Origin of the sequence: Pseudoduganella flava (assembly GCF_007830495.1) — a bacterium.
GTDB classification, from domain to species: Bacteria; Pseudomonadota; Gammaproteobacteria; order Burkholderiales; family Burkholderiaceae_D; genus Rugamonas; species Rugamonas flava.
This window is the reverse complement of record NZ_VLKW01000002.1, coordinates 261,612-488,142: the sequence shown is the minus strand read 5'-3', so window position 1 is coordinate 488,142 and position 226,531 is coordinate 261,612. Positions and strand designations below refer to the sequence as shown.

Annotated in this window: 207 protein-coding genes and 3 tRNA genes (2 of these 210 only partly in view); 97 read left to right on the top strand and 113 right to left on the bottom strand. The window is 67.1% G+C overall.

Annotated elements, in window-relative coordinates; all coding sequences use genetic code 11:
• From IP92_RS06475 to IP92_RS06440, 8 genes are all read right to left on the bottom strand, one after another.
• A protein-coding gene (locus tag IP92_RS06475; RefSeq protein ID WP_229418660.1) for a PilC/PilY family type IV pilus protein crosses the window boundary here: on the bottom strand, positions 1 to 2,967 show its 5' portion. Its footprint begins 1,632 nt before the window's first position; the window shows 2,967 of its 4,599 coding nt (coding positions 1–2,967); it begins with the start codon at positions 2,965 to 2,967; its stop codon lies off the left edge, out of view.
• Positions 2,968 to 2,980: 13 nt separating this feature from the next.
• The gene (locus IP92_RS06470; RefSeq protein WP_145873710.1) at positions 2,981 to 3,577 is read right to left on the bottom strand and encodes a pilus assembly PilX family protein; all 597 of its coding nucleotides are present in this window, start codon (positions 3,575 to 3,577) and stop codon (positions 2,981 to 2,983) included.
• Complete coding sequence (locus IP92_RS06465; RefSeq protein ID WP_145873709.1) at positions 3,577 to 4,731, bottom strand: PilW family protein; 1,155 nt, start codon at positions 4,729 to 4,731, stop codon at positions 3,577 to 3,579. Before IP92_RS06465 ends, IP92_RS06470 begins: the two co-directional genes overlap by 1 nt.
• Positions 4,728 to 5,141, bottom strand: coding sequence for a type IV pilus modification PilV family protein (locus tag IP92_RS06460; RefSeq protein WP_145873708.1), 414 nt, complete (start codon positions 5,139 to 5,141; stop codon positions 4,728 to 4,730). Before IP92_RS06460 ends, IP92_RS06465 begins: the two co-directional genes overlap by 4 nt.
• A complete protein-coding gene (locus IP92_RS06455; protein WP_145873707.1) occupies positions 5,138 to 5,764 on the bottom strand; it encodes a pilus assembly FimT family protein in 627 nt (208 codons plus the stop codon). The genes IP92_RS06460 and IP92_RS06455 overlap by 4 nt, the downstream gene beginning before the upstream one ends.
• On the bottom strand, positions 5,752 to 6,174 hold the full coding sequence (locus tag IP92_RS06450) for a type IV pilin protein (protein WP_145873706.1): 423 nt from the start codon (positions 6,172 to 6,174) through the stop codon (positions 5,752 to 5,754). The genes IP92_RS06455 and IP92_RS06450 overlap by 13 nt, the downstream gene beginning before the upstream one ends.
• A 113-nt stretch (positions 6,175 to 6,287) precedes the next feature.
• Positions 6,288 to 7,610, bottom strand: coding sequence for a sensor histidine kinase (locus IP92_RS06445; RefSeq protein WP_145873705.1), 1,323 nt, complete (start codon positions 7,608 to 7,610; stop codon positions 6,288 to 6,290).
• Positions 7,603 to 8,265: a response regulator transcription factor gene (locus IP92_RS06440; RefSeq protein WP_145873704.1), complete on the bottom strand. Its 663-nt coding sequence runs from the start codon at positions 8,263 to 8,265 to the stop codon at positions 7,603 to 7,605. Before IP92_RS06440 ends, IP92_RS06445 begins: the two co-directional genes overlap by 8 nt.
• Positions 8,266 to 8,420: 155 nt before the next feature.
• Here IP92_RS06440 and IP92_RS06435 point away from each other — a divergent pair, with 155 nt between their 5' ends.
• Positions 8,421 to 10,520: a methyl-accepting chemotaxis protein gene (locus tag IP92_RS06435; protein ID WP_145873703.1), complete on the top strand. Its 2,100-nt coding sequence runs from the start codon at positions 8,421 to 8,423 to the stop codon at positions 10,518 to 10,520.
• Between the two features lie 156 nt (positions 10,521 to 10,676).
• The gene (locus IP92_RS06430) at positions 10,677 to 11,465 is read left to right on the top strand and encodes a Crp/Fnr family transcriptional regulator (protein WP_145873702.1); all 789 of its coding nucleotides are present in this window, start codon (positions 10,677 to 10,679) and stop codon (positions 11,463 to 11,465) included.
• Here IP92_RS06430 and IP92_RS06425 read toward each other — a convergent pair.
• The 12 genes from IP92_RS06425 to IP92_RS06370 all read right to left on the bottom strand — a co-directional run bounded on the left by IP92_RS06425 (position 11,362) and on the right by IP92_RS06370 (position 22,566).
• Positions 11,362 to 12,822, bottom strand: coding sequence for a CHASE3 domain-containing protein (locus IP92_RS06425; RefSeq protein WP_229418659.1), 1,461 nt, complete (start codon positions 12,820 to 12,822; stop codon positions 11,362 to 11,364). The genes IP92_RS06430 and IP92_RS06425 overlap by 104 nt on opposite strands.
• A gap of 312 nt (positions 12,823 to 13,134) precedes the next feature.
• A complete protein-coding gene (locus tag IP92_RS06420; RefSeq protein ID WP_145873700.1) occupies positions 13,135 to 13,767 on the bottom strand; it encodes a response regulator in 633 nt (210 codons plus the stop codon).
• A gap of 178 nt (positions 13,768 to 13,945) precedes the next feature.
• Complete coding sequence (locus tag IP92_RS06415) at positions 13,946 to 14,332, bottom strand: MerR family transcriptional regulator (RefSeq protein ID WP_145873699.1); 387 nt, start codon at positions 14,330 to 14,332, stop codon at positions 13,946 to 13,948.
• 12 nt (positions 14,333 to 14,344) lie between these two features.
• Entirely contained in the window at positions 14,345 to 14,692 is a 348-nt protein-coding gene (locus IP92_RS06410; RefSeq protein WP_145874059.1) for an integration host factor subunit alpha, read from the bottom strand.
• A 349-nt stretch (positions 14,693 to 15,041) separates the two neighbouring features.
• On the bottom strand, positions 15,042 to 17,483 hold the full coding sequence (pheT, locus tag IP92_RS06405; RefSeq protein ID WP_145873698.1) for a phenylalanine--tRNA ligase subunit beta: 2,442 nt from the start codon (positions 17,481 to 17,483) through the stop codon (positions 15,042 to 15,044).
• 20 nt (positions 17,484 to 17,503) lie between these two features.
• Positions 17,504 to 18,520: a phenylalanine--tRNA ligase subunit alpha gene (gene pheS, locus IP92_RS06400; protein ID WP_145873697.1), complete on the bottom strand. Its 1,017-nt coding sequence runs from the start codon at positions 18,518 to 18,520 to the stop codon at positions 17,504 to 17,506.
• Positions 18,521 to 18,628: 108 nt separating this feature from the next.
• The gene (gene rplT, locus IP92_RS06395) at positions 18,629 to 18,988 is read right to left on the bottom strand and encodes a 50S ribosomal protein L20 (protein ID WP_145873696.1); all 360 of its coding nucleotides are present in this window, start codon (positions 18,986 to 18,988) and stop codon (positions 18,629 to 18,631) included.
• A 24-nt stretch (positions 18,989 to 19,012) separates the two neighbouring features.
• Positions 19,013 to 19,210: a 50S ribosomal protein L35 gene (gene rpmI, locus IP92_RS06390; RefSeq protein ID WP_056156036.1), complete on the bottom strand. Its 198-nt coding sequence runs from the start codon at positions 19,208 to 19,210 to the stop codon at positions 19,013 to 19,015.
• Between the two features lie 385 nt (positions 19,211 to 19,595).
• Positions 19,596 to 20,141: a translation initiation factor IF-3 gene (gene infC / locus IP92_RS06385; RefSeq protein WP_145873695.1), complete on the bottom strand. Its 546-nt coding sequence runs from the start codon at positions 20,139 to 20,141 to the stop codon at positions 19,596 to 19,598.
• Between the two features lie 33 nt (positions 20,142 to 20,174).
• Positions 20,175 to 22,082, bottom strand: coding sequence for a threonine--tRNA ligase (gene thrS, locus IP92_RS06380; RefSeq protein WP_145874058.1), 1,908 nt, complete (start codon positions 22,080 to 22,082; stop codon positions 20,175 to 20,177).
• Positions 22,083 to 22,326: 244 nt separating this feature from the next.
• Positions 22,327 to 22,403: transfer RNA gene (locus IP92_RS06375), tRNA-Val, on the bottom strand.
• Positions 22,404 to 22,489: 86 nt separating this feature from the next.
• Positions 22,490 to 22,566: transfer RNA gene (locus IP92_RS06370), tRNA-Val, on the bottom strand.
• Between the two features lie 117 nt (positions 22,567 to 22,683).
• On the opposite strand from IP92_RS06370, the gene IP92_RS06365 reads away from it, so the two are divergent.
• Together IP92_RS06365 and IP92_RS06360 are read left to right on the top strand one after the other, a co-directional pair.
• Positions 22,684 to 23,130 (top strand): cache domain-containing protein, encoded by a 447-nt coding sequence (locus IP92_RS06365; RefSeq protein WP_145873694.1) that lies wholly within the window; start codon positions 22,684 to 22,686, stop codon positions 23,128 to 23,130.
• Complete coding sequence (locus tag IP92_RS06360) at positions 23,127 to 24,053, top strand: cation diffusion facilitator family transporter (RefSeq protein ID WP_145873693.1); 927 nt, start codon at positions 23,127 to 23,129, stop codon at positions 24,051 to 24,053. Before IP92_RS06365 ends, IP92_RS06360 begins: the two co-directional genes overlap by 4 nt.
• Here the strand turns inward: IP92_RS06360 and IP92_RS30625 are convergent, their stop codons facing one another.
• The 4 genes from IP92_RS30625 to IP92_RS06345 form a co-directional block, all read right to left on the bottom strand.
• Positions 24,054 to 24,179 carry a hypothetical protein gene (locus IP92_RS30625; RefSeq protein WP_260070626.1) on the bottom strand — a complete coding sequence of 42 codons (126 nt, stop codon included), beginning with the start codon at positions 24,177 to 24,179 and terminating at the stop codon, positions 24,054 to 24,056.
• 171 nt (positions 24,180 to 24,350) lie between these two features.
• Positions 24,351 to 26,594, bottom strand: coding sequence for a RelA/SpoT family protein (locus IP92_RS06355; RefSeq protein ID WP_145873692.1), 2,244 nt, complete (start codon positions 26,592 to 26,594; stop codon positions 24,351 to 24,353).
• Between the two features lie 72 nt (positions 26,595 to 26,666).
• On the bottom strand, positions 26,667 to 27,017 hold the full coding sequence (locus IP92_RS06350; RefSeq protein WP_145873691.1) for a RidA family protein: 351 nt from the start codon (positions 27,015 to 27,017) through the stop codon (positions 26,667 to 26,669).
• Between the two features lie 17 nt (positions 27,018 to 27,034).
• On the bottom strand, positions 27,035 to 27,916 hold the full coding sequence (locus tag IP92_RS06345) for an alpha/beta fold hydrolase (protein WP_145873690.1): 882 nt from the start codon (positions 27,914 to 27,916) through the stop codon (positions 27,035 to 27,037).
• A 172-nt stretch (positions 27,917 to 28,088) separates the two neighbouring features.
• On the opposite strand from IP92_RS06345, the gene IP92_RS06340 reads away from it, so the two are divergent.
• Positions 28,089 to 28,886, top strand: coding sequence for a 3-hydroxybutyrate dehydrogenase (locus tag IP92_RS06340; protein ID WP_145873689.1), 798 nt, complete (start codon positions 28,089 to 28,091; stop codon positions 28,884 to 28,886).
• A 44-nt stretch (positions 28,887 to 28,930) separates the two neighbouring features.
• On the opposite strand, the gene IP92_RS06335 is transcribed toward IP92_RS06340, so the two are convergent.
• Entirely contained in the window at positions 28,931 to 31,168 is a 2,238-nt protein-coding gene (locus IP92_RS06335; RefSeq protein WP_145873688.1) for a hybrid sensor histidine kinase/response regulator, read from the bottom strand.
• Positions 31,169 to 31,462: 294 nt separating this feature from the next.
• On the opposite strand from IP92_RS06335, the gene IP92_RS06330 reads away from it, so the two are divergent.
• From IP92_RS06330 to IP92_RS06320, 3 genes are all read left to right on the top strand, one after another.
• Positions 31,463 to 32,782: a dicarboxylate/amino acid:cation symporter gene (locus IP92_RS06330; RefSeq protein WP_145873687.1), complete on the top strand. Its 1,320-nt coding sequence runs from the start codon at positions 31,463 to 31,465 to the stop codon at positions 32,780 to 32,782.
• A 158-nt stretch (positions 32,783 to 32,940) separates the two neighbouring features.
• Entirely contained in the window at positions 32,941 to 33,600 is a 660-nt protein-coding gene (locus IP92_RS06325) for a hypothetical protein (RefSeq protein WP_145873686.1), read from the top strand.
• Entirely contained in the window at positions 33,600 to 35,756 is a 2,157-nt protein-coding gene (locus tag IP92_RS06320; protein ID WP_145873685.1) for a hypothetical protein, read from the top strand. Before IP92_RS06325 ends, IP92_RS06320 begins: the two co-directional genes overlap by 1 nt.
• Positions 35,757 to 35,897: 141 nt before the next feature.
• On the opposite strand, the gene IP92_RS06315 is transcribed toward IP92_RS06320, so the two are convergent.
• The 3 genes from IP92_RS06315 to IP92_RS06305 form a co-directional block, all read right to left on the bottom strand.
• Entirely contained in the window at positions 35,898 to 36,881 is a 984-nt protein-coding gene (locus IP92_RS06315) for an IS1595 family transposase (protein WP_145873684.1), read from the bottom strand.
• Between the two features lie 157 nt (positions 36,882 to 37,038).
• Positions 37,039 to 37,689: a CoA transferase subunit B gene (locus IP92_RS06310; RefSeq protein WP_145873683.1), complete on the bottom strand. Its 651-nt coding sequence runs from the start codon at positions 37,687 to 37,689 to the stop codon at positions 37,039 to 37,041.
• Between the two features lie 10 nt (positions 37,690 to 37,699).
• Positions 37,700 to 38,398 (bottom strand): CoA transferase subunit A, encoded by a 699-nt coding sequence (locus tag IP92_RS06305; RefSeq protein WP_145873682.1) that lies wholly within the window; start codon positions 38,396 to 38,398, stop codon positions 37,700 to 37,702.
• Between the two features lie 150 nt (positions 38,399 to 38,548).
• Here IP92_RS06305 and IP92_RS06300 point away from each other — a divergent pair, with 150 nt between their 5' ends.
• A complete protein-coding gene (locus IP92_RS06300) occupies positions 38,549 to 39,109 on the top strand; it encodes a PAS and helix-turn-helix domain-containing protein (RefSeq protein WP_145873681.1) in 561 nt (186 codons plus the stop codon).
• A 53-nt stretch (positions 39,110 to 39,162) separates the two neighbouring features.
• Here IP92_RS06300 and IP92_RS06295 read toward each other — a convergent pair whose 3' ends face one another.
• A complete protein-coding gene (locus IP92_RS06295) occupies positions 39,163 to 39,555 on the bottom strand; it encodes a Rid family hydrolase (protein WP_145873680.1) in 393 nt (130 codons plus the stop codon).
• A gap of 107 nt (positions 39,556 to 39,662) precedes the next feature.
• On the opposite strand from IP92_RS06295, the gene IP92_RS06290 reads away from it, so the two are divergent.
• Positions 39,663 to 40,610 carry a LysR family transcriptional regulator gene (locus IP92_RS06290; RefSeq protein ID WP_145873679.1) on the top strand — a complete coding sequence of 316 codons (948 nt, stop codon included), beginning with the start codon at positions 39,663 to 39,665 and terminating at the stop codon, positions 40,608 to 40,610.
• On the opposite strand, the gene IP92_RS06285 is transcribed toward IP92_RS06290, so the two are convergent.
• Positions 40,564 to 41,340 carry an SDR family oxidoreductase gene (locus tag IP92_RS06285; RefSeq protein ID WP_145873678.1) on the bottom strand — a complete coding sequence of 259 codons (777 nt, stop codon included), beginning with the start codon at positions 41,338 to 41,340 and terminating at the stop codon, positions 40,564 to 40,566. The genes IP92_RS06290 and IP92_RS06285 overlap by 47 nt on opposite strands.
• A 206-nt stretch (positions 41,341 to 41,546) precedes the next feature.
• Between IP92_RS06285 and IP92_RS06280 the strand changes: the two genes are divergently transcribed.
• The 3 genes from IP92_RS06280 to IP92_RS06270 all read left to right on the top strand — a co-directional run bounded on the left by IP92_RS06280 (position 41,547) and on the right by IP92_RS06270 (position 44,943).
• Positions 41,547 to 43,175, top strand: coding sequence for an electron transfer flavoprotein-ubiquinone oxidoreductase (locus IP92_RS06280; protein WP_145874057.1), 1,629 nt, complete (start codon positions 41,547 to 41,549; stop codon positions 43,173 to 43,175).
• A gap of 191 nt (positions 43,176 to 43,366) precedes the next feature.
• Entirely contained in the window at positions 43,367 to 44,284 is a 918-nt protein-coding gene (locus IP92_RS06275; protein WP_145873677.1) for a flagellin N-terminal helical domain-containing protein, read from the top strand.
• Positions 44,285 to 44,412: 128 nt separating this feature from the next.
• Positions 44,413 to 44,943, top strand: a complete 531-nt coding sequence (locus IP92_RS06270) for a hypothetical protein (protein WP_145873676.1) — start codon at positions 44,413 to 44,415, stop codon at positions 44,941 to 44,943.
• A gap of 182 nt (positions 44,944 to 45,125) precedes the next feature.
• Here the strand turns inward: IP92_RS06270 and IP92_RS06265 are convergent, their stop codons facing one another.
• The 7 genes from IP92_RS06265 to IP92_RS06235 all read right to left on the bottom strand — a co-directional run bounded on the left by IP92_RS06265 (position 45,126) and on the right by IP92_RS06235 (position 51,492).
• Entirely contained in the window at positions 45,126 to 47,216 is a 2,091-nt protein-coding gene (locus tag IP92_RS06265) for a flagellar biosynthesis protein FlhA (protein WP_145873675.1), read from the bottom strand.
• A complete protein-coding gene (gene flhB / locus IP92_RS06260) occupies positions 47,213 to 48,352 on the bottom strand; it encodes a flagellar type III secretion system protein FlhB (RefSeq protein WP_145873674.1) in 1,140 nt (379 codons plus the stop codon). Before flhB ends, IP92_RS06265 begins: the two co-directional genes overlap by 4 nt.
• Entirely contained in the window at positions 48,345 to 49,130 is a 786-nt protein-coding gene (locus tag IP92_RS06255) for a flagellar biosynthetic protein FliR (protein WP_145873673.1), read from the bottom strand. The genes flhB and IP92_RS06255 overlap by 8 nt, the downstream gene beginning before the upstream one ends.
• 9 nt (positions 49,131 to 49,139) lie before the next feature.
• On the bottom strand, positions 49,140 to 49,412 hold the full coding sequence (gene fliQ, locus IP92_RS06250; protein ID WP_145873672.1) for a flagellar biosynthesis protein FliQ: 273 nt from the start codon (positions 49,410 to 49,412) through the stop codon (positions 49,140 to 49,142).
• Between the two features lie 18 nt (positions 49,413 to 49,430).
• Positions 49,431 to 50,153: a flagellar type III secretion system pore protein FliP gene (gene fliP / locus IP92_RS06245; protein WP_145874056.1), complete on the bottom strand. Its 723-nt coding sequence runs from the start codon at positions 50,151 to 50,153 to the stop codon at positions 49,431 to 49,433.
• Positions 50,154 to 50,257: 104 nt separating this feature from the next.
• Positions 50,258 to 50,632 (bottom strand): FliM/FliN family flagellar motor switch protein, encoded by a 375-nt coding sequence (locus IP92_RS06240; RefSeq protein ID WP_371860887.1) that lies wholly within the window; start codon positions 50,630 to 50,632, stop codon positions 50,258 to 50,260.
• Positions 50,633 to 50,637: 5 nt separating this feature from the next.
• The gene (locus tag IP92_RS06235; protein ID WP_145873671.1) at positions 50,638 to 51,492 is read right to left on the bottom strand and encodes a FliM/FliN family flagellar motor switch protein; all 855 of its coding nucleotides are present in this window, start codon (positions 51,490 to 51,492) and stop codon (positions 50,638 to 50,640) included.
• 534 nt (positions 51,493 to 52,026) lie between these two features.
• On the opposite strand from IP92_RS06235, the gene fliE reads away from it, so the two are divergent.
• From fliE to IP92_RS06150, 17 genes are all read left to right on the top strand, one after another.
• Positions 52,027 to 52,374, top strand: coding sequence for a flagellar hook-basal body complex protein FliE (gene fliE, locus IP92_RS06230; RefSeq protein WP_145873670.1), 348 nt, complete (start codon positions 52,027 to 52,029; stop codon positions 52,372 to 52,374).
• Positions 52,375 to 52,455: 81 nt separating this feature from the next.
• Positions 52,456 to 54,159 (top strand): flagellar basal-body MS-ring/collar protein FliF, encoded by a 1,704-nt coding sequence (fliF, locus tag IP92_RS06225; protein ID WP_229418658.1) that lies wholly within the window; start codon positions 52,456 to 52,458, stop codon positions 54,157 to 54,159.
• Positions 54,146 to 55,189, top strand: a complete 1,044-nt coding sequence (locus tag IP92_RS06220; RefSeq protein WP_199271899.1) for a flagellar motor switch protein FliG — start codon at positions 54,146 to 54,148, stop codon at positions 55,187 to 55,189. The genes fliF and IP92_RS06220 overlap by 14 nt, the downstream gene beginning before the upstream one ends.
• Entirely contained in the window at positions 55,186 to 55,875 is a 690-nt protein-coding gene (gene fliH, locus IP92_RS06215; protein WP_145873667.1) for a flagellar assembly protein FliH, read from the top strand. The genes IP92_RS06220 and fliH overlap by 4 nt, the downstream gene beginning before the upstream one ends.
• Positions 55,872 to 57,182, top strand: coding sequence for a flagellar protein export ATPase FliI (gene fliI / locus IP92_RS06210; RefSeq protein WP_145873666.1), 1,311 nt, complete (start codon positions 55,872 to 55,874; stop codon positions 57,180 to 57,182). Before fliH ends, fliI begins: the two co-directional genes overlap by 4 nt.
• Positions 57,179 to 57,613, top strand: a complete 435-nt coding sequence (locus IP92_RS06205) for a flagellar FliJ family protein (RefSeq protein ID WP_145873665.1) — start codon at positions 57,179 to 57,181, stop codon at positions 57,611 to 57,613. The genes fliI and IP92_RS06205 overlap by 4 nt, the downstream gene beginning before the upstream one ends.
• 88 nt (positions 57,614 to 57,701) lie before the next feature.
• Positions 57,702 to 59,084 (top strand): flagellar filament capping protein FliD, encoded by a 1,383-nt coding sequence (gene fliD, locus IP92_RS06200; RefSeq protein WP_145873664.1) that lies wholly within the window; start codon positions 57,702 to 57,704, stop codon positions 59,082 to 59,084.
• Between the two features lie 28 nt (positions 59,085 to 59,112).
• Positions 59,113 to 59,502, top strand: a complete 390-nt coding sequence (gene fliS / locus IP92_RS06195) for a flagellar export chaperone FliS (protein ID WP_145873663.1) — start codon at positions 59,113 to 59,115, stop codon at positions 59,500 to 59,502.
• A gap of 19 nt (positions 59,503 to 59,521) precedes the next feature.
• The gene (locus tag IP92_RS06190) at positions 59,522 to 59,806 is read left to right on the top strand and encodes a hypothetical protein (protein ID WP_229418657.1); all 285 of its coding nucleotides are present in this window, start codon (positions 59,522 to 59,524) and stop codon (positions 59,804 to 59,806) included.
• A complete protein-coding gene (locus tag IP92_RS06185; RefSeq protein ID WP_145873661.1) occupies positions 59,803 to 60,996 on the top strand; it encodes a flagellar hook-length control protein FliK in 1,194 nt (397 codons plus the stop codon). Before IP92_RS06190 ends, IP92_RS06185 begins: the two co-directional genes overlap by 4 nt.
• A gap of 7 nt (positions 60,997 to 61,003) precedes the next feature.
• On the top strand, positions 61,004 to 61,510 hold the full coding sequence (locus IP92_RS06180; RefSeq protein ID WP_145873660.1) for a flagellar basal body-associated FliL family protein: 507 nt from the start codon (positions 61,004 to 61,006) through the stop codon (positions 61,508 to 61,510).
• Positions 61,511 to 61,529: 19 nt separating this feature from the next.
• A complete protein-coding gene (locus tag IP92_RS06175) occupies positions 61,530 to 62,306 on the top strand; it encodes a FliA/WhiG family RNA polymerase sigma factor (protein ID WP_145873659.1) in 777 nt (258 codons plus the stop codon).
• Positions 62,307 to 62,337: 31 nt separating this feature from the next.
• Entirely contained in the window at positions 62,338 to 63,246 is a 909-nt protein-coding gene (gene motA / locus IP92_RS06170) for a flagellar motor stator protein MotA (RefSeq protein WP_145873658.1), read from the top strand.
• Positions 63,230 to 64,219, top strand: coding sequence for a flagellar motor protein MotB (locus IP92_RS06165; protein ID WP_145873657.1), 990 nt, complete (start codon positions 63,230 to 63,232; stop codon positions 64,217 to 64,219). The genes motA and IP92_RS06165 overlap by 17 nt, the downstream gene beginning before the upstream one ends.
• A gap of 38 nt (positions 64,220 to 64,257) precedes the next feature.
• Positions 64,258 to 64,524, top strand: coding sequence for a flagellar biosynthesis anti-sigma factor FlgM (locus tag IP92_RS06160; RefSeq protein WP_145873656.1), 267 nt, complete (start codon positions 64,258 to 64,260; stop codon positions 64,522 to 64,524).
• Between the two features lie 40 nt (positions 64,525 to 64,564).
• Positions 64,565 to 64,966 (top strand): flagellar export chaperone FlgN, encoded by a 402-nt coding sequence (gene flgN / locus IP92_RS06155; RefSeq protein ID WP_229418656.1) that lies wholly within the window; start codon positions 64,565 to 64,567, stop codon positions 64,964 to 64,966.
• Positions 64,953 to 65,729, top strand: coding sequence for a glycoside hydrolase family 73 protein (locus IP92_RS06150; protein WP_145873655.1), 777 nt, complete (start codon positions 64,953 to 64,955; stop codon positions 65,727 to 65,729). Before flgN ends, IP92_RS06150 begins: the two co-directional genes overlap by 14 nt.
• Before the next feature lie 25 nt (positions 65,730 to 65,754).
• On the opposite strand, the gene IP92_RS06145 is transcribed toward IP92_RS06150, so the two are convergent.
• Positions 65,755 to 66,375, bottom strand: a complete 621-nt coding sequence (locus tag IP92_RS06145; RefSeq protein ID WP_145873654.1) for a PEP-CTERM sorting domain-containing protein — start codon at positions 66,373 to 66,375, stop codon at positions 65,755 to 65,757.
• A 177-nt stretch (positions 66,376 to 66,552) separates the two neighbouring features.
• Entirely contained in the window at positions 66,553 to 67,326 is a 774-nt protein-coding gene (gene flgA / locus IP92_RS06140; protein WP_229418655.1) for a flagellar basal body P-ring formation chaperone FlgA, read from the bottom strand.
• A 46-nt stretch (positions 67,327 to 67,372) separates the two neighbouring features.
• Here flgA and flgB point away from each other — a divergent pair, with 46 nt between their 5' ends.
• The 12 genes from flgB (at position 67,373) to IP92_RS06080 (ending at position 77,485) form a co-directional block, all read left to right on the top strand.
• Positions 67,373 to 67,735 (top strand): flagellar basal body rod protein FlgB, encoded by a 363-nt coding sequence (gene flgB, locus IP92_RS06135; RefSeq protein ID WP_145873653.1) that lies wholly within the window; start codon positions 67,373 to 67,375, stop codon positions 67,733 to 67,735.
• A 78-nt stretch (positions 67,736 to 67,813) separates the two neighbouring features.
• Complete coding sequence (gene flgC, locus IP92_RS06130) at positions 67,814 to 68,230, top strand: flagellar basal body rod protein FlgC (RefSeq protein WP_145873652.1); 417 nt, start codon at positions 67,814 to 67,816, stop codon at positions 68,228 to 68,230.
• Between the two features lie 3 nt (positions 68,231 to 68,233).
• Positions 68,234 to 68,938, top strand: coding sequence for a flagellar hook capping FlgD N-terminal domain-containing protein (locus IP92_RS06125; protein ID WP_145873651.1), 705 nt, complete (start codon positions 68,234 to 68,236; stop codon positions 68,936 to 68,938).
• A gap of 15 nt (positions 68,939 to 68,953) precedes the next feature.
• Positions 68,954 to 70,198, top strand: a complete 1,245-nt coding sequence (locus IP92_RS06120; protein WP_145873650.1) for a flagellar hook protein FlgE — start codon at positions 68,954 to 68,956, stop codon at positions 70,196 to 70,198.
• A 14-nt stretch (positions 70,199 to 70,212) separates the two neighbouring features.
• Complete coding sequence (gene flgF / locus IP92_RS06115) at positions 70,213 to 70,941, top strand: flagellar basal-body rod protein FlgF (protein ID WP_145873649.1); 729 nt, start codon at positions 70,213 to 70,215, stop codon at positions 70,939 to 70,941.
• A 104-nt stretch (positions 70,942 to 71,045) separates the two neighbouring features.
• Positions 71,046 to 71,837 carry a flagellar basal-body rod protein FlgG gene (flgG, locus tag IP92_RS06110; RefSeq protein WP_199271900.1) on the top strand — a complete coding sequence of 264 codons (792 nt, stop codon included), beginning with the start codon at positions 71,046 to 71,048 and terminating at the stop codon, positions 71,835 to 71,837.
• 20 nt (positions 71,838 to 71,857) lie between these two features.
• A complete protein-coding gene (gene flgH / locus IP92_RS06105) occupies positions 71,858 to 72,523 on the top strand; it encodes a flagellar basal body L-ring protein FlgH (RefSeq protein ID WP_145873648.1) in 666 nt (221 codons plus the stop codon).
• Between the two features lie 7 nt (positions 72,524 to 72,530).
• On the top strand, positions 72,531 to 73,640 hold the full coding sequence (locus IP92_RS06100; RefSeq protein ID WP_145873647.1) for a flagellar basal body P-ring protein FlgI: 1,110 nt from the start codon (positions 72,531 to 72,533) through the stop codon (positions 73,638 to 73,640).
• On the top strand, positions 73,640 to 74,047 hold the full coding sequence (locus IP92_RS06095; protein WP_145873646.1) for a rod-binding protein: 408 nt from the start codon (positions 73,640 to 73,642) through the stop codon (positions 74,045 to 74,047). The genes IP92_RS06100 and IP92_RS06095 overlap by 1 nt, the downstream gene beginning before the upstream one ends.
• 96 nt (positions 74,048 to 74,143) lie before the next feature.
• A complete protein-coding gene (gene flgK, locus IP92_RS06090; protein ID WP_145873645.1) occupies positions 74,144 to 75,514 on the top strand; it encodes a flagellar hook-associated protein FlgK in 1,371 nt (456 codons plus the stop codon).
• 12 nt (positions 75,515 to 75,526) lie between these two features.
• Entirely contained in the window at positions 75,527 to 76,423 is an 897-nt protein-coding gene (gene flgL / locus IP92_RS06085) for a flagellar hook-associated protein FlgL (RefSeq protein WP_145873643.1), read from the top strand.
• 18 nt (positions 76,424 to 76,441) lie between these two features.
• On the top strand, positions 76,442 to 77,485 hold the full coding sequence (locus tag IP92_RS06080; RefSeq protein ID WP_145873641.1) for a hypothetical protein: 1,044 nt from the start codon (positions 76,442 to 76,444) through the stop codon (positions 77,483 to 77,485).
• Positions 77,486 to 77,534: 49 nt separating this feature from the next.
• Here IP92_RS06080 and IP92_RS06075 read toward each other — a convergent pair whose 3' ends face one another.
• Together IP92_RS06075 and IP92_RS06070 are read right to left on the bottom strand one after the other, a co-directional pair.
• Complete coding sequence (locus tag IP92_RS06075; RefSeq protein ID WP_145873639.1) at positions 77,535 to 79,745, bottom strand: putative bifunctional diguanylate cyclase/phosphodiesterase; 2,211 nt, start codon at positions 79,743 to 79,745, stop codon at positions 77,535 to 77,537.
• Positions 79,746 to 79,934: 189 nt separating this feature from the next.
• Complete coding sequence (locus IP92_RS06070; protein WP_145873638.1) at positions 79,935 to 80,339, bottom strand: hypothetical protein; 405 nt, start codon at positions 80,337 to 80,339, stop codon at positions 79,935 to 79,937.
• Positions 80,340 to 80,396: 57 nt separating this feature from the next.
• Here IP92_RS06070 and IP92_RS06065 point away from each other — a divergent pair, with 57 nt between their 5' ends.
• On the top strand, positions 80,397 to 80,582 hold the full coding sequence (locus tag IP92_RS06065; RefSeq protein ID WP_145873637.1) for a DUF3460 family protein: 186 nt from the start codon (positions 80,397 to 80,399) through the stop codon (positions 80,580 to 80,582).
• Between the two features lie 177 nt (positions 80,583 to 80,759).
• Here IP92_RS06065 and IP92_RS06060 read toward each other — a convergent pair whose 3' ends face one another.
• Complete coding sequence (locus IP92_RS06060; protein ID WP_145873636.1) at positions 80,760 to 81,395, bottom strand: YcbK family protein; 636 nt, start codon at positions 81,393 to 81,395, stop codon at positions 80,760 to 80,762.
• 130 nt (positions 81,396 to 81,525) lie between these two features.
• Positions 81,526 to 82,347 (bottom strand): EAL domain-containing protein, encoded by an 822-nt coding sequence (locus IP92_RS06055; RefSeq protein ID WP_145873635.1) that lies wholly within the window; start codon positions 82,345 to 82,347, stop codon positions 81,526 to 81,528.
• A 189-nt stretch (positions 82,348 to 82,536) separates the two neighbouring features.
• On the opposite strand from IP92_RS06055, the gene IP92_RS06050 reads away from it, so the two are divergent.
• From IP92_RS06050 to IP92_RS06040, 4 genes are read left to right on the top strand one after another with little or no spacing between them, the layout of a single operon-like run.
• Entirely contained in the window at positions 82,537 to 83,226 is a 690-nt protein-coding gene (locus IP92_RS06050) for a class II glutamine amidotransferase (RefSeq protein ID WP_145873634.1), read from the top strand.
• A gap of 56 nt (positions 83,227 to 83,282) precedes the next feature.
• Complete coding sequence (locus tag IP92_RS29845) at positions 83,283 to 83,426, top strand: hypothetical protein (protein WP_158206685.1); 144 nt, start codon at positions 83,283 to 83,285, stop codon at positions 83,424 to 83,426.
• Positions 83,423 to 84,529, top strand: coding sequence for a rod shape-determining protein RodA (rodA, locus tag IP92_RS06045; protein ID WP_145873633.1), 1,107 nt, complete (start codon positions 83,423 to 83,425; stop codon positions 84,527 to 84,529). The genes IP92_RS29845 and rodA overlap by 4 nt, the downstream gene beginning before the upstream one ends.
• Before the next feature lie 14 nt (positions 84,530 to 84,543).
• Positions 84,544 to 85,380 (top strand): protein phosphatase 2C domain-containing protein, encoded by an 837-nt coding sequence (locus IP92_RS06040; protein WP_145873632.1) that lies wholly within the window; start codon positions 84,544 to 84,546, stop codon positions 85,378 to 85,380.
• Positions 85,381 to 85,396: 16 nt separating this feature from the next.
• Here the strand turns inward: IP92_RS06040 and IP92_RS06035 are convergent, their stop codons facing one another.
• Complete coding sequence (locus IP92_RS06035; protein WP_145873631.1) at positions 85,397 to 85,921, bottom strand: GNAT family N-acetyltransferase; 525 nt, start codon at positions 85,919 to 85,921, stop codon at positions 85,397 to 85,399.
• 186 nt (positions 85,922 to 86,107) lie between these two features.
• On the opposite strand from IP92_RS06035, the gene IP92_RS06030 reads away from it, so the two are divergent.
• Together IP92_RS06030 and IP92_RS06025 are read left to right on the top strand one after the other, a co-directional pair.
• Positions 86,108 to 87,145, top strand: a complete 1,038-nt coding sequence (locus tag IP92_RS06030) for a sulfate ABC transporter substrate-binding protein (RefSeq protein ID WP_145873630.1) — start codon at positions 86,108 to 86,110, stop codon at positions 87,143 to 87,145.
• Positions 87,146 to 87,560: 415 nt separating this feature from the next.
• A complete protein-coding gene (locus IP92_RS06025; protein ID WP_145873629.1) occupies positions 87,561 to 88,442 on the top strand; it encodes a serine hydrolase in 882 nt (293 codons plus the stop codon).
• Between the two features lie 11 nt (positions 88,443 to 88,453).
• On the opposite strand, the gene IP92_RS06020 is transcribed toward IP92_RS06025, so the two are convergent.
• Entirely contained in the window at positions 88,454 to 88,651 is a 198-nt protein-coding gene (locus IP92_RS06020) for a DUF3079 domain-containing protein (RefSeq protein ID WP_229418654.1), read from the bottom strand.
• A gap of 92 nt (positions 88,652 to 88,743) precedes the next feature.
• Between IP92_RS06020 and IP92_RS06015 the strand changes: the two genes are divergently transcribed.
• Complete coding sequence (locus tag IP92_RS06015; protein WP_145873627.1) at positions 88,744 to 89,208, top strand: GNAT family N-acetyltransferase; 465 nt, start codon at positions 88,744 to 88,746, stop codon at positions 89,206 to 89,208.
• A 99-nt stretch (positions 89,209 to 89,307) separates the two neighbouring features.
• The gene (locus IP92_RS06010; protein ID WP_145873626.1) at positions 89,308 to 89,736 is read left to right on the top strand and encodes a VOC family protein; all 429 of its coding nucleotides are present in this window, start codon (positions 89,308 to 89,310) and stop codon (positions 89,734 to 89,736) included.
• A 4-nt stretch (positions 89,737 to 89,740) separates the two neighbouring features.
• On the opposite strand, the gene recD is transcribed toward IP92_RS06010, so the two are convergent.
• From recD to IP92_RS05990, 4 genes are all read right to left on the bottom strand, one after another.
• Complete coding sequence (gene recD / locus IP92_RS06005; RefSeq protein WP_145873625.1) at positions 89,741 to 91,714, bottom strand: exodeoxyribonuclease V subunit alpha; 1,974 nt, start codon at positions 91,712 to 91,714, stop codon at positions 89,741 to 89,743.
• Positions 91,704 to 95,339, bottom strand: a complete 3,636-nt coding sequence (gene recB / locus IP92_RS06000) for an exodeoxyribonuclease V subunit beta (protein WP_145873624.1) — start codon at positions 95,337 to 95,339, stop codon at positions 91,704 to 91,706. Before recB ends, recD begins: the two co-directional genes overlap by 11 nt.
• Complete coding sequence (gene recC / locus IP92_RS05995) at positions 95,336 to 98,725, bottom strand: exodeoxyribonuclease V subunit gamma (RefSeq protein ID WP_145873623.1); 3,390 nt, start codon at positions 98,723 to 98,725, stop codon at positions 95,336 to 95,338. Before recC ends, recB begins: the two co-directional genes overlap by 4 nt.
• Before the next feature lie 99 nt (positions 98,726 to 98,824).
• Positions 98,825 to 101,926 carry a CHASE domain-containing protein gene (locus tag IP92_RS05990; protein WP_145873622.1) on the bottom strand — a complete coding sequence of 1,034 codons (3,102 nt, stop codon included), beginning with the start codon at positions 101,924 to 101,926 and terminating at the stop codon, positions 98,825 to 98,827.
• A 253-nt stretch (positions 101,927 to 102,179) separates the two neighbouring features.
• Between IP92_RS05990 and IP92_RS05985 the strand changes: the two genes are divergently transcribed.
• Both IP92_RS05985 and IP92_RS05980 read left to right on the top strand, forming a co-directional pair.
• Positions 102,180 to 103,904 carry a CehA/McbA family metallohydrolase gene (locus tag IP92_RS05985; RefSeq protein ID WP_199271901.1) on the top strand — a complete coding sequence of 575 codons (1,725 nt, stop codon included), beginning with the start codon at positions 102,180 to 102,182 and terminating at the stop codon, positions 103,902 to 103,904.
• A 20-nt stretch (positions 103,905 to 103,924) separates the two neighbouring features.
• A complete protein-coding gene (locus IP92_RS05980) occupies positions 103,925 to 104,803 on the top strand; it encodes an MOSC domain-containing protein (protein WP_145873621.1) in 879 nt (292 codons plus the stop codon).
• A 277-nt stretch (positions 104,804 to 105,080) separates the two neighbouring features.
• Here the strand turns inward: IP92_RS05980 and xth are convergent, their stop codons facing one another.
• On the bottom strand, positions 105,081 to 105,899 hold the full coding sequence (gene xth / locus IP92_RS05975) for an exodeoxyribonuclease III (RefSeq protein ID WP_145873620.1): 819 nt from the start codon (positions 105,897 to 105,899) through the stop codon (positions 105,081 to 105,083).
• A 186-nt stretch (positions 105,900 to 106,085) separates the two neighbouring features.
• Here xth and IP92_RS05970 point away from each other — a divergent pair, with 186 nt between their 5' ends.
• The 12 genes from IP92_RS05970 (at position 106,086) to IP92_RS05915 (ending at position 126,349) form a co-directional block, all read left to right on the top strand.
• Complete coding sequence (locus IP92_RS05970; RefSeq protein WP_145873619.1) at positions 106,086 to 108,224, top strand: prolyl oligopeptidase family serine peptidase; 2,139 nt, start codon at positions 106,086 to 106,088, stop codon at positions 108,222 to 108,224.
• A gap of 298 nt (positions 108,225 to 108,522) precedes the next feature.
• Positions 108,523 to 109,368 (top strand): c-type cytochrome, encoded by an 846-nt coding sequence (locus tag IP92_RS05965; RefSeq protein WP_145873618.1) that lies wholly within the window; start codon positions 108,523 to 108,525, stop codon positions 109,366 to 109,368.
• A 17-nt stretch (positions 109,369 to 109,385) separates the two neighbouring features.
• Entirely contained in the window at positions 109,386 to 110,744 is a 1,359-nt protein-coding gene (locus IP92_RS05960) for a cbb3-type cytochrome c oxidase subunit I (protein WP_145873617.1), read from the top strand.
• A 4-nt stretch (positions 110,745 to 110,748) separates the two neighbouring features.
• Positions 110,749 to 111,540, top strand: coding sequence for a CbbQ/NirQ/NorQ/GpvN family protein (locus tag IP92_RS05955; RefSeq protein WP_145873616.1), 792 nt, complete (start codon positions 110,749 to 110,751; stop codon positions 111,538 to 111,540).
• 1 nt (position 111,541) lies between these two features.
• A complete protein-coding gene (locus tag IP92_RS05950) occupies positions 111,542 to 113,551 on the top strand; it encodes a nitric oxide reductase activation protein NorD (protein ID WP_145873615.1) in 2,010 nt (669 codons plus the stop codon).
• A 203-nt stretch (positions 113,552 to 113,754) separates the two neighbouring features.
• A complete protein-coding gene (locus tag IP92_RS05945) occupies positions 113,755 to 115,611 on the top strand; it encodes a putative bifunctional diguanylate cyclase/phosphodiesterase (RefSeq protein ID WP_145873614.1) in 1,857 nt (618 codons plus the stop codon).
• 15 nt (positions 115,612 to 115,626) lie between these two features.
• Complete coding sequence (locus tag IP92_RS05940; protein ID WP_145873613.1) at positions 115,627 to 120,528, top strand: hybrid sensor histidine kinase/response regulator; 4,902 nt, start codon at positions 115,627 to 115,629, stop codon at positions 120,526 to 120,528.
• Positions 120,529 to 120,537: 9 nt separating this feature from the next.
• Positions 120,538 to 121,389 carry a CheR family methyltransferase gene (locus IP92_RS05935; protein WP_145873612.1) on the top strand — a complete coding sequence of 284 codons (852 nt, stop codon included), beginning with the start codon at positions 120,538 to 120,540 and terminating at the stop codon, positions 121,387 to 121,389.
• A 458-nt stretch (positions 121,390 to 121,847) separates the two neighbouring features.
• Entirely contained in the window at positions 121,848 to 123,914 is a 2,067-nt protein-coding gene (locus IP92_RS05930) for a methyl-accepting chemotaxis protein (RefSeq protein WP_145873611.1), read from the top strand.
• Positions 123,915 to 123,999: 85 nt separating this feature from the next.
• Entirely contained in the window at positions 124,000 to 124,707 is a 708-nt protein-coding gene (locus tag IP92_RS05925) for a YceI family protein (RefSeq protein ID WP_229418653.1), read from the top strand.
• On the top strand, positions 124,704 to 125,339 hold the full coding sequence (locus IP92_RS05920) for a phosphohydrolase (protein WP_229418652.1): 636 nt from the start codon (positions 124,704 to 124,706) through the stop codon (positions 125,337 to 125,339). The genes IP92_RS05925 and IP92_RS05920 overlap by 4 nt, the downstream gene beginning before the upstream one ends.
• Positions 125,340 to 125,653: 314 nt before the next feature.
• Positions 125,654 to 126,349, top strand: a complete 696-nt coding sequence (locus IP92_RS05915; RefSeq protein WP_229418651.1) for a response regulator — start codon at positions 125,654 to 125,656, stop codon at positions 126,347 to 126,349.
• A 297-nt stretch (positions 126,350 to 126,646) separates the two neighbouring features.
• On the opposite strand, the gene IP92_RS05910 is transcribed toward IP92_RS05915, so the two are convergent.
• Positions 126,647 to 126,850, bottom strand: a complete 204-nt coding sequence (locus IP92_RS05910) for a hypothetical protein (protein WP_145873609.1) — start codon at positions 126,848 to 126,850, stop codon at positions 126,647 to 126,649.
• A gap of 182 nt (positions 126,851 to 127,032) precedes the next feature.
• Between IP92_RS05910 and IP92_RS30130 the strand changes: the two genes are divergently transcribed.
• The 3 genes from IP92_RS30130 to IP92_RS05900 all read left to right on the top strand — a co-directional run bounded on the left by IP92_RS30130 (position 127,033) and on the right by IP92_RS05900 (position 128,422).
• Entirely contained in the window at positions 127,033 to 127,197 is a 165-nt protein-coding gene (locus tag IP92_RS30130) for a hypothetical protein (protein WP_199271902.1), read from the top strand.
• A gap of 68 nt (positions 127,198 to 127,265) precedes the next feature.
• Positions 127,266 to 127,826: a chromate transporter gene (locus IP92_RS05905; protein ID WP_145873608.1), complete on the top strand. Its 561-nt coding sequence runs from the start codon at positions 127,266 to 127,268 to the stop codon at positions 127,824 to 127,826.
• Entirely contained in the window at positions 127,823 to 128,422 is a 600-nt protein-coding gene (locus tag IP92_RS05900) for a chromate transporter (RefSeq protein WP_145873607.1), read from the top strand. The genes IP92_RS05905 and IP92_RS05900 overlap by 4 nt, the downstream gene beginning before the upstream one ends.
• Here IP92_RS05900 and IP92_RS05895 read toward each other — a convergent pair.
• The 8 genes from IP92_RS05895 to ssuE form a co-directional block, all read right to left on the bottom strand.
• Positions 128,419 to 128,820, bottom strand: a complete 402-nt coding sequence (locus tag IP92_RS05895; RefSeq protein ID WP_145873606.1) for a DoxX family protein — start codon at positions 128,818 to 128,820, stop codon at positions 128,419 to 128,421. The two genes, IP92_RS05900 and IP92_RS05895, sit on opposite strands and share 4 nt — an antisense overlap.
• Positions 128,821 to 128,830: 10 nt before the next feature.
• The gene (locus IP92_RS05890; RefSeq protein ID WP_145873605.1) at positions 128,831 to 130,606 is read right to left on the bottom strand and encodes an amidohydrolase; all 1,776 of its coding nucleotides are present in this window, start codon (positions 130,604 to 130,606) and stop codon (positions 128,831 to 128,833) included.
• Positions 130,607 to 130,672: 66 nt separating this feature from the next.
• On the bottom strand, positions 130,673 to 131,239 hold the full coding sequence (locus tag IP92_RS05885) for a YceI family protein (protein ID WP_145873604.1): 567 nt from the start codon (positions 131,237 to 131,239) through the stop codon (positions 130,673 to 130,675).
• Positions 131,240 to 131,463: 224 nt separating this feature from the next.
• Entirely contained in the window at positions 131,464 to 132,246 is a 783-nt protein-coding gene (locus IP92_RS05880) for an ATP-binding cassette domain-containing protein (protein ID WP_145873603.1), read from the bottom strand.
• Between the two features lie 9 nt (positions 132,247 to 132,255).
• Positions 132,256 to 133,041 carry an aliphatic sulfonate ABC transporter permease SsuC gene (gene ssuC, locus IP92_RS05875; protein ID WP_145873602.1) on the bottom strand — a complete coding sequence of 262 codons (786 nt, stop codon included), beginning with the start codon at positions 133,039 to 133,041 and terminating at the stop codon, positions 132,256 to 132,258.
• A gap of 1 nt (position 133,042) precedes the next feature.
• Complete coding sequence (ssuD, locus tag IP92_RS05870; RefSeq protein WP_199271960.1) at positions 133,043 to 134,197, bottom strand: FMNH2-dependent alkanesulfonate monooxygenase; 1,155 nt, start codon at positions 134,195 to 134,197, stop codon at positions 133,043 to 133,045.
• 33 nt (positions 134,198 to 134,230) lie between these two features.
• Positions 134,231 to 135,196 (bottom strand): sulfonate ABC transporter substrate-binding protein, encoded by a 966-nt coding sequence (locus tag IP92_RS05865; protein WP_229418650.1) that lies wholly within the window; start codon positions 135,194 to 135,196, stop codon positions 134,231 to 134,233.
• 10 nt (positions 135,197 to 135,206) lie between these two features.
• The gene (gene ssuE, locus IP92_RS05860) at positions 135,207 to 135,809 is read right to left on the bottom strand and encodes an NADPH-dependent FMN reductase (RefSeq protein WP_145873599.1); all 603 of its coding nucleotides are present in this window, start codon (positions 135,807 to 135,809) and stop codon (positions 135,207 to 135,209) included.
• 184 nt (positions 135,810 to 135,993) lie between these two features.
• Between ssuE and IP92_RS05855 the strand changes: the two genes are divergently transcribed.
• A complete protein-coding gene (locus tag IP92_RS05855; RefSeq protein WP_145873598.1) occupies positions 135,994 to 136,275 on the top strand; it encodes a putative signal transducing protein in 282 nt (93 codons plus the stop codon).
• A 28-nt stretch (positions 136,276 to 136,303) separates the two neighbouring features.
• Here the strand turns inward: IP92_RS05855 and epsC are convergent, their stop codons facing one another.
• Positions 136,304 to 137,224 (bottom strand): serine O-acetyltransferase EpsC, encoded by a 921-nt coding sequence (epsC, locus tag IP92_RS05850; protein WP_145873597.1) that lies wholly within the window; start codon positions 137,222 to 137,224, stop codon positions 136,304 to 136,306.
• A 253-nt stretch (positions 137,225 to 137,477) separates the two neighbouring features.
• Here epsC and IP92_RS05845 point away from each other — a divergent pair, with 253 nt between their 5' ends.
• Positions 137,478 to 138,644, top strand: a complete 1,167-nt coding sequence (locus tag IP92_RS05845) for a multidrug effflux MFS transporter (protein ID WP_145873596.1) — start codon at positions 137,478 to 137,480, stop codon at positions 138,642 to 138,644.
• Positions 138,645 to 138,696: 52 nt separating this feature from the next.
• Here IP92_RS05845 and IP92_RS05840 read toward each other — a convergent pair whose 3' ends face one another.
• The 4 genes from IP92_RS05840 to phaP form a co-directional block, all read right to left on the bottom strand.
• Positions 138,697 to 138,957: a hypothetical protein gene (locus tag IP92_RS05840; RefSeq protein ID WP_145873595.1), complete on the bottom strand. Its 261-nt coding sequence runs from the start codon at positions 138,955 to 138,957 to the stop codon at positions 138,697 to 138,699.
• Between the two features lie 86 nt (positions 138,958 to 139,043).
• Positions 139,044 to 139,484 (bottom strand): thioredoxin TrxC, encoded by a 441-nt coding sequence (gene trxC, locus IP92_RS05835; RefSeq protein WP_145873594.1) that lies wholly within the window; start codon positions 139,482 to 139,484, stop codon positions 139,044 to 139,046.
• Positions 139,481 to 139,729: a hypothetical protein gene (locus IP92_RS05830; RefSeq protein ID WP_145873593.1), complete on the bottom strand. Its 249-nt coding sequence runs from the start codon at positions 139,727 to 139,729 to the stop codon at positions 139,481 to 139,483. The genes trxC and IP92_RS05830 overlap by 4 nt, the downstream gene beginning before the upstream one ends.
• 334 nt (positions 139,730 to 140,063) lie before the next feature.
• On the bottom strand, positions 140,064 to 140,672 hold the full coding sequence (gene phaP / locus IP92_RS05825) for a TIGR01841 family phasin (RefSeq protein ID WP_145873592.1): 609 nt from the start codon (positions 140,670 to 140,672) through the stop codon (positions 140,064 to 140,066).
• Between the two features lie 450 nt (positions 140,673 to 141,122).
• Between phaP and IP92_RS05820 the strand changes: the two genes are divergently transcribed.
• On the top strand, positions 141,123 to 141,551 hold the full coding sequence (locus IP92_RS05820; RefSeq protein ID WP_145873591.1) for a hypothetical protein: 429 nt from the start codon (positions 141,123 to 141,125) through the stop codon (positions 141,549 to 141,551).
• Here IP92_RS05820 and IP92_RS05815 read toward each other — a convergent pair.
• The 3 genes from IP92_RS05815 to IP92_RS05805 all read right to left on the bottom strand — a co-directional run bounded on the left by IP92_RS05815 (position 141,548) and on the right by IP92_RS05805 (position 145,108).
• A complete protein-coding gene (locus IP92_RS05815) occupies positions 141,548 to 142,231 on the bottom strand; it encodes an SOS response-associated peptidase (protein WP_145873590.1) in 684 nt (227 codons plus the stop codon). The two genes, IP92_RS05820 and IP92_RS05815, sit on opposite strands and share 4 nt — an antisense overlap.
• 64 nt (positions 142,232 to 142,295) lie before the next feature.
• Positions 142,296 to 143,483, bottom strand: coding sequence for a dienelactone hydrolase family protein (locus tag IP92_RS05810; protein WP_229418648.1), 1,188 nt, complete (start codon positions 143,481 to 143,483; stop codon positions 142,296 to 142,298).
• Positions 143,484 to 143,587: 104 nt separating this feature from the next.
• Positions 143,588 to 145,108 carry an MFS transporter gene (locus IP92_RS05805; RefSeq protein ID WP_229418647.1) on the bottom strand — a complete coding sequence of 507 codons (1,521 nt, stop codon included), beginning with the start codon at positions 145,106 to 145,108 and terminating at the stop codon, positions 143,588 to 143,590.
• Positions 145,109 to 145,273: 165 nt separating this feature from the next.
• On the opposite strand from IP92_RS05805, the gene IP92_RS05800 reads away from it, so the two are divergent.
• Together IP92_RS05800 and IP92_RS05795 are read left to right on the top strand one after the other, a co-directional pair.
• Positions 145,274 to 145,585, top strand: a complete 312-nt coding sequence (locus IP92_RS05800) for a flagellar basal body rod C-terminal domain-containing protein (RefSeq protein ID WP_145873588.1) — start codon at positions 145,274 to 145,276, stop codon at positions 145,583 to 145,585.
• Between the two features lie 75 nt (positions 145,586 to 145,660).
• Complete coding sequence (locus tag IP92_RS05795; RefSeq protein ID WP_145873587.1) at positions 145,661 to 146,353, top strand: HAD-IA family hydrolase; 693 nt, start codon at positions 145,661 to 145,663, stop codon at positions 146,351 to 146,353.
• Positions 146,354 to 146,362: 9 nt separating this feature from the next.
• Here IP92_RS05795 and IP92_RS05790 read toward each other — a convergent pair whose 3' ends face one another.
• Positions 146,363 to 147,217 (bottom strand): phytanoyl-CoA dioxygenase family protein, encoded by an 855-nt coding sequence (locus IP92_RS05790; RefSeq protein ID WP_145873586.1) that lies wholly within the window; start codon positions 147,215 to 147,217, stop codon positions 146,363 to 146,365.
• A 148-nt stretch (positions 147,218 to 147,365) separates the two neighbouring features.
• Between IP92_RS05790 and IP92_RS05785 the strand changes: the two genes are divergently transcribed.
• Positions 147,366 to 149,069: a histidine kinase famiy protein gene (locus IP92_RS05785; RefSeq protein ID WP_145873585.1), complete on the top strand. Its 1,704-nt coding sequence runs from the start codon at positions 147,366 to 147,368 to the stop codon at positions 149,067 to 149,069.
• Positions 149,070 to 149,098: 29 nt separating this feature from the next.
• Here the strand turns inward: IP92_RS05785 and IP92_RS05780 are convergent, their stop codons facing one another.
• The gene (locus IP92_RS05780) at positions 149,099 to 149,518 is read right to left on the bottom strand and encodes a response regulator (protein WP_145873584.1); all 420 of its coding nucleotides are present in this window, start codon (positions 149,516 to 149,518) and stop codon (positions 149,099 to 149,101) included.
• 162 nt (positions 149,519 to 149,680) lie between these two features.
• Between IP92_RS05780 and IP92_RS05775 the strand changes: the two genes are divergently transcribed.
• Complete coding sequence (locus IP92_RS05775) at positions 149,681 to 150,322, top strand: phosphoribosyltransferase (RefSeq protein WP_229418646.1); 642 nt, start codon at positions 149,681 to 149,683, stop codon at positions 150,320 to 150,322.
• A 105-nt stretch (positions 150,323 to 150,427) separates the two neighbouring features.
• A complete protein-coding gene (locus IP92_RS05770; RefSeq protein ID WP_145873583.1) occupies positions 150,428 to 152,428 on the top strand; it encodes a PAS domain-containing hybrid sensor histidine kinase/response regulator in 2,001 nt (666 codons plus the stop codon).
• Between the two features lie 52 nt (positions 152,429 to 152,480).
• Here the strand turns inward: IP92_RS05770 and IP92_RS05765 are convergent, their stop codons facing one another.
• Complete coding sequence (locus tag IP92_RS05765; protein WP_145873582.1) at positions 152,481 to 153,365, bottom strand: ZIP family metal transporter; 885 nt, start codon at positions 153,363 to 153,365, stop codon at positions 152,481 to 152,483.
• A 1-nt stretch (position 153,366) separates the two neighbouring features.
• Positions 153,367 to 154,338 (bottom strand): manganese catalase family protein, encoded by a 972-nt coding sequence (locus IP92_RS05760; RefSeq protein ID WP_145873581.1) that lies wholly within the window; start codon positions 154,336 to 154,338, stop codon positions 153,367 to 153,369.
• A 247-nt stretch (positions 154,339 to 154,585) separates the two neighbouring features.
• On the opposite strand from IP92_RS05760, the gene IP92_RS05755 reads away from it, so the two are divergent.
• On the top strand, positions 154,586 to 156,187 hold the full coding sequence (locus IP92_RS05755; RefSeq protein WP_145873580.1) for a class I adenylate-forming enzyme family protein: 1,602 nt from the start codon (positions 154,586 to 154,588) through the stop codon (positions 156,185 to 156,187).
• On the opposite strand, the gene IP92_RS05750 is transcribed toward IP92_RS05755, so the two are convergent.
• Positions 156,126 to 156,938: a helix-turn-helix transcriptional regulator gene (locus IP92_RS05750; RefSeq protein ID WP_158206686.1), complete on the bottom strand. Its 813-nt coding sequence runs from the start codon at positions 156,936 to 156,938 to the stop codon at positions 156,126 to 156,128. The genes IP92_RS05755 and IP92_RS05750 overlap by 62 nt on opposite strands.
• Before the next feature lie 55 nt (positions 156,939 to 156,993).
• Here IP92_RS05750 and IP92_RS29840 point away from each other — a divergent pair, with 55 nt between their 5' ends.
• A complete protein-coding gene (locus IP92_RS29840) occupies positions 156,994 to 157,140 on the top strand; it encodes a hypothetical protein (protein ID WP_158206687.1) in 147 nt (48 codons plus the stop codon).
• Positions 157,131 to 157,460, top strand: coding sequence for a DUF3224 domain-containing protein (locus IP92_RS05745; RefSeq protein ID WP_145873578.1), 330 nt, complete (start codon positions 157,131 to 157,133; stop codon positions 157,458 to 157,460). The genes IP92_RS29840 and IP92_RS05745 overlap by 10 nt, the downstream gene beginning before the upstream one ends.
• Positions 157,461 to 157,525: 65 nt before the next feature.
• Here the strand turns inward: IP92_RS05745 and IP92_RS05740 are convergent, their stop codons facing one another.
• Positions 157,526 to 157,843 (bottom strand): hypothetical protein, encoded by a 318-nt coding sequence (locus IP92_RS05740; RefSeq protein ID WP_145873577.1) that lies wholly within the window; start codon positions 157,841 to 157,843, stop codon positions 157,526 to 157,528.
• 167 nt (positions 157,844 to 158,010) lie between these two features.
• Between IP92_RS05740 and IP92_RS05735 the strand changes: the two genes are divergently transcribed.
• Together IP92_RS05735 and IP92_RS05730 are read left to right on the top strand one after the other, a co-directional pair.
• Positions 158,011 to 158,520, top strand: a complete 510-nt coding sequence (locus IP92_RS05735; protein ID WP_145873576.1) for a MarR family winged helix-turn-helix transcriptional regulator — start codon at positions 158,011 to 158,013, stop codon at positions 158,518 to 158,520.
• An 11-nt stretch (positions 158,521 to 158,531) separates the two neighbouring features.
• Entirely contained in the window at positions 158,532 to 159,479 is a 948-nt protein-coding gene (locus IP92_RS05730; RefSeq protein WP_145873575.1) for a gamma-glutamyl-gamma-aminobutyrate hydrolase family protein, read from the top strand.
• A gap of 145 nt (positions 159,480 to 159,624) precedes the next feature.
• Here the strand turns inward: IP92_RS05730 and IP92_RS05725 are convergent, their stop codons facing one another.
• Together IP92_RS05725 and IP92_RS05720 are read right to left on the bottom strand one after the other, a co-directional pair.
• Positions 159,625 to 160,746 carry a YbdK family carboxylate-amine ligase gene (locus IP92_RS05725; RefSeq protein ID WP_145873574.1) on the bottom strand — a complete coding sequence of 374 codons (1,122 nt, stop codon included), beginning with the start codon at positions 160,744 to 160,746 and terminating at the stop codon, positions 159,625 to 159,627.
• A gap of 9 nt (positions 160,747 to 160,755) precedes the next feature.
• Entirely contained in the window at positions 160,756 to 161,934 is a 1,179-nt protein-coding gene (locus tag IP92_RS05720) for a cation:proton antiporter (RefSeq protein WP_145873573.1), read from the bottom strand.
• Positions 161,935 to 162,146: 212 nt separating this feature from the next.
• Here IP92_RS05720 and fghA point away from each other — a divergent pair, with 212 nt between their 5' ends.
• Positions 162,147 to 162,989 (top strand): S-formylglutathione hydrolase, encoded by an 843-nt coding sequence (gene fghA / locus IP92_RS05715; protein ID WP_145873572.1) that lies wholly within the window; start codon positions 162,147 to 162,149, stop codon positions 162,987 to 162,989.
• Positions 162,990 to 163,042: 53 nt separating this feature from the next.
• Here fghA and IP92_RS05710 read toward each other — a convergent pair whose 3' ends face one another.
• A complete protein-coding gene (locus IP92_RS05710; protein WP_145873571.1) occupies positions 163,043 to 163,624 on the bottom strand; it encodes a DJ-1/PfpI family protein in 582 nt (193 codons plus the stop codon).
• A 111-nt stretch (positions 163,625 to 163,735) separates the two neighbouring features.
• On the opposite strand from IP92_RS05710, the gene IP92_RS05705 reads away from it, so the two are divergent.
• The 4 genes from IP92_RS05705 to IP92_RS05690 all read left to right on the top strand — a co-directional run bounded on the left by IP92_RS05705 (position 163,736) and on the right by IP92_RS05690 (position 166,906).
• Positions 163,736 to 164,095: a DUF2946 family protein gene (locus IP92_RS05705; RefSeq protein ID WP_145873570.1), complete on the top strand. Its 360-nt coding sequence runs from the start codon at positions 163,736 to 163,738 to the stop codon at positions 164,093 to 164,095.
• A 183-nt stretch (positions 164,096 to 164,278) separates the two neighbouring features.
• The gene (locus IP92_RS05700; RefSeq protein WP_145873569.1) at positions 164,279 to 165,754 is read left to right on the top strand and encodes a cytochrome ubiquinol oxidase subunit I; all 1,476 of its coding nucleotides are present in this window, start codon (positions 164,279 to 164,281) and stop codon (positions 165,752 to 165,754) included.
• A 1-nt stretch (position 165,755) separates the two neighbouring features.
• Positions 165,756 to 166,763 carry a cytochrome d ubiquinol oxidase subunit II gene (cydB, locus tag IP92_RS05695; protein ID WP_145873568.1) on the top strand — a complete coding sequence of 336 codons (1,008 nt, stop codon included), beginning with the start codon at positions 165,756 to 165,758 and terminating at the stop codon, positions 166,761 to 166,763.
• Positions 166,763 to 166,906 (top strand): DUF2474 domain-containing protein, encoded by a 144-nt coding sequence (locus IP92_RS05690; protein WP_145873567.1) that lies wholly within the window; start codon positions 166,763 to 166,765, stop codon positions 166,904 to 166,906. Before cydB ends, IP92_RS05690 begins: the two co-directional genes overlap by 1 nt.
• A gap of 150 nt (positions 166,907 to 167,056) precedes the next feature.
• On the opposite strand, the gene IP92_RS05685 is transcribed toward IP92_RS05690, so the two are convergent.
• Together IP92_RS05685 and IP92_RS05680 are read right to left on the bottom strand one after the other, a co-directional pair.
• Positions 167,057 to 168,010: a chemotaxis protein gene (locus IP92_RS05685; protein ID WP_145873566.1), complete on the bottom strand. Its 954-nt coding sequence runs from the start codon at positions 168,008 to 168,010 to the stop codon at positions 167,057 to 167,059.
• Between the two features lie 247 nt (positions 168,011 to 168,257).
• Positions 168,258 to 168,333, bottom strand: a tRNA-Gly gene (locus IP92_RS05680).
• A gap of 233 nt (positions 168,334 to 168,566) precedes the next feature.
• Between IP92_RS05680 and IP92_RS05675 the strand changes: the two genes are divergently transcribed.
• The 4 genes from IP92_RS05675 (at position 168,567) to IP92_RS05660 (ending at position 173,036) form a co-directional block, all read left to right on the top strand.
• Complete coding sequence (locus IP92_RS05675) at positions 168,567 to 169,487, top strand: PEP-CTERM sorting domain-containing protein (protein WP_145873565.1); 921 nt, start codon at positions 168,567 to 168,569, stop codon at positions 169,485 to 169,487.
• A gap of 91 nt (positions 169,488 to 169,578) precedes the next feature.
• Complete coding sequence (locus IP92_RS05670; RefSeq protein WP_145873564.1) at positions 169,579 to 171,219, top strand: Na+/H+ antiporter; 1,641 nt, start codon at positions 169,579 to 169,581, stop codon at positions 171,217 to 171,219.
• Positions 171,220 to 171,222: 3 nt separating this feature from the next.
• Positions 171,223 to 172,317, top strand: a complete 1,095-nt coding sequence (locus IP92_RS05665; RefSeq protein ID WP_145873563.1) for a sensor histidine kinase — start codon at positions 171,223 to 171,225, stop codon at positions 172,315 to 172,317.
• Complete coding sequence (locus IP92_RS05660; RefSeq protein WP_145873562.1) at positions 172,314 to 173,036, top strand: LytR/AlgR family response regulator transcription factor; 723 nt, start codon at positions 172,314 to 172,316, stop codon at positions 173,034 to 173,036. The genes IP92_RS05665 and IP92_RS05660 overlap by 4 nt, the downstream gene beginning before the upstream one ends.
• A gap of 9 nt (positions 173,037 to 173,045) precedes the next feature.
• On the opposite strand, the gene IP92_RS05655 is transcribed toward IP92_RS05660, so the two are convergent.
• From IP92_RS05655 to IP92_RS05645, 3 genes are read right to left on the bottom strand one after another with little or no spacing between them, the layout of a single operon-like run.
• Positions 173,046 to 175,361 (bottom strand): xanthine dehydrogenase family protein molybdopterin-binding subunit, encoded by a 2,316-nt coding sequence (locus IP92_RS05655; protein WP_145873561.1) that lies wholly within the window; start codon positions 175,359 to 175,361, stop codon positions 173,046 to 173,048.
• 9 nt (positions 175,362 to 175,370) lie between these two features.
• On the bottom strand, positions 175,371 to 176,357 hold the full coding sequence (locus tag IP92_RS05650; protein ID WP_145873560.1) for an FAD binding domain-containing protein: 987 nt from the start codon (positions 176,355 to 176,357) through the stop codon (positions 175,371 to 175,373).
• On the bottom strand, positions 176,354 to 177,088 hold the full coding sequence (locus tag IP92_RS05645; RefSeq protein WP_443094143.1) for a 2Fe-2S iron-sulfur cluster-binding protein: 735 nt from the start codon (positions 177,086 to 177,088) through the stop codon (positions 176,354 to 176,356). The genes IP92_RS05650 and IP92_RS05645 overlap by 4 nt, the downstream gene beginning before the upstream one ends.
• 217 nt (positions 177,089 to 177,305) lie before the next feature.
• On the opposite strand from IP92_RS05645, the gene IP92_RS05640 reads away from it, so the two are divergent.
• The 3 genes from IP92_RS05640 to IP92_RS05630 all read left to right on the top strand — a co-directional run bounded on the left by IP92_RS05640 (position 177,306) and on the right by IP92_RS05630 (position 180,096).
• Positions 177,306 to 178,487 carry an acyltransferase family protein gene (locus IP92_RS05640; protein WP_145873558.1) on the top strand — a complete coding sequence of 394 codons (1,182 nt, stop codon included), beginning with the start codon at positions 177,306 to 177,308 and terminating at the stop codon, positions 178,485 to 178,487.
• 275 nt (positions 178,488 to 178,762) lie between these two features.
• Positions 178,763 to 179,443 (top strand): type 1 glutamine amidotransferase domain-containing protein, encoded by a 681-nt coding sequence (locus tag IP92_RS05635; protein WP_145873557.1) that lies wholly within the window; start codon positions 178,763 to 178,765, stop codon positions 179,441 to 179,443.
• Positions 179,444 to 179,490: 47 nt separating this feature from the next.
• Entirely contained in the window at positions 179,491 to 180,096 is a 606-nt protein-coding gene (locus tag IP92_RS05630) for a TetR/AcrR family transcriptional regulator (protein WP_145873556.1), read from the top strand.
• 18 nt (positions 180,097 to 180,114) lie between these two features.
• Here IP92_RS05630 and IP92_RS05625 read toward each other — a convergent pair whose 3' ends face one another.
• On the bottom strand, positions 180,115 to 181,044 hold the full coding sequence (locus tag IP92_RS05625; RefSeq protein WP_145873555.1) for a GGDEF domain-containing protein: 930 nt from the start codon (positions 181,042 to 181,044) through the stop codon (positions 180,115 to 180,117).
• 56 nt (positions 181,045 to 181,100) lie between these two features.
• Complete coding sequence (locus IP92_RS05620) at positions 181,101 to 183,488, bottom strand: penicillin acylase family protein (RefSeq protein WP_145873554.1); 2,388 nt, start codon at positions 183,486 to 183,488, stop codon at positions 181,101 to 181,103.
• A gap of 161 nt (positions 183,489 to 183,649) precedes the next feature.
• Between IP92_RS05620 and IP92_RS05615 the strand changes: the two genes are divergently transcribed.
• Complete coding sequence (locus IP92_RS05615; RefSeq protein ID WP_145873553.1) at positions 183,650 to 184,156, top strand: GAF domain-containing protein; 507 nt, start codon at positions 183,650 to 183,652, stop codon at positions 184,154 to 184,156.
• A gap of 12 nt (positions 184,157 to 184,168) precedes the next feature.
• Here IP92_RS05615 and IP92_RS05610 read toward each other — a convergent pair whose 3' ends face one another.
• The 24 genes from IP92_RS05610 to IP92_RS05495 form a co-directional block, all read right to left on the bottom strand.
• Complete coding sequence (locus IP92_RS05610) at positions 184,169 to 185,083, bottom strand: pyridoxamine 5'-phosphate oxidase family protein (RefSeq protein WP_145873552.1); 915 nt, start codon at positions 185,081 to 185,083, stop codon at positions 184,169 to 184,171.
• A gap of 7 nt (positions 185,084 to 185,090) precedes the next feature.
• A complete protein-coding gene (locus IP92_RS05605; protein ID WP_145873551.1) occupies positions 185,091 to 185,699 on the bottom strand; it encodes a glutathione S-transferase family protein in 609 nt (202 codons plus the stop codon).
• A gap of 78 nt (positions 185,700 to 185,777) precedes the next feature.
• Positions 185,778 to 187,292, bottom strand: coding sequence for a PAS domain-containing sensor histidine kinase (locus IP92_RS05600; protein WP_145873550.1), 1,515 nt, complete (start codon positions 187,290 to 187,292; stop codon positions 185,778 to 185,780).
• A gap of 78 nt (positions 187,293 to 187,370) precedes the next feature.
• Positions 187,371 to 188,555, bottom strand: coding sequence for an esterase-like activity of phytase family protein (locus tag IP92_RS05595; protein WP_145873549.1), 1,185 nt, complete (start codon positions 188,553 to 188,555; stop codon positions 187,371 to 187,373).
• A 349-nt stretch (positions 188,556 to 188,904) separates the two neighbouring features.
• Positions 188,905 to 190,188 (bottom strand): DUF3422 family protein, encoded by a 1,284-nt coding sequence (locus IP92_RS05590; protein WP_145873548.1) that lies wholly within the window; start codon positions 190,186 to 190,188, stop codon positions 188,905 to 188,907.
• Positions 190,188 to 191,129: a LysR family transcriptional regulator gene (locus IP92_RS05585; protein WP_145873547.1), complete on the bottom strand. Its 942-nt coding sequence runs from the start codon at positions 191,127 to 191,129 to the stop codon at positions 190,188 to 190,190. The genes IP92_RS05590 and IP92_RS05585 overlap by 1 nt, the downstream gene beginning before the upstream one ends.
• 51 nt (positions 191,130 to 191,180) lie before the next feature.
• Positions 191,181 to 192,134 carry a glycoside hydrolase family 43 protein gene (locus tag IP92_RS05580; RefSeq protein WP_145873546.1) on the bottom strand — a complete coding sequence of 318 codons (954 nt, stop codon included), beginning with the start codon at positions 192,132 to 192,134 and terminating at the stop codon, positions 191,181 to 191,183.
• 9 nt (positions 192,135 to 192,143) lie between these two features.
• Complete coding sequence (gene yjfF, locus IP92_RS05575; RefSeq protein ID WP_145874047.1) at positions 192,144 to 193,097, bottom strand: galactofuranose ABC transporter, permease protein YjfF; 954 nt, start codon at positions 193,095 to 193,097, stop codon at positions 192,144 to 192,146.
• Positions 193,098 to 193,165: 68 nt separating this feature from the next.
• Positions 193,166 to 194,248 carry an ABC transporter permease gene (locus tag IP92_RS05570; protein WP_145873545.1) on the bottom strand — a complete coding sequence of 361 codons (1,083 nt, stop codon included), beginning with the start codon at positions 194,246 to 194,248 and terminating at the stop codon, positions 193,166 to 193,168.
• Positions 194,245 to 195,783 (bottom strand): sugar ABC transporter ATP-binding protein, encoded by a 1,539-nt coding sequence (locus IP92_RS05565; protein ID WP_145873544.1) that lies wholly within the window; start codon positions 195,781 to 195,783, stop codon positions 194,245 to 194,247. Before IP92_RS05565 ends, IP92_RS05570 begins: the two co-directional genes overlap by 4 nt.
• Positions 195,784 to 196,746 carry an ABC transporter substrate-binding protein gene (locus IP92_RS05560; RefSeq protein WP_145873543.1) on the bottom strand — a complete coding sequence of 321 codons (963 nt, stop codon included), beginning with the start codon at positions 196,744 to 196,746 and terminating at the stop codon, positions 195,784 to 195,786. It abuts the gene before it with no gap.
• 112 nt (positions 196,747 to 196,858) lie between these two features.
• The gene (locus IP92_RS05555) at positions 196,859 to 199,195 is read right to left on the bottom strand and encodes a glycoside hydrolase family 127 protein (protein WP_307724839.1); all 2,337 of its coding nucleotides are present in this window, start codon (positions 199,193 to 199,195) and stop codon (positions 196,859 to 196,861) included.
• A 152-nt stretch (positions 199,196 to 199,347) separates the two neighbouring features.
• Positions 199,348 to 200,382, bottom strand: a complete 1,035-nt coding sequence (locus tag IP92_RS05550; RefSeq protein WP_229418645.1) for an arabinan endo-1,5-alpha-L-arabinosidase — start codon at positions 200,380 to 200,382, stop codon at positions 199,348 to 199,350.
• A gap of 24 nt (positions 200,383 to 200,406) precedes the next feature.
• Positions 200,407 to 201,927 (bottom strand): glycoside hydrolase family 43 protein, encoded by a 1,521-nt coding sequence (locus IP92_RS05545; RefSeq protein ID WP_145873542.1) that lies wholly within the window; start codon positions 201,925 to 201,927, stop codon positions 200,407 to 200,409.
• A gap of 6 nt (positions 201,928 to 201,933) precedes the next feature.
• Entirely contained in the window at positions 201,934 to 203,469 is a 1,536-nt protein-coding gene (locus IP92_RS05540) for an alpha-N-arabinofuranosidase (protein WP_145873541.1), read from the bottom strand.
• A gap of 21 nt (positions 203,470 to 203,490) precedes the next feature.
• Positions 203,491 to 205,413, bottom strand: coding sequence for a glycoside hydrolase family 97 protein (locus IP92_RS05535; RefSeq protein ID WP_145873540.1), 1,923 nt, complete (start codon positions 205,411 to 205,413; stop codon positions 203,491 to 203,493).
• Positions 205,414 to 205,604: 191 nt separating this feature from the next.
• Positions 205,605 to 206,372: an SDR family NAD(P)-dependent oxidoreductase gene (locus tag IP92_RS05530; RefSeq protein ID WP_145873539.1), complete on the bottom strand. Its 768-nt coding sequence runs from the start codon at positions 206,370 to 206,372 to the stop codon at positions 205,605 to 205,607.
• A gap of 75 nt (positions 206,373 to 206,447) precedes the next feature.
• Complete coding sequence (locus IP92_RS05525; RefSeq protein WP_145873538.1) at positions 206,448 to 208,019, bottom strand: aldehyde dehydrogenase (NADP(+)); 1,572 nt, start codon at positions 208,017 to 208,019, stop codon at positions 206,448 to 206,450.
• Complete coding sequence (gene araD1 / locus IP92_RS05520) at positions 208,016 to 208,996, bottom strand: AraD1 family protein (RefSeq protein WP_145873537.1); 981 nt, start codon at positions 208,994 to 208,996, stop codon at positions 208,016 to 208,018. The genes IP92_RS05525 and araD1 overlap by 4 nt, the downstream gene beginning before the upstream one ends.
• A gap of 64 nt (positions 208,997 to 209,060) precedes the next feature.
• The gene (locus tag IP92_RS05515; RefSeq protein ID WP_145873536.1) at positions 209,061 to 210,803 is read right to left on the bottom strand and encodes an IlvD/Edd family dehydratase; all 1,743 of its coding nucleotides are present in this window, start codon (positions 210,801 to 210,803) and stop codon (positions 209,061 to 209,063) included.
• Between the two features lie 282 nt (positions 210,804 to 211,085).
• On the bottom strand, positions 211,086 to 212,147 hold the full coding sequence (locus tag IP92_RS05510) for an aldose epimerase family protein (protein ID WP_145873535.1): 1,062 nt from the start codon (positions 212,145 to 212,147) through the stop codon (positions 211,086 to 211,088).
• 59 nt (positions 212,148 to 212,206) lie between these two features.
• Positions 212,207 to 213,154: a glycoside hydrolase family 43 protein gene (locus IP92_RS05505; protein WP_229418644.1), complete on the bottom strand. Its 948-nt coding sequence runs from the start codon at positions 213,152 to 213,154 to the stop codon at positions 212,207 to 212,209.
• Between the two features lie 37 nt (positions 213,155 to 213,191).
• Complete coding sequence (locus IP92_RS05500; RefSeq protein ID WP_145873533.1) at positions 213,192 to 214,544, bottom strand: MFS transporter; 1,353 nt, start codon at positions 214,542 to 214,544, stop codon at positions 213,192 to 213,194.
• A 331-nt stretch (positions 214,545 to 214,875) separates the two neighbouring features.
• Entirely contained in the window at positions 214,876 to 216,234 is a 1,359-nt protein-coding gene (locus IP92_RS05495) for an ATP-binding protein (protein ID WP_158206688.1), read from the bottom strand.
• Positions 216,235 to 216,435: 201 nt separating this feature from the next.
• On the opposite strand from IP92_RS05495, the gene IP92_RS05490 reads away from it, so the two are divergent.
• Positions 216,436 to 217,074, top strand: a complete 639-nt coding sequence (locus IP92_RS05490; RefSeq protein WP_307724838.1) for a response regulator — start codon at positions 216,436 to 216,438, stop codon at positions 217,072 to 217,074.
• Positions 217,075 to 217,177: 103 nt separating this feature from the next.
• Positions 217,178 to 220,174: a CHASE domain-containing protein gene (locus IP92_RS05485; RefSeq protein ID WP_145873531.1), complete on the top strand. Its 2,997-nt coding sequence runs from the start codon at positions 217,178 to 217,180 to the stop codon at positions 220,172 to 220,174.
• 29 nt (positions 220,175 to 220,203) lie between these two features.
• On the opposite strand, the gene IP92_RS05480 is transcribed toward IP92_RS05485, so the two are convergent.
• From IP92_RS05480 to IP92_RS05455, 6 genes are all read right to left on the bottom strand, one after another.
• Entirely contained in the window at positions 220,204 to 220,635 is a 432-nt protein-coding gene (locus tag IP92_RS05480) for a MaoC family dehydratase (protein ID WP_199271904.1), read from the bottom strand.
• Positions 220,636 to 220,637: 2 nt separating this feature from the next.
• Positions 220,638 to 221,402 (bottom strand): enoyl-ACP reductase FabI, encoded by a 765-nt coding sequence (gene fabI / locus IP92_RS05475; RefSeq protein ID WP_145873529.1) that lies wholly within the window; start codon positions 221,400 to 221,402, stop codon positions 220,638 to 220,640.
• 16 nt (positions 221,403 to 221,418) lie between these two features.
• The gene (locus tag IP92_RS05470; protein ID WP_371860886.1) at positions 221,419 to 222,918 is read right to left on the bottom strand and encodes an AMP nucleosidase; all 1,500 of its coding nucleotides are present in this window, start codon (positions 222,916 to 222,918) and stop codon (positions 221,419 to 221,421) included.
• 84 nt (positions 222,919 to 223,002) lie between these two features.
• Entirely contained in the window at positions 223,003 to 223,701 is a 699-nt protein-coding gene (locus IP92_RS05465; protein WP_145873527.1) for a dienelactone hydrolase family protein, read from the bottom strand.
• A 19-nt stretch (positions 223,702 to 223,720) separates the two neighbouring features.
• Complete coding sequence (locus IP92_RS05460; protein ID WP_145873526.1) at positions 223,721 to 224,233, bottom strand: BCAM0308 family protein; 513 nt, start codon at positions 224,231 to 224,233, stop codon at positions 223,721 to 223,723.
• 210 nt (positions 224,234 to 224,443) lie between these two features.
• On the bottom strand, positions 224,444 to 225,403 hold the full coding sequence (locus IP92_RS05455; RefSeq protein ID WP_199271905.1) for a ribose-phosphate diphosphokinase: 960 nt from the start codon (positions 225,401 to 225,403) through the stop codon (positions 224,444 to 224,446).
• Between the two features lie 163 nt (positions 225,404 to 225,566).
• On the opposite strand from IP92_RS05455, the gene IP92_RS05450 reads away from it, so the two are divergent.
• A protein-coding gene (locus IP92_RS05450) for a sensor histidine kinase (protein WP_145873525.1) crosses the window boundary here: on the top strand, positions 225,567 to 226,531 show its beginning. 1,354 nt of this gene lie beyond the right edge of the window; the window shows 965 of its 2,319 coding nt (coding positions 1–965); the start codon lies at positions 225,567 to 225,569; its stop codon lies off the right edge, out of view.

Below are 226,531 nucleotides of genomic sequence, written 5' to 3'. Positions count from 1 at the left end.
GGTGAACCAGGCCTTTTCCTGGCTCGTCATCTGGTCGTAGCTGAATGCCTTCAGCCCGCTTGAGCCCAGCATCCAGATGCTGCGCGTATCGCTGCTGGCCGCGACCTTCTCGCCGACGGTGTCGGTGGTGGTCCACACCGTCGTCGTGCCGACGACGCCGGTGGTCGGGTCGATCTTGCGGTCGGATAGCTCGCCATACCATTTCACCGTCGTGAACGTATCGGAGAAGATGTCGTTGTCCTGCAGCGAGATGTTCGGGGTGGACGTGGCCGCGGCCGACGCGGCGCCCAGCGTCACCTGCATGTTCGCCAGCGCCGCCGACAGGCCCTCGACCACTTCGCGCGGCTCGTTCGCGCTGAAGTACTTGCCGTGGCCGTTGATGGCCGCGTGCCACAGGTCGTCCACGCGCTCCTGCACGGTGCTGCTGGTGTTCGTCGTGTCCGGGTTCGGCCACACATACGCGCCGTTGGCATTCCATGGGCAGCCCGTCGGCACGCGGGTGATCAGGTTGTAGAAGTCGCCGCCCGCCTTTGGTGCCGTGTCGTAGTTCGACTCGTACGTCATCACGCCGTCCACGCCCAGGCCCAGCGTGTACGTGTTCATGTGCAGGTGCGTGTTCTCGCCTTCCGCCGCCGGCACCTGGCCGGGCTTCGTCACGTCCGGCTCCAGGTCCGGGCGCAGCGACACGGTGCCCGTCGACGAGCCGCCGTTATACCAGTGCAGCGCCACGTCCGAGATCGAAGGCTGCGACTGGTCGCGCGTATCGACGCAGCCGCGCGCGTACGAACAGAAGCGCCCGGCGTTCTCGCGGTTGTCGTTATTGACGACGTTGCTCGTGCTGCTGCCGTTCCAGTACCCGTCCGTCGTCAGGATCAGGAAGTTCTGCTGGCAGGGGAACTGCACCACTTCGTCGCCCACCCCGTAGTTGTAGGGCGACAGGTTGGCGAACATCCTGCCCACATTGTCCATCGCGGTGCGGATCGGCGTCGAGCCGCTCGTCGTCGTGCCGTACAAGGTCGAATACCACGTGCTGCGCGCGGTGCCGGTGAAGTCGGCCGGCTTCATGTCGATCGCATAGCCGGAGCCGGCCTGCGACAGGCGCACGAAGCCCACGCGATAGTTCGCGTTAATCGCCGCGAAGGCGATGCCGACCGACGTCTTCATCATCTGCAGCCGGCTCTTGTAGTACGCATACCAATTGGCGAAGTTCGTCATCTCCTCGGCGTAGGTGCAGGCGCCCGCCTGCGCCACGCAATCGGTGCGCGCCGAAGTCTTCGGATACGTGCCACCCGGTAGGATGTCCACCCGGCTGAATGCGTTCGGCAGCGACGACAATGCCGTCGTCGTCGTCGGCACGCCTTCGATCACGCTGTTGGCCGCCACGAACGAGAACGTCACGTAGCTGGTGTTGCCGGTATTGCCCGTGAACGCCGCGCCATTGCTGGTGGCGTTGACATTGACGACGCAAACGGTCGTCGCCGGCTCGTCCGCGCAGACGGCTGTTGTGGTGTCGCCGCCCAGGTAAGCCTTGTGGGTGGCGCGCGTGCCGTAGGCGTTGATGGCCTGGACAAGCAACGTCGCGGCGCCGGCCGGCGACTGGTTCTTCAACGCGACCGTATCGGTGATGCGGGTCGTGCCCAGCGTCAGGTAGCTGGCGTAGCCGGTGCTGCGCGTGCTGCCGCTGCCGCCGATGCGCAACAGCGCCGTCGGCGGCTGGCCCGTCGTTGCGGGGGTGGTCTGGACCGTCGGTGCCGTCACCGTCAGGCCCCAGCCCTGGCGCGTGTTGGAGGTGGAGTCCTGGCGGATCGTGCTGCAGTTCGTCAGCGACTTGGTGCCGCTGGCGCAAGTAATCGGAATCACGGCCACGACGTTGTCCGACGTCAGCGGCACGCCCAGCGTCGAGCAGGCCGGCACGGTGCTCGATCCGACCGGGGTGCGCACGCAAGCCCAGTACGAGTTCGTGCCCAGGCCCGTCTTCGCGATGATGCTGGCGGCCAGCGAGGTGGCCAGCGCCTGCTGCTTGGCGGCCGTGTTGGTGCCGGTCGACGCCGTGACGGTGCCGTTCGTGATCGTGATCGGGCTGTTGGGCGAGGCGGGGTCGATCACGGCGACCGACGTGATCGACATCGACGACGTCGACAGCGATGCGCCGATCGTCACCGCGCCGTAGGCGATCGTGGCCGCTGGCGGGCTGGAATACTTCGGATAGACGTAACTGCCCACGCGCTTGGCCTGGCACGTCGTCAGCGTCCGGTTGCTGCACCAGCGGACCTTCGCTGCCACCGGGTAGCCGGACGCCGCGGCGGCGCCGGCCGCCACCGCCGTGCACGACGTCAGCGTCTCGTCGCGGCAGTATTCCGATACGGCGATGTTGTAGTAGTAAGGCGCGCCGCTGATGCCGGCCGCCGTGTAGTAGGTGTTGTCCGGGTACGTGTAGGTGGCCGTGTTGATGCGGCAGTCCGTGTTGTCGGACGCATTGCACCACTTCACGTCCGGGAACCCGGTCGTCAGGTCGATCGCGGTGTCGCCCTGGCCGTACAGGTTCGAGTTGCTGCGCCCGAACCCGTCGCTGGGCACGTTGGTCCAGTTGCTCGTCTGCGCCGCCGTCATCTCCGCGTAGTACGTGCCGTCCCACATGATCGGCGGCTGGTAGCGGATGCGCGGGTTGTAGTACTGCCGGTTGAAGTCGGGACTCATGAACGGAGGGTGGCCCACCGCGCATGCCGTCACGCCGTCGGCCAGGGTGCGGCGCGAGCGGCAGATGTTGTCGTTCACGTAGTCCGGCGTGTAAGTCTGGTCCATCGAGCCGGAGTTATCGAACAACAGCATCAGGTTCGGCTTGACGGTACCGGTGCCGGCGATGTTCAGCAGCGGCACTTGCGCGATGTTCGTCGTGGCGGCCAGCGCCAGCGCGGGCAAGGACGGCAACAGCGCGCACGCCAGCCGGATCAGGAAGTTCTTCATCATGGTTCTCTCGCGATCACGGGCCCATCATCACGACGGCCTGGTTCATCACGTTGCCGCCGCGCGGGCCGGACACGCGCGCGGTGATCAGGTAATGCAATTGCGGCTTGCCCTGGTAGGCCGGCGCATCGGAAGACAGGCTGTCGCCGACGCGGGTGCGCGCCTGCACATTCTGCCGCGCGGCCGTCTGCGAGCAATTGTTCTTCGGCGCCTCGGAGTTGTACGGCCCCGCGAACTGGCACATCCGGTGGATCACGTACTCGACCTGGTTGCGGTTGTTCGCGTCCCACACCTTGATGGAATTGGCCCAGAACGCCGGGTTCGACACGCCCTGCCCCGCACCGGGATTGGTGGTGGCGACGTAGCCGGCCGCCGGCACGTCGTTGTTCAGCACACTCTTGTCGGCCTGGTTGTTCAGCCAGTTGTAGGCGGTATGGATGCCCAGGTCGGCGGCCTTCGACAGCGCGTCCTCGTAGGCCAGGTTCGACGTCGTCAGCGTCGTCGAATTCGTCGAGCGCAGCAGGTAGATGCTGCTGACCATCATCACGACGAGCATGATCAGCATCACGGGCAGCGCCAGCCCGCGTTGCGCGGTGGAGCGGCGGCGCGGCATCACGGCCTCCACCCGGCGTTGCGGATCGGGACGATCGTCTCGAACACGCGATAACGGTAGCAGGTCCAGCTGACGGTGTCGCCCGCGATGTCAAGCGCCACCTGCACCGGCGCGGCCGCAACGCCCGCCGGCACGGCCGTGCCGAACACGGACAGCGGCGCCGTCGTGGCGGTGCATGTCGTCTGGCGCGCGGCGGGCCGTTCCGGCACGGCGCTGCGCGCTATGACGGCGATGCGCAGCGCGGCGATGCGCTGCCAGTCGCCCGCGCTGCCCGTGCTGCCGTTGCCGTCCGCATCGACCATCGCCGTGCTCCACTGGCCCACCTGCATGCCCTCCTTCGGCGTGAACGCGGCGCCGGCACGCGTATCGAAGCCGTATTGCGCCTTCAGCGCGACGACGTTGCCGACGACGGCTTGCGGCTGCTGCCCGGCGCCCGCCAGGTCGGTCGCGCGCAGCTGCAGCACGCCGTTCGACACGGTCCACGTGTGGAAGGCCAGCTTGTCGGCGCGGCCCAGGTTGAACACGCGGGCCTGGCCGCCGTCGTACGCGACGCCCAGGTTGCCGCTGTTGAAGCGCCATGCGGCGCCGCTGGCAATCTGCAGGATGCTGCCGGCCGGCGCTGCGGACAGCTGCGCCAGCACGCAATCGGCGCCGGTCGGCTCCGGTGCGACAACGACCGCATCGCCCTGGTTGAAGCCGAACGGCGCGGCGGTGTCGACGCCGATTTGCGAGCCGCCGTTGTAGTTCTGCCAGACCCGCGTGGACCCGACGCCCGCCATGCCCGTGCCCGAGTACAGCGACAGGGCATCCGAGCGCTGGCCGCCGTCCACGATCACGGCAGCGGCCAGCGGTGTGATCGCTACGCCGCCACGGGTGGCTGCCGCCAGCGCATAGCCTTGCGTATCGGTCATCCGCGTATTGCAGCCGGTGACGAGATCGTCGTTCAATCCCCACCCCGCCTGCGCCGCGTCGTGCTGGATCGAGAACAGCGCCAGCATGCCGTTCTGCATCGCATCCGAACCGCCGACGGAAGCGGACTTGCTTTGTTCGCCATTGACCATCAGGCGCGTCGCGAACATCACGGCCAGCAGCCCGATGACGACGCTGACCATCAGTTCGACGAGCGAGAAGCCCCGTTGTGCATTGGTCTTCATCGGATGTACGCCGTCACGAGGTGCTGGTTGTCCGCATCGCCGCGCTTGCGCCGCCAATGGATCTCGATGTCCACGCGGGTGCGCTGCGCCTCGGGCACGACGGTCACGCTGTAGCGCGCGCCGGGAATCGCGGCGGCCGTCTCGGCGGCCCATGGCGCCAGCGCGGCCGGCGCGGCGGCATCCAGCGCGACCTGGTAGTTGGCCAGGTTGGCCACGTCGTTGCTCATGATGCCGACGAGGCGGTCGGCGGCGATCGTCGCCTCGGCGCGCATGCCGGCATCGGCCAGCGCCGAATAGGAACGGGCTTGCAGGCCGATCGTGCCCAACAGGCCGATGGCCAGGATGACGACGGCGATCAGTGCTTCAAGCAGTGCGATGCCGCGCTGGCGATGAATGCGGGCGGGCGTCATGGCGGGCACGCTCGCGAATCGGGCGCGGCCACCGTGGGGTCGCACTTGGAGGCGATGCCGGCCAGCGTGACCGTCAGTGCGACGGGGCGCACGTCGCCTGCCAGCCGGGCGGCGGGATCGAGCCGCAGCTGGGTCAGGCGGTCGGCGATCGTCGGGTCGACCCAGCCCACTTCCGTGAAGTAGATCACGTTCGTGCCTTCCGGCGTCACGGCAGGAATCAAGACGTCGGACGGCGGCAGCGCATTCGCGGCCCGGAACACGGATTTGAAGCCGGTCGCGCCTTCCGGATCGCCGGCGGCCGGCGCGGTGGCCGTCGACCAGTTGCCCGCATCGTCCGTGCACGCGGCGCCGGGCGCCGGGAAGCACAGGTCGACCTGCCAGTCGAACTGCCCGTTGGCGTTCGGCGTCAGCACGAGGCGGCTGCGCGCGTTGTGCGTGACGGCCTGGCGGCGCGCCATCGACATGCCGTCCAGGTAGAACTCGGCGGCGCTGCGGGCCTTGTTCGTCATGATCCAGTTCGTCAGGTTCGGAATGCCGACGGCCAGCAGCACGCCGAGGATGACGATGGCCACCATCATCTCCACCAGCGTGAAGCCGGTGCCGCGGCGCGTCAGCTGGAGCATTGGCCGCCCTTCTTGTCGACCCAGCATGCCGCGTTCGTGCCCCAGGACGGCGTGCCCGTCGTCGCGCGCGTGCCGTTCTGGTCGATCGTGTACGTGAAGCCCGCCATCTTGGCGCGGCCGGTCGCCGTCACCGTGAACGACGAGGCGCTGGCGTTGCTGAGGGCATAGGTGAAATTCGGTGTCGCGGCCGGGAACGACGACGCCGCGTCGAAGCCGACGTACGTGCGGTTATTGCTCCAGAACTGTTCGGCCGCCGCCTGCGACGCGCCCAGCGCGCTGAACGCCTCGGCCGTGCGCGACCGCGTGATGTGCTCCGTATAGGCGGGCACCGCGACCGCCGACAGGATGCCCACGATGACGATTGTGATGAGCACTTCCATCAGCGTGAAACCTCGTTGCGTACGTTGCATGGCGACCTCGGGGCGGATTGACGTACGGCAATTCTATCGCCCGAAGCTGTCATTTCCCTGAGGAAAGGCTGACAAATTCCTGACAGCGCGCTGTCTGTTGCGGAAACGCAGCGTCAGCGGGGGAAGCGTACCGTGAAGAGTGCCCCCTGGCCGCCCGCGGCCGTGCCGATCATGACGGTCGCGCCATGCGCGGCGGCGATGTCGCGCACGATCGCCAGGCCCAGGCCGCTGCCCTCTTCCTGGCCGTCGAGGCGCACGAAGCGACTGAACACGGCCTGCCGGCGCGCGGGGGGAATGCCGGGGCCGGAGTCCTCGACGGTGAACACGCCGGCGTCGCCGTCCTGCCGGCAGGCGACGGTGACGGTGCCGCCGGCGGGCGTGTAGCGCAGCGCGTTGTCGACCAGGTTGTCGACGAGATCGCGCAGCAGGAAGCGGTCGCCCCGCACCGTCGTCGGTGCCAGCTCGAAGCCCAGGTCGATATCCTTGCGCGCGGCCTGCTCGACGAAGTGCCGGATCGTCTCGGCCAGCAAACCATCCAGCGCCAGCGGCTCGAGCCGGGTGCGTTCGAAGCGTGACGGTTCGGCGCGGGCCAGCGCCAGCAGCTGGTTGACCTGGCGCGTCATCCGTTCGCTGGCAGCCCGCATCATCTCCAGCGCCCGCGCGGAGTCCGGGTCGGCATGCCGCCCTGCCAGCACGTCGAGCTGGACGCGCAACCCGGCAAGGGGCGTGCGCAGCTGGTGGGCCATGTCGGCCAGGAAGTTCTGCCGGGCGCTCGCATCCGCGCCGGCCCGCTCCAGCAAACCGTTCAGCGCGACGACAACGGGCTCCAGCTCATCGGGCACGGCGGAGGTGGGCACCGGCGACAGGTCGTCCGCGGCACGCGCCTTCAACGCCGCGCGCAGCCGGTGCAACGGCCGCAAGCCGTTGCTGACGGAGTACCAGATCAGGCCAATGGACAGCGCCGTGAACAACGCTTCCAGCAGAACCAGCGCGCGGACGATCGCCGCGCGCGCTTCCTTCCGCTGGCGCAGCGTCTTCGCGACACCGACCGTCGCCTCGCCCCGGCGCAGCAACACCATCCGCACGGGTTCGTCCCGCATCGCGGCATCGAACGCCTGCTCGCGCGGCGCTGGCGTGGGAAAGTCCGGATCGCCGGCCAGCAAGCGGCCATCGGGCCCGCGCACGGCGAAGTAGACGGCGTCGGCCGGATCGCTGCGGAGCACCTGCTGCGCCTGCGGCGGCAGGTCGAGGTGCAGACCGGGACCCTGGCCGGCGAGCCGCGCGGCCAGCGCGCCGGCCGCATCCAGCAAGCCCTGGTCGAAGGCTTGCTGGGCAGGCAGCCAGGCGAGCGCATAGGTCAGCGCGCCGCCGGCCAGGTTGACGAGCAGGATCGGCCCGATCAGCCACTGCAGCAGCCGCACGCGGATGCTAGGCATGTTCCAGCATATAGCCGAAGCCGCGAATGGTGCGGATGTGGATGCCGGCGTCCGCCGTCTTCTGCCGCACGCGGGAGATGTAGACCTCCACGGCATTCGGCGTGACATCCTCGCCATACGGCACGATCGCATCGATGATCTGCTGCTTCGACACGACCCGCGAGCCATGCAGCAACAGGTACTCGAGCACGGCCCATTCGCGCACGGACAGGTCGATCGCCTTGCCCGCGACGGTGGCGCGCCGCGTCGCGGCGTCGAGCACCAAGGTGCCGGCGGACAGCACGGCGGGACGCTGATGCCGCCGCGCCAGCGCCCGCACGCGCGCCACCAGCTCGGGCGCCGCGAACGGCTTGACCAAGTAATCGTCCGCGCCCAGTTCCAGCCCGCGCACGCGGTCCTCGACGGCGTCGCGCGCCGTCAACAGCAGCACCGGCAAGGCACTGCCGCGCGCGCGCAAACGCCGCACCACTTCGAAGCCGTCCAGGCCCGGCAAGCCGATGTCGAGCACCAGCACGTCCGCCGAAACAGGCCCCTGCAACGCGGCATCGGCAGCGGTGCCGTCACGCAGCACGGTCACCGTCATCCCGCTGTTTTCCAACAGGCGGGACAGGCCGTCGGCCAGGACTGTGTCGTCTTCTACAAGGAGGATGTGCATGGGGCTGCGTGAAGCTGGTTGCGAAGGCCGATTATCACGCAAGGTCTTGCCCGGCGCCATAAGCGCAACAGCATTATTGACCGCACATCCAGTCATTGCCCCGTCATATTGCTCAGTCATTATTCGAAAGGAACATTAATTTCCATCCAGACAAAATGCCCCTCCTCCGCCCTGCCATCTCCCTGATGCAGCGCCTGCGCCTGCTCCCCAAATTCCTGCTCATCTCCCTCGTCCTGCTGCTGCCGCTGCTGCTGGCGACAGGCCTGCTGATGACGGAACTGCACCGCTCCGTCGCGCAAACGAGACTGGAGCGCGACGGCCTCGCCTACCTGGGCCGCCTGAACGACATCATCCGCCTGACCCAGCACCGCCGCGCGTTCGAACACCTGCGCCTGACCGCCCGCCAGCCCACCGACGCGAAGGCGTTGACTGACCAGCTGAACCGCAGCCTGGAAACTCTCGACACCTGGCAACGCGACATGGGCGAGCTGGCGAACCTGGACGGCTTCGCGACACTGCGCAAGCATGCCGCGGCGCTGCGCCAGCCGGCGGCGGATGCGAAAGCCAGCCTCGCCCTGCACGACGCCGTCGTCGCGGCAGGTACCCGGCTGGCCCGCACAGTCGCCGACACGTCGCGCCTGAGCCTCGACCCCGAAGTGCGCACCCATCATCTCGCCGCTGCCGCGTTGACCACGTTCCCGGAAATCGTCGACAGCCTGGCCGCGATCGCCGGCCAGGGCGGTGCCTTCATCGATACGGGCCTATGGGCGGGCAACGAGGATGCGCAACTGAACGCGAAAGCCATGCTGGCGCGCCATGCGCTCGAAGGCGTGCCGGACCGCTATGCCGCCATCTACGCCGCCTATCCGCCCGCGCAGGCCGCACTGGGCGGACCCGCAGCAGCGGTGCCGGCCGCCGTCGCATTCATGGACCGCACACGGGACGAAGTCACCAACTCGTTCAACCAGACGTCGGGTCCGGCCTTCATGAAAGCCGGCCTGGCCGCCGTCGACGGGCTCTACGCACTGCGGAGCGCGTCGGCCGGCGTGCTCGACAGCCTGCTGGCCGAGCGTGCCGCGCGCGACGCGTTACGGCGCGACCTGGTCCTGGCCATCGTCTGCATCGCGATCGCATTGGCCGGCTGGCTGCTGGCCGGGTTCTACCGTTCGTTCGCGCGCGATATCGGCCAGCTGAATGCCGCCGTCCGGGCCGCCGCCGGTGGCGACCTCAGCGTGCGAGTCACCTCGCCTGCCCGCGACGAGACGGGGGCGCTGGCCAATGCGTTCGGCGCGATGCTCGTGACGCTCGAGGCCCTGGTGGCCGACGTGCGCGGCAGCGCGCTGCGGATGGCGGCCACGGCGGACGAGCTGGCGGGCGGCAGCGCCGACCTGTCCGCGCAGACGGGCACGCAGGCCCAGGCCCTGTCCGTGACGGTGACGGCGATGCACCAGCTGACGGGTGCTGTGCAGCACAACGGCCGGCACGTGCAGCAAGGCGCGGCATTGGCACAGGAAGCCAGCGCGGTTGCGCACGAAGGCGGCGCCAGCGTGGCAGCCGTCGTCGGCAAGATGGGCGCGATCCATGCCAGCGCCCATCGGATCGCCGACATCATCGGCGTCATCGACGGCATCGCGTTCCAGACCAATATCCTCGCGCTGAACGCAGCCGTCGAAGCGGCGCGGGCGGGCGAGCAGGGGCGCGGGTTTGCCGTCGTTGCCGGCGAGGTGCGCAGCCTGGCCCAGCGTTCGGCCGCCGCCGCGCTGGAGATCAAGAAGCTGATCGGCGACGCCGTCACGAACGTCGAAGCGGGCAGCGCTCTCGCGGACACCGCCGGCAACACGATGGAACAGGTGGTCGCCTCGGTACGCCAGATGGCGGACATCATCGCGCGGATCGGCACGGCCGAGGCGGGCCAGCGGGGCGAAATCGCAGCGCTGGACGAGGCGCTGTCGCAGATCGACGAAATGAACCGCCGTAATGCCGGGCTCACAGTTCAAGCCTCTGTAGGAGCAAGCCGCATCCAGGCCGAATCGGCCTCACTGAACAGTGCACTGAGCCGTTTCAGGCTGTCCGGTACGGCAGTTGCAGGATGCAATGTTCGCTGCCGCACGGATAGCCCCGAAAATAGCGCCGGTCTTGCAGGCAGTCATGGCGGCAGAGAAAAGGCCCCTCCAAAGCAGGCGTTAGCGCCTATCGTGCGCCAGACAAAAACACGGCATGCTAGACAAAAGCAAGAATCGGTAGGAGTGCGCTGACAAATTACCATCTTACGAGCCTACAGCAGGTCGGAAACAGGTCTTATGTTCGTAACCTACATAGGAACTTAAAGTACTACCAACGCGATCGGCATTGCAGTCCTTACAAACATAAGCGCCGGCGCGTCCCCCTGTACTTAAGCTTGTGAGGATAAAATGAACAACACTCAACTTGGCGTTTCCGAAAAGTCCCCGCTGCCTCCCTTCAGCGTGCGGGAAACCCGGCCGGTTGTCAGCTACAGCGGTACGCAGCAGAACGAACTGCTGGCGGCGCTGCCTCGCCATGTACTCGAATCGCTGTTCGAACACCTGGAGCTCGTGCAGCTCCCGTTCGGCAAGGAGCTGTTTGAATATGGCAGCAAGCTCGAGAACGTATATTTCCCCACCACCGCCATCATCTCGCTGCTGTACGTGATGGAGGACGGCGCGACGACGGAAATCGCCGTCGTGGGCCATGAGGGCGTCGTCGGCGTCTCGATGTTCCCCGGCGAACGCGCGATGTGCACGGCTGTCGTGCAGAGCCCGGGCTACGGCTACCGCCTGAAGGCGCAGGCGCTGCGCGACGCGTTCAACCAGGGCGGCGCCCTGCCCCAGCTGCTGATGCGCTACAACACGGCGCTGTTCGCGCAGATGGCGCAGAACGCCGTCGGCGGCCGCCACAGCTCGATCGAACAGAAGCTGTGCCGCTGGCTGCTGGACCGGCTGGATCGCTCGCCATCGAACGAGCTGAAGGTCACGCAGGAAATGATTTCCATCATGCTCGGCGTGCGTCGCGAAAGCATCACGGCCGCTGCCGGCAAGCTGCAGGAAGACGGCCTGATCACCTACCGCCGCGGCAACATCACTGTGCTAGATCGTGAGGGTCTGGAACGCTATGCGGGTGAGTGCTATAAGGTGGCGAAGACGGAATATGATCGTCTGCTCGTTGACGTAGCGGGATGCTGAGCGGCTGCGGCGCCGCCTGAACGGCGGCGTCCTTCAGCGGAATCCGCACTTCGATACACGTGCCCTTGTCGTTGCGGCCGCGCCGGATCGTCAGCGAGCCGCCCAGCAGCAGCGCCCGTTCGCGCATCCCCAGGATCCCGTGCGACATCGGCTTCGCGAGCGTATTGGCCGCGATGCCGATACCGTCGTCGATGATCCGCAGCACCAGCCCTTCATGCGTGCGCTTCAACGTGACGGACACGCGCGACGCCTGCGCATACTTGCGGATATTGGTCAGCGATTCCTGCACGATGCGGAACAGCGCGATCGACAGGCTGGCGTCGCCCTCGCGTGCAATCGCGTCGACTTCCGGCCCGATCTCCGTCTCGCACGGCAGTTTCGTCATGCGCGCGAAGTCTTCCGTGTAGCTGTCGATCGCCGCGCACAGGCCCAGGTTGTCCAACAGGCTCGGGCGCAGGTTCTCGACGATCCGGCGCTTCAGTTCCACCGTGTCCACCAAGGTGCCGCGGGCGCGCTTCAGTTGCGCCGCCAGTTCCGGATGCGTCTCCTTCAGCTGCTGCATCACGGCGCCGATGTCCATGCCGATGGACGTCAGGTTCGCGCCCATCTCGTCGTGCAGCTCGCGCGACAGCCTGACCTTCTCTTCTTCGCTGATGCTGATCAGGTGGCGTGACAGCACGGACAGCTGTTCCGTCCGCTGCGCCACCATTTCTTCCAAGTTCTCGTTCGATTGCTGCAGCTTGTGCTCGACGGCGGCCTGGTTGACGAAGCTGCGCCGCACCAGCTGGTAGAACATCACGAGGACGAGGATCGCCACGCCATTGATGCCCATGCCCAGCACGAGCGCCTTGTGGTATTCGTCGTAGAAGCGGGCACTGCGGGCGGCCAGCGTTTCGTTCTGCTCCTGGATCATGATCACGGTCTGCAGGCGGATCTCGTCCATGCCGTTGCGTTCGTCCGCGTAGCGCGAAATGTTGACGATCTCGTCCAGGCCGCCATGGTTGTAGACGTCGACCGTCTGGCCCAGCATCGCCAGCTTGCGGCGGACCAGCACGTTCAGCTGGCTCAGGTTCTTCAGTTGCGCGGGATTGTCGGCCAACAGCTTTTCGAGCTGGCGGAATTCCGCCTCCGTCTCGGCCGATACCGTCCTGGTGGGCCCCAGGTACACCTCGTTGCCGGAGATGAAATAGCCGCGCATGCTGCTTTCGGCATCCTGCACGAGCACGTCGAGGTATTGCAGGCGTTCGGCCACGCGCGAGCTTTGCAGCACCTGCGCGTTGGCGCGCTTCAGCGCCTCGAGATTATGAAAGAGAAACAGACCGTTGACGATGAGGATCAGTGCGCACGTAACGCACAATACGGTCTTGTAGAGAGGCAGCCGGTGTTGCGGTGCTGCTTTCACTGTGAAGTACATCCTGAAGCATCCTTCGCTGACGCGGGGCGGGCAGGCCATTATAGCCCGGCTGTTGCGTCAATGCTTCGGGGAAATCCTACCTGAGAGCACTATTTCCCGACAGAACAACGCTCTCGTAACATATGCTTACCAAAATGTCGAAACTGCCAGTCCCGACGACGGCGGTCTCCCAAAAAACACCGCCGGACGCGCCGGGCACCGTGCTGGACGGGCCCGCCGGGTCCGGCGGTGCGGGAAGTCCTTCGAAGCTGCCGGTCAGTCCAGCAGGTTGTTCTTCATCGCGTAGTACGTGAGGTCGCTGTTCGATTGCAGCCCCATCTTTTCCATGATGCGGGTGCGGTACGTGCTCACCGTCTTGATGCTGAGCGACAGCGCCGTGCCGATATCGGACACCGTGGCGCCCCGCGCCAGGCGCAGGAACACCTGGAATTCGCGGTCGGACAGTTCCGTGTGCAGCGCCGTGTTCGGGTCGCGGTCGAAGCTCTGCGCCAGCAGTTCGCCGACCTGCGAGCTGACATACCGGCGGCCCTGGTACACGGTGCGGACGGCCGTGATCAACTCGTCCGCCTCGCATTCCTTGTTCAGGTAACCGTTCGCGCCCATCTTGAACAGATTGAGCGCGTACTGCTGGGCCGGATAGCCTGACAGGATCAGCACCGGCAGATCGGGCTGGCCCTGGCGGATCGTGCGCAACGTGTCGATGCCGCTCTGATCCGGCATCGCGATGTCCAGCAACAGGACGTCGCAAATCTCGCGACGGGCGATGTCCAGCGCTTCGCGGCCGGTACTGCCTTCCGCGACAACGGAAAATTCTTCCGATTGCGAAAAGATCTGCTTGAAGCCTGCTCGTACTATCTGATGATCGTCACAAATGGCAACGCGTATCATTGTTTTCCCTCGTATATCCCTAGCTTGGGAAGCTCGCCGAGCGTTTTCGAATTCACTAACAAAATTATAACGTTGATATTGTAACACCAATCATTTAACGTTCTAACCCGTTGTCGCGCCTACATGTGACGGCGACGTTGTGAAATTAAAGAGTTCGAGACATCGGCAGACGTTGCACTTATTTCAACAAACCAAGTATCGCCAACAGTTCGTTGCGGATCATTTCCCGGTCCAGTGGCGGTGGCGCCGGCGGCGTATCGTTATCATACGCTTCCTGCGGGTCGTTGCCACGACTGTCCAGCTTATTGCGTGCGCCACTGATCGTGAAGCCCTGCTCGTACAGCAGCTCCCGGATCCGGCGGATCAACAGTACTTCGTGATGCTGATAGTAGCGGCGGTTGCCGCGCCGCTTGACGGGCTTCAGCTGTGTGAATTCCTGTTCCCAATAACGTAAAACGTGCGGCTTCACGCCGCACAGCTCGCTGACCTCGCCGATCGTGAAATACCGCTTGGCCGGAATCGGCGGCAAGCTGACCAGTTCGGTCTTGCTGATGCGATCGTTCATGCCGACCCTTTATCAGGCTGCGCGTGCCAGCGCGGCACTCTCTTCCACCATGCCCTTCAGCTTCTGGCTGGCATGGAAGGTCACGACGCGGCGCGCCGTGATGGGAATCTCTTCGCCCGTCTTCGGGTTGCGGCCCGGCCGCTGCGGCTTGTCGCGCAGCTGGAAATTGCCGAAACCGGACAACTTGACCGCCTCGCCACGCTCGAGCGCGTTGCGGATCTCGTCGAAGAAGGTCTCGACCATATCCTTTGCCTCGCGCTTGTTCAAGCCGACCTGTTCGAACAGCAGTTCCGCCAGTTCGGCCTTCGTCAGCGTGGGCAAGTTCTTTTCAGCTTCCTTGCGTACCTTGGCAACCTGCATGGCGCTGTGCAACTCGGCATCCAGCGCAGATTGCAATACCGCGGTGTCGTTGTTGTTAATTTTGCTGCCCTGCCTTTACAAAGAACGTGAGTCCGGCACGGCCGGACTCGCTTGGTGAACTGAATGTTGACTATTTTGAATGAATGCTGCGGTGCACGGAAGTGTTACACCCGCTTTACTGCCGCGCTTAAGCCCTGCCTAAGTTACCGGCAACAACCCGGCGGGACCATGATCCAGTGAACCATGACCCAGTGAATCATGACCAGTGAATTGACCACTAAGCCCCGGCAAGCGCGGGCAGTTCCCGCGCCGCCGCCCGCGCACGGGTGGACTCACCTTGCCGGCCGCGTTACTTCCGGACTTTGGCGCCGAGTTTCTGCGTGGCTGCATCTGCCAGCGAGCCCATCAGCGCATCGACGATTTCGTCCTGCAGGGTTGTTTGAGTATCTTGCAAGCTAAAGCGGAAAGCAAGCGATTTTTCGTCAGCCTCCAACCCTTTGCCGCGATATTCATCAAACAAAACAATGGCTTGCACGATGCGCCCATGCTCGCTGGCCTGCACCGCGCCGGCGAAAGCGTCGAGCAGCTGCTGGGCTGCCACGTCGTGCTTGACGACCAGCGCCAGGTCGCGCGTCGTGCCCGGGAACTTGGAGATTTCCGCGTACGCGGGCACGTCCCGTTGCTGAAGCGCAACAGCATCCACCTCGAACACCACCGGCGCTTTCGGCAGGTCGTATTTCTGCAACCAGCGCGGGTGCAACTCACCGACGAAGCCGATGACCTTGCCGTCCAGCTCGACCGATGCGGCGCGGCCCGGGTGCAGCGCCGGGTGCTCCAGCTTGGCAAAGCGCAGCGTTGCCGGCGCAAACAGCGCTTCCAGGTCGGCCTTGACGTCGAAGAAGTCGACGTCGCGCGTCGGCAAGCCCCACTGCTCGTCCGCCTGCGGGCCGTAGGCGATCGCGCCCACGCGTTGCGGCTGGTCGTAGCCGGCCACCGTCAGTGGGCCGTCCGTCACCTGCGCATCGCGCTTGTACACGGCGCCAACCTCGAACACGCGCACGCGCGGCGCCTTGCGGTTGACGTTGTAGCGCACGTTGGCAACAAGGCTGCCGATCAGCGACGAACGCATCACGGACAGCTGGCTGGCGATCGGGTTCTGCAGCTTGATCGGCTCGGCATTGCCGTTGAAGTCCAGCTCCCACTGGGCTTCGACAAAGCTCATGTTGACGACTTCCTGGTAGCCCAGGTCGGCCAGCTGGTGGCGCACGGCGAAGATCGAGCGGGTGTTTTCCGGCGCGATACGCATCGTGTTCTCGGCCACCGGCGGCTTGGCCGGGATGTTCTCGAAGCCGTACACGCGCGCCACTTCCTCGATCAGGTCTTCCTCGATCTCGATGTCGAAGCGGTAGCTCGGCGCCGTCACGCTGAACACGCCGCCGACCTTCTCGTCCACCTCCAGCGTGAACGGCAGCGCCAGGCGCTTGAAGATGTCGGCAACGACCTCGTCCTTCAGCGGCACGCCGATCACCTTCTGGGCGCGCGCCGTGCGCATCGTCACGGGCTGGCGCTGCGGCAGGTTGACGATCTGGTCGTCGACCGGGCCCACTTGCGTCTCAGGCGTGCCGCAGATCTCGAGGATCAGCGCGGTGATGCGCTCGATGTGCTCGGGGATCGTCGCGTAGTCCACGCCGCGCTCGAAGCGGTGCGCCGCATCGGTCGAGAAGTTGTACTTGCGGGCCCGGCCCTGGATCGCGTCCGGCCACCAGAACGCCGCTTCCAGGTACACATTGGTCGTGTCCAGCGACACGGCCGTCGCATCGCCGCCCATGATGCCGGCCAGCGATTCCAGTTCCTTGTCGTCGGCGATCACGCCGACCCAGCCGTCCACCGCGACAGTGTTCCCGTTCAGCAGCTTCAGCGTTTCGCCCGGCTTGCCCCAACGTACGTCGAGGCCGCCATGGATCTTGTCCAGGTCGAACACGTGCGAGGGACGGCCCAGCTCCAGCATCACGTAGTTCGAGATGTCGACGAGGGCCGACAGCGAGCGCTGGCCGCTGCGCTCGAGGCGCTGCTTCATCCAGTCCGGTGTGGCGGCCTTGGCGTTCAGGTTGCGGATGACGCGGCCGGCAAAGCGCCCGCACAGGTCCGGCGCCGACACTTTCACCGGCAGTTTTTCGTCGATGTTGACGGCCGCGGGTTTGCTCTGCGGCGCCTGCAGCGGCGAACCCGTCAGCGCGGCCACTTCGCGCGCGACACCCAGCACGGACAGGCAATCGGCCTTGTTCGGCGTCAGCTTGATCGTGAACTTCAGGTCGTTCAGCGCGTAGTAGTCGCGGAAGTTCGTGCCCACCGGCGCGTCGTCCGGCAATTCCAGCAGGCCGCTGTGCTCTTCGGACAGCTTCAGCTCGCGTGCCGAGCACAGCATGCCCTGCGATTCGACGCCGCGCAGCTTGCCCACTTTGATCTCGAACGGCTTGCCGTCGGCGCCCGGCGGCAGCACGGCACCGGCCATCGCGCATGCCACTTTCAGGCCCTCGCGCACGTTCGGCGCCCCGCACACAATGTTCAGCAACGTACCAGTGCCCACGTCGACCTGGCACACGTTCAGGCGGTCGGCGTTCGGATGCTTCTGCACTTCGCGCACGTGGCCCACGACGACGTGGGTGAACGGCGGCGCCACGGGTTCCACTTCCTCCACTTCGAGGCCGGACATCGTCAACAGGTGGGACAGCTCATCCGAATTCATCTTCGGATCGACCATCGTGCGGAGCCAGTTTTCGGAGAATTGCATAATCAGCCTTCGAATTATTCTTAGTTGAATTGTTTCAGGAAGCGCAGGTCGCCTTCATAGAACAGGCGCAGGTCGTTGACGCCATAGCGCAGCATCGTCAGGCGCTCGAGGCCGGAGCCGAACGCGAAGCCGATGTATTTTTCCGGGTCGAGGCCGAAGTTGCGCACGACGGTCGGGTGCACCTGGCCCGAGCCCGACACTTCCAGCCAGCGGCCTTTCAGCGGGCCGGAGCCGAACGCGATGTCGATCTCGGCGGAAGGTTCCGTGAAGGGGAAGTACGACGGCCGGAAGCGCACCTGCAGGTCGTCCGTCTCGAAGAAGGCCTTCACGAAGTTCAGGTACACGCCCTTCAGGTCCGCAAAGCTGATGTTCTCGGCGATCCACAGGCCCTCGACCTGGTGGAACATCGGCGAGTGCGTGGCGTCGCTGTCGACGCGGTACGTGCGGCCCGGCGCGATCACCTTGATCGGCGGCTGGTGGCTGCGCGCGTAGCGCACCTGCATCGGGCTCGTGTGCGTGCGCAGCAGCAGCGGCTTGCCGGTGCTGTCGTTGCCTTCGATGTAGAACGTGTCCTGCATCGACCGGGCGGGATGGTTTTCCGGGCTGTTCAGCGCGGTGAAGTTGGTCCAGTCGGTTTCGATTTCGGGGCCGGCGGCCACGTCGAAGCCGATCGAGCGGAAGATCGCTTCCACCCGCTCCCACGTGCGCATCACCGGGTGCAGGCCACCGGGAGCGCGGCCGCGGCCGGGCAGCGTGACGTCGATCGCTTCGGCGGAGAGGCGCTGCTGCAGTTGCGCGTCGGCCAGCGCATCACGGCGCGCGGTCAGCGCGGCTTCGATCTGCTGCTTGGCGGCGTTGATCAGCGCACCCTGTTCTTTTTTCTCCTCGGGCGCGAGCTTGCCCAGGCCCTTCATCAGTTCCGTAATCTGGCCAGTCTTGCCGAGGTATTTGGCTTTGGCGTTTTCAAGTGCGGCAGCGTCCGGGGCGGCGACGAAATCAGCCTGCGCCGCGGAAATGATCTGTTCGAGGGAATTCATCCGACTGGTTTTCCTATGCTGGAAATTAAAAACGGGGCATAGGTCGTTATCCCCTGCCCCGCTCTTCGCACCGCGGCGGCCGCGGTGCGCAACATCGATCCGCTGAAATTAAGCAGCGATCTTTGCTTTGACGGCGTTGACAATCGCGGCAAACGCCGGCTTGTCCGCCACAGCCATATCGGCCAGGACTTTACGGTCCAGTTCGATAGCGGCTTTCTTCAGGCCATTCATGAAGACGCTGTAGGTCAGGCCGTGCTCGCGGGAAGCCGCGTTGATACGGGTGATCCACAGGGCGCGGAAGACGCGCTTCTTGTTACGACGGTCGCGGTAGGCGTACTGGCCAGCGCGCATCACTGCTTGCTTGGCAATACGGTAAACCTTGCTGCGACGACCGCGGTAACCCTTGGCCAGGTTCAGTACTTTTTTATGACGGGCACGCGCGGTAACCCCACGTTTTACTCGAGGCATAGTAGCTCCTTGGTGAGTGTGAGATTAGGCGGACGGCATCATTGCGTAGACGCGCTGGACGTCGGTCGCATCGATGTTACGGGTGCCACGCAGTTGACGCTTGTTTTTGGTGGTCTTCTTGGTCAGGATGTGACGCTTGAACGCCATACCCGACTTGACGGTACCACCCGGACGCACGCGAAAACGCTTCTTCGCGGAGCTTTTGGTTTTCATTTTTGGCATAACACATCTGCCCTCGCGGGCAGCTCCAAAGTAACAGGATTGCAGGTGGCAACAACACGTCGCGCTTGGGTGCCTGCTTTCACTTGTTGATGCAGCGGCAGCGGGGCCACTACATTTTGCCGCGCTTGGGCGCGGCAAATTCTTGCTCGACTGATACGCTAAAAAACCGGGGTCAGTCCCCATGCGGGGACAGACCCCTGCGGATCGTCAGCCGGCAATTATAGCGCACTTTCAGCGCCCTGCAACGACGTTCGAGGCATAGTCGAAGGAAGCCTCGGAAAACCCGCACAGCGGGATGTAGTTCGGGCCCAGCGCGCGGAATCGTACTTCAGTACGATGAGCACGGTGGACCCGAAATGCGCCCGCTTTGCGGGTTTAGCGACGCTTACTTTTTCTTCTTCGGGGCCATGACCATGATCATTTGGCGGCCCTCCATTTTGGGGAACTGCTCGACGTTGCCATGCGGCTCCAGGTCGGCTTTCAGGCGCTCCAGCATGCGCATACCGATGTCCTGGTGGGCCATTTCACGGCCGCGGAAGCGGAGGGTGATCTTGGTCTTGTCACCATCCTCCAGGAACTTGATCAGGTTGCGCAGCTTGATCGCATAGTCGCCTTCGTCAGTACCGGGACGGAATTTCACTTCCTTCACGGAGATGACTTTCTGCTTCAATTTGGCTTCGTGCGCCTTCTTCTGCTCCGAATACTTGAACTTGCCGTAGTCCATCAGACGGCAGACCGGCGGAACCGCGGTCGGCGCGATTTCCACCAGGTCAACGTTCGCTTCTTCCGCCAGGCGGAAGGCTTCGGCCAGGCTCACGATGCCCAGCGGCTCATTGTTGACGCCGGTCAGGCGCATTTCCGGTGCCGTGATTTCGCCATTGATGCGATGCGACTTGTCAGTAGCTATTGCAGTTTCCTTTAAGAAATATATTGAGATGGCCGGTTACGGAGGATCTCCCTTCCGTCAGGCTTTGTTGGCGACGTCCTGCTGGAGTCGCTCAACCAGGGCATCGATGGACATTACACCCAGATCGACATTGCCCCGCGCACGCACGGCCACAGTATTGGCATCCCGTTCCTTGTCCCCGATAACGAGGATGTATGGCAATTTTTGAACGGAATGTTCACGTATTTTATACGTGATCTTCTCGTTGCGCAAATCAGCCGTGACGCGGAAGCCCAGCTGGCGCAGCTTTGCGGCCAGTTCCGTCGCATATTGTGCCTGGCCATCCGAGATGTTCAGGATGGCAACTTGCACCGGCGCCAGCCACATCGGCAGCGCGCCGGCGAAGTTCTCGATCAGGATGCCGATGAAGCGCTCCAGCGAACCGACGATCGCACGGTGCAGCATCACCGGGGTCTTCTTCGTATTGTCTTCGGCGACATACTGGGCGCCGAGGCGCTCTGGCATGAAGAAGTCGACCTGCATCGTGCCGACCTGCCATGGGCGGCCCAGCGAATCCTTCAGGTGGTATTCGATCTTCGGACCGTAGAACGCGCCCTCGCCCGGCAGCTCCGTCCAGGTCACGCCGCAGGCGCGCAGGCCCTGGCGCAGCGCCTCTTCGGCGTCGTTCCAGATTTCATCCGTGCCGATCCGGTTGTCCGGACGCAGCGCCAGCTTCACTTCGATGTTATCGAACTGGAAGTCCTTGTATACCTCCATCGCCTGCTGGTGGAACGCCACCACTTCCGGCTCGATGTGGGCATGGGTGCAGAAGATGTGGCCGTCATCCTGCGTGAAACCGCGCACGCGCATGATGCCGTGCAGCGCGCCGGACGGTTCGTTGCGGTGGCACTGGCCGAACTCGCCGTAGCGCAGCGGCAGGTCGCGGTACGAACGCAGGTCCGAGTTGAAGATCTGCACGTGGCCCGGGCAGTTCATCGGCTTCAGCGCATAGGTGCGGTTTTCCGACTCCGTGACGAACATGTTCTCGCGGTAGTTGTCCCAGTGGCCGGTCTTGCCCCACAGGCTCGCATCCAGGATCTGCGGTGCCTTCACTTCCTGGTAGCCGTTGTCCTGGTATTTCTTGCGCATGTACTGCTCGACCTGCTGCCAGATCGCCCAGCCTTTCGGGTGCCAGAACACGAGGCCCGGCGCTTCGTCCTGGAAGTGGAAGAAGTCCAGTTGCTTGCCCAGTTTGCGGTGGTCGCGCTTTTCCGCTTCCTCCAGCATGTGCAGGTACTGCTCCTGCTCTTCCTTCTTGGCCCAGGCGGTGCCGTACACGCGCTGCAACATCTCGTTCTTCGAGTCGCCGCGCCAGTACGCGCCTGCCAGCTTCATCAGCTTGAACACCTTCAGCTTGCCGGTCGACGGCACGTGCGGGCCGCGGCACAGGTCGGTGAACTTGCCTTCGCTGTACAGCGACACGTCTTCATTGGCGGGGATCGATGCGATGATCTCGGCCTTGTAGTTTTCGCCGATCGATTTGAAGTACGCCACGGCCTCGTCGCGCGGCAGCACCTTGCGGGTGACGGGCTCGTCCTTCTTGGCCAGCTCGGCCATCTTCTTCTCGATCGCCGCCAGGTCTTCCGGCGTGAACGGGCGCTTGTACGAGAAGTCGTAATAGAAGCCGTTTTCGATGACCGGGCCGATCGTCACCTGCGCTTCGGGGAACAGTTCCTTGACGGCGTAGGCCAGCAGGTGGGCGGTCGAGTGACGGATCACGTCCAGGCCCTCGGGGTCCTTGTCCGTGACGATGGCAACGTCGGCATCCTGCTCGATCAGGAACGACGTGTCGACGACCTTGCCGTCGACCTTGCCGGCCAGCGCGGCCTTGGCCAGGCTGGTGCTGATGTTGGAGGCCACCTGGGCCACCGTGACGGGCGCGTCGAACTGGCGCACGGAACCATCGGGAAGTCGGACTGAAACCATCATGATCTCCAATCGGCACGAGGCCGCTTAATTCAACGAATACAACAACGAGTATGGGGGAAAATCGGGACGAAAAAAAACGCGGACCAGCCGCGTTTTCTTCAGAAGTGCAAAGCGAAAGAAAGCCGAACGACCAGCGTCACTGAGTAAAACCAGCGGTGGTAGTTCGCGGTGTCATAACCGTGGATGCCTTTCTCGCTCTTACATGGTTGAGCGCAATCGCGAGGATTGCTGCTCGGGTGTCTGGTGGGCGGTGAGGAATTCGAATCCCCGACCCCTTGGATGTCGACCAAGTATTCTAACCAGCTGAACTAACCGCCCGTTGTCACTGCTTGAAGCTGCGGCATCACGAGGATGCCACCACTTCAGGTATTGCTTCATCTACTGCTAGATGTACTGCCATGTTCTGGTGGGCGGTGAGGAATTCGAATCCCCGACCCCTTGGATGTCGACCAAGTATTCTAACCAGCTGAACTAACCGCCCAATGCCGAGCATTATAGAGACGCGCAGGCAGGATGACAAGGGCCAGAATGAAATTCCCCCTCGAGAGCCCGGCACGGCTGCGCATGCTATATTGGGCCCCGCATTGAACACCCATCTATGAAACGACTTTTCATCACCCTGCTTCTCGGCCTGCTGTGCCATGGCGCGCAAGCGTGGGACGACGGCACGGCCGCGGAAGCGCGCGCGCTGGTCGACCGGGCCGCCGCGCTGATGCGCGACCTGGGCCCCGAGCGCGCGCTCGCCGAAATCAACAATCCGAACGGCGCCTTCCATTACCGCGACCTGTACGTGACCGTGTATACGCAGCGCGGCCGCATCGTGGCGCACGGCGCCCTGCCGCACCTCGTCGGGCGCAATGCATGGGACTGGCGTGACGCCGACGATCAGTTCTACGTCCGCGAAATCGTCGCGCGCGCCCAGCGCGGCGAAACGGGGCCTGTCGACTACACCCGCGTCCATCCGCGCTCGCGCCAGCTGCGTGTGAAGTCGACGTGGGCCCGGCTTGCCGGCCCCTACGTCATCGCCTGCGGAGCCTTCAAATGAACGCACCGAGCCGCCTGCACGCCCACCTGAAGGGCGATGCGAAATACCGCCACCAGCGCGCCGACCGCAGCCTGGCAATCCTGGCGTGGGCGCTGGGCCTGACGATCCTGTTTGCCGGCGTTGAAGTGGTGGCCGGCTTCCTGTCCAATTCGCTCGCGCTGATTTCCGACGCCGGCCACATGGTGACGGACGCCGCGTCGCTGGGCCTCGCGCTGTTCGCCCAGCTGATCGCCAAGCGCCCTCCTTCGTCGCGTTATTCGTTCGGCTTCGGCCGGGCCGAGGCGCTGGCCGCATTCGTCAACGGCCTCGTCATGCTGGCCGTGGTCGGCTGGATCGTGTTCGAAGCCGTGCACCGCTTCGCCGCGCCGGAGCCCGTGCAGGGCGGCGCGGTGGCCGGCGTTGCCTTCGTCGGCCTGCTCGTCAACGTGCTGGTGGCGTGGGTATTGTCGAAGGACCGCGACAGCATGAACACCCGCGCCGCGCTCGTGCACGTGCTGGGCGACATGCTCGGCTCCGTCGCCGCGCTGGCAGCGGGCCTCGTGATCTACTACACGGGCTGGATGCAGATCGACCCGCTGCTGTCGCTGGTCGTGTCGCTGCTGCTGTTGAAGTCCACGTTCGGCATCCTGCGCGAGTCCGGCCACCACCTGATGGAAGGCGTGCCGGCGCACATCGATTACCAGCAGGTCGGCGCCGACCTCGAAGCGGTGGAAGGCGTCGCTTCCGTGCACGACCTGCACGTGTGGGACATGTCGCCGGGCGAGCCGGCGCTGACCGGCCACGTCGAGGTGCACGACCTGTCGGCGTGGCCGAAGACGTTGAAGGCGATCCGCGCGATGCTGCGCGAGCAGCACGGCATCGATCACGTCACGTTGCAGGCCGAAGTGGCGGGCCGTCAAGGGCGCCCGCCCGACCACGACTGATTACGCGGCGGCGTACGCCAGCCACGCCACGCCGACAGCCAGCGCCAGCCAGATGCCCGCACGGACCAGACGATAACGCTTGGCCGCCAGCGGGCCGGCAATGTTCAGCAGCAGATCGGCAAGCATCCGGGCCCTTCAAGAATAAGTTGCTGCGAAAATGGGGTCTGTTCCCATCTTCCCAAGTGACGGCAAAACCACAGGCACATTCCGGGGTCAGACCCGGCGGGTCTGACCCCAGCTTTACGCCGTTGGTTTGAACGCATGCAGTGCGGCACGCGAGCTTTACACCGCGGATTTTTAAGCGCGCCGCGCTTCCATCACGCCGGACACTTCCGAGATCGCCGCCAGCGCCTTGTGCAGCTGGGCCGTCGAGCCGATTTCGGCGGTGAACGTCATGCGCGCCTGCCCTTTCGCGCTCTGCGTGTTCACGCCGATCACGTTGATCTTCTCGCGCGAGAAGACTTCGGAGATGTCGCGCAGCAGACCCTGGCGGTCGCCGGCCAGCACGAAGAGGTCGACAGGGTACACCGTGTCGCCGCGCGCATTGCCCCACTCGGTGACGATCACCCGCTCCGGCGCCTTGGCGCGCATCTCGGCAAAGTTCTTGCACGACAGGCGGTGGATCGACACGCCCTTGCCGCGCGTGACGAAGCCGACGATCGGGTCCGGCGGCGCCGGCTTGCAGCACTTCGCCAGTTGCGTCATCAAGCCTTCCGTTCCGACGACCAGCACGCCCGACTTTGCGCCCTGCTCCGTCGACGACGCGCGGCTCTTGTTCAGCACCACCTCGTCCTGCGGCGGCGCCGGCTCGGCGTTGTCGTGCAGTGCCTGCTCGACGTGCCGCAGCGAGAATTCGTCCTTGCCGACCGCGAGGAACAGGTCGTCGACCTTCGCGAAGCCCAGCTTCTGCGCCAGCGCTTCCAGGTTGACGGCCGTCTTGCCCTCGCGCTGCAGCGATTTTTCCACCAGCGAGCGGCCGTGCGACAGGGTCTCCTGCATGTCGATCGCATGGAACCATGCACGCACCTTGGCACGGGTGCGGTTGCTGACGGCGTAGCCGGGGCTCAGCCAGTCGCGCGACGGGCCGGCCGTGCCGGGTGCGCCCTTCGCGGTGATGATCTCGCAGGTCTGGCCGCTCTTGAGCGGCGTATTCAGTGGCACCATCACGCCGTCCACGCGCGCGCCGCGGCAGCGGTGACCCACGTCGCTGTGCAGGTGGTAGGCGAAATCGATCGGCGTCGCGCCGACCGGCAGTTCGAGCACGCGCGCCTGCGGCGTCAGCACGAAGATGCGGTCGTCCAGCGTCGCTTCCTTCAGCTTCTCGACCCATTCGCGCTGGATGTCTTCCTGGCCGACGACGGCACCGGCCACGTCGGTCTTCCACGCCAGCAGCTGGCGCAGCCAGGCGATCTTCTCGTCGTACTTCTGGCCTTCGAAACTCGAATTGCCCGCTTCCTTGTAGCGCCAGTGCGCGGCCACGCCGTATTCGGCGAAGCTGTGCATCTCGTGCGTGCGGATCTGCACTTCCAGAGGGCGGCCGTCGTCCGCCGTCACCACCGTGTGCAGCGACTGGTAGCCGTTCGGCTTCGGGCGCGAGATGTAGTCGTCGAATTCCTTCGGGATCGGCGTCCAGATGTTGTGCACGACGCCCAGCACCGTGTAGCACGTCTTCACGTCGTCGACGATCACGCGGAACGCGCGCACGTCGTACAGTTCCGTGAAGTCCAGCTCCTTGCCGCGCATCTTGTTCCAGATGCTGTAGATGTGCTTCGGCCGGCCGAACACTTCGGCCTTGATGCCCGCCGCGGCCAGCTCCGACTGCAGCCGCTCGATCGACTGCGTGACGAAGCTCTCGCGCATGATGCGCTTCTCTTCCAGCATCTTGGCGATGCGCTTGTAGTTCTCCGGCTCGATGAAGCGGAACGACAGGTCTTCCAGCTCCCACTTGACCTGCCAGATACCGAGCCGGTTGGCCAGCGGCGCATACAGGTCGAGCGTTTCGCGGCCATAGGCGCGCGTCATCTCGTTGAACAGCTTCTGGTCGGCGAACCAGCGCAGCGTGCTGCAGCACGACGCCAGGCGCACCAGCACCACCCGCATGTCGGATGCCATCGCCAGCAGCATCTTGCGCAGCGTTTCCATCTGCGCGACGGCCTGCTGGGCGGCGTTCTTGCCGCGCGTGGCGGCGGGCGAATTCTGCGTCAGCTCGCGCAGCCGGATAAGCTGGTGCACGCCGGTGACGAGGTCCGCCACTTCCTTGCCGAATTTCGGTTCGATCGCGATGCCCTGCGTGGGATCGAGCAGGCACAGCTCGAACAGCAGGCCGGCGATGCGGGTGGCCGCGTCGGTGCGCAGCAGCGCCAGCGTGCCGGCGACACCGACGGCGAAATCGAACGCAGGCTGGCCGCTGCTGGCATTCTTGCCGGCATAGGCGTCGCCGGCGAAATCAAGCGCGGCTAGCACCCGCGCGCCGTCTTCCTGCGATAACCCCTGCACCAGCTGATCGGACGTTGCGCTGTTCAGCGCCGCGATGGAAACCATGGATACCTCTACTACTTGCTTCTGAAAAGACAGGAAGCCGTTCGCGACGGCTTCCCTTGTCACCGGGGCCCGTTAACGCTGGGCGGCGACGACGACGATCTCCACCAGGCACGCCGGGTTCGCCAGCTTCGCCTCGACGGTGGCACGCGGTGGCGTGTGGCCCTGGGCGACCCAGGTATCCCACACTTCGTTCATCGCCGGGAACAGCGCCATGTCGGCGATGAAGATCTGGGCCGACAGGATGCAGCTCTTGTCGCTGCCCGCCTCGCCCAGCAGCCGGTCGATATGGGCCAGCACCTCGCGGGTCTGGCCGCCGATGTCGGCGCTCGTGTCTTCCGCGATCTGGCCGGCCAGGTACACGGTGCTGTTATGGATCGCCACTTCGGACAGGCGCTTGCCTACGTGCAGTCGTTTGATTTCCATCTCTTCTCTTTTCTCTTCTACGGGTTCAACAAAAAATCTTCGGCGATCGCGATCTGGTCGTCGTGCAGGAACGTTGGCGCATGGCCGACGCCGGGGATTTCGACGAGCCGGGCGCGCGGCCCCCGTTGTGTCATCGCCTGCGCCGTCGCATGCGACAGCAGGTCCGACTCTGCGCCGCGCACGACCAGCGTCGGGCAGCGGATCGCATCGTAGGCGGCCCACAGCAGGTGTTCGTCGGCGGCCACCGATTCCGGCGTCGCGGCGCGGAACGGCAGCGCAAGGTTCAGGTCATAGTGGCGCGCCCAGGTGCCGTCGGCGTCCTGGCGCAGCACGTCGCGGGCCATCTTGTTCCATTCCTCGTCCGAATGCGGGCCGAACGACGCCGACACGTCGCGCACGAAACGTGCGCCTTCTTCGAACGTGGCAAAGCGCACGTCCTGGCCGATGTAGTCGCCGATGCGGCGCAGCGCGGCCGGATCGAGCACGGGGCCGATGTCGTTCAACACCAGCTTGCCGATCGGGCTGTCGGGCAGCGACGCGAGGCCCATGCCGATCAGGCCACCCATCGACGTGCCGAACCAGGACACCTTGTGGCCGTCCTCCGGCGGCAGCACGCGCGCCAGCAACGTGACCATGTCGCTGACGTACTGCGGAATGCGGTACAGCTCGGGATTGCGCAGCCGGCCGGAGCGGCCGCGGCCGACCACGTCCGGGCACACGACCCGATAGCGGTGCGCCAGCGCGCGCGCCAGGTTGTCGAAATCGTCCGACACGCGCGTCACGCCATGCACGCACACCAGCACGTCCGGGTTGGCCGGATCTCCCCATTCCTTGTAGGCCATCCGGTGCAATCCCGCGGGCGAGATGCATTGCACCGACCTGATTACCGCCTCGACCATCGTAGCTCCTCCTGCCGGGTATTGGTTTTTGGGCTACATTCTACCCTGCGTTACCACTCACCGCTGCGGCGAACGTCGGCGGCAAGTGTAACGCAGCAGATCGGCAACCCGGCAACCGCGGCGGCGCAGGCAACGAATGCCGCCTCGACCGCCTCAACCTATGGAGCAAACCATGAGCAATCCACTTTCGCTGTCCGGGAAAACGGCACTGGTGACGGGATCGACGTCCGGCATCGGTCTCGGCATCGCCTGCGCGCTGGCCGCGCAAGGCGCGAACATCGTGTTCAACGGCTTCGGCGACGCCGCCGACATCGCACGCTTGCAGGAAGAAACCGCGAAGGAATTCGGCGTGCGCACCGTGCACCACAATGCCGACATGAGCAAGCCGGCCGAGATCGAAGCGATGATGGCGTTCGCCACCGAACAATTCGGCGGCGTTGACGTCCTCGTCAACAATGCGGGCATCCAGTACGTCGCCAACGTCGACGAATTCCCCGTCGAGAAATGGGATGCGATCATCGCCATCAACCTGACGTCCGCGTTCCACACGACGCGCCTGGCGCTGCCCGCGATGAAGCGGAAGAACTGGGGCCGCATCATCAACCTCGCCTCGGCGCACGGCCTCGTCGGCTCCGCCGGCAAGTCCGCCTACGTCGCCGCCAAGCACGGCCTCGTAGGCCTGACGAAGGTGACGGCGCTGGAGACGGCGCGCACCGGCGTCACTGTGAATGCGATTTGCCCGGGCTTCGTGCTGACGCCGCTGGTGCAGAAACAGGTCGATGACCGCGCGGCGAAGGACGGCCTGTCGAACGACGCGGCCAAGCACGCACTGCTGGCGGACAAGCAGCCGTCCGGCGACTTCGTCACGCCCGAGCAGCTGGGCGGCCTCGCCGTGTTCCTGTGCAGCGCAGCGGCCAATGAGGTGCGCGGCGCCGCGTGGAACGTCGACGGCGGCTGGGTGGCTCAGTAGCCGCGTCGAACACGGTGCCGCGGCCCTGCGCGTGGAGAATGCGATTACGCCGGGGCCTCGGGGGCACCGCCGCCTGGCGTGACGGCGGCAGCGGCGGCGTTCAGGATGGCCGCCAATGCGGCCGTGTCGACCGGTTTCACCAGATGGTGCTCGAACCCGGCGGTGCGCGTCACGTCCCGGTCGCGCTGCTGGCCGTATCCCGTCACGGCGACCAGCACGGCGCGCGCAGCCGAAGGCATCGCGCGCAAGCGGCCCGCCAGCGAAATGCCATCGATATCGGGCAGGCCGATATCGAGCAGGAACACGTGCGGCGGCGCGATGGCCGCGGCCTCCAGCGCCGCGACGCTGCTGTATAACGCGTTGGCGTCATAGCCCATTGCCGACAGCAAGCCGGCCAGCGCGTCGGCCGCGTCGCGGTTGTCATCGACGACCAGTACCCGCAGCGCAGTGGCGTGACGGGCGGGCACCGCGTCCACTGGCGGCGACGGCCGCGCATCGGCCTCGTTGTCCATGCGCGGCAAGCGCACGACGAATCGGCTTCCCTTGCCATGGCCGTCGCTGTGGGCGGAGATCGCGCCACCGTGGGATTCCACCAGGCTGCGCGCCAGGGCCAGGCCGATGCCCAGCCCGCCCTGGGTGCGGTCGAGCGTACGCTGGCCCTGCACAAAGAGGTCGAACACGCGCGTCACCAGTTCGGCATCCATGCCGATGCCATTGTCCGTGACGATCAATTCCACCACGCCGGCGTGGAGCTGGACCGCTACGGCGATCCGCCCGCCGTCGGGCGTGAACTTGCTGGCATTGGTGATGATGTTGACCAGCACCTGGATGATGCGCTTGCGGTCGCAACTGATCGACGCGATCTCGCCGGGCAGGTCGATCGTCAGCTGATGACCACGCGCCCGCACATGGGGCATCACCTGCTCGGCGGCTTCGTGGACGATGTCCCGCAAGTCCGCATCGCACTTATCCAGGACGACCAGCCCGCGGGTGACCCTGGCGACGTCCAGCAGGTCGTCGATCAGGCCCGTCATGTGACCGACCTGCCGCGTGATCACCGCGGCGGTCGTGCGCACGCGCTGGGCGTCATCCGCCGTGAGCGACAACAGCTGGGCCGCCGCCGCGATCGGCGCAAGAGGATTGCGCAACTCATGCGCCAGCATCGCCAGGAACTCGTCCTTGGCACTGTTGGCACGGGAAAGCTCCGCCACCAGCGCCTCGCGCTCCCGATGCGCCTGTTCGAGCAGGTGGCGCTCGGTGGCGTCGCGCGTGAAGCAGCGGGTATAGCGCAGCCGCCCGTTCTCGAAGCAGCCGTTCGAATTGATGACCACGTGCTTGATCGAGCCGTCGCTGCAGCGCAACCGCGCCGGCACGTCGTACAACGTCTGCCCCGCCTGCAGGCGGACCAGGATGTCGCCGATCACGCCGCTATCGACGTGAAACTTGCCGATATGGTGGCCAACATACTCTTCCCAGCGATAGCCGAGCAGCGCCAGCTCCGCCTTGTTCGCCCACAGGATCGTCCCATCCGGCCCGACCCGGTGCAGCCCCTCCGCGGCGTTCTCGACGAAATCGGCCAGCTCGCGCTCCCGGTGCCGGAGCGTGTCGGCCGCTTCCCTGGCGCGCGCCAGTTCGGCGCGCAGCGCGAGATTTTCCCGCTCCAGTGCGCCAACGCGCAGCTGCACGTCGTGCCGCTCCGCCGCCCCGGCTGGCCCGGATGGATGAACGTGGTCATGCTCGCCGCAGATCTGCTGGAAGGCCCTGGCGTGTTCGCCCGACGGAAACAACCGCCACGGGTACGCGCAGAACAGCGCGAAGCGGCAGCTTTGCGCCAACCCGTTCCACAACTGTTCAAGCCGCACCGCGGCATCGTAGCGGCCTTCCTCGCAAAGCAGTGCGACCATCTCGCCGAACGCATGCACGGGACCTCCGCGCACCAGCGCGCCGCGCACCACTTGCCCGACCACGGCCTCGAAGCGCTGCTCGTCAGGCCAGCCCTCGACGATGATCTGCGCCAGCACCTCGGCCGCGTCCAGCATGACCAGCTCGCCCGTGAACCAGCCGCGCTGGCCTTGCAATGCGCCGAGGCCCATCAATTGCTGGCGCAGCGCGGACAGATGCGCTGGTGTCGCGATGACGATGGCGGTCCCGCCTTCGCGCAGCCCGCGGTCGAGGAAGTCGGCCACTTCCTCCATCAGTACGGCGTCATCCTGGTAAAACCGCACGACGTGGCCGGCCCCAGCTGCGTTTGCATCGGGTATCGTTTTCACGCTGGTAGACATATCGCCCTCTTCAACGGGTGCGGACCCGGGGCCGCGCGCCCGGAAACGGATTGCATATGCATGGCGGAGCATTGTAGCAGTGTTGCCTTCCAGGAAAGCCCGCACGGTAGCTATCGAACATCAAGTGGCCGCTGTTCGCGTCGGCCCGGCATTGCACAAGACAATGCACGCAACCGATAAGTACAAACCACATTGTGGCCATCCCTGATGGGGACATCCACAATGCGGATAATCACAATGGTGATAACTGAGATCGCCGTGCATGATGGCTGCCAGCATTCGGAGACCACCATCATGAAAAAACCGTTTTATAAGATCCTGTATGTCCAGGTACTGTTCGCGATCTTCGTGGGCGTGCTGCTGGGTATCTACCTGCCGTCGGACGCCGTCGCGATGAAACCGCTGGGCGATGGCTTCATCAAGCTGATCAAGATGATCATCGCGCCGGTGATCTTCTGTACCGTCGTTTCCGGCATCGCCGGCATGCAGGACGTGAAGAAGATCGGCCGCGTCGGCGGCAAGGCCCTGCTGTACTTCGAGGTCGTCTCGACGTTCGCGCTGGTGATCGGCCTGTTCGTCGCCAACATCCTCAAGCCCGGCGCCGGCTTCAACGCCGACCCCGCCACGTTGGATACCAAGGCGATCGCCCAATACACCGAAAAGGCGTCGCACCAGTCCACCGTGGACTTCGTGATGAACATCATCCCGAACACGGTGGTGGACGCGTTCGCGAAAGGCGACATCCTGCAGGTACTGCTGATCTCCGTGCTGTTCGGCTTCGCGCTGTCGCTCCTCGGTGAGCGCGGCAAGCCGGTGGCGCATCTGATCGACCAGGCCGGCGCCGCGATCTTCGGCATGGTCAACATCATCATGAAGGCCGCCCCGATCGGCGCATTCGGCGCGATGGCCTTCACGATCGGCAAATACGGCATCGCCTCGCTGCTGCCGCTGGCCAAGCTGATGGGTTCGTTCTACCTGACCTGCTTCCTGTTCGTGTTCATCGTGCTCGGTTCGATCGCGAAGTTCACCGGCTTCTCGATCGTGCGCTTCATCGCCTACATCAAGGAAGAACTGCTGATCGTGCTGGGCACCAGCTCGTCGGAAAGCGCGCTGCCGTCGCTGATGACGAAGCTGCAGAAGCTGGGCGCCTCCAAGCCCGTCGTCGGCCTCGTCGTGCCGACCGGCTACTCGTTCAACCTGGACGGCACCAACATCTACATGACGATGGCGGCGCTGTTCGTGGCCCAGGCGACCAACACCGACCTGACGCTGATGCAGGAACTGACGATCCTCGGCGTGGCGATGCTGACGTCGAAGGGTGCCTCCGGCATCACCGGCGCCGGCTTCATCACGCTGGCCGCCACACTGGCCGTCGTGCCGACGATTCCGGTGGCCGGCATGGCGCTAATCCTCGGCATCGACCGCTTCATGAGCGAATGCCGCGCGCTGACGAACTTCGTCGGCAACGGCGTCGCGGCGATCGTCGTGTCGAAGTGGGAAGGCGAGCTCGATACGGCAACGCTGACCCGCGAGCTGGCCAACCCGTCGCTCGCTGACGAAGCGGTCGTCGCGGACGCCGCACCGGCCCCGATCCTGAGGGCCGTGGGCAAGTAAGCCCCCGCAAGTAAGCCCGCGGAAGTAAGCCCTCTCTTCCGGCAAGCAAACGGCCCCGCCAGTGCGGGGCCGTTTGCGTTTACCATCGTGACAAATGGTGAGTCTTTTGCCGCCATCGTACTGCTATCCTACGGCCCCCGTTCGTCACACCGCCACCGATGTTCGCACCGCCTGTCCTCGAGGTTCCTCCCACCGCCATCGCCTGGCTGTGGCGCGATGCGCCGGTGCCCGCCTGGTCGCAGACCGTGGCCGTGGTGGACCGGCACATCTGGCTGGCCGGCGACAAGGTGCTAGTGCGCCCCGGCGCGCAACCGCGCCGCCTACCGGTGCGAACCGCCGTCGTGCCGGTCGTGCATGTGGAGATCGATCCGATCCGCCCGCCGCGCACGCTGCAGCATGCGCAAGCCGTCGTGCTGGCTGCGATGCGGTCGGCCGCGCGCGCGTCCACGTCCGGCTGGGTGCAGCTCGACCTGGAAGCGCGGCCGTCGCACCGCGCCGACTACCGCATGCTCGTGCAGCAGGTGCGGACCGCGCTGCCGGCCGGGATCAAGCTGAGCGTGACGGCGCTCGCCTGGTGGTGCCGCTCGCCGAACTGGCTGGACGACCTGCCGGTGGATGAAGTGGTGCCGATGTTCTTCCGCATGGGGCGCGACAACGTGGCGCTGCGCGGCATCGTGGCCGACCAGCCGCAACTGCTGCACCCCGCCTGCCGCGCCACCGCCGCCGGCTTCTCGCGGCAGGAACCCTATACGCAAGACGTGACACGGCGCTACCGGCGCACCTATTGGTTCGATGAGAAAGGATGGCAACAGAAGTGATGAGGAAACTGCTTGCGGCCATGCTGTGCGCCGCCGCCGCCCAGGCGCTGGCCAGCGGCGATTATGGCCCCAGTTATACGCTGTTCAAGGCGTACCGCGCACCGGACATCGCGCTGCCCCGCTTCCAGGCGGGCGAGCTGGGCGTGATCCAGCCGGGCATGCGCCGCGTGTACCTGTACTCGGCGTGGCGCGCGATGATGCTGGGCCCGAAAGCGGCACGGTCGCCCGGCATGGAAGGTGGCCTGGCGCGCGCCGACGGCAGCGCGTTCGGCTACGGCTGGTCGGAGCCGGACGAAACCGGCGCTGCGCCGCTGATCAGCCGCCTGGCGAAAGCGCTGCGCAGCGATGGCGACGACCCCGAAGTGCGCAAGATCGCCGCCTGCCCCGCCACCGCCATCACGCATGCGGTGCATACGCTCGACGCAGCGGCGGCCCGGCCGGATGCGACGCCGGCCCGGCTCGATGCATGGATCATCGCGCAGCAGCAGGTCGGTGCGGCATGCCAGGAAACGCAGGACGCGCGCTACCGCTTCGGCGACGCCAAGCCGGCGCAGTTGACGATGCCTCCCGCGCTGCCCGACAGCGAACCGGCCTACTGGCGCCAGGTGCGCGAGTACCAGCGCGCCGCATGGTACTTCCATGCGCAACGTTATGCGGAGAGCGCCGCGCTGTTCGAGCGCATCGGCGCCACGCGCGGCCATCCGATGCAGGCGCTGGGCCGCTATCTGGCGCTGCGCGCGGACATCCGGCGTGCCGTCGCCGCGGCCAAGGATACGGACGAAGCGCGGCGCGAGCAGCAGGCCAGTGAGCTCGAGGCGCGCGGCGCCCGAATCCTTGGCGACGCCGCGTTGACGCCGCTGCACGAGGCCACTCGCGCCCTGCTGCGCGCGATGCGCTTCGGCCTGACGCCGGACAGCCGCCTGGCCGAGTTGAGCCGCCACCTGGACAGTCCAAGGGCCGATCCATTTATCGAGGACCGGCTGGGCGATTGGGCCTTGCTGATGGACGGCCACCATCCCGCCACACTGCGCGGCAAGCACGATTTCGTCGACTGGATCGAAACGGTACGCGAGTGCGCCGGCAAGGACGACTGCGCAGCGCCGGGAGCCCATGCACTGGAGCGCTGGCGCAAGACGGCGGCCCGGCCATGGCTGGTCGCGACGCTGATGCTGAGCCAGGCCATCCCGGCCGACGTGGAGCGCGCGGCGCTGGCGATCGGCCCGGACTATCCGGCCTGGGTGACGGCGCGCTATCAGCTGGCCCGTCTGGCGCGCCTGGCCGGCCGGGCCGACGCGACGCGCACGCTCGCGGACGAGGCGCTGCGGCGAGCGCTGTCTCCCGCCACCCGCAACCTGTTCCGCGAAGAGCGCTTCGCCGCGGCCACCTCCGTGCGCGACGCCGGCCGCTTCCTGCTGCGCACCAATATCGACTACGGCGAACGCGGGGTAGTGCAGGAAGATGCGCTCAACGACGACGGCCTGCGCTGGCTGAACGACCGGCTGGCCGTGGCCGACCTGATCGAGCTGGCCGGCGACACGGCGCTGCCGGTGGACCTGCGCGCGCGGGTCGCCGGCGCGGCGTGGATGCGCGCCGCGTTGCTGGGCAATGCCGGCGACGGCAAGCGCGCGGCCACGCTGCTGGCCGAACTCGTGCCGGCCATGGCGCCTGGCCTGGCGCGCTACCAGCGCGCGCCTTCGAGCGACGAGGCGCGCCATGCGATGCTGGTCGAGTCGATGCGCTTCGGGCTCGCCGCGCAGCTGACGATGTACGCCGGCCCCGTCAAGGCCATGGCGCCGGACGACGTGACGGCATCCGGCTGGTGCTCGTTCCGGCCGGCACCCGACGGTGCGCGGGCGTTCGCCTGGCGGCTGCCGGCGCCCCCATCGGCCGGCGACAGCGCGGCGCGGCAGCGGGAGCAAGGTGGCTTGCAGGCGCTGAAGACGGCGACCGGCACCGTGGGCGACGACGTGCTGGAGTGGGTGGCGCGGCAGCCGGCCGATCCGGAGCTGCCCTGGCTGCTGCACGTGGTGGTCGCGTCCACCCGCGGCGGCTGCCTGGACGGCGATGCGAAGCAGCTGTCGAAAAAGGCGCATGGTGTGCTGCACAAGCGCTGGCCGGGCAACGAGTGGGCCAGGAAGACGCCCTACTTCTACTAGGCGCTGTCACCCGAACGTGTTGGTGAGGCTGCTTGCGACCTTTCCTTTCGCTCCCCTTTTGGATTGATGATTGAAAGGCTGCCGCCACCGTTCGGCGGTTCCCCGATCATCGCGCGTTCCGATGCCGTGGTGTGCGCTGGCTCAATGACTTGCTGCCGTGGTGGTGCGCAGGCCCAGCGCCGACTTGAGCAGCCCTGCCGGCGTCGTGATCCTGCCGCCGTCCAGCGCATGGCGCCAGCCCAGGTAGTTCGGCAGGTAGCGACTGGCCACGCCGAGGAAAGTGCGCAGCCAGGTCTTGAAGCGGCTGTGGTAGTTGTTCACGTTCTGCAGGTGGTACGGGCCGCGAGAGCGGATGCCGGCCGCGAGGTTCAGCGGCACGTGGGCAAACGGATACGCGGCGATGAAGGTGCGATAGGCCTTCGCGCCATCGGTTACCAGCACGACGTCCTCATCCAGCGCCGCCGGCAGGCCCCACGACAACTGCTTGCTGGTGACGGGGCCACGCCCCGTCCACCAGTCGCGCGTTTGTCCGCCGCGATCGCGCAAGACAAGGATGCAGTCGTGCTCCTTCGTGATGCCGCGGCTGTGCGCCACGCCGCCACGTCTTCTGGCCGGCCGGTTCAGGCAGCGCGAGCCCTTCTGCGATTCAAGCAGGTACGTCTCATCGGCCTCTACGATGCCCTTCAACGGAATCGGCCGGTCATGCACCACGCGAACCAGGAAGCGGTGGCGCCAGCGAAAACTCGTGTTGCGATGGATGCCGACTTTTGTTGCCGATGCCCGTACCGTGCGCGTATCGAGCATGCATTGCAGGTAGGGCAGCCAGCGGTCGCGCCGGCGCAGGTGAAGCAACGGCGTGTTGGTCAGCGCCGAGAACGTGTGGGTGCAGCGGAGGCAGCGATAGCGTTGCAGGCCGGACGTGTAGCCGTGCCGGTGAAAGCGCGCGTGGCCGCAGTGCGGGCACTTCCTGCGCAGCCTTCCGAAGGCCTCGATGATGTCCAGGCACTGCCAGCGCGCCGCATGGGCCGCAACCTCGTCCTGCGTGCGGCCGACCTGCTGGCGCGTGAGCTTTTCTAGCTGCAGCCGCAACCGTCCCAGAAACCGCTCGAACTTGCCCTTGTCCATTGCCGCCTCCGTATCGCTGCCATCGATACTGCTGAGACAACGCGACAGGAGAAAAGTTCAGTTCGTTCCAACACGGCCGGGGCACAGCGCCTTCTACTAAAAAAAAAGCCTGCCGGGCAGCACCCGGCAGGCTTTTTTTCTTCGCGCGAACGCGGCGTTACAGCGCCGAGAAATCCAGCTCCACGCCCGTCGCGGCGGCGATCTGCTCCCGCGTCACTTCCGGCGCCAGCTCGGTCACCTTCAAGCCCTTGTCCGTCACTTCCATCACGCCCAGGTCGGTGATGATCAGGTCGACGACGCCGACACCCGTCAGCGGCAGGTTGCACTCCTTGAGGATCTTGTGCGACGTCGTGCCGTCCTTGGCGGTGGCCACGTGCTCCATCAGCACGACGACCTTCTTCACGCCGGCCACCAGGTCCATCGCGCCGCCCATGCCCTTGACCATCTTCCCGGGGATCATCCAGTTCGCCAGGTCGCCCTGCTCCGACACCTGCATCGCGCCCAGGATCGCCAGGTTGATCTTGCCGCCGCGGATCATGCCGAACGAGTCGGCCGAGCTGAAGTAGGCCGAGCCGGGCAGCGCCGTCACCGTCTGCTTGCCGGCGTTGATCAGGTCCGCGTCGACTTCTTCCTCGGTAGGGAACGGGCCAATGCCGAGCAGGCCGTTTTCCGACTGCAGGAACACCTCGATATCGGACGGCACATAGTTCGCCACCAATGTCGGCAGGCCGATGCCCAGGTTCACATAGAAGCCGTCCTGCAGCTCCTTGGCCGCGCGCGCGGCCATTTGATCACGAGTCCATGCCATGTTCTTCTCCTCAGGCGGCGCGCACGGTGCGCTGTTCGATACGTTTTTCCGGATGCGGGTTGTGCACGATGCGGTGCACGAAGATGCCGGGGGTGTGCACGGCGTCCGGATCGATCTCGCCCACTTCGAGCAGCTCCTCCACTTCGACGACCGTGATCTTGCCCGCGGCGGCCACGTTCGGGTTGAAGTTGCGCGCCGTCTTGCGGTAGATGAGGTTGCCCGCCTTGTCGGCCTTCCACGCCTTCACCAGCGCGACGTCGGCGACGAGGCTGCGCTCCATCACGTAGCGTTCGCCGTCGAATTCGCGGATCTCCTTGCCGTCGGCAACGATCGTGCCCACGCCAGTCTTCGTGAAGAACGCGGGGATGCCGGCACCGCCGGCGCGCAGCTTCTCGGCCAGCGTGCCTTGCGGCGTGAATTCCAGTTCCAGTTCGCCGGCCAGGTACTGGCGCGCGAACTCCTTGTTCTCGCCTACGTAGGAGGCGATCATCTTCCTGATCTGGCGCGTTTCCAGCAGCTGGCCGAGGCCGAAGCCGTCCACGCCGGCGTTGTTGGAGATGGCCGTCAGCCCCTTCACGCCCGAATCGCGCAGCGCGAGGATCAGCGCCTCGGGAATGCCGCACAGGCCGAAACCGCCGACGGCGATCGTCTGGCCGTCCTGCACGATGCCGGCCAGGGCGGACTGGGCGTCCGGATAAACTTTGTTCATTGTGCCCCCTTCCTTTTTTGATAAGCTAGGCGGTATGGTATCCCCCTTCGAGGGGTACCAGAATAGGTGACGGGCACGGAAAGTACAATACCGTAGAAATACCTGTCATACATAAGAGGGATAAAGAAGAAAGTTCGAGACAAGCTGCTGATGAATGCCCCGTACGAAATCGATTATGAAACCATCTTCCGGTTCGCGCCGGTGGGAATGTGCATCTCCGTCAACCGCGTGATCCAGTCGTCCAACGACGCGCTGACGCAGATGTTCGGCTACCGCCACGGCGCGCTGGACGGCGAGTCGTTCGCCGTGCTGTACCCGACGATGGATGAATTCCTGCGCACGGGCCACCGCATCATCCCGATCATGAACGCGCGCGGCCGCTACTCGGACGAGCGCATCATGCGCCGCGCCAGCGGCGAGCTGTTCTGGTGCCACGTGACGGGCCGCGCGCTCGACCCGCAGGACCCGCTGGGTCCCGGCGTGTGGACGTTCGAGGACGTGTCCGAGAAGCGGCCCGTGTCGGCCGAACTGACGCCGCGCGAACGGGAGATCGCCGCCTTCCTCGTCGAAGGCAAGACCAGCAAGATGATCGCCCGCGAGACGGACCTGTCGCCGCGCACGGTGGAAATGCATCGCGCCAAGCTGATGCGCAAGTTCGGTGCCGCGACATCGTCCGAGCTGGTGCACAAGCTGGTCGGCATGACCCGCTAGCGCACCGTTTCCCGGAAAGTGGGGACGGCCCCATTTTCCAAGTCCTTGATTCCTCAGTCCCGCAGCTTCGCGATCGCCTTGATCTCGAACTGGAATCCATACAACCACGTGACGCCGACGGCCGTCACCGTGGGATGCGGCGGGCCGCCCCAGAACTCCTGGGCCACGGCCCAGATGCGCTCGAAGCGCTGTTCCGGGTCGACGATGAAGACGGTCACATCCACCACGTCGTCGAACGAACAGCCCGCTGCCGCCAGGATCGCGTTCAGGTTCGCGAACGCGCGCCGCACCTGGGCGTCCAGCTCCGGCTCGGGCGAGCCGTCCTCGCGGCTACCCACCTGGCCGGACACGAACAGCAAGCCATTCGCGCGCACGGCCGGCGAATAACGGTTCTTTTCATACAGGGCCTGCCGGCCCGGCGGGAACACTACGTCTCGTACAGTCATCGCTCACTCCTTTGGTTGAAGTGCACAGCGTAGCGCCTCCTTTGGCATCGATAAATGAGCAAGTGACGCCAAGACTGTTTGTATAATCCAATCAATAAGGAGGAGAAATGGATCGGTTCGATGCGATGCAGGCGTTCGTCCGCGTTGTCGAGGCAGGCAGCTTCACGAAGGCCGCGCACACGCTGCACATGAGCCGGGCGACGGTGACGCAGCTGGTGCAGCAACTGGAAGCGCGGCTGCGCGTGAAGCTGCTCAACCGCACGACGCGGCAAGTGAACGTGACGGCCGATGGCGCCGCCTATTACGAACGGGTGGTGCGCCTGCTGGCCGAACTGGACGACGTGGAAACGGGCTTGCCGGGTGCGGCCGCCGCGCCGCAAGGCGTGTTGCGGGTCGATGTGCCGAGCCCGCTGGCGACGACGATCCTGATCCCGGCCCTGCCCGGCTTTTACGAGCGCTACCCGGACATCGTGCTCGACCTGGGCGCCAGCGACCGCAAGGTGGACCTGATCAGCGACAACGTCGATTGCGTCATCCGCGGCGGCCAGCTGGCCGACCAATCATTGGTGGCGCGGCACCTGGGCGACCTGCAACTGGGCGTGTATGCGGCCCCCGCCTATCTCGCGCGCGTTGGCATGCCGGCCCATCCTCGGGAACTGGGCGACGGCAGCCACCGCATCGTCGCATACCGCTGGTCGGCGGGCGCCGATGGTTTTCCGTATGCGATGCACCGTGCCGGCGAGCGCCAGCCCGTGCAGGGCCGCCATCTGCTGCGCATCGACGACGGCAACGCCTATCTGGCGGCGGGCGTCGCCGGCCTGGGGGTGCTGTGGCTGCCCCAGTACATGGCGCGTGCCCACGTGACCGCGGGCGCGCTCGTGCCGCTGTTCGAGGACTGGCACGTCGACCCGATGCCGCTGTACCTGGCCTACCGGCCCACGCCCTACGTCAGCAAGACGCTGCGCGCGTTCATCGACTGGGTCGTCGAACTGGTGGCGGCGCGCGGCGCTATTGCGCCGTCATCCCATCGTCCGCCGCGATCACCGCGCCGTTGATGAAGTGGGCGTCTTCGCCGGCCAGCAGGAGCAGCAGGCCGTCCAGGTCTTCCGGCTTGCCGGGCCGTTTGCGCGGCAGCATCTCGATCAGGCGCTGGCCCTGCTCGCTGGCGAAATAATCCTCGTTGATCTCGGTGGAGATGTAGCCGGGGCAGATCGCGTTCGTGTTGATGCCGTACTTGCCCCACTCCACCGCCATCGCCTTCGTCATCTGGATCACGCCGGCCTTGCTCATGCAATACACGCCGATCTGCGGCAGCACGCGCATGCCGGCCACCGACGCGATATTGATGATGCGGTGCTGCTTCTTCGGGTCGCCCTTGGCGCGGGCGATCATCCGCTTGGCCGCTTCCTGGGCCACGAAGAACGCGCCGCGCAGGTTGGTATCCATGATGAAGCTGTAGTCTTCCGGCGTGACGTCGATCAGCCGCTGCGTCGTCGACACGCCCGAGTTGTTGACGAGGATGTCGATCGGCCCCGCCTCCGTTTCCGCATGGGCAATCGCCGACTTGATGCTGGCGTAATCCGTGACGTCCAGCGCGACGACGTGCGCGGCGCCACCGTCGGCCTCGATCTCGGCGCGCAGCTCCTTCAGGCGTTCCACACGGCGCGATGCCAGCACGACCTGGGCGCCGGCCGCGGCCAGCACCTTCGCGAAGCGGGCCCCAAGGCCGCTTGAAGCGCCCGTCACGAGCGCGATCTTCCCTTCGAAATTGACTTCGTAACCCACGACTTGCTCCTTTTTGTCGGACGGCGCGGCGCCGTCAATATTGCACGCTATATTACACAATTGGCCAAATTAGACGGGAACATCTACTACAATGCCGTTGCATTTGCATGGAAAAAAGAGCACACTCGTGCTAATTTTCCTCACTCGACTATTCCTATAAAAATCCTATGACTAATCTCGTTGAACAGTACGGCCCACGCGAAGCGATGGAATACGACGTGGTGATCGTCGGCGGTGGTCCGGCCGGTTTGTCGGCTGCGATCCGCATCAAGCAGCTGGCCCAGGAGAAGGGCCAGGAGATTTCCGTGGTCGTGCTGGAAAAAGGCGGCGAGCTGGGCGCGCACATCCTGTCGGGCGCCGTGATGGACCCGCGCGCGATCACCGAGCTGATCCCGAATTGGCAGGAACTGGGCGCCCCGCTGAACACCCCCGTCACCGAAGACCGCGTGCTGTTCCTGACTGAAACGAAGGCGTACAAGGCGCCGAACTTCGCGCTGCCGAAGTGCTTTGAAAACCACGGCAATTACGTGATCTCGCTCGGCAACGTCGTGCGCTGGCTGGGCCAGCAGGCGGAAAGCCTAGGTGTCGAGATCTTCCCCGGCTTCCCCGCCGCCGAGATCCTGTACAACGACGATGGCTCCGTGAAAGGCGTCGCCACCGGCAATATGGGCGTCAAGCGCGATGGCGAGCCGGGCCCCGACTTCCAGCTGGGCATGGAACTGCACGGCAAGTACACGCTGTTCGCGGAAGGCTCGCGCGGCCACCTGGGCAAGCAGCTGATCGCCAAATACGACCTGAACAAGGGCAAGGACCCGCAGGCGTACGGCATCGGCATCAAGGAACTGTGGGAAATCGATCCCGCCAAGCACCAGCCGGGCCTCGTCGTCCACACGACGGGCTGGCCGCTGGATTGGGACACGTATGGCGGCTCGTTCCTGTACCACCTGGAGAACAACCAGGTCGTCGTCGGCTACGTGGTCGGCCTGAACTATGAAAACCCGTACCTGTCGCCGTACGACGAATTCCAGCGCTACAAGACGCACCCGGCGATCCGTGGCTTCTTCGAGGGCGGCAAGCGCATCTCGTACGGCGCACGGGCGATCACGGCGGGCGGCCTGCAATCGCTGCCGAAGCTGGTGTTCCCGGGCGGCGCGCTGATCGGCTGCGACGCCGGCTTCCTGAACATGAGCCGCATCAAGGGCAGCCACACGGCGATCAAGTCCGGCATGCTGGCCGCCGAAGCGCTGGTGGCCGCGCTGGGCGAAAGCCGCCAGCACGACGAACTGGCCGCCTACCCGACGGCGTTCGAGAATTCCTGGCTGTTCGAGGAGCTGCACGTGGCGCGCAACGTCAAACAGTACCTGAACAAGGGCACGCTGTATGGCTCCGTGATGACGGCGATCGACCAGATCATCTTCCGCGGCAAGGCGCCGTGGACCCTGCACCACAGCCATGCGGACCATGAATGCCTGAAGCCGGCCGCGAACTTCAAGCCGATCGTCTATCCCAAGCCGGACGGCAAGCTGACGTTCGACAAGCTGTCCTCCGTGTTCATCTCGAACACGAATCATGCGGAGGACCAGCCGATCCACCTGACGCTGAAGAATCCTTCCGTGCCGGTGGACGTGAACCTGGTCAAGTACGCGGGACCGGAACAGCGCTACTGCCCGGCGGGCGTGTACGAGTTCGTCAAGACGGACGAAGGCACCGACCGCCTGCAGATCAACGCCCAGAACTGCGTGCACTGCAAGACCTGCGACATCAAGGACCCGACCCAGAACATCGTCTGGGTCACGCCGGAAGGCGGCGGCGGACCGAACTATCCGAACATGTGATTTTGCCAACAGCGCATGCCAACAACGCCGGGTCCGCCCGGCGTTGTTGTTTTTGCTTCGGAAAAAAAATCGAAAAAAATCCTCAAAAATTTCCATGCGGCACTTAATGTCCTGTTCGGGGCGGTCGTCTTGTACTCATGAGAGCGCAGAAAAGCTGCTCTGAATCGAACCAACCAACTGGAGTAACGAAAATGCTGAGCCTTCACACCAATAACGCTGCACTGTCCGCACAGAACTCGATCTCGCGTACCCAATCGAGCCTGTCGACCTCGATGACCCGTCTGTCGACCGGTTACCGCATCAACTCCGCAATGGACGACGCAGCTGGCCTGCAGATCGCTACCCGTCTGAAAACCCAGACCAGCGGCATGGGCGTTGCAATGCGCAACACGCAGAACTCGATCTCGATGCTGCAGACCGCCGAAGGCGCGCTGGACGAGACGACGAACATCCTGAACCGCATGAAAGACCTGGCAACCCAGGCAGCCGACGGTTCCTCGACCGGCGTCGACCAGCAGGCAATGCAGGCTGAATTCGACTCGCTGTCGAACGAACTGGGCAACATCATGTCCAACACCAAGTTCGGTGGCACCGCCCTGCTGAACTCGGACGCTGCCAAAGGCAAGCTGTCCACCGCAGTCACGTTCCAGATCGGTTCGGACATGGACGAGAAGATGAATGCTGACTTCACCGTCGAACTGGGCAAAGTGCACAGCGACATCCTGCTGGCCGCCAAGCAGTACGACGGTGGCACCGGTGCAGCCGCTGCCGCTGCCGGTACCGAAATCTCCGACAACGCCGCCACCCCGAACTCGGTGACGGGTGCAAACAACGCGAACGCAACGATCAAGACGCTGGCAACCGCGATCGACTCCGTTGCCGCCCTGCGTTCGAAGATCGGTGCAGTGTCGAACCGCCTGGACCACGTCTACAACAACTTGTCGAACATCTCGACGAACACGAAGAACGCAACCGGCCGCATCATGGACGTCGACTTCGCTTCGGAATCGGCTTCGATGACGTCGAACCAGATGCTGCTGCAAGCCGGCACCGCGATGCTGAAGCAGTCCAACAGCCAGTCGTCGCTGGTCCTGTCCCTGCTGCAGTAATTCGCCTGAACCGCCGGCCGCCGCGGCCGGCTCAGCCAAGAAAGCCAACCGATCGGTTGGCTTTCGTATTTCTGGCGCCGAAACCGCTTGCCGTGGTAACTTGGCATTTTCCGCCGTGGGAGCCGCCGATGATCCGCACGATCGTGGCCGCGTGGGTGCTGGCGGCGTCAATGCCCGCCTCCGCCTGCCTGTTCTACAGCAATTACCATCCGTTCAAGGCAACCGTGCCATCCGGCTACGACTGGGATGCCGCGCCGCCGGCCCGCACCCTGCCGGCGCCGCGCGTCACCGTCGAGCAGATCGTGCGCGTCCCCGCGGAACCCGCCGATTACTACACGCGCATCAGCCGTTGCATGGCCGGTACCGCCAGGCTGAGGGTAGAATGGCCCGTCGCGGATGCGCCGCCGTTGCGGGAGGTCGGCTTTGGTTTCGTGGTGCCGAAGAATGGCCCGATCGCGGACGAAGGCGGGCCGCAGGCCGCCACCGTGGAGGATGGCGCGATGACATTCGATTTGTTCCTGTTCGAGGGTCCGCAGTCGGCCGCCATCGACATGGATATCGAGATCGAAGTCTACGCCGTGGACGCGGGCGGCGGACGTGGTCCCGGCACGCGGGTGAGGCTGAAGGCGCCGCCGGCGGAGGCAAGGAAGGAGGAGTAAAGGTTGGCGCGTGACGCCGGTAATCGCCGCGTCAAATCGAAGCCTGGGCCGTAACCCGGGCGCGAAGCGGTGCTTTCCGACGCCGGTAATCGCCGCGTCAAATCGGATGGTGTCCCCAGGCCCAGGCTTGCAAGCCTGGGCCGTAACCCGGGCGCGAGGCGGTGCGTCGCGACCCCCTTGGGTTACCCTACGGTACCAATAATCGAAACCTCGCGGTTCTCCGGCACCTCGTTATACGACAGCACGTGCAGTCCCGGTGCGAACAGCCGCGCGTAACGGGCCAGCAGCGGGCGGATCTGCGGCAGCACCAGCAGCAGCGGCGGCGTGGCCTGCTGCTTCATCTGTTCGCGCGCCACCGGCATGTTCACCTGCAGCTGCGCCAGCAGGTGCGGGTCGATCGGGTAATTGTCCAGCACCACCTTGCCGGACTGGCGGGCCTGGTTCAGGGAACCCAGCAGCATGTTTTCCAGCTCGCCGCCCAGGTTAAACGCCAGCATTTCCTTCTTCTGGCCGAACAGGCCCGCGACGATCTGGCGGCGCAGCGCGCAGCGCACTTCGGCGGCTAGCAGGATCGGGTCCTTCGTCGTTTCCGCGCTGTCGACCAGCGTGGTGGCGATCGGCACGATGTCCTTCAACGACACGTTCTCGGCCAGCAGCACGCGGAACACGCGCAGGAGCTGGGTGTGCGTCAGCGCCTTGTCCAGCGCCCCGCCCAGCTTCGGCGCCAGCGCCGTCAGGCGCTCCATCAGCGCGCCCACGTCGTCATGGCGGAACAGTTCCGGCAGGTATTCGCGGATCAGTTTCGACAGGTGCGTGGCGATCGCGGACGGTGCCTCGACGACCTGGTAGCCCAAGCCCAGTGCCTGCGCCTTTTCGCCAGGTTCGATCCACACGACCGGCATGCCATAGGCCGGCTCGACGCCGGGAATGCCGTCGATCTGGCCGTACAGGTTCGGCGACGGGATCGCCATCAGCCGATCCGGGAACACCTCGGCCTGGGCGATCACCGCGCCGCCCAGCACGACGGAATATTGCGACGGCTTCAGCCCCAGGTCGTCGCGTACGCCGATCGGCGGCAGCACCATACCCATCGCTTCGGACACGCTTTGCCGCACACCGCGGATGCGCTTCGTCAGCACCTCGCCGTTCGCCTTGTCGATCAGGCCGACGAGCTTGTAGCCCAGCAGCACCTGCATCGGGTGCACGACGGGCAGGCTTTGCCACTCCAGCTCCGGCGCCTTGTCCTCGCGCAGCACGGCTTCGATGGCTTCGATCTGCCTGGTGTCCGGCAGCGCCACGCCCCGTTGCTGCATGCGCCAGCCGACATAACCGAGCGCGCCCGCGAACGACAGGAACGGCAGCCACGGCATGCCCGGCACGAGACCGAGGATCACCATCAGGCCGGCGGCGGAGAACAGCACGTTCGGGTTGGCCAGCAGCTGGCTGCCCACCTGCGCTTCGAAGTCGCCGGCGTCCGAGACGCGGGTGACGATGATCGCGGCGGCGGCCGACAGCAGCAGCGCCGGGATCTGTGCCACCAGGCCGTCGCCGATCGTCAGCAGCGCGTACTGGCGGAACGCGTCGCCGAAGCTCATGTCCTGCATCAGCGAACCGATCGCGACACCGCCGACGATGTTGATGATCAGGACCAGGATCGACGCGACCGCGTCGCCGCGCACGAACTTCGAGGCGCCGTCCATCGCGCCGTAGAAGTCCGCTTCCATCGCCACTTCCTTGCGGCGCACCTGGGCTTTTTCCTGGTTGATCAGGCCCGCGTTCAGGTCGGCGTCGATCGCCATCTGCTTGCCCGGCAGCGCGTCCAGCGTGAAGCGCGCCGACACTTCCGAGATCCGCTCCGCGCCCTTCGTCACCACCGCGAAGTTAATGATCATCAGGATCACGAACACGACGAGGCCGACGACGAAATTGCCGCCGATGACGACGTTACCGAACGATTCGATCACCCGGCCGGCCGCATGCGTGCCCTCGTGGCCGTGCAGCAGCACGACGCGGGTGGATGCCACGTTCAGCGTCAACCGCAGCATCGTCGTGGCGAGGATCACCGTCGGGAACACGGAGAAGTCCAGCGGGCGCTTGGCCTGCACCGACACGAGGATCACGATCAGCGCGAGCACGATGTTGAACGTGAACAGCACGTCCAAGAGGATCGGCGGCAGCGGCAGGATGATCATCGCGAGGATGGACATCACGAACAGCGGCGTGGCGAACTTGTGGCGGCGCAGTTCGGCCACCAGGGAGTTCAGGAAATTCATGACGGTGAAACCTCACTCATGGATGTTGGTACGACAATCTGATCGGGGAACGCCGGGCGCGCGGTGCGTCCGCCGGCGCGGAACGCCTTCATTTGCAGCACGTAGTGCAGCACCTGCGACACGGCCTGGTACAGCGGCACGGGGATCTGCTGGTTGACCTGGCTCGTATTGTAGATGGCACGCGCCAGCGGTGCCAGGCGCAGCACTTCCACGCTGTGCTCCTCGGCGATGCGGCGGATGTACAGCGCCATCTCGTCGACGCCCTTGGCCACGACGAACGGCGCCTCGGCGCGCTTCTCGTCGTACTTCAGCGCCACCGCATAGTGCTCGGGGTTGACGACGACGACGTCGGCCGACGGCACCGTCTTGCGGGCGGCGCGCTGCGCCATCGCCCGCTGCAGCTGGCGGATGCGGCCCTTCACTTCGGGCCGCCCTTCCTGGCTCTTGTGCTCTTCCTTCAGGTCCTGCTTGCTCATGCGCTGGTTTCGCGCATAGAAGAATGCCTGCGCCGGCACATCGATCACGGCGAACAGCACGAAGATCGCCACCAGCGCCATCACGCCGTCCAGCATCAGGCTCGCGCCGTTGGCCATCGCCTGCGACAGCGGCATCGACTGCAGCCGCGTGTAGTCGGTGATCGTCGAGCGGGCCATGTGCACCAGCACCGCGATCAGGATCGATGCCTTGGCGATCGATATGCCCAGCTCGAAACCGTGCTTGCCGGAGAACAGCCGGCCGAGGTTGGCCACGGGGCTCATCTTCGAGAACTTCGGCATGAAGTTCTTCGAGCTGAACACCCAGCCGCCCGGCACCATCGAGCCGAGCACGATGAAGAACGGCACGACGAACAGCGGCGCCACCATCTTCACCAGCAGCATCGTGGCTTCGTAGAACACGTCCGACATCGCGTTCATCAGGGCGCCGGTCGAGTCCAGCGGCACGAAGCTGGCCGAGAAGATCGCGCGGAACTGGACGAGGTAATCGGGCAGCAGGAACACGAACAGCTTCAGGCTGACGAGGATGCCGATCGCGGTGGCGAGATCGCGCGAGCGCGAGACCTGGCCTTCCTCGCGCGCCTTCCTCAGCTTCTGCTGTGAGGCCTTTTCGGTTTTATCGCCGGTGCCCGTATCAGCCATGGCCTGTCGCCTGCATTTGTTGACGGATCATTTCCAGCACCTGCCCCGTCATCCGCGAATAATGGTCGGGAATGAACCGCACCAGCTGCCCCAGCATCAGGAGGCCGAACAGCGTGATGACGGAAAAGCCCAGCGAGAACAGGTTCAGCGCCGGCGCCACGCGGTTCAGGAAGCCGAAGCCGATCTGCACGACGACCGTCGAGAACACGACGGGGATCGCCAGCAGCAGCGCCGCCGAGAAGATCCACGCCACGTTCCACGCGATCGTCTGCAGCAGCATCGCGCCCAGGCCCGAGCCGGGCGGCCACGCCTTGAAGCTGGCGCCGATCACGTTGGTGATCACGAGGTGGCCGTCGATGGCGAAGAAGATGATGATGGACAGCATGGTGAGCAAACCCGAGACGACGTCGGACGACGTGCCGTTCAGCGGGTCGTTCATCACCGCCATCGAAAAGCCCATCTGCGACGACACGATGTAGCCCAGCACGCCGATGACGGACATCGCGAAGTGGAACGCGAGGCCCAGCGCGAAGCCGAGAATCGCCTCGCCCGCCGTGGCCACCACCATCGCCAGCGTGAACGGGTCCTCGATCACCTGCACCTTGCCCGTCACGGGCAGCATCAGCACGGCCAGCGTCACGGAGGCAAGCACGCGGATCGTCACCGGCACCATCGCCTCGCCCAGCACCGGCGCGGCCGACAGCAGCGCCATCGCGCGCACGAAGGGCCACCACAGCGCATTGAGCAGCGGGAGAAGATTGGCCAGTACCTGTTCCATGTACGGCGGTCAGCCGACCAGCGTGGCGGCCCGGGTGAAGATCGAGACGCAGTAGTCCATCAGGTAGCCGGCCATCCAGCGCCCCGTGATCACGATCGCCAGCAAGGTCACGAGGAGGCGCGGCAGGAACGACAGCGTCTGCTCGTTGATCTGCGTGGCGGCCTGGAACAGCGCCACCACGAGGCCCGCGACGAGGCCCGGCACGACGAGCACCAGCACCAGGACCATCACGATGTGAAGCGCCTCGACGACGAGGTCGACGGCGACGTCGGGAGTCAGCATATCAAGTACTCCATGCGGCTAATACGCCTGGATGCTCGTGACGAGCGTGTTGACGGTCAGGGTCCAGCCGTCGACCAGCACGAACAGCAGCAGTTTGAACGGCAACGAGATCACGAGCGGCGACAGCATCATCATACCCATCGCCATCAGCACGGACGATACGACGAGGTCGATGATCAGGAACGGGATGAACAGCATGCAGCCGATCTGGAACGCCGTCTTCAGTTCGGACAGCACGAATGCCGCCAGCTTGACGGGAAAGCCGTGCTGCATCGGATTGGCGATCTTCTGCTCGCCGGCCAAGGTGGCCACCTGGCGCAGCGCCGCCTTGCTCGTCTGCGCCAGCATGAAGCGCGACACCGGCTGCTCGGCGATGCGCAGCGCATCCTGCAGGCCGATCCGGTTCTGGTCGTACGGAACGAACGCGTCGCGCCATACCTGGTCGCCGATCGGCTTCATCACGAGCAGCGTGAGGATCAGCGCGACGCCGGTGATGATACGGTTCGGCAAGCCCTGCTGCAGGCCCAGCGCCGAGCGCAGCAGCGACAGCACGATGACGAAACGGGTAAAGCTCGTCATCATCATGACCAGCACGGGCAGCAGGCCCAGCAGGGTCATGATGACAAGGATCTGCATCTTCACCGACAGGTCGGTCCGGGCGCCGGGCACGACGCCGGCCAGCAGGTCAGGGGTATTGGTCTGTTGCTGTGCGAACGCGGCCAGCGGTACGGCCAGCAGCATGGCCAGCACCAGCAGCGCCGCCAGCCAGGACGGCCGGGCCGCCAAAGCGAACGGCCGGCGCGGGCCCGTGGCGGGCGCGCCGGCCGCGGTCGCGAGACGCGACATCATGACGTCATCATGTCGAGATTGAGTCCGTCGAGGTCGATGACCTTCAAGCCGTAATTTTCGCCTGCCACGACCACCTCGGCGCGCCCGATCGCGGTGCCGTTGACCTTGATGACCAGCGGCTCGCCGGCCAGCGCATCCAGTTCCACCACGCTGTCCGGACCGATGTTCATCAGGTCCTGCAGCGACACGCGGGCCGAACCCACCTCCAGGGTCAGCGTGACGGGAATCTTGCGCATCATCTGCGGCAGGTCGCGGCGCGGCGTGCGCGTGACCGGCGCATCGGTCAGGTCGCTGCTGACCTGGTCGATGATCATCTCGTCCGTCACATCGTCGAGCAGGGCGTCGCTGGTGCCGTTTGCGTTCACATTCATCATATTCATTCGACGTCTTCAAAAGAGGTTAGGCACAGTTTTCCCTTGTGCTCCGTGACCGCGGCCGTGAACAGCCGGGATTCCTCGAGCATCACGTCCGCCCTGTGCAGGCTGACCGGAATGACATCCCCAACCTTCAGGTCGAACAGGGAGCCAAGCGTTACTTCCTTGCTCACCAGCCTCCCGTTCAGCGACACCTGCAGGCGTTGCGGCAGCGGAGCGGCCGGCTTTGGCGACTTGCTGCCGGTGTCGCGCTCGGGCGACAGGCCGTGCAGCACGTCGGACATCAGATTCTTATCCAGTGCAAACCATACCGTGCCCACGTTCTCGCCGGCGCGCACATTCATCGTGACGATCCACGTGCCCTTGCCGGGCATGGCGCCGGGCGCGTTGACGGGAATCAGCGCCAGCGCGGGGGCGCCCTGCCCGCCCGGGAGGTTGGCGGCGATTCGGTTGGCGACGACCTGGGCCAACTGTTGGCCCAGTACAACACTCAGGCGCTCCTCGGTGGCGGTCACGCGCACCTTGTTTTCATCGATCGGGGTGTCGGCGCCCTTGCCGCGGCCATACCGGAAGTCAAGCACGGCCAGCAGCACCTTGCGCTCCAGTGCAAAGGCGATGCTGCCCGCACCAGCCGCATAGCGCTGCCAGCGCAGGCGCTGCTCGCTGCCGTCCAGGCGCGCGAACGCGACGTGTTCCACCTCGAAGGCGCCCCAGTAGCGGCGGCCCGCGGGCTGGCGCAGGGCGGCGATCAGGTCATCGCGCAGCTGCGCGGCAAAGTGCGGCAGCCGATGCACCGGCCGGCCCAGCAGGCACGGGTCCAGAACCTGATGTTGCGCGGTGGTCTGTATATTGGTCATTGGTGTTGTCATCCGTCTGCACTCCACATCGTATCGCAAAGTATACGAGGGGACGATCCAGGCAGCGTAGAATAACCGAAATTCGACGTTATTGCCACGCATCAATACATCATTTCCCCAAATTCCTCTTTACAGTGTTGTTGCCTCGCGGTAAGCTTATTCCTGTCTCGCGCCAATGAATGCTGCTACACAGCAATTGCAGTAACGGCGCTTAGTGCATGATTTTTAAAGAGTTTTGCCACGATATCATCGTTTCTTTAAAAAGAAACAATGCAGCGCATTGAATCGTACCTGGCCAATTACATTTGCGGTAGACCATTTTTCTTTTCATTGTCTAACGCATTATCGGCGCCGAAATGGCACCAAAAAAAGTCAGAAGTTTTTCCGTTAGGACATCAAGTTGCAGCGCTGGCGACCGATACCTGAACGGGCAGCAAGTCCTGAATGCACATGGCGACGCCGTGGCTGGGTTGCAAAACCGCTGGGCAGGCTGTGCGAACGAAGTTCAACGTTGCATGAAAGTGGAGATGGCAAATGGCAAATGAAATCGCCGGCATGATCAAGGCCGATATCGCGGCTCTCACGAACGCCGCAGCCGACCTGGCGCACCAGGCCGGTACGATCGCGCCGGCTGCGCAATTCGGCGCACACGCCGCCGGGCAACCCTCCTTCGCCCAGGCGATGACGAACGCCGTCCAGGGCGTCAATGCGGCCGACCAGGCCGCCAGCGCAAAAATGGCCGATGTCGACGCCGGCCGTAGCGACGACCTGGTGGGGGCCATGCTGGCCAGCCAGGAAGCGAGCCTTTCCTTCTCGATGCTGATGCAAGTCCGCAATAAAGTGATGGGCGCTGTTGACGAGCTCATCAAGCTGCCGCTGTAATTCCCTTTCTCCGAAAGTCCCGACGTGATCAACACCCTTAAGTCCGCTTACGGGCGCTGGCGTGGCAATGGCGTTCCCGCCATGCCCCCCGCCCTCGTCAAGAACCTGTACCCGATGCTGCTGCTGGCCGTCGGCGTGACGGCCGTCGTGCTGATGTTCCTGTGGAAGGACCAGTCCGGCTACAAGGCCGTCTTCGGCGCCCGCGAAAAAGTCGCCGCCAGCGACATGATGAGCGTGCTCGACAGCGAACACATCCCCTACCGCATCCATCCGGACAGCGGCCAGGTGCTGGTGCCCGAATCGATGCTGGGCAAGGTGCGCATGCTGCTGGCGTCGAAAGGCGTCACCGCGCAGCTGCCGGCCGGCCTGGAGCTGATGGACAAGAACGACCCGCTGGGCGTGTCGCAGTTCGTGCAGGACGTGCGCTTCCGCCGCGGCCTGGAAGGCGAGCTGGCGCAGAGCATCATGACGCTGGACGCGATCGGGTCGGCCCGGGTGCACCTGTCGATCGCCAAGTCGACGTCGTTCGTGTCGTCGGACGGCGAAAAGTCGTCGGCCTCGGTCGTCATCGGCCTGAAGCCGGGCCGCACGTTGACGCCGGAACACATCGCCGCCGTCGTCAACATGGTGGCCGGCAGCGTGGCCAGCCTGGACCCGACCCGCGTCAGCCTGGTGGACCAGGCCGGCAACCTGCTGTCGTCGCACGTGGACCTGGCCGACGGCTTCGACGCCAGCGCCGCGACGAACGACAACCAGAAGCGCGTGCAGGACGAGATCAAGACGAACATCCGCGGCCTGCTGGGCCCGATCGTCGGCGACGACAACTTCAAGGTCAGCGTCACCGCCAGCGTCGACAACGACAAGGTCGAGCAAACCGTCGAGAAGTATGGCGAGACGCCGAAAGTCACCAGCGAAGCGATGCGCGACGAGCAGGACCGCAACCGCATGGTGATGGGTGTGCCGGGCACGCTGTCGAACCGCCCGCCCGCTGCCGCCGCCGAGCCGAACACCACCGCCACCGACCCGGCCGCCGCTGGCGCCAACGGTGCCGCGGGCGCCCCGGGCCAGTTGCCGGACGGTACGGCCCGCAAGAACGCCACGACGCGCCAATACGCGTACGATCGCAGCATCACCCAGACCAAGCGTGCCCGTGGCCGCCTGGAACGCCAGAACGTGGCGATCGTGCTGTCGCAAGCGGCTGCCGCGAATCCGAAGACGGGCTGGACCGCTGCCGAACTGGCCAACGTGGACAAGGTCCTGCGTAACGGCCTGGGCATCAACGCCGAGCGCGGCGATTCGCTGGTGGTCTCGGCGATGCGCTTCCCGGTCAAGGCCGCGCCGGTCCAGTGGTGGGAAGAGCGCGACAACATCGTGGACATGAGCAGCTGGGCAAGCTACGCGATCGCCGCACTGCTGGGTTACCTGCTGCTGCTGCGCCCGCTGATGAAACTGCTGACGGCCCGCCTGGCCCCGGCAACGCCGATCCCGGTCGCGACCCGCGGCGGCGCCACCGCCCTGCCGGGCACCGTGGAAGCCCTGCCGGCTGGCACCGCCACCCCGGCGGCCCTGACCGGCGGCACGGATGGGGCAACAGTAACGCCGCTGACGGCCGAACTGACCGCCTCCGGCATCGCCGTCCAGCCGCTGCTGGAAAACTATGATCTGCCGCCTGCCGGTTCGCCGGTCGATGTGATGGTCGATCACCTGAAGGTTCTGGCCGAGAAAGAGCCGGAGCGTGTTGCAGAAGTCGTCAAACAGTGGATGCAGAAAAATGGCCGAGCTTAACTCCATGAACAACCTCAATGACCTGGCACCGGCGGAAGGTGCTGCGCTGACCCCGGTCGAGCAAGCGGCGATCGTGCTGCTGTCGATCGGCGAGGAACAGGCGGCCAATGTGCTGCGCTGCCTGTCCCGCGAGGAACTGCTGGAAGTCACGCAGGTCATGTCGCGGATGAGCGGCATCAAGGTCGAAGCCGTGAAGACGGCCATCCAGACCTTCTTCGACGACTACCGCCAGCAGTCCGGCGTGCATGGCGCCTCGCGCTCCTACCTGAAGCGCTCGCTGGACCTGGCACTGGGCGGCGACATCGCCAACACGGTGCTCAACAGCATCTACGGCGACGAACTGCGCCCGAAGATGGCACGCCTGCAGTGGGCCTCGCCGAAGTGGCTGGGCGACTACATCGCCAACGAGCACGTGCGGATGCAGGCCGTGTTCCTCGCGTTCCTGCCGCCGGCCCTGGCTGGCCAGATCATCGACGCGCTGCCGGTCGACGGCCGCGACCTGGTGCTGCTGTCGCTGGCGCGCCTGGACGAGATCGACCGCGACCTGCTGGAAGAACTCGATGAGCTGGTGGACCGCTGCCTGGCCTCGTTCGACATGCAGAGCACCAGCGTGGAAGGCGTCAAGCAGGTTGCCGAGATCCTGAACCGCCTGCCGGGCAACCGTGCCCAGGTCGTCGAGCTGCTGCGTGCCCACGATCCGTCGATCGTCGAGCAGATCGAGCTGTCGATGTACGACTTCCTGATCCTGTCGACGCAGACCGAAGCCGTGCTGACCCGCATCATCGAGGAAGTGCCGCTGGAGCAGTGGGCGATCGCGCTGAAAGGCGCCGAGCTGTCGATCCGCGACGCCGTGCTGAAGACGATGCCGAAGCGCCAGGCGCAGGCATTCGAAGACATGATGCGCCGCGCCGGCCCCGTGCCGATGTCGCGCATCGAGGCGGCCCGTTCGGAAATCATGTCCACCGTCAAGGCGCTGGCCGATTCCGGCGAAGTCGAAGTGCAGCTGTTCGCCGAGACGGTGGTCGAATGAAGCAGTTCCGCCCCTACCGTTTCCCGCCGCTGTCGCACCATACGCAGGCGGTGCAGCGCGCGGGCAACGGCGTGGATGCCGACCAATGGCAGGCGTCGATCAGCGAGGGCTTCGAACAGGGCCAGCGCGACGGTTACGACGTCGGCCTGCAGCGCGGTCAGGAGGAAGGCTACGAAGCGGGCCGCATCCAGGGCCTCGTCGAAGGCCGTGAGTCAGGCCGGCAGGAAACGCTCGTCAATTTCGACGAGCTGGCCCGCCCCGTCGACGCCATGCTGAAGAGCCTGAAGAAGCTGCGCACCGACTATCGCGCCGCCCAGCGCAAGGAAGTGGTCGACCTCGTCGCCAAGGTGGCACGCTCGGTGATCCGCGCCGAGCTGGCGCTGCAGCCGGTGCAGATCATGGCGCTGGTCGACGAGACGCTCGCCTCGATGCCGCCGTCGCGTGACGACGTCGATGTGTACCTGAACCCGGAAGAAATGAAGCGGGTCACGGAACTGGATCCGAAACGCGCCAAGCGCTGGAACCTGATCGCGGATTCGCGGCTGGAACCGGGCGAGTGCCGCGTCCGCGCCGGCGACAACGAAGTCGACGCCGGCTGCACCCAGCGCCTCGCTGCCGTGATGGAGCAGGTGGACAAACAGTTGCAGGCCGCCGATGGCGGCGATGAAGACGAGATCGAAGAATGATTGCAGACGCGCTGCGCAAGCTGGAAATCGACGACGTGCCGGTGGCCAAGCCCACCGGCCGGCTGGTCGGCGCCTCCGGCCTGCTGCTGGAAGCGGTCGGTTGCCCGTTGCACACGGGCCAGCGCGCGCAGATCGAGACCGTGGACGGCGACTGGCTCGACGCCCAGGTGGTGGGCTTCCGCGACAAGGTGTCGTACCTGATGCCGTTCAAGAAGGCCACCGGCCTGCAGACGGGCGCCCGCGTGCTGCCCCAGCAGGACAAGGCCACGCTGCGCATCGGCCAGGGCTGGCTGGGCCGCATGGTCAACGGGCTGGGCGAGCCGATCGACGGCCTCGGCAAGCTGACCGGCGAGCACGAGCTGGACATGCACCCGCCGCGCGTCAATCCGCTGAAGAAAAAGCCCGTGCACGAACCGCTGGACGTGGGCGTGCGGGCGATCAACTCGATGCTCACCTTGGGCAAGGGCCAGCGCGTGGGCCTGATGGCAGGCTCCGGCGTCGGTAAATCCGTCCTGCTGGGCATCATCACGCGGCAGACGGTGGCGGACGTCGTCGTCGTCGGCCTGATCGGCGAACGCTCGCGCGAGGTGCGCGAATTCGTCGACATGTCGCTGGGCGCCGAAGGCCTGAAGAAAGCCGTGCTCGTCATTGCACCGGCCGACGAGTCTCCATTGATGCGCGTGATGGCGACCGAGCTGTGCCACACTATCGCGGCGCACTACCGCGACCAGGGCAAGAACGTGCTGCTGCTGGTCGATTCGCTGACCCGTTATGCGATGGCGCTGCGTGAAGTGGCGCTGGCGCTGGGCGAGCCGCCGGCCACCAAGGGTTATCCGCCGTCGGTGTTCTCGAACCTGCCCCAGCTGGTGGAGTCCGCCGGGAATGGCGAACACGAGGACGGCTCGATGAGCGCGATCTACACGGTGCTGGCCGAAGGCGACGACCAGCAAGACCCGATCGTCGACACGGCACGGGCGATCCTGGACGGCCACATCGTGCTGACGCGCGCGCTGGCCGAACGGGGCCACTACCCGGCGATCGACATCGGCCAGTCGATCAGCCGTTGCATGAACGGCATCATCACGAAGGACCACATGCTTGCGGCGCGGTCGCTGAAGGCATCGATGGCCAAGCACGACCGCGTACGCGACCTGATCCCGCTGGGCGCCTACGTGCCGGGCGCGGATCCCGTCACGGACAAGGCGGTGCAGCTGCACCCGCACATCGAGAATTTCCTGTGCCAGGGCACGAAGGAAGATGCGCCGTACACGGCGTGCGTCGAGCAACTTGAAAGGCTGATGGCATGAGCGACAAGCACTTGATCAACAACCTCTCCACCCTGGTGGCGCTGCGCAATTCGGAGCTGGAGAAGCTGCAGGCCGAGCAAGCCGCGAAACAAATGACCGCCGAGCGTTACCGGAAAAACCTCGCCCGCCTGCACGACCTGGCCGTCAACAGCGGCGCTTCCGGCAACCTGCCGATCGCCTTGGCCGCCAATTGCGGCAATTACAAGCAGGCGGTGCTCGCGATGGCCGACTCGCACCGGCTCGACCTGACGATGCACGAGGCCGACATGGCAGTATCGCAACAGGCGTTGACGCGCGCTTACGTGAAGCGCGAAGTGCTGGGCCAGGTGCTGGAAAAGAACCAGAAAGCGCTGGCCGGCAAGGTCGCCGTGCAGGAACGCAAAGTGCATGATGACCTGGCAACCCAACTGTGGCTTCGGGGCCAAAAATAAATCCTTGAGGAAATAAATTTCATAGAGAAGCTACTTTGGTCGCCTGTTACCAAGGTACACTCTTAATTAATTTCCTCGGAGCACGAAAATGGCAACGACCGCACCCACCTACGATCCGAAAACCACTGCGACGCAGCTGGCCACGGCCTACATCCAGGACCGCCAGACGATGCTGACGAATCAGAACAGCATCGCCACGGCCACGGACAAGGCCTTGAGCACGCTCAGCTCGGCCATGTCGGCGTTTGAAAGTGCAATGTCGAGCCTGTCGTCGAAGAAGACCGTGCTTGCCACGTCGGCAACGTTCAGCTCTACCGTCGGCACCGCCACCGCAAACGCGACGGCCACGCCGGGCAATTACTTCTTCTACGTCGAGCAACTGGCCACGGCCAATCAGGCGCAGTACAGCGGCCTGTCCGACGCGACGCCGATGGCCGAAGCCGGCACGATCAGCGTGACGGTCGGCGCCACGACGTTCGCCGTCGACCTGGCGCAGGCCGACACGACCGGCGACGGCATCCTGTCCGTCAAGGAACTGGCCGCGGCCATCAACACCGCCAGCGGCAACACGGCGAAGGTGACGGCATCGACGATGACGGTCGGCGGCGTGCCGACACTCGTGATGACGTCGAACGAGACGGGCGCGGCCAACACGGTGTCGATCGACGCCAGCGCCCTGCCCGCCGGCGCGCTGCAGGACGCGCTGTCCGACCCGGCCAACCGCAAGGACCTGATGACGGCGCGCGACGCGATCGTCTACCTGGGCGACCAGGCCAGCGGCACGAAAATCCAGCAGGCATCGAACACGTACAACGTGATCGACGGCGTGTCGATGACGTTCACGAAGGCGCAGTCGGCCGGCGAGAACCCGGTCAGCCTGACGGTAGCGACCGACAACAGCGGCACGGCAGCGAATCTGCAAACCTTCGTCGACGGCTGGAACAAGCTGATCAAGACGTTGCAGGGCCTGACCGCTGCCGGCAGCCAGACCACATCCGCCGGCCCGCTGCACGCCGACGCGGGCGTGCAGGCGCTGCAGACGCGCATGCAGACGGTGCTGCGCCAGAAGATCGACGGGCTGTCGCTGGTCAACTTCGGCATCACCGGCCAGCGCGACGGTTCGCTGACCCTGGACACCACGCGCATGAACAAGGCGCTGGCCGCCAACCCGGCCGCACTGGACAAGATCGTCGGCAACAACAGCCTGTCCGCGCCGAGCGGCGTGCTGGGCGACCTGGACAAGCTGACGAACCAGTGGACGAACGTGACGACCGGCCAGATCGCCAAGCGCCGCGACGTCAACTCGCAACTGCAGGAATCGCTGCTCGACCGCCAGTCGCGCCTGGACCAGCAGTACGAGTCGGCGTACGTGCGCTACCTGAACCAATTTACAACGCTGCAGACGCTGCAAGCGCAGATGAGCAGTAATACTTCCATTTTCGACGCCCTGTTCGCCAAATCGGACAAGTAACGGGGCACTGATCCCTATTGGTGACCACATGATGAATCTCGATGCCTACAGCGAATACCACGCGACCAACCTGGATGCGCAGACCGCGCGTGCCTCTCCGGTCGAGCTGGTACTCGTGCTCACCGACGGCCTGCTCGAAGAGCTGGCCCGTGCCCGCGGCCACGTCGTGGGCAAGCGTTATGAGCTGAAGGCCGCCAGCCTGGACAAGTGCACGCAGATCATCAACGGCCTGTCGAGCTCGCTGGACTTCGACAACGGTGGCGAAGTGGTCGCCAACCTGGGCCGCCTGTACGACTACTGCGTCGCCCGCCTGTACCGTGCCGGTATCGACATGGACCCGGCGATCATCGACGAAGTCGTCGGCCTCCTGACGACCATCAAGCAAGGCTGGCTCGGCGTACAGGCCAAGCATGGATAGGCAACAACAGCTGCTGCGCATGGCGCAGCGCATCGCCGCCGCCACCGCCGCTTCCGACTGGAAGGCGCTGGCGGCGCAAAACACCTTGATGGCGTCCTCTTTGCCGGCCATGGCCGCCCAGGGCAAGTGGACGCCGGCCGAACGGGCGGCGCTCGCCGCCCTGCGCCAGCAGCACCGAGAAGCCGTGCTGCGGGTCGGAGCGGCCAGCACCGAACTGGGCAAGCACCTGCAACAGATGAATATGAATAAAGAGGGCTGGCTTGCCTATGCCCTCGACAACGACCTTGCCGGAACCCAAGCATGATGATGATTACCCCCTCCGCGCCGGGTGGCGCGGCCGCAGCGGATCCCACGCTGCCTGGCGCCGCCGTCGGCGGTGCCGTTCCCGCCGGTACGGAAGGCCAGGCTGACGCCGCGGGCCTGCCCGCGCTGTTCGCCCAGATGCTGGACCTGGCCGGCCTTGCGCTGCCTGTCGCAGCCGCACCGGCCACCGGCGACACCCCCGCTACGCCGGCCGACGGCGATACCGAAGCGCAGCCGCTGCCGGCCGACGCCACGCTGGCCGCGATGCTGCCCGTGCTGAATCCGGCGATGATGCCGGCAATGCAACCGCAGGTGCAGGCGCAAGCCGCGGCCATGCCGATCGCCGACGGCGCTCAGCGCGTCGACGCGACGGCGGGTCAGGCGCGCCCGGCCACGCTGCTGGCCGCCAGTGCCGAGCAGGCCCGCCAGGCCGCCGCCGATGCGATCACCGCCGCGACCACGCTGGCGAGCACGCCGGCCGCCGCGCGCCTGATGCAAACCGCCCTGCCCGCTGCGAAAGACGCGATTGCCGCAACGGCACAGCCCGCTACCGAACGGCAGACCACGCCGGCCACGTCGGGCAGCGGCACGCCCGCCGCCATGGCCGCCGCCACGAGCGCAGCCGTTACGGCCGCGCAGGATGGCAACGCCCAGTCCGGCACCGACAGCCAGTCCCAATCCGGCCAACAAGGCGACCAGACGACGTTCCGCGGTGTGATGGCCGCTGCCGCGCCGGCCGCGGCCGGTACGAGCACCGTGGCCGCCGAGACCGTCAAGCTGGCGGGCTCGGCCGAGCAATGGCAGCAGCCGCTGCGCGCCGCGCTGGGCGATCGTTTGCAACTGACCCTTCAGAAAAACAGCGACCACGCCGTAATCCGTCTGGACCCGCCGAACCTGGGCAGTATCGAGATTTCGATTCGCCAGAGCGCGGGCAGTTTGCAGGTGAGCCTGTCGGCCACCCATGGCGAGGTGGTCCGCCAGCTGAACGCCGTCGGCGACTCGATGCGGCAGGACCTGTCGCAACGCCAATACGGCGACGTGGCCGTGACGGTGTCGCAAGCATCGTCCCGTTCGCTGGCAGACAGCGAAGGCCGCGGCCGCCAGCAGGAGCGCGAACAGCAGCAGCGGACCCCGGGCCGCGCGCTGGGCGACGACGAACCCTCCACCACCTTCGCGATGCTGCGGGAGTAACAGGTAAATGAACAAGAAGCTGATCATCATCATCGCCGCCGTGGCGCTGGTCTGCGCCGGTGGCGCGGGCGCCGCCGCGTGGTACTTCGCCGCGCCGAAGGGCGACGCGGCCGAGTCCGAGCACAAGGATGGCAAGGGCGGCAAGGACGACAAGGCCAAGAAAAAGAAGAAGGACAGCGAGGAAGCCGCCGCCGAGCCCGTCAAGTACCTGACGGTCGACAAAGTGATCGTGATGCTGCGCCGCGGTCCGAACGAGACGCTGCCGCACTACCTGTCGGCCGACCTCGTCGTCGCCGCGCCCGTCAAGCAGGAAAAGGAAGCGAAGGAACACCTGCCGCTCCTGCGCAGCGTTGCCGTGCGCACGCTGTCGGCCCTGCAGATGGACAAGGCCCAGTCGATGAGCATCGACGAGTTCGCCGAGGCGCTGAACAAGGCGTTCGAGGAAGAGTACGAAAAGGATTCGCGCGAGAAGCCGTTCAAGGAAGTCATGATCGGCAAGCTGATCATCGAGTGATGTGCGCGAAAGGGCGAACATGGCTTATGTAGAAACGGAAATCCACGCCGAGACCTACGGCGGCGGCTATGCCGACAGCTATGGCGAAAGCTATGGCGAGGGCCGCAACGCGGCAGCCCCGGCGCTGTCGCCGGCGGCCGAGCAGAAGCACCTGCTCGCGTACGCGCCGCTGGTCAAGCGCATCGTGCGTCAGCTGAACTCGCAGGTCGGCGGTGCGATCGACCGCGAGGACATGGAACAGATCGGCCTGATGGGTTTGCTCGAAGCGCTGCGCCGCTACGGCGAGCCGGACGCCGCGTTCGGCAGCTATGCGAGCCTGCGCGTGCGCGGCGCGATCCTGGACGAGCTGCGCCGCCAGGACTGGCGCCCGCGGGCCGTGCGCCAGCAGAGCCACAAGCTGCGCGACGGCGTGCGTGCGCTGACGCGCAAGCTGGGCCGCGAGCCGACCGAACAGGAAGCGATCGCCGGCCTCGGCATCACGGCCGACGAATACATGGCCTACCAGCTGGACGAGAACGCCGAGGTACTGGCCAGCTTCGACGACCTGCTGCAGGAAGGCGCGGCCGACGGCAGCGCCGGCAGCGCACCGAGCCCGGAAGAGCAGCTTATGGTCCGGCGTTCGCTGGAACAGGCGCTGAACGGCCTCAACGAACGTGAGCAGCGCGTGGTGCAAATGTACTACGAGTTCGAGCTCAGCTACAAGGAAATCGCCGCCGTGCTGGACCTGACGGATGCACGCGTGTGCCAGTTGAACAAGGCAGCGCTGAACAAGATGAAAGCCGTGCTGCAGGCCTGAAGCGCCCGGCACATAAGAAGAGGATTACACCATGCAGCAAATTATCGGCATTCTCATCATTCTCGGCAGCGTCTTCGGCGGCTACACGCTGATGGGCGGCGCCTTCCACGCGATCTGGCAGCCGATCGAGCTGCTCGTCATCGCGGGCGCCGGCACCGGCGCGCTGGTGCTGGGCAATCCCGGCCACGTGCTGCACGAGCTGGCCCACCAGCTGAAGAAAATCATCATCCGCAAGAAGTACGATTCGGAATTCCAGCGCCAGCTGCTGCTGTTGATGTACGAGCTGCTGCAACTGGCGGCCGGCGGCCTGAAGGCGCTGGACGCGCACGTCGAGGCACCGAAGGACAGCCCGATCTTCCAGCGCTACCCGCTGGTGCTGGAAGAGCCGAAGCTGCTGGCGTTCATCGTCGACAACTTCCGCCTGATGGCAATGGGCAAGATCAACGCCCACGAGCTCGAAGGCGTGCTGGACCAGGAACTGGAACTGATCCACGAAGAGCTGACGCAGCCGGCGAAGTCGCTGAACAAGATCGGCGAGGCGATGCCGGGCTTCGGTATTCTGGCGGCCGTGCTGGGCATCGTGATCACGATGGGCAGCGTCGGCGAAGGCGCGACGTCCGGCGAGATCGCCGAGCACGTCGGTGCGGCGATGGTCGGTACCTTCATCGGTATCTTCCTGTGCTACGGCCTGCTCGATCCGCTGTCGAACATGATGAAGCAGCTCGTCGGCGAGGAAGCCTCGACCTTGGAATCCGTCAAGGTCGTGCTGGTGACGCACGTGGCCGGCAAGCCGGCCCTGCTGGCGATCGACGCGGGCCGCCGCCTCGTGCAGCTGAACACGAAGCCGAGCTTCGCCCAGCTGGAAAGCTGGATCAACGCGATGGAAGGCCGCGACAGCGGCGACGATCGCCGAGGAGGTGGCCGTGCTAAAGCCGCATAACGACAAGCACCATGAAACCACGATCGTCAAGCGCGGCGGCGGCAAGCACGCGCATGACGAGCACGGTGGCGCATGGAAGGTGGCGTTCGCGGACTTCTGCCTGGCGTTGATGTGTCTGTTCCTCGTGCTGTGGCTGATGGCCTCGCGCAATACCGAAAGCCTGCAGCAGATCCTGACCGAATCGGACGGCAACCGTACCGACCAGGGCAAGGGCGTGATGCCCGAGCAGATCGGCGGCCCGCGCGGCAGCCTGATCGATCGGCTGCCGATGCCCCGCACCGGCAATGCCGACGTGCAGGGCAAGGAAGAGCAAAGCACCAAGCAGAACCCGCAACAGGCGCCGTCGAAAGTCAGCTACGAAACCAAGGAAGACCTGCAACTGCTCGCCAAGGCTTTGCAAAAGATGAGCCAGGATGCTGGCCTTTCCAGCAACCTGGAATCGATCGTGACGCCGTATGGTCTGCGTGTCATGTTGCACGATACCGACAGACAAGGCATGTTCGTACGGGGCAGCGCCATCCCGACGGGCAAGTTCCAGCAGCTGCTGCGCAAGATGGGACCGTTGTTTGCGCGCATGAACAATCAAATGCTGATCGTTGGCCACACGGATTCGTTACAATATGCGGATACCGGCCACTCGGCATTCTCGAACTGGAACCTGTCGTCGAACCGCGCCATGTCCGCGCGGGCTCAACTGCTTGCCGGCAGCATGCCTGCCGACAGCATCCTGCAGGTGGTTGGCATGGCCGACCGCGCACCGCTCGACACGAAACATGCCTCGGCAGGCGTGAACCGCCGCATCGAATTGCTGGTCCTGACGAAAAACCAGGCGACCGCCGTGGCGAACATGTTCGGCATGCCTGGCGAGCGTCAGGCGCTCGGTCCGGATGCCGATACGGAACTGCCGGAGTCGAACGAAGACAAAGGCGAACTGCGGCAGTTGCGCGACAAGCTGCTGCCGGGTGGAAGGTAACGGACATGGCAATTGAAACCAAGGCAAGAGGCCAACGTATGCGCATTACCAGTTCAAGCCCGGGCGCGATCGCGGTACAGACCGTGACCGAGACCAGCCCGGCCGAGGCACCGAAGGCTGTCGCTCCGGCGGCGCGGGAAGCCCTGCAATCGTCCGTGCTCCAGCCCGCCGTGCAGGCGATGAAGGAGCTGCCGGACTTCGATCACGAGAAAGTGGCGATGCTGCGCGACGCCCTCGCGAAAGGCGAACTGCCGTTCAATGCCGGCAAGCTGGCCGGCGTGATCCAGCGCTTCCACGGGGGTTGAGCAAGTGAATGCTGTCGCAGCGATGTCGCGCCAGGACGCCATGAAGCAATTCCTGCAAGGCGTGGCCGACGACCAGGCGGGTTACCGCGCGTTGCTGGACCTGCTGGCCCAGCAATTCCAGGCCGCCATCCACCACCAGCAGGAACGCCTGGGCGAAATCGCCGCGGCGATCGGTACGCTGGTCGACACGCTGGAGGCGCGCCGCGCCCGCCGCGTGGAACTGGCCACGCGCCTGACGGGGCCGCAGCCGGCGATCGAGCGCGTGTTCGCGCTGCTGCGTCCCGAATCGCGCACCCGCGTCGAGTCGGACTGGAAGGCGCTGGAACAGATGGTGCTGGCGGCGAAAGCTGCCGGCAAACGCAACGGCGAGCTGCTCGCCGAGCAATACACGATCATGCAGCGCGTGCTGCATGGCGAAGACCAGACCTATGAACCGGCCTGATTTTACTTTCTCGACGCTGCCGACCCAGGCCACCGCGGCCACGGTGTCGAACATGACGTCCGCCCGCCCCGCCCTGCCCGCCGAATTCTCCGGCGGCGGTGCCGGTGCCGGTGCCGGCTTCCCGGCCGCATTCCGCCAGGTGCAGAGCGACGTGGCGGCATTCATCGCGAACGGCGGCGGCACGACCGCACCGGATGCGGCGACGCCGCTGACGGCCGACGGCGCCGCGCTGCGTGCCCGCCTGTCGGCCACCGCGATCGGCGGCACGACGGCGCCCGAGGACGCTGCCGGCGTCGATGGCGACGCCCAGCAGCAGTTCCTCGCATCGATCCGGCCGTACGCCGAGGAAGCGGGCGAAAAGCTGGGCGTGTCGCCGGACATCGTCGCCGCCCATGCTGCGCTCGAGTCCGGCTGGGGCCAGCGGCCTTTGAAGAACGGCACGGAAAGCTCGAACAACCTCTTCGGCATCAAGGCCGGCAGCCAGTGGCAGGGCGACGTGGCGGCCAACGTCACGCATGAATACGAACACGGCGCGGCGGTGAAGAAAGTCGAGAAGTTCCGCAGCTACCCGGACCAGGCCACTGCGTTCCGCGACTACGCCGAACTGCTGGCCAGCAATCCGCGCTACCAGAAGGCGCTGGGCGCCGGCAACGACGCGCACGCGTTCGCCACCGGCCTGGCCCGCGGCGGTTACGCAACCGACCCGGCCTACGCGCAAAAACTGTCGAAACTGGCCGCGAAGATCGCGCGCACGGACTACTGACCAGCCACCCGCGCGCCACTGCCCATCAGCGCCGCCGCCCGCGGCGCAGCGCCAGCGCCGTCAACGCCAGCCCGGCCAGCAGCATCGCCGGCGCTTGCGGCTCCGGTACCGGCGTCGTGGCGATGTCGCGACCGAACAGCGTCAGGTTCGAGAAATCCGGATGATTCCCCTGCCCTACCGTCCACAGGATCCGCCAGTCGCCCGTCAGCGTTGCGCCCGGCATGATCATTTGATCGTCGAACAGCCAGGCGCCGCCCTGGTTGCCCGCATGGATCGCGAACACGAGGTCCAGCGTGACCATCTGCGTGGCGCTGGTGTTCGTCACCGACCACATGCCGCTCGTGCCGGTCGTTTCCGTGAAGGTGTAGGTCAGCATGCCGGTGTTGCTGAAGCCATCCGTATGGTCGTAGCGGTCCAGCAGCGTGAACGGACCGGCGCCCAGGCCGTCGAACGCGGTGCCGAAGCCGCTCGTGTCGCCGCCGGGACCGGCATGGGGATTCCACCCATCCTGATAGGCAAAGGCGTCCGCGGGCTGGCCCGCCAGCGTGACGTCGGCCGCGCCGGCGCTGCCGATGGCGGCTGACGCGTTCAGCGCAAAGGCCAGCATGGCCGCAACGGCGGCCACTCTCTGTAACAGCGTTTTCATGTTGTGCTCCCCGATTGATTACCGGACTCGCCGGCGCGGCATGCCGGGCTTGGCATGCGTATTCAACTTAGCAGCCGGCCCCAGCTGGGGAGAGCACAACGCGACAGCGTTTTGATCACGCCATAAGTGTCTGATTTTCCAACAAAAGTTGCTTTGACTCAGCAGTCAATCCGGCCTTTAGTCGGCCGGTTCCACCTGGCCCTGCTCCGTCACCCGGGCGCGGATCGTCACGCCGCTGGCGTTCTTGACGCGGATCGTCGCGCCCCTGCTGCCGGGGTCGAGCGCTTCGCCGGCCATGCTGACCTCGATCTGGTCGCGCTTGGCGACGATGCGCACCGCGTCGCCGCGCTTCACCAGCGTCGGCGCCACGAGCATATTGGGCCGGAAAACGTCGCCGGCGCGGATCGTGCGGCGCGTGGCCATCTCCTGAACGGCCGTCAGATCGGAAAAACTGTCGGGGATATTGCTGATGTCGTTGCGCTCGAGCGACACATCGTCGGCGGACAGGGTTTTCCCTGCAGGCAAGTCAGTTGCCGCAACGGCCACCCTGGCGGAGATCTTGGCACGCGTGACGAATTCGTAACGCCAGCCACCCTGGTCTGGACAGATTGCCACGAAGCGCATCCGGCCCGGCTGCCGCACATCCTGCGCTTCCACTCTGGGAGCCTGGCTGCATGCGCCGATCGGCCTGGTATTACGGACAACGTCGACCGTGAACTGCGGCTCGACCCAATTTGCCAGCTCGGCATGCCTTTTCAACTGCGCCTGCGCGGCCTGTTGCACTTGGGCGACAAGCTGGTCCAACGTCACCGGAGCTGCCACGGAAAACTTGGTCGTTCCGATGAGCAACAGAGCGAAAAACCGGGTTACAATGCGTTTGTTGAGCATGGGCAATACCTTTGGATGGATGGCAGCAGCCGGGAACAAGCTCCGGCGGTCGTCATTGTACATGGGCAGCCCTCTATGTAAGGCGACAGGAAACACAGGGAGATTAACAGTGGGAATCAATTTCAAAGAAGCGACCGGCGTCCACGCCGATGCGCTGCACCTGCGGTCGGAACGGACCCGCATCCTGGCGTCGAACATCGCCAACGAAAACACGCCGGGCTACCAGGCCCAGGACATGGACTTCGCCGCGTCGATGGCACAAGTCCAGTCGGAGGCCGAAGGCGGCCTGTCGCTGCTGTCGGACGGCGACCCGCTGTACCGCGTGCCCTACCACCCGACGACGGACGGCAACACCGTCGAGATCGGCGTGGAACAGGCCGCGTTCTCGCAGAACGCCACCGACTTCCAGACCAGCCTCACCTTCATCAACATGAAGCTGCGCGGGCTGGCCAAAGCCATCAATGGTCAATAAGTGGTCAAAAGATACCATCAAGAAAATCGGATTGCCGGCCGATAAGCCAGCAACCAACCAGGCTGCAGGAGTAGTGCTATGAGCTTCAAGGATATTTCCCAGATCGCCGGTTCGGCGATGGCGGCGCAGACGGTGCGCCTGAACACGGTGGCGTCGAACCTCGCCAACGCCGATTCCGTCTCCGGCAACGAGAACGAAACCTATCGCGCGCGCAAGCCGGTTTTCGCCGCGGTGATGAACGAAGGCCCGAACGCGGCCAACGGCGGCCGCGTGCAGGTGCTCGACGTGGTCGAGAGCGCCGAGCCGCTGCGCAAGGTGTTCGAGCCGGACAACCCGATGGCGAACGCCGAGGGCATGGTGTTCTATCCGAACGTCAACCAGGTGGCCGAGATGACGGACATGATGTCCGCCTCGCGCGCCTTCGAGACAAACGTCGAAGTACTGGGCCGCATCCGCTCGATGCAGCAATCCCTCCTCAAACTGGGCGAAATGTAATCCATGGAAACCAATCTGTTCACGAATACGGCCAGCGGCGCCGCCTCCACCGCCAACGGCGCCACGCCGCTGGCCAACGGCACCAGCGAAAGCCAGGAGATGTTCACCAAGCTGCTGGTCGCGCAGATCCAGAACCAGGACCCGCTGTCGCCGTCCGATCCGTCGCAATTCGTCCAGCAGCTGACGCAGCTGTCGCAGACCGAGGCGCTGCAGAACCTGGCGAGCCTGACCAGCAACAACACGAGCGTGCTGCAGAGCATGCAGGTGCTGAGCCTGGGCGCGCAGGTGGGGTCGGACGTGATGGTGGCCGCCAGCGACGTCAAGCTGGATGGCGCAAAGGTGGGCGGCGCCGTGACCTTGTCCTCGAACAGCAGCAAGACGACCCTGGTGCTGACCGGCGCCGACGGCGTCAACCATGAACTGGCACTGGGCCCGCTGTCCGCGGGCAGCACCCCGTTCTCGATCGACCCGACGGCGATGGGCTTGCCGGCGGGAACGTACAAGATGAAGGTCGTCACGTCGTCGGGCGAGGAACCGCCGGTGGATCTCACCGGCCGCCTGAACAGTGTACGCCTGAGCTCGACCGGCAGCATTGTGCTGAACGTCGCCAACGTTGGCGAAGTCGCACCGAGCGCAATTACCGGATTCAACGGTAAATCCAACTCCACCGCTGTCGCCGCTGCCGGCGCTGCCAACAAAACCCTTTAACGGAAGGACTCCGCCATGAGTTTTAATATCGCACTGTCCGGCATCCAGGCCATCAACGAGCAGCTGTCCAGCATTTCGAACAACATCGCCAACGCCGGCACCTACGGCTACAAGGCCCAGCGCGCGAACTTCTCGTCGATGTACGCCGGCAGCCAGCCGACCGGTACGCAGATCGGTTCGACGACGCAGAACATCGGCCTGACCGGCGGCGTGCTGAACACGGGCCGCTCACTGGACGCGTCGATCGACGGCAAGGGCTTCTTCATCAGCAAGACGAGCACCGGCGAGACCGTGTACAGCCGTGTCGGCATCTTCACGAAAGATGCGAACGATTACCTGGTCGACAGCGCCGGCCGCCGCGTGCAGGGCTACCCGGTGGCGCAGCCGTCCGGTACCAAGGGCACGCTGGGCGACCTGACGGTCCCGACCGGCCTGCTGAAAGCCAGCCCGAGCACCGCGATCGACTTCACCGCCAACCTGTCGGCCGACTGGCCGGTGATGCCTGCGGCAGGCTGGGTGCCGCCGAATGCGGCCGCGACGCCGCCGGTGGTGGCCGATCCGTCCACGTACAGCATGTCGAAAGTGACGCTGGCGTATGACTCGCTGGGCAATTCGCACACTGTAACGCAGTACTTCTTCGCCGACGATGCAGCCGCCCGTACCGTGCAGGTCCGCACCTCGGTCGACGGCGTACAGCTCCCGCCTACCGACGGCGGCGAAGCCACGCTGACCTTCGACACGACCGGCCAGCTGGTCGTGACCGCCCCGGCAACCAAGGTCACGAACACGCTGAAGTTCACCGGCAAGGATGCGGAAGCTTCCGAGATCACGATCGACTTCACGGGCACGACGTTCCAGAAAGGCGAAGCGACGACGTCGACCAACGCCGCCGACGGTTACGCGGCCGGCAGCTACGTCGGTGTCGAACTGGGCGCCGACGGCTCCGTCATCGCCAAGTACTCGAACGGCCAGAAGCAGCAAGTGGGCATCGTCGCGCTGGCCACGTTCAAGAACGAAGACGGCCTGACGCCCGTGAACGACACGAGCTGGACCGCATCGGCCGCCTCGGGCGCCGCGAACGAAGGCGAGCCCGGCCGCGGCAATGCCGGCAGCCTGGCGGTGTCCTCGCTGGAAGGCTCGAACGTCGACATCACGTCGGAACTGGTCAACCTGATGGGCTCGCAGCGTAACTACCAGGCGAACTCGAAAGTGATCACGACGGAAAACCAGATGCTGCAGTCGCTGATGCAGGCCCTGTAAGCGACGGCTGAACCATGGACGCATTGATCTATACCGCGATGAGCGGTGCCGAGCGGGCCCTGCGGGGCCAGCAGGTACACGCGAACAACCTCGCGAACTCGGACACGGCAGGCTTCCGCGCCAACCTGGAGCTGGCGACGGCGCAGACGGCGCCGGGCTACGGCTACGACGACCGCCACATGTCGGCGCTGCAGGCCAACGCGATCTCGGCCAAGCAAGGCACGCTCCGCGCTACCGGCCGCGACCTGGACGTGGCGATTTCCGGCAACGGCTACTTCGCCGTCGACGGCCCGACCGGCGAGGCGTACACCCGTGCCGGCGCGATCACGCTCGATGCCAACGGCACGATGACGGTTAACGGCATGCCGATCCTGGGCGAAGGCGGCCCGATCACGTTGCCGATCTACAGCAAGGTCGAGATCGGCCAGGACGGCACCGTGTCGATCCAGAGCCCCGGCGGCCGGGGCGAAATGCAGGTCATCGACAAGCTGAAGCTCGTGAAGGCCGAAGGCAGCGAGCTGACCAAGAACGAAGCGGGCCTGATCGTCGCCCGCGACGGCCAGCCGCTGCCGACCGATAACACGGTCAACGTGCGCGCCGGCCACCTGGAAGGGTCGAACGTGTCCGCCGTCGAGGAGATGGTTGCCACGATGAGCCTGACCCGGACCTTCGAAGTGCAGATGAAACTGTTCAAGGCCGCGGACGACATGACCCAGGCCGGCAACCGCCTGATCGGCGGCTGAAGTCGATGATTTTGCCCGGTTTTTTCCCGAATTTTCCCTACAGCACTAAAGTTGCCGCACGGATTGCCGTAGACCGGCTTACAGCATATACCCAGGAGTAATCGATGAATCCCGCAATGTGGATCAGCAAGACCGGCGTGCAAGCCCAGGACGCGAAGCTGCAAGCGATCGCCAACAACCTGGCCAACGCCAACACGGTCGGCTTCAAGAAAGACCGCGTCGTGTTCGAAGACCTGTTCTACTCGGTCGAAGGCCAGCCGGGTGCGCAGCGCGCCGACAACAACACGCTGGCGCCGACCGGCGTGCAGCTGGGTAACGGTACCCACATGGTCGGCACCCAGAAGGTGTTCACGACCGGCAGCACGCAGATCACCAGCAACCAGTACGACGTGGCCGTGCTCGGCAACGGCTTCCTGCAGGTGCAGCGTCCCAACGGCGAAGCGGGCTATACCCGTGCCGGCCAGCTGGGCCTCGATGCGAACGGTACGCTGATCAACGCGCAAGGCTTGCCGATTGTTCCCCAGATCACCGTGCCGCCGGGCGCGACGTCGATCACGATCGGCGAAAACGGCGTCGTGTCCGCGACCATTCCGGGCAATGCCGCGCCGCAGCAGCTGGGCCAGCTGACCTTGACCACGTTCATCAACCCGGCCGGCCTGCAGGCGCTGGGCGAAAACCTGTTTGCTGAAACGGCCTCCTCCGGTGCGCCGACGGAAGGCCAGCCGGGCACGAACCAGTTCGGCAAGCTCAAGCAAGGCGCGCTGGAAGCGTCGAACGTCCAGGTTGTCGAGGAGATGGTCGACATGATCGCCGCCCAGCGTACCTACGAGATGAACACGAAGGTGCTGTCGGCCGCCGACAACATGCTGCAGTACCTGGCCCAGGCCGCCCGCTGATTTTTCTAGGACCTCGTTTGATGATCAAAGCGCAACTGTGCGCAATGGCCGCGATGCTGCTGGCCGGTTGCGCCTCCCTCTCTCCCGCCCCCGTGCGCCCCGGACCGTTCGACGAGCCGCCGCAGGTGACGCGTTCGGCCATGCCGCGCGGCACGGCCGGAGGCGTGTTCGCCACCGATGCGGCCCTGTCGCTGACGTCGGACAGCCGCGCGTTCCGCGTCGGCGACGTCGTCACGGTGATCCTGCAGGAAACCACGCAGGCATCGAAGAGCGCCGGCACCAAGCTGGGCAAGGATTCCGGCATTTCCGTCACGCCGCCATCCCTGCTGGGCAAGACGTTCCCGAAAGCGGGCATCGACCTGTCCGCGGGCCATTCGTTCCAGGGTGACGCCACCGCCACCCAGCAGAACGCGCTGACCGGCGCGATCACCGTCGTCGTGCAGGAAGTGATGCCGAACGGCCTGTTGAAGGTGGCCGGCGAAAAAGCATTGACGTTGAACCAGGGCGAGGAATTCGTGCGCCTGCGGGGCTACCTGCGCGCGGCCGACATCGATGCGAACAACCAGGTGTCGTCGCAGCGCATCGCCAATGCCCGCATCGCCTACTCGGCGCAGGGCACGCTGGCCGACACGAACACCCCGGGCTGGCTGCAGCGTTTCTTCCTTGGCCCGCTGATGCCGTTCTGAGGTGCGCATGAAATTTTCCAAACTGTTTGCATCGTTTGCCGCCGCCGGCGCCCTGCTGCTGGCGCTGCCCGCCGACGCGGCCCAGTCGCTGCGCAACCTCGTGTCGATCGAAGGCGTGCGGGAAAACCCGCTGGTCGGCTACGGCCTCGTCGTCGGCCTGAACGGCAGTGGCGACTCGACGCAGGTGAAATTCGCCAGCCAGTCCGTCGTCAACATGTTGAAGCAGTTCGGCGTGAAGATGCCGGACGGCGCCGATGCGAAGAGCAAGAACGTCGCCGCCGTGATGGTGTCGGCCGTGTTCCCGCCCGGTTACCGCCGCGGCCAGCCGATCGACGTCACCGTGTCGTCGCTGGGCGATGCGAAAAGCCTGCGCGGCGGCGCGCTGCTGCTGACGCCCTTGCGTGCGGCCGACAATGAAGTCTATGCGCTCGCGCAGGGCAACGTCGTCGTCGGCGGTCTGAACGCTTCCGGCAAGAGCGGCTCGTCCGTCACGGTCAACACGCCGACCGCCGGCCGGGTACCGAACGGTGCGATCATCGAGCGCGAGATCCCGACGGATTTCTCGACCAACAACACGGTGCGCCTGTCGCTGCGCCACCCCAGCTTCGAGACGGCGACCAATATCGTCGACTCGATCAACCGCAAGTTCGGCAACATCGCCAGCACCGACGACGCGACCAGCGTCGCCGTCGTGGCGCCGGAAAACCCGACCCAGCGGGTGGCCTTCATGGCCAAGCTGGAAGGACTGCCGATCGAGATCGGCCAGGAAAACCCGAAGGTCGTGTTCAACTCGCGCACCGGCACCGTCGTCATCGCCGACGGCCTGCGCGTGAAGGCCGCGGCCGTCACGCACGGTTCGCTGAAGGTGGTCATTTCGGAAAGCTCGAAGGTCAGCCAGCCGAACGCGTTCGCCGGCGGCCAGACGGCCGTCACGCCGCAGTCGAGCGTGTCGGTGGACCAGGGCCGCGGCCAGATGTTCAAGTGGCCCGCGGGCGCCAAGCTGCAGACGATCATCGATACCGTCAACAGCCTGGGCGCAACGCCGGACGACATCATGGCGATCCTGCAGGCGCTCGACCAGGCCGGCGCGATCGAAGGCGAACTGGTGGTGATCTGATGGACAAGCCGCTCCTTCCCGCCGGCCCCACGCTCGGCCTCGACCAGGCCAGCGCCGCCCTGCCGCAGGTCGTCGCCCCGGCGGCGGCCGACCCGCAGGAAGCCGCTTACCGCAAGAAGGCCGAAGAAGCGGCCGTCAAGTTCGAGAGCTTCTTCATCGGCCACATGTTGAAGCAGATGCGCAACTCGACGAAGGAACTGGCCGCCGAGGACAGCATCTACAAGAATTCGATCAACAGCGACATGCTGGACATGGCCGACGGCATGGTGGCCGACCAGATGGCGCACCAGCGCGCGTTCGGCGTGGCGGACGCGATCCTGCGCCAGCTGCTGCCGGCGGCGCCCGTCCCTGCTCCCGTGCAGCCCGCCGCGCAAATTCCCGCACAGAAAAACTCCGCAAAGACTTAATGCCGGGCGCCGCGCAGTCGCCTTGTTCAATTAAGAGAACGTCAAAGGACTGCCAGGCTGCCCGCCCTGGCGGACTATTTCAACGAAGATCCGCCCATGACCATCATTAACAACGCACTGTCCGGCGCAGTTGCCGCCCAGGCAGCGCTGAACACCACCAGCCAGAACGTCGCCAACCTGCAGACGAAGGGTTACACGCGCCAGGGCGTGCTGCTGACCGCAGTCGCACCCGGTATCGGTACCCAGTCCGCCGGCTACGGCGTGAAGCTGTCCGGCATGCTGCGCTTCTCGGATTCGTACAAGAGCCAGCAGCTGTGGCGCTCGAATGCCGAACTGGGCCAGTACACGCAGCAGCAGCCTTACCTGACCCAGCTGGAACAGGTGATGGGCGACGACAAGTCGAGCCTGTCGAACGGCATCGACAACTTCTTCAAGGCGCTGAACGCGGTGGGCGAGGAGCCGACGTCGGCGCCGCTGCGCGGCCAGGTGGTGGCCCAAGCCGGTGCGCTGGCGGAGAGCTTCAACAGCATCTACCAGGTCACCCGCAACCAGCAGATCTCCGTGCAGCAGCAGCGCGACGCGATCCTGCCGAAGTTCAATACCCTGGTGGCGAACATCGCCTCGCTGAACAAGAGCATCGCGGCCGCCGGCGCGCTTGGCACCAACACCTCCGGCCTGATCGACGAGCGCGACCTGGCGATCGACAGCCTGTCGCAACTGGCCGCGATCGAGGTGCTGGAACAGCCGGACGGCAGCCGGACCGTGTCGCTGAAGACGGGCCAGCCGCTCGTCGTCGGCACGATGGCGGGCATGTTGCAGATGGATACCAGCTCGGGCACGCCGAAGATGGAAGTCGCCTTCGGCAACTCCGACTACGCCGTCGACGACAGCCGCATCGGCGGCCAGTTGGGCGGCCTGGGCAATTTCGAACGCAATACGCTGTTGCCGCTGCAGCAATCGATCATGTCGATGTCCGAGCAACTGGCTGACAAGATCAACACGCAGCTGGCCGCGGGTACCGACAGCGCCGGCAATCCCGGCATTCCACTGTTCGTCAAGGGCACCGGCGGCGTCGGCGGCATCCTGTCCGTGACGCCGGGCTACACGAGCGACAACCTGGCCCTGTCGATGGACGGCACGCCGGGCGATTCGAGCAACCTGCAACTGCTGGTGGACATCAAGAACCAGGCGATCACGCTGCCTTCCGTCGGCACCGTGATCATCGGCGACGCCGACACGCAGCTGGTGGGCAAGCTGGGCATCGACAGCCAGCAGAACAAGTCGCTGCTGAACACGGCGACGACGATCCGCCGCCAGGCGGAGGACGACTGGGCGGCGACGTCCGGCGTCAACAAGGACGAGGAAGCAATGAACCTCGTCGAGTTCCAGAACATGTACCAGGCCAACATGAAAGTGATCGCGGTGGCGAACAATCTGTTCGACGCGACCTTGTCGATGTTCGGTTAAAGGAGTAGCACGATGCGTATTGCCAGCACCCAGTTCCAGGCGACGATGAACCGCTCGCTCGAACTGAACCAGACGATGGTCTCGCGCCTGTCCCAGCAGATGGCGACCGGCAAGGCCATCATGGTCCCGTCCGACGACCCCGTGACGAACGTGCGCATCTCGCGCCTGACGCGCGAGGAAGCGATCATCGACCAGTACCGCGACAATATCGCGGCCGTCAAGATCCGCCTGTCGAAGAACGAAACCTATGTGCAGGGCATGGTCGGCGACCTGACCGAGGCGCACGACCTGCTGGTCTGGGCGTCCGACGGCGGCAACACGCCGGACGACCTGAAGTCGATGGTGAACAGCCTGGAGTCGCTGCGCGAAAGCCTCGTCTACACGGCCAACACGCGCGACCAGGAAGGCAAGTACCTGTTCTCCGGCACGCTGACGAACACGCCGCCGATCGCCTTTGACGGCACCACCTACAGCTACGCCGGCAACGCGGGCGAGCAGAAGGTCGTCGTCGGCAACGGCATCACGCAGACCGTCAACGTCAACCTGGGCGGCCTGGAAACACTGCTCAACAAGCTGACCGAGACGATCGATGCGCTGAAGGTGACGACCACCGACGCGTCGCAGGATCCGATCAAGACGCTCGTGGCCGATTCGATGAAGCTCGTCGAAACCACGCAGAACGACATGGCCGGCAAGATTGCCCAGTTGGGCGGCTCGCAGAACGTCTTGAGCACGCTCGACAGCAACCACGCCAACGTGAGCCTGTCGAACAACACGGCCATGAACGACCTGTCCCGGCTGGATTACGGTCTCGCGTCGGCCGAGCTGGCGGGATACAATACGGCCTTGCAGGCGACGTATCAGTCGTATGCCAAGATCAGCAGCTTGTCGCTGTTTAACGTACTGTAACGAAGTACCGTCAACGCAATGCAAATCATACAGCGCTCCAGCACCACCGGCATCAGCTCGGAGTCGTCGGCCTCGACGACCCCGCTGGACCAGGCCGGTCTGGCAGGCGCTGCCCAGGATACGGGGTCGGTCAACCAGCCGGCCCGCCCCACCCAAGCCGCCCCGTTGCGGCGCGGGCTGAGCAACTGGGATCAGCCCCTGCAGAACGACATTTCCAGCGCCCAGCAGGCGGTGGATTTCCTCGAACAAAGCGCCGCGCAGCTGCGCGCGCTGAAGACCGACCTGGCCACCAAGCTGGCGGCCCGCCAGATGCGCGACGGCCAGGTCGAACAACGCGTGCGCCAGTTTTCGGACACGTGGAAGAGCCGCCGCGAGGCATCCGGCGGCACGCTCGACGCCAACCTGAAGTTCAGCGCCGGCACGCCGGCCAGCCAGCGCTTCACGGTACGCGGCATGACGTTGCAGAACCTGCGCAACGGCGCCCGCGAGACGCTTGCCGTGTCCGTCGGCGGCGGCGCCCAGGGCCTGCGCTCGGTGCACCTGTCGCCGGGGCTGTCCGACAACGAGATCGTCGGCCGCTTCGACCAGGCGCTGGCACCGGCCGGCGTGCGCGTCGAGATGGGCCAGAACGGCGAACTGGTGTTCTCGACGGCGGAAGACAACTGGCCCGCGGTGCGCGATTCGATCGCCGTGCAGGGCAGCGGTATCCGCTTCCCGACCGGCCAGCTGAACCGGCTGAAGGCCGAGGCGGAAGCGCCCGCGGTCGCGCCGGAAAACTGGGACACGACCGACATCGAATCGATGCGCAACACGCTGCAGCAAGTGATGCAGGCGCTGTCGCACGTCGAGGCGGCGCTGTCGAAGGTGCGCCAGGAACTGAACGCGGCCACGCAGCGCGCCGAAAGCTCGATGCCGGAGATCGAGACGGCCGGCGTCGAAGACCTGGCGACCCGTTTCGCCAGCATCGCCAAGGAACCAGGCTACCAGTCGCTGCTGGCGCTGACATCCGCCCTCGTCGGAATCAACCGCGACCGGGTCGTGTCGCTGCTCAGCCTGCGCTGATCCTCTGGCGCATCAAGGAAAAAGCTGCCGACGGCAGCTTTTTTTTTCGTCACTCCGCGCCGATCGCCCCGAGCGTGCCGCGCCGCGCCAGCGCCAGCACGTCCGCCGCCGGTGCCGGCCGGGCGAACACATAGCCTTGCGCATAGTCGCAGCCGGCATCTTTCAGCAGCGCCAGCTGGGCCGGCGTCTCGACTCCTTCCGCGACCACCTCCAGCCCCAGCTTGTGCGCCAGCAGGATGATCGCCTCGCACAGCACCAGGTCGCCGCTGTTGTGCGCGCTGCTGGTCAGGCCGGCAACGAAGCTGCGGTCGATCTTCAGGTAATCGATCGCGAACTCCTTCAGCTGGGCCAGCGCCGAATGGCCCGTGCCGAAATCGTCGAGCGCCACCTGCATGCCGAGCGCGTGCAGCCGGCGCACCGGCTCGAGCATCTGGCCGGCTGACTCGTTCAGCAGGTCTTCCGGCAGGTCGACGACGAGGCTTTTCGGCGGCAGCTTCAGCGCTTCCACGTAGCGCAGCCAGCCGTGCGCGTCGTCGCGCAACTGCGCCGCCGACATGTTGATGCTGATCTGGAACGGCCGGCCGAGCGTGCGCTGCCATGCGAGCACCTGGTCCGCCGCCTGGCGCATCGCGCGGGCGCCGATCTCGATCAGCACGCCGGCCGATTCGGCGCCGGCGATGAAGTCGGCCGGATTCAGCGTTCCCCGCTCGGGATGATGCCAGCGCAGCAGCGCCTCGGCCCGTTCGACGACGCCGCTCTTCAGGTTGACGATCGGCTGGTAATACAGCTCGAACTCGTTGCCCGCGGTCGCGCGGCGCAAGTCGTCCGCCAGCCGCACGCGCTGCTGCGCCGCCGATTGCATGTCTTCGGTGAAGTAGGTGTAGCGGTTGCGCCCGCCGTTCTTGGCCGCGTACATCGCCTGGTCCGCATGGCGCAGCAGTTCGTCCGCATCGGCCGCATCGGACGGGTACAGCGCGATGCCGACGCTGCCCGACACATGGCCCTGCTGCGCCCCGGCCAGCTCGAACGGCCGGTTCAGCACGGCGATGATGTCCTGCGCGACCCGTTCCGCATCCTGCACGTGGCCGAGGCCGGGCAGGATCGCGACGAATTCGTCGCCGCCGATGCGGGCCAGCGTGTCCGTCGCCCGCATGCAGGCGCCCAGCCGCGCCGCCGCCTGCACGAGCAGCGCGTCGCCCTGCTGGTGGCCGAAGCGGTCGTTGATCTGCTTGAACTGGTCCAGGTCGATGAACAGCAGCGCGAGGAAGCTGCGCTCGCGGCGCACTTTCTTCATCTCATGGCGCAGGCGTTCCTGGAACATGTTCCGGTTTGGCAGGCCCGTCAACGCATCGAAGTTCGCCTGCTGCCAGGCCAGCTCGGCGGACTCGCGGTGCTCGGTGATGTCGGACACGAGGGCCAGCGCGCCAAGATAGCCGCCGTGCGCGTCGTACAGGGGATTGGCGGCAACGTGCACCCACAGCTCGCCGCCGTCCTTGCGCATGAACTTGAACTCGTGCCGGCCCGGCACGCCCTGCTGCTGGCGGGCGATGTTGCGCTCCAGGAGCGAGCGCCCTTCCGCGTCCATGAAGCCCACCAGCGGCTTGCCGCGCATTTCCTCGACCGCGTAGCCGAGCATCTCGGCCATGCGCGGGTTGACGAAGGCCGTGCAGGCGGCCCGGTCCAGTTCCCAGATGCCTTCGCGGGCCGTCTGCACGATGCGGCGGAAGCGTTCCTCGCTGTGTTCCAGCACGTGCAGCCGCCCTTCCGCCGGCTCGACCGTCAGGCGCAGAGCGCTGTCCGCCGCGCAGCCGATCAGCGTGACGGGCGCGCCGCGTTCGCCCCGGGTGCGCTGCAATTGCAGCTGGCAGCGCTGCGGCTGGTCGCTGGCCAGCGCGCGCGCGACGAAGGCATCGAAATCATGCAGGAAGCGGGGTGCGACGTAGCTGCGGAAGCGCTCGGACCCGGGCCGGGCCCGGTCGATGCCGAGCAGGTCAGCGCCGGTGATGTTCACCTGGGCGATCGTCGTATCGGGCTCGAGCAGGAAAGCCCCGACGGGGGACAGCAGGTACAGCTCGTCGAACAGCGTGCGTTCGGCGTCGACGCCGGTGGCACGGCGCTGCGCCAGCGCCTGCCCGCCCAGCGCCGCCAGCAGGCTCTCCTGCGACAACTCCGCGGGCAGGCCCGGCGGCAAGCCCTGCAGCAAGCCTGGCTCGAGCGGAGTCGGGAGCAGTGTGTCCGGCGCGTGGTGCAGGTTATCCATATCACCCCTGGGCGTGCGGGCTACGGCGCGTAGCTGCGGCGGTGCTCGATGACGACCAGGTGCGGCGCTGGCGCCTGTCGAGAACGCCGAATCAGCCTAGCATGCACGTTTGCGTAAGTCGAGCGGCGCCCGCACATACGCGCGCAGGGGTGCGCGGGGGTGCTTGGAAAAGAGTTTTACCAGGGGGTTTTACCACGAGCCGCGGCGGCCGAAGTTGTGGCCGACGACGAGCGTGGTGCTCTCGATGAGGGTGGACAAGCCGAGGATCAGCTGCACCAGTTTATCGTCCGGCAGGACCCAGATCGCGCCCTTCGGCGGCTCCGCCTGGGCTACCGCGACGATCAGGGGCGCCACCCATTCGGCGTCCGGCGTAACATCGAGGATGATGGCGTTGTCGGTGGTCTGCATGTACACGTCGCCGCCCGCGGCAAGCGTGAAGCGCACCCCGTAGCCGGTTTCGTTCTTGCCGACGTGCTCCTGCAAAGCCAGGTTGTACTCGGCGATCCACAGTTCGACATCGGCCGGCGTTTCCAGTGCCGTCCACGGCACGGGGCGGAACCGCGGTGGCGCCCCATCGTCTTTGAGGTGTTGCATGGGCTTGTACGGTCTTTCGGTATCAGCCCGGCAGTGTAACCGAAGAAAGGAGAAAAGATGAAACTTACCCGCTATGTGTCGGAATACGAGCAATTCCTGAACCGCTACAAGGACGAGCATCCCGGCGTCGAGGCCGAACAGCGACGCGGCTGGAAGATCTGGTGGGATCACCGACAGGACCTGGATGCCGTGGACCGGCAGCGCAGGGATACGGTGCAGACGAAGCCGTATTACTACAGCTGATGAAGCGCAGCTGAGCACGGGGTCAGACCCGCCGGGTCTGACCCCAGCCTTTGTTTTTTTGGGTTCCGTGCGCACCGCGGCTCCGGGCACGGGCGCAGGCCGCGCAGGGTCAGCCCCCAGTTTTGCCCTTGCGAGGCAGGCGCTGATGCAAACGGGGAGCTATGCTCCCCGTTTGCATCAGCCTTTCCACGTCCGTTTCAATCCGGTGTCGGCGTGAATCCACCCACCGCGCGGGCCGCTGCGGTAGTAGAAGCCCACCCCGCCCTGCTGGAAGCTCTTGACGAGGCCGCCCAGCACCTCTTCGTTCAGGTTCGCGATGCGGACGTCGGCTGCCTTGCCTTCCATGTGCAGCGACTGCCGTGCCGCAGGGATGCCCTGCTCGCGCAGGCGCTGGTTCGATGCGGGGGTGCGGTAGCCGGACAGGATCTCGACCGGGCTGACGATGCCGTAGCGCGCCACGAACGCCTGAGCGCCCCACAGCGTCTCCAGCAGCTTCGGGTCGATCGGCGCCAGGGCCTTGCCGTTCACGTCCCGCAGCAAGTGGCACAGTTCCTGGTAGGCCGAGTCGATGATCTCGCCGTCCTTCCAGTACAGCACCGATGCCTTCTCGCCGCTCTGCGGCCGGGTCACCGTCAGGGTGCGGGGCTTGATCCAGAACTCCAGGTCCAGGGCCTGGGCGTCGAAGATGTCCGGCGGCGGCTGCAGGCCGTCCTGCGCGGCGCGTGCCGGCGCGACGCCGACCAGCGGCGCCCCGACCATGGCCGTCGCCGCCATGCCCATCGTCTTGTGAAGAAATTCTCTGCGCGTTGCCATAGCTGTCTCGTTGATGCATGAAGCGGGTTCGAGCGTAACTATAGCCGATCGGGGCGCGAGTTGAGAAAGCTCTTTAACTGTGTGGCGTAAACGGATGCGGTCCAGAGCGCATGTTTAAGGTTTTTCTAAGTCAGGCCGCTGCCAGCACGGCCGTGGCCGGCAGTGCGGCGCGGGGCTGGTCCAGCGCATACCCCTGCACCAGCGGCGTGGTGCCGGCCAGCGCGGCGATCTCGTCGAGCGCGGCCAACGCGGCCGGGCCCTCGGCGTGGTGGAACAGCACGCGGGCGCCCCGCTCCGCCGCCGCGCCCAGCAGGCGTGCCAGGCCGGCCGCATCGCGCGCGGCGCGGGCGTCGGCACGGATCAGGTCGGGCCGCACCCGCTCCAGCAGCGCCAGCCCTTCCTGCGCGCTGCCGACGTTGACTGCGAAGCGGAAACCGTTGCGGCGGTAATTGTCCGCCACATAGCCCAGCAGCCAGTTCTGTTGCGGCGTCGCGGCCGGCAGCTGCAGCACGATGCGTGAGGCCGGCAGCTCGAGCGCATCGAGAATGCGGCGGAACGCGTGGCCGTGGTTGCTGCTGACGGCCGACAGCAGCCGGCCGTGCACGTTTAGGTGCAGGTCGAGCCGGTCGCACTCCGGCTGCCGGAAGAAGTTAATCGCATGCAGCATGCGGCACAGCCGGTCGAGTTCCACGGACTCGTCGTCGCTTGCCGCGTTCTCCAGCAGGCGCCACAGCGACAACCCTTCGTCCTCGGCCGAGATACCGCGCGCCAGGCCTTCGCAGGCGACGGCGGCGCCACCGGCCAGCTCGCGCACCGGATGAAACACGCTCGTCATCGTGCAGTTGAAGAAGCGGCCATGGGCACGGCCGGCAGCGTCGAGCCACAGCGAGGACGGCGTGGCGGCCGGGTCGGCCAGCCTGGCAAGGTATTGGGCGAGAACGGGGTAGCGCATCGGGGGTTCCATCGAAGTCACGATGGGGCAAGCCTAAGGCGCCGCCTTGATTTGGAAAACGAATCGTTTTGCCGTTGTTTATGCACGCTGCGCATATCGCGAGCCGCATAAGCATATGGCAAAAGATTCGTTCCCGCACGTCGCGTCCGGCGGTATCGTTGACCCATCCTTAACGAATCGATTGCCGCCATGTGCCAGCTCCTCGGATTGAACAGCAGCGTCCCCGCCGGGCTCGGATCGTTCTTCGACGTGTTCGCGGAACGGGGTGGCCGCACCGACGAGCACAAGGATGGCTGGGGCATCGCCTTCCACAGCGGCAAGCGCTGCCGCCTGTACACGGACCACCGCGCCGCGATCGATTCGCCGCTGGCGGCGCGCATTCGCCACCGCCCGCTGCGCGCCCGCAACATCCTGGCGCACATCCGCAAGGCCACGCAGGGGCGCATCGCGCTGGAGAACAGCCACCCGTTCGCGCGCCGGCTGTGGGGCCTGACGTGGTGCTTCGCCCATAATGGCGACCTGAAGGGCTTCGCGCCCGCGGCCGGCCGCTTCGCACCGCGCGGCGACACGGACAGCGAGGCGGCCTTCTGCCACCTGCTGTCGCGCCTGGCCGAACGCTTCCCGGCCGGTGCGCCCGATACCGCCGTGCTGCGCGCCGCGCTGGCCGACGTGGCGGCCGAGATCGCCACGCACGGCACGTTCAATTTCATCCTGTCCAATGGCGACACGCTGTTCGCCCATTGCTCGACCCACCTGCATTACCGCATCGACGCCGGCCGCGCGATGATCGCCACGCAGCCCGTCGACACCCGGCAAGGCTGGGTCGCGTTCGCGCCGGGCGAGCTGAAGGCGTTCGGCAGCGGCACGCTGTATCCGTGACACGGCCGTGCCCGCGCATGTCCTTTTTGGCAAGCGCGGCCGTATAATGGCGCGCCATGAGCGCCCCACACGATGCCCCTTCCCCATCTTCCACTGACACACTGCGCTTCCGCCGCCGCCTGCTGAGCCTGGCGATCGTCGCCGTGGCCGGCATGGCCCTGCTGACCGCCCGCCTGATCTGGCTGCAGGCCATCCGATGAGCTGGCGCGACCGCCTGCGCGGCGCCGCCGGCGCGCTGGTCGCCGATCCGCTGCTCGTGCTGACGATCGCGTTGCTGCTGGCCGCCGGCCTCGCCACCGTGTACTCCGCCGCGGCCGACTTTCCGGGCCGCTTCGCACTGCAACTGCGTAACGTCGCTGTCGCCGTCGGCATCATGGCCCTGGCGGCCAATGTGCCGCCGCAGCGGCTACGCGACTGGGCGCCGGCCGTCTATGGCGCCGGCGTCGCCTTGCTGCTGGCCGTGTTCGTTGCCGGCGTCAGCAAGAAAGGCGCGCAGCGCTGGCTGCACGTGGGCATCGACATCCAGCCGTCCGAACTGATGAAGATCGCCATGCCGCTGATGCTGGCCTGGTTCTTCCACCAGTTCCAGGCCATGCGGCGCAGCCATGCGTTTGCCGTGGCCGCCGTGCTGCTGGCCGTCCCCGTCGGCCTGATCATGAAGCAGCCGGACCTGGGCACGGCGTTGCTCGTGCTCGCAGCCGGCTGCTATGTGATCGTGCTGGCGGGCCTGTCGTGGCGGGCCTTTGCCGGCCTGGCACTCGCTGCGATAGCCGCGGTGCCGCTGGCCTGGCCGCTGCTGCACGACTACCAGCGCAACCGCGTGCTGACCTTGCTGGACCCGGCCTCGGACCCGCTTGGCAAGGGCTTCCAGATCAAGCAGGCCGGCATCGCGATCGGCTCCGGCGGCCTGCAGGGCAAGGGCTGGCTGGCCGGCACGCAGGGCCACCTGGGCTTCGTGCCGGAGCGTTCGACGGACTTCATCTTCTCCGTGTTCGCCGAGGAATTCGGCCTGCTCGGCAACGTCGCGCTGCTGGCGCTGTACGGCGTGTTGATCGTGCGCGGCCTGCGGATCACGGCAGGTGCGGCAACCCGCTTCTCGCGCCTGCTGGCCGGCGCCGTGACGATGATCCTGTTCACGTACGTCTTCATCAACATCGGCATGGTGTGCGCGATCTTCCCCGTCGTCGGGGTGCCGCTGCCGTTCTTCAGCTACGGCGGCACGGCATTGATGACGCTCGGCGTCGGCTGCGGCATCCTGCTGGCCATACGGCACGAATCCGCTGCGCTGGCGCACCGTTTTTGATCAACGAGGAAAGCATGCAACCGGACGTCGTCTGCCAGGGCGCCCTGCCCCACCACAACGAAGACCACATCGCCGTGTTCGAAACGGCCGGCGTGACCGACCTGATCGTGCTGGACGGCGCCACGTCGGTGGCCGACCGCAACTACGCCGATGCCGCCGGCGACGTGGCCTGGTTCGTGCGGCGCTTCAGCGCGGCGCTGGGGCCGGCGATCAAGGCCGGGCTGGACCAGCACGCGGCCGTCCATGCCGCCATCGGCACGGTGCGCACGGAGTTTGCCGCGCTGACGGCCGGCAGCGACGTGCCCGCCCATGCATGGCCGATCGCGGCGCTGACGTGGATCCGCATCGCCGGACGCCAGGCCCGGCTGTATTGCCTGGGCGATTGCAAGACCCTGCTGGGCCTGCCCGACGGCGCCGTGCGCGACCTCGATCCCTATGTCAATCCGCAAGAGGCCGTGCTGGCGGCCGAGATCGCCCGACTGAACGCTGCCGGATTCGACGATCCGGCCGCGCGCCACGCGGCGCTGCTGCCGATGCTGCGCGCCCGGCGCGAACAGCAGAACGCGATGGCGGCGCCCACCATCCTGTGTCTGCATCCGCAGGGACCGTTCGCGGCACGGCGCGATGCGATCGACCTGCCGGGAGGCGCGGTCATCCTGGGCATGACGGATGGGTTCTATCGGCTGGTCGATCCGTACGATCTGCTGACGCCGGCCGCGCTGATGGGGCTGTGCGTCAACGAAGGCCTGGCGGCGGCGCTGGCGCGGCTGCGGGCCTACGAGGCAGGCGCCTCGGCGGGCGCGACGGTGAAGCGGGCGGACGATGCGTCCGCCGTGCTGTGGCGGGCGTGATTCAAGCTGAACCGCGTCAGGCCGAATTGCAATTACAGAAGCGCTTGCGCTTCGACTCCGGCTCGGCGCCCTCGGCCAGCGGCTTCCAGAACAGGATCGTTTCGACGCCATAGGGCGAGCGCACGTTGCCGTCACGGCGGTAACCGTGTGCGGCGAAGAAGCCTTCCGCCGTGGCCGTGCTGTGCAGGTACAGCGTCTTCATGCCCAGTTCGATGGCCTGCCGTTCCAAGCGCCGCAGCAGCGCGCTGCCGGCGCCCTGCCGCTGCGCTTCCGGCAACAGGTAGCACAGCGCCAGCTTGCCCGCCCCGGTCAACAGCGACACGCCGACGATGTCGTCCCCGCGCACGGCGACCAGCGAATAATTGGTCGGCGATTCGAACCAGGACGCAACCATGGCCGGGTGCTTGTTGCCCAGCCAGGCGGCAAGGATGTCGGGATCGTTCTGGTGGTCCTGCACGCAACATTCCGTGATGGAGCGGCGCAGCACCTCGCAGGCGGCGGCGGCATCGGGAGGGACGGCGGGACGGATGTCGAAACTCATGTGAACTCGTGAAAACACGTGAAGCAAGGTACTGGGCCGGACTATACACCAGAGCGCGAAGGACCGTCGTCCGCTGCCCCGGCCGGCTCGCGCGCCGTGTTGATCTAAGCATATTACGAAAATTTAGTATCGCTGCGGATGGGATTTGGCGGACCATTGATATCTGTTTTCTCACACGAGCACACCATGGCAAATAAAAAAATCGCATTTAGCGCAGTCTTCCAACGCAGCCGCCGGCTGTTGCTGGCCTCCGTGTTCGCCGCCGGCGCCCTCGGCGTCGCGCCGGCCATTGCGGCCGACGTCACGCTGCTGAACGTCTCGTACGACGTGGCGCGCGAGCTGTACAAGGACATCAACCCCGCGTTCGAAGCCCAGTACAAGCAGCAGACCGGCAAGAGCATCGAGATCAAGCAGTCGCACGGCGGCTCGTCGAAGCAGGCGCGCGCCGTGGCGGACGGCCTGGAAGCCTCCGTCGTGACGATGAACCAGGCCAACGACATCGACATGCTGGCCGACCGCGGCCTCGTCGCCAAGGACTGGGCGAAGAAGTTCCCGAACAATGCGGCGCCCAGCTACTCGACGATGGTGTACCTCGTCCGCAAGGGCAACCCGAAAGGCATCAAGGACTGGTCCGACCTGGCCAAGCCGGGCGTGAAAGTCGTGATCCCGAACCCGAAGACGGCCGGCAACGGCCGCTACACCTACCTGGCCGCGTGGGGCTCGGTGCTGCAAAACGGCGGCAACGACGCGCAGGCGCGCGAACTCGTGACGAAGATCTTCAAGAACGTGCCGGTGCTGGACGGCGGCGGCCGCGCGGCGACGACCACGTTCACGCAGCGCCAGATCGGCGACGTGCTGGTCACGTTCGAGAACGAGGTGAACCTGGTGCGCGCCGAGTTCGGCGACAACTTCGACATCGTCTACCCGTCCGTGTCGATCCTGGCCGAGTCGCCGGTGGCCGTCGTCGACAAGGTCGTCGACAAGAAAGGCATCCGTAAGGAAGCGACCGCCTACCTGAACTTCCTGTACTCGGAAGCTGGCCAGGAAATCATCGCCAAGCACTACCTGCGCCCGCGCTCGCAGGCCGTGGCGAAGAAATACGCGGCGCAGTTCAAGCCGATCAAGCTGTTCACCGTCGATGACGTGTTCGGCGGCTGGCGCGCGGCGCAAAAGCGCCACTTCGACGACGGCGGCGAGTTCGACAAGATCTATACGTCGAAATAAGTCACACCGTCCGTTTCCTGGCGCCGCACCGGCGCTGGAATCAGGACTGCAACGCCCGCCACGCCACGCGGGCGTTTTTTTTTGCTGATGCATGACGCGTCGCATACGGGCGACCAAACGCGGCATTATCGTTCCAAATCAGAGACTTACCGCATGGACACTGAACACACCTTCCCGCCCCTCAGCTGTCGCACGACATTCCCCTTGCCTCCGCCCGCCGAGCTTGTAATGAAAAAGCTAAGCCAATTAGCGAACAAAAGAGCGTAACGTACTGATTGAAAAGGCCGGTTTTTTGTATCGAAACGTCGCACACGGCTGACATCGTCTGGACTTCGCGGTCAATCGCGTGCTATCTTCTCGCCTTGGAATATTGCTGCACAGCACCTCGCCTTTCCACCGCATTTCCGCAAAGAACATGATCAAACAAATTGTTGCCGCGCTGCTGCTGGCGTCTTCCGCCGCCGCGCTTGCCGCCGTTCCGCTCGGCTCCCAATCCGTCCTTGTCGTCGAGGACGACACGGGCAAGGTCCTGCTGGAGAAAAACGCGAACTCCGTCGTGCCGATCGCCTCGCTGACGAAGCTGATGACTGCCATGGTCGTGCTCGACTCGAAGCTCGATATGGACGAACAGATCAGCATCGAACAGCAAGACGTCGACATGCTCAAGCACAGCACCTCGCGCGTGCCGGTCGGCACCACGCTGGCGCGCGCCGACGTGCTGCACCTGGCGCTGATGTCGTCCGATAACCGCGCCGCCGCCGCGCTGGCGCGCACCTACCCCGGCGGTCCGGCCGCGTTCAAGGCGGCCGTCAACGCGAAGATCCGTGCGCTCGGCATGACCAGCACGCGCATCGACGAGCCCACTGGCCTGTCGCCGAACAACCAGTCCACCGCCGCCGACCTCGTCAAGATGGCGTCCGCCGCCGCGCGCTATCCGGAAATCACCCGGATGACGACGGACAAGAGCGACATCATGCAGATCAAGGGCCGCCAGGTCGAGTACCACAACACCAACCGCCTGGTGGGCGCGAAGGGTTGGGAGATCGGCCTGTCGAAGACGGGCTATACGGAGGAAGCGGGCCGCTGCCTGATCATGCGCATCAAGGCCGCCGGCAAGAACGCGACGATGGTGCTGCTGAACGCGAAGGCGTCGTCCGCCCGCGTGATGGATGCGTTGAACATCCGCCGCTTCATCACGGGCGACGATGGCCCGCAGGTGATGAAGGTGTCGCGCGACAATGGCCGCAAGAAGGCCGTGGTGAAGAAGAAATCGCGCCGCCGCAAGGCAGCGATGTAAGCTGCCCCGCCCTATTTCGAAGCCGGCCCTGCGCCGGCTTTTTCATTGAACGGCAGGATCGGCTCCATCCAGTCGTCGCCGAACAGTTCGGACGGGTGCTGCGTGCGCTCGGACCCGTTGCCGCAGGCGAGCTTGTCGGAGGGACAGTATTTGTCGCAACCCCAGCAGACGCGTTCGGGGTGGACTGGCGTGATCGGAAACTTCTTCACGGGGGTGCTCCAGGGGATGGCCTGAACCGATGGTATGCTGCCGTACTCAACACTGCACATGATGCAGATCAAGAATATGTAGAAGGAGACCCATGATCCTCGCCACCACCGCCCAGGATTACGAAGCGCTGCTGCGCGGCACGGCGCCGCGCGGCTTGCGGTTGGCCGACACGCCGATCGCGCCGCCGGAAGTCCTGCAAATGCTGGCGGACGTCGCCGCCACCGTGCGTGCCACGTTCGAGCCTGCTTCCTGGCTGATCGTCGAGGATGACGTCGTGGTCGGCATGTGTTCCGTCACGCGGCCGCCCGAAGGCGGCGTCATCGACATCGGATACGGCATCGCGCCCGGCAGCCAGGGACGCGGCAGCGCCGGCCGGGCCATCGCCGCGATCGTCGCGTGGGCGCGCGCCGAGCCGGCCGTGCATGCCATCACGGCGGAGACCGGCATCGACAACATCGCCTCGCAGAAGGTACTGCTGCGCGCCGGCTTTGCCACCGTCGGCCAGCGCGTCGATGACGAGGATGGCGCCCTGCTGTGCTGGCGCTGCGCCACTTGAGCCACGCGCATTGATTCCTCCGGCATTTCTTCCTACACTGCCTTTTTAGCCGATTTCAGCCGTTTTCGCTGCCTCGTTCACTTCACCAAGGAGCACAGCATGGAAACCCAGGAAATCCACCGTGGCCGCCTGATCGACCACATCCAGCTGGTCGTGCGCGACCTCCCCGCTTCCCAGCGCTTCTATACCGCCATCTTCGAGGTACTGCGCATTCCCATTGGCGGCAGCGCGCCCGACTACTTCTGGGCCGATGAGCTGTTCGTGTCGGCCCAGGACAGCGACACCGCGCAGGGCGCGCTGACGGGCCGCCACCACCTGGCGTTCCAGGCGCAGGACCGGGCGATGGTCGACGCGGTTTACCAGGCCGCGCTGGCCGCCGGCGGCAAGGACAACGGCGCGCCCGGCGAGCGGCCCTACCACCCCGGCTACTACGCCGCATTCGTGCTGGACCCGGACGGCAACAATATCGAAGCCGTGTTCCATGGCGCGGCGAAACGCAGCGCGCCGTCCGTGCACATCACCTGGTAGCGGATTAGATCCCCAGCGCCTCGCGCAGGCCGCTGGCGCGCTGGGTGCGGCCGGCGATCGCCTGGCCCAGCACCGTGGCGTTCGGCGACACCAAGGTGAAGAACTCGCGGGCCCGCGTGATGCCCGTGTAGACCAGCTCGCGGGCGAGGATCGCGTTCGCCTGCGGCGGCAGCACCATCGCCGTGTGCGTGAATTCGGAGCCCTGCGATTTGTGCACCGTCATCGCGAACGCCGTCTCCACATTGCGCAGCCGCGTCGCCAGCACGCTGCGCACCGTGTCGCCGTCCGAGAACCACACGCGCAGCGAGCCGGGGCGCTGCGGGTCCGGCAAGGTGACGCCGATGTCGCCGTTGTAGACGCCCGTCGCGTAGTCGTTGCGGGTTACCATCACGGGCCGGCCCACATACCATTCGCCGCGCCGGGCGATCAACCGCGCCTGCTCCAGCTTCTGCTCGATCGCCTCGTTCAGGCCGGCCACGCCCCACTCGCCTTCGCGCACGGCGCACAGCAGCCGGAAGCGCTCGAAGCGGCGCAGCACGGCCGCGACCCACTCGTCGTACGCCGCGCCCGGGCCTTGCCGCACCAGCTCCAGGTACTCGCGATAGCCGGCGCCGGTGCCGGGCCGGCCGTCGACGGCCAGCGCCAGCACGTCGCCGGGGCGGGCGCCCTCGAACCATTTCAGCTTGCCGCCGCTGTCGCCGCGCAGCACGGCGCGGGCGGCATCGGCGTCGCCCTGGTTGACGGCCGTGGCCAGCGCGCCGATCGGGCCGCCGAAGCGGCGGCTCTGGCGCAGCATCACGATGCGCTGCGCCAGCGGGCCGCCGTCGCGCTCGCGGAACGACGGGGGGATCGTCTCGCCGGCCGCCGCGTGCACATAGGCGGCCGTGGCGTCGTCGTAATTGCCTTCCTCGGCATGGGCGCACAGGTCGCCCAGCACGGCGCCCGCCTCGACGGACGCCAGCTGGTCCTTATCGCCCAGCAGGATCAGCCGCGCATGCGGCGGCAGCGCGGCCAGCAGCGCCGCCATCATCTCCAGGTGCACCATCGACGCCTCGTCGACGATCAGCACGTCCACGTCCAGCGGATTGCCGGCGTGATGCGCGAAGCTGCGCGTGTCCGGCCGCGCGCCCAAGAGGCTATGCAAAGTGCGCGCGGCGCCCATCCGGCCGGCGAGCTCGCGCAGCGGCAGCGCGGCACCCAGCTTGCCGGCCAGGTCGTCCAGCGCCGTGTCGATCGACTGTTTCAGCCGCGCTGCCGCCTTGCCCGTCGGCGCGGCCAGCGCGATGCGCAGCGCCGTGGCATCGGGCGCCTGCGCGAACAGCAGCGCCAAGAGCCGCGCCACCGTGTACGTCTTGCCGGTGCCGGGGCCGCCCGTGATCACCGCGAGGTCGCTGCGCAGCGCGACGGCGCAGGCGATCTTCTGCCAGTCCGTCCCGCCATCGCGGGCCGCGTGGTCGAACAGCTTGTCCAGCCAGCGCCGCACGCCTTCCGCATCGACCGGGTGGCCGACCGCCGCGCGGGCCCGCACGGACGCGGCCACCGTCGCCTCGTCGCGCCAGTAGCGGCGCAGGTACAGGCGCTCGCCGTCGAGCACCAGCGGCTGGTTGAAATCCAGGTCGCCGACGGGCCACACCTGCTCGCACGCCTGCAGCGCGGCGCGCCAGCCGTTGGCGTTCTTCGGCAGCGCACCCTTGCCGCCGGCCGCGGCGGCGGTGCGCAGCGCCGTCCATTCGCCGTCCGTCCAGCCCAGCTGCGGCGACGGATCGCCCGCCAGGTCGGCCAGCACGAGACAGCTGTGGCCGCGCCCTTCCAGTTCCGACAGCAACAGGGAAGCCAGCAGCAGCGGCGCCGGCGCGTGGCCCAGCGTGGCGACGAAGCGGGCGAACGTGCCGGCCAGGCGGCGCAGCTTGCCGCCTTCCGTCAACGTGTCGATCGCCGCGAACAGCGCGCCGTGCTCGGCGTCCTGGTCAATCATCATGGTCTCCGGTGCGGCGCAGCAGTGCGTCCAGTTCGTCCAGCAACAGCGCATCCGGCTCCAGCACATGGCAGCCGCGCGTCGTGGCGTTGCCGATCCCGCGCAGGAAGAAGAACACGGCGCCGCCCAGGTGCGTGGCCGGGTCATAGGCCGCGCCGATCCGGGCCGCCAGCAGCCGGTGGAGCGCCAGCAGGTAGATCGCCCCCTGCACGTCGTAGCGGTGTTCGGCCATGCCACCCGCCAGCGCCCGCGCGTGGTACGCGGCGTCGTTGGCGCCCAGCGCATTCGATTTGTAGTCCAGCACCCAGTAGCGGCCGGCGTGCTCGAACACCAGGTCCGAGAAGCCTTTCAGCATGCCGTGCAGCGCACGCTGCGGCAGCGCCGGACGTGGGATGCCGCCCAACAGGTGGCGCCGGCACAGGGCATCGAGCGCGCCCGTCGCCAGCCGCTCGCTGGGGAACCAGAATTCCATCTCGGGCAGCACGGCGCCGATCTCCGTCAACGGCACGCCCAGCGGCGGCAGCGGCGTCGTGACGGCCGCGCGCAGCCAGGCGATCGTGTCGTCCAGCCGGTGGCCCCAGCCGGCGCGCTCGATGCGCCGCCCGATGCGCTGCTCGAACGTGGCGTCGTGCACGCTGGCGAAGCCTTCCTGCGCCAGCCATTCAAGCTGCTCGTGCAGGAAGTTGCCGGGCACGGAGCCGCGCGGGAAACGATGCCAGGGTGCGTCGTCGCCAGCCGGCAGCGTGGCGCTGTCGTCGCCTTCGAGCAGCGTTTCCTCCAGCGCGTGGCGCGGTGCCGCCTGTGTGCCGCGCGCCAGCGACGTGAAGCTGCCTACCGACCAGTCGCGCTCGAACTGGGCGTCGTATGGCCGCGTCTCGACGAGCGGCGCGCGCCGCTCCACGCGGTTCAGCACCGTCATGCGTTCGGGAGCACCGATACCGGCGATGCCGATCGCCCCGCAGTCTCCGGCCAGCTGCTGCCAGCGCTCGCGCAGCGCCTCGGCCGGCAGGTGTTCGCCGCCCGTCAGCAGGTAGCCGAGCGCCGATTCATGCAGCAGATTGCTGCCTTCCTTGCGGCCGGGCAGCGCCGCGACACCGAGCCACAGGAAGTGCCGCGCGCGCGTCAGCGCCACGTACAGCAGGCGCAGTTCTTCCTCGATGCGGGCCGCTTCGACGGCGGCATGGGCTTCGTCCGACAGCGCCATGTCGATGCGCCGCACGCCGTCGCCATCGGTGTATTCGAAGAAGCTGCGGTTGCGCTTTTCGACCTTGCGCGCCGTGACGGCGAACGGCAGGTAGACGAGCGGGTATTCCAGCCCCTTCGACTTGTGCACGGTGACGACCTTGACCAGTTCCGCGTCGGACTCCAGCCGCAACACCTGCTCGTCGCCGGCCGCGCCCTCGCCTTCGACCTGCTCGGCCATCCAGCGGATCAGTGCCTGTTCGCCGTCCAGCTGGCGGCTGGCCGATTGCAGCAGTTCCGCCAGGTGCAGCAGGTTCGTCAGCCGCCGCTCGCCGCCCGGTTGCGCCAGCAGCGCGGCCGGCAGGCCCAGTTCGTGGATGAAGCGGCGCAGCATCGCCAGCACGCCCTGGCGCTGCCACACCGTGTGCAGGCTTTTCAACTGCTCGACGCGCTGTTCCCACGCCAGTTCGTCCGACGACAGCCGCGCCAGTTCCGCCAGCGGCAGGTTGGCCGTGCGCGTGGCCAGCGCCGCGCGGGCCAGCGCGCCGTCGAGCGGATTGGCCAATGCCGCCAGCCAGCGCAGCACGTCCTGCGCCTCGTCCGACTCCAGCACGGAATCCTTGTCGGACAGGTAGACGCTGGGTACGCGCCGCTGCTGCAGCGCGCGCCGCACGGCGGTTGCTTCCTTGCGGTCGCGCACGAGGATCGCGATGTCGGCCGGCTCCAGGCGCCGGAAGCCGTCCGGCCCGTCGAATCCCGTGCCGGGATGGTTCAGCAACTGCACGATGTGCTCGGCGCAGTGGTGCGCGAAGAAGTCGCGGTAGTCGTCCGCCTTCAGGTCCAGCACGTCGCTGCACGACACCGTCAGCGCCTGCAGCTGACCTTCGACCCCAACGAGCCGCTCGCCGCGCCCCTTCGCATCGACAGGCTCGAACGGCAACGGGTTGACGATGCCGTCGCGGAAGCGGAACGCGCCGCGCGCGAAGCCCGTGCCGCCGGCCGTGCTCTCGGCATGCAGGAAGATCCGGTTGACGGCTTCCACCACTTCGCGGGTGGAGCGGTAGTTCGTGCCCAGCTGGTAGTGCCGGCCTTCGGTGGCGCGGCGCGCCGCCAGGTAGCTGTGGATGTCGGCGCCGCGGAAACCGTAGATCGACTGCTTCGGGTCGCCGATCAGGAACAGGCCCAGTTGCGGGTCATTGGCGGCCACGCGGTACAGCAAATCGAAGATGCGGTACTGGGTGGGCGCCGTGTCCTGGAATTCGTCGACCAGCGCCACCGGGTACTGCTGCGTGATGCGCTCGCGCAGCGCGGCGCCGTTCGGCCCTTCCAGCGCTTCCTGCAGGCGCACCAGCATGTCGGCAAACCCGAACTGGCGGTTGCGCGCCTTCAGTTCCGCCATCCGTTCGGCGACGACGCCTGCCGCGTGCCGGTGCAGCCGGTGCGCCAGCGGCTCGCAGTTGGCCAGGCCCGTGCGCAGCCGCACCAGTTCATCGAAGTCCTCCGGAATCGCCTCGCCGCCGGAATACGCTTCGCCGACGCCATCCGGGGCCAGCCGCTCCCACCCTTTTTTCAAGTCCAACGCCACCTGCGCCGGATCGTTGGCCCATGCCCGCAGCGCGCCGAACCAGCCGACCAGCCAGGCCGCGTTCATCATGCGGCCGTTCAGCAGCTTGGCGGCCTTCTGCCGCTCCAGCCATTGTTCCATCCGGTCCGCGCGTTCCGCCCAGCCGGCCTTCAACGCGGCCAGCAGCTCCTGGCGCTCGCGCAGCGAACGGCCGATCAGCGCGCCCAGCGGCTCGATGGTATCGCCATCGCGGTGCCAGCCGTCCTCGGCCCGCTTGACCAGGTCGCGCAGCGCCGTCTTCAGGCGCGCGACGTCCGGCCAGCATTCCAGCAGCGCGCCCAGCGCCGGCTCCTTCAGCGGATAGACGTGCTGGCGCCAGTAGTCGTGCACGGCATCCTCGAACAGCGCCTGCTCGTCCGTGATCAGTTCCTCGTCGAACAGGCTGCCGCTGTCGAACGCGTGCTCGCGCAACATGCGCTGGCACCACGCGTCGATCGTGAAGATCGCCGCCTCGTCCATCGTCTCGGCGGCCAGCATCAGCCGGTGGCCGGCCTGCAGGCGCGCCGCTTCGTCCGGGTAAGCGTCCAGCAGCGCGGCAAGGTACGGGTCCGCATTGTCCGCCTGGCCGCGGAAGTATGCCGCCGCTTCAACGAGCCGTTCGCGGATGCGGTTCGACAGCTCGCGCGTTGCCGCGCGGGTGAACGTCATCACGAGGATGTCCGCCGGCAGCAGCGGGCGCACATAGGCCGCTTCATTGCCGTGCCCCAGCACGAGGCGCAGGTACAGTGCGGCGATCGTCCACGTCTTGCCGGTGCCGGCCGACGCCTCGATCAGCCGCGAGCCATGCAGGGGAAACGCGAGGGGTTCAAGCAGGCGGCTCATGCCTCCCCTCCCCCGATCGGCTGCACCGTCACGCACTCGGCCTGCCATGCCAGCAGCGGGCCATACAGGGCCTGGGCAGTGGCGGCAAACGCCGGTTCGGCGGCCAGGTCGCCGTATTCAGGCCACAAGCGGTACAGGCACAGGTCGTCCTTTTCGCCGCGCCGGTCGAAGCCATGCTCGTAGGCGTCGCGCGGCACGCCGCCGCCGATCAACGCGAGCGCCGTCTTGCAGGCCACCGGCAGCGGGCCATCCATGCCCTGCCGCCACAGCGCCACCAGGTCGGCCAGCACGTCGCGCGCCGCTTCCGTCTCCAAAGGCGCCATCGTGACGACGGCGTCGCGCGCCACCAGCAGCCCCGTCACCGGCATGCCCTGCGCGGCGGCGGCCAGTTGACGCAGCCACGCGGGCACCAGCTTGTCGGCGCGCGGTTGGCCCGCCTTGTCGAGCACCTTCGACGAGATCTGCGCCAGCCAGACCGTAGCGGTGCCGTCGGTGCGCAGCTGGTCGATCCAGTCTTCCAGCACGATGCCGGACAACGTCAAGCCCACCGGCAGCTTCGGCGCCGCCTCCGGGTAGCGTGCGCGCAGCGCCAGCCACGCACGGCGCGCCGGCAGCACGTCTTCGACGAGCGCCGTGCGCACGCGGTCGCCGATCAGGCCGATCGGCAGCATGCCTTCGCGCTGCAGGCGCTGCGCCCGTTCCGTCAGCGCGGTGCGCACGTCTTCCTCGCGCTCGGCGCCGTCGTCGCCCAGCAGCACGTCTTCCAGGAAGTAGCGCTGCAGCGCATCGAGCGCGAACGGTTCCTCGTCCTCGCCGACCAACGCCGACTCGGCGAAGCGCACACCGAGGCGCTGCTGGAAGAAGTAGCGCACCGGCTGGCGCAGGAACGCGGCCAGGCCCGCAAGCTTCAGGCGGAAGCGCTCGTCCACCTCGTACGGCGGCAGGTCGATGTCGGCGTGGGCGCCGGCGCCCGCGTGGGCGGAGCGCCATTCGCCGGCGTACGTCAGCAGGCCGCCCTGCTCGAAATAGCGCCGCGAGAACGGCTGCAGCGCGTGTTCCGTGGTGCGCTCGGCCAGGTCGAGGTACCAGCCGGCCTTCAGGTAATCGAGCAGCTGCGCCACCAGCACGGACGGCGGCTGTTCGCTGTTGTCGCGCGCATTGCGGCCGCACCAGCTGATGTACAGCACGTCGCGCGCGGCCAGCACGGCTTCCAGCATCAGGTAGCGGTCGTCGTCGCGGCGCGAGCGGTCGCCCGGGCGCGCCATGCCGGGCAGCGCCAGCAGGTCGAAGTCGGCGCGGCTGGCGCGGCGCGGGAAGTCGCCGTCGTTCATGCCCAGCAGGCAGACGACGCGGAACGGCACGGCGCGCATCGGCATCAGCGTGCAGAACGTGACGCCGCCGGACACGAACTGGTGCTCCAGCGACGGCTCGTCCAGCGCGCCCAGCCACGCTTCGCGCAGCACGGACAACGGCACCGCCTCGTCGAAGCCGGCGCCTTCGCACGTTTCCAGCCACTGGTTCAACGTTTCGTTCAGCTGGTTGAGCGTCAGGCGGTCGGCCTCCTCGCGCGCATCGAAGAACTGCGCCAGCAGCGCGCGCGCCAGCTCGCCCCACTCCGCCGGCGAACGGGGCTGCGCCAGCCGTTCGCGCCACGCCAGCAGCGCTTCGACCAGCTGCGCCAGCGACCCGGCCAGCGCCGCATCCAGGCCGCCCACTTCGCCATACGGCTCGATGTCGCCGAAGGCCGCGCCGTCGCCGCTCGCATAGCCGAGCAGCATGCGGCGGATGCCGAAGATCCATGCGTTCTGCTCGCCCGCCGTGCCGAGCCCCAGCCCGGTGCGGTGGCCGCGGTCCAGGCCCCAGCGCACGCCGGAGCCTTCGATCCACAGGCCGAGCGTCGGCAGGTCGTCCTCGGCAAGCCCGAAGCGCGTGGCGACGGCCGGCACGTCCAGCAGGTCGCGCACCTCGCTCTGGCGGCAGCGCTGCTGCGGCAGCCGCAGCAGCCATTCCAGCGCGACCAGCAGCGGGTTCACGCTGCGGTCGTTGACGTCGCCGATCGCGAACGGGATGAAACGCGTGTCGCCGCCCTGTTTCCAGCCCTTGTACTGGCCGAACACGGCGTGGATCGCGGCCGTGAACACGTCGATGTCGGGCACCATCACGACCACGTCGCGCGGGCGCAGCGTGGGGTCGTGCTTGAACAGCGCCAGCAGCTGGTCGTGCAGCACTTCCACTTCGCGCTGCACGCTGTGCGCGACGTGGAAGACGATCGAACGGTCAGTGGTATCCGGCACGGGGAACTGGTGCTCGGACAGCGGCAGCAGGTCGCGCACCGCGCCCTGCACCTGGCGCAGCAACGTGTCGCCATCGCCATCGGAGAACAGGTCCACGCGCAGGTGCTGCGCATGTTCGCCCGCCGCTTCGTCGAATTCGTCCAGCATGCGGATGTAGTCGCGGCCTTGCCGGCCCCAGCTTGCCAGCAGCGGATGGCTGTGCGCGTGCAGCGCCTCGATCGGCACCTGGGCCAGGTCGACGCCGTTGCGTTGCGGATGACGGCGCCGCGCCGCGCGCAGCAGGTCGCGGCCGTCGATGATGTCGCCCCAGTGGTAGCGGCAGGGATTGGGCACGGCGACGATCACCTGCGTGAAGCGGGCCAGCGCGGCCAGCGCCTGCAAGGTCTGGTACGGCAGCGCGGACACGCCGAACAGCACCACGCGGCGCGGCAGCGGCGCGGCCGGCTGCATGCCCGCTTCGACGGCGCGCACGAATTCCGTGTGCACGCCGGCGCGGCCCAGCGCGCGCTCCTCGGCCGGAACGCTGCCGATCACGGCGCGCCACAACGCGCCCTGCCAACGCTGGCCCCCGGGCAGCGCGTGCACGATGCCGCGTGGGCAACGCAGCAGGTCCCGCCCGGCGGCCCAGTCGGCCAGCCAGTCGGCGCGGTACACCTGGTACTGGTCGAACAGGTCGGACAGGCGCTCGGCCAGCTGCAGCCGGCGCTCCGCATCGCCATCCTTCAGGAAGTGGCGCAGCGGCGCGAACGCATCGTCACGCAACAGGCCCGGCAACAGGCGCATCAGACGCCACGTCAGCGGGCCCTTGTCGAAGGCGGAAATGCGCGGCACATGCTCGCGCCCCAGCATGCCGCGGTAGGCCTCCCACAGGAAGCGCGCCGGCAGCGCCACGCGCGTGGCGGCGCACACGCCGCCCTCCTCGGCCAGCGCGATCTTCAGCCATTCGGCCACGCCGTTCGACTGCACCAGCAGGATATCCGTTTCCAGCGGGTCGAGCGGATTGGCGCGCAACCATTGGAACACCGCCGCGCGCAGCTGTTCGAGCTGGTTGCCGTGCAAAATCAATAAACCGGGGGCGATGCCTGTTGCCATAATGTGCCACTGCTGAAGACAACGCTATTATCCCTCATTGCCGCGCCGGCGGCTCAGCGGGATCGCGCTGTGCCTCAGTGCGGTACCTCAGTGCGCCCCTCAGTGCGGTGCCTGCGGCAGGCGCTCTTCCAGCTCCTCGTCGACGAAGCGCGCGAGCCGCTCCAGCAGCGGGCGCATGCGAGCGACGATGCGCTCGGCCGCGCCGATGCCGTCCTCCGGCTTGAGCCGCTCCAGCGCCAGGCACAGGTCCGCGAAACTCTGCGCGCCCACGGCCCGCGCGGACGACTTGATGCGATGGCCCAGTTCGGACAGGCGCTGCAGGTCGCCGGCCGCCAGCGCCGCATCGATCTCCTCCAGCCCCGAGCGCGCCGAGCCGACAAACATCACGGCGTACTTGCGCATCTTGTCGGGCTTGTTGCCGAACGTCAGGCCCAGCGCGGACAGGTCGAACAGCGCTCCTTCATCGGCATCGGCGTCGGCCCCGGCGTCGGCCCCGCCGTCGGCTCCCGACCGCGGCACCGGCACAGGCTGCGGTGCCGCCACGGCAACCTGCTGCTGCGCCACCGTACTGCGCACCCGCGGCACCCGGTCCGCCGCCGCGCGCTGGCTCAGCCACTTCGACAGCACGGAGAACAACAGGTTCGGTGCGATCGGCTTCGTGACGAATTCATCCATTCCCGCCGCCAGGCATCGGGCCTGGTCCTCGTTGCCGGCATTGGCCGTCATCGCGATCACCAGCGTGCCGGACAGGCGCGGGTGCGCACGGATGCGGCGCGTGGCCTCGTAGCCGTCCATCACCGGCATCTGCACGTCCATCAGCACGCAGTCGAAATGCCCTTTCTGCAGCAGGTCGAGCGCTTCCTGGCCGTTGTTGGCGATGACGACGGTGGCGCCCGCATCCTCCAGCAATTCCTGGCCCACCTGCTGGCTGAACACATTGTCCTCGACCAGCAGGATCGCCGCGCCCCGGATCGGCGCCAGCGTTTCGTCCTCCAGCGCGGCGGCCGGCGCCGGCAGCGCCAGGTCGACGCCTTTTTCCAGGCGCGCGGTGAACCAGAACGTGCTGCCGACGCCCGGCGTACTCTCGACACCGACGGTGCCGCCCATCAGCTCGGCAAGCTGCTTGCTGATCACGAGGCCCAGGCCCGTGCCGCCGTATTTGCGCGTCGTCGACGTGTCGGCCTGGTGGAACGACTGGAACAGGCCGGCCACCTGGGCCGGCGTCATGCCGATGCCCTGGTCCTGCACCTCGAAGCGCACCATCACCCAGGTGTCGCGTTCCTCCACCGGGCGGGCGCGCACCCAGACGCGGCCGTTCTCGGAAAACTTGATCGCATTGCTGGTGAAGTTCAGCAGCACCTGCTCCAGCCGCAGCGGGTCGCCGCGCAGTTGCGCCGGCAGGCCCGGCCACGTTTCGAACACCAGCTCCAGCCCGCGGCGCGACGCCTGCTCGCCCAGCTGGTTGGCGACGTTGCCGAGCAGCGCATCGAGCGCGAAATCCAGTACTTCCAGGTCCAGCCTGCCCGCCTCGATCTTTGAAAAGTCCAGGATGTGGTTGATGATGCCCAGCAGGTGCTGGCCCGAGTGGTAGATCTTCTGCAGGTAGTCGCGCTGCTTCGGGTCGGTGGCCCCCTTCAGCGCCAGGTGCGCCATGCCGATCACGCTGTTCATCGGCGTGCGGATCTCGTGGCTCATGTTCGACAGGAACTCGCTCTTGGCGCGGCTGGCCGCCTGGGCGGCTTCCTTCAGCTGGTGCAGCTCCGTCACGTCCGTCGACAGTGCGATCACGGCCGGGCCGCGCTCCAGTTCGACGGCCGCCTTCACCGTCCACAGGTGGCGGGTATTGCCGCCGGCGTCCACGAACTGGCCTTCGCTGGCGCGGCGGATGCCGTCCGCCAGCACCTGCCGGTCTTCCAGCCAGGCCTTGGCCGCCTCGCGGGCCGGCATCACTTCGCGGTCGGTGCGGCCGACGATCGCCTCGGGCGGCTGCCCCATCGCCTGCGCCATGCGCGCGTTGACGTAGATGTAGCGCCGCTCGCCATCCTTCATGTAGACGTGCGCGTCGACGTTGTCCAGCACGCTGTCGAGCAGCCGGCGCTGCTCCTGCGCGTTGCGGCGCTGCGACGTCAGCATGAACACATAGCTGTAGATCAGCATCGTGCCGGCAAAGCCCGTCAGCAGCGCGACCCATGGCAGCTGGCGGTCGAGGCCCGTGATCATGTCCGTCTTGCGGGTGTTGAACTGGGCCTTCCACAGCGCGCCGTTGAAGTCGATCGGCAGCACGGCCACGAAGTAGTCGTCCAGATTGCCGGTCAGCCGCGGCGGCGCTTCCAGCGAGCCGTTGTCGTTGTACAGCAGGCGGTCGTCGGCTTCGATCGCCAGGCGGCGCTTGTCCGGGTCGGTATTGGCGTCCGCATACAGGATCAGCTTGACCTTGCGGTCGGCCACCTCGTCGATCGCGCCCTGCACCAGCGCGGACACGGAAAAGCCGATGCCCACCGAGCCCAGGTAGGCGGCGCGCCGGCTGGCCACGTCGCCGACCGGCATGCCGCGCCGGTACACGGGAAGCCGCATGCCCAGGCCGATGTGCGGTACCGGCCCCTGCACCTTCACGGGCTGGCCGGACGCGCTGATCTTGCCCGTGTCGCGTGACAGGTCCATCGCCTGGGCGATCGCAGGATTGGCCGTGATGTCGACCCCCATCCGCTCCTGCGGCCCGCCGCGCGGCTCCATCCACGTCAGCGGCGCGTAGCGCGCGCGCCGGCCGGGCGGGCGGATGTCGAAGCGCGGGTAGCCGGCAGGGTCGAGGCTGCGGTCGGCGCGCACGGCGGCCACGAAGGCGTCGCGCTGGTCAGCCCGTACCTCGGGCGCGAAGTTGATCGATTCGATGGCCGGGAAGTGACGAGTCATGTCCAGGCTTGCCACGTATTGCGAAAATTGCAGCCGCGACAGGTCGTCGGACGTCGAAAACAGCGCAACGAGGCTGCGCAGCACGTCCGAATACGCCTTCACGCTGGCCGCGATGCTGTATTGCGTGGCGCGGGTGGCGTTGTCGAAGCGCAGCCGGGCATTGTCCTCGACCGACTTCGCGGCGGCCGCATAGAACGTCAGCCCTACCGCTGCCGCGAGCGCCAGGCCGACACCCCACTGCAGGATGCGGGTGGCCGCCGACGATGTCTTGAATTCTCCGCTATCGCGCATTCTTTCCACTGGACACTTCTTGCAATCCGGCAGCATACCTTGAAAGCGCCGCTCCGGGCATCGCGACGAGGGTTTGACGAGACTCAAACACAACAGCGGAGCCGATGCAACCAAGTTCGGTCCGCCACGTCCAACCGTAGAGCAGGAGGCGGACATGGACGGGATCGCGCAGGCAAGGCACTGGCTACGGCTACGGCTACGGCACCGGCTACGGCTACGGCTGGCATGCCGCATGAAGGTATCGACAACTCCAATGGTAGCGGCAAGCGGCCGGTGGCGGCCGTTCCGGTGGCGCGCGCTGCTTGCGTACCTACCGGCGCACCTTCCTGCGTTCCTCCTTGAATGCCTGCTGGCGTGCCTGATTGCCTGCCTGATCGCGTGCCTGTCGGCGCTCGCTGCCGGCCCGGCGGCGGCGCAGGCGCAGGTGCACGATCACGACGAATTCGAGGCATGGCTGGAAACGCCCGGGCATGGCGGCGACACGTTTGCCGAACGCCGCTTCGTGCTGACCTTCCACCACCCCACAGCCCGGCCCGGCCAGGTCGTCGACTGGCGGCTGGAACTGACGGCGCCGGACGGCAGCGTCGTCGAACGCTGGCGCGGTATCGGCGAACTGATCCGTGGGACAGGCCGGCAGGTGGTCAGCTGGCGCCCCCGCGGGCCACGGCCGGCACGGGGTGTCTACCGCTTGCGGATGACGGCGATGCCGCACGGCGACAGCGCGGCCGCCGTCGAGGAGCAGCGTCCCGTCACCGTCGGCGCCGCCGCGCTGCCGCTGCCGCCGCGCGCCGCGGTGGACAGGGCACCGCCCGGCACCGCCGGCGTGGCGGGCGGCGTCCGCATGCCGGGCTGGGCCGACTGGGACATCTACCTCGGCAACCTGCACAGCCAGACGAACCACAGCGACGGCGGCGGCGACGTGGCCAGCTGCACCGGCGCGCAACACCCGCAAAGCGCGGCGGCGGGCCCGGCCGAGGCGTACGCGTACGCGGCCGACCATGGCCTGCAATTCCTGCTCACATCCGAGCACAACCACATGTACGACGGTGCCGAGGACACCGATCCGGCCGCCGACCCGGCCCGCGCGAAGGCGCTGTATCGCTCCGGCCTCGACCAGGCTGCCGCCTTCAACGCGGCCCATCCCGGCTTCGTCGCGCTGTATGGCCTCGAATGGGGCGTGATCACGCATGGCGGCCACCTGAACATCCTGAACACGCCCGAGCTGCTGGAATGGGAGCGCAATGGCGCGGGCGAGCTGATCGGCGACACGTTCACGGAGAAGAACAACTACCGGGCGCTGTACACGCTGATGCGCGAGCGCGGCTGGCTGGGTCAGTTCAATCATCCATCGGACAACCAGTTCCGCGTGGCCGGCAGGTCGCTGGGATATACCGAGGACGGCGACGCCGTGATGGCGCTGTGCGAAGTGGCCAACAGCGCCGCGTTCTCTGCGCGCACGGACGAAGGCGAAACCCGCATCAGCGTGTACGAGCGCATGTGCGACCGGGCGCTGGAAGCGGGCTTCCACGTGGCGTTTTCCAGCGACCAGGACAATCACTGCGCGAACTGGGGCACGGCGGCACCGAACCGCACCGGCGTGCTGCTGCCGAAAGACCAGCCGTTCACGGCCGCCGCGCTGCTGGGTGCGATCCGCGCACGGCGCGTGTTCGCGACGATGGACAAGGGCTCGCAGCTGATGCTGACGGCCAACGGCCAGATGATGGGCGAGCGGCTGGCGAACCGGGGCACGCTGACGCTGTCGGTGCTGTACCGCAACGACGCCGGCCGGGCCGCGACCGAGCTCGTCATCGTCGAAGGCGTGCCGGGCCGGAATGGCACGCCGGTGACGATGGTGCTGACGGGTGGCGACGTGACGGTCGCGCCCTCCCCCGGCGAGCATTACTACTATGCGCGGCTGACGCAGGACGACGGCAAGATGCTGTGGTCGGCCCCCGTATGGGTGACCCAGCACCCCTGATACACTGGACGGAGTTCCCGATGCCTCATACCTTCACCGCATTGTCATCCCCTGCCGATACTTCCCTGCCCGTGCCGCCGGCGCCGGCCCTGCCATCCGCGTCCGCGGTGGATACGGTGTCGCCCTCATTAGGCGCCGAAGCCGCACTGCAGCCACCTGCGATGGAGACCTTGTTCCCGCCCGCCGCCGCAGCACCGCTACGGTCCCCGTCCGGCGCGGCGATCGGCACCGTACGGGGACTTGCGCTGCGCGGCGCCGGTGCGCGCGCACCCGTCCCCGTCGAACTGGCCTGCGCCGATGCCGGGCTGGGCTTCGGCGGCGACGTGCATGCGGACCCGCTGTCGCCGCGCCAGTTGCTGCTGGCCGGCGCGCCGGCGTACACCCGGCATGGGCTGGCACCGCTGACGTTGCGCGAGAACCTGCTGCTCGATATCGATACGGCGGCGCTGGCATCCGGCACGCTGCTGCGCGTCGGCAGCCAGGCCGTGCTGTGGCTGACCTTCCACTGCGAAGCGTGCAACTACCTGGATGCGCGCCATCCCGGCATTGCGCAGCGGATCGGCCGCGGCCGCGGTGTGCTGGCCCGGGTGGTGCGGGGCGGCACGATCCGGGTCGGCGATCCCGTCGTGCTGCTGCCGGGCAGCTGCCCGGTATGGTCGGACGACTGGCGCGAACGGGTCGCGGCGATCCTGGCGCGGGTGCCGGCGGGCATGGTCGTCGAATACCGTCACCTGGCCAGGCTGGCCGGCATCCAGCCCGTGTATTGCCGCACCTTCCCGCGGCTGACGCGCACGCTCGGCTACGCACACGCGGCCACGCCGATGTTCGGCCAGCCGGAGCTGCCCCGCTGGGCTGGGCACGCGCTGTTCGACGTGCAGTGCGCGGAGGGGTGCGGCTGACGTGTGCGGCTGAGTTGCCCGGCTGAGATATACGGCTGACGTGCTCGGCTGACGTGCGCGGCTGACGTGCTCGGCTGAGCTGCCGGGTTGAGCCGCTGGGCCGAGCTGTTGGATGGGCGGCTGAGTTGAGCCGCTGGGCTGAGCTGCCGGGTTGAGCTGCTGGGCTGAGCTGCCGGGTTGAGCCGCTGGGCCGAGCTGTTGGACGAGCGGCTGAGTTGAACCGCTCGGCCGGGCCGCTGGATGAACCGCCGGGTTGAAATGGGCGGCTGAGCCCGGCTCAGGGCACCTCGGCAGCCTTGACCTTGCCCTTTGCCTTGACCTTCTTCATGTCCAGCTCGATCCACGTCGGCGCGTGGTCGCTGGGCTTTTCGCGCCCACGCACGTCGCGGTCGACACCGGCTGCCTTCAGCGCAGCCTTCAACGGTGGGCTCAGCAGCAGGTGGTCGATGCGCAAGCCCGCGTCGCGGCCATACGCGTTGCGGAAGTAATCCCAGAACGTGTAGATCTTCTCGCCCGGATGCAGCGTGCGCAGCGAATCCGTCCAGCCCTGCTCCAGCAGCCGGTGGAAGGCGTCCCGCGTCTCGGGGCGGAACAGCGCATCGTCGACCCAGCGTTCCGGCTTGTACACGTCCAGCTCGGTGGGCATCACGTTGAAGTCGCCCGCCATCACCACCGGCGCGCCCGTCGCCAGCAATTGCTCGCCGCGGCGGATCAGCCGCTCGAACCACTTCAGCTTGTAATCGAATTTCGGCCCCGGTGCGGGGTTGCCGTTCGGCAGGTACAGGCAGGCGATGACGATGTCGTTGACGACGGCCTCGATGTAGCGGCTTTGCTCGTCTTCCGGATCGCCGGCCAGGCCGCGGCCCACCTCGATGGGCTGGGTGCCGCGCGCCAGGATGGCCACGCCGTTCCAGCTTTTCTGGCCATGCCAGATGGCCTGGTAGCCGGCATCGTTGAGCGCGGCTTCGGGGAATTTCTCTTGCGGGGCCTTCAATTCCTGCAGGCAGGCGACATCCGGCTGTTTTTCCTCCAGCCATTGCAGCAAGGCCGGCAGCCGGCTGCCGATACCGTTGACGTTGAACGTGGCGATACGCATGCTTCCTCCCGTTGACTGCGCTATTGTGACCGCTGCTGAGCCGTCCATGCAACACGAATGGCGCCGCACGGCTCCGAGCCCGGTTAAACGTGCCGCGCGCACGCGCCGTGGCGCACGAAACAGGCGGCGCACGCCGCCGTTGGCCTTGGTGTAGAGTACGCCATCCCGCCACCGACGAAAGACACGATGCGTTCCTACCCGAAGCCCGCCGGCCCCGCGCCCGATACGACCTCGCCCGATACGACCTCGCCCGAATCGACCGGGATGGCGGCCGGCGCCGCGGCCGGTCTGCCGCCCGCGCCCGAGCCCGCCGATCCGTATCAGTGGCTGGAAGACGTTGCCGGCGACCGGCAGCTGGCATGGGTGCGGCAGCAGAACGACGCCGCGCTGGGCGAGCTGGAGGCGCTGCCCGCATACGCGCCGCTGGCCGAGCGCCTGAAGACCATCCTGAACTCGCAGGAGCGCATCCCGTTCGTCCGCAAGCACGGCGCGTGGCTGTACAACTTCTGGCGCGATGCAACGCACGTGCGGGGCATCTGGCGCCGCACGACGCCGGAGCAGTACCGGCTGCCGGAACCGCAATGGGAAACGGTGCTGGACCTGGACCGGCTGGCCGCCGACGAGCACGAGAACTGGGTGTGGCATGGCGTGTCGTCGCTGTATCCGGCCGGCGAACGCTTCCTCGTGTCGCTGTCGCGCGGCGGCGGCGATGCCGTCGTCGTGCGCGAGTTCGACATGCCGGCGCGCCGCTTCGTCGCGGACGGCTTCCACCTGCCCGAAGCAAAGAGCGACGTCGCGTGGATCGATGCGGACACGGTGTTCGTCGCCACCGACTTCGGCCCCGGTTCGATGACGACGTCCGGCTATGCCCGCATCGTCAAGGAGTGGCGGCGCGGCACGCCGCTGGCCGCCGCGCGCACGCTGTTCGAGGCGCGGCCGGACGATCTCGGCGTCGGCGCGTACCGCGACTTCACCCCCGGCCACAGCCACCAGTTCATCACGCGCCAGATCGGTTTCTACAGCACCGAGCTGTTCCTGCGCGACGGCGACCGCCTGACCCGCATCGACAAGCCGGACGACGCCAACGCCTACACGGTGCGCGACCAGCTGATCATCGAGCTGCGCTCGCCGTGGACGGTGGCGGGCCGCACGTGGCCGCAAGGCGCCTTGCTGGCGCAGGACCTGCACCGGCACCTGGATGGGGCGCGCGACTTCGCGCTGCTGTTCGAGCCGGCGCCGGCGACGTCGCTGGATGGCGTCGCGCAGACCCAGTCATGCCTGCTGCTGAACGTGCTGGACAACGTGAAGAACCGCCTCGTCGAACTGCGCCACGAGAACGGCGCCTGGCAGCGGCGCGACGTGGCCCCCAGCGGCTCGGCATTTGCCACGCTGGACGTGGCGCCGCTGGACGCCTATGCGTCCGACGAGTACTTCCTGACAGTGACGGACTTCCTCACGCCCACCACCGTCCACCTGGCCCACGCGGGCAGCGACGCGCGCACGGCGTTGAAGGCGCTGCCGGCGTACTTCGATGCGTCGCGCTGCACCGTGCAGCAATTCCATGCGCCGTCGAAGGACGGCACGCTGGTGCCCTACTTCGTTGTCGCCCCAACGCATGCGAAGCTGGACGGCAGCAATCCCACCGTGTTGTACGGCTACGGCGGTTTCGAGGTATCGCTGAAGCCCTACTACAGCGCCGTCACGGGCGCGGCGTGGCTCGAGCAGGGTGGCATCCACGTGCTGGCGAACATCCGCGGCGGCGGCGAGTTCGGCCCGCGCTGGCACCAGGCCGCGCTGAAGGAACACCGCCAGCGCGCGTTCGACGACTTCATCGCCGTCGCGCAGGACCTGATCAAGCGCCGCATCACCAGCCCGCGCCACCTGGGCATCATGGGCGGCAGCAATGGCGGCCTGCTGGTGGGCGCCGCGCTGACGCAGCGGCCCGACCTGTTCAACGCCGTCGTCTGCCAGGTGCCGCTGCTGGACATGCGCCGCTACCACAAGCTGCTGGCCGGCGCATCGTGGATGGGCGAGTACGGCGACCCGGACGACCCGCGCCAGTGGGAATACATCGCCAACTATTCGCCGTACCACAACGTGTTCAAGGACAAGCACTATCCGCGCGTGCTGTTCACGACGTCGACACGCGACGACCGCGTCCACCCCGGCCATGCGCGCAAGATGGTGGCGAAAATGCAGGAGCAAGGCCACGCCGTGCTGTACTGGGAAAACACGGAGGGCGGCCACGCGGGCGCGGCGAACAACGACCAGCAGGCGCGCATGTGGGCGCTGACCTATACGTTCCTGGCGGCCCAGCTGCGTTGAGCGCGCACCTCGTGCGCCAACTCCTAGTTCGCATGGACTACGCACGATTGAAAGCCATACGCACATAGCATTAGTTCGCCACAGCGCACGGTAATCGGGCGCGCACGCCCTTGCCTGCAGTGCTAGCATTTTCGACAATACCGGGAACGGGTGCCGAAAGGGGGGTCTATGGAACGATGGACTGCTGCGTTGAAGGGGTTTGCCTATCTGGTGCTGGCACTGCTGGCCGTCACGGCCGGCTATGTCGCCGTCACGGCGGTGCGGTACTGGCCCGCGATTAACGTCTGACGGAGCGGCCATGAACAAACGCCAGGCCCGCCTGTTCGCGATCGGCGCCACCGCCGTCTCCGCCCTCGCCTTTCTCGCGCTGACGGTGGACAGCCACCGCCAGTTCGACAAGCTGACGAACGCCGGCGCCATCACGCCGGCCGTCACGCGCGGCATGAACGTATGGCACGCGAACAACTGCATCAACTGCCATACCGTGTTCGGCGAAGGCGCCTATTACGCGCCCGATCTCACGAAGATCACGAAGCTGCGCGGCACGCCCTACCTGACAGCCTACATGCGCGATCCGTCGAAGTTCTACGACGAGTCGCGGCACCGCCGGCTGATGCCGAAGCAAAACCTCGGCGAGCGCGACATCGCCGACCTGATCGCCTTCCTCGACTGGGTGTCGAACGTCGACAACCAGGGCTGGCCGCCGCGGCCGATCCTCGTGACCGGCTCGACGTTCCCCGGCACCGACGTCGCCGTCGCGCAGGCCGCGGGGACGGGGGCGCCGCCGGCGGCGCGCCCCGTCAGCGGCGCGGACGACCCGGCCGCGCTGGGCGAGCGGCTGTTCCGCAGCGTGCAGCCGGCGTGTGCGGCATGCCACTCGATCGCGCCCGGCGTCAACATGGCGGGGCCCAGCCTGGCCGGCGTCGGCGCGCGCGCCACGCAACTGCTGGCCTCCGGCTACGACGGCAAGGCCACCGACGTAGCCGGCTACCTGCGCGAGTCGATCACGCAGCCCAGCGCCCACGTGGTGCCGGGTGCGATGTATTCCGCGAACGGCGTCTCGTTCATGCCCGCCACCTATGGCAAGGACCTGACGCCGCAGCAGGTCGACCAGCTGGTGGCTTACCTGTCGTCGCTGAAGTAGTCCAAAGGGAGAGCGAGATGAAATACAAGTCGCAGTCGGTCGCTTACTGGTACTTCGCCGTCGCGGTGGCCCTGTTCGGGCTGCAGCTCGTGTTCGGCCTGCTGTCGGCCGCCAAATACCTGGGGCCTGACCCGCTGCTGTACATCCTGCCGTTCGACGTCACGAAGGTGATCCACACGAACGTGCTGATCGTCTGGGTGCTGTGCGGCTTCATGGGCGCCACGTACTGGATGGTGCCTGACGAATCGCGCACCGAGTTGTACAGCACCAGGCTGGCGTACTGGCAGCTGGTGCTGTGGGTGCTGATGGGCGTGACGGCGGTGATCGGCTACCTGTTCCGCTGGGGTACCGGCAACAAGCTGCTGGAACAGCCGCTGCCCCATAAACTCGTCATCGTGTTCGTGATGCTGCTGTTCCTGTACAACGTGTTCATGACGATCCGGAAGGCGGGCCGGCTGACGACACCCGAGGGCGTGCTGATCGGCGGGCTGGGCCTGGCCGCCGTGCTGTACCTGCCGGCGCTGCTGCACTTCGAGAACTACACGGTATCGATCTTCTACCGCTGGTGGACGATCCACCTGTGGGTCGAAGGCGTGTGGGAGATGATCCAGGGCGGCTTCCTCGCCTACCTGCTGATCCGGTTGTCCGGCGCGGACCGCGAAGTGATGGAGAAATGGCTGTACGTGATCGTCGGCCTCGTGTTCATCGCCGGCATCCTCGGCACCGCGCACCACTACTACTGGGTCGGCGTGCCGTCGTACTGGCTGCCGATCGGCGGCATCTTCTCGGCGCTGGAACCGGTGGCGCTGGTCGGCATGGCGATCTACGCCTACTCGACGATCCGCCGTGCCGGCATGGCGCACCCGAACAAGCTGGCGTTGCACTGGACTGTCGGTAGCGCCGTCTACACGCTGTTCGGCGCGGGCCTGCTGGGCCTCGCGCACACCTTCCCCGCCGTGAACAAGTGGACGCACGGTACCCTGATCACGGCGATGCACGGCCACGCCGCGTTCTACGGCGCCTACGCGATGATCGTGCTGGCGATGATCAGCTACGCCGCGCCGGCGTTGACGCGCCGGCCCGAGGAAGGCACGGCGCTCGGTTACTGGTCGTTCTGGCTGCAGCTGGGCGGCATGTTCGGCATGACCCTGTCGTTCGCCACGGCCGGCATCGGCCAGGTCTACCTGGAACGCATCATGGGCCTGGGCTTCCTCGATGCGCAGCTGAAGATCCAGGTGCACTTCGTGATGCTGGTGGCCACGGCCTCCGTCTTCGCGCTGGGCGCGGCGCTGTTCATCGTCGACTTCTTCCGCTACCCGCCGCGCTTCGGTGCGCGCGACGACGCGCAAGCCACGCCGCAGGCGGCGGGAGCCTGAGCCGATGGCCGATGCGGGCGGCGGGGCGCCGTACTATCTGCCGACCGGGAACGAGGTGGCGCTGTTCGAACAGTGCCACGCGCGCGGGCTCGCCGTGATGCTGAAAGGCCCGACGGGTTGCGGCAAGACCCGCTTCGTCGAATACATGGCGTGGCGGCTGGGCCGCCCGCTCGTCACGGTGTCCTGCCACGACGACCTGGGCACGGCCGACCTGGTGGGCCGCTACCTGATCGGCGCCGCCGGCACCGAATGGCACGACGGCCCGCTGACCCGCGCCGTGCGCGCCGGCGCGCTGTGCTACCTGGACGAAGTGGTCGAGGCACGCCAGGACACCGTCGTCATCCTGCACGCGCTGACGGACCACCGCCGTGCGCTGTTCATCGAGAAGACCGGGGAAACGGTGACCGCACCGCCCGGTTTCCAGCTCGTCGTGTCGTACAACCCCGGCTACCAGCGCATGCTGAAGGACATGAAGCCCAGCACGCGCCAGCGCTTCGTCGCGCTCGATTTCGATTTTCCCGCGCCGGAACGGGAGTGCGAGATCGTCGAGCATGAAGGCGGCGTCGCGCGGGACGTCGCGCACACGCTGGTCACGCTGGGCCGGCGCCTGCGCGGACTGCGCGACCGGGGCCTGGCCGAAGTGCCCAGCACCCGCGTGCTGGTAGCGGCCGCGCAGCTGGTTGTCAGCGGCATCGCGCTGGCCGATGCGTGCCACGCCGCGATCGTCGGGCCGCTGACGGACGACCCGGAACTGGCCGGCGCGATGCGCGACCTGGTCGCCGCCAGCATCGGCTGACATGCCGGAAGCGGAAGACGTCATCGCCGATGCGGCCCGCCACACGGCCGTGTACATCCACGCGCTGTGGCGGCGCCACCGCCCTCCTCATCCCCGGGCCGGCATGCTGCGGCTGCCGGATGCGGCGCGCCGGCTGCACCTCTTGGCCGCCGCCGTGTTCGGGCGCGACTTCCGCCTGCGCGCCAGTAGCCCGCCCGCGCCGCCCACGTGGCTGGCGCGCCTCGTGCACCGGGGCCAGGCGCCCGCTTCCCCGCTGGCACTGCCCGCCACCGACGATGCCGACATCTGGCTGCCCGCCGACTTCGGCCTCGACGAACCGGAACAGGCCAGCATGGGGCGCTACCGCGTGCTGCTGCTTCAACAGGCGATGCGCGCGGTCCGCGGCAGCGCGGCCGGCATGCCGCACGAAGCCGATGCGGCCGTGCGTACGCTGTACCTGCTGTGCGAGGCGGATGCGGCGGATGCCGCGCTGGCGCGCCTGCTGCCGGGACTCGCGCCGGAGCTGGATGCACTGCGCGCGGCAACGCTGAGCCGGCGGCCACCGCTGCCCGCGTTGCGGCCGGAGCTGCAGCCCATCGAAGCGCTGCTGCGCGCGCTGCTGGCCGCGCCGGCGGGCGACGCGGACCCGGCGACACCCGCCCGTTCGCTGCAGCGGGCAAAGGAGCTGGCGGCACAACTGCCACCCGGGAGCCGCACCTTCCGCGGACGCTTGCTGACGCCGGACTGGTGGTGCGGCGAGCTGCGTCCACCGGGGCCGTGTGCGTCGGCACCGCGGCAGGACGCCGACGCCGGCGCCGGCGACGACGTCCCGACGCGCAGCGCCCGCCTGCCCCGCCAGCCCCGCGTGCGCCAACCGGGCGAGAACGAAGACGACGACGCACCGATGGGTCCATCGATGGTCCAGACGGCCGAGCCGCAGCAGAAGGCGGAAGACCCGCTGGGCCTGCAGCGCCCGCTCGACCGGGAGGAAGGCGCCGCGGCGGAGGAGCTTGCCGATGCGCTGTCCGAGCTGGACGAGGCCCGGCTCGTCGCGACGCCCGGCACGCCGCAGGAAGTGCTGACGGCCGACGATCCGCCCGCCGGCCACGCACGCGTCAGCCCGGCAGCGGCAGCTGGCACCGGAACGTTCCGCTATCCCGAATGGGACTGGCGCCGCGCCGCCTACCTCGATCCCGGCACGACGGTGCACGTGCGCCCCGCGCCGCCGGGCGATCCGGCCTGGGTCGAGCACACGCTGGCGCGCCGCGCGGGCCTGCTGGGCGACGTGCGGCGCCGCTTCGAACTGCTGCGCGCCCGGCGCCAGCGGCTCCATGCCCAGCTGGACGGCGACGACGTCGACCTGCAGGCCTGGCTCGACGCGCAGGCCGACGTGCAGGCCGGGCTGCCGCTGTCGCAGCGGCTGTATGCCGCCGAACGGCACACCCGGCGCGACCTCGCGGTGACCCTGCTGGTCGACGTCAGCGGCTCCACCGACGGCTGGGTGGCGCCGCACAGCCGCGTGATCGACGTCGAACGGGAAGCGCTGCTGCTCGTCTGTACCGCGCTCGACACGCTGGGCGAACGGTTCAGCGTGCGGGCATTTTCCGGCGCCGGTCCGCATGGCGTCACGGTGGCCGACGTGAAGACGTTCGCTGCGCCATTCGATGCGGCGGCACGGCTGCGCATCGCCGGCCTGGAACCGGACCGCTACACGCGCGCCGGCGCCGCGCTGCGCCACGCCGCGACGGGCCTGATGGCGGTGCCGGCCGCGCACCGGCTGCTGCTGTTGCTGTCCGACGGCAAACCGAACGACCAGGACGGCTACGACGGCCCGTACGGCATCGAGGACATGCGCCAGGCCGTCATCGAAGCCCGCCTGCAGGGTATCCGGCCGTTCTGCCTGACGGTCGACCATGCGGGGCCCGCCTACCTGCCGCGCATCTTCGGCGCCGGCCAGTATGGCCTGTTGCCCCGCACCGAGCTGATGCCCGCGCTGTTGCTCGACTGGCTGCGGCGGCTTGTGTCCGCGTAGTCGCACTTATTGCCAGTCGGCTTTCAATTGTGCGCAGCGGAAATTCACTCTGCGGTAAGCTGAAGAATTGTTTCCAAATGTTATTGCATCTTTGCTATATTCCCTCTCGGGCAACCGGTGATTTTGCTTGACTCACGCTCGCACAGGCGTATCTTTTACGGCAACAAAACATAAGAACTACAACGAAACTGGGCGAAGTCCTCGTGCACACTCCGAAAGTCCTCCTGGTGAACGACGATCCGGCGAGCCTGCTGGCGCTGGAGAGCCTGCTGGCCGGCGACGCCGACCGGCTCGGATTCGAGCTCGTCAAGGCGCATTCCGGCGACGAGGCATTGCGCGAGGTGCTGCGCCACGATTTCGCGCTGATCCTGCTGGACGTGCACATGGCCGAGATGGACGGCTTCGATACCGCCACCGCGATCCACTCCCATCCCCGCAGCGCCGCCGTGCCGATCGTCTTCATCACGGATGCCCATGGCGACGAGCTGCACCGCCTGCGCGCCTATGAGCAGGGTGCGGCCGACTACCTGGCCACGCCGCTGGTGCCGCAGATCGTGCGGGCCAAGGTGCGGGTGTTCGTCGAGCTGGCCCGGCGTCAGCTGCAAATGCAGACCCAGGCCGACGAGATGCGGCGGATGAACCAGGAGCTGCGCGCCGAGCGCCTGCGCGACCTGGAAAGCGCGCACCGCGAGCTGGAGCTGGAAGTGGCCGAACGCAAACAGGCCGAGCAACGCGCCCACGAGCTGTCGACGAAGGATGCGCTGACTGGCCTCGTCAACCGCCGCTCGCTGATCCAGCACCTGGAACACGCGGTTGCCTCGTGCGACCGGCGCCGCAGCGAATTCGCGCTGCTGTTCCTCGACCTGGACGACTTCAAGCAGGTCAACGACGGCTTCGGCCACGATGTCGGCGACGAGCTGCTGCGCCAGGTCGCGGCGCGCCTGTCCGCGGCCGTGCGCGCGTCGGACGTCGTGGCGCGCCTCGGCGGCGACGAATTCGTCGTCCTCATCGAAGGCAAGGCGCCGGCCGAGAACGCGGCACGCGTCGCCCGCAAGATCGCCACCGCCCATGCCCGGCCGTTCACGATCCAGGCGCACCGCGTGCACACGTCGACCAGCATCGGCATCGCCGTGTACCCGCACGACGGCGCCAATGCCCGGGCGCTGATGAAAAGCGCCGACCTGGCGATGTACCGCGCCAAGGAAGAGCGCGAGCGCGACGGCCCCCAGGGCGGCAATATCCGCTTCTTCCATGAGGAGATGAACCGGCGCGAGCAGGAACGCGAGCAATGGACCGCCGAGTTGCGCCATGCGCTGGCCGGCAATGAGCTGGCGCTGCTGTACCAGCCGCAGGTGGAGCTGGCCACGGGCCACGTGCACGGCGTCGAGGCGCAGGTCGTGTGGCAGCACCCGCGCCTGGGCCGCATCGGCGCGGCCGACTTCGTGCCGGCCGTGCACGACCGCGGCCTGCTGGAACGGCTGGACTCCTGGGTGATGGCCAGCGTCTGTGCGCAGGCGGCCGCGTGGCGCGGCGGCGATTCGCCGCTGGCGCGGGCCGGCGTGGCGCTGAACCTCACCGCGCCCGTGCTGGGGCCCGACCTGCCGGCGCGCCTGCTGGCCGAAGTGAAGCGCCACCGGCTGCCGGCCGATGCGATCGTGCTGGAACTGGGCGAAGGCATGCTGACGGCGCATCGCAGCACCGTCGAGCCGTTGCTGCGCCAGCTGCAGGGCGGTGGCGTGCTGCTGGCGCTGGACGATTTCGGCCACGCCGGCAGCAGCCTGGCCGCGTGCAAGCGGCTCGGCCTCGACATCCTGAAGATCGATCCCGGCTTCGTCAAGAATATCGGCGACGATGCCGGCGGCACCGACCTGGTGGCCGCCATCGTCCACCTGGGCCGCGCGCTGGCGATGCGCGTAACGGCGACGGGCGTGGACAGCGCCCACCAGCTGGCGGTCCTGAAGACCCTGGGCTGCGACGACTATCAGGGCGCGCTGTTCTGCGCCCCGCTGCCCGCCCAGCAATTACAGCAACTGCTTGACCACACCACTCTTAGCGAATGAAATGAGGAAGCGTCGATGAACGACATGACCGAACTGCCGGAAGAACTGGATCTGAAGCTGATCCTGCAGACCCTGATGGCATTGAAAAAGGGGGACTTCTCCGCGCGCATGCCGTCCGACTGGACCGGCATGTCCGGCAAGATCGCCGACACCCTGAACGACATCATCGAAACCAATGAGCGCATCGTCAAGTCGGTGACGGAAGTGTCGCGCGTCGTCGGCCGCGAAGGCCGCCTGACGCAGCGCGCCCCCGTCACCAATGTGTCGGGCGGCTGGGCCACGATCATCTCGGCGGTGAACACGCTGATCGACGACCTGGTGCGCCCCACCACCGAGATGGCGCGCGTCATCGGCGCCGTGGCGAAAGGCGACCTGTCGCAGACGATGGCGCTGGAAGTGGACGGCCATCCGCTGAAGGGCCAGTACCTGCGCGCGGCCACCACGGCGAACACGATGGTGGAACAGCTGCTGTCGTTCTCGTCCGAGGTGACGCGCGTGGCGCGCGAGGTGGGTACCGAAGGCAAGCTGGGTGGCCAGGCCCAGGTGAAAGGCGTGGCGGGTACGTGGAAGGACTTGACCGACTCGGTGAACTCGATGGCGGGCAACCTGACGTCGCAGGTGCGTAACATCGCCGAGGTGACGACCGCCGTGGCGAACGGCGACTTGTCGAAGAAGATCACGGTGGACGTGCGCGGCGAGATCCTGCAGCTGAAGGACACGATCAACGTGATGGTGGACCAGCTGCGCTCCTTCGCATCGGAGGTGACGCGCGTGGCGCGGGAGGTCGGCACCGAGGGCAAGCTGGGCGGCCAGGCATATGTGCCGGGCGTCGGCGGTACCTGGAAGGACTTGACCGACAACGTGAACTTCATGGCGTCGAACCTGACGGGCCAGGTGCGTAACATCGCGGCCGTGACGACCGCCGTGGCGAACGGCGACCTGTCGAAGAAGATCACGGTGGACGTGAAGGGCGAGATCCTGGAACTGAAGAACACCATTAACGTGATGGTGGACCAGCTCTCCTCGTTCGCTTCCGAGGTGACGCGTGTGGCCCGTGAAGTGGGTACCGAAGGCAAGCTGGGTGGCCAGGCGCAGGTGAAGGGCGTGGCCGGCACGTGGAAGGACTTGACCGACTCTGTGAACTCGATGGCGGGTAACCTGACGGGCCAGGTGCGTAACATCGCGGAAGTGACGACCGCCGTGGCGAACGGCGACTTGTCGAAGAAGATCACGGTGGACGTGAAGGGCGAGATTCTCGAACTGAAGAACACGATCAACGTGATGGTCGACCAGCTGAACTCCTTTGCATCCGAGGTGACGCGCGTGGCGCGCGAAGTGGGTACCGAAGGCAAGCTGGGTGGCCAGGCAAACGTGCCCGGTGTGGCGGGCACGTGGAAGGACTTGACGGAAAACGTCAACCAGCTGGCCGGTAACCTGACGGGCCAGGTGCGTAACATCGCCGAGGTGACGACGGCCGTGGCGAACGGCGACCTCTCCAAGAAGATCACGGTGGACGTGAAGGGCGAGATCCTCGAACTGAAGAACACGATCAACGTGATGGTGGACCAGCTGTCGTCGTTCGCATCGGAGGTGACGCGCGTGGCACGGGAGGTGGGTACGGAAGGCAAGCTGGGCGGCCAGGCATACGTGCCGGGCGTCGGCGGTACCTGGAAGGACTTGACCGACAACGTGAACTTCATGGCGTCGAACCTGACGGGCCAGGTGCGTAACATCGCGGCGGTGACCACCGCCGTGGCACGCGGCGACCTGTCGAAGAAGATCACGGTGGACGTGAAAGGTGAAATTCTCGAGCTGAAGGACACCATCAACGTGATGGTGGACCAGCTGTCGTCGTTCGCATCGGAAGTGACGCGGGTGGCCCGTGAAGTAGGTACCGAAGGCAAGCTGGGAGGCCAGGCGAACGTGCCGGGCGTCGCGGGTACGTGGAAGGACTTGACGGAGAACGTCAACCAGCTGGCGGCGAACCTGACGAACCAGATGCGCGCGATCGGCGAAGTGGCGACGGCGGTGACGCGGGGCGACCTGTCCCGCTCGATCCAGGTGGAAGCGCGCGGCGAGGTCTCGTACCTGAAGGACAACATCAACGAGATGATCCGCAACCTGAAGGAAACCACGCAGAAGAACGCGCAGCAGGACTGGCTGAAGACCAACCTGGCGCGCTTCACGCGCCTGCTGCAGGGCCAGCGCGACCTGCAGGCCGTCACGAAGCTGATCCTGTCCGAGCTGGCCCCGCTGGTGTCGGCGCACCACGGCGTGTTCTACATGATGGACTCGCAGATGGACGATGCGCGCCTGCGCATGATCGCCAGCTACGGCTACCGTTCCAGCCGCAAGCTGCCGACCTCCTTCCTGCCGGGCGAAGGCCTGGTGGGCCAGTGCGCGCTGGAGAAGGTGCGTATCTGGCTGACGGACGTGCCGCGCGATTACATCGTCGTCTCCAGCGGCCTGGGTTCGGCGCCGCCGACCAACATCGTCGTGCTGCCGATCCTGTTCGAGCAGCAGGTCAAGGCCGTCATCGAGATCGCATCGCTGGACCGCTTCACGGAAACCCACCTGTCCTTCCTCGACCAGCTGATGGAATCGATCGGCGTCGTGCTGAACACGATCGAGGCGAACAGCCGCACCGAGTCGCTGCTGACGCAGTCGCAGTCGCTGGCGCAGGAACTGCAGCAGACCAACCAGGAGCTAGCGGAAAAGGCCCGCCTGCTGTCCGAGCAGAACATCGAGGTGGAACGCAAGAACCGCGAGGTGGAACAGGCCAAGCTGGCACTGGAGGAAAAGGCCACGCAGCTGGCGCTGTCGTCGAAATACAAATCCGAGTTCCTGGCAAATATGTCGCACGAGCTGCGCACGCCACTGAACTCGCTGCTGATCCTGGCGCAGCAGCTGGGCGACAACCCCGAAGGCAACCTGACGGGCAAGCAGGTGGAGTTCGCGAAGACGATCCACGGCTCCGGTTCCGACCTGCTGACCTTGATTAACGACATTCTCGACCTGTCGAAGATCGAGTCCGGTACCGTCACGCTGGATGTCTCCGAGTACCGCTTCGCCAACCTGCGCAACTACGTCGAACGCACGTTCCGCCACATGGCCGAGGCGAAGCACCTGGGCTTCACCGTGTCGCTGGCGGACAGCCTGCCGACGTCCCTGATGACGGACACGACGCGCCTGCAGCAGGTGTTGAAGAACCTGCTGTCGAACGCGTTCAAGTTCACCTCCCACGGCCAGGTGTCGCTGGAGATCGGCCTGGCCAGCCACGGCTGGAGCGGCGACAACCCGAACCTGGCCAATGCGGATGCGGTGCTGGCGTTTTCCGTCAGCGATACCGGCGTCGGCATCGCGTCGGACAAGCTGCAGCTGATCTTCGAGGCGTTCCAGCAGGCCGACGGCTCGACCGCCCGCAAGTACGGCGGCACGGGCCTGGGCCTGTCGATCTCGCGCGAACTGGCGCGCCTGCTGGGCGGCGAGATCCGCGTCGAATCCACCGTGGGCAGCGGCTCCACGTTCACGCTGTACCTGCCGTACAACCGCGCCGGCTTCGTCAACTACGACCAGCCGGGCTACACGCGGTCGGCCGGCACGCAGCGCACCACGCCGCCGCCGAAAGTCATCTACACGCCGCCGCCGGCAGTCGAGGACGTGGCCTACCGCCCCGTGCCGGTCGAAGAGGCGGACGCCGAGGTGTACGGCACCACGTCGGACGACCGGGGCCTGACGGCGCCGGGCGATCCTTCCGTGCTGATCATCGAGGACGACGAGCGCTTCGCCAAGATCGTGCTGGAATTCGCCCGCGAGAAGAACTTCAAGGGCATCGTCACCTACCAGGGCGACTCGGCGCTGTCGCTGGCGCGCGACTACCTGCCGTCGGCGATCCTGCTGGACCTGGACCTGCCTGACATCGACGGCTTCACGGTGCTGGACCGCCTGAAACGCGATCCGGGCACGCGCCACATCCCCGTGCACGTGATGTCGGCGTCGCGCGAACGCGAGCGCGCGCTGCGCTCGGGCGCGATCTCGTTCATGAACAAGCCCGTCAGCAAGGAAGCGCTGCAGGAACAGTTCACGCGCATCCAGAAGTTCCTGATGGGCGGCAAGCGCAGCCTGCTCGTCGTCGACGACGAGGCAAGCCAGCGCGATGCGATCGTCGCGCTGATCGGCGAATCGGACGTGGACATCACGGCCGTCGGCACCGGCGAGGACGCGCTGTCGGCGCTGCGCACCAGCCAGTTCGACTGCATGGTGCTGGACCTGACCCTGCCCGACATTTCCGGCTTCGACCTGCTGGACATGATCGGCAAGGACATCAAGCTGCGCGACCTGCCGGTGGTGATCAACACGGCCAAGGAGCTGAACCGCCGCGAGGTGGCCAAGCTGAAGCGCTATGCGAAGACGATCGTCATCAAGGATGCCCGCTCGCCGGAGCGCCTGCTGGACGAGACGGCGCTGTTCCTGCACCGCTCGCAGGCCAGCCTGCCGGAGCCGCAGCGCCGCATGCTGGAACAGGTGCACGCGGCCGATTCGGGCCTCGCGGGCCGCAAGGTGCTGATCGTCGACGACGACCTGCGCAACATCTTCGCGCTGTCCTCGTTGCTGGAACGGGAGCAGATGCAGGTGTCGTTCGCCGAGAACGGCCGCGACGGCATCGAAGTGCTGGAACGCGACCCGACGATCGAGATCGTGCTGATGGACATCATGATGCCGGAGATGGACGGCTACGACACGATGCGGGCGATCCGCCGCATCCCGAAGTTCAAGTCGCTGCCGATCATCACGCTGACGGCGAAGGCGATGAAGGGCGACCGCGACAAGTGCATCGCCGCCGGCGCTTCCGACTACATCACCAAGCCCGTCGACGTGGCGCAGCTGCTGTCGCTGATGCGCGTCTGGCTGCATTGAGGGGGCCGGATGGGGGTGGCGATCGAGGAATGCCGGCGCGACGCGGATCCGGATGTGGAGGCGCTGGAGCTGGAGCTGCTGCTGGAAGCGGTCGTGCAGCGCTTCGGCTTCGACTTCCGCACGCATGACCGGGGCGCGCTGCAACGCAAGCTGTACGCGCTGCTGACGCGGCGCGGCCTGCGCACGCTGTCGCAGCTGCAGGACCGCGTGCTGCACGACGCCGACACGGCCAGCGCGCTGCTGCGGGCGCTGGGCGTGCCGCCGGCAACGATGTTCGACGATCCGCAGGAAGCGATGCAACTGCTGTCGGTGACCGAGCAATGCCTGCCCGGCGCGCCGCTGCCGAAGGTGTGGCTGGCCGATTGCGCCGGTGCCGAACAGGCGTGGACGGTGGCCGTGCTGCTGGCCGAGCGCCAGCTGCTGTGGCGCACGGAGATCCATGCGACGGTACCGACCGACGAGCAGCTGCACGAGGCGCAGCACGCCGCGATCAGCGTCGAACGGATGAACGAGTACCAGGGCTGCTACGAAAGGGCCGGCGGCAGCGGCCGGCTGTCGGAATACTTCCATCTCGAAGGGGGACGCATGGTGCCGGTGCCGCAGCTGAAGAGCCGCATCACGTGGGCGCAGTACAACCTCGTCACGGATGCGTCGTTCAACGAGTTCCAGCTGATCGTGTGCCGCCGCGCCCTGCCCGACTTCGGGCCGCTGCTGCGCCAGCGCGTGCTGCACCTGTTCGACAACAGCCTCGCGGTACTGGGCGTGATGGGCATCGATCGTGAATTGGGCGAGCATGACCGGCTCGCCGGCCAGTACGTGCAATTAACGCAGCGGCAACCCTGGTATAAACGCATCGCGTGATCGGCGCAAGCCTTGCATTATTACAAACGCCCGCCGGGCGTTTTTTTGTAACCAGTGCCGAGTTATTGTCTGGTGGTTAAAAACCACTGCCGTACGGGAAGCGTAAAAACAACAGACTACTGGTTAAAAAAAAAGACCGGCCACAATCTGAGGAGGGGACCGGTCAAAACGCTTTCAATCGAGAGCGCGGGGATTTCACAAGGGCCGGCCGGATCGGTGGGAACCGGCCGAAAAGAAACCGTGCCGGATTTGAGGAATCCGGCAACCTGACGCGCAACCATTATCGCGCGCTACGGGTTACACTTTGCCAGCAATGCGCGTCGGCAGGCTTAGGACTTCATTAAGGAAATAAAGTTATTGTTTCCATTTCAGCATTTACTCGTAGTACTACGTAATTGTGAACTGGACAAGCTGGCGCTAAAATACGCGGTTTCCCTAATTTTTCTTAAGCTTTGAATATGAGAACAAGCCTTTTCAATCCGCGCAGCTGGAGCGTCGGTTCGCGCATCACGGTGCTGACGTTCGCCCTGCTGTCGGCGATCCTCGCGGCGCTGATCATGATCATCAGTATCAGCACCAGCCGCCTGCTCGAAGAGCGCGCCGTGGCCAGCGTGCGGCAGGACCTCACCGGCGTGAAGAACATGGTGGAGCTGTTCAACACGGCCGTCACCAGCGAGGTCAATGCGTTCGCGAAGATCTTCGGCGCGGCGTTCAAGGGCGAGTTCTCGGTGGATCCGGCGACGACGATCGACGTGGGCGGCAAGAGCACGCCGGCGCTGAAGATCGGCGACCGCGTGCTGAACAACGACTTCACGATCCCCGACCAGTTCACGGCCACCACCGGCGGCGGCGCCACGATCTTCGTGGCCAGCGGCGAGGACTTCATCCGCGTGTCGACAACGACGAAAAAGGAAGACGGCAGCCGCGCTGTCGGCACGGTGCTCGACCGCAAGCACCCGGGCTATCCGCTGCTGCGCGCGGGCCAGAGCTACACGGGCCTGGCCACGCTGTTCGGCAAGCAGTTCATCACCCGCTACGATCCGATCCGCGACGCGGCCGGCAAGGTGATCGGCATCCTGTACGTGGGCGTCAACGTCAGCGATGAAATCGCCACTCTGAAGGAGCGCATCAAGTCGATCAAGGTCGGCGCGACCGGTTACTTCTACGTGCTGAACTCCGCGCCCGGCGACAACCTGGGCCGCCTGATCGTGCACCCGAAGCGTGAAGGCGACGTGATCCTCGATTCGAAGGATGCGGCGGGCAATCCGTTCATCCGCGAGATGCTGGACAAGAAGGAAGGCGTGATCTACTACCCATGGATGAACCCCGACGAGACGAGCGCGCGCGAGAAGGTCGTCGCCTACGCGTGGTTCAAGGACTGGAACTGGGTGATCGCAGGCGGCGCCTACCGCGAAGAGATCACGGCGGAAGCGGCGCAGCTGCGCAACCGCTACATCCTGGCTGGCTTCGTCGCGCTGGCCATCTTCTCGGCGCTGCTGTACCTGGCCGTGCGCCGCACCATCAGCCGGCCGCTGGGCCACGTCGAACAGGCCGCCACGCAGATCGCGTCCGGCGACCTGACCGTGCACGTGCGGGCCGATGGCGACGACGAGATCGCGCGCCTGACCCGCGCGATGAACGGCATCAGCCAGAACCTGTCGGCCGTCGTCGGCCAGGTGCGCGTCGGTGCCGATCACATCGCCACCGCGTCGTCCGAGATCGCCAGCGGCAACCAGGACCTGTCGCAACGCACCGAGGAACAGGCCAGCAACCTGGAAGAGACGGCCAGCTCGATGGAAGAGCTGACGGCCACCGTGCGCCAGAACGCGGACAATGCGCGTCAGGCCAACCAGCTGGCGCAAAGCGCGTCGGACGTGGCGGCCAAGGGCGGCGCCGTGGTGGCCCAGGTCGTCGACACGATGGGCTCGATCAACAACTCCGCGCAGAAGATCGTCGACATCATCGGCGTCATCGACGGCATCGCGTTCCAGACCAATATCCTGGCACTGAATGCGGCGGTGGAAGCGGCCCGTGCCGGTGAACAGGGCCGCGGCTTCGCCGTGGTGGCCGGTGAAGTGCGTACGCTGGCCCAGCGCAGCGCCGCGGCGGCACGCGAGATCAAGGAATTGATCGGCAACTCGGTCAGCCAGGTCGAGACGGGCAGCAAGCTCGTCGAACAGGCTGGCGCGACGATGGAGGAAGTGGTGAACAGCGTGCGCCGCGTGACCGACATCATGGCCGAGATCAGCACCGCCAGCGAAGAGCAGACGGCCGGCATCGAGCAGGTGAACACGGCGATCACGCACATGGACCAGGTCACGCAGCAGAATGCGGCGCTGGTCGAGCAGGCTGCCGCCGCCGCCGCGTCGATGCAGGAAGAGGCGAACAGTCTGGCGCAGGTGGTGCGCCAGTTCCGCCTCGACGAGCTGGCGCAGGCAAAAAAAACCCGCGCACACGGCGCGGGTGAAGGGATTCAAATCGGGAGAGATTTGAAAGAGCACGGCCATCTTCTCACGTCAAAATGACATGCGAATGACACCGGATCGGACGTTACGATAGACCACACAGGGGCTGCACATACTCTCCAAATCTCACACGATGCGAAATAAAGTGCGCCCCTTCGCGGGCAGGCTGCTGGCTGCGGCGATCGCCGTCCTGCTGGCCGCCTGCGCGGTACCGTCCCCTCCTCCCCCTCCCGCTCCTCCCACCGCGCCGGCCGCCGCGCCGGCCGAGCCCTACGCCGGCCTGCTCGAAGGCCGTTATCCCGGCCCCCTGCTGAAAATCGGCGACGACGCGCTGATCGCGATCACCGTGCGCCGCGGCGGCCCGCTGGCCCGCCTGGGTCACGACCACGTGGTGGCGGCACGCCGTATCACAGGCTATGCGGCACCCGCCGCCGGCCTGGCCGCGCTGCGCTTCCAGCTCGCCGAGATGACGGTCGACGAAGGGCCGCTGCGCGAAGAAGCGGGCCTGACCACGCAGCCGTCGCCGGACGCGATCGCGGGCACCCGTCACAACATGCTGACGAAGGTGCTCGATGCCGAGCGCTGGCCCGCCGTCGACGTGCGGGCGCGCCGGCTGCCCGGTGCCGCCGGCGCCATGGAGGCGGACATCACGCTGCATGGCGTGACGCGCCGGGTCGTCGTGCCCACGACACTGGAAAACACGGCGCAGGGCGTCGTGGCGCGCGGCACGCTGACGATCCTGCAGACCGACTTCGGCATCGTGCCGTTCGCCGTGCTGGGCGGTGCGATGGCGGTACAGGACGCACTGGAAATCCGCTTCGCGATCCCGGCTCGCGCTACCATGGCACCATGAAAGCCTCCACGCAGCGCACGCAACGGGCCTGGGTGCGCATGCCCTCGGGCAAACGCCTGGACCTGCTGGACCCTACCCCGCTCGACTGGGACGACAGCGACCTGGCACTGGGCCTGGCACGCACCTACCGCTGGGGCGGCCATTCCGCGTGGCCGCTGCCGCTGTCCGTTGCCCAGCATTCGCTGACGGTGCTGCAGTTGCGCCGCAACGCGTCGCCCGTGCCGCTGGCGCCGGTCGTCGCGCTGCGCGAGCTGCTGCACGACGCCGAGGAAGGCTTGCTGGGCTTCGACTGCATCTCCGTGCTGAAGCCGTTTCTCGGCGACGCGTTCCGCGAACTGACGCGCCGGCTGGAACAGGCCGTATTCCTGCGCTACGGCCTGCCGGGCTGGGCCCGCACGGACTATCTCGCGCACAAGCGCGCGGACCGGCTGGCGGCCGCCAGCGAGGCCGTGCACGCGGCCGGCTGGTCGCCGGACGAAGTGCGCCGCACGCTGAAGATCCGGGTGCGGCCGCTGGCCGACGATCCGCTGTTGCCGTTGTATGGCGGCACCGCCTGGGAACCGTGGCCGCCGGGGCTGGCGTGCGAACGCTTCCTCGCGGCATTGCACCAGCTGAAAGCAGAAGCTAGCTGAACACAACTTGCTAACAGGCAGTTTTTAAAGCTTATTTTTCACTTATCCACGTCAATTGTGGATAACGATGTGGACAACGGGGGCTTGACAAGGCGGAGAGCCAGTATTGGCGCGGGTTTCAACAAAATGCCCATTCTTGAGGCAAAAACCTGGCCCAGTAAAATCAAGGACTTACAGCTCAGCTCGCCTCTACCGCCGCCCCTGGGCATGCCCTTGAAAAAAAATTTTCAGAGCGCAGGTAGTACCGGCAGGCTTTGACAAACATGCCGTACAGGAATAGTGTCACCGATACCGACCGAAGCAGCGAGCGAACCATGCAAGCCCATCAAGACGACGCCAGCGAAGGCTGGATGATAGACGATGAAATGCCGGAGCCGGAAGCCCAGGCGCCCGCCGGGCCTGCGCCGTGGAAGGTGCTGATCGTCGATGACGACGTCGACGTGCACGTCGTCACCAAGTTCTCCCTCAGCAACGCCTGCTTCATGGGCCGCCGCCTGTCCTTCCTGCACGCCTACAGCGGCGCCGAAGCGCTGGCCACGTTGCGCAGCAACGACGACGTCGCACTGGTGTTGCTGGACGTGATCATGGAAACGTCCGATGCGGGCCTGCAGGTGGCCACGCGGATCCGCGACGAGTTGCACAACCCGCTCGTGCGCATCGTGCTGCGCACCGGGCAGCCGGGCCAGGCGCTGGAACACAGCATCATCCTCGACTACGACATCAACGATTTCTGGTGCAAGACGGACTTGACCACGCGCAAGCTGTTCACCACCGTGATCGCTTCGCTGCGCGGCTACCATAACCTGTACGAAGCCCAGCAGCGCATCGGCCGTGCCGAGCAGCAGTTGCAGACGGCGCACGCCGCCTTTGACGCCGTGCGCGCCGGCCAGGCCTGGAGCGGCGAGGTGAAGGTGGGCGAGCCGCCCGTTACCGTCCGGTTGCACGCGACGCCTGCCGGCGAAGGCAGCTTCACCGTCAGCGGGCGCGTTGTGCCGGCAGATACTGTATAGGCATACAGCTGTTATCTGGCAGCCATCGTCGCCGAACTGCCGGGATACTGCTGGGATTGGCCCGCCTGCTCCGCGCTAAGTAACGGATCTGGAAGGGTTTTTTGGAATATCCACACACGCTGGGGATAACTTTGTTGATAAGGGCCACTTGACAAGGCAGACAGCCCGTAATGACGCCATTTTCGTTAAACTGCCCATTCAAAAGGCAAAACCCGGCCGCTTACAAATCAATGACTTACGAGCTCATCCTTAGACATCGTCGAGCCCGTCCAAAAAATTCCCGCCATTTTCTTTTTGCTAATTTTTGTGCATAACCTCCCGATTTGACACCCGCCGGGTTTGCTGGGGGTACAACAGCACGCGCTGGATCACGTGCGGCGTCACGCTGTGCGATTTCAGGTACTCGAGGGCGCATACGGTGCCGGCACGTTGCTGCAGGGCCAGGGCGCGGTCGACGATTTCGCTGTGCAGCGCATTGCTGCGGAGGTTCAGGGCTGCCATCGCTGTCCTTTACGTCGGTATGAGGTAGCGCAAGACGCGCACCTTCGAAGAGAGTATGGAGTACGACTTTGCAAAGTCAAGCGGCCGCCGCACGGCTGGACGCTTCGGCGGCCTGTGTTAGTTGCCGCCCAGTGCGCGCCGCGTGGCCGCGCTATGCTTCGGCCAACATCACAGGAGACCCCATGAATACACCCTTGAACCCCGGCGACGAAGCGGAACCCGGCACGCCCGGCAGCGGCGAGGACGTTTGCCCCGCCTGTCACGGCAGCGGCAAGCAGGCCGATGGCAAGCCGTGCGCGAACTGCGGCGGCAGCGGCGTCATCCAGGAAGGGATCGGCGGCGGCTGAGCCCTCGGCCTGCGCGGGCGCCGCAGGCGCGTGGACATACGGCAACATCGGACGGATAATACCGCTCCATGACCGCGCCCGCCCGCCCCCGCTCCCTGACCGAACTGTTCATCGCCTTCACCGTGCTGGCCCTGCAGGGTTTCGGCGGCGTGCTGCCCGTCGTGCAGCGCGAGATCGTCGAGCGGCGCGGCTGGATGACGCAGGAGGAATTCATCGAGGAATGGGCCGTCGCGCAGACGCTGCCGGGGCCGAACGTGTGCAACCTGTCGCTCGTCATCGGCAACCGCTTCTTCGGCCTCGCCGGCGCGCTGACCGCGCTGCTGGGCCTGCTCCTGGTGCCGTCGCTGGTCGTGCTGGGCGCCGCCTCGGTGTATGCGCACTATGCCGACCATCCCCGCGTGGCCGGCGCGCTGCGCGGCATGGCCGCCGTGGCGGCCGGCATGATCGCCGCCACCGGCATCAAGATGGCGGCCACGCTGAAACGCCACCCGCTGCCGTTGACGATCACGCTGCCGCTCGCCGTGCTCGGCGTGTTCGGCCTCGTGGTGCTGCGCGTGCCGATGCTGGCCGCCCTTGTCGTGCTGGGCGGGATCGGCTGCGTGCTGACGTGGCGGAAGCTGAAGCCATGACGGGCCCCGTTCCCGTGCAGGAGCTGCACATCGTGCTGGCATGGCACGACTGGCTCGACCTGTTCGTGCACTACCTGATGCTGTCGCTGATGTCCGTCGGCGGCACGATCGCGACGACGCCGGAAATGCACCGCTACCTCGTCGAGCAGCACGGCTGGCTGACGCAGACGCAATTCAACGACTCGATCGCCATCGCCCAGGCCGCGCCCGGCCCGAACGTGCTGTTCGTGGCGCTGATGGGCTGGAACGTGGGCATGAACGCGGGCAGCGTGTTTGCCGCCGTGCTGGGCGTGATCGTGATGATGGTGGGCGCGCTGCTGCCCTCTTCCGTGCTGATGCTGCTGGCGGCCAGCTGGGGCCACCGCAACCGCGAGCTGCGCAGCGTGCGCGCGTTCAAGCAGGGCATGGCGCCGCTGGTGATCGCGATGCTGATCTCCACCGGCATCATCCTGGGCAGCGCGAACCGCGACTTCGCGACGGACTGGCCGCTGTACGCGGTGTCCGTCGTGTCCACCCTGATCATCTGGCGCACCCGCATCCACTTGCTGTGGTTGCTGGGTGCCGGTGCCCTGCTGGGCGCGCTGGGGCTGCTCTAAGAGGCCAACCGCCGATCGACCGACCAGCGCCCCGCGCCGGCGATGGCGATCGTGCCGAACACGATCAGCAGCAGCCAGCCGAACTGCCCCTGCTCCACGCTCCAGTCGGGGTGCACGAGCACCATCGACACGAGCAGCAGGAACAGCACCGGCAGGCAGGCCAGCCGCGTGAACAGGCCGGCCGCGATCAGCAGCGGGCACACCACCTCGGCAAACAGCGCGCACGCGAGCGTGATGCCGCCGCCCAGGTGCAGCGGATCGTCGATGTGCGCGAGCTCCGTGCGCCAGTGCAGCAGCTTCGGCAAGCCGTGCACCCACAGCAGCAGCGCGGCGCCGGTCAGGCGGGCGAACAGCAAGCCGGCATCGGGCGTATCGACGGCAACGAGCTTTTTCAGCATGGCGCCGCTCCTATCGGTTCTGATAACCGCCATACGCCTTCACCGGGCTCCATTCCGGCAGCACGGGCGGTGCCGGCGGCGCGTAGCGCTCGAACGGGCCGGCGCCGTACACGACCTTGCCGTTGACGATCGTCGCCGCCGCTTCCAGGTTGCGAATGCGCTCCGCCGGGATCGTGAAGTAATCCTCCGGCAGGATCACCAGGTCCGCGTACTGGCCTGGCGCGATCGTGCCCTTGACCTTTTCCTCGCCGCTCATCCAAGCACTGCCGCGGGTCATCAGCTTCAAGGCTTCGAAGCGGGTCAGCACGTCCTTGTCCTGCCAGATCTTCAACCCGCCCGCCGTCTTGCCCGTCACGGCCCAGTAGATCGATGGCCACGGCGCATAGCTGGAGACGCGCGTGCCGTCCGTGCCCAGCCCCACCGGGATACCCATCTTCAGCATCGTGCGGATTGGCGGCATCTGGCGCGTCTGCGCGCCGTAGCGCTTCCAGTAGGCTTCGCCCTGGAAGTACATCCGGTCCTGCACGGCGATGCCGCCGCCAAGTTTTTTCACGCGCGCCAGCTGCGCATCGGAGATCGTTTCGGCGTGGTCGAAGAACCAGCGCAGCCCGTTCAAACCGACCTCGCGATCGACTTTTTCGATCACGGCCAGGTCGCGCTCGATCGATTCGCCATACGTGGCGTGGATGCGGAACGGCCAGCGGTTCTTGACCAGCAGGCGCAGCACGCCCTCCAGTTCGTTTTCCATCTGCGCCGGCATGTCCGGGCGCGGCTCGAGGAAGTTCTCGAAGTCGGCCGCGCTCCACACGAGGTTCTCGCCGCCGCCCTCGGTGTTGTAGCCGTTCGCATAGAACAGGTGATCGTTCTTGTCGGGCTTCGTCAGCGTCAGCCAGCGCTGGTAGTCTTCCAGCTCCTTGCCCGGCTTTTGCGCGAACAGGTAGTACGACGTGCGCACCGTCAGCTTGCCGTCCTTGGCCAGCTCCAGGCTGACGGCGTAGTCGTCCGGGTAAGCCTGGCCGCCGCCGCCCGCATCGATCGCGCTGGTGATGCCGAGGCGGTTCAGTTCGCGGTAGTACTGCAGGGTGGAGTTCACCTGCTGCTCGCGCGGCAGCATGCCCGTCTTCGCCAGCGTCGTGTAGAGGATCATCGCGTTCGGCTTGGCGACCAGCAGGCCCGTGGGCTTGCCGTCCGCGCCCAGTTCGACGACGCCTTCCTTGTAGCGCGTGTCCTTGTCGTAGCCGAGCACCTCGATGCCCTTCTTGTTCAGGAAGCCCAGGCCATACAGGTACAGGATGAACACAGGCTTGTCCGGCACCGCGGCGTTGATTTCGTCCAGCGTCGGCATCCGCTTCTCGTCGAACTGGTATTCGTTCCAGCCGCCGACCACCTTGATCCACTGGCCTTCCGGCGTGCGGGCGGCCTGCTCCTTGAGCATCTGCAGCGCGCGCTGCTTGGACGTGACGCCGTCCCAGCGCAGCTCGGCATTGTAGTTCAAGCCTTCGCGGATGATGTGCAGGTGGGAGTCGTTCAGGCCCGGGATGACGGTGCGCCCGCCCGCGTCGATGACCTGCGTGCCGGCCGTCTTGTGTTTCAGGACCTGGGCATTGCTGCCCACGGCCGTGATCAGGCCCTTGTCGATGGCCACCGCCTGGGCGAATTGGCCGTCCTTCGTCATGGTCGCCACCTTGGCATTGGTGACGATCAGGTCGGCCGCGCTGGCAGTGCGCAGTGCAGCCGTGTGCAGTCCTGCCGCGGCCAGCGCGGCAGCGAGCATCAGTCGCTTCATGGTTTTCCTCGTTGTAGAACTAAAAAATGCCGGCGACCGGTGCCCGCGGGTCCAACTGCGGTGGAATTACTCCTTGATCGCTTCGACGGCGAACGTCAGCGTCACGTCATCGGACACGTGGGGCGCGTACTTGCCGGCGTTGAACTCGGTGCGCTTGATCGTCGTCGTCGCGTTCGCGCCGCAGGCATCCTTCTTCGCCATCGGGTGCGGCATGCACTTGAACGACGTGACCTTCAGCGACACCGGCTTCGTGATGCCCTTGATCGTCAGGTTGCCGTCCACCGATGCGAGCGTGTCGCCGGCGAACGTGAACTTGGTCGACTTGAACGTGATCGTCGGGTACTTCGCCGTATCGAAGAAATCTTCGCCCTGCAGGTGGCTGTTGAACAGCGCGCTGCCCGTGTTGACGGATTTCGCGTCGATCGTGATGTCGGCCGAACCGGTCTTGGCGGCGCGGTCGATCGTGATCTTGCCGGTGGTGCTGTCGAAGCGGCTTTCCTGCGTCGAGTAGCCGAAGTGGCTGTACGCGAAGCGCGAGAACGAATGCGAGTTGTCGAGCACATAGGTTTCCGGTGCAGCGAAGGCGGCGGAAGCAAAGCCGGCGGCGAGAGCCAGGGCGATCAGTTTTTTCATGTAATACTCTCCAATCTGGTTGTGGATGGCATGGATTATGTCCGCGACCGGCCGAAGAAGTAAAACGGAAAATTTACCGCTCTACGATCGAATTTCTCGATAGTAAAGAAACGCCGACAGGGAAATCATAGCCGCTGCGGCCGGCGCTTCCCATCTGCCAAAAGAAAAAGCCGGGCATGCCCGGCTTGGGGGAGTGGGACGCCTGCAGCGCCCCGGTGCAAGGTTCAGCGCCCGAGCAGGTGCCGCAGCAAGCGCTCTTCCAGCGCCGCGAACGCGGCATTGCCCCGCGCGCGGGGCCGCGGCAGGTCCACGGGCAAGTCCAGCGTGATGCGCCCTTCCTCGATCAGCAGCACGCGGTCGGCCAGCGCCACCGCTTCCTGCACGTCGTGCGTCACCAGCACGGCCGTGAAGCCGCGCTGGCGCCACAGCGATTCGATCAGCTGCTGCATTTCGATGCGGGTCAGCGCATCGAGCGCGCCCAGCGGCTCGTCGAGCAGCAGCAACGCCGGCTCGTGCACCAGCGCGCGCGCCAGCGCCACCCGTTGCCGCTGCCCGCCGGACAGCTGGGCGGGCCACGCGTCGGCCCGGTCGGCCAGGCCCACCGCGGCCAGCGCCGCCGCGGCGGCATGCAGACTATGGGGCAAGCCGAGCGCCACGTTCTCCAGCACGGACTTCCACGGCAGCAGCCGGGCATCCTGGAACATCATGCGCAGGTCGGCATCGGCGCCCACCGTCACGCGGCCGGCATCGGCGGCATCGAGCCCGGCGATCGTGCGCAGCAGCGTGCTCTTGCCGCAGCCGCTGCGGCCGACGATCGCGACGAATTCGCCGGCCTGCAGGTCGAGCTGGACGCCGTCCAGCACGCGGCGCGTGCCGAACGACTTCGTCAGCGCATCCAGGCTGACCTTGGCGCCATGCCGCAGCAATGGGCGCCGCCTGGCCGGCTCCACGGGTGCCGGCGCATAGGCGAACAGTTCATGGTCGATGGGGATGGTGGCATGCAGCATGGTGTTCCTTCAGTGATAAGCGGGATTCCAGTCCAGCAGGCGGCGCTCCAGCAGGCGCGCGACGAGGTCCGCCAGCTTGCCCAGGATCGCGTACAGCAGGATCCCCACCAGCACGACATCCGTCTGCAGGAATTCGCGCGCATTCATCGTCATGTAGCCGATGCCGGCCTGCGCGGAAATCGTTTCGGCGACGATCAGCAGCACCCACACGAGCCCCAGCGAAAAGCGCACGCCGACGAGGATCGACGGCAGCGCGCCGGGCAGGATCACGTCGCGGTACAGCGGCCAGCCTTTCAGGCCATAGCTCTTCGCCATCTCGACCAGGCCCGCATCGGTGGCGCGGATGCCGTGGAAGGTGTTCAGGTAGACGGGAAAGAACACGCCGACGGCCAGCAGGAACAGTTTCGCGGTTTCGTCGATGCCGAACCACAGGATCACGAGCGGGATCAGCGCCAGCGCGGGGATGTTGCGGACCATCTGCAACGTGGTGTCCAGCAGCGTCTCGGCGCGCCGGAAGCTCCCCGTCAACAGGCCGAGAGCGAGGCCGGCGCCGGCGCCGACGGCAAAGCCGGACAGCGCCCGCCACAGGCTCGTACGCAGGTGTTCCCACAGTTCGCCCGACGCGGCCAGCGTGCCGAACGCGGCGGCGACGGTCAACGGTTCGGGCAGGATGCGGCTGGACAGCCAGCCGGCGCGGGAGGCCAGTTCCCAGGCCATCAGCAGCGCGGCCGGCAGCAGCCATGGGGCCAGCGCGGCGCGCAGCCGCGCGCCATGCGAGACGGTGGCGGCGCTCATGTCAGGCCGCCTTCCTGGGTGCGGCCTGCGGCACGATGTCGGTCGCCATCACTTCGCCGAACGGCCCCGTGATCGACTGCTCGCCGGCCTGCCGGCCCTTGCCCAGCAGCGGGAACACCAGTTCGGCGAAGCGGTACGATTCCTCCAGGTGCGGGTAGCCGGAGAAGATGAACGTCTCGATGCCCAGGTCTTGGTATTCACGGATGCGGGCAACCACCGTTTCCGGGTCGCCGACGAGCGCCGTGCCGGCCCCGCCCCGCACCAGGCCCACGCCGGCCCACAGGTTAGGCGCCACTTCCAGCTTGTCGCGCCGGCCGCCGTGCAGCGCGGCCATGCGGCGCTGCCCTTCCGAATCCATCCGCGCGAACGTGGCCTGGGCTTTCGCGATCACGGCGTCGTCCAGGTGCTCGATCAGCTTGTCGGCGGCCCGCCACGCTTCCTCGTTCGTCTCGCGCACGATCACGTGCAGGCGGATGCCGAATTTCACGGTGCGCCCGTGCGCGGCAGCGCGGCGGCGGATGTCGGCCAGCTTCTCGGCCACGGCGGCGGGCGGCTCTCCCCACGTCAGGTAGACGTCCATCTGCGCGGCCGCCAGCTCGTGCGCCGGCTCCGAGGAACCGCCGAAGTACAGCGGCGGATACGGCTTCTGCACCGGCGGATAAAGGGTCTTGGCGCCTTTTACCTGCAGGTGCTTGCCGGCGAAATCGAAGCCCGAGTCGCCGCCCTCGCCGGCCAGCGCGCCGCGCCAGATGCGGATGAATTCATCGGAGATTTCATAGCGGGTGGCGTGATCCGCGTGCAGGCCGTCCGCCTCCAGCTCCTGCGGGTCGCCGCCCGTGACGACGTTGATCAGCAGGCGCCCGTTCGACAGGCGGTCGAAGGTGGATGCCATCCGCACGGCCAGGCCGGGCGTGGACAGGCCGGGCCGCACGGCCACGAGAAACTTCAGGCGTTTCGTTGCGTGGATCAGCGAGGACGCGACTACCCAGGCATCCTCGCACGAGCGGCCCGTGGGCAGCAGCACGCCGTCGTAGCCCAGCGTGTCGGCCGCAACGGCCACCTGCCGGAGGTAGTCAGCATCGACGGCGCGCGCGCCTTTCGACGTGCCGAGATAACGGCTGTCCCCATGCGTGGGGATGAACCAGAATACATTCAACGACATGGATACTCCTCTTGTTCGGTTACCGGGTCAGCGGGTGGACGCCAGCACGGCGTCCTTGATCGCGATCGGCTGCGGGATCAGCTTCAAGCCCGCGAACGCATCGGCGATCCGCTGCTGGGCGCGCAGCACGTCGTCCGTCACGGGCTTGACGCCATAGCTGTAGCGACTGGCCGCCAGCTCGACGATGGCCACGTCCAGCCCCGTCTGCGCGGCGAGGATCGCCGCCACCTTCTTCGGGTTGTGCCGGCCCCACTCGTCGACCCGGGCGATCTCGTCGAGAATCACCTGGTTCAGCGCCGCGTTCTGCCGCGCCCAGTTGCGCGCGGCGAGGTAGAACTGGTGGTTGGCGACGAGCCCCCGGCCGTCGGCCAGCACGCGCGCGCCCAGCTGTTTCTGCGCGGCGGCGAAGAACGGATCCCAGATCACCCATGCATCGACGGCACCCCGCTCGAACGCGGCGCGGGCGTCGGCCGGCGGCAGGAACACGGTCCGCACGTCCTGGTACGGCACACCGGCCTGCTCCAGCGCGCGCAACAGCAGGTAGTGCACGTTGGAGCCCTTGTTCAGCGCGATGCGCTTGCCCTTCAGGTCGGCCACCGTCTTCAGCTTGGAGTCCCGCGGCACGACGATCGCTTCGCTGTGCGGCGACGGCGGCTCGTTGCCGACATAGACCAGCTGCGCGCCGGCCGCCTGCGCGAAGATCGGCGGCGCTTCGCCGACGGTACCGAAATCGATGCTGCCCACGTTCAGCCCTTCCAGCAGTTGCGGGCCGGCGGGGAACTCGGTCCACTGCACGGTCACGCCCTGCTGCGCCAGGCGCTTGTCCAGCGTGCCGCGCCCCTTCAGCAACGTCAGCGTGCCGTATTTCTGGTAGCCGATGCGCACCACCTTGTTCTGCGTACCCTGGGCGTGGACCGGCGGCAGCGCGCCCGCCACCGCGGTGGCAAACAGCAGACCCAGCGTGCGGCGCCGCGCCGCGTGACGATTCCTCATGCGCACCTCCTCACGCTGCCTGGGTGGCATACGGGTAGTCCTGCAGGGAGCGCACCGGCGCGCGCGGCCCCGGCTGGCGCCGCGGTGCCACGTCGAGCGCATGCGCCAGCGCCGTCACGCCGGCGGTGACGCGCGCGGCGATTTCCGGTGCCAGCTGCACGCCTGCGTGCTCGTCCCAGCGCACCTGCTGCGCGGTGGCGAACAGCCCGGCCAGCACACGCTCGGCCTCCAGCGCCTGCAGCACGGGGCGCAGCGCGTAATCCAGCGCCAGCAGGTGCGACTGGCTGCCGCCGGTGGCCAGCGGCAGCACCACCTTGCCGGCCAGGCCGTTCTGCGGCAGCAGGTCGAGGAAGGTTTTCAGCACGCCGGAGAACGACGCCTTGTAGACGGGCGTGGCGACAACGACGGCCTGCGCCTCGGCGACGGCGGCCAGCGCCGCGCGCACGGCGCCGTGGTTGCAGTCCGCCTCCACCAATGCCTGCGCCGGCAGGTCGCGCACGTTCAGCCGCGAGACGAAATGGCCGGCGGAGGCCAGCTTGTCGCCGATGTGTTGCAGCAGCCGGCCGGAAGTCGACGGCACGGCGGGGCTGCCGGAGATCAGAAGTATGCTCATGGGGGTCCTTGTCCGCATCGGATGGCAATGCAGACAAGGTTACGGAGAGACGGGCGGCTCGGGAACGAATGCTTTCGCACGTCGATATGTGTTTTTTTCACCATGCGATTCACACATATCGATGCGCGCTTTGTGACGCGCCGCTCGGCGATAATGGCCGGACCAATGACGACGGGAGAAGACGATGGACCATCCGGACCGGAGAAGTGCGGGCGACTATGCGATCGCCGCGCGCTGCCTGGACGCGACGCAGGCCCACGTGCTGCGCGGCTGCCTGGCCGCGGCCGGTATCGCGGCCGTGGTGACGGACGACCAGCATCTGCAGGCGAACTCCCTGCTCGCGCCGGCACTGGGCGGCGCGCGGGTGCTCGTGCCGGAACGGGATCTGGCGGCGGCGCGCGACGTGCTGGCCGCCTATGAACGGGGCGACTTCGCGCTGCGGGACGGCGAGCTGCCGCCCGAGTGAGCCGCGCCCCATAGGCCGGGTTGCGACGTCAGTCGCTGCGCATCAGCGCCTGCGTCACGTTGCTGTTCGGCGGCACGCTCTGCGTCAGCCACACGTTGCCGCCGATCGTCGAGCCGGCACCGATCGTGATGCGGCCGAGGATCGTCGCGCCCGCGTAGATGACGACGTCGTCCTCGACGATCGGGTGGCGCGGCGTACCCTTGATCAGCATGCCCGATTCGTCGGCCGGGAAGCGCTTCGCGCCCAGCGTCACGTGCTGGTACAGCCGCACGCGCTCGCCGAGGATGGCCGTCTCGCCGATCACGACGCCGGTGCCGTGGTCGATGAAGAAGCTGCCGCCGATGCGCGCGGCCGGGTGGATGTCGATGCCCGTCAGGCTGTGGCTGATGTCGCAGATCATCCGCGCGATGAACGGGGAGCCCAGCTGGTGCAGCCGGTGCGCCAGCCGGTAATGCAGGATCGCGATCGTGCCGGGGTAGCACAGCATGATCTCGGCGATCGACGTGGCGGCCGGGTCGCCCGCGTAGGCGGCCTGCACGTCCGACACCAGCAGCGCGCGGATGTCCGGCAGGCTGGCTGCGAACGCACGGGTGATCTCGTGCGCCTGCGCGGTCAGCGCGTCGTCCGCCACGTCGGCCCCCTCGGCGAACTGCAGGCCGCGGCGCACCTGTTCGGTCAGCCGGTTCAAGGTCGTGTTCAGCGTGTCGCCGACGAAGTAGTCGATGCTCTCGTCGGTCAGGTTGGGGCGGCCGTAATGGGTGGGGAACAGCACGGCGGACAGCCCGTTGACGATCGTCGTCAGCGCCTCGCGCGAAGGCAGCTCGCGGATGCGGCGCTGGTGGCGGATGTTATGGGTCGCCTCGCGCGACACGCGCAGCGCCGCCACCACATTGTCCAGGTCCCAGTGCGGGGGCTTGACGCCCGTGCCGTCGAAGGTATCGATAGTCATGATGTTGTTCCAGGTTCTTGAAGCCGCGCGAACGTGCGCGAACCGCGCATTCTACGAAAATCGCCGCCCTGCGGTTATGCGCAAATCGCATATCGATATACGCAATCTATGCAATGAGCCATGCAATGAGCCATGCAATGAGCCATGCAGTGAGCCGTGCAGCAAGCCATGCGGCAAGCCGCGGCCCGCCAAGCGCCCACGGCCGTGCTGGCGTACAATACGCGCCCCGAAAAACAATAACGATACTCCTTCCATGAACATTCTGCTGACCCTTCTGCTGGCCGGCCTGACGATGGTCGGGCCGCTCGCGATCGACACCTATCTGCCGTCGTTTCCGGCGATCGCGCGCGATTTCGGCGCCAGCGCGATCGCGATCCAGCAGACGCTGTCGCTGTTCCTGTTCTGCTTCGCGTTCATGATGCTGTTCTACGGCACGCTGTCGGACACGTTCGGCCGCCGCCCCGTGATCCTTTGGTCGCTGGTGTTGTACATCGCCGCGTCCGTCGGCGGCGCGCTGGCCGGTTCGCTCGGCCTGCTGCTCGTCTGCCGTGTGTTGCAGGGCCTGGCCTCGGGGGCCGGTTCGGTGGTGAGCAGGGCGATCGTGCAGGACCGCTTCGAAGGCGCTAGCGCGCAGCGCATCCTCGGCCACATCATGATGGTGTTCGGCCTCGCGCCCGCGCTCGCGCCGATCCTCGGCGGCTGGCTGCAGGTGACCTATGGCTGGCGCTCGATCTTCTGGTTCCTGACGCTGTTCGGCGTCGTGATGCTGCTGGCCGTGTGGCGCTGGCTGCCGGAAAGCCTGGCGCCAGAGAAGCGCCATCCATTCGAGGTGAAGCCAATCGCGGCGAACTACCTGCGAGTGCTGCGCGACCGGCGCTTCCTGCTGCTGGCCGTCGCGCTGGGCGTGGCGTTCGGCGGCTTCGCGCTGTACATCGGCTCGGCCGCCTACTTCATCATCAACATCCTGCACCTGCCGGAAACGGCGTTCGGCTGGCTGTTCATTCCGCTGGTGGCGGGTATGGTGGTGGGCTCGCCGTTGTCGGGCAAGCTGGCGCACCGCTATTCGCAGGCGCAGCTCGTGTGGTACAGCTATGCGGGCATGGCGGTGGCGGCGCTGGCGAACGTCGCCTACACGCATTTCTTCACGGCCGCGGTGCCGTGGGCCGTGCTGCCGCTGTTCTTCTATTCGCTGGCACTGGCCGTGGCGATGCCGCCGCTGTCGCTGCTGGCGCTGAACCTGTTCCCGCACAACAGCGGGCTGGCCGCTTCGCTGCAGTCGTTCATCCAGATGACGCTGTTCGCGCTGGTGTCCGGCCTCGTCGCGCCGCTGCTGTTCGACAGCGCGTTCAAGCTCGCATGCGGCGTGCTGGGCTGCCTGGTCGTCAGCCTGCTGGCGTGGGTGCTGGCGCAGCGGCACTGAGCGCAGCACTGACCGCCAGCACTGCGCGGCAGCGCCCGGTGCCGCGCTGCCTTCAAGGCCAGGGCGCGGGCGTGACGTCCAGGTATTGCGGGCCGCCCTGCTCCGGCTCGGGCGCGGCGGCCGGTTCGCGGCGCAGCTTCTGGTCCGGCGGCAGCCCCAGGCCAAGGATTTCCTTGCGGCCTTCGACGAAATCGCTGGTCGTCAGCGGGTGCGCCTGGTCGGGCCAGTTCGCAATCGCCCAGTTCTGCACATCCTCGAAGCGGCGCCACACCTCGGCGACGAATTTGCGGCGTTCCTCTTCCTCCAGAGCCATCTCAACCTCCGTTACGTTTTTTGCTACTTTATCGTAAGGCGGCCGTTTCGGGGAGCACCGCAGCGCACCGGGCTTCTGGTTGTCCCTTAGCTGTGCCGCTGCACCCAGGCGAGGATGCCGCTGGTATCCATCGCGCCGGGCTGGCGCGCCACCTCGCGGCCGCCCCTGAACAGCGCCAGCGTGGGGATGCTGCGGATCGCGTAGCGCGACCCCAGGTCCTGGTTGGCCTCGGTATCGACCTTCACCACGCGGACGCGCGGCTCCAGCCGCTGCGCTGCCTGGGCATAGAAGGGCGCCATCGTCCGGCACGGGCCGCACCACGGGGCCCAGAAGTCGACGAGCACGGGCAGGTCGCTGCGTTCGATGTGCTTGACGAAGCGGGCGCTGGACAGGTCCGTCGGCCGGCCCGTGAACAGCTCGCCGCTGCACTTGCCGCACGTGGGGCCTTCGCCCAGCCGCCCGGACGGCACGCGGTTGACGGCGTCGCAATGGGGACAGACGATGTGCAGCGGGTCGGGCGTGGTCATGGCGTATCGGCTCCTTTCTCGTTCTTCACGATGCCGCGGATATTGGTGGCGGCAAGGCAGCAGTTTAATACGATCAGCGCCCACGCGTCGTCGTGGAACCCCCAGACGACCCACAGCACATTACTGAACAGGAAGACCCAGAAACCGGCGAGGCGCCGGTGCGCGCTGCGCGAGCCCACCAGCCAGGCCGCCAGCAGCGATGCGGCCATCGCCGGCCATTGCAGCAATTCGATCCAGTCCCCCATGCAGTCCCTCCTCATCCGATCAGAACGGCGAGTGTAGCGTGGAGGCTGTTTCGGCGGCGCGTGGGTAGAATGCCGCTCTGAAGCGAAGTGCGGGAGGGATGCGGCGAGAGCGGAGGCGCGAGGCCGGAGGTGTGAGGGACGAAGCGCACGCCAGCGTGGCGCGAGCAGCCACCACGGCGGCGTGTTCACCAGCACCACCAGACCGCCGGTTGGCGGTCCAGCGTGCGGCTGCGTTGTTGCTGCGTAGTCGTGGTTACTGCGCAGTTACTGCGTCGTTGCTGCCTGGGCACGTCATGCTTGCCGTTGGCCAGCCGTGCGCCAGGCTGGGGCGGCCTCAGCTGGGCTGCCCTTCCCTGCGTGCTCCCGTGGCGGGACGTGCCGCCGCTGCCGCGGCCTGGGCCGCATGGCCTGCTGCCTGGCCGGCATGCTCAGCCGCGTCATGGCCGTTACCCATCGCGGCGCGGGCCTGGCGGGCGGCGCTGTCGACCATGCTGTCCAGCGGGTTGGCCAGCTGGCGCATCGTGTCCTGCTGCTGGCGCAGCGTGCGCTCCGTTTCCTCGGACGTGATGCGCGTGACTTCGTCGGTGAACTCGCGCGCGGCGCGCGCCGTCTCCTCGGCATGCTCGCCGGCCACGCGGATCAGTTTCGTCTGCGTGTCGGTGGCGATCCGGGACAGCTGCTGCTGGTAGGCGCGCAGGCGGTCGGCCGTCGGCTGGGCGCGCGACGCGGTGACGGTAAACACTTCCGTCGGCTTGTCGGCGGTGATCATCGCCTGGCTGGTCGACGCGGTATCTTCCAGGATCGTCTGGGCCATCTGCAGGTGCAGCTCGGATACCTGCTGGGCCGTCTGGAACAGCGAACGGGACATGTCGTTAAAGAAGGAAACCTGCGCTTGCACGTGGTTTCGGGCGGCCGGAGTGATGTTTTGAGAGAAAGGGAACATAGTTTTGCCTCGGAAGTTATCGGATGATTGTTGTGCAATCAGTCGTTTTACAAGTGGAGACCTACACACGCCACGTTGCGCGGCGCGAGAGACAAGGCTACGTGCGTCAGCCGCGAGGAGCATGATCTTGATCAAATGTGCATCTCTCGACAGCGCGGGTTTGTTTACTATTATTTGGTCGAGGCTGCTTTGTGACGCGACAAAACGCGGATGGGCCCGGCTGCAGACAGCATGCGGCGCCGCAAGCCTCGCACGCGGAAAGGCATGCCGCCCTGCGCGTCGAAATACCTGTTGCAGCGCGTGGCGTCATGCCCGCTATCGTGCGCCGGCACGCCGGCAACGGGACTATGGTCGGGCGATGCCCGCTTCCCGCCCATTCCAGGCGCTGCCGGTTCCACCGGCGCAGCCGCAACCGCTGCTGCGGCATCGTGCGCGGCCCGGGGGAGCGCAATGGGAGTGACGCTGTTCACGCAACTGGCGCTCCTGGGCAAGCTCGGCGTCGTCGTGGCGATCGTGCTGCATTCGCTCGCCCTCGTGCCGCAATGGCAGGCGCAGTATTTCAATCCCCGCTTCCTGCACCTCTCGCTGTATGGCCTCGTGCTGGCCGTCGCCCACGGCGCCGTGCTGGCGCTGGCGGCTGCCGCGCTGCCGTCGGCACCCGCCGGGCGGGTGAACGCGGCCGGCTGGTGCATCGGCGCGGCCGTTCTGCTCAACCTCGTGGTGGGGGCGCAGAACCTGCTGGCCGTCGTCGCGCTGACGCGGTTGCACCGGCCCAGCGCGCTGATCGCGCACAGTTTGCGGGGTGCGGTGCGGCCGCTGCTGTGGGCCAGCGCATTGCTTGCGCTGGCGGCCACCTGCATCGCGCGGGGCTGGTTCTAGGAGATCGCCTCGTCCGGCAGCGGCTCGATGAGATGGGGGCCGTCGTGGCCCGCGTAGTTGACGTCGGTACCGACCCGGTACCACGCGAATTCCTCCGGCCCCAGCGCCATCTGCCGCGCCAGCATCTCGGCCTGCTCGCGCGACAGCCCGGGGTCGAGCCAGGTGGCGGCATCGGCGGCGTTCAGGACAACGGGGCGGCGGTCGTGCACGTCCACCATGCCGCCTTCCGCATCGGCCGTCACGAGCACGAAGCCGGATTCGGCCTTGTGCTCCTTGAACGGCCCGAAGTTCGCCAGCGCCAGCATGAACAGCGGCTCGCCATCCTTGCGGTGGATGTGCCAGGGCTGGCGGTGGCCCTTCTCGCCGGTCCACTCGTACCAGCCGTTGGCCGGCACGACGGCGCGGCCCGTCTTCAGCAGCTTGCCCCAGTAGTTGTTGGTGATCTTCTCGAGCCGCGCATTGACGCACACGGGCAGCTTCTCCGCGGCCCAGGCGGCGCGGTAACCCCAGTGCAGGTCGTCCACGTGCAACTGGCCGTCCTGCATGTGCAGCACGGGCCGGTAGGTGCCCGGCGCCGCGTTGAAGGTGGGCCGGGCCTCGCTGTCATAGACGGCGTCAGCCCATCCGAACGCGGCGACGTAGCGCCGCGCGATGTCGTTTTGATCGAAACGTCCGCACATGGAGCCAGTGTAGCAGGCGCCCGCGCGGGGATGCACACGGATGCTTGGGCAGAGTTCGTCAGGGTCAGTTCTGACCCGTCATCGTATCCTTCGGCTGCTCCGTCACCTCGCCCCACACGACGTAGTCGTCGACGGAGTACAGCTTGCAAGGCTCGCGGCTGGCCATCTGGCAGGCGGCCAGGGCGCGTTCGTCCGGCATCTCGCCTTCCTCGGCCCAGCCCCACGCGCCGCTGGCGGACACGGCGAAGGCGCGCGGCGTCTGCTTCTTCAGGAATTCCTTGTACTGCTGGCGGCCCTTCTCCGGCAGGAACGGCACGGCGCCGATGTCATCGATCGACGCGTAGTTCGTGCGCGGCTGCGGCGCCGGCTCGGCCACCGCGTACACCTGCTCGGTCGGCATGCCCACCTGGCGCAGGAAGCGTTCCACTTCCGGCAGCCAGACGGCCTGGCCGTCGCGGCTGCCCAGCATCGTGTGGGCATCGTGCTTGAACGCGCCGTACGCCACCAGCTGTACCTTGCCGCCGTTCGCCGAGAACGCGTCGTACATGCGGTTCACCAGCGCCGGGCCGAAGTAACTGTCATTGGCGCCGTACATCCACAGCGTTTCGATGCGGTTCTTGCGGCCGAACTCGGCGAACGCGTTGACGAGCGACTGCTGCCAGTCGCACGCGCCGCCGTGCACCTTCAGGCCGCCGGCGAAATTCATGATGCCGCGCACGCCCGGCAAGTCCTGCGTCGACAGCGCCACGCTGGCCAGGCCGCCATAGGACTGGCCGGCGATGACGATCCGGTCCGGGTCGATGTAGCTCTGCTCGCGGGCGAACGCGACGACGTCGGCGATGTCGCCCGCCTGCTGGTAGCCGTTGGCCTTCATATTGCAGCCGAAATCGGAATACGTGCCCGTCGAATGGGCGAAGCCGGTGCGCATCGGCACCATCACGGCGTAACCGCGGCGCACGAACTGGGTGGCCATGTAGACGAAGCGGTCGCGCGGCTGCGCGCGCGGGTCGCCCGGCGACTTGCCGTGGTTGATGATCAACAGCGGGAACGGCCCGGGGCCGGCCGGCTTGTACAGCGTCGTTTCCAGCTTCACGTTCATGCGGGGGCCGGCGGGCACCATGACGATCTGTTCGTTCAGGCGCACATCCAGCGGCAGTTGCTGGGCCGCGGTGGCGGGCGCCAGCACGCAGCCCATTGCCACGGCGGCAAGCGCGAGACGGACGATTCGGCGGGCACGGGACAGGACGGACACGATGATACTCTTCGGAACAATTGGCGTGAGGCAATGTCCCGATTCTGGTATCAAACAGCCGTGATTGCAATCCTAAAAGATTAACCTGAGTAAATTTTCAGGTGCTAGTGTTGCGTTCTGGAACGACCGATCAGCAGCCCCGCGCAGCCGGCGGACAGCAGCGCCAACCCGGCCGACACCCACATCACGTGCCGAAAGCCGGCCACGAACGCTTCATGGACGGCGGCCTCCACGTGCCGCCGCCCTGCCCCATCCAATCCGGCCGGCGGCACGATGGCACCCAGCCTGGCCTTCTGGGCATACACCTCGCGCCGCACCTCGTCCGGCAGCGGCGCCGCATGCAGCCGCCTTGCCAGCTCGGCATCGAAGCCCCGGCTCATCACTATGCCCAGCACCGCGATCGCCAGCAGCGCGGCGGCGCGCGAGACGGCATTGTTGACGCCGGACGCAATCCCCGACTGGTGCCCCGGCACGGCGTTCATCACCGTCGTCGTCAGCGGCGCCACGGCCAGCGTCATGCCGCTGCCCAGCACCAGCACGCCGGGCAGGAACGTGTTCCAGTAGGCGCCGCCGATGCCGGGCCAGGCGAGCAGCGCGAAGCCGGCCGCCGCCACCGCCGGCCCGGCCACCAGCAGCGGGCGCGGGCCATGCCGGTCGGCCAGCGTACCCACGTACCGGGAAAACGTGAACATCAGGACGGTGAACGGCACCAGCGCCGCGCCGGCCGCCGTAGCCGACCAGCCCTGCACCTGGATCAGGTTCAGCGGCAGGAAAAACAGGCCGCCACCGAGGGCGCCGTACAGGAACAGCGTCAACAGGTTGGCGCCCGTGAAATCGAGCGAACGGAACAGCGCGAGCGGCAGCATCGGCGCGGCGCCCCGCCATTCGACGACCACGAACACGGCCAGCAGCAGCGTGCCGCCGGCCAGCGCCCCGGCGATCGCCGCGTCGGCCCAGCCCCGTTGCGGCGCCTCGATCAGCCCGTAGACGAGCAGCCCCAGCCCTGCGCTGGCCAGCAGCGCACCCGGCCAGTCCAGGCGCGCCGGCGCGGCGTCGTCATGGCTTTCCGGCACGTGGCGCACGGTCATCCAGGCCACCAGCAGGGCCAGCGGCACGTTGATCAGGAACGCATAGCGCCACGACAGGTTCTCGACCAGGTAGCCGCCTATCACGGGGCCCAGCGCGGCCGTGATGGCCGTCCAGCCGGACCACGTGCCGATCGCCTTGCCCCGCTCGTCGCCGTCGTAGGCGGCGCTGATGATCGCCAGGCTGCCCGGCACCAGCAGCGCCGCACCGACGCCCTGCACGGCACGCGCCGCGATCAGCTGGCCGATGGTGGCGCTGGCGCCGCACGCGGCCGACGCCACGCCGAACAGCGCCACGCCGGCCAGGAACACGCGCCGGCGCCCATAGCGGTCGCCCGCCGCGCCGCCGACCAGCAGCAGCGCCGCCAGCAGCAGTGCATACGATTCGACCACCCACTGGGCCGCGCGCACGTCGGCCCCGAACGCACGCTGCAGCGCGGGCAGCGCGACGTTGACGACGGTGCCGTCGATGAAGGCCATGCCGGAGCCGAGGATCGTCGCGGCCAGCAGCCAGCGGCGCGCGTGGGGCGCTGTGTGCATTGGTATTCCTCCAAGTCGTTGCATCCGTGCTCACTGTAGTGCGTTTTACGCGACGCTGCAGCCGCGCCCGGCACGCTTTTTTCGCGCCGCCGGCCACGCCCTTCGCTACACTGGCGGTTCACCTGAAGGAAGACGGACGTGGCGATTTCGGCATTGGGCATAGGCTTGACGGGACTGCAAGCGAATGCGAAGGGATTGGGCGTGGAGGCGCATAACACCGCCAACATGAACACGGATAACTTCGTCCCGCAGGTCGGCAACTTCAACGAAGCGCGTCCGGCCGGCACCGGCGTCACGCTGTCGATCGCCGCGCGCGACCTGTCGGCGGCCGAGAACGTCGGCAGCGCCCCGTCCGGCACGGACCCCGCCACGTCGATCACCAATTCCCTCGTCTACAAGGCGGGCTTCGACTTGTCCGCGAAACTGATCCAGGCCGCCGACGAACGGCTCGGCACGCTGATCGACATCCGCGCCTGAGCGCGATTCGTTACGTCTGAGAAATTCATGCCGTTGTGGCATGATCGCCCGACTTCGTTTCCGGGCCGACCACGCATGACACTTAGCACGTCCTACACCCACCTGATTTCCGATTGCGACGGCGTGCTGATCGACAGTGAAGCCGTCGCGCTGCAAGCCCTCGCCGACTACCTCTCTCCGCTGTACAGCGACCGTGACCGACTGGTCGCCCTGATCCGCCCCCGCCTCGGCCTGAAGCTGGAGGCGCTCGTGCTGGGCGTGTGCGCCGAGCTGGGCCTGCCCGAACCCACCATCCCCGACCTGGCCGTGATGCGCGCCGACGTCGAAGGCGAATGCGACCGCAAGGCGCAACCGGTGCCCGGCGTGCGCGCGGCGTTCGAAGCGATCGCATTGCCGAAGGCCGTGGCCAGCAACAGCCGCCTCGTGCGCGTGCAGGCGCTGCTCGCCCGCACTGAGCTGGCGGCGCTGTTCGACGGCGGCCTCTACACGGCCGACATCGCCGGCCGGCCGAAGCCCGACCCGGCCGTCTATCTGGCCGCGGCCGCGGGCATGGGCGCGGCGCCGGACCGCTGCCTCGTCGTCGAGGACAGCGTCACCGGCGTGCAGGCGGCGGTGGCCGCGGGGACGACGGTGCTGGGCTTCGCGGGCGGGCCGCACAGCCCGGCAGATCAGGCGGAGCGGCTGCGCAATGCGGGGGCGGCGCAGGTGTTCCGCGCGATGGAGGAATTGCCGGGGCTGGTGGAGCGCCTGCGCGCCGGCGCGGCCTGAGCCGTCGCTTCAGCCCCCCATCGAAGGCGCCGGCGCGCCCATCAACAAGCCCTCGATCGTGTGCTCCTGCTTGATGAACTGCAGCCGGTCGACGACGCGGCACGTCAGGTGGCGCCGCACTTCTTCGGGCAGGCCGTCGTAATAGCCGCGCGTCACCTGCAGGTCGTGCTTGGCGGCGTTGGTGCCGTCCGGCGCATCCACGCCCAGCACGAACACGGGGCGCGATTTGTCGGAGCGGTTCGCGGTGCCGCGGTGGATCGTCAGCGCCGAGCGCGCCGAGATGTCGCCCACTTGCGCCAGCTTGCGTTGGGCGCGCGCCTCGTAGCGGGGCCACAGCTCCCTGGCGGGGAACATCAGGTCGCCGCCGGCCAGGTCGTCCCATTGCGTGCCGGGCGCGATCTCGAACGGGCCCATGTCTTCCGTCACGTCCACCGTCGTGATGTTGAATGCCAGCGAATTGAGGCGGCGCCCCACCAGCGTGGCGGCAGGCGACGGGAAGTCGCGGTGCCACGGCTGGTGCTGCGCGCCGGGGCCCGGCACGTCGAAGCCGGCCTCGACGACCTTGTAGTCGGGCCCGAGGATCGCGCGGCACACGGCCACCACCCACGGGTGCGTGACGATGTCGACGAAGCCCCGCAGCCGTTCAGGGTGGATCTCGACATAGAAGCGATTCGGGCCGCGCGGCAGTGCGCCGCCGGGCTGCGCCAGCGCTTCCTGGAACAGCTCGTCGATGTCCTCGCGCAGCCGCTGTACCCACTCGCGCGTGAACGCTCCCTTGAATGCGGTGAAGCCGTCGCCGTACAGCGCGCCCATGATGGCGGCCACGTCGTAGCGGCTGTCGGTTCGATTGTGCGTATCGTTCATGTCGCCCTCCTGCGGGTCATTGTAGGCAAAAGCGGCAGCGGGCGCGGCACGGATGGCAGTGCGCGCAGTGTGCGTGCGCGAACAGCGAAGCATGGCGCTCTTCCCTAGCATGGATGCGACCACGACCACATACTCCCGGGAGGAGCACATGACCATCGGACGCCCGAAGGACGACGCGGGCATGCTGACCGAACAGCAGGGCAACGGCCAGAGCGTCGGCGTGCTGGCCGACGGCCAGCTGGAAGGCAATGCCGTGTCGCCGCTGGGGAACCCCGGCGTGCGACACTGGCAGGCCACCTACCTCGACGCGGCACACCTGGACGACCGCGGCAACATCTTCTTTGCCGCCGTCGAGATGACGCGCATGCCGATGCTGATCACCGATCCGCAGCAGCCGGACAACCCGATCGTATTCGTCAACGGCGCCTTCCTCGACCTGACGCAGTACCGCGAGGAGCAGGTGCTGGGCCGGAACTGCCGCCTGCTGCAGGGGCCGGACACGGACCGGCGTACCGTCGACGAGGTGCGCCAGGCCGTCGCCGAAGAGCGCGCGGTCGCCGTCGACATCCTGAACTACAAGGCCGACGGCACGCCGTTCTGGAACGCGCTGTTCATCGGCCCGATCTTCGACAAGGCGGGCAAGCTCCTGTACTTCTTCGCGTCGCAGATGGACATCACGCAGCGCCGCATCCACGAGCAGTCGTACCTGCAGGCGCAGAAGATGGAGGCGATCGGACAGCTGACGGCCGGACTGGCGCACGACTTCAACAACCTGCTGCAGGTCGTCAACGGCAACCTGGAACTGGCCCAGCGCATGCTCGACAACAAGGCGATGGCCAGCCAGGCGATCGGCCGGGCCCAGCGCGCCGCGCTGAAGGGCGGCGCGCTGACGCAGCAGCTCTTGACGTTCGCGCGCAAGCAGCGCCTCGAACCGCGCCGCATCAACCTGAACGCGCTGGTGCTGGACTTCGCCGAGATGCTGGTGCGTACCCTCGGGCAGGAAGTGCAGCTGCACCTGGACCTGCGCCCAGGCCTGCCGCCGTGCGTGCTCGATCCCACCCACCTGGAGATGGCGCTGCTCAATGTGCTGATCAACGCGCGCGATGCGATGCCGGCCGGCGGCGAGGTAACCGTCGGCACGTCGCTGGTCTCCGACCCGGAGCGGGTGGCCGCCCACCGGCTGCCGCCGGGCCATTACGTATCGATCTGCGTGATCGACCACGGCATCGGCATGGCGCCGCACGTGCTGCAACGCGCGACGGAGCCGTTCTTCACCACCAAGGGCCCCGGCACCGGACTGGGGCTGGCGATGGTGCACGGCTTCGTGCAGCAGTCGCAGGGCCGCCTGGAGATCGACAGCAAGCCGGACGAAGGCACGACGGTCAGGATGCTCTTCCCCGTCGCCGACCAGGAGCAAGCGCCGGCGCCGCCGCTGCCGGACCAGCAGGCCCCCACCGCCGGCGGCCTGCCGACGATCCTGCTGGTCGAGGACAACGACGACGTGCGCCAGCTGGCGCAGACGATGCTGGAGACGCATGGCTACCCGATCGTCGCGGCGGCCAGCGGCGAGGAGGCCTTGCGCCTGCTGGACGAGCACGCGGCGATCGGCCTGCTGTTCTCCGACGTGATCATGCCGGGCGGGATGTCGGGCCTGCAGCTGGCCGAGGAAACGCGGCACCGGCGCCCCGCGCTGCCGGTGCTGCTGGCCACGGGCTATATGGAACAGCTGCCGAACGGGGCGCGGCCCGCGTTTCCCGTGTTGCCGAAACCGTACAAGGAGAGCGAGCTGCTGAGCCGCGTCGCCGATGCGCTGGCCGGGCAAGGCGCGCGGCCCCATCCGGCCAGCGTGTAAGGAAGACGCAGGGATGACGCAGGGAAGGCTCAGGTGACCAGCGTGGGACGGATGCCGAGGCCTTCGCCATCGACGATCCACAGCGGCCGCGCACCGCGCGCGCCGCGCGGGCTGCGCAGCACGTAGTCGAAGCAGCGGTGCCGGTCCAGCAGGCCGATCGACGGCGGCAGCAATGCCAGCACGCGCATGCGCGCGCAGCCGGGGATCGTGCGCAGCGCCTTGGCCAGCTGGAAGCCGTCCAGGTAGCGCAGGTCCAGGCCCAGCACGGCCGCGGTGGGGAAGAATGCGCGCGCCTTGTCGAGCGCGGCGACGCCGTCGAACGCGAGGCGCACGGAAAAGCCCGCCGCGCCGAAGGTACGGGCCAACGCCTCGGCTGTCGCGTGATCGCCGCAGGCGACCAGCACCCGGTCGCCGGGCTTGAACGGTGAAATCAGCGTTGCGGTCGTCATGACGCCCCCCTCCAGACGCGATTCTGGCATGAGCAGGCGATATCGTTGTAGGGCAGCGCCTTGTGCCCGTGTGGGACCAGGCCGATACGGGACGCGCAGCCGCGTCGCATCGCCGGCGAATTCGCGCTATGCTGGCGCCATGGTGTCAACCCGGGAGCCGGCATGGACAGTCCATTGGTGAAACTGCCCTTCCGCGATCGCGCGCAGGCCGCCGCACTGCTGGCCGAGCAGTTGCTGGCCTGGCGCGGCCAGCGCCCGCTGATCCTCGCCATTCCCCGCGGGGCCGTGCCGATGGGCCGCATCGTGGCCGACCGCCTCGAGGGTGAGCTGGACGTGGTCCTGGTGCGCAAGATCCCCGCTCCGCTCGATCCCGAGCTCGCCCTCGGCGCCGTCGACGAGCATGGCAACGTGGTGCTGGCGCCCTACTTCCACCGCACCCGCACGGGCATGGAATGGGTCGAGGCGCAGAGCCGCGAACAGCTGGCGCTGATGCAGCGCCGCCGCGCCGCCTATGGTCCGTCGGCGGACGTGCACGACCGCATCGTGATCGTCGTCGACGACGGCCTGGCCACCGGTTCGACGATGGCGGCCGCGCTGCGCGCGCTGAAGAGCCGCCAGCCGCGGCGGCTGATCGCCGCCGTCCCCGTCGCATCGCAGGAAGCGGTGGAGCTGATCACGCCGCTGTGCGACGACGTCGTGGTGCTCGCCACGCCGTTCAACTTCATCTCCGTCAGCCGCCATTACGAGGTATTCCCGCAGGTCGAGGAGGCCGAGGTGATCCGCCTGCTCGACCGCGTGGCGTGACGCCTCCTACAAGCAGGGCCGCCCCGCTCCTATAGCCCGCCCAGGCGATTCGGTTCAAGATGGCATGTCCAGGCGGCGGCACGCGCCGCCAACCCATCGGTACTCATGCTCAACGACCCCATCTTCCAAGCCGCCTTCCACGCCTCGCCGATCGGGCAGTACCTGCTGGCGCCGACCGACGGGCTGGAAATCCTTGCGGCCAACGACGCGTTCTTGCGCTCGGTCGGGCGGCAGCGCGAGGATGTGACCGGCAGGCCGCTGTTCGACGTATTCCCGAACAATCCGGACGACCCGCAGGCCACCGGCGTGCAGGACCTCGCCGATTCGATCCGCCGCGCGATCGACACGGGCGCCACCCAGAAGATGGCCACGCAGCGCTACCCGATCGAGATGCAGCGTGACGGCCGCTGCTGGTTCGAGAACATGTACTGGAGCGCGACCAACACCCCCATCCATGCGGCCGACGGCACGCTGCTGTGCATCTCGCACACGACGATCGACGTCACCGCCCAGGCGCTGGCCGAACAGGCGCTGCGCGCCAGCCGGCAGGAAGCCGTGCGCAATGCGCAGACGGCGCAGGCGCAGCGCGCCAACCTGGAGGCCGTGCTGCAGGTGGCGCCCGTCGGCATCCTCGTCGTCGACCGCGACGGCAAGGTGGTGCAGCGCAATCCCGCACACGTCGAATTGCTTGGCCGCGCGCTGCCGCGCCGGCAGGAGTGCGTCGACTTCGGCGGCTGGACCGGCTGGTTCGCCGACGGCGCCCACGCGGGCCGCCAGCTCGACGCCGCCGACTGGCCGCTGCAACGGGCGCTGGCCGGCCACACCGTCGAGCATTGCCTGCTGCGCGTGCAATCGTTCGATTCGACCGACATCCGCACGATGCTGGTGTCGTCCGCGCCGATCCACGACAGGGCGGGCGCGATGACGGGCGCCGTCGCCGTCGCCACGGACATGGAGGCGCGCGTGCGCGCCGAGCAGGCGTTGCAGGAGGCGGACCGGCGCAAGGACGAGTTCCTGGCGATGCTGGCCCACGAGTTGCGCAATCCGCTGGCGCCGATCGGCACGGCCGCGGCGCTGCTGCTGCGCAGCCATGGCGACGACGAGCAGGTGCGCCGCACCAGCAACGTCATCACCCGCCAGGTCAAGCACATGAGCGCCCTCGTCGACGAACTGCTGGACGTGGCGCGCGTCACGCGCGGCTTGATCGAACTCGACAAGACGACGCTCGATGTCAAGCGCATCGTCGCCGAGGCGCTGGAACAGGCACGCCCCGCCATCGAGGCGCGCGGCCACAGCGTGCAGGTGCGCCAGCCGCCGCGGCCCGCCTTCGTGCTGGGCGATCACAAGCGCCTCGTGCAGGTGCTGGCGAACCTGCTGCACAACGCGGCCAAGTTCACGCCCGAGGGTGGGCTGATCCAGGTGGAGCTGGCGATCGACCCGCACCACGTGCGCCTGGTCGTGTCCGACAGCGGCTACGGCATGACGCCGCAGCTGATCGGCCGTGCGTTCGAGCTGTTCGCCCAGGGCGACCGCACGCTCGACCGCGCGCAGGGCGGCCTGGGGATCGGCCTGGCGCTGGTGAAAAGCCTCGTCGCGCTGCATGGCGGCAGCGTCAATGCCGACAGCGCGGGCCCGGGGCACGGCTCGCGCTTCACGATTTGCCTGCCGAAGGTGGAGGTGCAAGCGCAGCCGGCACACCACCCGCTGCGCGACGGCCACGACGTGCTGGCGGCCGGCACGCCGTTGACGATCCTGGCGGTGGACGACAACGAGGATGCGTTGGCGATGCTGCACCTGCTGCTGAGCGCCCAGGGCCACCACGTCGTGACGACGCCCGATCCGCGCGAGGCGCTGCGCCGCGCCGACGTTGCCGCGCCCGACGCCTGCGTGCTCGACATCGGCCTGCCGGACCTGGACGGCTACGCGCTGGCCCGCGCGCTGCGCGCCAATCCGCGCACGCGGCACGCGCTGCTGATCGCGCTGTCGGGCTATGGGCAGGATACCGATCGGGAAAAGGCATCGGCGGCCGGCTTCGATGCGTACTTCGTCAAGCCGGTCGATGCCGAGGCGCTGAGCGCGGCGCTGGCGCGGGCAAGGGCGGCGTAAGACGGCGTAAAAAAGCCGCGAGCACTGCCCGCGGCATCGGATCGGGCCGGCCTCAGGCCAACGCCGTATCGAGCACCATCATCAGGATGAACCCTGCCACGACAGCGCACGAGGCACTCTTCGAGTTGCCGTTGCGATGCGCCTCCGGGATCACGTCGTGGCTGATCACGAACAGCATCGCGCCGGCGGCCAGTGCGAGGCCCCACGGCAGCAACCACGCGGCATATTCGATCAGCACGGCGCCGCCGACGGCGGCCACCGGTTCGATCAGGCCCGACGCGACGCCCAGCGCGCACGCGAACAGGCGGCCGTAGCCGACCGTGCGCAGCGCCAATGCGACGACGAGGCCTTCCGGCACGTCCTGGATCGAAATGCCCGTCGCCAGCGAATGGGCCTTGGCGACGTCGACGCCGGCATAGGCCACGCCGATGGCGAGACCTTCCGGCATATTGTGGATCGCGACCGCGGCCACGAACAGCCACGCCCGCTTCAACGAATCGCTGCGCGCGGTATCGACCCCTTCCAGGATGGTTTGCTCGCGCACGAACCGGTCCAGCAGCAGCACGACACCCATGCCGAGCAGGATGCCGCCGCCGACCGTGGCGCTGGCCGCGAACGGCCCGGCGCCCGCGCCCTTCGCCGCGGCGATCGCGGGCACGACGAGCGAGAACGCGGTCGCCGCCAGCATCACGCCGGCGCCGAAGCCGAGAAAGCCGTCATAGGTACGCTGCGAGAAATTTTGCGACAGCAGCACGGGCAACGTGCCCAGCGCCGTCGCCAGGGCGGCCGTCACGCCGCCCAGCAGCGCACCGTGCACGCTGGCGTCGAACGCCCGCAGGTCGCTGACGAGATCGTGCATCAGCGCGAGCGCGCCGCCGAGGCAGATCGCTGCGCCGAGCGCATAGCGCCAGCTGGGGAGAACGCGCGCCAGCGACATGTCAGTGCCGGGTCACGCCGTCGGGTTGCTGCGGCACGGAGCCGTCCGGCGTGCGCGGAATCTGGCCGCCGGCTGCCGATGCGGAGGCGATCTCGCCCGGGTCGGCCATCATGCCCAGTTCGGCACCGGTCAACGGATCGACGCTCGGGTCGGACATCGTGCGGCGCGCCATCTGGTTCAGCACTTCGGCATCGTCGGAATCGAGTTGGACGCTGGCTTCGCCGCCACCGCCGTCCACGCCCATCTGCTGGTCGCGGTCGCTGACGACCTGCCATTTGTCGCCGCTGTTCCACGGGCCGTTCAGTTCCGGGCCGCCCTGCGACATGTTGTAGTACACGCTGGCGAATTCCGGACGGCCTGCCGTTTTACCCGGAGGGAAGTTCGGCTGGATCGAGTACAGCGCCTTCTCGAACGACTTCTGGTGGGCGATCTCGCGCGTCATCAGGAAGCCCAGCGCTTCGCGCACGCCGGGGTCGGGCGTCAGCGCGATCAGGCGTTCATAGACGATCTTCGCACGGGCCTCGGCCGCGATGTTCGAGCGCAGGTCCGCGGTCGGTTCGCCGATCGTGTCGATATAGGCCGCGGTCCACGGCGCACCGCCGGAGTTCGTCAACGGTGCGCCGGCGCCATACAGCACCTGCGTGAGGTGGCTGTCGTTGCCGGCACCGGTGATGCGCCGGTACATCTCGCCTTCCTCGTCGATCGCTTCGGCCAGGCGGCCCTTGGCGCCCTTGTTCAGCATGCAGACGATGTTGCCGATGACCTCCAGGTGGCTCAGCTCCTCGGTAGCGATATCAAACAGCATGTCCTTGCGGCCTGGATCGTCCTCGGCAACAGCCTGCGTGAAGTAGCGCATGGCCGCAGCCAGCTCGCCCTGTGGCCCACCGAATTGTTCCAGCATCAGGTTCGCGAGGCCAGGATTCGGTTCACTGACCCGCACGGTGTACTGCAATCGCTTGTTATGTGCAAACATTACTTCCTCCTATCGGTTCAGGTAAGCAGGTGCTGCCAGCCTCGGCCGCGCAGCATCGGCAGGCACATGATGAGCGTTAAGACAACGTGAAACCATAGGAAGTCGGACTGTGGGCGTGTAGGACAAAGCCAGCGGTCTTTGCAACAGTGGGCGGTGTGGCATCCGGGCGGCTTTGCGCGACAGCACCCGCGCCGTTTGACACGGCGCTGCCGGCGCGGCACACTGCGGCCCTTCGAACGCCGCAACCATGCCAGTACCCTACACCTCCCGCGCCGAATCCGGCGCACTGCCCGAGCGTCTTGCCGGCCTGCTCGCCCGCCGTGCCGACGATGCGCCGCACGCGCCCGCGTTGCGCGAGGCCGGCCGCACGGTGACGTATGGCCAGCTGCGGGACGCGGTGCAGAGCACCGCCGAGACCTTGCTGGCATTGGGCGTGCGGCCCGGCGACCGGGTGCTGCTCGTCGCCGAGAACTGCGTGGCCCAGGTCTGCCTGCTGTTCGCGGCGGGGCTGTGCGATGCCTGGCTGGTCAACGTCAACGCCCGGCTGACGGCCCGCGAAGTCGACGAGATCCGCGCCCACAGCGGCGCCCGCGTCGCGTTCTACACGTCCGACGTCTCGCCGGATGCCGCCGCGCACGGCCACCGTCACGGCGCGACCGCCGCGCCGGCACCGGGCGGCGGCAGCTGGCTGGTGGGGCCGATCAATGACGCCGCCGTTCCGGAACCGGTGCATGCGGACGGCGCGCGCCAATGCGCGGCGCTGCTGTACACGAGCGGCACGACGGGGCGGCCGAAGGGCGTGATGCTGTCGCACCGCAGCCTGCTGTACGTGGCGGCCGTATCGAGCGCCTTGCGCGGCCTGGTGCCGCGGGACCGCGCGTATGGCGCGCTGCCGATCTCGCACGTGTACGGCATGACGTCCGTGCTGCTCGGCACGCTGTACGCGGGCGCCTGCCTGCACCTGGTGCCGCGCTTCGCCGCGGCCGAACTGCTGCGCGCCGTGGTCGAGGATGGCCTGACGATCGTGCAGGGCGTACCGGCCATGTACACCCGGCTGCTGGAAGTGGCGCCCGCCCCCGTCGCCGCGCGGCTGCGCTTCCTGTATGCGGGCGGCTCGCCGCTCAGCCCCGTGTTGAAGGCGGCGGTCGAAGCGCGCTTCGGCCTGCCGCTGCACAACGGCTACGGCCTGACCGAGTGCGCGCCGACGGTCAGCCAGAGCCGCCTGGACGCGCCGCGCGACGATACGTCCGTCGGCCCGCCGATTCCCGGCGTCGAGGTGCGCATCGCCGGCCCGGATGGCGACCCCGCCAGACCGGGCGAGCTGTGGGTGCGCGGGCCGAACGTCATGCTCGGCTATTACCGCGCGCCGGCCGAGACGGCCGCGGTGCTCGATGCCGACGGCTGGCTGAACACGGGCGACGTGGCCCGCGCCGGGCCGGACGGCGCGCTGTTCATCGTCGGGCGCACCAAGGAGTTGATCGTGCGCTCGGGCTTCAATGTCTATCCGCTGGAAGTGGAGACGGTGCTGAACGCGCACCCGGACGTGGCGCAGTCGGCCGTCGTCGGCCGGCCCGGTGCCGCCGGTGAAGAAGACGTGATCGCGTTTGCCGAGCCGCGCGCGGGTTCCTCATTGACGGGCGAGGCCCTGGCCGCCGCGCTGGCGGTCCACGCCGCAGCCCAACTGGCCCCCTACAAACGGCCGGCCCGCATCGTCGTGCTGCCCGCGCTGCCGGCCGGCCCGACGGGCAAGGTGCTGAAGGCGGCGCTGCGCGAGCTGGCGTGCGGTCTCAGTGCGCCTGGCGTTGGCTCTTCCAGTATTCCAGCGGCGAGCGCCCCACCAGCGCCGTGAACGCGCGCGTCAGGTGCGCCTGGTCGAAGAAGCCCAGCCGCTGGGCCAGCGCGGCGAGGTCGGGCGACGCCGGATTGACCAGCAGCGCGGCCGCTTCCTGCAGCCGGAAGCGCTGCACCACCCACTTCGGCGGCACGCCCACGTAGTCGCGGAACAGCCGCTGCAGGCCCCGCTCCGGCAGGCCGGCGGCCTGCGCCAGCGCCGCCACGGAGACGGGGCCGTGCTCCGCCGCCGCCGCTTGCACCGCCCGTTCGGCCACATCGATGCGCGGGTCGGCCGGCGCGGCAGCCACCAGCGGCGCCAGCACGTCGCTGGCTGCGGCGATCATCGCATCGTCGCCCTGCGCCGCCAGCACGTGCCGCTCGGCGCCAGTGCCATCGATGCCCAGCAGGTCGTCCAGCGCCACCACGCGGCCCGTCAGCGCGGCCACCGGGCCATCCAGCAGCGGGCGCAGGCCGCCGGCACGAAAGCGCAAGCCCAGCGCCCTGCCCTGCCCGGCCAGCGCCTTGTCGAACGGCCCGCGCACGATGCCGTGGACGGCGGTCAGGCCGGCCTCGAACACCAAGTGCGCATGCGGATAGGGCAGCACCCGCTGCGTGCTGGCCGGCAGGCCGCGCAGGTCCCATTCGACGATCCACAGGTATTCGACGAGCGGCGCCAGCGCGGGCGGCGGCGCATGGCGGCGCAGCTGGAAGCGCCGGGCGGCGGCGGCGGGGTCGAGGATGCCTTTCGGCGTGTCGTTTTTTTCCAATCGTCGTCCGTACCGGATGGTTACACTGGCACCATTATTCACCATGGAGTGCGCCATGAACACCATCCCAGCCATTGCCCTCGCCCTGGCCGGCGTCGCCACCGCCGACGCTGCGGAAGTACGGGGCAAGTTCGACGTGGCCGTCAGCCCGTCCCCGCGCCAGCCGCGGCGCCGGACGACACGCGCGGCCGCATGCTGTTGAAGAAGACGTTTTACGGAGCCCTGGCGGGCACCAGCGAAGGCGAGATGCTGACGGCGGGCGCGCCCGCCAGCGGCACGGCGGGCTACGTGGCGCTGGAGCGGTTCACCGGCACGCTGGACGGCCGGCGCGGCAGCTTCGTGATGCAGCATTCGGGCACGATGGCGGGCGGCAGGAACACGCTGGCGATCGTCATCACCCCCGGTTCCGGGACAGAGCAACTGGCCGGCATCGCGGGCACCGCGACGATCGACATCGAAGGCGGCCAGCACTACTACACCCTGCACTATCAGCTGCCGGCGCAGCCGGCGGCGAACCGCTGACGGCACCGCCCTTCCTGGCGCGCGTTTCCCCTCCCTTGCCGTCGTCCAGGACGACGGCTGCCTTCCTACCCGTGCACCAGGCGCGTGATTTCGATCAGCCGGTGCGCGTACACGTCCGCCAGCCGGCTGACCAGCACGGCGCTGCCGTCGTGCGGCCGGTACATCAGCTGGCCGTCCGGCGTGCACGCGCAGAAGCCCCGCGCGGCCAGTTCCCTGACGATCCCCTCGGCATGCGCGATCGAGCGCAGGTACAGCCGCTGGGCGATCGCTTCGGCGGTCCAGATCTGGTCCGGCGCGCCATGCAGCAGCAACAGCGCTTCCAGGAACGGGATCGAGGGCAGCGTCAGCACGAAGCTGCGCAGTTCGGGGCTTAACTCCGTCATTTTTCCGTCGTCGGGATGGGCGTACGCCCGGGTGGCGGCGCGGCTGCCGCGTTGCTGAGTAAACCAATCGGCATCCCCATGCGTTCAGGACAAACACCGATCCGCAAAGGAACACGGTGAAATTATATTCCTAAAAATGTTTTCACACCACAATTCAGGGAGATGGAATGGGGAGCAGCAGACAAGGCGGCAAGGCCGCGCCGGCCGGTGCGCCGGCAGCGGACCTCGAAGCGCTGCAAAAGCTGCGCATCGTGATCCGGGCGGCCCAGCGGCATTCGCTGTGGATCGAGAAGCAGTGCGGCGTCAACGGCGCGCAGCTGTGGATCATGCAGGAGCTGGCCGATACGCCGCACCTGCGCGTCGGGCAGATCACGGCGCGCCTGGCGATCGCACAAACGACGACGAGCAACCTGCTCGAAGGGCTGGTACGCAAGGGCTACGTCGTCAAAACGCGCGACCCGGATGATGCACGTGTGGTAAAACTGGCACTGTCCGATGCCGGCGCCACCTTGCTGGCGGCCGCGCCGAAACCCGCGCGCGGCCTGCTGCCGGAAGCGCTGGCAAAGTTGGACGAGGCCGACCTGGCCAACTTGAACGCGGGCCTGCAGGGCCTCCTGGAATCGATCGAAGTCCTCGACGAAGGATTCGGCCTGCAGCCGATGCCCTTCACCATGTAGAAAGACGAACCATGACAGACGAGCGCCGGCAGGAACGGCGCGGGGTGGACCGGGAGTTCAGCCGCCGCAAGGACGATACGCCACGCTACCTCGATCCGGGCGACTCCGTGTTTTCGCTGTGGGGCCGCGTGCTGCGCGCGCGGTACCAGCGCATCGCCGCCTCGCTGTCGCGGCACGTGATGCAGCGCCCCTTACGGATCGGCATCTCGGCGCGCATCTTCCATCCCGAACCCGGGTCGACGGGCCTGCGCAGCAAGAACCTGCAATACCTGGAAGAGTCGATCGCGCACTGGGTGATGTCGCGCGACGTGCTGGTGTTCATGATCCCGACGGTGAACACGAACGGGCTGCTGCACCCGTCGAACATCCGCCTGCGCGACTACGCCCGCCACCTCGATGGACTGGTGCTGCAGGGCGGCGCCGACGTGTCGCCGCAAACCTATTCGGAATCGCCGACCCGGCCCGAATGGGGCGGCGACCGCGCCCGCGACATGTACGAGCTGGAACTGCTGCATGAATTCGTCGAGGCGGGCAAACCGGTGCTGGGCATCTGCCGCGGCTGCCAGCTGATCAACGTGGCGTTCGGCGGCACGTTGTACCAGGACATCGCCACCGACGTGCCGACCGCCCTGCCCCACGTGCACGACGACTACGACCGGCACCGCCACGAGATCATGTTCCCACCCGGCTCGTCGCTGTCCAAGCTGTTCCGCGAACGGGCCGGCGGCGTCGTCAACTCGATCCACCACCAGGCGGTGAAGACGCTGGGCCGCGACATGGAAGTGGAAGCGTTGTCCGTTCCGGACCAGATGATCGAAGCAATCCGCTACCGCAAGGCGCCGTTCGTGATGGGCCTGCAATGGCACCCCGAATTCCACCGCGCCGGCGGCGAGGAGCTGCTGGACTGCACGGGGATCCTCGATAACTTCCTGCGCGTGGCGCGGGAGACGCGTTTCTGAAAATCGGTGTCTGACACCTGTTCTTGCCAGCGAGCCAGGAACGGCGTTGAACCCAGAGGCAAATGCCGGGGTCAGACCCGCCGGGTCTGACCCCAGGGTTATGCCGTTGGGTTAACAAGCGCCGGCAACCCGCGGCGTCAGCAGATCAATGCCGCCCGCGGAACCGCTGCACCGCCGCATCGACAATCCCCTCCACACTGCCGCTGGCCGCGTACTGGTCGCGCAGGTACTGCGCGTCGCTGCCCACGTGCGTCACCTGCATCAGGTGGTTCAGCGCCGCCGAGCCGCCCAGGCGTTCCGCGTACGGGTCCATCCGGCGCAAGGTCGTCAGGATGTCTTCGCGCAGCGACAGGCTTTCATAGGTTTTCGGGTGGACGATCGTGCCGTCCAGCCCGAAGCGGCAGGCCTGGAAGCGGTTGTAGTTGTAGACCAGGTAGTCGTCCTCCGCGGGTGCTTCTTCCTTGCGGTCCAGCAGGTAGGCGCACAGCGCCTGCAGGTAGGACGCCAGCGCGGCCGCTCGTTCCACCGTCAGCGGCGTGTCGCACACGCGCAGCTCGATCGTGCCGTATTCGGGCTTCGGCCGGATGTCCCAGTAGAAGTCCTTCATGCTCTTGATGACGCCCGTGTGCTCCATCTTCGCGAAGAAGCCGTTCGAGAACTCGTCCCACGACAGCAGGAACGGCGCCCGCCCGCTCATCGGGAACGCGAACACGGAGTTCAGGCGCGCCGAGTTGAACAGCGTGTCGCCGCCCTGCACGAACGGCGACGACGCGGACAGCGCGATGAAGTGCGGCAGGTAGCGCGACAGCGAGTGCAGCAGGAACAGCGCGTCGTCGCCATTGCCCGTGCCGATGTGCACGTGCTGGCCGAACACGGTGAACTGCTTGGCCAGGTAGCCGTACAGCGCCGACACCTCCTTGAAGCGGGGCTTCTCGAAGATGCGCCGCTCGACCCATTTCTGGAACGGGTGCGTGCCGCCGCCACAGATGCCGATGTTGAGCCTTTCGGCCGCATCCACCAGCGTGTCGCGGATCTCGTGCAGCTGCGCCAGCAGTTCCGTGTGCTTGGTGTGCACGTCGCTGTTAATCTCGATCATGCTCTCCGTGATCTCCGGCGTCACGTGGCCGGGGAACGGCTTTTTCGCCAGCAGGTGCAGCAGGTCCGGGCTCGACGCCGTGAGGTCGTAGTCCGAGAAGCTGACCAGCTGCAGCTCCAGTTCGACGCCCATCGTCAGCGGCGTCGATGCCTTGAATGGTTCCAGTGCCATGCTTGCTCCTTACTCCTGCGTCGTTTCGCGCGCCCAGATCAGCGCGCGTTGCGTAATGATCGGGCCGATCACTTCCATGAACAGCGTCATCGCGGCCACCGCCGCCAGTTCGTCGATCAGCACGATGCCGGCGTTCTTGGTCTGCTCCAGCAGCAGCACGACGAACACCGACATCGGCGCCAGCGCCATGCCGGACGCGAGCCCCTTCTTCCACGAGATGCCGGACAGGTGCGAGAACGCCGCCACGCCCGCCGTCTTCACGGCGAAGCGGGCCAGCAGCAGCACGAAGGCCAGCAGGCCGCCATTGACGACGTTCGCCCACGACAGCGTCGACACGGCAAACACGAACAGCAGGATCGTCAGCAGCTCGCCGATCGCGCCGAAGTTGCGCTGCGTGCGCGTGAACGTCACGCGGCGGTGGCGCGCCGTCAGGCCGAACGCCAAGGTGGCCAGCACCGGCGACAGGCCGGACGAATACGTGATCGCGACGAGGATCACGACCACCAGCGCGAACGCCAGCGTGCCTTCGCGCGCCAGGTTGCCCAGGTGGCGCAGCACGGCCGGCACCACCATGCCGGGGATCGCGCCGATCAGCGCGGACATGACCAGTTCGAACGCGCTGTGCGAGATCGCCTGCGTCAGGCTGCCGGACGTCTCGAACACCCAGAAGCCGACGATCACCTTGAACGTCAGCACGGCCAGCACGGAATTCAACGCGACGAGGTGCAGCACGCGCTCGGTCGCCTGCCCCGAGCTGCGCTGCTCGTTGACGACGCGCAGCACGCCGACGGGCGACGTCGACATCGCCAGCGATGCCAGCAGCAGCGCCGTCAATGACGGCAGGCTGAACTGCAAGGCGATCAGGTAGACGACGCCGAACGTGACGAACGTTTCAACGAGGCCGCTGACGGCCACCCACGGATTGACGCGCAACCAGCGCAAGTTGACGCGATAACCGAGCTCGAACAGGATCAGGCCGAACGCGACGTTCGCCAGCACCAGCACGGGGCTGTTCGATTCGGTGGCGAACAGGTCGGGGAACGCCTGCGCGCACAGGAAGCCGACGAGGCCGTAGACACTGATGCGCGGCAGCGCGGTCCAGCGATGAATGAATTCGCCGGCCAGCCAGGCCAGCAACACAGCGAGCGGCCACGCTAAGTCGGCCGAGATAACCAGGAAATCTGGCATTGGGGCTCCTCCTATTTGAGAAAAACTTGGCCGGGCAGGATCGGCAGAAATTACATTTGCGTAAATGTAATTGCGGAATGTAATTTAATTCGGCCTCAGGTGCAAGAAAAACTCATCCGTAATGACTGTATAGCAAGTTCCCCGATTGCGTCGCACACCTGCCGTGTCCACAGTACAATGCGGTCAATGATCAATTTGCCAAGGGGAACCCGATGCTGGAACTGGTCAGCGAGCACGCGTGCTTCGGCGGTGTGCAGCGCTTCTACAAGCACGACTCGCACGCGATCGGCCTGCCGATGCGCTTTTCCGTCTTCCTGCCGGCGCATGTGTCAGACGCGCGCCTGCCCGCCCTGTTCTACCTGGCGGGCCTGACCTGCACCGAAGAGACGTTCATGATGAAGGCCGGCGCCCAGCGCGTGGCGGCCGAACTGGGCGTCGCCCTCATCGCGCCGGACACGAGCCCGCGCGGCGCCGGCGTACCGGGCGAGACGGATGCCTGGGACTTCGGCGTCGGCGCCGGCTTTTATCTCGACGCGACGCAGGCGCCATGGTCCACGCATTACCGGATGGAGAGCCACATCCACGAACTGCGCGAGCTCGTCACGGCCGAGCTGCCGATCGATCCTGCGCGCATCGGCATCTTCGGCCATTCGATGGGCGGGCATGGCGCACTGACCCTGGCGCTGCGCCGGCCGGATGCATTCAAGTCCGTCTCGGCATTCGCGCCGATCGCCGCGCCGATGCAGTGCCCCTGGGGCCGCAAGGCCTTCACGGGCTACCTCGGCGGCGACGAAACCGCGTGGGCGCAGCACGATGCGACGGCACTGATGGGCAAGCTGCGCGCGCCCTTCCCGAACGGCATCCTGGTCGACCAGGGCCTGGCCGACAAATTCCTCGCCGAACAGCTGTACCCGGAAGCGTTCGAGGCCGCGTGCGCGCAGGCGGGCCAGCCGCTGACGTTGCGGCGGCACGCCGGCTATGACCACGGTTATTACTTCATCTCGACATTCGTCGAAGACCACCTGCGCTGGCACGCGCCGCAGCTCGGTGCCTGAGCCGGCGCGTGCCGTCTCACATTACAACTTGACGCAGTCAGAGCTTGACGCGGTCAGAGCTTTATCTCCGTGCCCAGCTTCTGCAGGAACTGCTTCAGCCACTGCGGATGCGCGGGCCATGCGGGGGCCGTGACGAACTGGCCATCCGTGACGGCGGCATCGACGGCGATGTCCGCATACTCGGCACCCGCCAGCTTCACCTCGGGCGAGCACGCCGGATAGCATGAGATGCGGCGGCCGCGGATCACGTCGGCCGCCGCCAGCACCTGCGCGCCATGGCACACGGCGGCGATCGGCTTGCCGCTGTCGGCGAACTGGCGCACGATCTCGATGACGCGCGGGTTCAGCCGCAGGTACTCGGGCGCGCGGCCGCCGGCGATCGCCAGCGCATCGTAGCGCGCCACCTCGACGTCGTCGAAATCGGCGTTCAGCGTGAAGTGGTGGCCGGGCTTTTCCGTGTAGGTCTGGTCGCCCTCGAAATCGTGGATCGCCGTCTTGATCGTCTCGCCTGCCCGCTTGCCGGGGCACACCGCATGCACCGTGTGGCCGACGGCCTGCAGCGCCTGGAACGGCACCATCGTTTCGTAGTCCTCGGCGAAATCACCGGTCAGGAACAGAATGGTTTTTGCTGCCATGCTTGCCTCCTTCAGGTTGGAAGAAAGGCAATGATAGCGCAGAAAACGGGACGCTCCGGCTAAGACAATTTGTCCACGAATGTCGCGCGGCGTTGATCCTACAATACCCGCATGTACCTGCATCGCCGCCATCGGATCTGGATCGCCTGCGTCGTGTCCTGCGCGCTGCTGCTGGCCGTCTTCGCGCCGGCGCTGCGGCACCTCGCGGCCCGCACGGCGGTTTTCGCCGAAGTGTGCGGTGCCGGCGGTGTGCGCCTGGTACGGCTGGACGGTGCGCCGGAAGCACCGGCGAAGGCCGTGCATCACCACTGCCTGTACTGCCCCGGCGAGCATACGCCGGACATGGCGCTGCCTACGCGGCGCGTCGCGCCGGCGCTGGTCGCCGACGCACCGGCCGGGCGCCCCGGTACCCATGCCCTGTTCACCACTGCCTCGCCGGGGTTCGCCTGGCCACGTGCCCCACCGGCCTGACGCCGCTGCGCCAGCCCTGGCGCGCAATCGAAGCTTTGTCTTTTTCAGTGGACGCCGCGTGCCCGCACGCCCGGCGCGCGCAGTCGCGCCTGCGTCACGCACCTGCGTCACGCACCGCGTCACGCCGTCCACGCCAACCTGTCGAAGAACACCATGACCCTTACCCAGAACAGACTGTTGGGGATGACGGCCGTACTCGCCCTGCTGCTGGCAGGCCGTACGCTGCACGGCCCGCTCCCATCCGCGTTGGACCTGGCCCGAATCCAGTTCGGCTTCACCATCTCCTTTCACATCATCTTCCCCGCCATCACGATCGGCCTGGCGAGTTTTCTCGCCGTGCTGGAAGCGTGCTGGCTACGCACGCACAATGCGCTGTACCGCGACCTGTACCATTTCTGGTCGAAGATCTTCGCCGTGAACTTCGGCATGGGCGTCGTCTCGGGTCTCGTGATGGCCTACCAGTTCGGCACGAACTGGAGCGCCTTCTCCGATTTCGCCGGCAGCATCACCGGCCCGCTGCTCGCCTACGAGGTGCTGACCGCGTTCTTCCTCGAAGCGGGCTTCCTCGGCGTGATGCTGTTCGGCTGGCGCCGCGTCGGCCCGCACCTGCACTTCGCCTCCACCGTGCTGGTGGCGCTCGGCACGCTCGTTTCCGCCACGTGGATCCTTGCGTCGAACAGCTGGATGCAGACGCCGCAGGGTCATGCGATCGTCGACGGCCGGGTCGTGCCCGTCGACTGGTTCGCCGTGATCTTCAACCCGTCGTTCCCGTATCGGCTGGCGCACATGGGCATCGCCGCGTTCGTCGCGACGGCGCTGTTCGTGGCGGCGTCGGGCGCCTGGCACCTCTTGCGTGGCAACGACAACGCGGCGATCCGCAAGATGTTTTCGATGAGCCTGTGGATGCTGCTGGCCGCCGCGCCGCTGCAGGCCTTCGTCGGCGACCTGCATGGCCTCAATACGCTGGAACACCAGCCCGCGAAGCTTGCCGCCATCGAAGGCCATTGGGACAACCACGGCACCGACGGCACGCCGCTGATCCTGTTCGGCATGCCGGACATGGCCAACGAGGAAACGCGCTACCGCATCGAAGTACCGCACCTGGGCAGCCTGCTGCTGACGCATACGTTCGACGGCGCCGTGCCGGCGTTGAAGGACTTCGCGCCGGAAGATCGCCCGAATGCGGCCGTCGTGTTCTGGTCGTTCCGGCTGATGGTGGGCCTGGGCCTGCTGATGATCGCGCTGGCCGTTACAGCGCTGTGGCTGCGCCGTGGCGACCGGTTGTGGGACAGCCGGCCGTTCCTGCGCTGCGCGCTGTGGATGGGCCCCGCGGGCATCGTCGCGCTCCTGGCGGGATGGTACACGACGGAGATCGGGCGCCAGCCGTGGACCGTCTATGGGCTGCTGCGCACGGCCGATGCCGTGTCGGCGCATGGCCCCGCCGAGCTCTCCGTCACGCTGCTCGCGTTCGTGCTGGTGTACTGCGTCGTCTTCGGCAGCGGCATCGTCTACATGATGCGGCTGATCCGCGTCGGCCCCGTGCTGCGCGAAGGCGAGCATCCGGTGCAGGGTGGGCCGGGCCGGCCGCGCACGCCGATGCGGCCGCTGTCGGCCGCGGAGCGCCGCAACACCGACCGCGACCTGGAACAGGGAGGCTGACATGGGAATCGATCTTGCTGTGATCTGGGCCGTCATCATCCTGTTCGGCGTGATGATGTACGTGGTGATGGATGGTTTCGACCTGGGCATCGGCCTGCTGTATCCGTTCTTCCCCGCGAAGGCCGAGCGCGACGTGATGATGAATACGGTGGCGCCGGTCTGGGACGGCAATGAGACGTGGCTCGTGCTCGGCGGTGCGGGCTTGCTGGCCGCGTTCCCGCTGGCGTATTCGGTCGTGCTGAGCGCCCTGGCGCTGCCGTTGATCGCGATGCTGATCGGCCTCGTCTTCCGTGGCGTGGCATTCGAGTTCCGCTTCAAGGCCAATGCGCGCGAGCGGCCGTTCTGGGACCGCGCCTTCACGTGGGGCTCGTTCACCGCCACCTATTTCCAGGGTGTGGCACTGGGCGCCTACCTCGACGGAATCCCCGTGCGGGGCCGCGCGTTCGCCGGCCATCCGCTCGACTGGATCGCGCCGTTTCCGCTGTTCGTCGGGGCCGGTCTGGTAGCCACCTATGCGCTGCTGGGCAGTACCTGGCTCGTGATGAAGACGGATGGCCCGCTGCAGCAGCGCGTCCGCGCCATCGCCGGCTACCTGACGTGGGCGGTGCTGGGCGCCATCGCGATCGTCAGCCTGTGGACGCCGCTGACCCATCCGGACGTGGCGGCGCGCTGGTTCCGCTTCCCGAACGTGGTGCTGTTCGCGCCGGTGCCCCTGCTCGTCGGTGCGGTGGCCTGGCTGATGTTCCGCGCGCTGAAACACGGCGGCGACACGATGCCGTTCCTGTGCGCGCTCGCGCTGGTCTTCCTCGGCTATACGGGCCTGTTCATCAGCCTGTGGCCGAACGTGATCCCGTCATCGGTCACGCTCTGGCAGGCATCCGCGCCGCCGCAGAGCCAGGGCTTCGCGCTGGTCGGCGCGCTGGCGATCATCCCCGTGATCCTGATGTACACGGCGTGGTCCTACTACGTCTTCCGGGGAAAGGTCAGGCACGGCGAGGGGTACCACTGATGGGCGCCGGCGACGACCGCAAGCCGGGCGGCTGGCGGCGCTTCGGCTGGCTCGTGCTGATCTGGTGCCTGAGCGTGGCGGCGCTGGGTGTGGCCGCCAGCTTGATGCGCCTGCTGATGAGGGCTGCCGGCCTTGCGGGATGAGGCGGGGCCGTGAATGCGACATGCCGGTCGCAGGGACCGGCATGTTGGGAAGTGCTGAACGCGACACCGGGCCTAGAAGCCGGCGTCGGGCACCGTGAGAAGTGCGGAGCCCGACGCCAGGCGGGAAAACCGGCGTCCGGCACCGTGTGGTTATTTGTGCAGCACCTGCTTGATCGTCGCGGCCAGGTCTTCTGCGACGAACTTGGCCACATAGGCATCGGCACCGACACCCTTCACGTGGTCTTCGTTGGTCTTGCCCGACAGCGAGGAGTGGATCACCACGGGGATCTTCGAGAAGCGCGGGTCCTGCTTGATCTTGCGGGTCAGCGTGAAGCCGTCCATCTCCGGCATTTCCAGGTCCGTCAGCACCAGCGCGACGCGGTCGATCACGTCGATGCCTTCGGCCTTGCAGCCTTCGGCGATGCTGTTCAACTTGTCCCATGCTTCCTTGCCGGACTTCGTCATCACGAACGGCGCGTGCATCGCCTGCAGGCCTTGCTCGATCAGGTTGCGTGCGACGACGGAATCGTCGGCGGCCAGGATGAAGCTGCCCTGCTTCAGCAGCACGTGCGGCATCGATTCCGGATCGACTTCCTTGCCTTCGGACGGCACCATGCGGCGCAGGATCGTTTCGACGTCCAGCACCTGCGCCAGGCGCGTGCCGCTGGTGTCGCCGTCCAGGCGCGCGATCGACGTCACCATGCCGGTCGAGTTGCTGCCTTCGGCCGTCAGCACCTGGCTCCAGTCCAGGCGCACGATCTCGTCGACGGATTCGACGGCGAACGCCTGCGTGGTACGGGCGAATTCGGTGACGAGCATGATGTTCAGGCCCGTCTTCGGCTTGACGCCGACAATCGCCGGCAAGTCCATCACGGGGATGATCTGGCCGCGCAGGTTGACGACGCCCAGCATGTGCGGCTGCGAGCCGGCAACGGCTGTCACCGGCGGCATGGCGACGATCTCACGGATCTTGAACACGTTAATGCCGTACAGTTCGGAATGCTCGCCGTTTTCGTCCGCGCCAAGGCGGAACAGCAGCAGCTCGAATTTATTCGTGTTGGTAAGGTTGGTGCGCTCGTCGATTTCCTGTTGTACGCTCTTCATTGCTATCCCCGGTCTCAATACTTTTCCGCATGACTGCCCACACCTGGCGGGCGATTGGACGCAGTATAGGGGAGAAACCAGAGGAAACAAGGGTTCCTGAACATTAAGTCAAGGAACACAGGTGGCGGAAAACAACAGTGCTACAGCAAGGGCCGAAACGGCGATATCGCCGAGGCAAAAACAGGCTAAAACGGCAAACGAAAACCGCAAATGAAAACGGCAGCCATCAGGCTGCCGTTGCGAATTCTGGAGCGGGAGAAGAGTCTCGAACTCTCGACCTCAACCTTGGCAAGGTTGCGCTCTACCAACTGAGCTACTCCCGCTTGGGAGGCATGATTATGCCAGAACCATTTCATAAATGCCAGAGTGTAACGGCGTCTTTTTCGCGTGAACGTTTCCGTGCTGCGTCGGAGTTCTTTCCATTCCACTACTTTTTCCACGGCCGGGTTCGGCAAGTCCCTGAATCTCCGACACAAATTGCCCTGGCATCAATAATGCACTGAAGCAGGTACTCGTGCTCTCAGGCGAGTTCAAACCAACTTCGAGGGGCAGAAAAATGATCGACATCAAGACGCGTCTTCTCGTCGCGGTGGGCGCCGCGACGCTCGGCTGCGGGTCGGCCGGCGCCAGCACGTTCGCCTCGGCGATCCTGGACATCAACAACTTCAAGATCTCGCACGCCAACGGCAGCGTATACAAGAACACGGACTTCACCAAGCTGGTCGGCGTCAACGACGCCCATGCGACGGCGTCGCTGAACAATGTCTTCGCCAGCTCGTCGGCCTACGGGGCACGGCCGGACGTGGTGCACCAGTGCGTCGGCATTCCCTGCCCCGCGTTCGGCGAAAACAACTTCACGCCCTTTGCCGCGACGGCGCCGATGGGCGGCAACTTCGGCTACGCGGACCAGCGCTTCCTGGGCTCGGGCATCTCGATCAATGGCGCCGCGGCCGGCGCCCACTCGCAGACCCGCGCGGACGTGGCCACCGCCTACAACAAGCAGATGGCGACCAGCAATTCGTCGGTAGGCAGCTCGAACACGATGGAGTTCCGCCTCGGCAGCAACGATACGATGACGGTCAGCTTCGACGCCACGCCGTATGCGATGGCCTACCTGTCGCCGGACGGCCGCGCCGTCACGACCGCCAACGCGCGCATCTCGTGGAGCGTGAACATCGTCGACCTGCGCACCGGCCTGTCCGTGTTCACGTTCGCGCCGGCCCAGATCAACGGCATGGCCCAGGTGAGCCGCACGCATGGCCGCACCGGCACGTCGATGTACAACTCGACGAGCGAGTCGTTCGCGCTGCGTGCCACGTCGCCGCTGCTGCTGGCCGGCCGTGATTACCAGATCACCGTGCAGCAGAACACGCTGGTCAGCGCGCAGCAGCAGGAATTGCCGGAGCCGGGCTCGCTGGCCCTGGCCGCCACCGGCCTGGCGGGCATCGTGCTGGTCCGCCGCTCCCGCCGCGCCTGAATCCCCGCCTGCCCGGCCGCGGTGGCCAGCCGCCGCGGCGCCAGCATCTATAATGCGTCGATTCAGTCAACACAAGGAACGACGCGCCCGCATGGATTCAATCGAAATCGTCCTCGCCATGATGCTGGCCGTCGTGGCCAGCGCCTATCTCGTGCGGGTGCTGCCCGTGTCGATCCCGCTACCGCTCGTGCAGATCGGCCTGGGCGCCGCGATCGCCGGCTACACGGGCCATGGCGTGCGCATGGACCCGGAGCTGTTCTTCCTGCTGTTCCTGCCGCCGCTGCTGTTCCTGGACGGCTGGCGCATCCCCAAGAGCGGCCTGTTCCGCGACAAGGGCATCATCCTCGAGCTGGCGTTCGGCCTCGTCGTCTTCACCGTCGTCGGCGCAGGCTTCCTGATCCACTGGCTGATCCCGGCGATGCCGCTGGCCGTGGCGTTCGCGCTGGCCGCGATCGTGTCGCCGACCGACCCGGTCGCCGTGGGCTCGATCGCCGCGCGCGCGCCGATCCCGAAGCGGCTGATGCACATCCTGGAAGGCGAGTCGCTGCTGAACGATGCCAGCGGCCTGGTGTGCTTCCGCTTCGCGATCGCCGCGGCGATGACGGGCAGTTTCTCGCTGACGCAGGCGTCGCTGACGTTCCTGTGGCTGGCACTCGGCGGCATCGCGGCCGGCGTCGGTGTCACACTGCTGATCACGTGGGTGCAGCGCTGGCTGTTCCGCCACTTCGGCGAACCGGCCGGCTCGCCGATCCTCGTCAACCTGCTGATCCCGTTCGGCGCCTACCTGGCGGCCGAGCACCTGCAGGCCTCCGGCATCCTGGCCGCCGTCGCCGCCGGCGTCACGATGAGCTATGTCGAGCTGTCCGGCCAGGTGATGGCGACGACGCGCATCCAGCGCTCGGCCGTGTGGGACACCGTGCAGTTCGCGCTGAATGGCGTGATGTTCGTGCTGCTGGGCGAGCAACTGCCGGACATCATGGAGGGCGCCCGCGTGTCGCTGGACCAGAGCGGCCACCTGAACCCGTGGTGGCTGGTGCTGTACGCGTTCTCGATCACGGGCGGCCTGCTGGCGCTGCGTTTCGTGTGGGTGTGGACGGCCCTGCGCATCACCTTGTACCGCAAGACGCGCCGCGGCGAAGCGGCAGCGCGCCCGCCGTTGCGGCTGCTGCTGGCCACGTCGCTGGCCGGCGCGCGCGGCGCGATCACCCTGGCCGGCGTGATGACGGTGCCGTTGACGTTGCCCACCGGCGCGCCGTTCCCCGCGCGCGACCTGACGATCTTCCTGGCCTCGACGGTGATCCTGCTGTCGCTGGCGGCGGCCGCGCTCGGCCTGCCCCGGCTGCTGGCCGGCATGGACTTCCCCGAAGAGCCGGCCGAGCAGCAGGAGGAAGACCTGGCCCGGCGCGAAGCGGCCAGCGCCGCGATCGCCGCCGTCGAGCGGGCCCAGATGGAACAGCTGCAGGTGGGCGCCGACAGCGACATGTACCCGGAGGCGGCCGCGCGCGTCATCGCGCTGTACCAGCACCGCCTCGACAGCACCGCCGCCACCGACGGCGAGGATGCGGCGCGCTTCCGCAAGCTGGACCAGGCCGAACGCGTGCTGCGCCTGGCCGCGCTGCAGGCCGAACGCCGCATGATCTTCCAGCTGGCGCGCCACGAACACATCTCCGACGAGATCTCCCGCAAGCTGGTGCGCGAGATCGACCTCGTCGAAGCGCGCCACAAGCACTGACGCATGGACGCCGACCTCGCCCGCCGCCGCCTGCACCGGATGATCGCCGCCGCGTGGGCGCTGTTCTGGGTGCTGATGATCGTCACGGCCGTGCAAGACTTCCTGCGCAACGACGAGGGGCCGCTGTGGCACCCGCTGCTGTGGGAGTCGTCGTCCGCGTTCACGGCCACCGTGCTGCTGTTGGCCCAGCGCCGCTTCACGCGCCGCTACGACCACCTGGTGACGCAGCCGCGCGCGTGGTTCGCGCGCCAGGCGCCGTGGCTGCTGGTGTACTGGATCGGCTTCGTGCCGATCGCGTTCGGCATCCGCCACGGCGTGTACGCGCTGGCCGGCGAAACGTATCCGCACGGCGCATGGCTGCCCGTGTTCATCTACGAGGACGTGAAGATCACGATCTTCTTCGCTATCTTCGTCGTCGTCACGTTCGGCGTGCTGTCGTGGCAGGTGCTGCAGGCCGAGCGGCTGCGCGCGGAGCAGATGGCCACGCAACTGCGCACGGCGCAACTGCAACAGCTGACGCAGCAGATGCAGCCGCACTTCCTGTTCAACGCGTTGAACACGATCGCCGCCACGATGCACGAGGACGTGGAGCGCGCCGATGCGCTGCTGATGCGGCTGTCCGACCTGCTGCGCACGGCGCTGACGGCCGGCGCGCGCCAGCAGGTGCCGCTGGCCGACGAGCTGCGCCTGCTGCGCGCCTACGCCGACCTGATGGCGGAACGCTTTGCCGACCGCGTCGTCATCGACTGGCAGGTGGAGCACGGCCTGGATACATACCTGGTGCCGGCGATGTGCCTGCAGCCGCTGCTGGAAAACGTGTTTTGCCACACGGTCGAGCGGCGCCGCGATGCGGTCCGCATCGTCGTCACGGCGCGGTGCGACGGCACCCGGCTGCTGCTGGCGGTGGCCGACGATGCCGGCAGCCTGGCTGCGCCGCCGCCGGCCGGCAGCGCCGGCATCGCGCTGGCCAACCTGCGCGCACGCCTGCACGCGCTGCATGGCGCTGCCGCCACGCTGACGTTGACGCAGCTGGCACCGGCCGGCGTGCGCGCCGCGCTGGCCCTGCCGCTGTCCCTGCCGCGGATGGAGAACGCATGAACATCCTGATCGTCGACGACGAACGGCCGGCGCGCGAGCGCTTGCGCCGGCTGCTGGCGCAAGCGCCGGGCATCGGTACCGTCGACGAGGCGCGCGACGGCTGGGAGGCACTGGCGAAGGTGGCGGCGCACCCGCCCGATGCGCTGCTGCTGGACATCCAGATGCCGGAGATCGGCGGCCTCGAAGTGGCCGCTTCGCTGCCCGAGCCGAAGCCGCTCATCGTGTTCGTGACAGCGTTCGACGAATACGCGGTGCGCGCGTTCGATGCGAACGCGGTGGACTACCTGTTGAAACCGTGCGACGCGGAGCGGCTGGCGCGGGCGCTGATGAAACTGCGGGAGCGCCTGGCGGCGCGTCAGGTGACATCATCGTTGCCGCACCTCGGCCCGCTGCGCCAGCTGCTCGTCACCGAACGGGGCGTCACGCGCATCGTCAAGGTGGCCGACGTGCGCTGGCTGGAGACGGCCGACAACTACGTGGCGCTGCATGCTGGCGGCCAGGCGCCGCTGCTGCGCCAGACGCTGGCCAACCTGCTCGACACGCTCGGCCCCGCATTCGTGCGCTGCCACCGGCGCGCCGCCGTGCACCTGCCATGGGTCGACCGGATCAATGCCAACGACAAGGGCGACGGCACCGTGGTGCTGACCGATGGCGGCACGGTGCCGCTGAGCCGCCAGTACCGCCCGGCGCTGCTGGCGGCACTGGCGGCGCGCGCCTGAGCTTCTGCTTCAGCCGAGCAGCTTGTCGAGCGTGATCGGCAGTTCGCGGACCCGTACCCCGCACGCGTTGTAGATCGCGTTGGCCACCGCCGCGGCGGTGCCGGTGATGCCGATCTCGCCGATGCCGCGCGCCCCGGCCGGCGCGTGCGGGTCGGGGATGTCCGTCCACATCACGTCGATCGCCGGCACGTCCAGGTGCGCCGGCACGTGGTAGTCGGCCAGGTTCGGGTTCATGATGCGGCCATTGCGCTCGTCGAACAGCGTCTCCTCCATCAGCGCCATACCCAGGCCCATGATCATGCCGCCGCGGAACTGGCTCGCGGCCGTCTTCGCGTTCAGGATGCGGCCGCAATCGAAGGAACCCAGCAGGCGCGTCACGCGCGGCTCGCCCGTCACCGTGTTGACGCGCGCCTCGCAGAAGATCGCGCCCGTCGAATGCATCGACCAGTGGCGCGTTTCCAGCGGCGGCGGCGCCTGGCCGATCACCTCCAGCGCATCCTTGCCGGCGCGTGCCAGCAGCTCGGCATAGCTGGCGCGGCGGGCCGGGTCGTCCGCCTTGCACAGCGCGCCGTCGACGCCGCGCACCTCGTCGAAGTGCAGGCCTTCGACCAAGGTGCCTTGCCCGCCCAGGCGCAGCAGGTCCGTGAACAGCGCATCCAGCGCCGCCACGACGGCGCGGCCGATCGACGCCGTCTGCTGCGAGCCGCCGGCCAACACCGTGCCGGGCAGCGCCGAGTCGCCGTACGTCACCGTCACGTGTTCCAGCGGCACGCCGAGCCGGGCCGCGACCACCTGCGCGTTGACGGTGGCCGTGCCCATGCCCATCTCGTGCGCGGCCACGTCCACCCTCACCCGGGCATCGCGCGTGATCGAGATACGTGCCGCGCCGCCTGGCATCCGGTAGTACGGGTAGGTGGCGGTGGCACAGCCCAGGCCGACGAGCCACTCGCCTTCCTGGCGCATGCGCGGCTGGCCGTGGCGCTGGTCCCAGCCGAAGCGCTCCGCGCCCATCCGGTACGCTTCCACCAGATGGTGCGACGAGAACGGGCGCCCCGTCGTCGGGTCCTTGTCCGGGTCGTTGCGGCGGCGCAGTTCGACGGGATCGACGCGCAGCTGTTCCGCCAGCTCGTCGATCGCGCACTCCAGCGCGAACGAGCCGACCGCTTCGCCGGGCGCGCGCATGAACGTATTGGCCAGCATGTTCATCCGCACCGCCTGCACGTCCAGCTCGAAGGTGCCGGCCGCGTACAGCGAGCGGGCCGGCATGATGAACGGTTCCGGCATATTGTTCTGCGGCGTCATCGCCACCGTGCCCGTCTGGATCAGCGCCGTGAAGCGGCCGGCTTCGTCGGCGCCGATCGCCACCCGCTGCTCCGTCAGCGTACGGCCGCCCACGACGCGGTAGACGCCTTCGCGCGACAGCATGATGCGCACCGGCCGGCCCGCCAGTTTCGCGGCCGCCGCCGCCAGCACCTGGTGCTGCCAAAGCGTCTTGCCGCCGAAGCCGCCGCCGACAAACGGCGACGTGACGCGCACCTGCTCTTCCTTCAGCCCGAACACCTGGGCCAGCGACCACGCCGCGTGCGCCACCGCCTGCGTGGCGTCGTGGATGCGCAGCTCGTCGCCATGCCATGCCACCGTGGCGGCATGCAATTCGATCGCGTTGTGGTTCAGCATTGGCGTGTGGTAGACGGCATCGACCCGGTACGGCGACGCCGCCAGCGCGGCTTGCGCGTCGCCGCTGGCCACGTGCTGCGGTTCGCCCTGGAAGGCGGTCGGCTCGGCACCGCGCGCCTTCGCGGCGGCCAGCGACGTCACCGCGCTTTCCTCATCGTACGTGATGCGGACCAGCGACTTCGCATGGTCGGCCTGCTCCTGCGTCTCGGCCAGCACCAGCGCCACCGGCTGGCCGTTCCAGTGCACGGTATCGTCCTGGAACACGGGCAGCGAGTCGCCGCCGGCCGCCTTCGGCTGGGAGAGGAACATCGGCACCGCCTTCATGCGCGGCGCGTTCCGGTGCGTCATGACCAGCACGACGCCGGGCGCACGCTCCGCCTCGGTGGTGTCGAGCGTGGCGATGCGCCCTTTCGGGATCGTGCTGTAGACGAGGGCCGCATATGTCATCGCTTCGAGCGGAAACTCCGCCGCGAACGGCGCGGCGCCCTTCACCTTCAACGCACCGTCGACGCGTGAGACAGGCGCACCGATCAACTCGTGCTTTTCACCGATCAGCGGATCGGGCACGCCACCGGGGATCAACGCATCCGGCGCCAGTTCGACGGCCTTCTGCATGGCCCCCTGTACGGCTTTCTGCAATATGCTCATCGCGGCTCCTCATGAACGGGTGTCGACGAGCCCGGACAGCACGGCAACGATGCTGCGCCGGGCCAGGTCGACCTTGAATGCGTTGTCGCGCAGCGGGCGCGCGTCGGCCAGTTCCGCCGCGGCGGCCGCATCGAACAGTTCCAGCGTGGCGGGCCGGCCCTTCAGCATGCGCTCGGCCGTCCAGGCGCGCCACGGCTTGTGCGCGACGCCACCCAGCGCCATCCGCACGTCGCGCACGACGCCGTCCCGCACGTCGAGCGCGGCGGCCACCGACACCAATGCGAACGCATAGCTGGCGCGGTCGCGCACCTTGCGGTAGGCCGAGCGTGCCGCGAACGCCAGCGCCGGCACTTCGACAGCCGTGATCAGCTCACCCGGCTGCAGCACGGTCTCCCGCTCCGGATGATCCTCCGGGAGCAGGTGGAAGTCCGTCAGCGGTACGATGCGGTTGCCCGCGGTGCCCTGCAGGTGCACGACGGCATCCAGCGCCGCCAGCGCGACAGCCATGTCGGACGGATGGGTGGCGACGCAGTGCTCGGACGCGCCGAGGATCGCGTGCATGCGGTTGAAGCCCTCCAGCGCATCGCAGCCCTGCCCCGGCTCGCGCTTGTTGCAGCGCGCGCCGTCGTTGTCGTAGAAGTAGCCGCAGCGGGTGCGTTGCAGCAGGTTGCCGCCCACCGTCGCCATGTTGCGGATCTGCGCCGAGGCGCCCGCCGTGATCGCGCGCGTCAGCACCGGGAAGCGCGTGCGCACGGCGCGGTGTTCAGCAACGGCCGTGTTCTTCGCGGCCGCGCCGATCAGCAGGCTGCCGTCGGCGCGTTCGTCGATGGTGGTGGACAAGCCCGTCACGTCGACCAGCGCGGCCGGGTGTTCCACCGTCTCGCGCATCAGGTCGACGAGGTTGGTGCCGCCGCCCAGGTATTTCGAGCCGGGCGCGGCGCCGCGCGCCACCGCGTCCTGCGGATCGTTCGCGCGGACAAAGGTAAATGGCGTCATCGCGGCTCCTTCCCTTGCGGTGCGGCGGCCGCCTGGGTTACCGTCTCCGCGATGGCATCGACGATGCCGTTGTAGGCGCCGCAGCGGCACAGGTTGCCGCTCATCCGTTCGCGGATTTCATCGTGGCTGAGCGCGACCGCATCGGCGGCCAGGTCTTCCGTCACGTAGCTGGGCACGCCGCGCCGCAGCTCGGCAGCCATGCCCAGCGCGGAACACAACTGGCCGGGCGTGCAGTAGCCGCACTGGAAGCCGTCATGTTCGATGAACGCCTGCTGCAGCGGATGCAGCGCGCCGTCGGCGGCAAGGCCTTCGACGGACGTGATCGCGCGTCCTTCGTATTGGACGGCAAGGGCGAGGCAGGACAGGATGCGCTGCTCGCCGTCGACGAGCACGGTGCAGGCGCCGCACGCGCCCTGGTTGCATCCCTTCTTGGTACCGCTCAGGTGCAGTTGCTCGCGCAGCAGGTCGAGCAACGACACGCGCGGGTCTGATGGCAATGGCACCGCGGCGCCATTGATGGTGATGGTGGCTGACATCGGCAAGTCCTTTCGAGTTTCAGGTGGCAAGGATTTGTGACCGTCCGGCGAAGAACAACGACGAAGTGTAGGACCACGAAAACGTTTGCGGCGCCACGTTGCGCGCGGGATGAAGCTCGACTGCGTGCATGCCGCTGAGCGAGAGCCAGACCCAGCGGCAGAGGCCGGGGTCAGGGGAGGAGCGAAGGCTTGCAAGCCTTCGCCGCTCCGCCGGCAAGGAGCGGTGCTCCTTGAAACCCCGGCTACGCCCCCAGGGTCTGCACTTGGGTTTCGCTTTACGCCGTCAACCCTTTGCGTTCTGCCGCGCCGGTGACGCCGGCTCGCCCCACTGCGCTCCGCCTCGCCCCACGCCGCTCGCCCTCGCGCGAAGGCGACCGTACGCTGGGCGCATCGTCAACACGGAGACCTCATCATGCACAACAACGAACGCCTGTATTTCCTGGACTGGATCCGCATCTGCGCCTTCTTCCTGCTGATCCTGTACCACACGGGCATGTATTACGTGACGTGGGACTGGCACGTGAAAAGCCCGCAGGCCGGCCATGCGATCGAACCGCTGATGCTGCTGTCGTCGCCATGGCGGCTGTCGCTGCTGTTCTTCGTGTCGGGCGTCGCTTCCGCCTTCCTGGCCCGCAAACTGCCGGCGGGCCGCTTCCTGCGCCAGCGCAGCGGCCGGCTGCTGCTGCCGCTGCTGTTCGGCATGCTGGTCATCGTGCCGCCGCAGCCGTACTTCGAAGTGGTGGAAAAGCTCGGCTATGCAGGCAGCTACGGCGACTTCATGGGCCTGTACCTGCGCGCCTACCACGGCTTCTGCAAGGACGGCCATTGCCTCGACCTGCCGACCTGGAACCACCTGTGGTTCGTGGCCTACCTGTGGGTGTACACGCTGGTGCTGGCCGCACTGCTGGCCAGTATCGGCAGCGCGCGGATCGCGGCCGTGGGCACGCGGCTGGCGCGGCTGCTGACGGGCTGGAAGGCCATCGTACTGCCCGCCGCGCTGCTGGGCCTCGTGCGCATCGCGCTCAAGCCCTACTTTGAAGAGACGCACGCCCTGGTGGACGACTGGTTCAACCACGCCACCTACCTGCCGCTGTTCCTCGCCGGCGCCGCGCTGGCGGGGCAGCGGGCGTTCTGGCGCGAGCTGGAAACGCTGCGCTTCGCGGCGCTCGGCATCGCGCTGGCCTGCTGGGCCGCGCTGGTCACGTATCACTGGCAGCCGGAAGCGGTGCAGACGTGGACGACGGCCGCGCGCGCCGTCTGGGCCCTGTGCCAGTGGTGCGCGATCGTCGCCGTCTGCGGCTTCGGCCACCGCCACCTGGGCTTCGACAGCGCCAAGCGGCGCTACCTGACGCAGGCCGTGTTCCCCGTCTACATCGCGCACCAGACCCTGATCGTGTGCTTCTCGCGCCTGCTACGCACGGCCGCGCTGCCGCCGGCCGTCGAAGGCCTGGTGCTGGTCGTGCTGACGTTGACGGCCAGCTTCGGCATCTTCGAGGTGGTGCGCCGCGTGCCGCTGCTGCGGCCGTGGTTCGGCCTGAAGCGGGACGAGGTGCCCGAGACTGCAGCCGTTCCCGCACCGCGCGCCGCCGCCTGAGCCCGAACCCGGCACCGGCATCGCCCCGCCCGCCACGTCGATCGTCGCGTGGCGGGCTACGTGCCGCTGCCGGCTCGGCGTTCGATGCCCCGCACGACCTCCCCTGGATTTGTGAAAACAAAAGTAATTCGAAAAAAGTCCTAGACGACCGGTCTACTCAGTGTTATCGTGTGCCCATCGATGCAGAGAAACCGCTCCGCACCGGACTACCGGCCCGCCGTGCTCGGACCAATGCGAGACGACCGGTCTAATAAAACCTCACTTGGAGTCACGCCATGAAAAAAGTCCTGATGGTCCTCACCTCACACGATCAACTCGGCAACACCGGCCGCAAGACCGGCTTCTGGCTCGAAGAGCTGGCCGCTCCCTACTATGCGTTCAAGGATGCCGGCGCCGACGTCGTGCTGGCCTCGCCGCTGGGCGGGCAGCCGCCGCTGGACCCGAAGAGCAATGAACCGTCGTTCCAGACAGACCTGACGCGCCGCTTCGAGCTTGACGCCGCCGCGAACGCCCAGCTGGCGAACACGCTGCGCCTGGACAGCGTGAACCAGGCCGACTTCGACACGGTGTTCTACCCGGGCGGCCACGGCCCGCTGTGGGACCTGGCCGAAGACCGGCACTCGATCGCGCTGATCGAGTCGTTCGTGGCGGCTGGCAAGCCCGTCGCCCTCGTCTGCCACGCCCCCGGCGTGCTGCGCCACGTGAAGACGCCGGCCGGCCGGCCGCTGGTCGAAGGGAAGAAGGTTACCGGCTTCACGAATACGGAAGAGGAAGCCGTGGGCCTGACGAACGTCGTGCCGTTCCTCGTCGAGGATGAGCTGAAGGCCAAGGGCGGCGTGTATTCCAGCGGCCCTGACTGGGGCTCGTACGTCGTGCGCGACGGCTTGCTGATCACCGGCCAGAACCCGGCCTCGTCCGCCGAAGCCGCCGCGCTGCTGCTGGCGCAACTGGCCTGACGCCGGCGGGCCTAGACGACTGGTCTAGTCAACTGTATAGTGCCCGCATGGCTAAAGCACGCACCAACGAAACATCCGACGTCCGCGACAACATCCTGGCGGTGGGCCAACGCATCATGGCCGGCAAGGGTTTCTCGGCCGTCGGATTGAACGAGATCCTGACGGAAGCAAAGGTGCCGAAAGGCTCCTTCTACCATTATTTCGCGTCGAAGGATGCGTTCGGCGAGGCGCTGCTGGCACACTACTTCGACGACTACCTGGCGGACGTGGATGCCATCCTCGACCGGCCCGGACGGCCGATGGCCCAACGGCTGCTGGAGTACTTCGACATGTGGCGCGCCAACCAGTCCTTCCTCGATTGCCAGGGCAAGTGCCTGGCGGTGAAGCTGGCCGCGGAAGTGGCGGACCTGTCCGAGGCGATGCGCGCCGTGCTGAACGAGGGTACGTCGGCGATCGTCGACAGGCTCACGGCGGCGATCGAAGGCGGCGTCGACGACGGCTCACTGGCGGTCGACGACGCGCCGCGCCAGGTGGCGCAAAGCCTGTACCAGCTGTGGCTGGGCGCCAGCGTGATGGTCAAGATCGCGCGCGGTCCCGCACCGTTCGAATCGGCGCTGGCGGTCACGCGCCACATGCTGCACCTGCGCGGCTAGGCCCGCGGCCCCGCCTGCTCAGTTCAGCACTTTGCGGCTGCGCTTGGCCCTGACCATCTCGGCATCGGCCATCGCGAACGCTTCCTCCAGGTCGTAGCCCGGTTTGCGCATCGCCATGCCCAGCGATGCGCGCACGTCGGCGGCCGCCAGGGTTTCCTGCACGCGCATCAGCATCGCCTGCGCGTCGAAGTAATCGCATTCGACCATCAGCATCGCGAACTCGTCGCCACCGAGGCGGGCGACCACGTCGGTGCCGCGGGTGACCTGTTCCAGCGCGCGGCCGGAGCGCATCAGCAGCGCGTCGCCGGCGGATTTGCCCTGCGTATCGTTGATGAATTTCAGGTCGTCCAGATCGATCGACACGACGCAGGCCGAATGGCCGTAGCGGCTGCAGCGCTCCTCTTCGCGGGCCAGCAGCATGTCCCAGCCGCGCCGGTTCACGAGGCCCGTCAGCGGGTCGCGCGTCGCGTCCACTTCGGCGCGGTCGGCCTGGCGCGACGCCGTGCCGGCATCCAGCTCGGCATTGAGGATGCGCGACAGCAGGTCACCCAGCAGCGCCACCGTTTCCAATTCTTCGCGGATCTCCAGCGGCTGCGGTTGCGGGTCGATGCCGCACAGCGTGCCGAACAGCGAGCCGTCGCTGCGGCGCAGCGGCACGCCCACGTAAGCCGCGGTCGGCAGCCGGTCGGCCAGCGGGGCCTGCGCATAGGCCGCGACATCGCGGGTGGACGGCGCGATATTCGGGCCGTGGCCCAGCGCCATGCGGGAACAGATCGTGTCGGTCCAGCGGAACGACTGGCCGGGCGTCACGCCGTAGCCGGCGTCGTCCGCGAACAGCACGATCCAGTCGTCGCCCTCCGTCCGCGTCACCATCCACAGTTTGAAGCCGAGCCGGCGCCGCAGAAAGGCCATCGTCGCCTGCGCCGCGGCTGCGAAATCATTGATCATGCACGCCTCTCAGGTTGTTCGATGCCCCGCCATTATGCACCGAAAGGGCGTGCGGATCACGGCGCGAAGGCTAGCGTGTGCTGGGTCGGCCCGGCCAGCAGCGGGGTCATGCGGCCGTTTACCCAGTCCGCGTGACCGGCAAGGAAGTACGGCGACAGCGGGTGCCCGCTCTGCCCGCCCGGCATATTGAAGATGCCCTGCTCTTCCTTGCCCGGCGAGACGGTCAGCCGTTCCGACTGGCCGAACGTCTTGCCCGCCACGCGCGGCATATTGGAATCGCCCGGCAGCGGATCGGCCGGGACACTCAACCATTTGCGCAGCGCCGGCACGGCGGACGCGATCGGGTGGGCGATGGCGGCCGTGTTGAACGCGCCCCACGTGGCGGCGGCCAGCGGCTTGCCGTCCAGCGTCAGGTCCGCCAGCGTACGGTCCAGCGCCGCCAGCTGCAGGTCGCGCCAGCTGGCGTACTGGCGGGGCAGCCACGCTGCCGGCTGTTCGTCCAGCAGCCGCGCCACCACTTCCGGCCAGCGCTTGTCGGCCAGCACGACGCTGCCGCCGAACTCCTTCATCTGCGCGTTCGCACCGCCGTACAGCAGGTCGTGCAACGCCCACATGAAGCCGCGCGAGATGCGGTAGGCGGTCGAATCGACGCTGGCATGCCCCGTCCAGTTGGTGCGCAGCAGCCGGGCGGCTTCGGCGCGCTTCGGGTCGGCCTGCACGGCCGCGCCATCGAGCACGGCCAGCGCACGCTCGCGCCAGCGCGCCTGGAACAGCGCGCGGTCGTCCAGCATCACGCCGTACACGCCCTTCTCGTCCGTGCGCGGGCCGAGCGCCGTCAGCGCATCGCGCGCCTGGCGCGTCCGTGCACCGAGGTCGTAGCCGCCGTCGCCCAGCAGTTCGGCACCTTTGCCCACCAGTTGCCGGCTGTTCGCCGTCAAGAGCTGGCCGGCGGCCGGGTTGACGATGCGCGGGTACTCGCCCGGCTGCAGCCAGCCCTGCCAGCCGGCGGCGGCGTCGGCCAGCGGATAGGTCGCAGCGGCGCCGGGGTGGGCACGGCGCGGCAGCGGGCCGGCGATCGTCCAGCCGATATTGCCGGCGGCATCGCCGGCCACGAAGTTCTGCGCCGGGATGCCGGCCCCGTTCGCGACGGCCAGCGCTTCGTCGACCGTGTTGGTGCCTTCCAGACGGCGCAGGTTGGTGTTGATCAGCGTGGGCTCATGGGCGATCCAGTGCAGTGCATAGGTCCGCCCGGCCACGTCGAACAGCGGGCCTTGCGACGTGTCGCGCACCGTCAGCGTCTCGGCCGGCGCGCCCTTGACGAGGATCGTCTCGCGGTGCACGGCCGGCGTTTCCCATTTGTCGAACACGCGCACCTGGCCCGGGTGGCCGGCATCGGTGGCGACGGGCACCAGGTCCTGGAAGTCGCCATAGCTGTTCGTGAAGCCCCACGCCACGTGGCCGTTACTGCCGACGATGACGAACGGCGTGCCGGGCAACGTGACGCCGACGATGCGGCGCGTGCTGCCGTTGCCGTCCGGGACCTGCAGCTGCGCGCGATACCACGTGTTCGGCAGCTTGATCCCCAGGTGCATATCGTCCGATACGATGGCGCCGCCGCCGGCGCTGCGCCCGCCGGCGACGGCCCAGTTGTTGCTGCCGATATCGCTGGAAAACTCCGTGACGGCGAGCAGCGCCGCGTCGCGCGGGCTCGGTTGGCCCCACCACGACGGCGGCGTCGCCGGCAGCGGCGCCGGTTCGAGCGGCGCGTCGTGCGCGTCCAGCGGCGCATCCCAGCGCGACAGCGGCGGCAGCAGGAACGCCAGTTGCTCGCCCGTCGTGTGCTCGCGCAGCCAGCCCCGCGACAGCTCGCGCGGCGCGCCATTGCCCTGCAGGTCCAGGTACATCGCCCAGATCGCCAGCAGGCTGTCGTGCGCCGACCAGGAGCGCGGCGCCGCGCCTACCAGCGCGTATTCGAACGGCCGCGTGCCGAGCGCGTTCAAGCCGTCGTTGACGCCCGCCGCATAGCGCTCCAGCAGCGCGCGGTCGTCCGCCGGCAGCTGCGCATAGGCCGCGGCGGCGCGTGCCCGGAAGCGGTGCAGCCGGTGCTCGCGATCGAGCGGCAGCGCCTTCGCGCCGAACAGCTCGGCGAGTTCGCCGGCCGCCACGCGGCGCAGCAGGTCCATCTGGAAGTAGCGGTCCTGCGCGTGCACGAAGCCGGTCGCATACGCCACGTCGAGGCGGTCGCCGCCGGCGATCGCGGGGATGCCCAGCGCGTCGCGCTGCACCGTCACATTGCCGTGCAGGCCGGGCGCAGTGCGCTTGCCATCCAGCTGGGCGAGGCTGCCGCGCAGGAAGAACCAGATCGCCAGCACCACCACTGCCACCAGGACCAGCAGGCCCCACCCGATGCGCCGGGCCCAGCGGCCCTTGCGTCCTGCATGCATGCGTCTCTCCGCGAAGTTACTCTGCGGCGCATCTTGCCAGAAAACCAAACCGAACGGGAGCAAAAAAATGTAAGCATACCGACCCGGCGTGGTAGAGTGGACAGGCCCTTGTTTCACTGCTGCGGCGCGCGCCGGACCGGATCGCGCCCTGGATGAACCTCATGCTCGTACCACCGACACCCGATAACGAGGCCGCCCGGCTCGCCGCGCTGTACGCGCTGCTGATGCTCGATTCGCCGCCGGAAGAACGCTTCGACCGCATCGTCGAATTCGCCGCGCGGGAATTCGACGTGCCGATCTCGCTGATCACGCTGCTGGACGACGACCGCCAGTGGTTCAAGGCCGCCATCGGCATGGGCGGCACGTGCCAGAGCAGCCGCGACATCTCGTTCTGCGGCCACACGATCCTGAAGAACGAGATCATGGTGATCCCCGATGCGCACGCCGATCCCCGCTTCGCCGACAACCCGCTGGTAACGGGCGCGCCGCACATCCGCTTCTACGCGGGCGCGCCGCTGGTGCTGCCCTCCGGTTACGCGGTGGGCAGCCTGTGCGTCATCGACACGGCGCCGCGCACGCTTGCCGGCGTGCAGCTGGCGATCCTGTCCACGCTGCGCCACCTCGCCGTGAAGGAGCTCACGACGCGCGTGCAGACCGCCAGCGCCTGACCCGCGCCGGCATCACGGCCCGGTCCAGCGCAGCGGCAACGCGCCGGCCCGCCACACCACACGCTGCGGCGTGAACGTCCACAGCCTTTCCGCACCCGGCGGCATGCCCGGCGCATCGAGCAGCACCTGCGCCGCGCCGGTCATCTGCAGCAGATGGCCGTTGGCGAAGTCCGGGAACACCAGCCCGGCCTTCCCGTTCGACAGCAGGTTGCCCAGCGTGGCGAAGAACTTGTTGCCCGCATAATCGGGGATAACGAGCGTGCCGTCGTCCAGCACGCGCACGAAGCCCGGCATGCCGCCGCGGTGCGAGACGTCGACCCGCCTGCCCTCGTCCGTATCGGCATAACTGGCCACGAAGAACGTGCCGCTGGCCGCGACCAGCGCGCGGGCGCGCGCGTCGAGCGTGGTGCCGGTCTCGGGCTGCGCCGGCGCGGCCGGTGCGCTGCGCCACTGCCGCACGTGGATGTATTGCGGGCAGTTGCCGAACGACTCGGCCACGTCGATCCGCGCGCCGCTGCTTGCGTTGTCATCGCCGCGATGCAGCGTGCCGTTCATCCGGTTGCGCCGGCGCGTATGCAGCTCGATGCCGAGCAGGCCGACCGGCGCACCGTCGCCCAGACCCGCGTCGGCCGGATCGTCGGCGTCGCGCGGCAGGTCGATCGCCAGCGTGTGCGGGTCGGGCGAGTGCATGAAGCCGGGCGCGCCGGCGCGCAACGTCGCCCACGCCGCACCGGCAGCATCGACGGCGCCCAGCACGACGAACGGCAGCTGTGCGAAAAAGTCGCGGTGCTGGTCCGGCATGTGGTCGCGCACGACCTTGCGGCCGACCAGGTCCATCTTTTCCGCGACGCCGATGGCGCGTTGCAGCGCCACCTCGCCGGGGTGCCACGGGCTGGCCGTGTGGGTACCGCTGCTCGGCGTGCTCATGGCATGCTCACGCGGCCAGGCCGATCGGCGTGCGGGCAAACGGCACGAAGCCCGGCAGCGCCTCGACGCGCTCCAGCCACGCGCGCACGTTCCCGTACGGTGCCAGGTCGACGTTGCCCTCGGGGGCGCGCGCCACATAGGCGTACAGCGACACGTCGGCCATCGTCGGCGTATCCGTCGCGAGCCAGGCGTGCTCCGCCAGGTGGGCGTCGAGGAGGCCCAGCAGACGGTGGCCGCGGGCGATCATCGGTGCGGGATCGTCGGGGCGGCCGAACAGCTCCACGATGCGGGCGGCCGCCACGCCGAACGCCACTTCGCCGGCGGCGACGGACAGCCAGCGCTGCACGGCGGCCGCGGCCAGCGGCTGTTCCGGCAGCCACGCGGGACCGTAGCGCTTGGCCAGGTACACGAGGATCGCGTTCGAGTCGGCGATGTAATGGCCGTCGTCCTCCAGCACGGGGATCTGCCCGAACGGATTGATGGCCAGGAAGGCCGGCGACTTCTGCTCGGCTTGCGTGACGTCGACGTGCACGAGCTCGCAGGAAAGGCCCAGCATCGACACGAACGTGTGGACGCGGTGGACGTGGCCGGACAGCGGGTGGTGGTACAGTTTCATCGTGACTCCCTCGTGTTTGGTGAGAGGCCATTGTGCCGGCCCGCGCCACCGAAGAGAATCACCGCCGGCTGCAATCCGCTATTGCGCCACGCGCAATGGCGGCGCGCACTGCTCCAGCGCGAACGGCAGGCGCAAGGTGAACACGCTGCCCTCGCCAAACGTGCTGCGCACGCCGATGCGCGCGCCGATCAGCGCCGCCAGCCGCTCGGACAGGTGCAGCCCCAGCCCGGTGCCCTCGAACTGCCGGGTGGTGCCCTGGTCCAGCTGCGTGAACGGCTTGAACAGCAGGCCCAGTTTTTCGCGCTCGATGCCGATGCCCGTGTCGACCACGGCGATCAGCACGGCCGGATCGGTGCCCTCGTCGATCGAGACCTCGACCCGCACCTCGCCCTTCTCGGTGAACTTGATCGCATTGTTCAGCAGGTTGATGACGATCTGCTGCACGGCGCGCCGGTCGGTGCACACGGTCAGGTCGCCCTCGGCCTGGCGCACGTTCAGCCCCAGCCCCTTCTGATGGGCCAGCGGCGCGAACATGGCCGTCACGTCCTGCACCAGCCGGCGGCAATCGAACAGCTCCTTGTTCAACTCCACCTTGCCCGAGGCGATCTTGGTGATGTCGAGGATGTCGTTGATCAGCGAAAGCAGGTGGCGCGCGCTGGACTGGATCGTGCGCAGCTGGCGCTCCTGCTCGTCGTTGACGGGCCCCGGCAACTGCATCAGCAACGTGCCGGTAAAGCCGATGATGGCGTTCAGCGGCGTGCGCAGCTCGTGCGACATCGACGACAGGAAGCGGTCCTTGGCCAGGTTCGCATCGGCCAGCTCGGCGTTCTTTTCCTGCAACGCGTGCTCGATGCGCTTGCGCTCCGTGATGTCGCGCACGGCGCTCATCACCAGCATGCCCTCGTCGGTATGCAGCGGCGACAGGCTGATCTCGACGGGGAATTCGCTGCCGTCGCGGCGCAGCCCGTACAGTTCGCGGCCGATTCCCATCGGCCGCTGCGTCGGCGCCAGCGTGTAGGCGATCTGGTGGCCGACGTGCGAGCCGCGGTAGCGTTCCGGCATCAACACTTCGAGCAGGGCGCCACGCAAGCCGCCGGGCGGATAGCCGAACAGCTCGTCCGCCTGCGGGTTCGCCAGCACGATGCGGCCCGCCGCGTTGGCGATGATGATCGCGTCCGGCATCGAGGCCAGCAAGGTGCCGAAGCGCGCATGGACGAGCGCCGCGTCGCGCATCACGCGCAGCGATGTGACGTCCTTCTTCGTCCACAGGATGTAGTCGACCTGGCCGGTCGGGCCGCGCACGGCCTTGCTGGAACTGTCGATGTAGATCAGCGTGCCGTCTTTGGTGCGGCGCATCGACTCGTAGTTGGCGGCGCCGCTGGCGAGCGTGTCGGCGATGATCGCCAGCTCGGCATCTTCCATCTGCGGCGGCACGATCAGCTCGGCGAGCGTGCGGCCGACGGCTTCCCCGGCCGTGTAGCCGAACACGCCGGCGGCGCCGCGCGTCCAGTACAGCACGGTGCCGTCGGTCGTGGTGACGATCACGGCATCCGGCGTCTCGTCCAGTATCAGCTTGCCGAAATCGGTGTCCATCGTCGTTGCCCAAAGCCTGTCGCCTGAGGGGCAAGGATACGCACTTTCGGCAAAGCGCCGAGCACGGCACGTGGGGCGTCAGGGGCGCGGATCAGAGACGTGAGGCGGCAGTACTTCGAACAACAGCAGCTGGGTGACCTGGTTCTTGCTGAAGTTATCGTCCGTGACGAACAGCAGGGTGGCATGACCGTTCGGCAGTTGCGGACCGAAGCCGAACGCCTCGACGTTGTCGAGCACGGGCAGGCCCAGCGTGTTGAAGTCGAGGACGAGGCGCTTGGCCACCGGCGCGACGGCGGCCCCCGCCAGTGCGGGCAGCGTGGCGACGTCGGTGGCGCCGCGCACGTCCGCTTCGTAGAGCCGGATGTAGTTGCGGTAGCTGCCGTCCTCGCCCTGCACGGCCGAGCGTTCGAGCACCAGCAGCGTGTGCGGGCCGGTCGCCGTGATCTCGGAGATGCCGTTGTCGGCGGGCTTGCCGTCGCCCGGCGTCGCGGGGATCGGATCGACCGGATACGCATACTGCGCGAGGACCCGGCCGGCGCGGTCGACGTGCGTGATGCGCGCCAGCGCGCCATGCTGCGGCGTCGGCAGCGGGCCGTCCTCGTACAGCGGGGCCTCCATCGCCACCCACAGGCTGGCACCGTCCGGCGCGAACGCCAGGCCCTCGAACGCGAGGTTGTTGCGCACGCCCCGCTCCGCGTCCGGATGGACCTTGAACATCGGCGGCAGCGGCAGCTCGGCGCGCAGCGCACCATCGGCGCCCGCCTGCCGGACGAACGGATCGAGGCCGAGGCGGCGGTCGCCTTCGCTGGAATACCAGATGCTGCCGTCGCGCGGATCGACGCGCACCGACTCGATGTCGGCCACGACACCGCCGGCGACGGCCTGGCGTTTGACGTCCGGGTACGTGCTGCCGTCGCCCTGCCGGAAATAGTGCACGTCGGTCAGCGTGACGGCGTCGAACGACGTGGGCGTGAAGCGCAGCGTGGCGCGATAGAAGCGCGCCGGATCGAACGACGAGCGGTCGTCGCTGACGAACACCCAATCGCCGCGACGCGCGTCGTAATCGACACCGGAGATGCCGCCGACGGTGGTGCCGGCAAAGCGCGTCTTCAACGCGATGCGCTGCTCGCCGATGAAGCGCAGCGCAGCCACGTCGCGCGTATCGGCACGACGATCGGAATGGCCGGGATGCCCGGCCACGGAGCAAGCGGCCAGCAAGCCCGCAACGCCAACGGCCCCCGCCAGCCTGGTGAAACTCTTCATGAAAACCCGTCGTATTGTTGAGCAAACCCCCGCCATTATGCCCGATGGCGCCGCACAACGTCGCGCCCCCACAACAGGGGACTGTCCCTCATTTTTGGAAATATTTCCCAAATTCGGGGACAGTCCCCCGTTGTTTAGCAACCAGCTCATCAATGCCCGATCCGCCGCGCTTCACTCTGCGAGCCCGCTCGTCAGGTCGCATATTGTGGCCCTGACGCGACAGGGGACTGTCCCTCGTTTTTGGAAATATTTCCAGAATTGAGGGACAGTCCCCGATTTTGGGAAATGTTTCCTGAAGTCGGCCGGTCCGCCGAAGCGGGCTGGCCTCGAATCCGGGCAACAACGGGGATCAGCCGTGGTGCAGCCGCTTGTGCATGTTGCGCAGCGTGAGCCAGACGGCGGCGGCGACGAGGGGGACGGCGGCGCCGATCAGCGCGTCCGCGTTGGGCACCCAGCCCAGCACTTTCGCGCCCTTGATCGAGTAACCCAGGAGGCCCACGACGTAGTACGAGATCGCCGCCACCGACAAGCCTTCGACGGCTTGCTGCAGCCGTAGCTGCTGGGCGGCGCGGGCGTTCAGCGATTGCAGGATCTGCCGGTTCTGCGCTTCCTGCACGATGCCGACGCGGGTGCGCAGCAGGTCGTTGCTGTTGGCGATGCGGCGTGCCAGCGCTTCCTGGCGCGCGGCCACCGCCTCGCACGTGCTCATCGCCGGGGCCAGGCGCCGTTCCATGAATTCGGCGACGGTCGGCACGCCTTCGATGCGCTCTTCGCGCAGCTCGTCGATGCGGGCGTTGACCAACCTGAAGTAGGCCTTCGAGGCCGCGAAGCGGTAGCTGTTATCGAGCGACAGTTTCTCGATACGCGCCGCCAGGTGCGTGATCCGCTCCAGCAGCGCCTGTTCGGACGTGTCGTCCGACGACGACAGCAGCGCCTCGGTGGCCTGCGCCAGTTCCTTCTCGACGGCGTTCAGCTCCGGCACCGCGCGCTGCGCCGCCGGCAGGCCGTACAGCGCCACCATCCGGTACGTCTCGATCTCCAGCACGCGCTGCACCAGGCGGCCGGCCTGCTGCTCGCGCATCGCCACGTCGTTGACGACGAAGCGCGAGAAGCCATCCGCGCCGATCGCGAAGTCCGAACATACTTCGCCGCCCTGCATCACGCGGCTGGCGGCCAGCGACACGCCTTCGAACAGCTCGTGCACAGGCGCGTGCTCGGTGGCGCCGCCCTTGCGCAGCAGGACGTGGGCCGCGACGAGCACCCTGCCCTGCAGCGCCAGCAGCCATTGCTGCGGCACGTGCTCGATCGGCATGCGCGTGAAGTCCTCCGCCTCGGCCCGTTCGGCGAACGTGTACGTGGCGAACTCCGAATGCAGCTCCCACTTCAGCCGGAAGCGGCCGAAGTCGTGCTGGAAGTGGCTGGCGTCGCGCGCCGGGGCCGCCGCGCCGAAGTGCGCGCACAGGTTCGTCAGCAGCTCGTGCTGGGCCTCGGCGTTGTTGCCCCGCCCATGGCCGAACACGGCGATATGCGACAGCCGCTCCGGCGCGCGCAGCTTCAGGAACGGCCGCGAATGCAGCTCGGCGGCCAGCGCCACGCGTTGCGGGTGATTCAGGCTGGAGAACACGAAGGCCATCAGTACACCTCCTTCGCCGCGCTGCGCACCGCGGCCAGCAGCAGGTTCGCGCCCGGCGACAGCAGGTGATCCTGCTGGCGGATGATGCCGAAGGCGTCCATCTTGAACGGCAGCTCGATCGGCAGGATCGTCAGCACGTTCAGCGACTGGTAGTAGCGCGCCACGTCCACCGGCATCACGTGCAAGGTATCGGTCTGCTGCAGCAGCGCCGTGATCAGGAGCAGCGCCGTCGTATCGACGGTGTTCGCCGGCGGCTCCAGCCCCGCGCGGCGGAACATCATGTCGACGCGGTGGCGCAGGATGCCGCCCTGCGGCGGCAGCACCCACGGGTAGCCGGCCAGGTCCTTCAACGTCAGGCCCTGCGCCTTCTCCAGCGGGTGGCCGATGCGCGCGACGGCACATGCCGGCTCCTCGGTCAGCTCCTCGTAGATCAGGCGCGAACTGTTGTCGCGCTCCAGGATGCGGCCGATCATGAAGTCGAGCGTGCCCCGCTCCAGCATGTCCAGCAGCGTGTTGGACGGTTCCAGCTGCACGCCGATGCGCAGCAGCGGCGCCTGCTGCTTGACGCGCGCGATCGCCTTCGGCAGCAGCGACATCGCCGGCGTCATGATGACGCCCACCTCCACCTGCCCGACAAGGCCGGACTTCAGCGCCAGCACGTCGTCATGCGCCAGCGACAGGCTGGTGAGCGCCATGCGCGCATGGCGGATCATCGTTTCGCCGAACAGCGTGGGCTCCATGCCGCGCGGCAGGCGCTCGAAGAGCTTCACGTCCAGCATCTCTTCGAGGTCCTTGATCTGCTTGCTCGCCGCCGGCTGCGTCATGTGCAGCGCCTCGGCGGCGCGGTGGATGTTGCGCTGTTCGTCCAGCGCGATCAACAACAGCAGCTGGCGCGTCTTCAGCCTGGCGCGCAGGAACCAGTTGGGATTGAGTGTGTCCATCGGCAAATCATATCATTGCCGAGCAAACCGCAAGCCACCACCCGGGGCGCCTCACTTGCAGCCCGGGCTGGGATTTGCCGCCGGTCCCTCGGCCGTCTGCGGCACGAAGCGGATCGTGCCGTCGGCGTTGTAGTGGAGCTCCTCCACCGCGGCCGAACGCCACCACTCGCCGCCGCCCGGCAGCTTGTCGTTGTGGTAGAAGATGTACGACTTGCCGTTGAAGTCCACGATCGCATGGTGGATCGTCTTCACGATCGCGTTCTTGTCCATGATCTTGCCGCGGAACGTCCACGGCCCCGTGGCGCTGGGTCCCGTCGCATACGCCGTCTCTTCCGGGAACTCGCGCGAGTACGACAGGTAGTACGTGCCCTTGTGCTTGTGCAGGTAAGCCGCTTCCGTGAAGTTGTCGATGCCCTGCGTGTGGATCGGCCCATCCAGCTCGATCATATTGGGTTTCAGCTTCGCGTACTTCAGTACCCGGTTGCCCCAGTACAGCCACGCCTGGCCATCGTCGTCGATGAACACGGCGGGATCGATGTCGTCCCACGGGATGTCCGTTTCCTTCGTCATGTCGTTCGTGATCAGGGCACGGCCGAGAGCGTCCTTGAATGGGCCGGTGGGGCTGTCCGCCACGGCCACGCCGATCGCCTTGCCGGGAATCGTCGCATGGTCGACGGTCGAGTAGAAGTAGTACTTGCCGTTGCGCTTCGTGATGTCGGAAGCCCACGCATCGGCGCGCGCCCACTTGAACGTCTGCACGCTCAAGGGTGCGCCGTGCGACGTCCAGTTCTTCATGTCGCACGTCGAGTACACGCGCCATTCCTTCATCAGGTAATCCTTGCCGTCCTTGGCCGCATCGTCGCGACCCACGTACAGGTACACGCGGCCGTTGTCGACCAGCGCGGCCGGGTCGGCCGTGTAGATGTCCTTGAACAGCGGGTTGGCGGCGTGGGCAAAGGTCGTCCCTACCGCGAGCGCCAGCGCGCCGAGGCTGTGTTTCAACATGAAGTCTCCTTATGAGTGTTGCGAGCGTACCGACAGCAGGCGCTGCACGACGCAGAATACGAACAGCAGGCCGCCGATGACGATCTTCGTCCACCATGAGCTCAGGGTGCCGTCGAACGCGATCAACGTCTGGATCGTGCCCAGCACGAGCACGCCGGACAGCGCGCCCGCCACGTAGCCGTAGCCGCCCGTCAGCAACGTGCCGCCGATGACCACTGCGGCGATCGCATCGAGCTCGGTGCCCTGCGCATGCTGGCCATAGCCGGACAGCATGTAGAACGCGAACAGCACGCCGCCCAGCGCGGCGCAGAATCCGGAAAACGCGTAGACGGCGATCTTGGTGCGGCCGACCGCCAGGCCCATCATCAGCGCCGACTGCTCGTTGCCGCCAATCGCGTAGACGGCGCGGCCGAACGCGGTGCGGCGCGACGCCCAGATCGCGACGATCAGCACGACCAGTGCGATCATGGCCCCGGGCGACAGGAAGCCGCCCAGCAGTGGCACCTGCGTCTGCGATGCGGCGACGAAGAACGGATCGTCGATCGTGATCGATTCGATGCTGATCAGGTAGCACAGGCCGCGCGCGAGGAACATGCCGGCCAGCGTGACGATGAACGGCTGCAGCTGGAAGAAGTGAATCAGCGCGCCCTGCAAGGCGCCGAACAGCGCGCCGCAGACGAGTACCGTGACGATGACGGCGACCGGGTGCCAGTGCGCGGTGCCGAGCAGCCAGGCGGCCGCCATCGTCGTCAATGCGAGCACGGAGCCCACCGACAGGTCGATGCCGCCGGCCAGGATCACGTAACCCATGCCGACGGCGATCACCAGCAGGTGGGCGTTATCGATCAACAGGTTCAGCATCACCTGCCAGGACAGGAAGCCGTCGTACGCGGCGCCGCCGGCGCCGAGCAGCACGGCCAGCAACAGCACCGTGACGAGCGACGTGAACCACGGCGCCCCCATCATCGACGACGCCAGTGAGGGAGAATTGAGGCCGGGAGAATTGACACCGGGAGAATTGACGGCGGCGCTCATTTGCGGCCCTTCCACAGCTGTTGGAAACCGGCCGACTGCGACAGGCAGACGGCAAACACGACGATCGCTTTGACGACCATGTTCACTTCCGGCGGCACGCCGAGCGAATAGATCGTCCACGTCAGCGTCTGGATGATCAGCGCGCCGATCATGCTGCCGGCGAGGCTGAACTTGCCGCCGTTCAGCGACGTGCCGCCCAGCGTGACGGCCAGGATCGCGTCCAGCTCCAGCAGCAGGCCCGCGTTGTTCGCGTCCGCGCTCTTGATGTTCGAGCTGATCATCAGGCCGGCCAGGCCCGCGCACGTCGAGCAGAACACGTAGACGAGGAAGATCAGGGTGGCGGTGCGCAGGCCCGCCAGGCGCGCGGCCACCGGATTGATGCCGACGGCCTGGATGAACAGCCCCAGCGCCGTCTTCTTCAGCAGCAGGCCGACGACCAGCAGCACGGCGGCCACGACCCACAGCGCGAACGGCAGCCCAAGCAGGTAGCCGCTGCCGAGGAAGAAGAACGGTTGATAGTAGACGGTGACGATCTGGCCGTCCGTGAACAGCTGCGCGAGGCCGCGGCCTGCCACCATCAGGATCAGGGTGGCGACGATCGGCTGCAATTTCAGCCCGGCGACCAGCACGCCGTTCCAGGCGCCGCACAGGATCGCCACGCCCACCGCAGCGGCCAGCGCCAGCGGCATCGGCGTGTTGGCCACGTATTCCGGCACGCCGTTATTGATGACCATCGTGCCGCCGATCAGCATCGCGGCGACGGTGCCGGACAGCGCGACGACGGCGCCCACCGAGATGTCGATGCCGCGCGTGGCGATCACCAGGGTCATGCCCAGCGCGGCCAGCATCAACGGCGCCGCGCGGTTCAGGATGTCGATCAGCGGGCCATACAGGTGGCCGTCCTTGATCTCCAATGCCAGGAAGCCCGGCACGAAGATCACGTCCAATGCCAGCAGCACCAGCAGGGCCAGGATCGGCTTGGCCAATGGATGCGCCAGCAGCGCCGCCTTGGCCGGTTTTGCCTGCACCGCGGCGGGCGCGCCGGGCGCCGGCGTTTGTTTCAATTGCGTCGCGCTCATGCGCGCACTCCTTCCTGCATTGCTGCTCCCTCGCCGGCGATCACCTGCAGCACGGTCTCTTCATTCAACTCACCGCGCACGTATTCGCCGCATTTCTCCCGATCGCGCAGCACCACCAGGCGATCGCTGACGCGCAGCACCTCGGGCAGTTCGGACGAGATGAACAGCACCGACATGCCGGTCCTGCACAGCGTCGTCACGTAATCCATGATTTCCTGCTTGGCGCGCACGTCGATGCCGCGCGTGGGCTCGTCGAGGATCATCAGCTTCGGATCGGTGGCCAGCCAGCGCGCCAGCAGCACCTTCTGCTGGTTGCCGCCGGAGAGCGTGCCGATCGGGGTTTCGATGCTCGCCGTCTTGATGCCGAGCCACTTCACGTAGTTTTCCGCGATCTCCTGCTGCAGCCGCATCGGGATCGCGCGCAGCACGCCGCTCCTGGCCTGCATCGCCAGGATCAGGTTCTCGCGCACCGACAGCGACAGGATCGCGCCTTCGTGCTTGCGGTCTTCCGAGCAGAAGCCGATGCCGGCGGCAATCGCGTCGCGTGGCGTGTCGAACCTCGTGGTCTTGCCGTCGATCGCGATACTGCCCGTGTCGGCCTTGTCCGCACCGAACAGCAACCGCGCCAGCTCGGTACGGCCAGAGCCCAGCAGGCCCGCCAGGCCAAGCACCTCGCCCTGCTTGATGTCCGCGTCGACGGGTTTCAACGCGCCGCGCCGTCCCAGGCCCGCGATCTTCATCAGCGTGGCGCCCGTGTGGTGGGGCGCTTCGGCCTGCGATGCGTCCTGGTGTTCCTGCTGCGCGGGCGCGCCGATCATCTTGTTCACCAGCGCGAGGCGCGACAGTTCGCTGGCCGGATACTCGCCTTCCCGCTCGCCGTTGCGCATCACCGTGATGCGGTCCGAGATCGCATACGTCTGGTCAAGGAAGTGCGTGACGAACAGGATCGCCATGCCCTGCTCGCGCAGCCGGCGCAGCACGCGGAACAGCAGCTGCACTTCCGCTTCGTCCAGGCTGGACGTGGGTTCGTCGAGAATGAGGACCTTCGCCGAGATGTTCAGCGCCCGCGAGATCGCCACCATCTGCTGGATCGCCAGCGGGTAGCGCGCCAGCGGCTGCGTCACGTCGATGTCGATTTCCAGGTTGCGCAGGATCTCGCGTGCCTGCGCCCGCATGCTCTTCCAGTCCACGCCGAACCACGTGCGCGGATAGCGGCCGATGAAGATGTTCTCGGCCACCGACAGATTCGGGCACAGGTTGACTTCCTGGTACACCGTGGAGATGCCCAGCTCCTGCGCCTCCAGGGTGGAGGCAGGCTGGATCGGGCGGCCCTCGAGCACGATGGTGCCGGCATCGGGCGTGTAGACACCCGTCAGCACCTTGATCAACGTGGACTTGCCGGCGCCGTTCTGGCCCATCAAGGTGTGCACCTCGCCGGGGTACAGGCGCAAGCCGGCACCAGCGAGGGCCTTCACGCCGGGGAAGGCTTTATCGATGCCGGACAGCTCCAGCACCGGCGACTTCAACGCGGCCATTTAGTACTTACGGTTCGGGAATTCTTTCGCCGCCACTTCGGCCGGGAACACGCGTTCCTCGACGACGAGGCGCTTTTGCACGGGCTTGCCGGCGACGACGTCCTTCGCCGTCTGCATCAGCAAGGGACCGAGCAGCGGGTTGCACTCGACGGTCACGTTCAGCTTCCCTTGCATCATCGCCTCGAACGCGCCGCGCACACCGTCCACGGACACGATGACGATGTCCTTGCCCGGCTTCAGGCCCGCTTCCTCGATGGCCTGGATCGCGCCGATCGCCATGTCGTCGTTGTGCGCGTACAGCACGTTGATGTTCTTGCCGTGCGCCTTCAGGAACGCTTCCATCACTTCCTTGCCCTTGGCGCGGGTGAATTCGGCGGTCTGCGTGCGCAGCATCTTCAGCTGCGGATTGCCCTTGATGACTTCCTCGAAGCCGGCCTTGCGGTCGATCGCCGGCGCCGAGCCGACGGTGCCCTGCAGCTCGACGATGTTCAGCGTCTTGCCCGGCTGCTTCTTCGCATAGTCGACGAGCCAGCGGCCGGCGCGGCGGCCTTCCTCGACGAAGTCCGAGCCGATCAGGGTCACGTACAGCGACTTGTCGGCCACGTTGACGTCGCGGTCCGTCAGGATCACGGGGATCTTCGCGGCCTTCGCCTCGCGCAGCACTGTGTCCCAGCCCGATTCGACGACGGGCGAGAACGCGATCACGTCGACCTTCTGGGCGATGAACGAGCGGATCGCCTTGACCTGGTTTTCCTGGCGCTGCTGCGCATCGGCGAACTTCAGGGTGACACCGGCCTTCTTGGCGGCATCCTTGATCGAGACGGTGTTCGCGGTGCGCCATTCGCTTTCGGCGCCGACCTGCGAAAAGCCGATCACGAGGGGTTTGGCGGCAAACGCCGGGAGGGTGATGCCGGCCATCGCCAGGGCGGCGGCGGCGACGAAAGTCCTGCGCTGTACAGTCATGCGGTGTCTCCGGTGCTGTTGTCGATTGTTGCAGTTGTGCTTATTTGGCTATGGTAGAAGAAAGGCACATGCCGATCCAATATATTTTTTCGTCGGTGCCATATCTTTTTTGCTATCGCAGCAGCCGCAATCCATACAGACCGCCGGCGATCGAGCCGGGATGGGCGACGAATTTCACCTCGATCTTCTTGCCGCTTCCCGCCGGCAGGGCGAAGTCGCGGGTGTAGAACTCCTCGTCCGCCTTGGCCAGTTCCACGGTCCGCAGCGGCTTGCCGTCAACGAGGATGTCGAACTTGCGGCCCGCATCGCTTGACGCGAACGTCAGGCGCAGCGTCTTCGCCTCGCCTTTCGGGTCGTTCAGCACGTAGCGGAACCAGCCCGTCGCGTGGCGCCAGTGGCGGCCGGCGTTCAGGCCCGCATCGGCGCCTTCGCCCTGGAACGCGTGGTCCGACTCGGGCTGCTGCTCGCCTGGCGCCACCTGGTCGATCGTGCGGGCGTTCAGTGCCAGGCGCTCCTGTTCGTCGCGCGCGGTGCGCTCCTTCAGCGCCGCGTAGCCGGCCGGCGTGGAGCGCTGCATGTACATCGCATAGCGCGAGTCGTGCAGGCGGAAGAACGGGATCAGTTTCAGGCGGCCGGCGTCAGGCCCTTGCAGCACGCCGGGCGCCGTGAACGTCAACGGCTGGCCTTTCACGGGCTTGATCTTGCTGGTGAAATCCCGCGCATCGCTGACGAACATCGGCGCCGCCTCCAGCGGGCAGACCTGGCCGTGGGCGATGTGGCCCATGCGCGAGTCGTCGGCAAACACGTTCAGCTTCTCGTCCTTGAACGGCGCCGTCTTCGCCGCCAGCACGATCGGGCCGTGCAGCACGGCGTACCAGTTCGACTGGTCCGGCATCTGCTCGAGGTGCGTCGTCATCGGCAGTTTCAGGTCGACGGTATCGCCGTCGCGCCAGACGCGATCCACCTTGATGTAGCCATCCGCGCCTGCTTGCGCCTTGACCGGCTTGCCGTTCACCTTCAGCATCAAAGCGCCCTTCGCGACCCAGGCCGGATAGCGCAGCTTCAGCGCGAACTTGCCGGCGCCGTGCACCGTGAGTCGTGTGGTCTCGGCGTCGGGGAAAGCGGTGGCCTGCACGATGCGCAGGTTCTTCGCCTGCCACGTCAGCTCGGACGGGATGAACAGGTTCACGTACAGCTCGTCGCCATCGTGCGCGTAGATGAACTGGCCATACTTGGCGTGGCTCTCGATGCCGGAACCGACGCAGCACCACATGCCCTGCTCCACCTGCGAATAGACGCGGTAGTGGTTCGGGCGCATCGGCGTGAAGTAAACGAAGCCGCCCGTCTCGGGCCGCTGCGAAGCGAGGATGTGGTTGTACAGCGCGCGCTCGTAGTAGTCGCCGTAGCGGGACTGCGGCTGGTCCGCGAACAGCAGCTCGGTGAGCTTCAGCATGTTGTACGTGTTGCAGGTCTCCGGGCCTTCGACCTCGTCGACCATCGGCGCGAAGTTCGCGCTGTCGTGGAAGTGCTCCTTGACGCTGTTGCCGCCGATGGCGACCGAGCGCTTGTCGACGACGGTCTGCCAGAAGAAGCGCGCGGCATCGCGCATGGCGGGATCGTTCGTCATCGTGCCGATCCGCTCGAAACCGATCACCTTCGGGATCTGCGTGTTGGCGTGCAGGCCGGTGAGCTGGTCCTTGCCCTCCTCCAGCGGGCGCAATACCGCCTGGTGCGAAAAGCGGCGCGCCAGGTCGAGGTATTTGCGCTCGCCGGTGATGCGTGCGACGTCGGCCAGCACCTCGTTCATGCCGCCATGTTCGGCCTTCAGCATCGCCTGCATCTGCTGGTCGGACAGGTGGGACGTCATGTCCAGCGCCCAGTCGGCGTAGGCGACCAGCATGGTCTTCGCATCGGCATTGCCGGCGACGAGATACGCATCGCGCAGGCCGGCGAACGTCTTGTGCAGGTTGTACCACGGGACCCACTTGCCGTTGACGGAGAAGTTATCGGCATGGAGCTCGCCCTTCGCGATGGCATCCCACGCGGCCCGGCCGCCCGGCACGCCGCCGATATAGCCATCCTTGCCGGCCTGCTGGCATTTCTTCAGCTCCTGCACGAAGTAGTCGAGCCGCTCCTTGACCTGCGCATCGCCGGTGGCCGCATACATCAGCGCGAGCGCCGACAGATAATGCCCGCCCATATGCCCATCGAGGCCGCTGGACTCCCAGTTGCCATACGACGGTTTTAACTGCGCCAGGCCAGCCTCGCGGCGGAACGGCGCCAGCAAGCGGTCGGCATCGAGCGCCAGCAGGTAACGCAAGTCCGTCTGCTGCGCGTCGAGGAACGGGCTGGCGGTCAAGCGGACGTCACGCAGCGCGAACAGGTCCGCGGCATGAACGGAAGCCGCGGCGCACAGGGCGGCGGCAAGGGCAAGGCGGCGAAGCATCATGTTTTCATCCTACGGTTCAGCCCGTGTCCTTTTTTTGACCTTCTGGGGTCAGACCCCAGCAGGTCAAAAAAAGGACACGGTCTCATCCATTGTGCTGATGAGTTCGTGTCCTGGTGGGGTCTGACCCCAGAGGGACACGAGCTCGGCAGTAACTATTTCCCTGGCGGCACCAGCACGCTCTGGTAGCTGTTCAACTGCGCCGGGTCGACCACCGGCCAGCCGGCGGCGTCCCACTGGATGTCGAGGATCTTCAGCTTTTGCTGGTACTTGTCCGCCGTCTCGTAGGCGTGCAGCACGAGCAGGTCGCGGCCGTCGATCGTGTAGGCGCTGTTGTGGCCCAGGCCGATCCAGTCGCGGTTGCCCTTGATGACGAGCGAGCCGCCGCCCGCCGCCATGTCCTTGCCGTCCTTGTCCACATACGGCCCGGTGAGGGTCCTCGAGCGGCCGACGACGACGTGGTACGTGCTCTTCTCGCGCTGGCAGCACAGTCCCCACGACGCGAACAGGTAGTAATAGCCGTTCTTCCTGAAGATGAACGGCGCCTCGATCTCGGCCGGGCCGCCGTTTTCGTCCGGCGTGAACGCCGGCCGCTCGCGGCGGGCGATCGTGTGCCATTGCTGTGGCTCGGCGGGCTTCGTCCAGTCCGCGTTCAGCTTGAACAGCTTCAGGCCTGTCCAGAACGAGCCGAACGCCATCCAGCCGTTGCCCGCTTCGTCCTCGATCACGTTCGGGTCGATCGCGTTCCACAGGTCGCGGCCCGGCACGGACTGGATCACCATGCCTTGGTCTTCCCACTTGTAGTCCGGCGAGCGCGGGTCCAGCGTCTTGTTGACGGTGACGCCGATGCCGGACGTGATCTTGCCGAAGCCGGACACGGAATAATATAAATAATATTTACCGTCGTGCTTCGTCACGTCCGGCGCCCAGATATGGCCGTCGAACGATGGCGCGGCCTGCTTCGCCCACGCCGGTTCGCCCGCGAACACGCGGCCCTCGGGGCGCCAGTGCCGCATGTCCTGCGAGCTGTAGAACGTGATGCCGGGGCCGGTGGAGAACACGTAATACGTCTTCCCCTCCTTCGCCATCACGGGGTCGTGCACGCCGACCTGCGCGGCACCGGCCGCACCCACCTTCACCGCCGCCGCCAGCGCCAGGGCCGCGCCTGCGGCCATCCTGCGTAACATCATTGCTGCTCCCTGCTCAGTTACCAATCAATTACCGGTCCGGATCGCCCACAGCGACACGCCGTCCGCGTTCTGCGCCGAGAACGTCACACTGAACGCATTGGCGTTCGGGTTCCATTGGCGCGACAGCACGCCGTTGTACACCGCCGCGCCGTTCAACGTCAGCGCGATGCGGTTCTCGCCCTTGTGCGTCCACGTGCCCGTGACGGCGCCGGACACCTTGCCGTCCGCCGCCAGCGTCACCACCTGCGAAGCCTTGATGGCCGCCGAGATGTCCTTGCCGTGGTCGACCAGCTTGTAGGTGCCGGCCGCGTCGCCCTGCGGGATCGCGGCGGCCAGCGCCGTCGCACTCTTCGTCAGGGGCACGTAGCGCAGCGGCGCGATGACGGGCCAGCCGTCCTCGTTGAAGAACATCTCGTGCACGCGCACCTCGTGCAGCTCGCCCGTGCCGGGGAAGCGCGTATGGAAGATGATGAAGTACTTCTTCGCCACCGGATCGTAATACGTGCTGTTGTGGCCCGGCGAGACGTAGCCCGGTGCCGCGCCTGTTTCCCCCGCCGCGACGGCAAACTGGTGGTTGCCCATCAGCTTCTGGCCGTGCGGCGCGATACTGGCGTCGTCGAACAGCGGCTTCGTCGGATCGGCCTTCACCGTCGCCATGTCGGTGCCCTTCGCATCGACATACGGCCCGTCCGGGTTACGCGAGCGGGCCACGCGCACGTTGTACGCGCCGTTCGCATCGAGCCCGCCGAACGACGTGAACATGTAGTAGTAGCCCGTCTGCGCGTTGTACTGCACATAGGCGCCTTCGATGCGCGCGTGGTTCCCGCCCAGCAGGTGCTTGCCGTAGCCCTGCCCGGACAGCGGCAGCCCCGTCTTCGGGTCCATCGCCAGGATGAAGATGCCGCCCGAGTACGAGCCGCAGATCATCCACAGCTTGTTGTCCTTGTCGCGGAACACGTTCGGATCGACGACATTCGGATGCTTCGTCGCGTCATAGATCGTGCCGTCCGCACCCGCTTCGCCCCACATGCCGGACTTCAGGATGATCTGCTTGTTGACGTATGGGCCGTCGACCTTGTCGGCGACCGCCACGCCCAGCGCCGAGCGGGGCGAGTCGCCCTTGCAGGCGTTGTAGTAGAAGTAGTACTTGCCGTCGTCGAGGCGGATCACGTCCGGTGCCCACAGCGTCGTAGTCTGCGCCCACGCGAACGTTTCGGCCAGCTGCTTCGTCACGTCGGCGAACAGCGGGTTCGACGCGGTGGCGCCGTCGGCGATCTTCGTCCAGTTCATCAGGTCCGTCGACTTCGCGGCGGCCAGGTGCGAGCCGAAGATGTAGAACGTGCCGTCCACGTTGATGACGGACGGGTCGTGCACCGACACGTTGGCGAACGTGACCGGGGTTTGCGCCGGCACGTTTGGCGTCGATGGCGTGGCCGGGGTGACGGCGGTGGTGACGGGCGTGCCGCTGCCGCCCCCGCCGCCACAGGCGGCAAGGGTCAGCAGGCCCGCCGCGGCCAGCGCGGCCGCAAGCGTTCCTTTGTCCATGGCGGTTTACTCCACGGCGGCGACGACGACGGATTTGGCCGGCAGCTTGACGGTCAGCTTGCCGCCCGACGCCTGCGCGTTGAACGCGGTAGGTTTCACCGCTTCCGGCTGCGCGAACGTGTTGTGCGCGTCCATCGCGGTGGCGGTCAGCAGCTGGCCGGTGAGTTTGCCCGCTCCCGCACCGCCGACGTTGACGGTGACGTCGGTGGCCTTGTTCGGGTCGGTGTTGACGAGCGCCACATACAGCTTGCCGTCCTTGCCGCGCGCGGCCGAAGCGCTGACCTGCGGCACCGACGCATTGCCGACGCTGTACTTGCCGTTGTTCTTCACAGCCACCGGCAGCGACGTCGCGTCCTGGAACGGCACGTACATGCGGAACGCATGGTAGGTCGGCGTCAGGAGCATCTTGTCCTTGTCCGTCAGGATCATCGCCTGCAGCACGTTGACCATCTGCGCGATGTTCGTCATCCGCACCCGGTCCGCGTGTTGATGGAAGATGTTGAAGTTCAGCGCCGCGACGACGGCGTCGCGCAGGCTGTTCTGCTGGTACAGGAAGCCCGCGTTCGTGCCCGGCTCCACGTCATACCACGTGCCCCATTCGTCGACGAACAGGCCCACTTTCTTTTGCGGGTCGTTCTTGTCCATCACGGCCTTGTTCGCGCGGATGAACTTGTCCATCCTCAGCGTGTTCTGCATCGTGCTGAACCACTGGCTTTCCGGGAAGCCCGTCGCGGCGCCCTTGCCTTCCCATTTACCGGTCGGGATCGTGTAGTAGTGGAAGCTGACGCCGGCCATGTCGTTCTTCACCTCGCGCGTCAGCACGTCGGCCCACTTCACGTCGTCCGTGTGGCCGCCGCTGGCGATGATCTGCGGCCGGTATTCCTTCGGCGCGCGCAGGAACGTCGTCACGTTCTTGTACAGGTCCGCGTAGTGGTCCGGCTTCATATTGCCGCCGCAGCCCCACATCTCGTTCCCGACGGCGAAGTAATCCACCTTCCACGGCTGTTCGCGGCCGTTCTTGCGGCGCAGTTCGGCCAGCGTCGACTTGCTCGGCGACGTCATGTACTCGATCCACTCGCTCATCTCCTGCACGGAGCCGGTACCCAGGTTGCCGTTGATGTACACCTCGGCGCCCAGCAGCTCGGCCAGGTCGAAGAACTCGTGCGTGCCGACGGCGTTGTTCTCGGTGACGTTGCCCCAGTTCGTGTTGACCTTGACCGGACGTTTGTCGCGCGGGCCGATGCCGTCGCGCCAGTGGTACTCGTCGGCGAAGCAGCCGCCCGGCCAGCGCACCAGCGGCACGTGCAGCTCCTTCAGTGCACCGACGACGTCGTTGCGCCAGCCCTTCGTGTTCGGGATCTTCGACTCGGGGCCGACCCACATGCCTTCATAGATGCCGGTACCGAGGTGCTCGGCGAACTGGCCGTACACGGCCTTGTTGATGACGGGGCCCGGCTTCGCGGCGTCGATGGTCACGCTGACCTGGGCGAAAGCGCAGCCGCTGACAGCGAGCGAGAGAGCAAGGATGGTGCGACGGATCATGGAGGTCTCCTGATGTGGTTTTTATTCGAACACGGCAACGAAGCCGCCGTGCGCTTTCAACTTGATCGTGGTTTTCTTGTTGGCCTGGAGGACGGACTGCGCGAACGCGCGCTCGGTGGCGCCGTCCGTGATCAGGCGGCCGGCCTTGCCGATGAAGGCCAGGTCCAGCGTGACGGTTTTTTCGTTCGCCCCGCCATTGATGCCGGCCACGTACCACTTGCCGCCGGCCTGGCGCGCGATGACGGCGTACTGGCCCGGCACGCCGGCGACGAAGCGGCTGTCGTCCCAGCGCTTGGGCAGCGCGCGCAGGAACTCCTTGACGTAACCGGGCACGGTGGCCATCCCTTCCGGCACCTCGGCGAAGTGCTGGATACCGGAGACGAACAGCACCGATTCGGCCAGCTCAAAGCCGTTGCGGGTGGCGCGCTTGATGTTGGGGATGTCGCCGAACACCATCGGCGTGAAGTCCATCGGGTCGAACAGGTTGCGCGTGAACGGCAGCATCGCCGCGTGCGACGCGATCGGGTCCTGGTCCTTCTGCTCGAACGTGCCAAACTCGAAGCCGCGCACGGCTTCCGTCGTCAACAGGTTCGGCCACGTGCGCGCCCAGCCGCGCGGCAAGGTGGCGCCGTGGAAGTTGACGAGCAGGCCCGCGTCATAGGCGTCCTTCAAGATGCCGACGTAGTAGTCGATCATCGACTGGCCGTCGCCGCCGAAGAAGTCGACCTTGATGCCTTTCACGCCCATCGCTTTCAGCTTCGCGAATTCGGTGCGGCGGTCGGCGGAGGTAAGGAGCCTGTCGCGCGGCGTCATGTCCGTATCGTTCCATGCGCCGGCCGAGTTGTACCAGACGAGGATGCCGATGCCCTTCTCCTTCGCGTAGGCGGCCAGCTCCTTCACCTTGTCGTAGCCGATCTTCTGGTCCCAGTACGCATCGATCAGCGTGTAGTCCCACTGCATGCCGGCGGCGTAGTCGATGAACTGCTTCTGCGTACCGAAGGTGGTGAAGTCGTCCTTCAGGATCGCCCAGCTCCACGACGAGTGGCCCGGCTTGACCCAGTCGGGAATGCCGTTCTGCGCCGGTGCGGCAAGATCGGTGCCGAGCGTGGAATCGACGACGGTGGCCAGGCTGCCGACGGCCAGCACGCGCCACGGCGTCGTCAGGGAGCCGGTCGCGGTGGGCAGCAACGCACCGTTCGTATAGGTTTCTTCCGGCATCGGCGGTGCGATGCGGTATTCGCCGCCGGGCGATTGCGCGTGCAGGCGCGACGCGTGGAAGCTCCCGTCCATGTTCGCCTCGGTCAGCGCGATGTACGTGTCGCCGGTGCGGAACAGCGCGGGGAATACCCAGCCGGCCATCGGCGACGGCGTGCCGGCGGGGATGTCCATCCGGTAGTGCTCTTCGTACGATGGGTTGGTGCGCTTGTAGCCCGTCTTCGCGACGGACATCGGCTGCAGCCAGGCTTTCGTCCTGGCCGGGAAGGCGAAGCTGGTGGCCTCGCTCGCGAACTTCAGCTGCGGCGCCCTGGCCGTGTAGCGGAACGCGACGCCGTCGTTCGACACGCGGAACGTGATCTCGAGCTTGTTGTCGCCGCCGGCGGCGTAGCGCCAGGTGCGCTCGTTGGCGGCATAGGTGACGTTGCGGCGCTTGCCGGCCACCAGCTCGTACTGGTCGTCGATGCGGCGCTCGGGCGACACGTCTTCCGGCTTCAGTTTGCCGGCAAGGTCGATGCCGTCGAACGTCAGCCCCAGCTTCGAGTCGCGCAGCACGGTCTTGCCGTCGCGCGCGATCCGGTAGGTGACGCCACCGCCCGTCGACTGCGCGACGGTGACGGCGAGCTTGCCGTCCGGGCTGGTGAGCGTCTGAGCTGATGCGTGGGCAAACGTGTTGGACGCGACGGTGCAAGCCGTCAGCGCCAGTATCCGATACAGGGCAGGTTTCATGGTCGTCACAATGAAAAGCGCCGCTTGGGGCGGCGTGCAGCGATGGGATACTACTTACGGGTATGGCTGAGGCTGTGTCCCTCTGGGGTCAGACCCCAGAAGGACACGTACTCAGCAATAACAACAGCCGAGCTTGTGTCCCTGTCGGGGTCTGACCCCAGAGGGACACGAGCTCAACCGTGCCGGCGTCTTTAGACCCACCCTGCGTCGACAATGAACTCCTGCCCCGTGCACATGGCGCTGTCGTCCGCGCCCAGGAACAGGATCATCGACGACACATGCTCCGGCATCAGCTTGCCCGGCAGGCATTGGGCGCGCTTGATTTCCTGTTCGGCCGCGTCGTCGACCCACAGGTCGATCTGCCGCTGCGTCATCACCCAGCCTGGGGTGACCGTGTTGACGCGGATGCCGTACTGGCCGAAGTCGCGTGCCAGGCAGCGTGTCAGGCCGATCACGGCGGCCTTCGTCGTGCCGTAGACGGGGTAGCCGCCGTTCTTGGCGTGCCACGACATCGAGCTGATGTTGATGATCGAGCCGCCGCCCTTCTTTTTCATGCCTTCCAGGACGGATTGGCACGTGAAGAACATCGGCCGCTGGTTGATCGCGATGCGCTCGTTCCAGTATTCCAAGGTCACCTCTTCCGGCTTGTGGCGCTGGTCGTTGGCGGCGTTGTTGACGAGGATGTCGAAGTCGCCGATCTCCTTGGCGAATTCCGCGATGGTCTGCTGCAGCACGGGGATGTCGGTGATGTCGCAGTAGCGGAACAGCGGCGCCGGGTGGCCGGCCGCCTTGAGGCGCTCGACCAGCGCGAGGCTCGCTTCCTGCGCGATGTCGACGAACGCAACGAGCGCGCCCTGCTCAGCGAACGATGCGACGATCGATTCACCGATGCCGGTGCCGCCGCCCGTGACGAATACGCGCTTGCCGCGCAGGCTGCCGAACTTTGCCAACTCTGTCATGCTCTGTCTCCTTCTTGTCCTTGAGCGCCCGTCCCCGCCTTGCGCCGGAGGGTTGCGGGCGCTCTTATTCTAAGTTCAATCCTTGCCCAGCACACCGTCGCGACGGCGCCAGATGGCCAGCGGATTTCCGTCGCGCAGCGCCTCCGGCAGCAGCGGCTGCGGCAGGTTCTGGTAGCAGACGGGACGCAGGAAGCGCAGGATCGCGCCCGTGCCCACCGACGTGCTGCGGCCATCGGCCGTGGCCGGGAACGGGCCGCCGTGCACCATCGCCGTCGATACTTCGACACCGGTCGGGAAGCCGTTCGCGAGGATACGCCCGACTTTGCGCTCCAGTACCGGCAGCAGCGAGTGCGCCGCATCCAGGTCGGCTTCTTCCAGCTGCAGCGTGGCCGTCAGCTGGCCTTCCAGGTGCTCGGTGACCTTGCGCATCTCCGCCACGTCGCGGCAGGCGACCAGCAGCGACGCCGGGCCGAACACCTCGCCATGCAACGCCTTCTCCGTCAGGAACGACTCGCCGCTGGTGACGAACAGCGCGGGACCGCCCTTGCCTTCCTGCTGCTCGGCGAGCGCCAGCGTCTTCACGCAATCCTGCTGCGCCAAGGTGGCGACACCCGCCTGATACGAGCCGGCGATACCTGGCGTCAGCATCGTGCCGGCAGCCACGCCGCCCAGTGCCGCGGCAGCGGCATGCGCGAACGCGTCGAACTCGGGCCCGGCGATACCCAGCACGAGGCCGGGGTTCGTGCAGAACTGGCCCACGCCCATCGTCAGCGACGCGGCGAATTGCGTGGCGATCTCCGCACCGCGCGCCGTCAATGCGCCCGGCAGCAGGAACACCGGATTGATGCTGCTCATTTCCGCATACACGGGAATCGGCTGCGGACGCGCCGCCGCCACCGCCATCAGCGCCGTGCCGCCCGAGCGCGAGCCCGTGAAGCCGACGGCCTGGATCGCCGGATGGGCCACCAGCGTCTGGCCGATGCCGTTGCCGGTACCCGTCAGCAGCGCGAACACGCCGGCCGGCAGGCCGCACTGCTGCACCGCTTTGACGACAGCGCGGGCCACGAGCTCGGACGTGCCGGGGTGCGCCGAGTGCGCCTTCAGCACGACGGGACAGCCGGCTGCGAAGGCCGATGCCGTGTCGCCGCCGGCGACGGAAAACGCCAGCGGGAAGTTCGATGCCGCGAACACGGCCACCGGGCCGACGCCGATCAGGCGGTAGCGCAGGTCCGGCCGCGGCGGCGTACGTTCCGGCAGCGCGGAATCGATGCGCACGTCACGGTACGAGCCTTCGCGCAGCAGGTCGGCGAACAGCTTCAGTTGATTGCAGGTGCGGCCACGCTCGCCTTCGAGGCGCACGCGCGGCAGGCCCGTCTCGGCCATCGCCCGCTCGATCAGCGCATCGCCGATCGCCATGATTTCGGCCGCCACGGTTTCCAGGAACGTCGCGCGTTCCTCGTCCGTCGTGGCGCGGAACGTATCGAACGCTTCGCCCGCCAGGCGGCATGCCGCGTCGATCTGGTCCGCGTCGACCATGTGGAACGCGGGCTCCATGTGCTTGCCCTCGTTCGGATTCCAGGCCTTGAAGTTGCTGCCCTTGCCCTTGACGGCGAGGCCGCCGATCAGTGCTTCACCCGTGATGCTCATAATGCCTTCACCTGTGCGACTTTCGTAGGGGCGACGGCCAGTGGATTGGACAGCGCCGGGCCGAATGCCGGCGCCTCGATCTGGAACGTTTCGCCCGGCTGCACGGAGATATTGTCCGCGAAGCTCAACGTGGCGGTGCCGAAGAAGTGGATGTGCACGTCGCCGGCGCGCTTGAACAACTGGTACTTGAAGTGGTGGTGCTCCAGGTTGGCGATCGTGTGCGACATGTTCTGTTCACCCGAGACGAACGCCTTTTCCCAGCGCACCTTGCCGTCTTTATCCAGCACGCGCGACACGCCATCGATGTGCTGTGGCAGTTCGCCGACCAGCAGCGCCGGGCCGACGCCGCAGGCGCGCAGCTTCGAGTGGGCCAGGTACAGGTAGTTCTGGCGCTCCGTCACGTGGTCGGAGAATTCGTTGCCGATCGCGAAACCGACGCGGTAAGGCTGGCCGTCGTCGCCGATCACATACAGGCCGGCGATCTCCGGCTCTTCGCCGCCATCGAGCGCGAAGTCCGGCATCACCAGCGGTTCGCCGCTGGCCGCGACGATCGAACCGTCGCCCTTGTAGAACCATTCCGGCTGCACGCCCGCGCTACCGGCGGCCGGCTTGCCCCCTTCGACGCCGAGGCGGAACATCTTCATCGAGTCGGACAGCGACTCGACGTCGCCGCCGATCTTCTTGTGCATCGCGTCGCGCGCATCGGCCGAGCCGAGGTGCGTCAGGCCCGTGCCCGTCACATAGGTGTGGGCCGGGTCTTCATGGCCCAGCGGGGCCAGCGGCGTCACGTCGGCGAATTTCACCGTGGTCGAACCGGCGGCGGAATCGGCCAGCGCGGCCAGTGACTGCTTGTTGCGGATCGCGGCTTGCGCCAGCGCGTAAGTGGTGGTGTAGCCGTCGATCACGCGCAGCGTGTCGTTGGCGAGGATGCCGACGTGGCGGGCGCCATCCTTGCTCTTGAATTGAACCAGCAGCATATGGGTCTCCTAATGGTACGCCGGCACCGCCACATGAGCGGCGTGCCGGCGGGTGGATGTTCTTTTAGTGCGAGTGCTTCGGCACGGCCGATCCGCGCTGGCCGACGAGGAAGTCGAAGTCGCAGCCCTGGTCCGCCTGCAGCACGTGGTCGACGTACAGCTGGGCGTAGCCGGACTTCGGCAGGTCGTTCTTCTGTTCGGCACGGGCCGCCAGGCGGGCCGCCATCTCTTCCTCGGAGATCTCCAGGTCGAGGCGGCCGCCGGCGCAGTCCAGCGCAATCATGTCGCCATCCTTGACGATGCCCAGCGGGCCGCCGGCCATCGCTTCCGGCGCCACGTGCAGCACGACGGTGCCGTAGGCGGTGCCGCTCATGCGCGCATCCGAGATGCGGACCATGTCCTTGATGCCCTTCGCGAGCAGCTTCGGCGGCAGGCCCATATTGCCCACTTCGGCCATGCCCGGATAGCCTTTCGGGCCGCAGTTCTTCATCACCAGCACGCAGTTCTCGTCCACGTCCAGGTCCGGGTCCATGATGCGCGACTTGTAGTGGTCGAAGTCTTCGAACACAACGGCGCGGCCGCGGTGCTGCATCAGGTGCGGCGATGCGGCCGACGGTTTCAGCACGGCGCCGCGGGGCGCCAGGTTACCGCGCAGGATGCAGATGCCGCCATCCTTGATCAGCGGGTTTTCCAATGGGCGGATCACTTCCTCGTCATAGATCGGAGCGTCCTTGTTGTTTTCCCAGATCGTCTTGCCATTCGCGGTCAAGGCGTCCTTGTTCGGCAGCAGGCCGTTTTCGCCCAGGCGGCGCAGCACGCCCGGCAGGCCGCCCGCATAGTAGAACTCTTCCATCAGGAAGCGGCCGGAAGGCAGCAGGTCGACGAGCGTCGGCGTGCCGCGGCCGATGCGGGTCCAGTCTTCCAGCTCCAGGTCAACGCCGATACGGCCGGCGATGGCCTTCAGGTGGATCACGGCATTGGTCGAACCGCCGATCGCGGCGTTCACGCGGATCGCGTTCTCGAACGCTTCGCGGGTCAGGATCTTGGACAGGCGCAGGTCTTCCCACACCATCTCGACGATGCGCATGCCGGACATGTGCGCCAGCACGTAGCGGCGCGCGTCGACGGCGGGGATCGCGGCATTGTGCGGCAGCGACGTGCCGAGCGCCTCGGCCATGCAGGCCATCGTCGACGCGGTGCCCATCGTGTTGCAGGTGCCGGCCGAGCGCGAGTGGCCCGCCTCGGCGGCGAGGAAGTCGTGCATCGAGATCTCGCCGGCCTTCACTTGTTCGTGCAGCTGCCAGACGGCGGTGCCGGAGCCGATGCTCTTGCCGTTCAGCTTACCGTTCAACATCGGGCCGCCGGTGACGACGATCGCCGGGATGTCGCACGATGCGGCGCCCATCAGCAGCGCCGGGGTGGTCTTGTCGCAGCCGACCAGCAGCACGACGGCATCCATCGGATTGCCGCGGATCGATTCCTCGACGTCCATCGACGCCAGGTTCCGGGTCAGCATCGCGGTCGGGCGCAGGTTGGATTCGCCGTTCGAGAAGACCGGGAACTCGACAGGCCAGCCGCCCGCTTCGATGATGCCCTTCTTGACGTGCTCGGCGAGCTTGCGGAAGTGGGCGTTGCAAGGGGTCAGTTCGGACCACGTGTTGCAGATACCGATGATCGGCTTGCCCTGGAATTCATGGTCCGGGATGCCCTGGTTCTTCATCCAGCTGCGGTACATGAAGCCGTTCTTGTCCTGCGTGCCGAACCATTCGGCCGAGCGCAGTTTTACATTCTTCTTTGTCTCAGACATGCATTCCTCCGGTGTTGTGCTGGGCCCGGCGAACTGGCTGTCCTCGTCGAGCTGCGATGTTCCGAGATGTTAAAGAACGCAATGATTCCTTTCCAATGAATAAAAATTTGGCTGCGATATGAAAAAAGGTATCGGATGGGCGCAAAACAAAAGCCGGCGACAGGCACCGGCTTCTCTTCAATGTTCAAGCTGGCCAAAACCCGCAGCAGAAGCCGGGGTCCGACCCGGCGGGTCGGACCCCAGGTTTGCGTTGGGGTTGGAAGGCCGAGCCCGTGGCGACGTTTATGGCTGCACGGTGAACCGATACAACGACCTCGTCGAATACGTCTCCCCCGGCCGCAGGATCGTGTTCGGGTACTCGGGCCGGTTCGGCGAGTCCGGGAAGTGTTGCGGTTCCAGGCACAGGCCGCTGCGGTGGGCGTATTGCCAGCCTTTGCCGATCAGCGAGCCGTCCAGGAAATTGCCGCTGTAGAACTGCACGCCCGGTTCCTGCGTGTACAGCTCCAGCACCCTGCCGGACTCCGGCTCGCGCAGGATCGCGGCGAGCGACAGCACGTTCGACTCCGGCTTGTTCAGCACGAAGTTGTGGTCGTAGCCCAGGCCGTTACGCAGCTGCTCGTCGTCGCTGTCGATCCGTGCGCCCACTGTCTGCGGCGTGCGGAAGTCGAACGGCGTGCCGTCGACGGATGCCAGCGCGCCCAGCGGGATCGATTCGCCATCGATCGGCGTGTAGCGGTCCGCGTTGATCACCAGTTCGTGGTTCAGCACCGAGCCGCGGCCCGCCAGGTTGAAGTAGGCGTGCTGCGTCAGGTTGACCGGGGTGGCCTTGTCCGTCGTCGCGTGGTATTTGACGAGCAGCTCGTTCGCGTCGTTCAGTTCGTACGTGACCGTCACGTCCAGGTTGCCCGGGTAGCCCATCTCGCCGTCCGGGCTCAGGTAGGTGAGCTTCAGGCCGATCGTCAGGTCCGTCACCATCGGCACCGCATGCCAGGCCACCTTGTGGAAGCCGCGCGTGCCGCCATGCAGGTGGTTGCGGCCGTTGTTGACGTCCAGCTGCAACGCCTGGCCGTCCACTTCGCAGCGCCCCGCCGCGATGCGGTTGCCGTAGCGGCCAATCAGCGCGCCGAAGTACGGGCAGTCGCCGAAGTACGGCTCGGCATGGTCGAAGCCGAACGTCACGTCGGCCAGGTTGCCGTGCTTGTCGGGCACGTGCATCTCGGTGATGATGCCGCCGTAGTTCGTGATCTTGACGACCATCCCGCTGCGGTTGCGCAGCGTGTAGAGCGACAGCGGTTCGCCGTCCGGCGTCGTGCCGAACGGTTCCTGTTCAATACTCAGTTCCAAATTCGTATCCGTAGTCGATGCCGGCCGGGGCTTGTGTCAGGCAGGTTACCTAGCCCGCGTCAAGCGATGGAAGGCCGGCCGAAGTCCGGCATGCCATCCGCGGTCCAGCGCAAGGGTTTGACGAAAGTATGGCGATCCGGGTTCCACAACGGGTCGCCTTCGATTTCAGTATAAGTCCTCGCATGGTACACCAGGAGCACGGTTGAACCGTCTTCCGCCACCGTGAAACTGTTGTGGCCGGGGCCGTAGATCTTGTGCTCGTAGCACGTCTCCAGCACCGGTTTTTCCGACTTGTGCCACGACGCCGGATCCAGCAGGTCGGCGTTCTCGTCCGCCCACAGCAAGCCCATCGCGTAGTTGTGATCCGTCGCGCTGGCCGAGTAGCTGATGAAGATCTTGCCGTTCTTCTTCAGTACCGACGGGCCCTCGTTGACGAGGAAGCCGCGGCACTCCCAGTCGTGTTCGGGTTTGCTCAGCATGACCGGTTCGCCGTCGATCTGCCACGGCGTCTTCATCGGCGCGATGTACAGGTTCGAGTTGCCCTCGATGTCGTTGTGCTTCTGCGCCCACAGGTAGTACAGCTGGCCCTTGTGCGTGAACGTCGTCGCATCCAGGCAGAACGTGTCGATGCCCGTGTCGACCTGGCCCATGAATTCCCACTCGCCTTCCAGCGGGTTCTGGCTCGTGTTGCGGATCGCGTACATGCGGTGCTGGAACAGCTTGTACTTGATCTCGCGCGACGGCGCCGCCGCGAAGTACACGTACCACGCGCCCTGGTTGAAGTGGATTTCCGGCGCCCAGATCAGCTCCGAGTACGCGCCCGTGTCGGGCTTGCGCCACACGTCGCGCGTCTGCGCCGAGGCCAGGCCTTCGATGGTCTTCGCGCGCCGCAGTTCGATGCGGTCGTATTGCGGCACCGACGCCGTGAAGTAGTAATAGCCGTCCGTGTGACGGTAGATGTAGGGATCGGCACGCTGCTCGATCAGGGGTTTCAGGACGTCGCCCATCGTGTTCTCCATTTCTAAAAATCCGGCCTGCCACATGTCAGCCGGCCACGTAGCCATTGGCCCGCATCTGGTCCTTGACCTCGTTGTAGTAGGTGTCGCTGATGCGGTACTTGAACATGAAAAGGCCCATCAGCAGGTGGAAGAAGCCCGGGATCACGGTCAGCATCAGTGCGATGCCGTTCAGCGCATGCGGCGTCTGCGCGGCGTTCGGCACGTAGTGGAACAGCGTGAACAGGCCGCCCACCAACGCGCCGGCGATGCCCATGCCCGCCTTCTGGCACACGGAGATGCCGCCGAACGCGAAGCCGGACACCCGCTTGCCCGTCTTGACCTGGCCGTAGTCGATCGTCTCGGCGATCGCGGACCAGAACACCGGCGCATGCAGGTCGACGATGAAGGACAGCAGGAAGTACAGGACGAATGCCAGCACCATGTCGCCCGGCTTGACGAGCACGTAGATCGCCACGCTGATCAAGGCGACGATCACCTGCGAGTTGCGGAACAGTTTTACCTTGCAATAGGCCTTCGTGATCCACGTCGATGCGACCATCGACAGGATCGCCGCCGCCACGCCCGTCGACAGGAATGCCGACACGACGCCCGCATCGCCACCCAGGTAGTACTTGGCGTAGTAGATCGCCACCGAGCCGCGGATCACGTAGCCGATCGTGCCCGTCACGCAGGCGCCGCACAGCAGCAGCCACTGGTCGTTCTTCAGCAGGACCTTCAGCTGGGACCACAGCGACTGGCGCTCGACGACGTGGCGCACCCGCTCGGTCGTCGTGAAGAAGCAGAACAGGAACAGCGCCACGCCCATCGCGGCCATCACGGCCATCGCCGCCTGGTAGCCGGCGGCCGGGTTGCCGTGGCCCCAGCGCTCGGCCAGGATCGGCACGATGATCGTCACCATGAACGCGCCGATCTTGGCGAAGAACAGCCGGTAGCCGTTGGCGGACAGGCGCTCCTGCGGATCGGCCGTCAGCGCGCTGGGCAGCGAAATGTACGACACGCCGACGCCGGACGTCATCACCGTCATCAGGATATAGGTCGAGTAAGCCCACAGCAGCTTGGCGTCGTAGTGGAAGTCCGGCGTCATGAAGACGAAGAACACGGAGATCCCGTACGGCACGGCCAGGAACAGGAACCACGGCCGGTAGCGGCCCCACTTGTTCGTGTAGCGGTCGGTGATCTGGCCCATCGCCAAGTCGGAGATCGCGCCGATGATCTTCACGACCAGCAGCAACATGGCCAGGTCTTCGACGTGCAGGCCGTAGATGTCGGTGTAGAAGTAGGTGATGATCAGCATCATCGACGAGATCACGACGTTCAGCGCCATGTCCCCGGCCCCGAAGCCGACCTTCTCCAGCGTGGATAGTTTCTGTCTCTCCATGTCTACTCGACCTTTCTTTTCGCGAAGTACGCGAGTACGCCGGCCACCCGCGGGGCACTCCTTGGGGTCCACTCGGCCGAACAGGGGAGTTTGCCGAGCATGGGAGGGCTCGACGCGACTGGTCTCCGACGTCTCTTGTATTTTTTTGGATGCAATATTGCAATCTCACGCCGATGTTAGGCGGGCTTGCGAATTCGATCCAATCAAATTTTCCCGATTTACGATATCGTTTTTGATATCGACGAAGCGCGATCCCGCCGCATTGCGTCAGCAATGCTCAGCTGAATGAGCATTGTAGTCGCGAAATAATCGGCAATGAATCAGCAACGAATCAGCAATGGCTCAGCGCCAGGGCGTAGGCGCGGGTGGTGGCGAGCAGCCGGTAACGGGCGGGACGGACGTCGTGGCCGACGACAAGCAGCGAGTGCGTGGCCAGGCTGGCCAGCGCGTCGATCGTGTCATATGGGGACAGGCAGGGATGCAGCGCCGCCGCCGCCTCGTCCAGCGTAAACCACGACGCAAAAGCGGCAATGCGGCGCAGCGCCAGCTGCGCGACGGGCGGCAGCAGCACGTGGCTCCAGTCGAGGGCGGCGCGCAACGTGCGGTGGCGCGGCGGCGGCCGTAGCGGGCAATATGGGGCTCGCGCCGGCCCTGCCCCTGCCCCTGCGAGCAGCAGGTCGAGCGTATCGGCCAGCCCGGCCGCCACCTGCGCCAGGCCCAGCGCCGGCACCCTGGCCGCCGCCAGCTCGATCGCCAGCGGCAAGCCTTCCAGCCGGCGGCAGATCGTGCCGATGCATGCCAGCGCCGCCGCATCCGGCGCAAATCCGGCATCGGCGCCGGCGCGCCGCACGAACAGTTCGACGGCGCCGCTTGCGCCCAGCCGCGCCGCATCCGCCTCGCCCGGCGCCGGCAGCGCCAGCGCGGGCACGCGCATCACGGTCTCGCCATGGGCCAGCAGCGGCTGGCGGCTCGTCGCCAGCACGGCAAGGCCGGGGCACTGCCGCAGCAGCGTCTCGACCAGCGCGCTGCACGCGTCGGCGACGTGTTCGCAATTGTCCAGCACCAGCAGCAGCGGCACGTCGCGCAGCCGGGCGGCCAGCGCCGAAGGTGCCGACGATGCGGCGGCGTCCAGCCCCAGCGCGGCGGCGACGGCGCGGCCGACGCCCGGCCCGTCCACCGCTTGCAGCTCGACCCACACCGCATGGCCGTGCTGGTGCGCGGCCGCCAGCGCCAGCGCCGTCTTGCCGATGCCGGCGGTGCCGGCCAGCGTGACGAAGCGGACCTGGGCGCAGCGCGCCAGCACGGCATCCACCAGTTCGCCCCGGCCGATGCAGGGGACGGGTGCGGGCAGCGCCGGCCGCGCACCGGCACGCCGCTCGGCGTGGCCGGCAAACAGGTAGCCGCGGCCAGCCACGGTGCCGATCAATTCCCGGTCCTCGGCCAGCGCGCGGCGCAGCGCGGCGATCTGCACGCGCAGGTTGCCGTCGGGGACGTCCTGGCCCGGCCAGACGGAGCGCAGCAGGTCGTCGCGCGACAGCACCCGCCCGTGCGCGCCGATCAGCGCGTCGAGCAGGCGGCCGGCGCGCTGCCCCAGCGGCACGGCGGCGCGGCCGGCCGTGTGCAGCTCGCAGCGGGCCGGGTCGAAGGTGTGGCGGCCGAAGACGATGCCGCCGGAATCGATGATGTCCATGCCGCGAGAGCGTACGCGTGGATGTGGCCGCGGCCCATCCCACATCGTGGCCGCGCAAGGTGCCCCGATGTGCTGCCACCGCGCTCCCCCGAAAGGGGCAACGGCGCCCGGCGCCCTGCCCGCGCCGGCGGCGCGCGTGTAAGATGCGGCATCGGCGCGGCAGGCGCCATCACAGCGGGAGCACATCATGGGAAGCACATCGTGCGGGACTTAGCCAGCGGCGCGCCGGTGCGCGTGATGGTGGTGGACGACCACCCGCTGCTGCGCGAGGGGATCGCCGCCGTGCTGTCGATCGGCGACCGCTTCGAACTCGTGGCCGAGGCCGGGGACGGCCGCAGCGCGCTGGAACAGTACGTGCGGCACCGGCCGGACGTCACCTTGATGGACCTGCAGATGCCCGTCATGAACGGGCTCGATGCGATCGTGGCGATCCGCGAGATCGCGCCGCAGGCCCGCATCATCGTGCTGACGACCTACAAGGGCGACGTGCAGGTGCTGCGCGCGCTGAAGGCCGGCGCGATGGGCTATCTGCTGAAAAGCATGCTGCGCACGGAACTGGCCGATGCGATTGCCCGCGTGCATGCGGGCCAGCGCCACATCCCGCCCGAGATCGCCATCGAACTGGCGGCGCACATCGATGCCGATGCGCTGTCCGCCCGCGAGACGGAAGTGCTGAGCCTGGTCGCCGACGGCAATTCGAACAAGCGCGTCGCCCAGGCCCTCGGCATCGCCGAGGAAACCGTGAAGGCGCACATGAGCACCGTGCTGGGCAAGCTGGGCGCGCGGGACCGCACCCATGCCGTCACGATCGCGATCCGGCGCGGCATTCTCGAGCCGTGAGGCGCCGCTCCTAAGCCTGTACTCCCAGCAACAATGGCTGGCAGTAACAATTCAACAACGAAAAGAGCGCTGACGAGCCGGCCCCGGTAGTACGATGGCGGGCATGCAGACATCGCCGCCGCCTTCCGCATCGCAGCCGTCGAACCGCCGCGCCGCCCGGCTGTTGCCGCTCGCCGTCGGCGTGGGCACGCTGTGCGCCGGGCTGATCGCCACGGCGCTTGTCTGGAACAGCCTGCGCACGAGCCACGACCGGCAAGTGCATGCCGAATTCGACTACCGCGTGCGCGACCTGGCGCTGCGGGTCGTGCGGCGCATCGCGACGTTCGAGCAGGTGCTGCGCGGCGCCCAGGCATACGTCGTCGCCTCGCCGCTGCTGCCACAGGTCGACGAGTTCCGCACCTATGTCGGCACGTTGCGGTTGCGTCAATTCTATCCCGGCATCCAGGGCATCGGCGTGTCGCTGCTGGAACGTCCGCCCGGCGCGCGCCCGGACGGTGCGAAGAGCGCGGTCGTGATGATCGAGCCGCTCGACGCGATGAACCGCCGCGCCCTCGGCTTCGACATGTTTGCCGAGCCGGTGCGCCATGAGGCGATGGCGCGCGCCCGCGACATGGGCACGGCCGCGCTGTCCGGCCAGGTGCGCTTGGTGCAGGAGGGCAGCGGCCCCGGCCAGCCCGGCTTCCTGATGTACCTGCCTTTGTACCGCGGCACGCCCGGCGACACGGCCACGCGCCGCGAAGCCCTGTACGGCTGGACCTATGGCGCGTTCCGCATGCTCGACTTCATGCGCGGCCTGAACGGTGAACGCGAAAGCGACCTGCACGTGACGATCTACGATGCCGCCGCGGCACCCGAGAACTGCATGTACGGCTGCGACTACCGCGACGGCGCCGCGCGCCTGGACACCCAGCAGACGTTGCGCATCGCCGGCCGGCACTGGATCCTGCGCGTGCGCAGCAACCCCGTGTTCGAGGAGCGCCTGGCGTCGCAGCAGGCCGCATGGGCGGGCGTCTCCGGCATCATCGTCAGCGTGCTCTCGGCCACGCTCGTGTGGCTGCTCGCGCAAGGACGCGACCGCGCCCGCCTGCTGGCGCGCCGGATGACGGAAGACCTGCAGCGTTCCTACGAGCGGCTGGGGCTGGAGCGCACCCGCCTCGCCAGCATCCTCGAGAACGCCCACGACGCGTTCGTGGCCGTCGACGCGGCAGGCCGCATCACGTACTGGAACGCGCAGGCGGCACGCACGTTCGGCTGGCCCGCCAGCGAGGCGCAGGGCCGCTCGCTGCGCGCGCTGCTGTTCCATGGCGAGCAGCCGGAACTGGACCGCCTCCTGACGCTCGACCCCGCCGCGTTCGACAGCGGCCACGGCGACCGGCTGGAGCTGCAGGCCACGTGCCGCGCCGGCGACCACATTCCCGTCGAGCTGTCGTGCTCACTGGTGGAACGGGGCGGCGAGCGCGAGCTGCACGGCTTCCTGCGCGACCTGTCCGCCGAGAAGGCGGCGGCGGCGCGCGAGACGGTGCGCCAGGCCGACCTGCACCAGGCGCAGCGGGCGCTGCACCGGGCCCAGAAGCTGGAGGCCGTGGGCAAGCTGACGGGCGGCGTCGCGCACGACTTCAACAACGTGCTGCAGATCATCTACGGCAATGTGCAGGCCGCTTGCGCGGCGCCGCACAGCCCGGAGACGCCGCGCCGCCTGGAGAACGCACTGGCGGCCGTCGACCGGGGCGCCAAGCTGTCCGGCCAGCTGCTGGCGTTCGCGCGGCGCCAGCCGCTCGCGCCCGTCGTCATCAACCTGGCGCGGGTGCTGCGCAACGTCGACGAACTGCTGCGCCGCGCGCTGGGCGACGGCGTCGAGCTGGCGACGATCGTCGAAGCGGGCCTGTGGAACACGCTGGTCGACCCGAACCAGCTGGAGAACGTGATCCTGAACCTGGCCATCAATGCGCGCGACGCGATGGACGGCAACGGCAAGCTGACGATCGAGCTGTCGAACTGCGTGCTGGACGACGTCTACGCGGCCAGCGTGCCGGAGGCGATCGCCGGCGACTACGTGCTGCTGGCCGTCTCCGACACCGGCGCCGGCATGCCGCCCGACGTGCAGGAGCGCGTGTTCGAACCGTTCTTCACGACGAAACCGGAAGGTGAAGGCACGGGCCTGGGCCTGTCGATGGCCTATGGCTTCGTGCGGCAGACGGGTGGCCATATCCGCGTCTACAGCGAGGTGGGCGTGGGCACCACGATGCGGCTGTACTTCCCGCGCACCGGCGTGCCCGAGGCGCAGCAGGCGGCCGAACCGACGCAGGACGTGGCGGGCGGCCGCGAGACGATCCTGCTGGTCGAGGACGACGCGCCCGTGCGCGAAACGGTCGCCGGCATGCTGCGCACGCTGCAGTACACGGTGATCGAGGCGGGCGGCACGGATGCGGCCCTGCAGGCGTTGCGCGGCGGCGCCGCCGTCGACCTGCTGTTCACCGACGTCGTCATGCCCGGCTCGCTGCCGGCCACCGAGCTGGCGCGGGTGGCGCGTCACCTGCGGCCCGGAATCGCGGTGCTGTTCACGTCCGGCTACACGCAGGATGCGATCGTGCACGGCGGCCGGCTCGATCCCGGCGTGCAGCTGCTGTCCAAGCCCTACCGCCGCGACGAGCTGGCGCGCAAGGTGCGCGCCGTCCTGGACGAACGGAGTGCCTTGCCGCCGGCCGATGGGGCACCGCCCATGCTGCACACCTTGCGCGTGCTGGTGGTGGAGGACAACGACGACCTGCGCGACCTGACCTGCGAAATGGTGATGGCGCTCGGCTACCAGGCGACCGGCGTCGGCAGCGCCGAGGCGGCGCTGACCGCGCTCGAGGCGGGCGGCTACCACGCCGTGTTCACCGACGTGCAGCTACCCGGCATGAACGGCCTGGAACTGGCGCACCGGCTGGCGGACGATCCGCACCTGTCGGTGGCCGTCGTCACGGGCCGCGCGCTGGGCGACGAGCTGCCGCCGGGCGTGCGCCTGCTGTACAAGCCGTACCGGATCGATGCCGTCGAGGAGATCCTGGCGCAGATCCAGCTGGCGCGCCAGGACGACGGGGATCCGGACCCCGACTGACCGGCGCCCGCCCCTGCCTTTGCCGCCCTTTACTTCGGCAGCTGCACGACGGCCTCGCCGTCCAGCACCACCGCGTCGTGCACGATGCACTGCGTGTGCAGCCTGGCACGGCGCTTCTCCGGGATCAGCTCGACCACCGTGGCTTTCGCATACACGGTTTCGCCCACGTGCACGGGCGCCTTGAACGACAATGTCTGGCTCACGTACAGGCACCCTGGCCCCGGCAGCTTCGTGCCGATCACCGTCGACAGCAGGCTGGCCGTCAGCATGCCATGCACGATGCAGCCGCCGAACACGGTGGTGCGGGCGTATTCCTCGTTCAGGTGCATCGGGTTGGTATCGCCGGACACGCCGGAGAAGTTGCGCAGGTCCGTGTCCGTGATCGTCCGGCTGTAGACGGCGGACATGCCGACTTCCAGTTCTTCGAAGCGGTAGCCGTTCAGTTCGCGGGGGTCGACCATGTTCATCCTTTCACGTTGTAGCCGGCATCGACGTAGATCGTCTGGCCGCTGACCTGGCGCGCGTTGTCGGACACGAGAAACGCGGCCATCTCGCCGATCTGCTCCAGCGTCACGAGCTGGTGCAGCGGCGCGCGACTGGCCGCCTCTTCCATCAGCTTGTCGAAGTGGGCCAGGCCGGACGCCGCGCGGGTGGCGACCGGGCCGGCCGACAGCGCGTTGACGCGGATACCGCGCTCGCCCAATTCCGCCGCCAGGTAGCGCATGCTCGCCTCCAGCGCCGCCTTGACGGGGCCCATCAGGTTGTAATGCGTGACGACCTTCTCGGCGCCGTAATAGCTCATCGTCAGGATCGATCCGCCACCCTGCATCAGCGGTTCGGCCGCCTTGGCGAGCCGCATCAGCGAGTGGCACGACACGTCCATCGCCTGCGCGAAGCCGGCGGCGCTGCAGTCGACCACGCGGCCCTGCAGGTCGGCCTTCGGTGCGAAGGCGATCGAGTGCAGCACGAAGTCCAGCCGGCCCCACCGCGCGGCGATCGCCGCGAACAGCGCGTCCTGCTCGGCCGGCTGCGTGACGTCGAGCTTCATGCACAGCGGCGCGTCCAGCGCATCCGCCAGCGGCTGCACGTAACCCTTCGCCTTGTCGTTCAGGTACGTCACCGCCAGCTCGGCGCCGTGGGCGCGCAATGCCCGCGCACAGCCCCAGGCGATACTGGCATCGTTGGCGATGCCGACGACGAGACCTTTTTTCCCATCGAGCGTGCCCATGTCGGTGCTCCCCCGGTTATTGGAACGCCACCTCGGCAAAGCTGCGCAACTTCCGGCTGTGCAGCCGGTCCACGCCCAGCGCGCGCAGCAGTTCCAGCGCGCGGATGCCGATGCGCAGGTGCTGGTCGACGCGGTCGCGGTAGAACTGGTTCGCCATGCCGGGCAGCTTGATTTCGCCGTGCAGCGGCTTGTCCGACACGCACAGCAAGGTGCCGTACGGGACGCGGAAGCGGAAGCCGTTCGCGGCGATCGTCGCGCTTTCCATGTCCAGCGCCACCGCGCGGCTTTGCGAGAAGCGCCGCTCCGGCGTGCGCTGCGGCAGCAGTTCCCAGTTGCGGTTGTCCGTGCTGGCCACGGTGCCGGTGCGCAGCACGCGCTTCAGGTCGTGGCCCGTCAGCTGCGTGACCTCGGCCACCGCGCCTTCGATCGCCACCTGCACCTCGGCCAGCGCGGGCACGGGCACCCACAGCGGCAGGTCCTCGTCAAGCACGTGGTCTTCGCGCACGTAGCCGTGCGCCAGCACGTAGTCGCCCAGCTGCTGCGTGTTGCGCAGGCCGGCGCAGTGGCCCAGCATCAGCCATGCATGCGGGCGCAGTACCGCCACGTGATCCGTGATCGTCTTCGCGTTGGCGGGGCCCACGCCGATGTTGATCATGCTGATGCCGCTGCCGTCCGCGCGCACCAGGTGATAGCCCGGCATCTGCGGCAGGCGCAGCGGCGGCGCGCCCAGCGCGTCGCCCGGCTGCGGCTCCTGGCCCGCGCGGCGCGTGACGAGGTTGCCCGGTTCGACGAAGGCCACGTACGCATCGTCGTCGCTGGCCGGCTCGCGGCTCATGATCGCGTGCCCCAGGCGCACGAATTCGTCGATGTAGAACTGGTAGTTTGTGAACAGCACGAACTTCTGGAAGTGCTCCGGCGACGTGCCCGTGTAATGGCGCAGGCGCTGCAGCGAGTAGTCGACGCGCGGCGCCGTGAACAGCGACAGCGGCAGCGGCGTGCCGGGCGGCGGGTCGTACGTGCCGTTGGCGATGCCGTCGTCCATCGCGGCCAGGTTCGGCAGGTCGAACACGTCGCGCATCAGCGCGCGCCGCTCGGCCGGCATGTTGCCTTCGATGTGATCGTGCTCGGCGAACGAGAAGTGGATCGGGATCGGCTGGGCGGACAGGCCCACTTCGATCTGCACGTGCTGCGCGCCGTGGTTCTTCAACAGCAGCCGGAACTGCTCGTGATAGTAGCGCGCGAACAGGTCGGGCCGCGTCAGCGTCGTTTCATAGGTGCCGGGACCTTCCACGAAACCATAGGACAGCCGCGAGTCGGCGCGCGCGAACGTTTCCGTCTGCACGCGCACGAACGGGTAGCAGGCGCGCACGTGCGCCGGCGTCTCGCCTTCGACGAAGCGCTGCAGCGCCTCGCGCAGGTGGCGGATGCTGCCGTCGTAGATTTCCTGTACGCGGGCCAGCGCGGCGGCCGGATCGTCGAACCGTTCGGGGGACACGAAGGGGCGGGTGGACACGATGGACTCCTATGCTTTTTTGCCATCGTATCATGGGGCGGAAGGACGCGTTCGCCAACGCGACGCGAGCTCAGGGGTGCGGCGCCGTCACCCGGGCAGCAGCGGGGTCAGGTGCCGCACGAACCAGTCGCGCGCCAGCGCGGCGGCCTGTTCCAGCGTGCCCGGTTCGTTGAACAGGTGGGTGGCGCCGGGCACGATCGCCAGCTCGTGCGGGCAGCGCAGCGCGGCCGCGGCCGCCTCGTTCAACCGGATCACTTCATGGTCGTGGCCGCCGACGATCAGCAGCACCGGTGCGGCGACCCCGGCCAGCGCGGTGGCGCCGGCCAGGTCGGGCCGGCCGCCCCGCGAGACGACGGCGGCGATGTCGCCGCCCCGCTCCGCCGCCAGCCGCAGCGCCGCACCGGCACCCGTGCTGGCGCCGAACAGGCCGATCGGCAGCTGCTCAGTGCGCTCGTCGAGCCGCAGCCACGTGCAGGCGGCATCCAGGCGCTCGGCCAGCAGGCCGATGTCGAAGCGGGCCGCGCTGTCGCGGTCCTCGTCCGGGGTCAACAGGTCCAGCAGCAACGTGGCGCAACCGGCCGCGCGCAGCACCTCGGCCACGTAGCGGTTGCGCGGGCTGTGGCGGCTGCTGCCGCTGCCGTGCGCGAACAGCACGACGCCGCGCGGGACCGCGCCGGGTCCGGCGGACCATGCGGCATCCGGCAGCGCCAGCGTGCCAGGCAGCGCCGGCGCGCCGCCGACCAGCACCTCCGATTCGTTCCCGCCGCCACCGCTCGCCGTTGCCATCGCTGCCTCCCCGCCGCGCTCAATGGCGCCAGCGCATCCTGATCAGGAATTCTTCCCGGTTGAAGTGGCCGTCCAGCTCGCCGCCGTGCCGGCGCCGCAGTTCCTGGGCGATGTCGTGGGCCAGTTCCACGTCCGTCGTCGTCACCAGCAGCCGGCCGCCGACCTCCTCCATCGCCATCACGCGGCGCATCGGGTGCGCGGTGCGGGCAAGGTGGGCATAGCGGGCGATCTCCTCCTCCAGCTCGTCGCGATGCGTGCTGGCGTACGGCCCTTCCAGGGTCACATAGCCGGCCGGTACGTTGTCGTCGGTACGGTGGCAAGCCACGCACCGCACCCGTGACGCGTGGGGCGGCGCCGGGCCCCAATGCCACGTGCCGCCCGCGTAGACGGCACCGCAATGGCCGCAGACGGCCGGGTCGGACAGCGCACCGCGCTCCTGGTACGGATCGGCCACCCCGTCCGGCGCGGCAAGCGATGCCTCGGCGGGTGGGCTGGCGGTGGCGGGGCGGCCGGGACGTTGCGGCGTGGTCATTGTGAAGACAATAAAGGACAGTTGGATGTGGGCGAGGTTCGAGCCAGGGGCGAGCCAGGTTCGAGCCAGGCCCCACGGCCGATGGTTTTCATTATGTGCGGCGCCTGCGCGGGTAGAAAGCGGGAAGCCGCCGTCTATTTGATCGCGCGCAAACAGTGTGGCGTGCAGCGCTGCGGCCGCTCTCCACGGCCACCGCGCCGCTGTGGCAGCTCAGCCCGGCATCGGCACGCCGTCGTGCAGCGAGCGGATGGCCTGCGCGAACAGCGCGCTGCTGTCGAGCACGGTGAACAGGCCGCCGGCACGGGCGCCGTCGTGCACCGTGTCCGCCACGGCGCCGCCGTCCAGGCCCGCGTCGGCCAGCACGTTCGCGGCCGGGCCGGCAAACACGGCATGCGTGGCGGCGGCCAGCACCCGCGCGGCGCCGTGCTCGCGGCTGGCACGCAGCGCCCGCGCCATCGTGTGGCCCGTGCCGATGATATCGTCGACGACGATCGCCACCTTGCCTGCCACGTCGCCGGCCATCAGGTCGCCCGTCAGCGTGCTGCCGTGGCGGTGCTTCTCGACGAAGGCCAGCGCCACCGGCCTGCCGGCCTCCTGCGCCAGCGCCTGGCGCAGCCGCTCGGCGCGGCGGATGCCGCCGCCATCCGGGGCCACCACGCACACGTCAGCGTCGCGCGCCAGCGGCGCGAAGTGGCTGGCGAACAGCGCGGTGCCGTCCAGGTGCAGCGTGCGGCAGCGGAACGCGTTCTGGAACGCGGCGAGGTTGTGCACGTCGATCGTCACCACCGCGTCGGCCCCGGCCGCCTCCAGCAACGTAGCCACGTAGCGCACCGTGAGCGGCTCGCCTTCCTGCTGCCGGCTGTCCTGGCGGGCGAACGCCAGGTACGGCAACGCGACGGTGACGCGGCTGGCGCCCGTGTCGCGCAGCGCCGCGACAAAGAACAGCAGCCGGCACAGGCGTTCGCCGCTGGAATGCCCGGCGGCGCCGGCCAGCGAGTGGACCACGCACGCATGGCCGCCGCGCACGGAGGCCGGGGCGCGGACGACGTGCTCGCCGTCCTCGAAATCCTTCTCTTCATGGGTGGCAAGGGCAATGCCGAGGTGGCGCGCGACGCGCTGGCCGAACGGTGCGCTGCCGGCCAGCGCGAACAGGTGCAGGGGTGCGTTCATCAGGTGGATGGCGAAAGTGGCAATACTGCCATTGTAGATGCAAGCGCGCGCACGGCAATCGTGCGCGGCCGTTCGGCAGCTTGCAGGCCGCATGGGGGTGACCGATTGTTGATAATATGCGAGCTCCAGCGCCGTACCCGCAAGGTACAGAACAGCGGGTGACATGACAGCCGATCCAACCACTACCGACATTCTCATCCTCGGCCACGCGCCGCGCGCGCACGACTGGCTGCGCACCCTGCCCTTCCCCGTGCGGGCCGCGACCGATGCGCACCTGGCCGCCGCGCAGCCGTGGAACGGCGTGCGCCTGATCCTGTGCGCGCCCGGCGTCGACCCGGCCCTGCTGGCCGCGCTGCGCACCCGCCCGGCGCTGCAGGATTGCGCGATGGTGGCGCTGTCGCCGGCCGCCGACGACGGCCGGGTGGAATTCGACGACGTGATCGACCTGGCCAGCGCCAGCGCGGAAGCCTTCGCCGCCCGCGTGCTGGCCACGCTGAACGGCGCCCGCGTGCGGGCCCGCCGCAACTCGCGCTACCGCCTGCTGCAGCAGATCGACGATACGTTCCGCCACCTGGACGACCCGCGCCAGATCGCGCTGGCCGCCGCCGGCCTGCTGGGCCGCCACCTGCGCGTGAACCGCTGCGCGTTCGCCGACGTGGAAGCGGACGAGGACACCTTCAACCTGACCGGCGACTACACCCATGGCGTGCCCAGCATCGTTGGCCGCTACCGCTTCGCGCAGTTCGGGCACGCGTGCCTGGCGGCGATGCGCCAGGGCGAACCGTGGGTCGTCGAGGATTCGGAAAGCGACGCGCGCACCCATGAGAGCCTGTCCAGCTACCGGCTGACGGGCATCCGCGCCGTGATCTGCGTGCCGGTGCGCAAGGATGGCCGCTTCGTCGCGGCGATGGCCGTGCACGAACTGGCGCCGCGGCGCTGGCGCACCGACGAGGTGTCGCTGCTGACGGCGGTGGCCGAGCGCTGCTGGGAATCGATCGAACGGGGGCGCATCGCCCGCGTGCTGCAGGCCCGCGACGCGCGCTACCGCACGCTGGTCGAGACGATGTCCGCCGTCGTGTGGCACATGGACGGCGCCGGCATGCATCCCGGCGAAAACCCCAGCTGGTC

Excerpts from the sequence above, each read along its gene's own strand:
- IP92_RS06470 (WP_145873710.1), bottom strand. The coding sequence starts at position 3,577 with ATGCCGCGCCGCCGCTCCACCGCGCAACGCGGGCTGGCGCTGCCCGTG.
- IP92_RS06465 (WP_145873709.1), bottom strand. The coding sequence starts at position 4,731 with ATGAAGACCAATGCACAACGGGGCTTCTCGCTCGTCGAACTGATGGTC.
- IP92_RS06460 (WP_145873708.1), bottom strand. The coding sequence starts at position 5,141 with ATGACGCCCGCCCGCATTCATCGCCAGCGCGGCATCGCACTGCTTGAA.
- IP92_RS06455 (WP_145873707.1), bottom strand. The coding sequence starts at position 5,764 with ATGCTCCAGCTGACGCGCCGCGGCACCGGCTTCACGCTGGTGGAGATG.
- IP92_RS06450 (WP_145873706.1), bottom strand. The coding sequence starts at position 6,174 with ATGCAACGTACGCAACGAGGTTTCACGCTGATGGAAGTGCTCATCACA.
- IP92_RS06445 (WP_145873705.1), bottom strand. The coding sequence starts at position 7,610 with ATGCCTAGCATCCGCGTGCGGCTGCTGCAGTGGCTGATCGGGCCGATC.
- IP92_RS06440 (WP_145873704.1), bottom strand. The coding sequence starts at position 8,265 with ATGCACATCCTCCTTGTAGAAGACGACACAGTCCTGGCCGACGGCCTG.
- IP92_RS06435 (WP_145873703.1), top strand. The coding sequence starts at position 8,421 with ATGCCCCTCCTCCGCCCTGCCATCTCCCTGATGCAGCGCCTGCGCCTG.
- IP92_RS06430 (WP_145873702.1), top strand. The coding sequence starts at position 10,677 with ATGAACAACACTCAACTTGGCGTTTCCGAAAAGTCCCCGCTGCCTCCC.
- IP92_RS06420 (WP_145873700.1), bottom strand. The coding sequence starts at position 13,767 with ATGATACGCGTTGCCATTTGTGACGATCATCAGATAGTACGAGCAGGC.
- IP92_RS06415 (WP_145873699.1), bottom strand. The coding sequence starts at position 14,332 with ATGAACGATCGCATCAGCAAGACCGAACTGGTCAGCTTGCCGCCGATT.
- IP92_RS06410 (WP_145874059.1), bottom strand. The coding sequence starts at position 14,692 with ATGCAGGTTGCCAAGGTACGCAAGGAAGCTGAAAAGAACTTGCCCACG.
- pheT (WP_145873698.1), bottom strand. The coding sequence starts at position 17,483 with ATGCAATTCTCCGAAAACTGGCTCCGCACGATGGTCGATCCGAAGATG.
- pheS (WP_145873697.1), bottom strand. The coding sequence starts at position 18,520 with ATGAATTCCCTCGAACAGATCATTTCCGCGGCGCAGGCTGATTTCGTC.
- rplT (WP_145873696.1), bottom strand. The coding sequence starts at position 18,988 with ATGCCTCGAGTAAAACGTGGGGTTACCGCGCGTGCCCGTCATAAAAAA.
- rpmI (WP_056156036.1), bottom strand. The coding sequence starts at position 19,210 with ATGCCAAAAATGAAAACCAAAAGCTCCGCGAAGAAGCGTTTTCGCGTG.
- thrS (WP_145874058.1), bottom strand. The coding sequence starts at position 22,082 with ATGGTTTCAGTCCGACTTCCCGATGGTTCCGTGCGCCAGTTCGACGCG.
- IP92_RS06365 (WP_145873694.1), top strand. The coding sequence starts at position 22,684 with ATGAAACGACTTTTCATCACCCTGCTTCTCGGCCTGCTGTGCCATGGC.
- IP92_RS06360 (WP_145873693.1), top strand. The coding sequence starts at position 23,127 with ATGAACGCACCGAGCCGCCTGCACGCCCACCTGAAGGGCGATGCGAAA.
- IP92_RS30625 (WP_260070626.1), bottom strand. The coding sequence starts at position 24,179 with ATGCTTGCCGATCTGCTGCTGAACATTGCCGGCCCGCTGGCGGCCAAG.
- IP92_RS06355 (WP_145873692.1), bottom strand. The coding sequence starts at position 26,594 with ATGGTTTCCATCGCGGCGCTGAACAGCGCAACGTCCGATCAGCTGGTG.
- IP92_RS06350 (WP_145873691.1), bottom strand. The coding sequence starts at position 27,017 with ATGGAAATCAAACGACTGCACGTAGGCAAGCGCCTGTCCGAAGTGGCG.
- IP92_RS06345 (WP_145873690.1), bottom strand. The coding sequence starts at position 27,916 with ATGGTCGAGGCGGTAATCAGGTCGGTGCAATGCATCTCGCCCGCGGGA.
- IP92_RS06340 (WP_145873689.1), top strand. The coding sequence starts at position 28,089 with ATGAGCAATCCACTTTCGCTGTCCGGGAAAACGGCACTGGTGACGGGA.
- IP92_RS06335 (WP_145873688.1), bottom strand. The coding sequence starts at position 31,168 with ATGTCTACCAGCGTGAAAACGATACCCGATGCAAACGCAGCTGGGGCC.
- IP92_RS06330 (WP_145873687.1), top strand. The coding sequence starts at position 31,463 with ATGAAAAAACCGTTTTATAAGATCCTGTATGTCCAGGTACTGTTCGCG.
- IP92_RS06325 (WP_145873686.1), top strand. The coding sequence starts at position 32,941 with ATGTTCGCACCGCCTGTCCTCGAGGTTCCTCCCACCGCCATCGCCTGG.
- IP92_RS06320 (WP_145873685.1), top strand. The coding sequence starts at position 33,600 with ATGAGGAAACTGCTTGCGGCCATGCTGTGCGCCGCCGCCGCCCAGGCG.
- IP92_RS06315 (WP_145873684.1), bottom strand. The coding sequence starts at position 36,881 with ATGGACAAGGGCAAGTTCGAGCGGTTTCTGGGACGGTTGCGGCTGCAG.
- IP92_RS06310 (WP_145873683.1), bottom strand. The coding sequence starts at position 37,689 with ATGGCATGGACTCGTGATCAAATGGCCGCGCGCGCGGCCAAGGAGCTG.
- IP92_RS06305 (WP_145873682.1), bottom strand. The coding sequence starts at position 38,398 with ATGAACAAAGTTTATCCGGACGCCCAGTCCGCCCTGGCCGGCATCGTG.
- IP92_RS06300 (WP_145873681.1), top strand. The coding sequence starts at position 38,549 with ATGAATGCCCCGTACGAAATCGATTATGAAACCATCTTCCGGTTCGCG.
- IP92_RS06295 (WP_145873680.1), bottom strand. The coding sequence starts at position 39,555 with ATGACTGTACGAGACGTAGTGTTCCCGCCGGGCCGGCAGGCCCTGTAT.
- IP92_RS06290 (WP_145873679.1), top strand. The coding sequence starts at position 39,663 with ATGGATCGGTTCGATGCGATGCAGGCGTTCGTCCGCGTTGTCGAGGCA.
- IP92_RS06280 (WP_145874057.1), top strand. The coding sequence starts at position 41,547 with ATGGAATACGACGTGGTGATCGTCGGCGGTGGTCCGGCCGGTTTGTCG.
- IP92_RS06275 (WP_145873677.1), top strand. The coding sequence starts at position 43,367 with ATGCTGAGCCTTCACACCAATAACGCTGCACTGTCCGCACAGAACTCG.
- IP92_RS06270 (WP_145873676.1), top strand. The coding sequence starts at position 44,413 with ATGATCCGCACGATCGTGGCCGCGTGGGTGCTGGCGGCGTCAATGCCC.
- IP92_RS06265 (WP_145873675.1), bottom strand. The coding sequence starts at position 47,216 with ATGAATTTCCTGAACTCCCTGGTGGCCGAACTGCGCCGCCACAAGTTC.
- flhB (WP_145873674.1), bottom strand. The coding sequence starts at position 48,352 with ATGGCTGATACGGGCACCGGCGATAAAACCGAAAAGGCCTCACAGCAG.
- IP92_RS06255 (WP_145873673.1), bottom strand. The coding sequence starts at position 49,130 with ATGGAACAGGTACTGGCCAATCTTCTCCCGCTGCTCAATGCGCTGTGG.
- fliQ (WP_145873672.1), bottom strand. The coding sequence starts at position 49,412 with ATGCTGACTCCCGACGTCGCCGTCGACCTCGTCGTCGAGGCGCTTCAC.
- fliP (WP_145874056.1), bottom strand. The coding sequence starts at position 50,153 with ATGCTGCTGGCCGTACCGCTGGCCGCGTTCGCACAGCAACAGACCAAT.
- IP92_RS06240 (WP_371860887.1), bottom strand. The coding sequence starts at position 50,632 with ATGAATGTGAACGCAAACGGCACCAGCGACGCCCTGCTCGACGATGTG.
- IP92_RS06235 (WP_145873671.1), bottom strand. The coding sequence starts at position 51,492 with ATGACCAATATACAGACCACCGCGCAACATCAGGTTCTGGACCCGTGC.
- fliE (WP_145873670.1), top strand. The coding sequence starts at position 52,027 with ATGGCAAATGAAATCGCCGGCATGATCAAGGCCGATATCGCGGCTCTC.
- fliF (WP_229418658.1), top strand. The coding sequence starts at position 52,456 with ATGCCCCCCGCCCTCGTCAAGAACCTGTACCCGATGCTGCTGCTGGCC.
- IP92_RS06220 (WP_199271899.1), top strand. The coding sequence starts at position 54,146 with ATGGCCGAGCTTAACTCCATGAACAACCTCAATGACCTGGCACCGGCG.
- fliH (WP_145873667.1), top strand. The coding sequence starts at position 55,186 with ATGAAGCAGTTCCGCCCCTACCGTTTCCCGCCGCTGTCGCACCATACG.
- fliI (WP_145873666.1), top strand. The coding sequence starts at position 55,872 with ATGATTGCAGACGCGCTGCGCAAGCTGGAAATCGACGACGTGCCGGTG.
- IP92_RS06205 (WP_145873665.1), top strand. The coding sequence starts at position 57,179 with ATGAGCGACAAGCACTTGATCAACAACCTCTCCACCCTGGTGGCGCTG.
- fliD (WP_145873664.1), top strand. The coding sequence starts at position 57,702 with ATGGCAACGACCGCACCCACCTACGATCCGAAAACCACTGCGACGCAG.
- fliS (WP_145873663.1), top strand. The coding sequence starts at position 59,113 with ATGATGAATCTCGATGCCTACAGCGAATACCACGCGACCAACCTGGAT.
- IP92_RS06190 (WP_229418657.1), top strand. The coding sequence starts at position 59,522 with ATGGCGCAGCGCATCGCCGCCGCCACCGCCGCTTCCGACTGGAAGGCG.
- IP92_RS06185 (WP_145873661.1), top strand. The coding sequence starts at position 59,803 with ATGATGATGATTACCCCCTCCGCGCCGGGTGGCGCGGCCGCAGCGGAT.
- IP92_RS06180 (WP_145873660.1), top strand. The coding sequence starts at position 61,004 with ATGAACAAGAAGCTGATCATCATCATCGCCGCCGTGGCGCTGGTCTGC.
- IP92_RS06175 (WP_145873659.1), top strand. The coding sequence starts at position 61,530 with ATGGCTTATGTAGAAACGGAAATCCACGCCGAGACCTACGGCGGCGGC.
- motA (WP_145873658.1), top strand. The coding sequence starts at position 62,338 with ATGCAGCAAATTATCGGCATTCTCATCATTCTCGGCAGCGTCTTCGGC.
- IP92_RS06160 (WP_145873656.1), top strand. The coding sequence starts at position 64,258 with ATGCGCATTACCAGTTCAAGCCCGGGCGCGATCGCGGTACAGACCGTG.
- flgN (WP_229418656.1), top strand. The coding sequence starts at position 64,565 with ATGAAGCAATTCCTGCAAGGCGTGGCCGACGACCAGGCGGGTTACCGC.
- IP92_RS06150 (WP_145873655.1), top strand. The coding sequence starts at position 64,953 with ATGAACCGGCCTGATTTTACTTTCTCGACGCTGCCGACCCAGGCCACC.
- IP92_RS06145 (WP_145873654.1), bottom strand. The coding sequence starts at position 66,375 with ATGAAAACGCTGTTACAGAGAGTGGCCGCCGTTGCGGCCATGCTGGCC.
- flgA (WP_229418655.1), bottom strand. The coding sequence starts at position 67,326 with ATGTACAATGACGACCGCCGGAGCTTGTTCCCGGCTGCTGCCATCCAT.
- flgC (WP_145873652.1), top strand. The coding sequence starts at position 67,814 with ATGAGCTTCAAGGATATTTCCCAGATCGCCGGTTCGGCGATGGCGGCG.
- IP92_RS06125 (WP_145873651.1), top strand. The coding sequence starts at position 68,234 with ATGGAAACCAATCTGTTCACGAATACGGCCAGCGGCGCCGCCTCCACC.
- IP92_RS06120 (WP_145873650.1), top strand. The coding sequence starts at position 68,954 with ATGAGTTTTAATATCGCACTGTCCGGCATCCAGGCCATCAACGAGCAG.
- flgF (WP_145873649.1), top strand. The coding sequence starts at position 70,213 with ATGGACGCATTGATCTATACCGCGATGAGCGGTGCCGAGCGGGCCCTG.
- flgG (WP_199271900.1), top strand. The coding sequence starts at position 71,046 with ATGAATCCCGCAATGTGGATCAGCAAGACCGGCGTGCAAGCCCAGGAC.
- flgH (WP_145873648.1), top strand. The coding sequence starts at position 71,858 with ATGATCAAAGCGCAACTGTGCGCAATGGCCGCGATGCTGCTGGCCGGT.
- IP92_RS06100 (WP_145873647.1), top strand. The coding sequence starts at position 72,531 with ATGAAATTTTCCAAACTGTTTGCATCGTTTGCCGCCGCCGGCGCCCTG.
- IP92_RS06095 (WP_145873646.1), top strand. The coding sequence starts at position 73,640 with ATGGACAAGCCGCTCCTTCCCGCCGGCCCCACGCTCGGCCTCGACCAG.
- flgK (WP_145873645.1), top strand. The coding sequence starts at position 74,144 with ATGACCATCATTAACAACGCACTGTCCGGCGCAGTTGCCGCCCAGGCA.
- flgL (WP_145873643.1), top strand. The coding sequence starts at position 75,527 with ATGCGTATTGCCAGCACCCAGTTCCAGGCGACGATGAACCGCTCGCTC.
- IP92_RS06080 (WP_145873641.1), top strand. The coding sequence starts at position 76,442 with ATGCAAATCATACAGCGCTCCAGCACCACCGGCATCAGCTCGGAGTCG.
- IP92_RS06075 (WP_145873639.1), bottom strand. The coding sequence starts at position 79,745 with ATGGATAACCTGCACCACGCGCCGGACACACTGCTCCCGACTCCGCTC.
- IP92_RS06070 (WP_145873638.1), bottom strand. The coding sequence starts at position 80,339 with ATGCAACACCTCAAAGACGATGGGGCGCCACCGCGGTTCCGCCCCGTG.
- IP92_RS06065 (WP_145873637.1), top strand. The coding sequence starts at position 80,397 with ATGAAACTTACCCGCTATGTGTCGGAATACGAGCAATTCCTGAACCGC.
- IP92_RS06060 (WP_145873636.1), bottom strand. The coding sequence starts at position 81,395 with ATGGCAACGCGCAGAGAATTTCTTCACAAGACGATGGGCATGGCGGCG.
- IP92_RS06055 (WP_145873635.1), bottom strand. The coding sequence starts at position 82,347 with ATGCGCTACCCCGTTCTCGCCCAATACCTTGCCAGGCTGGCCGACCCG.
- IP92_RS06050 (WP_145873634.1), top strand. The coding sequence starts at position 82,537 with ATGTGCCAGCTCCTCGGATTGAACAGCAGCGTCCCCGCCGGGCTCGGA.
- IP92_RS29845 (WP_158206685.1), top strand. The coding sequence starts at position 83,283 with ATGAGCGCCCCACACGATGCCCCTTCCCCATCTTCCACTGACACACTG.
- rodA (WP_145873633.1), top strand. The coding sequence starts at position 83,423 with ATGAGCTGGCGCGACCGCCTGCGCGGCGCCGCCGGCGCGCTGGTCGCC.
- IP92_RS06040 (WP_145873632.1), top strand. The coding sequence starts at position 84,544 with ATGCAACCGGACGTCGTCTGCCAGGGCGCCCTGCCCCACCACAACGAA.
- IP92_RS06035 (WP_145873631.1), bottom strand. The coding sequence starts at position 85,921 with ATGAGTTTCGACATCCGTCCCGCCGTCCCTCCCGATGCCGCCGCCGCC.
- IP92_RS06030 (WP_145873630.1), top strand. The coding sequence starts at position 86,108 with ATGGCAAATAAAAAAATCGCATTTAGCGCAGTCTTCCAACGCAGCCGC.
- IP92_RS06025 (WP_145873629.1), top strand. The coding sequence starts at position 87,561 with ATGATCAAACAAATTGTTGCCGCGCTGCTGCTGGCGTCTTCCGCCGCC.
- IP92_RS06015 (WP_145873627.1), top strand. The coding sequence starts at position 88,744 with ATGATCCTCGCCACCACCGCCCAGGATTACGAAGCGCTGCTGCGCGGC.
- IP92_RS06010 (WP_145873626.1), top strand. The coding sequence starts at position 89,308 with ATGGAAACCCAGGAAATCCACCGTGGCCGCCTGATCGACCACATCCAG.
- recD (WP_145873625.1), bottom strand. The coding sequence starts at position 91,714 with ATGATGATTGACCAGGACGCCGAGCACGGCGCGCTGTTCGCGGCGATC.
- recB (WP_145873624.1), bottom strand. The coding sequence starts at position 95,339 with ATGAGCCGCCTGCTTGAACCCCTCGCGTTTCCCCTGCATGGCTCGCGG.
- recC (WP_145873623.1), bottom strand. The coding sequence starts at position 98,725 with ATGGCAACAGGCATCGCCCCCGGTTTATTGATTTTGCACGGCAACCAG.
- IP92_RS05990 (WP_145873622.1), bottom strand. The coding sequence starts at position 101,926 with ATGCGCGATAGCGGAGAATTCAAGACATCGTCGGCGGCCACCCGCATC.
- IP92_RS05985 (WP_199271901.1), top strand. The coding sequence starts at position 102,180 with ATGGTAGCGGCAAGCGGCCGGTGGCGGCCGTTCCGGTGGCGCGCGCTG.
- IP92_RS05980 (WP_145873621.1), top strand. The coding sequence starts at position 103,925 with ATGCCTCATACCTTCACCGCATTGTCATCCCCTGCCGATACTTCCCTG.
- xth (WP_145873620.1), bottom strand. The coding sequence starts at position 105,899 with ATGCGTATCGCCACGTTCAACGTCAACGGTATCGGCAGCCGGCTGCCG.
- IP92_RS05970 (WP_145873619.1), top strand. The coding sequence starts at position 106,086 with ATGCGTTCCTACCCGAAGCCCGCCGGCCCCGCGCCCGATACGACCTCG.
- IP92_RS05965 (WP_145873618.1), top strand. The coding sequence starts at position 108,523 with ATGAACAAACGCCAGGCCCGCCTGTTCGCGATCGGCGCCACCGCCGTC.
- IP92_RS05960 (WP_145873617.1), top strand. The coding sequence starts at position 109,386 with ATGAAATACAAGTCGCAGTCGGTCGCTTACTGGTACTTCGCCGTCGCG.
- IP92_RS05955 (WP_145873616.1), top strand. The coding sequence starts at position 110,749 with ATGGCCGATGCGGGCGGCGGGGCGCCGTACTATCTGCCGACCGGGAAC.
- IP92_RS05950 (WP_145873615.1), top strand. The coding sequence starts at position 111,542 with ATGCCGGAAGCGGAAGACGTCATCGCCGATGCGGCCCGCCACACGGCC.
- IP92_RS05940 (WP_145873613.1), top strand. The coding sequence starts at position 115,627 with ATGAACGACATGACCGAACTGCCGGAAGAACTGGATCTGAAGCTGATC.
- IP92_RS05935 (WP_145873612.1), top strand. The coding sequence starts at position 120,538 with ATGGGGGTGGCGATCGAGGAATGCCGGCGCGACGCGGATCCGGATGTG.
- IP92_RS05930 (WP_145873611.1), top strand. The coding sequence starts at position 121,848 with ATGAGAACAAGCCTTTTCAATCCGCGCAGCTGGAGCGTCGGTTCGCGC.
- IP92_RS05920 (WP_229418652.1), top strand. The coding sequence starts at position 124,704 with ATGAAAGCCTCCACGCAGCGCACGCAACGGGCCTGGGTGCGCATGCCC.
- IP92_RS05915 (WP_229418651.1), top strand. The coding sequence starts at position 125,654 with ATGCAAGCCCATCAAGACGACGCCAGCGAAGGCTGGATGATAGACGAT.
- IP92_RS05910 (WP_145873609.1), bottom strand. The coding sequence starts at position 126,850 with ATGGCAGCCCTGAACCTCCGCAGCAATGCGCTGCACAGCGAAATCGTC.
- IP92_RS30130 (WP_199271902.1), top strand. The coding sequence starts at position 127,033 with ATGAATACACCCTTGAACCCCGGCGACGAAGCGGAACCCGGCACGCCC.
- IP92_RS05905 (WP_145873608.1), top strand. The coding sequence starts at position 127,266 with ATGACCGCGCCCGCCCGCCCCCGCTCCCTGACCGAACTGTTCATCGCC.
- IP92_RS05900 (WP_145873607.1), top strand. The coding sequence starts at position 127,823 with ATGACGGGCCCCGTTCCCGTGCAGGAGCTGCACATCGTGCTGGCATGG.
- IP92_RS05895 (WP_145873606.1), bottom strand. The coding sequence starts at position 128,820 with ATGCTGAAAAAGCTCGTTGCCGTCGATACGCCCGATGCCGGCTTGCTG.
- IP92_RS05890 (WP_145873605.1), bottom strand. The coding sequence starts at position 130,606 with ATGAAGCGACTGATGCTCGCTGCCGCGCTGGCCGCGGCAGGACTGCAC.
- IP92_RS05885 (WP_145873604.1), bottom strand. The coding sequence starts at position 131,239 with ATGAAAAAACTGATCGCCCTGGCTCTCGCCGCCGGCTTTGCTTCCGCC.
- IP92_RS05880 (WP_145873603.1), bottom strand. The coding sequence starts at position 132,246 with ATGCTGCATGCCACCATCCCCATCGACCATGAACTGTTCGCCTATGCG.
- ssuC (WP_145873602.1), bottom strand. The coding sequence starts at position 133,041 with ATGAGCGCCGCCACCGTCTCGCATGGCGCGCGGCTGCGCGCCGCGCTG.
- IP92_RS05865 (WP_229418650.1), bottom strand. The coding sequence starts at position 135,196 with ATGAGGAATCGTCACGCGGCGCGGCGCCGCACGCTGGGTCTGCTGTTT.
- ssuE (WP_145873599.1), bottom strand. The coding sequence starts at position 135,809 with ATGAGCATACTTCTGATCTCCGGCAGCCCCGCCGTGCCGTCGACTTCC.
- IP92_RS05855 (WP_145873598.1), top strand. The coding sequence starts at position 135,994 with ATGGACCATCCGGACCGGAGAAGTGCGGGCGACTATGCGATCGCCGCG.
- epsC (WP_145873597.1), bottom strand. The coding sequence starts at position 137,224 with ATGACTATCGATACCTTCGACGGCACGGGCGTCAAGCCCCCGCACTGG.
- IP92_RS05845 (WP_145873596.1), top strand. The coding sequence starts at position 137,478 with ATGAACATTCTGCTGACCCTTCTGCTGGCCGGCCTGACGATGGTCGGG.
- IP92_RS05840 (WP_145873595.1), bottom strand. The coding sequence starts at position 138,957 with ATGGCTCTGGAGGAAGAGGAACGCCGCAAATTCGTCGCCGAGGTGTGG.
- trxC (WP_145873594.1), bottom strand. The coding sequence starts at position 139,484 with ATGACCACGCCCGACCCGCTGCACATCGTCTGTCCCCATTGCGACGCC.
- IP92_RS05830 (WP_145873593.1), bottom strand. The coding sequence starts at position 139,729 with ATGGGGGACTGGATCGAATTGCTGCAATGGCCGGCGATGGCCGCATCG.
- phaP (WP_145873592.1), bottom strand. The coding sequence starts at position 140,672 with ATGTTCCCTTTCTCTCAAAACATCACTCCGGCCGCCCGAAACCACGTG.
- IP92_RS05820 (WP_145873591.1), top strand. The coding sequence starts at position 141,123 with ATGGGAGTGACGCTGTTCACGCAACTGGCGCTCCTGGGCAAGCTCGGC.
- IP92_RS05815 (WP_145873590.1), bottom strand. The coding sequence starts at position 142,231 with ATGTGCGGACGTTTCGATCAAAACGACATCGCGCGGCGCTACGTCGCC.
- IP92_RS05805 (WP_229418647.1), bottom strand. The coding sequence starts at position 145,108 with ATGCACACAGCGCCCCACGCGCGCCGCTGGCTGCTGGCCGCGACGATC.
- IP92_RS05795 (WP_145873587.1), top strand. The coding sequence starts at position 145,661 with ATGACACTTAGCACGTCCTACACCCACCTGATTTCCGATTGCGACGGC.
- IP92_RS05790 (WP_145873586.1), bottom strand. The coding sequence starts at position 147,217 with ATGAACGATACGCACAATCGAACCGACAGCCGCTACGACGTGGCCGCC.
- IP92_RS05785 (WP_145873585.1), top strand. The coding sequence starts at position 147,366 with ATGACCATCGGACGCCCGAAGGACGACGCGGGCATGCTGACCGAACAG.
- IP92_RS05780 (WP_145873584.1), bottom strand. The coding sequence starts at position 149,518 with ATGACGACCGCAACGCTGATTTCACCGTTCAAGCCCGGCGACCGGGTG.
- IP92_RS05775 (WP_229418646.1), top strand. The coding sequence starts at position 149,681 with ATGGACAGTCCATTGGTGAAACTGCCCTTCCGCGATCGCGCGCAGGCC.
- IP92_RS05770 (WP_145873583.1), top strand. The coding sequence starts at position 150,428 with ATGCTCAACGACCCCATCTTCCAAGCCGCCTTCCACGCCTCGCCGATC.
- IP92_RS05765 (WP_145873582.1), bottom strand. The coding sequence starts at position 153,365 with ATGTCGCTGGCGCGCGTTCTCCCCAGCTGGCGCTATGCGCTCGGCGCA.
- IP92_RS05760 (WP_145873581.1), bottom strand. The coding sequence starts at position 154,338 with ATGTTTGCACATAACAAGCGATTGCAGTACACCGTGCGGGTCAGTGAA.
- IP92_RS05755 (WP_145873580.1), top strand. The coding sequence starts at position 154,586 with ATGCCAGTACCCTACACCTCCCGCGCCGAATCCGGCGCACTGCCCGAG.
- IP92_RS29840 (WP_158206687.1), top strand. The coding sequence starts at position 156,994 with ATGAACACCATCCCAGCCATTGCCCTCGCCCTGGCCGGCGTCGCCACC.
- IP92_RS05745 (WP_145873578.1), top strand. The coding sequence starts at position 157,131 with ATGCTGTTGAAGAAGACGTTTTACGGAGCCCTGGCGGGCACCAGCGAA.
- IP92_RS05740 (WP_145873577.1), bottom strand. The coding sequence starts at position 157,843 with ATGACGGAGTTAAGCCCCGAACTGCGCAGCTTCGTGCTGACGCTGCCC.
- IP92_RS05735 (WP_145873576.1), top strand. The coding sequence starts at position 158,011 with ATGGGGAGCAGCAGACAAGGCGGCAAGGCCGCGCCGGCCGGTGCGCCG.
- IP92_RS05730 (WP_145873575.1), top strand. The coding sequence starts at position 158,532 with ATGACAGACGAGCGCCGGCAGGAACGGCGCGGGGTGGACCGGGAGTTC.
- IP92_RS05725 (WP_145873574.1), bottom strand. The coding sequence starts at position 160,746 with ATGGCACTGGAACCATTCAAGGCATCGACGCCGCTGACGATGGGCGTC.
- IP92_RS05720 (WP_145873573.1), bottom strand. The coding sequence starts at position 161,934 with ATGCCAGATTTCCTGGTTATCTCGGCCGACTTAGCGTGGCCGCTCGCT.
- fghA (WP_145873572.1), top strand. The coding sequence starts at position 162,147 with ATGCTGGAACTGGTCAGCGAGCACGCGTGCTTCGGCGGTGTGCAGCGC.
- IP92_RS05710 (WP_145873571.1), bottom strand. The coding sequence starts at position 163,624 with ATGGCAGCAAAAACCATTCTGTTCCTGACCGGTGATTTCGCCGAGGAC.
- IP92_RS05705 (WP_145873570.1), top strand. The coding sequence starts at position 163,736 with ATGTACCTGCATCGCCGCCATCGGATCTGGATCGCCTGCGTCGTGTCC.
- IP92_RS05700 (WP_145873569.1), top strand. The coding sequence starts at position 164,279 with ATGACGGCCGTACTCGCCCTGCTGCTGGCAGGCCGTACGCTGCACGGC.
- cydB (WP_145873568.1), top strand. The coding sequence starts at position 165,756 with ATGGGAATCGATCTTGCTGTGATCTGGGCCGTCATCATCCTGTTCGGC.
- IP92_RS05690 (WP_145873567.1), top strand. The coding sequence starts at position 166,763 with ATGGGCGCCGGCGACGACCGCAAGCCGGGCGGCTGGCGGCGCTTCGGC.
- IP92_RS05685 (WP_145873566.1), bottom strand. The coding sequence starts at position 168,010 with ATGAAGAGCGTACAACAGGAAATCGACGAGCGCACCAACCTTACCAAC.
- IP92_RS05675 (WP_145873565.1), top strand. The coding sequence starts at position 168,567 with ATGATCGACATCAAGACGCGTCTTCTCGTCGCGGTGGGCGCCGCGACG.
- IP92_RS05670 (WP_145873564.1), top strand. The coding sequence starts at position 169,579 with ATGGATTCAATCGAAATCGTCCTCGCCATGATGCTGGCCGTCGTGGCC.
- IP92_RS05665 (WP_145873563.1), top strand. The coding sequence starts at position 171,223 with ATGGACGCCGACCTCGCCCGCCGCCGCCTGCACCGGATGATCGCCGCC.
- IP92_RS05660 (WP_145873562.1), top strand. The coding sequence starts at position 172,314 with ATGAACATCCTGATCGTCGACGACGAACGGCCGGCGCGCGAGCGCTTG.
- IP92_RS05655 (WP_145873561.1), bottom strand. The coding sequence starts at position 175,361 with ATGAGCATATTGCAGAAAGCCGTACAGGGGGCCATGCAGAAGGCCGTC.
- IP92_RS05650 (WP_145873560.1), bottom strand. The coding sequence starts at position 176,357 with ATGACGCCATTTACCTTTGTCCGCGCGAACGATCCGCAGGACGCGGTG.
- IP92_RS05640 (WP_145873558.1), top strand. The coding sequence starts at position 177,306 with ATGCACAACAACGAACGCCTGTATTTCCTGGACTGGATCCGCATCTGC.
- IP92_RS05635 (WP_145873557.1), top strand. The coding sequence starts at position 178,763 with ATGAAAAAAGTCCTGATGGTCCTCACCTCACACGATCAACTCGGCAAC.
- IP92_RS05630 (WP_145873556.1), top strand. The coding sequence starts at position 179,491 with ATGGCTAAAGCACGCACCAACGAAACATCCGACGTCCGCGACAACATC.
- IP92_RS05625 (WP_145873555.1), bottom strand. The coding sequence starts at position 181,044 with ATGATCAATGATTTCGCAGCCGCGGCGCAGGCGACGATGGCCTTTCTG.
- IP92_RS05620 (WP_145873554.1), bottom strand. The coding sequence starts at position 183,488 with ATGCATGCAGGACGCAAGGGCCGCTGGGCCCGGCGCATCGGGTGGGGC.
- IP92_RS05615 (WP_145873553.1), top strand. The coding sequence starts at position 183,650 with ATGCTCGTACCACCGACACCCGATAACGAGGCCGCCCGGCTCGCCGCG.
- IP92_RS05610 (WP_145873552.1), bottom strand. The coding sequence starts at position 185,083 with ATGAGCACGCCGAGCAGCGGTACCCACACGGCCAGCCCGTGGCACCCC.
- IP92_RS05605 (WP_145873551.1), bottom strand. The coding sequence starts at position 185,699 with ATGAAACTGTACCACCACCCGCTGTCCGGCCACGTCCACCGCGTCCAC.
- IP92_RS05600 (WP_145873550.1), bottom strand. The coding sequence starts at position 187,292 with ATGGACACCGATTTCGGCAAGCTGATACTGGACGAGACGCCGGATGCC.
- IP92_RS05595 (WP_145873549.1), bottom strand. The coding sequence starts at position 188,555 with ATGAAGAGTTTCACCAGGCTGGCGGGGGCCGTTGGCGTTGCGGGCTTG.
- IP92_RS05590 (WP_145873548.1), bottom strand. The coding sequence starts at position 190,188 with ATGGCCTTCGTGTTCTCCAGCCTGAATCACCCGCAACGCGTGGCGCTG.
- IP92_RS05585 (WP_145873547.1), bottom strand. The coding sequence starts at position 191,129 with ATGGACACACTCAATCCCAACTGGTTCCTGCGCGCCAGGCTGAAGACG.
- IP92_RS05580 (WP_145873546.1), bottom strand. The coding sequence starts at position 192,134 with ATGTTGAAACACAGCCTCGGCGCGCTGGCGCTCGCGGTAGGGACGACC.
- yjfF (WP_145874047.1), bottom strand. The coding sequence starts at position 193,097 with ATGGGGGCGCCGTGGTTCACGTCGCTCGTCACGGTGCTGTTGCTGGCC.
- IP92_RS05570 (WP_145873545.1), bottom strand. The coding sequence starts at position 194,248 with ATGAGCGCGACGCAATTGAAACAAACGCCGGCGCCCGGCGCGCCCGCC.
- IP92_RS05565 (WP_145873544.1), bottom strand. The coding sequence starts at position 195,783 with ATGGCCGCGTTGAAGTCGCCGGTGCTGGAGCTGTCCGGCATCGATAAA.
- IP92_RS05560 (WP_145873543.1), bottom strand. The coding sequence starts at position 196,746 with ATGACTGTACAGCGCAGGACTTTCGTCGCCGCCGCCGCCCTGGCGATG.
- IP92_RS05555 (WP_307724839.1), bottom strand. The coding sequence starts at position 199,195 with ATGATGCTTCGCCGCCTTGCCCTTGCCGCCGCCCTGTGCGCCGCGGCT.
- IP92_RS05550 (WP_229418645.1), bottom strand. The coding sequence starts at position 200,382 with ATGATGTTACGCAGGATGGCCGCAGGCGCGGCCCTGGCGCTGGCGGCG.
- IP92_RS05545 (WP_145873542.1), bottom strand. The coding sequence starts at position 201,927 with ATGGACAAAGGAACGCTTGCGGCCGCGCTGGCCGCGGCGGGCCTGCTG.
- IP92_RS05540 (WP_145873541.1), bottom strand. The coding sequence starts at position 203,469 with ATGATCCGTCGCACCATCCTTGCTCTCTCGCTCGCTGTCAGCGGCTGC.
- IP92_RS05535 (WP_145873540.1), bottom strand. The coding sequence starts at position 205,413 with ATGAAACCTGCCCTGTATCGGATACTGGCGCTGACGGCTTGCACCGTC.
- IP92_RS05530 (WP_145873539.1), bottom strand. The coding sequence starts at position 206,372 with ATGACAGAGTTGGCAAAGTTCGGCAGCCTGCGCGGCAAGCGCGTATTC.
- IP92_RS05525 (WP_145873538.1), bottom strand. The coding sequence starts at position 208,019 with ATGAGCATCACGGGTGAAGCACTGATCGGCGGCCTCGCCGTCAAGGGC.
- araD1 (WP_145873537.1), bottom strand. The coding sequence starts at position 208,996 with ATGCTGCTGGTTCAATTCAAGAGCAAGGATGGCGCCCGCCACGTCGGC.
- IP92_RS05515 (WP_145873536.1), bottom strand. The coding sequence starts at position 210,803 with ATGTCTGAGACAAAGAAGAATGTAAAACTGCGCTCGGCCGAATGGTTC.
- IP92_RS05505 (WP_229418644.1), bottom strand. The coding sequence starts at position 213,154 with ATGGGCGACGTCCTGAAACCCCTGATCGAGCAGCGTGCCGATCCCTAC.
- IP92_RS05500 (WP_145873533.1), bottom strand. The coding sequence starts at position 214,544 with ATGGAGAGACAGAAACTATCCACGCTGGAGAAGGTCGGCTTCGGGGCC.
- IP92_RS05495 (WP_158206688.1), bottom strand. The coding sequence starts at position 216,234 with ATGGACATCATCGATTCCGGCGGCATCGTCTTCGGCCGCCACACCTTC.
- IP92_RS05485 (WP_145873531.1), top strand. The coding sequence starts at position 217,178 with ATGCAGACATCGCCGCCGCCTTCCGCATCGCAGCCGTCGAACCGCCGC.
- IP92_RS05480 (WP_199271904.1), bottom strand. The coding sequence starts at position 220,635 with ATGGTCGACCCCCGCGAACTGAACGGCTACCGCTTCGAAGAACTGGAA.
- fabI (WP_145873529.1), bottom strand. The coding sequence starts at position 221,402 with ATGGGCACGCTCGATGGGAAAAAAGGTCTCGTCGTCGGCATCGCCAAC.
- IP92_RS05465 (WP_145873527.1), bottom strand. The coding sequence starts at position 223,701 with ATGGCAACGGCGAGCGGTGGCGGCGGGAACGAATCGGAGGTGCTGGTC.
- IP92_RS05460 (WP_145873526.1), bottom strand. The coding sequence starts at position 224,233 with ATGACCACGCCGCAACGTCCCGGCCGCCCCGCCACCGCCAGCCCACCC.
- IP92_RS05455 (WP_199271905.1), bottom strand. The coding sequence starts at position 225,403 with ATGAACGCACCCCTGCACCTGTTCGCGCTGGCCGGCAGCGCACCGTTC.